The organism is Bifidobacterium sp. UTCIF-39 (assembly GCF_006408715.1).
In the GTDB taxonomy this organism is placed as follows: domain Bacteria; phylum Actinomycetota; class Actinomycetes; order Actinomycetales; family Bifidobacteriaceae; genus Galliscardovia; species Galliscardovia tissieri.
This window is the reverse complement of the sequence record NZ_JEOG01000006.1, coordinates 1-173,490: the sequence shown is the minus strand read 5'-3', so window position 1 is coordinate 173,490 and position 173,490 is coordinate 1. Positions and strand designations below refer to the sequence as shown.

At 61.8% G+C, this 173,490-nt stretch carries 126 protein-coding genes, 1 pseudogene and 2 riboswitches; of the genes and pseudogenes, 85 read left to right on the top strand and 42 right to left on the bottom strand.

Going from position 1 to position 173,490, the window contains the following annotated elements:
• Window positions 1–41 precede the first annotated feature (41 nt).
• From EP30_RS04295 to EP30_RS04220, 16 genes are all read left to right on the top strand, one after another.
• Window positions 42–4,694 (top strand): PD-(D/E)XK nuclease family protein, encoded by a 4,653-nt coding sequence (locus EP30_RS04295; protein ID WP_140556444.1) that lies wholly within the window; start codon window positions 42–44, stop codon window positions 4,692–4,694.
• A complete protein-coding gene (locus tag EP30_RS04290; protein WP_140556441.1) occupies window positions 4,694–8,878 on the top strand; it encodes an ATP-dependent DNA helicase in 4,185 nt (1,394 codons plus the stop codon). Before EP30_RS04295 ends, EP30_RS04290 begins: the two co-directional genes overlap by 1 nt.
• Before the next feature lie 163 nt (window positions 8,879–9,041).
• Window positions 9,042–10,430: an MFS transporter gene (locus EP30_RS04285; protein WP_140556438.1), complete on the top strand. Its 1,389-nt coding sequence runs from the start codon at window positions 9,042–9,044 to the stop codon at window positions 10,428–10,430.
• A 125-nt stretch (window positions 10,431–10,555) separates the two neighbouring features.
• Window positions 10,556–11,866 (top strand): nitrate/nitrite transporter, encoded by a 1,311-nt coding sequence (locus tag EP30_RS04280; protein ID WP_181160786.1) that lies wholly within the window; start codon window positions 10,556–10,558, stop codon window positions 11,864–11,866.
• Between the two features lie 107 nt (window positions 11,867–11,973).
• Window positions 11,974–12,720, top strand: coding sequence for a 4-hydroxy-tetrahydrodipicolinate reductase (gene dapB, locus EP30_RS04275; RefSeq protein ID WP_094662839.1), 747 nt, complete (start codon window positions 11,974–11,976; stop codon window positions 12,718–12,720).
• A gap of 108 nt (window positions 12,721–12,828) precedes the next feature.
• Window positions 12,829–13,743 carry an ADP-ribosylglycohydrolase family protein gene (locus tag EP30_RS04270; protein WP_258185359.1) on the top strand — a complete coding sequence of 305 codons (915 nt, stop codon included), beginning with the start codon at window positions 12,829–12,831 and terminating at the stop codon, window positions 13,741–13,743.
• A gap of 64 nt (window positions 13,744–13,807) precedes the next feature.
• The gene (gene dapA / locus EP30_RS04265; protein WP_094662837.1) at window positions 13,808–14,713 is read left to right on the top strand and encodes a 4-hydroxy-tetrahydrodipicolinate synthase; all 906 of its coding nucleotides are present in this window, start codon (window positions 13,808–13,810) and stop codon (window positions 14,711–14,713) included.
• A gap of 63 nt (window positions 14,714–14,776) precedes the next feature.
• Entirely contained in the window at window positions 14,777–16,585 is a 1,809-nt protein-coding gene (locus tag EP30_RS04260) for a ribonuclease J (protein WP_140556433.1), read from the top strand.
• A 179-nt stretch (window positions 16,586–16,764) separates the two neighbouring features.
• Entirely contained in the window at window positions 16,765–19,362 is a 2,598-nt protein-coding gene (gene pepN, locus EP30_RS04255; protein ID WP_140556431.1) for an aminopeptidase N, read from the top strand.
• Between the two features lie 19 nt (window positions 19,363–19,381).
• The gene (locus tag EP30_RS04250; RefSeq protein WP_140556428.1) at window positions 19,382–21,106 is read left to right on the top strand and encodes a PucR family transcriptional regulator; all 1,725 of its coding nucleotides are present in this window, start codon (window positions 19,382–19,384) and stop codon (window positions 21,104–21,106) included.
• Between the two features lie 338 nt (window positions 21,107–21,444).
• The gene (locus EP30_RS04245; protein WP_094662829.1) at window positions 21,445–22,389 is read left to right on the top strand and encodes an ABC transporter permease; all 945 of its coding nucleotides are present in this window, start codon (window positions 21,445–21,447) and stop codon (window positions 22,387–22,389) included.
• A 14-nt stretch (window positions 22,390–22,403) separates the two neighbouring features.
• A complete protein-coding gene (locus tag EP30_RS04240) occupies window positions 22,404–23,294 on the top strand; it encodes an ABC transporter permease (RefSeq protein ID WP_181160785.1) in 891 nt (296 codons plus the stop codon).
• Window position 23,295: 1 nt separating this feature from the next.
• Window positions 23,296–24,228 (top strand): ABC transporter ATP-binding protein, encoded by a 933-nt coding sequence (locus EP30_RS04235; RefSeq protein ID WP_140556423.1) that lies wholly within the window; start codon window positions 23,296–23,298, stop codon window positions 24,226–24,228.
• A gap of 2 nt (window positions 24,229–24,230) precedes the next feature.
• Complete coding sequence (locus EP30_RS04230) at window positions 24,231–25,175, top strand: ABC transporter ATP-binding protein (protein WP_158216829.1); 945 nt, start codon at window positions 24,231–24,233, stop codon at window positions 25,173–25,175.
• Entirely contained in the window at window positions 25,172–26,719 is a 1,548-nt protein-coding gene (locus EP30_RS04225; protein ID WP_181160784.1) for an ABC transporter substrate-binding protein, read from the top strand. Before EP30_RS04230 ends, EP30_RS04225 begins: the two co-directional genes overlap by 4 nt.
• A gap of 58 nt (window positions 26,720–26,777) precedes the next feature.
• On the top strand, window positions 26,778–27,035 hold the full coding sequence (locus EP30_RS04220; RefSeq protein ID WP_211279421.1) for a helix-turn-helix domain-containing protein: 258 nt from the start codon (window positions 26,778–26,780) through the stop codon (window positions 27,033–27,035).
• Here the strand turns inward: EP30_RS04220 and EP30_RS04215 are convergent.
• A complete protein-coding gene (locus tag EP30_RS04215) occupies window positions 27,032–27,676 on the bottom strand; it encodes a TetR/AcrR family transcriptional regulator (RefSeq protein ID WP_094662817.1) in 645 nt (214 codons plus the stop codon). The two genes, EP30_RS04220 and EP30_RS04215, sit on opposite strands and share 4 nt — an antisense overlap.
• Window positions 27,677–27,911: 235 nt before the next feature.
• Here EP30_RS04215 and EP30_RS04210 point away from each other — a divergent pair, with 235 nt between their 5' ends.
• The 3 genes from EP30_RS04210 to thiC all read left to right on the top strand — a co-directional run bounded on the left by EP30_RS04210 (window position 27,912) and on the right by thiC (window position 35,255).
• The gene (locus EP30_RS04210; RefSeq protein ID WP_181160783.1) at window positions 27,912–30,011 is read left to right on the top strand and encodes an RND family transporter; all 2,100 of its coding nucleotides are present in this window, start codon (window positions 27,912–27,914) and stop codon (window positions 30,009–30,011) included.
• Window positions 30,012–30,104: 93 nt separating this feature from the next.
• Window positions 30,105–32,321 (top strand): hypothetical protein, encoded by a 2,217-nt coding sequence (locus EP30_RS04205; protein WP_140556415.1) that lies wholly within the window; start codon window positions 30,105–30,107, stop codon window positions 32,319–32,321.
• 99 nt (window positions 32,322–32,420) lie between these two features.
• Window positions 32,421–32,527, top strand: a riboswitch (TPP riboswitch).
• Entirely contained in the window at window positions 32,523–35,255 is a 2,733-nt protein-coding gene (gene thiC, locus EP30_RS04200; RefSeq protein WP_258185358.1) for a phosphomethylpyrimidine synthase ThiC, read from the top strand. Its footprint overlaps the riboswitch before it by 5 nt.
• 118 nt (window positions 35,256–35,373) lie before the next feature.
• Here thiC and EP30_RS04195 read toward each other — a convergent pair whose 3' ends face one another.
• Window positions 35,374–36,582, bottom strand: a complete 1,209-nt coding sequence (locus tag EP30_RS04195) for a 26S protease regulatory subunit (RefSeq protein WP_140556471.1) — start codon at window positions 36,580–36,582, stop codon at window positions 35,374–35,376.
• A gap of 186 nt (window positions 36,583–36,768) precedes the next feature.
• Between EP30_RS04195 and glmM the strand changes: the two genes are divergently transcribed.
• From glmM to gmk, 13 genes and pseudogenes are all read left to right on the top strand, one after another.
• Window positions 36,769–38,139: a phosphoglucosamine mutase gene (gene glmM / locus EP30_RS04190; RefSeq protein WP_140556413.1), complete on the top strand. Its 1,371-nt coding sequence runs from the start codon at window positions 36,769–36,771 to the stop codon at window positions 38,137–38,139.
• Between the two features lie 200 nt (window positions 38,140–38,339).
• Complete coding sequence (locus EP30_RS04185; RefSeq protein WP_140556411.1) at window positions 38,340–38,996, top strand: peptide deformylase; 657 nt, start codon at window positions 38,340–38,342, stop codon at window positions 38,994–38,996.
• A 362-nt stretch (window positions 38,997–39,358) separates the two neighbouring features.
• A complete protein-coding gene (rpsL, locus tag EP30_RS04180) occupies window positions 39,359–39,730 on the top strand; it encodes a 30S ribosomal protein S12 (RefSeq protein ID WP_093960336.1) in 372 nt (123 codons plus the stop codon).
• A gap of 5 nt (window positions 39,731–39,735) precedes the next feature.
• Window positions 39,736–40,206: a 30S ribosomal protein S7 gene (gene rpsG / locus EP30_RS04175; protein ID WP_093960335.1), complete on the top strand. Its 471-nt coding sequence runs from the start codon at window positions 39,736–39,738 to the stop codon at window positions 40,204–40,206.
• A 30-nt stretch (window positions 40,207–40,236) separates the two neighbouring features.
• The gene (gene fusA, locus EP30_RS04170; protein WP_140556409.1) at window positions 40,237–42,363 is read left to right on the top strand and encodes an elongation factor G; all 2,127 of its coding nucleotides are present in this window, start codon (window positions 40,237–40,239) and stop codon (window positions 42,361–42,363) included.
• Window positions 42,364–42,573: 210 nt separating this feature from the next.
• Window positions 42,574–43,773: an elongation factor Tu gene (gene tuf, locus EP30_RS04160; RefSeq protein ID WP_140556403.1), complete on the top strand. Its 1,200-nt coding sequence runs from the start codon at window positions 42,574–42,576 to the stop codon at window positions 43,771–43,773.
• Window positions 43,774–43,964: 191 nt separating this feature from the next.
• Window positions 43,965–44,522: an elongation factor P gene (efp, locus tag EP30_RS04155; RefSeq protein ID WP_094663098.1), complete on the top strand. Its 558-nt coding sequence runs from the start codon at window positions 43,965–43,967 to the stop codon at window positions 44,520–44,522.
• 21 nt (window positions 44,523–44,543) lie between these two features.
• Window positions 44,544–44,969: a transcription antitermination factor NusB gene (gene nusB, locus EP30_RS04150; protein WP_094662800.1), complete on the top strand. Its 426-nt coding sequence runs from the start codon at window positions 44,544–44,546 to the stop codon at window positions 44,967–44,969.
• Between the two features lie 67 nt (window positions 44,970–45,036).
• Window positions 45,037–46,272: a glutamine-hydrolyzing carbamoyl-phosphate synthase small subunit gene (carA, locus tag EP30_RS04145; RefSeq protein WP_245819257.1), complete on the top strand. Its 1,236-nt coding sequence runs from the start codon at window positions 45,037–45,039 to the stop codon at window positions 46,270–46,272.
• On the top strand, window positions 46,265–49,642 hold the full coding sequence (gene carB / locus EP30_RS04140; RefSeq protein ID WP_140556401.1) for a carbamoyl-phosphate synthase large subunit: 3,378 nt from the start codon (window positions 46,265–46,267) through the stop codon (window positions 49,640–49,642). The genes carA and carB overlap by 8 nt, the downstream gene beginning before the upstream one ends.
• 62 nt (window positions 49,643–49,704) lie before the next feature.
• Window positions 49,705–50,553, top strand: a pseudogene (gene pyrF, locus EP30_RS04135) (orotidine-5'-phosphate decarboxylase); the annotation flags it as partial.
• An 81-nt stretch (window positions 50,554–50,634) separates the two neighbouring features.
• The gene (locus tag EP30_RS10855) at window positions 50,635–50,802 is read left to right on the top strand and encodes a hypothetical protein (protein ID WP_181160782.1); all 168 of its coding nucleotides are present in this window, start codon (window positions 50,635–50,637) and stop codon (window positions 50,800–50,802) included.
• A gap of 95 nt (window positions 50,803–50,897) precedes the next feature.
• Complete coding sequence (gene gmk, locus EP30_RS04130; protein WP_094662794.1) at window positions 50,898–51,494, top strand: guanylate kinase; 597 nt, start codon at window positions 50,898–50,900, stop codon at window positions 51,492–51,494.
• Window positions 51,495–52,188: 694 nt separating this feature from the next.
• Here gmk and EP30_RS04125 read toward each other — a convergent pair.
• On the bottom strand, window positions 52,189–52,449 hold the full coding sequence (locus EP30_RS04125; protein ID WP_140556397.1) for a hypothetical protein: 261 nt from the start codon (window positions 52,447–52,449) through the stop codon (window positions 52,189–52,191).
• Window positions 52,450–53,084: 635 nt separating this feature from the next.
• Complete coding sequence (gene ilvD / locus EP30_RS04120) at window positions 53,085–54,947, bottom strand: dihydroxy-acid dehydratase (RefSeq protein WP_140556394.1); 1,863 nt, start codon at window positions 54,945–54,947, stop codon at window positions 53,085–53,087.
• Between the two features lie 155 nt (window positions 54,948–55,102).
• On the opposite strand from ilvD, the gene rpoZ reads away from it, so the two are divergent.
• The 6 genes from rpoZ to EP30_RS04090 all read left to right on the top strand — a co-directional run bounded on the left by rpoZ (window position 55,103) and on the right by EP30_RS04090 (window position 62,904).
• Window positions 55,103–55,387, top strand: a complete 285-nt coding sequence (rpoZ, locus tag EP30_RS04115) for a DNA-directed RNA polymerase subunit omega (RefSeq protein ID WP_093960326.1) — start codon at window positions 55,103–55,105, stop codon at window positions 55,385–55,387.
• Window positions 55,388–55,767: 380 nt separating this feature from the next.
• Window positions 55,768–56,985, top strand: coding sequence for a methionine adenosyltransferase (gene metK, locus EP30_RS04110; RefSeq protein ID WP_140556392.1), 1,218 nt, complete (start codon window positions 55,768–55,770; stop codon window positions 56,983–56,985).
• 180 nt (window positions 56,986–57,165) lie between these two features.
• A complete protein-coding gene (locus EP30_RS04105; protein WP_140556389.1) occupies window positions 57,166–59,406 on the top strand; it encodes a primosomal protein N' in 2,241 nt (746 codons plus the stop codon).
• Between the two features lie 188 nt (window positions 59,407–59,594).
• The gene (locus tag EP30_RS04100) at window positions 59,595–60,299 is read left to right on the top strand and encodes an HAD family phosphatase (protein ID WP_140556387.1); all 705 of its coding nucleotides are present in this window, start codon (window positions 59,595–59,597) and stop codon (window positions 60,297–60,299) included.
• 102 nt (window positions 60,300–60,401) lie between these two features.
• Window positions 60,402–61,382: a methionyl-tRNA formyltransferase gene (fmt, locus tag EP30_RS04095; RefSeq protein ID WP_140556385.1), complete on the top strand. Its 981-nt coding sequence runs from the start codon at window positions 60,402–60,404 to the stop codon at window positions 61,380–61,382.
• The gene (locus EP30_RS04090; protein WP_140556383.1) at window positions 61,375–62,904 is read left to right on the top strand and encodes an RsmB/NOP family class I SAM-dependent RNA methyltransferase; all 1,530 of its coding nucleotides are present in this window, start codon (window positions 61,375–61,377) and stop codon (window positions 62,902–62,904) included. Before fmt ends, EP30_RS04090 begins: the two co-directional genes overlap by 8 nt.
• A gap of 34 nt (window positions 62,905–62,938) precedes the next feature.
• Here EP30_RS04090 and EP30_RS04085 read toward each other — a convergent pair whose 3' ends face one another.
• From EP30_RS04085 to serB, 3 genes are all read right to left on the bottom strand, one after another.
• A complete protein-coding gene (locus EP30_RS04085; protein WP_375137734.1) occupies window positions 62,939–63,601 on the bottom strand; it encodes a potassium channel family protein in 663 nt (220 codons plus the stop codon).
• Window positions 63,602–63,677: 76 nt separating this feature from the next.
• Window positions 63,678–65,027 carry a TrkH family potassium uptake protein gene (locus EP30_RS04080; RefSeq protein WP_258185356.1) on the bottom strand — a complete coding sequence of 450 codons (1,350 nt, stop codon included), beginning with the start codon at window positions 65,025–65,027 and terminating at the stop codon, window positions 63,678–63,680.
• A 139-nt stretch (window positions 65,028–65,166) separates the two neighbouring features.
• On the bottom strand, window positions 65,167–65,796 hold the full coding sequence (serB, locus tag EP30_RS04075; RefSeq protein ID WP_258185361.1) for a phosphoserine phosphatase SerB: 630 nt from the start codon (window positions 65,794–65,796) through the stop codon (window positions 65,167–65,169).
• Between the two features lie 253 nt (window positions 65,797–66,049).
• On the opposite strand from serB, the gene arc reads away from it, so the two are divergent.
• From arc to pafA, 5 genes are all read left to right on the top strand, one after another.
• Window positions 66,050–67,678: a proteasome ATPase gene (gene arc / locus EP30_RS04070; protein WP_375137733.1), complete on the top strand. Its 1,629-nt coding sequence runs from the start codon at window positions 66,050–66,052 to the stop codon at window positions 67,676–67,678.
• Between the two features lie 63 nt (window positions 67,679–67,741).
• The gene (dop, locus tag EP30_RS04065) at window positions 67,742–69,307 is read left to right on the top strand and encodes a depupylase/deamidase Dop (protein WP_181160781.1); all 1,566 of its coding nucleotides are present in this window, start codon (window positions 67,742–67,744) and stop codon (window positions 69,305–69,307) included.
• A 106-nt stretch (window positions 69,308–69,413) separates the two neighbouring features.
• Window positions 69,414–70,256: an inositol monophosphatase family protein gene (locus EP30_RS04060; protein WP_140556376.1), complete on the top strand. Its 843-nt coding sequence runs from the start codon at window positions 69,414–69,416 to the stop codon at window positions 70,254–70,256.
• 88 nt (window positions 70,257–70,344) lie between these two features.
• Window positions 70,345–70,548, top strand: coding sequence for a ubiquitin-like protein Pup (locus EP30_RS04055; protein WP_140556374.1), 204 nt, complete (start codon window positions 70,345–70,347; stop codon window positions 70,546–70,548).
• A complete protein-coding gene (gene pafA, locus EP30_RS04050; RefSeq protein ID WP_140556372.1) occupies window positions 70,549–72,000 on the top strand; it encodes a Pup--protein ligase in 1,452 nt (483 codons plus the stop codon).
• A 174-nt stretch (window positions 72,001–72,174) separates the two neighbouring features.
• Here pafA and EP30_RS04045 read toward each other — a convergent pair whose 3' ends face one another.
• The 12 genes from EP30_RS04045 to EP30_RS03990 form a co-directional block, all read right to left on the bottom strand.
• Window positions 72,175–72,456 carry an HU family DNA-binding protein gene (locus tag EP30_RS04045; protein ID WP_093959424.1) on the bottom strand — a complete coding sequence of 94 codons (282 nt, stop codon included), beginning with the start codon at window positions 72,454–72,456 and terminating at the stop codon, window positions 72,175–72,177.
• Window positions 72,457–72,638: 182 nt separating this feature from the next.
• Entirely contained in the window at window positions 72,639–75,083 is a 2,445-nt protein-coding gene (locus EP30_RS04040; protein WP_140556463.1) for a lysylphosphatidylglycerol synthase transmembrane domain-containing protein, read from the bottom strand.
• Window positions 75,084–75,180: 97 nt separating this feature from the next.
• The gene (gene purB / locus EP30_RS04035; RefSeq protein WP_140556370.1) at window positions 75,181–76,611 is read right to left on the bottom strand and encodes an adenylosuccinate lyase; all 1,431 of its coding nucleotides are present in this window, start codon (window positions 76,609–76,611) and stop codon (window positions 75,181–75,183) included.
• A gap of 69 nt (window positions 76,612–76,680) precedes the next feature.
• Window positions 76,681–78,201, bottom strand: coding sequence for a triacylglycerol lipase (locus EP30_RS04030; RefSeq protein ID WP_140556368.1), 1,521 nt, complete (start codon window positions 78,199–78,201; stop codon window positions 76,681–76,683).
• Complete coding sequence (locus tag EP30_RS04025; protein ID WP_140556365.1) at window positions 78,198–78,545, bottom strand: hypothetical protein; 348 nt, start codon at window positions 78,543–78,545, stop codon at window positions 78,198–78,200. The genes EP30_RS04030 and EP30_RS04025 overlap by 4 nt, the downstream gene beginning before the upstream one ends.
• A gap of 220 nt (window positions 78,546–78,765) precedes the next feature.
• Window positions 78,766–79,371: a DUF6466 family protein gene (locus EP30_RS04020; RefSeq protein WP_140556363.1), complete on the bottom strand. Its 606-nt coding sequence runs from the start codon at window positions 79,369–79,371 to the stop codon at window positions 78,766–78,768.
• Complete coding sequence (locus EP30_RS04015) at window positions 79,368–80,387, bottom strand: VWA domain-containing protein (RefSeq protein ID WP_375137736.1); 1,020 nt, start codon at window positions 80,385–80,387, stop codon at window positions 79,368–79,370. The genes EP30_RS04020 and EP30_RS04015 overlap by 4 nt, the downstream gene beginning before the upstream one ends.
• Before the next feature lie 23 nt (window positions 80,388–80,410).
• On the bottom strand, window positions 80,411–81,502 hold the full coding sequence (locus tag EP30_RS04010) for a VWA domain-containing protein (RefSeq protein WP_140556360.1): 1,092 nt from the start codon (window positions 81,500–81,502) through the stop codon (window positions 80,411–80,413).
• A complete protein-coding gene (locus tag EP30_RS04005) occupies window positions 81,502–82,020 on the bottom strand; it encodes a hypothetical protein (protein ID WP_140556358.1) in 519 nt (172 codons plus the stop codon). The genes EP30_RS04010 and EP30_RS04005 overlap by 1 nt, the downstream gene beginning before the upstream one ends.
• Window positions 82,017–82,973, bottom strand: coding sequence for a DUF58 domain-containing protein (locus tag EP30_RS04000; protein ID WP_140556355.1), 957 nt, complete (start codon window positions 82,971–82,973; stop codon window positions 82,017–82,019). Before EP30_RS04000 ends, EP30_RS04005 begins: the two co-directional genes overlap by 4 nt.
• Window positions 82,970–84,061: a MoxR family ATPase gene (locus tag EP30_RS03995; RefSeq protein ID WP_140556353.1), complete on the bottom strand. Its 1,092-nt coding sequence runs from the start codon at window positions 84,059–84,061 to the stop codon at window positions 82,970–82,972. Before EP30_RS03995 ends, EP30_RS04000 begins: the two co-directional genes overlap by 4 nt.
• A 29-nt stretch (window positions 84,062–84,090) precedes the next feature.
• A complete protein-coding gene (locus tag EP30_RS03990) occupies window positions 84,091–84,792 on the bottom strand; it encodes a uracil-DNA glycosylase (RefSeq protein ID WP_140556351.1) in 702 nt (233 codons plus the stop codon).
• Between the two features lie 91 nt (window positions 84,793–84,883).
• On the opposite strand from EP30_RS03990, the gene EP30_RS03985 reads away from it, so the two are divergent.
• The 3 genes from EP30_RS03985 (at window position 84,884) to groL (ending at window position 87,963) form a co-directional block, all read left to right on the top strand.
• Complete coding sequence (locus EP30_RS03985; protein WP_140556348.1) at window positions 84,884–85,540, top strand: LytR C-terminal domain-containing protein; 657 nt, start codon at window positions 84,884–84,886, stop codon at window positions 85,538–85,540.
• Between the two features lie 204 nt (window positions 85,541–85,744).
• On the top strand, window positions 85,745–85,948 hold the full coding sequence (locus EP30_RS03980; RefSeq protein WP_094662755.1) for a cold-shock protein: 204 nt from the start codon (window positions 85,745–85,747) through the stop codon (window positions 85,946–85,948).
• A gap of 398 nt (window positions 85,949–86,346) precedes the next feature.
• Window positions 86,347–87,963 (top strand): chaperonin GroEL, encoded by a 1,617-nt coding sequence (gene groL, locus EP30_RS03975; protein ID WP_094662754.1) that lies wholly within the window; start codon window positions 86,347–86,349, stop codon window positions 87,961–87,963.
• Between the two features lie 122 nt (window positions 87,964–88,085).
• Here groL and EP30_RS03970 read toward each other — a convergent pair whose 3' ends face one another.
• Window positions 88,086–88,376 (bottom strand): WXG100 family type VII secretion target, encoded by a 291-nt coding sequence (locus EP30_RS03970; RefSeq protein WP_140556346.1) that lies wholly within the window; start codon window positions 88,374–88,376, stop codon window positions 88,086–88,088.
• A 90-nt stretch (window positions 88,377–88,466) separates the two neighbouring features.
• Between EP30_RS03970 and EP30_RS03965 the strand changes: the two genes are divergently transcribed.
• The 5 genes from EP30_RS03965 (at window position 88,467) to EP30_RS03945 (ending at window position 93,682) form a co-directional block, all read left to right on the top strand.
• Window positions 88,467–89,474 (top strand): TPM domain-containing protein, encoded by a 1,008-nt coding sequence (locus EP30_RS03965; protein ID WP_140556344.1) that lies wholly within the window; start codon window positions 88,467–88,469, stop codon window positions 89,472–89,474.
• A 15-nt stretch (window positions 89,475–89,489) separates the two neighbouring features.
• Window positions 89,490–90,233: a response regulator transcription factor gene (locus EP30_RS03960; protein WP_094662748.1), complete on the top strand. Its 744-nt coding sequence runs from the start codon at window positions 89,490–89,492 to the stop codon at window positions 90,231–90,233.
• Between the two features lie 73 nt (window positions 90,234–90,306).
• On the top strand, window positions 90,307–92,061 hold the full coding sequence (locus tag EP30_RS03955) for a cell wall metabolism sensor histidine kinase WalK (RefSeq protein ID WP_140556458.1): 1,755 nt from the start codon (window positions 90,307–90,309) through the stop codon (window positions 92,059–92,061).
• Between the two features lie 91 nt (window positions 92,062–92,152).
• Window positions 92,153–92,542: a cold-shock protein gene (locus EP30_RS03950; RefSeq protein WP_094662744.1), complete on the top strand. Its 390-nt coding sequence runs from the start codon at window positions 92,153–92,155 to the stop codon at window positions 92,540–92,542.
• 33 nt (window positions 92,543–92,575) lie between these two features.
• Window positions 92,576–93,682: a DUF3027 domain-containing protein gene (locus EP30_RS03945; protein ID WP_140556342.1), complete on the top strand. Its 1,107-nt coding sequence runs from the start codon at window positions 92,576–92,578 to the stop codon at window positions 93,680–93,682.
• 148 nt (window positions 93,683–93,830) lie between these two features.
• On the opposite strand, the gene EP30_RS03940 is transcribed toward EP30_RS03945, so the two are convergent.
• The gene (locus EP30_RS03940; protein WP_140556340.1) at window positions 93,831–94,805 is read right to left on the bottom strand and encodes a universal stress protein; all 975 of its coding nucleotides are present in this window, start codon (window positions 94,803–94,805) and stop codon (window positions 93,831–93,833) included.
• 182 nt (window positions 94,806–94,987) lie between these two features.
• On the opposite strand from EP30_RS03940, the gene EP30_RS03935 reads away from it, so the two are divergent.
• Window positions 94,988–97,579: an ATP-dependent Clp protease ATP-binding subunit gene (locus EP30_RS03935; RefSeq protein WP_140556338.1), complete on the top strand. Its 2,592-nt coding sequence runs from the start codon at window positions 94,988–94,990 to the stop codon at window positions 97,577–97,579.
• A gap of 176 nt (window positions 97,580–97,755) precedes the next feature.
• Here EP30_RS03935 and EP30_RS03930 read toward each other — a convergent pair whose 3' ends face one another.
• Complete coding sequence (locus tag EP30_RS03930; RefSeq protein WP_140556336.1) at window positions 97,756–100,086, bottom strand: energy-coupling factor transporter ATPase; 2,331 nt, start codon at window positions 100,084–100,086, stop codon at window positions 97,756–97,758.
• A gap of 117 nt (window positions 100,087–100,203) precedes the next feature.
• On the bottom strand, window positions 100,204–100,779 hold the full coding sequence (locus EP30_RS03925; RefSeq protein ID WP_140556334.1) for an ECF transporter S component: 576 nt from the start codon (window positions 100,777–100,779) through the stop codon (window positions 100,204–100,206).
• A gap of 6 nt (window positions 100,780–100,785) precedes the next feature.
• Window positions 100,786–100,939: riboswitch (FMN riboswitch) on the bottom strand.
• Window positions 100,940–101,050: 111 nt separating this feature from the next.
• Here EP30_RS03925 and EP30_RS03920 point away from each other — a divergent pair.
• From EP30_RS03920 to ppgK, 9 genes are all read left to right on the top strand, one after another.
• Window positions 101,051–102,160, top strand: coding sequence for a glycosyltransferase family 2 protein (locus EP30_RS03920; RefSeq protein WP_140556331.1), 1,110 nt, complete (start codon window positions 101,051–101,053; stop codon window positions 102,158–102,160).
• A 15-nt stretch (window positions 102,161–102,175) separates the two neighbouring features.
• The gene (locus EP30_RS03915) at window positions 102,176–103,399 is read left to right on the top strand and encodes a pyridoxal phosphate-dependent aminotransferase (RefSeq protein ID WP_140556329.1); all 1,224 of its coding nucleotides are present in this window, start codon (window positions 102,176–102,178) and stop codon (window positions 103,397–103,399) included.
• 283 nt (window positions 103,400–103,682) lie between these two features.
• Window positions 103,683–104,129: a MarR family winged helix-turn-helix transcriptional regulator gene (locus tag EP30_RS03910; protein ID WP_158216825.1), complete on the top strand. Its 447-nt coding sequence runs from the start codon at window positions 103,683–103,685 to the stop codon at window positions 104,127–104,129.
• 101 nt (window positions 104,130–104,230) lie between these two features.
• The gene (locus EP30_RS03905; protein ID WP_140556326.1) at window positions 104,231–105,736 is read left to right on the top strand and encodes an MDR family MFS transporter; all 1,506 of its coding nucleotides are present in this window, start codon (window positions 104,231–104,233) and stop codon (window positions 105,734–105,736) included.
• A 461-nt stretch (window positions 105,737–106,197) separates the two neighbouring features.
• Window positions 106,198–107,238: a class II fructose-bisphosphate aldolase gene (locus tag EP30_RS03900; protein WP_181160780.1), complete on the top strand. Its 1,041-nt coding sequence runs from the start codon at window positions 106,198–106,200 to the stop codon at window positions 107,236–107,238.
• 173 nt (window positions 107,239–107,411) lie between these two features.
• Entirely contained in the window at window positions 107,412–108,068 is a 657-nt protein-coding gene (locus tag EP30_RS03895) for a histidine phosphatase family protein (RefSeq protein WP_308810402.1), read from the top strand.
• 6 nt (window positions 108,069–108,074) lie between these two features.
• A complete protein-coding gene (gene tpiA, locus EP30_RS03890) occupies window positions 108,075–109,529 on the top strand; it encodes a triose-phosphate isomerase (protein ID WP_094662720.1) in 1,455 nt (484 codons plus the stop codon).
• A 187-nt stretch (window positions 109,530–109,716) separates the two neighbouring features.
• Complete coding sequence (locus EP30_RS03885) at window positions 109,717–110,922, top strand: sugar MFS transporter (protein ID WP_140556321.1); 1,206 nt, start codon at window positions 109,717–109,719, stop codon at window positions 110,920–110,922.
• A 101-nt stretch (window positions 110,923–111,023) separates the two neighbouring features.
• Window positions 111,024–111,782, top strand: coding sequence for a polyphosphate--glucose phosphotransferase (ppgK, locus tag EP30_RS03880; protein ID WP_140556319.1), 759 nt, complete (start codon window positions 111,024–111,026; stop codon window positions 111,780–111,782).
• Window positions 111,783–112,206: 424 nt separating this feature from the next.
• Here the strand turns inward: ppgK and EP30_RS03875 are convergent, their stop codons facing one another.
• Window positions 112,207–114,477 (bottom strand): hypothetical protein, encoded by a 2,271-nt coding sequence (locus EP30_RS03875; protein WP_140556316.1) that lies wholly within the window; start codon window positions 114,475–114,477, stop codon window positions 112,207–112,209.
• Between the two features lie 350 nt (window positions 114,478–114,827).
• On the opposite strand from EP30_RS03875, the gene EP30_RS03870 reads away from it, so the two are divergent.
• The 3 genes from EP30_RS03870 (at window position 114,828) to EP30_RS03860 (ending at window position 122,359) form a co-directional block, all read left to right on the top strand.
• Window positions 114,828–118,202, top strand: a complete 3,375-nt coding sequence (locus EP30_RS03870; RefSeq protein WP_375137735.1) for a tetratricopeptide repeat protein — start codon at window positions 114,828–114,830, stop codon at window positions 118,200–118,202.
• A 198-nt stretch (window positions 118,203–118,400) separates the two neighbouring features.
• On the top strand, window positions 118,401–121,088 hold the full coding sequence (ligA, locus tag EP30_RS03865) for an NAD-dependent DNA ligase LigA (RefSeq protein ID WP_140556310.1): 2,688 nt from the start codon (window positions 118,401–118,403) through the stop codon (window positions 121,086–121,088).
• A 47-nt stretch (window positions 121,089–121,135) separates the two neighbouring features.
• On the top strand, window positions 121,136–122,359 hold the full coding sequence (locus tag EP30_RS03860; protein ID WP_181160779.1) for an ROK family protein: 1,224 nt from the start codon (window positions 121,136–121,138) through the stop codon (window positions 122,357–122,359).
• Between the two features lie 181 nt (window positions 122,360–122,540).
• Here EP30_RS03860 and EP30_RS03855 read toward each other — a convergent pair whose 3' ends face one another.
• A complete protein-coding gene (locus EP30_RS03855; protein ID WP_140556305.1) occupies window positions 122,541–124,829 on the bottom strand; it encodes an alpha-galactosidase in 2,289 nt (762 codons plus the stop codon).
• Between the two features lie 344 nt (window positions 124,830–125,173).
• Here EP30_RS03855 and EP30_RS03850 point away from each other — a divergent pair, with 344 nt between their 5' ends.
• The 5 genes from EP30_RS03850 (at window position 125,174) to EP30_RS03830 (ending at window position 131,633) form a co-directional block, all read left to right on the top strand.
• The gene (locus EP30_RS03850) at window positions 125,174–126,292 is read left to right on the top strand and encodes an Mrp/NBP35 family ATP-binding protein (protein ID WP_140556455.1); all 1,119 of its coding nucleotides are present in this window, start codon (window positions 125,174–125,176) and stop codon (window positions 126,290–126,292) included.
• A 265-nt stretch (window positions 126,293–126,557) separates the two neighbouring features.
• The gene (locus tag EP30_RS03845) at window positions 126,558–128,009 is read left to right on the top strand and encodes a tagaturonate reductase (RefSeq protein WP_140556303.1); all 1,452 of its coding nucleotides are present in this window, start codon (window positions 126,558–126,560) and stop codon (window positions 128,007–128,009) included.
• 150 nt (window positions 128,010–128,159) lie between these two features.
• Entirely contained in the window at window positions 128,160–129,731 is a 1,572-nt protein-coding gene (locus EP30_RS03840) for a UxaA family hydrolase (protein WP_094662698.1), read from the top strand.
• 346 nt (window positions 129,732–130,077) lie between these two features.
• Complete coding sequence (locus EP30_RS03835) at window positions 130,078–131,064, top strand: LacI family DNA-binding transcriptional regulator (RefSeq protein WP_140556301.1); 987 nt, start codon at window positions 130,078–130,080, stop codon at window positions 131,062–131,064.
• Between the two features lie 188 nt (window positions 131,065–131,252).
• Complete coding sequence (locus tag EP30_RS03830; RefSeq protein ID WP_094662694.1) at window positions 131,253–131,633, top strand: hypothetical protein; 381 nt, start codon at window positions 131,253–131,255, stop codon at window positions 131,631–131,633.
• An 81-nt stretch (window positions 131,634–131,714) separates the two neighbouring features.
• Here EP30_RS03830 and EP30_RS03825 read toward each other — a convergent pair whose 3' ends face one another.
• Both EP30_RS03825 and EP30_RS03820 read right to left on the bottom strand, forming a co-directional pair.
• The gene (locus EP30_RS03825; RefSeq protein ID WP_140556299.1) at window positions 131,715–133,127 is read right to left on the bottom strand and encodes an MATE family efflux transporter; all 1,413 of its coding nucleotides are present in this window, start codon (window positions 133,125–133,127) and stop codon (window positions 131,715–131,717) included.
• A gap of 20 nt (window positions 133,128–133,147) precedes the next feature.
• Window positions 133,148–134,428, bottom strand: a complete 1,281-nt coding sequence (locus tag EP30_RS03820; RefSeq protein WP_140556296.1) for a glycosyl hydrolase family 43 — start codon at window positions 134,426–134,428, stop codon at window positions 133,148–133,150.
• A 233-nt stretch (window positions 134,429–134,661) separates the two neighbouring features.
• On the opposite strand from EP30_RS03820, the gene EP30_RS03815 reads away from it, so the two are divergent.
• Together EP30_RS03815 and EP30_RS03810 are read left to right on the top strand one after the other, a co-directional pair.
• Window positions 134,662–135,699 carry a LacI family DNA-binding transcriptional regulator gene (locus tag EP30_RS03815; protein WP_181160778.1) on the top strand — a complete coding sequence of 346 codons (1,038 nt, stop codon included), beginning with the start codon at window positions 134,662–134,664 and terminating at the stop codon, window positions 135,697–135,699.
• A 16-nt stretch (window positions 135,700–135,715) separates the two neighbouring features.
• The gene (locus EP30_RS03810) at window positions 135,716–136,723 is read left to right on the top strand and encodes a LacI family DNA-binding transcriptional regulator (RefSeq protein WP_181160777.1); all 1,008 of its coding nucleotides are present in this window, start codon (window positions 135,716–135,718) and stop codon (window positions 136,721–136,723) included.
• A 120-nt stretch (window positions 136,724–136,843) separates the two neighbouring features.
• On the opposite strand, the gene EP30_RS03805 is transcribed toward EP30_RS03810, so the two are convergent.
• Window positions 136,844–137,626 carry a hypothetical protein gene (locus tag EP30_RS03805; protein WP_140556290.1) on the bottom strand — a complete coding sequence of 261 codons (783 nt, stop codon included), beginning with the start codon at window positions 137,624–137,626 and terminating at the stop codon, window positions 136,844–136,846.
• Between the two features lie 140 nt (window positions 137,627–137,766).
• On the opposite strand from EP30_RS03805, the gene EP30_RS03800 reads away from it, so the two are divergent.
• The gene (locus tag EP30_RS03800; protein WP_140556289.1) at window positions 137,767–139,785 is read left to right on the top strand and encodes a hypothetical protein; all 2,019 of its coding nucleotides are present in this window, start codon (window positions 137,767–137,769) and stop codon (window positions 139,783–139,785) included.
• Window positions 139,786–139,790: 5 nt separating this feature from the next.
• On the opposite strand, the gene EP30_RS03795 is transcribed toward EP30_RS03800, so the two are convergent.
• Window positions 139,791–140,834: a glycoside hydrolase family 43 protein gene (locus EP30_RS03795; RefSeq protein ID WP_140556288.1), complete on the bottom strand. Its 1,044-nt coding sequence runs from the start codon at window positions 140,832–140,834 to the stop codon at window positions 139,791–139,793.
• Between the two features lie 292 nt (window positions 140,835–141,126).
• Here EP30_RS03795 and EP30_RS03790 point away from each other — a divergent pair, with 292 nt between their 5' ends.
• The 6 genes from EP30_RS03790 to EP30_RS03765 all read left to right on the top strand — a co-directional run bounded on the left by EP30_RS03790 (window position 141,127) and on the right by EP30_RS03765 (window position 150,134).
• On the top strand, window positions 141,127–142,437 hold the full coding sequence (locus EP30_RS03790) for an ABC transporter substrate-binding protein (protein ID WP_181160776.1): 1,311 nt from the start codon (window positions 141,127–141,129) through the stop codon (window positions 142,435–142,437).
• Window positions 142,438–142,612: 175 nt separating this feature from the next.
• Complete coding sequence (locus EP30_RS03785) at window positions 142,613–143,524, top strand: carbohydrate ABC transporter permease (RefSeq protein ID WP_140556285.1); 912 nt, start codon at window positions 142,613–142,615, stop codon at window positions 143,522–143,524.
• Complete coding sequence (locus tag EP30_RS03780) at window positions 143,514–144,413, top strand: carbohydrate ABC transporter permease (RefSeq protein WP_181160775.1); 900 nt, start codon at window positions 143,514–143,516, stop codon at window positions 144,411–144,413. The genes EP30_RS03785 and EP30_RS03780 overlap by 11 nt, the downstream gene beginning before the upstream one ends.
• Window positions 144,414–144,566: 153 nt before the next feature.
• Window positions 144,567–146,732 (top strand): glycosyl hydrolase 115 family protein, encoded by a 2,166-nt coding sequence (locus EP30_RS03775; protein WP_140556283.1) that lies wholly within the window; start codon window positions 144,567–144,569, stop codon window positions 146,730–146,732.
• Between the two features lie 110 nt (window positions 146,733–146,842).
• Window positions 146,843–148,477, top strand: coding sequence for a glycosyl hydrolase family 28 protein (locus EP30_RS03770; RefSeq protein WP_140556281.1), 1,635 nt, complete (start codon window positions 146,843–146,845; stop codon window positions 148,475–148,477).
• A gap of 88 nt (window positions 148,478–148,565) precedes the next feature.
• Window positions 148,566–150,134: an MFS transporter gene (locus tag EP30_RS03765; RefSeq protein ID WP_140556279.1), complete on the top strand. Its 1,569-nt coding sequence runs from the start codon at window positions 148,566–148,568 to the stop codon at window positions 150,132–150,134.
• A gap of 5 nt (window positions 150,135–150,139) precedes the next feature.
• Here EP30_RS03765 and rhaM read toward each other — a convergent pair whose 3' ends face one another.
• A complete protein-coding gene (gene rhaM, locus EP30_RS03760; RefSeq protein WP_140556277.1) occupies window positions 150,140–150,454 on the bottom strand; it encodes an L-rhamnose mutarotase in 315 nt (104 codons plus the stop codon).
• 253 nt (window positions 150,455–150,707) lie between these two features.
• On the opposite strand from rhaM, the gene EP30_RS03755 reads away from it, so the two are divergent.
• Window positions 150,708–151,724 (top strand): LacI family DNA-binding transcriptional regulator, encoded by a 1,017-nt coding sequence (locus tag EP30_RS03755; protein ID WP_140556275.1) that lies wholly within the window; start codon window positions 150,708–150,710, stop codon window positions 151,722–151,724.
• Between the two features lie 5 nt (window positions 151,725–151,729).
• Window positions 151,730–152,581 (top strand): substrate-binding domain-containing protein, encoded by an 852-nt coding sequence (locus EP30_RS03750; protein WP_140556273.1) that lies wholly within the window; start codon window positions 151,730–151,732, stop codon window positions 152,579–152,581.
• 30 nt (window positions 152,582–152,611) lie between these two features.
• On the opposite strand, the gene EP30_RS03745 is transcribed toward EP30_RS03750, so the two are convergent.
• On the bottom strand, window positions 152,612–153,898 hold the full coding sequence (locus tag EP30_RS03745; RefSeq protein ID WP_094662684.1) for an NADH:flavin oxidoreductase/NADH oxidase family protein: 1,287 nt from the start codon (window positions 153,896–153,898) through the stop codon (window positions 152,612–152,614).
• Between the two features lie 183 nt (window positions 153,899–154,081).
• Between EP30_RS03745 and EP30_RS03740 the strand changes: the two genes are divergently transcribed.
• Together EP30_RS03740 and EP30_RS03735 are read left to right on the top strand one after the other, a co-directional pair.
• On the top strand, window positions 154,082–154,654 hold the full coding sequence (locus EP30_RS03740) for a TetR/AcrR family transcriptional regulator (protein ID WP_181160774.1): 573 nt from the start codon (window positions 154,082–154,084) through the stop codon (window positions 154,652–154,654).
• Between the two features lie 435 nt (window positions 154,655–155,089).
• Window positions 155,090–156,718: an MFS transporter gene (locus tag EP30_RS03735; RefSeq protein ID WP_140556268.1), complete on the top strand. Its 1,629-nt coding sequence runs from the start codon at window positions 155,090–155,092 to the stop codon at window positions 156,716–156,718.
• 16 nt (window positions 156,719–156,734) lie between these two features.
• Here the strand turns inward: EP30_RS03735 and EP30_RS10850 are convergent, their stop codons facing one another.
• Window positions 156,735–156,872, bottom strand: coding sequence for a hypothetical protein (locus tag EP30_RS10850; RefSeq protein WP_158216820.1), 138 nt, complete (start codon window positions 156,870–156,872; stop codon window positions 156,735–156,737).
• Between the two features lie 36 nt (window positions 156,873–156,908).
• On the opposite strand from EP30_RS10850, the gene EP30_RS03730 reads away from it, so the two are divergent.
• Window positions 156,909–158,054 (top strand): glycoside hydrolase family 105 protein, encoded by a 1,146-nt coding sequence (locus EP30_RS03730; RefSeq protein ID WP_140556266.1) that lies wholly within the window; start codon window positions 156,909–156,911, stop codon window positions 158,052–158,054.
• A 69-nt stretch (window positions 158,055–158,123) separates the two neighbouring features.
• Here the strand turns inward: EP30_RS03730 and EP30_RS03725 are convergent, their stop codons facing one another.
• Window positions 158,124–159,014, bottom strand: a complete 891-nt coding sequence (locus tag EP30_RS03725) for an AraC family transcriptional regulator (RefSeq protein WP_181160773.1) — start codon at window positions 159,012–159,014, stop codon at window positions 158,124–158,126.
• Window positions 159,015–159,224: 210 nt separating this feature from the next.
• Between EP30_RS03725 and EP30_RS03720 the strand changes: the two genes are divergently transcribed.
• Both EP30_RS03720 and EP30_RS03715 read left to right on the top strand, forming a co-directional pair.
• Complete coding sequence (locus EP30_RS03720) at window positions 159,225–160,067, top strand: sugar phosphate isomerase/epimerase (RefSeq protein WP_140556262.1); 843 nt, start codon at window positions 159,225–159,227, stop codon at window positions 160,065–160,067.
• Window positions 160,068–160,871: 804 nt separating this feature from the next.
• Window positions 160,872–161,798, top strand: a complete 927-nt coding sequence (locus EP30_RS03715) for a DUF559 domain-containing protein (protein WP_181160772.1) — start codon at window positions 160,872–160,874, stop codon at window positions 161,796–161,798.
• 17 nt (window positions 161,799–161,815) lie between these two features.
• Here the strand turns inward: EP30_RS03715 and EP30_RS03710 are convergent, their stop codons facing one another.
• The 9 genes from EP30_RS03710 to EP30_RS03670 form a co-directional block, all read right to left on the bottom strand.
• Window positions 161,816–162,529: an SGNH/GDSL hydrolase family protein gene (locus EP30_RS03710; RefSeq protein ID WP_140556258.1), complete on the bottom strand. Its 714-nt coding sequence runs from the start codon at window positions 162,527–162,529 to the stop codon at window positions 161,816–161,818.
• 50 nt (window positions 162,530–162,579) lie between these two features.
• On the bottom strand, window positions 162,580–163,848 hold the full coding sequence (locus EP30_RS03705) for a S9 family peptidase (protein WP_140556255.1): 1,269 nt from the start codon (window positions 163,846–163,848) through the stop codon (window positions 162,580–162,582).
• Window positions 163,849–163,862: 14 nt separating this feature from the next.
• Window positions 163,863–164,984 carry a pectinesterase family protein gene (locus EP30_RS03700; protein WP_219846788.1) on the bottom strand — a complete coding sequence of 374 codons (1,122 nt, stop codon included), beginning with the start codon at window positions 164,982–164,984 and terminating at the stop codon, window positions 163,863–163,865.
• A gap of 126 nt (window positions 164,985–165,110) precedes the next feature.
• On the bottom strand, window positions 165,111–166,067 hold the full coding sequence (locus tag EP30_RS03695) for an alpha/beta hydrolase (protein ID WP_140556252.1): 957 nt from the start codon (window positions 166,065–166,067) through the stop codon (window positions 165,111–165,113).
• A gap of 255 nt (window positions 166,068–166,322) precedes the next feature.
• Window positions 166,323–167,879: an MFS transporter gene (locus EP30_RS03690; RefSeq protein WP_140556249.1), complete on the bottom strand. Its 1,557-nt coding sequence runs from the start codon at window positions 167,877–167,879 to the stop codon at window positions 166,323–166,325.
• Window positions 167,880–168,134: 255 nt separating this feature from the next.
• Complete coding sequence (locus EP30_RS03685; RefSeq protein ID WP_140556246.1) at window positions 168,135–169,775, bottom strand: glycoside hydrolase family 28 protein; 1,641 nt, start codon at window positions 169,773–169,775, stop codon at window positions 168,135–168,137.
• Window positions 169,776–170,258: 483 nt separating this feature from the next.
• On the bottom strand, window positions 170,259–170,897 hold the full coding sequence (locus EP30_RS03680; RefSeq protein WP_094662657.1) for an RpiB/LacA/LacB family sugar-phosphate isomerase: 639 nt from the start codon (window positions 170,895–170,897) through the stop codon (window positions 170,259–170,261).
• Between the two features lie 288 nt (window positions 170,898–171,185).
• On the bottom strand, window positions 171,186–171,995 hold the full coding sequence (locus tag EP30_RS03675) for a gluconate 5-dehydrogenase (RefSeq protein ID WP_181160771.1): 810 nt from the start codon (window positions 171,993–171,995) through the stop codon (window positions 171,186–171,188).
• Window positions 171,996–172,191: 196 nt separating this feature from the next.
• Window positions 172,192–173,298: a glycoside hydrolase family 105 protein gene (locus EP30_RS03670; RefSeq protein WP_140556243.1), complete on the bottom strand. Its 1,107-nt coding sequence runs from the start codon at window positions 173,296–173,298 to the stop codon at window positions 172,192–172,194.
• Between the last annotated feature and the right edge of the window lie 192 nt (window positions 173,299–173,490).

Genomic DNA, 173,490 nt, shown 5'->3' with positions numbered 1-173,490 from the left:
GAAAATCGCCACCCATGCCCTACGAGGATAGGATGGGTGGCATGACGAAACAACGTACGCCATACGAGGCAATGACGATCGACCAGGCGTTTGCGCAGGCCCAGCACCTGCTGGAGGGGAGGGCTCTTCCCTACGGAACGGGGGACTCCGAGGATGCCCGGCTCACCCGCACCATGCTGGTGGCCGGTCCGCCGCGTTCGGGTAAAACGACGTTTGCGCTGAAAGTGCTCTATGGCGGCAGGCCGGGAACCGCGGACAAAACCGCCTACGATGAGGCGACGCCGACAGGTGCCGTGATGATCGTATCCAACCGCGTCATCGCCGATGAGCTGAGCCTACAGGTGATTCGTGACGTAGGTCAGACCGCTCTTGCCCGACCGGTGACCACGCTCGCGGCGCTGGCATTCCGCATCATCTCGGCCATGCGCAGCCGCGAAGGGCTTCCCGGGCCGAAACTGCTTAATGGCGCCGAACAGGATGCCATTCTCCGTTCCGTACTGGCCTCGCATGTGGCCCATGTGCGGGCGGGCGACCAATGCGACACCTGCCGACTGCTCGCCACGTATTTCGCGTCCACGAATTGGACCGGGCTGGTGTCCGCGTCCGACGCGGCGAATCCGGATGCATCGGTGGGCAACGACAACGCCGGTTTCGCAGCCGGCGAACCGCGCAATGCCTCTACCGATGAACTGTTCGAACGCGGCATCAGCGACGTGTTCATCAATCAGCTTCGTGACATGCTCGCCCGCATGAACGAACTCGGCGCATCCTCCTCCAAGGAGGACGCCATCATCGCCACGCTGGCCGACGCCACAGGCGAATCCGGTCTCCGCGGCGAACGACTGGCTACACAATGGAGGGTCGCGTTCGCTCTGCGACGCGAATACATCCAGAAGATCAACGATCTCTACCCGCATGAATATCGATTGGACGCATCACGCCTGCTGGTCGAAGGCACCGAAGCCGTGCGGCAGGCGATACGCGAGGCGTTGCCGACTGATGACGCGGCCATTCCCCGTGTGGTGATCGTCGACGACGTACAAGACGTGACACTTGCCGGCATGGCGTTCCTGCAGGCGATCGAACAGGCGGGAAGCACGCTGTTTCTGATTGGCAATCCCGACGAGGCGGTGCAGGGCTTCCGCGGATCGTACCCGGAGTTCCTGTTCTTCCGTGCCACGGAACAGCCGTTGGACACCATCGTCGACGATGATTCCGGTGATGATTCCACCGTCGCTACAACCATGGTGAACGACCGTAATCTAGGACGTCTTGGCGCGTTCGCGGTACAGCTGATTCCCGACGCCAACGCATCGGTGAATCATGGGGAAGTCCGGGGGAATGGCAAGGCGGCTGACGACGCCGCTGACACCGACGACAATGTATGGACCTCGCCGGACTCATGCTCCTACTCGTATCGTGACCTGGTCGCCGCGCGGACATCGCTGGGCATTCTGTCTCTGGAGCCGACATCGGTGCCTCTTGCCGATCGCTTGGGCAAGATGCCGCAATGGCCGGGTGCCGCGCCGATCACGTCGCTTGCGTTTCCCGCCGATGCAATACCGGCCGTATCCGCCGACGGCAGCGTGCGCGCCGCGATCTATCACAGTACCGGCGAGGAACTCGACGATGTGGTGTGGCATATCCAGCACGCCCACACGGTCGGCCATACCTCTTGGAACGATATGGCCGTGATCGCCCACGACAACAACACCGTGCGCGCATTCGGCGAACGGCTGCGCCGCGAAGGCGTGTCGGTGCGCTACTCGTCGGTGACGAAACCCCTCAAGGAGGAGCCGTTCGTCCAGGGACTGTTCGCCATCATCGAACTGGCCTTGCTGCGGGAACAGGGCATCGACGGCACGTCGATGAACGCCCGCGCTCTCGCCGCATTCGTGCGTTCCCGCATGCGTATGCTGCTGCGAAGCCCGCTGGTCAGCGTGATGACGGCAGGATCCGCACACCCGTTGCGCGTATCCGCGATCGATTCCGCCATGAATGCGTTGGAATCATTGGCGCGTGTGATCGCCCAGCCCGATCATGACGATACGGCGGACGCTGCGACGGCAGGCGATTCGACGACGATGGATCGAGCGCTTCTGCACACGATCATGGATGACTGGTATGCGTTGCGCGACCGACTGCGTCACGACGACGCTGCTATCAGCGTGGACGATTCCCTGATGGGACAGGGGTCGTCGGCCGACACCGCATCCATGGGATTCGGCGTCGACGCCATGAATCTGCTGCTCGCCGCTGGCGGGGCTCCCGCCGAACGGATGATGCAGGCGATCCACAAGGTGCTTGGCTCCCGCTTCGCCGTGGAATCCGATGAATCTGGCACCGCATCACGGCAGCGAATCTGGACCGATCCGGAAGCCGCCGCATTCGAACGCGCATGGACGATGATCGACACCGTGGCGGGTAGACTCTCTGCCATGCCGTTGCGCGAAGCCAGATACGTGCTGTGGGAGGCATGGCAGGCGGCCGGCGTGGCCGAACGATGGCAGCGTCAGGCGTTGCGTGACGACGCCGATGGCCGCTCCGCGGACGATCGGCTCGACACCGCCATGCGTCTGTTCCAGTTCGCCGAATCCACCGGAGCCCAGCATGATGTGACCGCGTTCGTGGAACAGGTACGCGGCATGGAACTCGAAGCGGACTCCCTCGCACATGTGCGACCGTTGGAGGATGCGGTGACGCTCACCACACCGGCCGGTGCCATCGGGCATAGCTGGCCGCTGGTGTGGATGCCCGCCATTCAGCAGGGAACATGGCCGAATCTGGCCGCACGCAACACCATGTTCGGGGCCGATGATCTGGCCGACGTGATGCTGCACGGCAAGCTTGCCTCGTCGATCGCCCAAAGCGGATCCGGCGATGTGCCGTCAGCGCGTTCCGAACGGGTGACGTCGGTGCTGTACGGCGAGAAGCGGAGTTTCCTCGTGGCGCTGACCAGAGCCGAATCACAGGTGCAGGTGAGCGCGGTGTCGGATGACGATCATGTGCCGTCGGACTTCCTGTATGGGCTTATGCCCGAACTGTTCGTACGTGAGGATTCCGATGACGAGACCCGACCGTTCACCCGATACACCGAGGTGGGCGAGGAGGAACGATTCCACGGTCTGGAGCTCAGTGTGCGCGGCATCGTGACCGAGGCCAGAGCCATCCTCGCCGCGGGGAAGGATGCCGTGGGCGATGAGGCCTTCCGTGATGCCGCGGACACCTTGCGGTATCTGAGCGCGCAGGGGGTCGCATACGCGGATCCGAAGAACTGGCCGTTCGTGTATGCCGATTCGGCTTCGTCCGATACCGCCGATCTGCCGGATGACACCGCGGTCTTTGACATCGAAGCCGTGCCCGATGGATTGTCGGCCAAGAAACGCAACAGCATCGACGAACAAATGGCAGCGGGCGGGAGCGGAACCACGGCACCCGTGGTGAGGCTGTCTCCGTCGGCGGTTGACGGCATTTGGAACTGTCCGGTGTGCTGGCTGATGGACAACCAGTTCGTGGGGCCGCGTCCTTCGAGTGTGGCCACCGGATTCGGCACCATCATCCATGCCGTGGCCGAACGTGCCAGCGCCGAAGGGCTGGACATGCCGGATAATCAGCCGGGAGCGACCTCGGAGGAGAAAATCGCCGCGATCATCGGCCGCATGCTCGATATCTACGCCGAACTGCGCGTGGATCCCGAGGATATCCCCACCGTGGCCGAACGATACGACGCCATGGTCAAGGATCGTTCCGCCGGCACGCTGCTGCATCACATCGCCGAATACTTTGTGAACAGCGCCACGGCCGTAGGCGGAAAGGGCTCGTCCGGAGACGACACGTACGGGCGTCAGGGAAAGACACCGCCGCCCGTGCTGGTCGGCACCCTTGAATCCGCAACCTGTGAGAAGCCGTTCCTCGCCCGATTCGATCTGGATTGGATCCTGACCGCGTACAATGCCATGCCGGACGTGACGCCGATCAGCCGTGATGATCTCTACGGCATACTCGGCGCGCTGGTCGGTGGATGGCCGGAAGGCATGCAACCGGACCTGCAGGTGTGCATCTCGGGCCGTATGGATCGCGAGGAGACTCGTGTGATGGCCGACGGCACCCGTCAGCTGCGTCTCATCGACTACAAGACCGGAAAGTCGCGGAACGCCAAACAGAACTTCAGTGACCTGCAGCTGGTGTGCTACCAGCTGGGGGAGCAGTTCGACGAACAGTTGATGGCCGCAAGGGACGCCACGGCCGGGAACGGAGAGCCTCGCAAGCTTCCCGAGATTCCTCCCATTGGCCAGTCCGGGCTGTTCTTCGTCAAGGACAAGCCGGCGCCTTCGTATAGTCGCGTGGCCGAGTCCTGCTATCAGCCGGCCCTGTTCCGCGACGGGCATATTAACAAAGAGTTCGAGCCGCGTTCCTACGCGGCGTCCATCGACAAACTGTTCGACGAGCCCGTCCTGCCGACCGTACCGCCGGAAGGCGTCAGTGAGACCGCATGGCAGAGTCTGCTCGACCGTCGTGGCACACAGACCATCTGGGCGTTGACCATGATCGCTCGCGTGCTGTACGCGGCCGGAGCCGTGCAGTCGACGCGACTGCTGGCCGATCCCGATGATCAACATGTCAAATACTGCTGGCACAAGGACGCATGTCCCGCCTGTGCCGATGACATCACATCCGTATTGGAGGTCCGATAATGACGGCGACAGACGAACAGGCGGCGGTCATCAACGCCCCGGTGAACGACGACATCCTGGTGGTGGCCGGAGCCGGCTCGGGCAAGACCTATACGATGACGAACCGCATCATCGCACTGATCGAACGTGGCGTGCCGGCCGAACGCATCCTCGGCCTCACCTTCACACGCAAGGCGGCGTCCGAACTGCTGGACCGAGTGTCCGGAGCCGTGACCAAGGCCATGCACGCCGATGCGGACCACGGGGCCGATCCCGACAGGGCGTTCCTCAAACCGGAGATCTACACCTACGACGCCTTCTTCCAGTCGATCGTGCGGCAGTATGGACTGCTGGTCGGCATGGATCAGAACACGCAGCCGCTGAGTGAGGCCGGTGCCTACCAGCTGGCCTCTGACGTTGTCGGCAAGCATATGGCATTGCTGTTCGCCAGTTCGACCTCCGACGACGGGATGGACGACACCGGTGTTCCCAACGTTGACGGGGATGATTCCCCGGACATGGGACAGTTCTCCGTGCTGACCACACGACTCATGGACCTGTCGCACGCCATTGCGAACTCCATGATCGGCGGTGATGTGCCGACCTTCCATGACGCCGTGGAACGTATTCGCGCTTGGGACACCGCGTTCATCGACCGGCTGAACACACTCATTGGCACGGAAACTATTCCCGAAAAGGATCCGAGCGCTAAGCGGCCGCCGAAACGCAAAAAGTCCGAAAGCGTCGCCGACTATGCTCTTCGGCTCAGCGGGTATGAGCATGAGTGTGCCCTGTATCGTGCCAATGCGCTGCGTGATGTCACCCGCCGCCGTGAACTGCTGCTTACGCTGGCCGAGGAATTCCAGAATGCCAAGCGCCGTGCCGGCATGGCGGAGTTCAGCGATTTCACCATCGCCGCATTCCAGCTCATCCAGCGTTTTCCCTCGATCGGCGAGGAATACCGTCGTCGCTACTCCCATGTGTTCCTGGACGAATACCAAGACACCTCCACCACGCAGGCGACGCTGCTCGCCGCGCTGTTCCATACGAACGCGAAGACCGGTGCGGGGACGGCGTCGGGAACATCCGTTGCCCATACCGCCGTTAACGCGGTGGGTGACCCGTTCCAGTCGATCTACGCATGGCGTGGTGCCAGTCCCGGCGCGTTCCGTATGTTCCAGCACGATTTCGGCATGGACGCCTCCCGCGACAATGCGGATGCCCCGTATCGTCCATATGCGTTGACACGCACCCACCGTAATCCACGCATCGTGCTGGAGGCCGCCAATGATCTGACTTTGCCGCTGCGTCGTGCGCAGCGTCGTCCGAGCAGCTCGCTGATGCGCGAAGTGGATGTGGATGTCCTCAAGCCCTGGGTCAGCTCCGATGGCAAGCTCTCTCCACTGGGCACCGTCGGCGTGCAAGGCTATGTCACACGCGGCCAGGAGATTGACGCGACGGTTCGGTTCGCCCGCAAGGCCAAGGAACTGTACGGCGTGGACGAGCATGGTAAGCCGGTCAACGGCACACATGTGGCCGTACTGTTCCGTTCCAAGAGCATGATCTCCGCTTACCGTGAAGCGCTCGAACAGGCGGGGCTCACCTGCGAGGTGGTGGGCTACTCCGCGCTGCTGGATCGTCCGGAGATCAAGGATCTGCTCGCTCTGCTGCATGCGGTGGCCGATCACACCAATACCGGTGCATTGATGCGACTGATGGCGACACCCCGTTTCGCCATCGGAGCCGACGATCTCAGGATCGCCGCGAAACTCGCCGACAACGCGAACCTCGAATACCGGTATAGGGCGCTGGCCACCGCGGGGTTCGCCGCTGGAGATGAGCCGCGACGCGAGTGGAAGGGCATCGTCAACCAGCATCGCGATATCGTGCCCAATGGCGTGTTCCTTGCCGATCTTCTCCTGTCCTCGAATTTCGCCCATCAGCTTGATGACACGAAAGTTTCCAAACGCGGCAAGCGTCTGCTGCTGGATGTCGCGGCCATGCTGCGCGTCATGGAATCCCACATGCATCTGCCGTTGCCCGACGTGCTGCGCACCGCCGTGGAACAACTTGGCCTTGATATCGACTGCGTAGTGGCGCAGGCGATCGCCGGTCATGACGGCGGTCATGCGCCTACGGCGGCGCGTGCGCCGATGGACGCCATTGCGGACCTGTCCGACACGTATCTGCAGGAGCTTCCGGAGAATTCGGCGCCTTCGCTGAGGGGATTCATCACGTGGGTCGACGCGTTGAGCAAAGTCCCGGAAACCGGTGGCGGGCAAAGTTCCGGCAAGGCCGACGTGACGTTGATGACCATCCATCAGGCCAAGGGTCTCCAATGGGATGCCGTGGTCGTGGCCGGTTTGACGGCAAAGGGATTTCCCAGCAGTCAGGGCGATTCGCTGAGCGTCAGTATCGAGCAGTACGGCATCGTGGGTGCCGATGGCCGGTGGGCGCCGCCGGAATATCGGGAGACCGCCCGTACCTGGCTGACCGACCAGACCGCGGTACCTGTGCCGGTTCGCGTGGACTCCGCCATTCTGCCGCGGTTCCCGCATGACGCCGACGTGGACGGCGACCCGATCGCGCAGCTCGATGCTCTTGACACCGTGGAACGCGTGGACCAGGAGGTATATGCGCCGGGCAAGAACGTTCCGGTGGAGGATCCCGCCGATGATGCTGATGACGGGTTCCTCAGCCAAAGCGAGGAGTACGGACGGCGGTTGCACGCCGACGAGCGTCGGCTCATGTACGTGGCACTCACACGAGCCAAGCGTGCCGCGTTACTCACGTTCAGCGCGGATCGGAACAATCTGTCTCGTATGACGGCGACCCTTTCGCCGGATGATCTGGCAGATGAGGACGACTCGGCGGATGATCTGCCGGATGATGCCGTGAACGATTCGTCGGACATCACACTGCCCCGTGCCGACAAGGCCGCCAGCGATATCGTCGACACAATCTTTGGCATGCTGGAGAAAAACGCGTCGAACTTCTGGATGGAGGTGCACGAGGCGCTTGTCGGACGATCGGATGCCGTCGGCTCGCCGACGAATCTTCCTAACAGGATCATCATGCCGGACGGCAGAGTACGCTTCTCCTACGGTTTCTTCGCAGGTGATCATGCCGAGGAATACGAGAATGCCGTGGTTGGCGAGGCATGGCTGGATCCGGTCGAGCAGACCGAACACGAGCTCGTGCCGTGGCCGCGCCCATTGGCGGAGCCCGTGGCCAAGACCGTCATGAGTAGCGTGCACGCGGTGTATGCGAAGAAGACGGACACGGCGAATATGACGGATTCCACCAAGAATGCGGTACCTCGGACTCTGCTCGATTACGCGAAAGAGATAATGTCAGGCCATACCGCATCGATGACCGATCATGACCGCATCGATGACCTCGAAAAGCAGGGCAAACGCATCCTTGCCTTCGGCCGTCAAAATGTGACCGCCATTCAGAAGCGCATGACGCTCCTGAACGATGACGCGACTGCCGGCACCGATAGCGTCGACGGCAAGAAACGCCGGTCTCATGATGACGAACGCTACCGGATGTGGGCTGGCATCATTCGCCCGATTCCCCGCAGCTCCTCACCGGCCGCCGAAGCCGGCACGCAATTCCACAACTGGGCCGCACGGTTCATCTGCCCGCAGGGCGACGGCATGATGCAGACCGCCGAATCGATCGCCATGCTGCCGCAGGATGTACGTGAATCCATGATCGCCGAGGTGAGGGAACGGGATCAGGCGCTCGCCAATGGCACTCTGGATGCGCGTGACCGTCATCTGCTCGTCTGGCAGCATCGTCTGATTGACTCCCGATGGGCGAAACGCAACGCGGTATGCGTGGAACAGTCGATCGTCGCGGACCTTGATGGGCAGGTCGTCGACGGCAAACTCGACGCCGTGTTTGCGGGCGGGCTCGACGATCCGACTGATACGAGCCGATTCACCGTCGTCGACTGGAAGACCGGACGCAAACCGACCGACACGCAGGGCATCCAGGAGAAACTTGCCCAACTTGACCTGTATCGGTTACTGTGGTCCCGCATCAGGGGAGTGCCGTTGGAGCGCATTGACGCCACGTTGTACTACCTCAGTGTCGACGACGAATCGGAGCGCGAACTGCACGCCCAGCCGAAGGACGAAGACGAGATCATATCCCTCATACTGCAGGGAATGCCCACGCCATCCGACAATGATTGACGCACACATGCCGCGGAAGCCAAGCCGCCCGGCATCGGTTTTCATGGAGTCCTGACAGGATCCCCACGAGAACGCCGGAACCCTTGCTCATCGGATTGCCCGTATGAGAGTCGGCCGGTCCGATGATGACCAGCCAATACCAAGAGTTCCATGAGGTTGACCAATGACGAAGTTACAGTCCGAAACGTCACAGGTACCCGATCAGAAGGATCCGGCCGCGGGAGGAACGTCTGGCTCCTACCGCCATGCCTCCCCCTACGCGCTGATCTTCCGCACCCCGGGCGCCAAGGCGTTTTGCGCCGCGGCGGCCGTGGCTCGCATGCCCATTTCCATGATGGGGCTGGGCATCGTGCTGGCGCTGAACCATCTGTACGACAACTGGACCGTAGCCGGCACCATGAGCGCGGTGTATGTGCTGTCGGCGGCCGTGGTCACGCCGTTCTACGCCCGCATGTTCGACCGGTTCGGCCAGCTCAAGGTGGGACGGGTGGCCCTCGCCGTGCAGGTGGTGGCCATGCTGTCCTTCGCGCTGGGTGCGCTGCTGCGCATCCCACTGGCCGTCCTGTTCGTGCTGGCCGTGCTCACGGGCATCACGCAGTTCGCATTCGGCGCGCTCGTCCGCACCCGCTGGGCATGGGCGTTGCGCGGACAGCAGGACGACACGTTGCTCAACGCCGCCTACGCCTTTGAATCCGCGATTGACGAGACGGTGTTCATCCTCGGCCCGATCATGGCCGCGTTCCTTGCCACCAGCGTGCACCCGGTCTCCCAGCTGGTGTTCCCGGCATTGTGTGCACTGATCGGCGGCAGTGTATTCTTCTCGCTCAAGTCCACGCAGCCGCCCGTCATCACGGTCACGCCGGTGGAGGCCAATGCCGGTGGCAGCGTGATCGGGGAGGGCGGCAACGTGCGTGCCGGTGAATCCTCCAGAAAGATCAACGCCATGAGTGCGCGGCGACACGTCAAAAGCGCACTCCTGTACCCGGGCGTGGCGCTGCTGGTGCTCGTGTTCATCGCGTTCAACACGAGCTTCTCCGCGTTCGATGTGTCGGTGACGGCCATGACCAAGGCGATGGGCGTGGAGAAGCTCGTGGGACTGCAGCTGGCCATGTTCGCCCTCGGCTCCCTGGTCGGCGCGCTGGTATTCGGATCGATCAAGCTCAAGGGGTCGCATTGGAGCCACATGGTGGTGTTGCTTGCCATCCTGTCGGTCTGGTACATCGGATTCCGCTTGTTCACCGGCAATCTGATCGCGCTGGGCGTGGTCGAGGTGCTGGCCGGACTATTCGTGGCCCCCACGTTCGCAACCGGCAACCTGCTGATCAAGGAGATCGTGCCTGAGGAGTCGTTGACCGAAGGACTGTCGTGGCTGGCCACGGGCAACTCCCTTGGTGTTTCGCTGGGCAGTTCCATCGGCGGCGTGGTGCTCGACTCCATGGGCGTACCCGCCGGCATGACGCTGCCGTTCGTCGCCACCGCGTGCGCGGTTCCGCTGGCCGCGCTGGCATGGGGTCTGGCCCGTCGCCGACGTCGTGCCACGATGATCGCCTGATACGATCCGGCAATCTGGCCAGCTTCCAACGGCCCCGTGGGCAAAACCGGCACGATATGACGGCACGGCGATATCATGTGCGAGTGAGCGAGAGTGAACATACGACACGCTCGACCGGGCGGTCCGTGCAAGAGAAGACGCAGACACAACAGCCAACACAGTCTCCGCGGTTGGGCGGCGGACAGGCATATGCGATGTGGGCGGTGGCCATGGCCGGCTACATCTTCGCCGTCACTTGCCGATCATCCCTGTCGGCCACGGGCATCGAGGCGGCCCATCATTTCAACACGACCAGCACGGCGCTGTCGATGTTCCTGTATCTGCAGCTGTTCGTCTACGCGATCATGCAGATACCGGCCGGTGTGCTGCTCGACCGGTTCGGCGCGCGCAAGCTCATCGCCACCGGAGGCCTGTTCATGGCCGTCGGTCAGGCGATGATGGCCGTCGCGCCAGTGACCGCGCTTGCGATTGTCGGGCGCGGCATCGTGGGCATGGGCGATGCGATGACGTTCATTTCGGTGATTCGTCTGGTGTCCGCATGGTTCCCGTTCCGTCAGGTGCCATTGATGAACCAGATCACGTCCATGCTCGGCGGTATGGGGCAGATCATCTCCATCTATCCGTTCGTCTGGCTGCTTGGCCTGACGAACTGGCAGGTCGCGTTCCTGTCATTGACCGGTGTGGGTGTGTGCATCGCCTCCGCGGTGCTGATGGGGGTCCGTGACGATCCGAACCAGACCGGCCGTCATCACGAACGTCCGCAGGGGGGATTGCGCGCGGCGCTGAATGGACTGCGTGCGGCGCTGAAGACCCCAGGCACGTTCTGCGGATTCTGGGTGCACGCCACCACCTGGTTCTCCATCAACATGATGAACCAACTGTGGGGATTCCCGTTCCTGCTCGCCGTGGAACACTATTCGCGCGCTCAGGCCAGCGCGTATCTGGCGATTGGCATGGTGATCAACGTGGCATGGGCGTTCATCATGGGCCGGGTGGCGGGTCTCCATCCCATTCACGGACGCGCGGCGATCGTCTACACTACCGTGGGCGCGCAGATGATCTGCTGGACGATCCTGCTGCTGACCCCGGGTCCGCATCCCACCTGGTTCATGGTGTTGCTGTTGCTGGCCATGTCCAGCGGCGGTCCGGCGTCGAACATCGCATTCGATTTCGCGCGTGACACCAACAGCCCCGCCAATCTCGGCGCGGCGACCGGCTTCGCCAATACGGGCGGATTCCTGTCGTCGGCGATCGTGTTCCTCGGCGTCGGTCTGCTGCTCGACGCGCAGGGCGCCACCAACCCGAACCTGTACACCGATCATGCGATGCGCATGGCCGTGCTCATCCAATACCCGCTGTGGATTCTCGGACTGACCGCGTTCACGATCATGCTGCCGAAGACGATACGGATTCTGCGCGCACGGTTCGACCGGTGACTGGGTGACGGTTCGACCGGTGATGATAGACACATATATACAGAACAAACCAACTGGAGCACATCAAACACGCTGGTAGACAGCATCACGATGCAAAGGAGATATCGATGATCAAGGTTTCCGTGATCGGTGCCAAGGGCCGTATGGGCGGCAATGTGGTCAACGCCGTCACTCAGGCGGACGACACCGAACTGGCGCTGGCGCTCGACGCCGGCGACGATCTGACGCAGGTGAACCCGGACAACACCGACGTGGCCGTGGAGTTCACCGTGCCGTCCGTGTCGCTGGACAACGTGCTCGCGCTGATCGGTCAGGGCGTGGACGTGGTGGTGGGCACCACCGGCTGGACCGACGAGAAGCTCGATCAGGTTCGTGCCGCACTCGCCGCCGCTCCGCGCAAGGACCAGGCCGTGTTCATCGCGCCGAACTTCGCCATCTCCGCCGTGCTGGCCGACTACTTCGCCGGTCTGGCCGCCCGATACTTCGAATCCGCGGAGGTCGTGGAGCTGCATCATCCGAACAAGGTGGATGCCCCCAGCGGCACCGCCATCCACACCGCGCACACCATCGCCGACGCCCGCCGCGCCGCGGGACTCGGCCCCATGCCCGACGCCACCGAAACCGACGGCGGCTCGCGCGGCCAGGTGATCGACGGCGTCCACGTGCACGCGGTGCGTCTGCGCGGCCTGAACGCGCATGAGGAGGTGCTGCTGGGCAACGCCGGAGAACAGCTCACCATCCGCGCCGACAGCTTCGACCGCGGCTCCTTCATGCCGGGCGTGCTGCTCGCCGTGCGCAGCGTGTCCGCGCACCCCGGTTTGACCATCGGCCTTGACAAGTTCCTTGATCTGTAAATCAGGCAGAACATCATCCGCCGTTGCGACGGTTGCGCCGGATGCGTCGGATACGGCAGATACGCCGGATGCGGCGGGTACGATACGTACGGTTATGGAGGTTTCACAATGCTGAATGATGTGATGGCGGCGACGCTCAGGGCGGCCGTATATGGGCAGGCGGTTGGTGACGCGCTCGGCGTGCCGTACGAGTTCAATCCGCGGGACACCTTCCGCTGCGTCGACATGATCGGCCACGGCACGCACGACCAGCCCGCCGGCACATGGTCCGACGACACCGCGATGATGCTCGGCACGCTGGATTCGCTCGCCGACAACAACGGCACGGTGAACGTCGACGACATGCGTGGCAGGTTCGTCGCGTGGGCGCGCAACGGCGAGTATACGCCCGACGGCAAGGTGTTCGACATCGGCCGCACGACCAGCTATGCCCTGGCCAGCGGCAAAGGACGGGACGGCGAGCGCGACAACGGCAACGGCAGTCTGATGCGCATCATCCCGCTTGCGTTCGTCGACTGCTCCGATGATGACATCCGTGCGGTGAGTGCGATCACGCATGCGCATGAGATCAGCACGAGTGCGTGTGTGCGTTTCATTCACGCCGCGCGTCTGCTGATCGCGGAGTCGCCCGCCTGGCTGGCTTCCACATCCGACGGCGATGCCGATGATGACAGTGATATTCGGGATCGCCGTGCTGCGGCGATCGACAGGGCCTGGGCCATCGCCGAGGTGCCGGATCCGCATGTCACATCGCGTAGTGAGGTTCGTTCCAGCGGATTTGTGCTGGCCACGCTCGGAGCCGCGTTCTGGTGTCTGACGACGACCGACTGCTATGCGGACTGTGTGCGCGAGGCGGTGAATCTGGGTAGTGACACCGATACCACTGCCGCGGTGGCCGGAGCGTTGGCGGGCATCGTCTACGGGTACGACGCCAATCCATGGACCGGCGTGATGCGTGGCACCGATCTGCTCGATCGTCTGATCGACAAGGCGGCTGCCGCGTTCCCCGCCGCAACTGAGTAGACCACGTCTGCGTATTGTGGACATCGTCCTGTCCGAGTCCACAATCCGAAGTACGGTAAGCGATATGAGTGACGGTACAATGCATCTTCTCGACCCTGCCCCGTTCGGGCGTATCCTTCCCGCTATGGTCACGCCGATGACCGCGGATGGCAATGTGGATTATGAGGCCGCTCAGGCTTTGGCCAGTCATCTGGTCGCCGACGGCGCCGATGGTCTGGTGGTCAACGGCACGACCGGCGAATCGCCGGTGACCCACATGGATGAAAAGGTCGCGTTGGTGAAGGCCGTCAAGGAGGTCGTGGACGTGCCGGTGATCTCCGGTGCGGGTTCCAACGACACCGCGCACACCGTGCGTATGGTGGAGCAGACCCAGGAGGCTGGCGCGGACGCCGTGCTCGTCGTCATGCCGTATTATTCGCGTCCGAGTCAGGAAGGCATCGTCGGTCATTACAAGGCCGTCGATGAGGTCGCCGAGAAGCCGATCATCGTGTACGACGTGCCGGGTCGTACCGGACTGAAGGTGTCCATCGAAACGTATGATCGTCTCGCCGAACTCGAGCATGTCAAGGCCGTCAAGGACGCCACCGGTGATCTCGCCGCGGCCGTGGAGAAGCAGCAACGCACCGGTCTGGCATGGTATTCCGGTGATGACGGTCTGTTCCTGCCGTTCCTGTCCATCGGCGCAGTCGGCATCATCTCGGTGATCGCGCATGTGGCCAGCAATCCCATGCGCCGTCTCGTCGAGGCGTTCGACGAGGGTGACATCGCCACCGCACGCCGTCTCGCCAACCAGCTGGCACCGCTGGTGCACTCCCTGAACGGTGACGGCTATCAGGCAGTGATGGCCAAGGCCGCCTGCAAGGTCAGGGGATACATTCCCGACACCACCATGCGTCTGCCGAACATCGGCCCCAACGCCGCACAGATCGCCAAGGCCGAGGAGGGCATGCGCGCTGCCGGTCTGCTCTGAGCGGACCAACCAAGCGTCGCTCCCGTATAGGCGGGGGCAAGAAACAAACGGAAAAACAAGAGAATGGTCAAAGAAACAAACACCAATAATTCCAACACCGCCAAGAAGCGCGGCGGATCCCGCAGGAGCGGTGGATCCCGTCGCGGCCGCAGGCCCGCCCAGCAGTCCAGGGGCCAGCGTCAGGAGCTGATCGCACCGCCGAAGTACCGCAAGGGATCCATGCGCATCGTGCCGCTGGGTGGCCTTGGCGAGATCGGCCGCAACATGAACGTGATCGAATACAACGGTCACCTGCTGCTCATCGACTGCGGTGTGCTCTTCCCCGAGGAGGAGCAGCCGGGCGTCGATCTGATCCTGCCTGATTTCAGCTACATCAAGGACCGTCTCGACAAGGTCGAGGCGCTGGTGCTTACGCACGGCCACGAGGATCACATCGGCGGCGTGCCCTACCTGCTCAAGCTCCGTCCCGACATCCCGTTGATCGGCTCCAAGCTCACGCTCGGCTTCGTGGACGCCAAGTGCAAGGAGCATCATCTCAACCCCACCAAGGTGGAGGTCGAGGGACGTGATCGTCTCAAGGTCGGTCCGTTCAACCTCGAGTTCGTCACCGTGACCCACTCCATCCCCGACGCGCTCGCCGTGTTCGTCAAGACCCCGGCCGGCAGCCTCATCGACACGGGCGACATCAAGCTCGACCAGCTGCCGCTCGACCACCGCATCACCGATCTGGTGGAGTTCGGCCGTCTGGGCGAGCAGGGCGTGGACCTGCTCATGATGGATTCCACCAACGCCGAGGTTCCGGGCTTCGTCAAGCCGGAGACGTCCATCGGCCCGGCACTCGACCGCGTGTTCGCCGAAGCCAAGCGCAAGATCATCGTCGCCAGCTTCTCCAGCCATGTGCACCGCGTGCAGCAGGTGGTCGACGCCGCGCACAAGTACGGGCGCAAGGTGGTGTTCGTGGGCCGTTCGATGGTACGCAACATGGGCATCGCCTCCGATCTGGGCTACCTGCACATCCCCGAGAACACCGTCATCGACATGAAGCAGGCCGAGGACGTGCAGGACGACAAGCTCGTCTTCATGTGCACCGGATCCCAGGGTGAGCCGATGGCCGCGCTCGGCCGTATCGCCGACGGCAACCACCCGTACATCAAGGTCAACGAGTTCGACACCGTGATCCTGGCCAGCTCCCTGATTCCGGGCAACGAGCATGGCGTGTACAAGGTGATCAACAAGCTTGTGCAGATGGGCGCCCGCGTGGTGAACCGCGACAACGCCGCCGTGCACGTGTCGGGTCACTGCAATGAGGGCGAGCTGCTGTACATGTACAACATCGTCAAGCCCAAGTGCGCCATGCCGATCCACGGTGAGAACCGCCACCTCGTGGCCAACGGCCTGATAGCCGTGAAGACCGGCGTCGACCCGCAGAGCGTGGTGCTGGCCGAGGACGGCGACGTGGTGGATCTCTACCACGGTCAGGCCGCCATCGTCGGCTCCGTGCCGTGCAACTACGTGTACGTGGACGGCGACTCGGTCGGCGAGCTCACCGACGAGGAGCTCGAGAAGCGTCGCATCCTCGGCACCGAGGGCTTCGTCTCCAGCTTCGTCGTGGTCGACACCGAGACCAGCGAAGTGGTCAACGGCCCGAAGATCTACCTCAACGCCGTTGCCGAGGACGAAAGCGAATTCCGTCAGGTGCAGTCGCAGATCGTGCAGAACCTCGAGGACGCCATGATGCAGGGCACCAAGAGTACCCACCAGCTGCAGCAGATCATGCGCCGCACGCTGGGTAACTGGGTGGCGCGCAAACTGCACCGCCGTCCGATGATCGTGCCCGTCGTGGCCGACATCGCGCAGGACGTGGAAGAGTAGTCGCGCCAACGATTCAGGCTCCCCTCGCATGAGGGGGGCCTACGCATATCCGTGCATATCCGCACCACGTACCAACACCAACACGTACGCCGTACCGGTACACGCCCATGGCGGGCGCGGCCATCGGTCGGCATCAACGACAACGAACAGGCAGAACCGCGAACAAGGAAGGGGAAACCATGCCGGGAGCCAATCTCACCAGAATCGAAGCCGAGGAACGCGCGGGAATCGTCTCGCACGCGGCATACACGGTGGAACTCGACCTGACGAAGGGCGCAAAGACCTTCGTCTCGAACACCACCGTCACCTTCGACGCCAAACCGGGGGAGTCGACCTACCTTGATCTGATCGCCGACTCCGTGGAATCCATCACGCTCAACGGCGTTGCACTCGACGCCACGGCATACGCCGACTCCCGCGTGGCGCTCGCCGGTCTGGCCGAGCACAACACGGTCGAGGTCAGTGCGCTGTGCCGCTACTCCACCACCGGCGAGGGACTGCACCGCAGCGTGGACCCCTCCGACGGCAACGTGTACCTGTACACGCAGTTCGAAGTCCCGGACGCCCGCCGCATGTACGCCGTATTCGACCAACCCGACATCAAGGCCACGTTCGACTTCACCGTGACCGCACCCAAGTCGTGGGACGTCATCTCCATCGGTACCGTGGCATCCGTCGAGGACTTGGACCAGACGACCGAACCCGGTACGCTCGGCGACAAGACCGCCGAAACCGCACGCCGCTGGACATTCGCCACCACGCCCACGATGAGCTCCTACCTGACGGCCCTCGTGGCCGGTCCGTACGCCAGCTGGCACACCGACTACGCGAACGAGGACGGCCGCACCGTGCCCATGGGCATCTACTGCCGTCAGGCGCTCAAGGACGCCATGGCCAAGGACGTGGACTACCTGTTCGACATCACCAAGAAGGGCTTCGCGTTCTACAACGACCAGTGGGGAGTGCCCTACCCGTACGCCAAGTACGACCAGCTGTTCGTCCCCGAATACAACGCCGGCGCCATGGAGAACATCGGCACCGTGACGATCCGCGACTCCTACGTGTTCGAATCCAAGGTGACCGACGCGCTGGCCAACCGCCGCGTGGAGACCATCCTGCACGAGCTCGCCCACATGTGGTTCGGCGACTTGGTCACGATGAAGTGGTGGAACGACCTGTGGCTCAACGAATCGTTCGCCGAATTCATGTCCACGCTCGCCACCGCCGAAGCCACCGACTGGTCGAACGACTGGGCCACGTTCTGCGCCGGCGAGAAGAGCTGGGCCCTGCGTCAGGACCAGCTGCCCACCACGCATCCGATCGTCGCTCCCATCAACGATCTCAACGACACGTACGTGAACTTCGACGGCATCACCTACGCCAAGGGCGCGTCCGTGCTCAAGCAGCTCGTGTTCTACGTGGGCCGTGATCGCTTCTTCCAGGGCATCCACAACTACCTGACCGCCCACTCGTACGGCAACGCCACGCTGGCCGACCTGCTCGACGAACTCGAACAGACCAGCGGCCGCGACCTGAAGGCATGGAGCCGTCAGTGGCTCGAATCCGCCGGCATCAACACCATCGCCACCGAACTGGAGACCGCCGCCGACGATACGATCACCAGGCTCGCACTGCGTCAAAGTGCCCCGGTCGATCATAACGTGCTGCGCGTGCACCGTCTCGCCGTCGGCTTCTACGACGTGGACGAGAACGGTGCGGTCACCCGGACCAAGCGCTTCGAACTCGACGTGGACGGCGAACTGACCGAGGTGGCCGACGCCGTGGGACTCAAGCGTCCGGCGTTCATCCTGGTGAACGACGACGACCTCACCTACACCAAGCTGCGTCTCGACAGCGTCTCGCTCGACTTCGCCCTGAAGAATCTCCACCGCTTCTCCGACGCGCTCACCCGCGCCGTGGTGTGGCTGAGCCTGTGGGACATGACCCGCGACGGCGAACTGCCCGCCGAGGACTTCATCGCCGTGAGCCTCAAGGCGCTCGCCAGCGAAACCGAATCCACCACCTTCCGCTACGCGATCGCGCAGATCAGCACCACCGCGCACCACTACGTGGCCTCCGCCCGCCGCGCCGCCGTGCTCGAGGACGTGTCCAGGAACCTGTGGACCCTGACGCTTGACGCCAAGGCCGGGTCCGACAACCAGTTCCAGCTGCTCAAGGCCTACCTCGGTTACGGTCACGACAGCGAATTCGAAGCACACGTGCGCGGCCTGCTCGACGGCACGCTCACGCTGCCGGGCCTCGACATCGACAACAACCTGCGCTGGTCGCTGATCCACGCGCTCGCCGACCAGGGTCTGATCGACGTCGCCGACATCGACGCCGAGCTCGCCCGCCGCGACACCACGGAGAACCGTGAGTTCGCCGTGGGTGCCAAGGCCGCGATCAACACCGCTGAGGCCAAGCGTTGGGCATGGGATCAGGCCCTGCACAACGACGAGCTGACCAACTCGCAGATGGAATCCGTGGCCTACGCCTTCTCCGGCACCGACAGCCGCGAGCTCGCCGACCCGTACGTCGACGAATACTTCACCGTGATCGACTGGGTGTGGAAGAACAAAACCTACCACATGGCGGAAACGCTGCTCAACGGCCTGTACCCGGGCTATGCCGATCCGGCCTCGCTGGTATCCGCCGGCGACGCCTGGCTCGCCGATCACGAGGACGCCGATCGTGCCCTGCGCCGTCTGGTGCTCGAGAACCTCGCCGGTTCCAAGCGCACCCTCGCCGTGAATCGGTACAACGAATCCCTGCAGTAGTCCGCAGCCTGCAACCGATATGACCGCCGAATCATCATCCTCGAAGCGTGACCCGTCATCCGACGGCGTTACGCTTCGTCGTCTGCTCGCCGACCCGGAACTGGGGCTGGTTCTGACCTGCCCCGGTGAGTCGGGTGCGCTCGACCGGCCCATATCGTGGGTGCATCCCGCGGAGATCGCCGACATTGCCATGTGGAGCGAGCCCGGCGAGGTGCTGCTTACCACCGGCACGAACTTTCCCACGGAACCTATGGACGCCGCCGATGATCACGCTCTGCTGGTTGCCGCGCGCAAGGCGGTGGGATTGCCGGCCCGCTTCACCGACGAGCGGGAGGCCTATCGGCAGTGGTGCGACTGCTATGTGTCTCAGCTGGTGCAGGCGGGCGTGCTCGCCATCGGGTTCGGCGTAGGGGTCAAGCACCCGTCCGCGCCGGCCGCCCTGCTCGATGCGGCCGCCCGCGGCGGTCTGCCGATGTTCGACGTACCGCTGAGGATCCCGTTCCTTGCCGTCGTCAAAACCGTCTCGAAGGCCATCGCCGACCGGCATGACGAGACCATGCGACGGTCCCTGCTCATGCAACGGCAGATGCTCAAATCCGCATCCGGCGAGGACCCGCTGCACGGCGTGATCTCCACCATGGCCAGACTGCTCGGCGGGTGGGCCGCCTACGTCGACGCCGATGGCACGGTGGTTGACATCTCTAACCGCACCTTCGGCAAACAAGCCCAGGATTGGGCCATGCGATTGGCCGCCAAGGCCGCCCAGTCCCAAGCCAATCCGGCGTTGACCACCGTGTTTGGCGTGCAGAATGGGCATAGCTGCTGCGCCTGCGTGGTACGCGATCCGTCCGCATCCTCCGGCGGTTCGGTCGGTGGTTCGATGGCGGGCTCCGGTGCGGCGATTGGCGGGCGTGGCGGCGTGCTCACCGGCATCATGGTGGCCAGCGCACCCCGGAATGCGCGGACCGACGTGCAGTTGCGTTCGCTGACCATGGCCGCCGCCGACGTGCTGTCGGTCGTGGTGCCGCGACTGCAGTCGTCCGGCAGACGCATCGGCCGTCTGCGTACCGCGATGTTCGCCGCGTTCGCCGATGGGCAGGGCGAGACGTTGCTGCCGATGGCGGGGGAGCTGTGGCATGCCGTACCGCGGCCGCCGTTGCGATTAATCTGTGTGGACGGCGATGACGTAGTGGATCGCCTGTACGAGGTGATGGATTCCGGAGGAATCATTCCTGAATCCGGTGCCGCGGTGTTCGGCGTGTACGATCGGCGTCTATGGCTGATCGTCGGTGACGACGATGCGTCGGAGGTGCTGGGCGCGTTGTGCATGCGCGACGACTGCGACTGCGGGTCAGTCATCTGCCCCTCATGGCGTGCGCTGAAGGACGGGTTTGCGTCGGCCGTTCAGGACATGTACCGTATCCGGCTTAATGGCGAAGGGCGTGAGTTTGCCGATATCTCCGCCCACGAGCTGATTCATGCTGAACTGGCTGTGGCGTATGCGTCCGAGTTGCTGGCACCGTTGCGACGGCTTCCCCGTCAGGAGTCGGATACGTTGATGGCCACCATCCGCGAACTGTTCGCCGTCTCGTTCAACGTGGGGGCCGCCGCCAAGGCGCTCGGCGTGCATCGGCACACCGTGGAGAATCGTCTGTCCAAGATCGAACGGGTCCTCGGACTGGATCTGAGGCAGGAGGCGTCGCGCGTACGCCTGTGGATCGCCTGCTCGTTCCTGCGCGGATAGTCCGCGCCGTCCGCGTAGTCGCCGTAGTCGTGCAATCATGAGGTCGTATGATCACGCCGTTCCGCGTCCTGTGTAAATTCCACGTTATGTTCTTCCTGCGGTCATGTGTGCCGTGTGTTACGGGATGGATGTCCCGCAGCCATTCCCATGGGTGTCATTTCGTTGCAAAATCAACGATTCGCCGATGATTCCGAATATTGCGACCCTATTGTTTCACGATGACGATGCTATGGATATCATGTCCAATTTGATGAAGAGTACTCACTGAACGTCCATTGTTTGACCCCCTCTCGTGAGGAACAATCCCTTACAGATGCCTATATGAGAGGAAGCAAGCCATGAGTGGATCGAAATGGTTATACATAGGGAAACGGCTGCTGCTGCTTATCCCCACCGTGTGGGGCTGTGCCACGCTCACCTTCTTCCTGCTGAAGCTCACCCCCGGTGATCCCGCCGTGCAGGCCCTCGGTCCCAAGGCCAGCAAGCAGGCGCTCGAGGCGCTACGCGAATCCTGGGGACTGAACGATCCGCTCTGGCAGCAGTATCTGCGGTTCCTCGGTGACCTGTGCACCGGCAATCTCGGCACCTCGTACTCCGCCAAGGCGCCGGTGGTCGAGCTCATCGCCACCCGACTGCCGGTCACACTGATCATCATGGTGCTGGCCGCGGTGTTCGCTGTGATCATCGCCCTGCCGTTGAGCGTCTGGGTGGCCACCAGCGGATCGCGCGTGGTGACCGAGTTCGTGCGCATACTCAACGCCGTGGCACAGGGCTGGCCCACATTCTTCCTCGGCGCGATCCTGCTACAGATCTTTGCCATCCAACTCGGATGGTTCCCCATCGGATCGGTGTCCGGCGGCGTCGACGTTGCCGCCCTCATCCTGCCGTCGTTCGCCGTGGCGGTGTCGATCGCGCCGATCATCATCCGCAGTCTCACCCAGTCGCTGCAGGACTCCGTGAACAGCGAATACGTGAACTTCGGCCGGGCCAAGGGATTAAGCGGCCGGGCGGTGCTGTTCAACTACGCGCTGCGCAACGGCTCCATCTCCGCGGTCTCCGTGCTCGGTATTCAGGTCGGATTCCTGGTGGGCGGCACGCTCGTGGTGGAGAATGTATTCGCCGTGCCCGGGCTTGGTCAGCTGCTTATGGACTCCGTGATGAAGCGCGACCTTCCCGTGGTGCAGACCCTCACCGTGGTGTTCGGCATCATCGTGGTGCTGGTCTATCTGATCACCGACCTCGTATACGGCGCCCTCGATCCGCGCGCCGCCAAGCGCGGATGAGAGAGGAGAACGACATGTCGGAAACCAAGATCCCCGTGGCACAGGCCAACAAGGATTACGCCAAGATCAAACTCACCGGATCCAAGCCGCGCAGCCGGAAACGCATCGGTGCGGAACTCGTCATCGGATGCGTGATGCTCAGTCTGATCGCGCTGCTCATCATCGCCGCACCATTGCTCACCCCGTATGACCCCACCCATCAGAGCCTGCGTGAGGCCATGCTCGGCTCGTCCTCCGCCCACCCGCTCGGCACCGACCAGTACGGTCGTGATATCTGGGCGCGACTGCTGTACGGCGGCCGCATCGATTTGTTCGTCGCCGTGATGGCCGTGTTCACCCCGCTGGTGATTGGCACGATTCTGGGAGCGATCGCAGGATACTTCGATGGCGCCGTTCCCACCGTGATCATGCGACTCGCCGATCTGGTCTCATCGTTCCCGTTCTACGTGCTGGTCATCGTGCTCGTATTCGTGCTCGGTAATGGCGGCATGTCCATCTTCATTGCCATCTCCGCCGTGTCATGGGTGCCGTACACGCGCATCAGCCGCGGTGAGACGCTGATCCTGCGCGACCGCGAGTTCATCGCCAGCTGCAAGGCGTCCGGCTTCACCGACGGCTGGGTGCTGTTCCGTCACGTGATCCCCAACATCGCATCGCAGGGCATCGTCTACGCCATGAGCGACATCGTCGTGAACCTTGGCATCATCGTCACCCTGAGCTACTTCGGACTCGGTATCGTGCCGCCCACCCCCGACTGGGGACAAATGATGAACGACGGTCAGCAGTTCCTCGCCGCCGGCGTCTACAGCCTTACCGTCATCCCCACCATCGTTATCATCCTGATCTCTCTGGCATTGTCGTTCATCGGCGACGGACTCGCCAACGTGCTGAAAGTGAGGCGCTGACATGACTGCGACTGACATGACCACATCCGGCAAGACCACACCGGACTACGAATACGCGCTTGAGATCGTCGATCTCACCATCGACGTGGACAAGCACGGCGAACGCGTCCCCGCGGTGAAAAACCTCACCATCCGCGTACGCCCCGGCGAATCCCATGGCCTCGTGGGCGAATCCGGATCCGGCAAGAGCCTGACATTGCGCGCCGTGATGGGGCTGTTCTCCAAGGGCGCACATTATCGTTCCGGAAGCATCAAGGTCTGCGGAAAGGAAGTGCTGGGACCGTCAGCGCCGAACTACGATCCCGTCATACGCGGCAAGGGCGTGTCCATGGTATTTCAGGAGCCGGCCGTGGCGTTGAATCCGATCATGAAGGTCGGCTGGCAGATCGTGGACGCACTGCGCGAACAGGAGCATCTCAGCCGTGCCGACGCCCGCGCCCGAGCCATTGAACTCATGGAAAGCGTCGGTATCACCAACCCCGAGGACCGATTCGACTCCTATCCGTTCGAACTGTCCGGCGGCATGCGCCAACGCGTGATGATTGCCGCCGCCATCGCATGCAAACCCAAGGTGTTGCTCTGCGACGAACCAACCACCGCGCTCGACGTGACCATCCAGCAGCAGATCCTCGACATCTTCCGGTCCATCGCTGACTCCGGCACCGCACTACTGTACGTGACGCACGATCTGGCCGTTGTCTCGCAACTATGCGGAACACTCAGTGTGATCTACCACGGACGGATCGTCGAAGAAGGCACCCTGCGCGACGTCTTCGACACGCCCAAGGATTCGTACACGCGGCAGTTGCTCAGCTCCACGCCGTACCTCAAGGGCGTCATGAAGGCCGCCAAGACCGGAGATGACAACGGGGGCGTCGACAACAGCGTCGACAACAGCGACGGCAACGCCGACAGCGGCCGGAAAGGAGCATGATCATGGCCACATGGAACGACATGATCGAAACGGCCGAAGCCAAGGCCGAACAGACAGGCAACGAAGGACGCATCGTCAACCCGTTCGGAGAATCATCCCAGCCGCAGCCCCACCAGACCAGACTGCTCGACGTACGCGGGCTGAACATCGAATTCGTCACCCGTCAGCACGGTCGCAAAACCCGGTTCACTGCGGTCAAGCACGCCGATCTGCACGTGGACCTCGGCGAGATCGTCGGACTCGTCGGCGAATCCGGATCTGGCAAGTCCACCATCTCCCGAGCCGTCGTCGGACTCAACGACAACTACACGGGAACCATCGAATTCGACGGACACGAACTTGGCCGCAAACGCACCCGCGAACAGTGGCGCGAGATCCAGATGGTCTTCCAGGATCCGTACGCCTCACTCGACCCGCGCCTGACCGTACGCAAGATGCTGCGCGAAGTAATCCTCTACCACAAGGTGGTCATGGTCACGCAGGCGGACGAATACTGTGAATACCTGATGAACCTGGTCGAGCTGCCCGTCGAAATGCTCGACGCCCTGCCGGCGGAAATGTCCGGCGGACAACGCCAACGAGTCGCCATCGCCCGCGCGCTCGCCGTACGCCCATGGCTGCTCATAGCCGACGAACCCACCGCCGCGCTCGACGTCTCCGTACAGGCGGGCATCATCAACCTGCTCATGGACCTCAACAAGCGGCTCGACCTGTCGATCCTGTTCATCTCGCACGACCTCAACATCGTGCGATCCATCTGCGAACGCACCTACGTGATCTACCACGGCGACCTCGTGGAGGAAGGCCCCACCGAACAGGTGTTCAGCCACCCCGCCAACGCCTACACACGGCGTCTGATCGACGCCATCCCCAAACTGTCCAGCGCATACGTGGAACGACTGGCGGCCGGAACGAACGATGTCGAACACGACGAGGAGCAGGCATGATGCGAATGATCCCGATGCTGAGCAAGGCGGCGGCCATGGTGCTCGCCGCCGTGATGATGATATCCGTATCCGCATGCGGATCCCATTCGACCGCGGCCGACACGCAGGACCTCGTCGTGGCGCGCTCGCTGGAAACCACCGACATGCTGCCCGCCACCGGCTACAGCAATGGCGATATCTGGGCGATCCAGCAGGTCTATCAGACGCTCACCCGCAACAAGGCCGACGGTTCCGGCGTAGAACCCGGACTCGCCGAATCATGGGACGAGTCCGCCGACCAGCTGTCGTGGACGTTCCACCTGCGGCACGGTGTGAAATTCCACAACGGCACCGAAATGACCTCCAAGGACGTGAAGTTCTCCATCGACTTCGCCCGAACCGCCCGCGACGACAAGCCGTGGCAGTTCCTGTTCGAGGCGATCAGCGGCGTGGACGTGATCGACGACTACACGGTGCGCATCGATCTGTCGGAGCCGTGGGCCCCGCTGCTCAGCGACCTGTCGATGTCTGCCATCTCGATCATGCCCGCCGACTTCGCCGGTATGAGCGAAACGGCGTTTCGATCCAACCCCATCGGCACCGGCCCATACAAGGTGGGCGAATGGAAGAAGGGCGACTACATCAAATTCGTCCGCAACAACGACTACTGGGAGAAGGGCAAGCCCAAACTCAACTCGGTGACCTTCAAATACGTGTCTGATGCCAACACGCGCAGCCAGATGGTGCAGTCCGGACAGGCGCAGATTGACGAATTCCCCACGGCCGTGTCCGTGTCGGCGCTCAACAAGACCAAGAACGTGCACGTGGCGTCGTTCCCCTCTACGTCGCTGATCTGGGTGAACCTCAACAACCGCAAGAAGCCACTCGATGACGTGCATGTACGCCGCGCGCTCGCCTACGCCATCGACAAGCAAGCCATCGTGCGCGCCGTGTACTACGGTCAGGCCGAGTCGGCGAATTCCATGCTGTCGAAGAACCTCATGGGATATTCCAAAGATGTGAAGGATCTGCGATACAGCATGGAGAAGGCGAAGGAGGAACTCGCCAAGTCGAACGCCCCCAAGCATTTCTCGCTGACGATTCAGGTGCAGTCCGGAGATCCGGAGAAGGCGATGCTCGCGCAGATCCTGCAGGAGTCGTGGAAGGACCTTGGCGTGGACGTGACGTTGCAGACGCTGGATTCCACCACCGTGTACTCCAACCGCACGTCCGGCGACTTCGACGTGGCCATGTTCGAGATGACCAACGACATCTCCGATCCCGACGAATGGATGCAGTACATGTTCTCGTCCAGTGCGAACGTGAATTCCGGGTACGCCAATCCGCAGGTGGACGATCTGATCAAGAAGGCGGCCGCCGATTCCGATCGCGACACCCGACTCAGGTACTACGCGCAGGTGCAGCAGATCATCGCCGACGATGCGCCGGAGATCCCGCTGGTGTACAAGCCGGGACTGTTTGCCGTCCGTGATCAGGTGAAGGACTTCTCCGTCACCACGTTGGGCGAGTACAAGCTCGCCGACACCACCATCGCGCAGGAATGAGAAGAGGGTTGATCGCATGGCGTGACGTGCGCAACGCACGGCGTACATGGTGTGTGTAGTGGAGCGACTGTATGCGGCGATGGATTCCGGTGGTATCGTGTCCGGATCCAAGGCCGCCGTATTAGGCGTCTACGACCGTCGTGCATGGTTGATCGTCGGCGATGACGATGCCGCCAAGGCGCTGGGAGTGCATCGACACACCGTGGAGAACCGTCTCGACAGAATCGAGCGGTTGCTCGGACTGGATCTGGGGCGGGAATCCTCGCGTGTGCGGCTGTGGATCGCGTGCTCGTTTCTTCGGTCCGACGGTCGCTAGACGGTCCGGGCGACGACTTTGGCGCCGTCGGCTTCGATCAGGCTCATGCTGCGCTCGAACGCCTCGGGGCCGATGCGCTGCACGTAGTTGTCGGCCAGGGCCGCCATGGTTTCCACGCTTTCCTTGCGGCCGTTGGTGAACCATCGCTGAAGAAGGCTCACCAGCCCGCCCACGATGAAGTCGAATTGGTAGACGAACAGCATCATTTCCTGATGATCGTCGCGATTGACCGTTCGACGGTTCGAGAAATGCTCCCCGCACTTAACAGGCAGCACCGTTTCGGCGAGCGCATTCTGCAGGGTGATGATGATGTCGCCGTATAGCGTCGTGTCCCCGTTGTACGTCAGCAGCGTGAACATCTGCTCGTTGTCGTCGAAGTATTCGAAGATCTCCCGGGTAATACCGGCTGTGTCGCCATGCTGGATCTCCTCGGCGTGCCGCACGATGAGTTCGCGGAGCATGATGCAGCATTCGGTTTTCAGTTCGTCGAACAGTTCGTACACGTCCTTGTAGTGCGCGTAGAACGTGGCTCGGTTGATGTCGGCGATTCTTGTCAGTTCCGTCACTGTGATGTCGTTCAGTGGCTTGGTCTCCAACAGGCTGATGAGGGCCCGCAGCAGTTGCGTACGGGTTCGACGCATTCGACGGTCCATGATGGTTCTCGCTTTCGGTTCGGGACATCGATATTCGAGATAAACAACACTTGTTGATTATCTTGTCGTCTAGGCGACGTTCGTTGCCTTCGGTGGCGGTTGTTTCCCGATGTCGTCGTTGTCATAATGCCAATTGTAAAACAACAACTGTTGGTTAATGTTCATATGTTGCATATATATCGGTTGTTGTGTGATGACTGCCGTGCGAGGGATCACCTGTCGTATGGCACTGTGGAAACGGAAGACGAAAACCATGCTGAACGTCTGCAAGGGGCTGCTGCATCACCGCCGATGGGTGGTGGGGTTCTTCGCCCTGCTTACTCTCGTGTGCGGAGTGATATATCCGTACGTTGGCGTGAACTATTCGATGACGGACTATCTGCCGAAGGATTCCCCGTCCGTCGTCGCGCTCGACGACATGAAATCCGCATTCGGCGGTGGCACTCCCAATGCCCGTCTGTATGCCGAAGGCATCGACGCCGCGCAGGCGGAGACGATCTCCAAGGAACTCGCCGACGTCGATGGCGTGACCGAGGTCATGTGGCTCGGCAGCGTCGTCGATATCAGGCAGCCGGCCTCCGTGCAGGATGCCAAGACGGTATCGACATGGAAGACCGACGACGGATATCTGTACCAGCTCACCGTCGAATCGGACAAGGGTCCGACGGCGTTGCGGGATACCCGTGCCGTTGCCGAACGGGATGGCGCGACCCGCGTGTCGATGTCCGGCGACGCCGTCAGCACCGCCGACGCCCAGCAGTCCACGGCGCAGCAGGTAGTCTATATCATGCTTGCGGCCGTGGCCGTCGTGGTGCTGATTCTGCTGCTCACGTCAAACTCGTGGTTCGAACCGGTGATCTTCCTCATCGTCATCGGCGTGGCTGTCGTCATCAACATGGGTACGAACATCGTGCTGGGGGAGATCTCGTTCATCAGCCAGATCTGTGGTGCCATTCTGCAGCTGGCTGTATCCATGGATTACGCGATCGTGCTGTTGCACACGTTCCGCAGGGAGCAGCAACGGTACGTCGACCCCGAAGAAGCCATGGCACACGCGATGATGCGCGGCTTCTCCGTTGTGCTCTCCAGTGCTGCCGTCACGTTCTTCGGATTCCTGTCGCTCACCGTCATGCGCTTCGGCATCGGCGTGAACATGGGCGTCGTGCTCGCCAAGGGCATCGTGTTCAGTTTCCTGTCCGTCATGTTCCTCATGCCATGCCTGATTCTCATGATGCTGAAGCCGCTGAACGCGTTGCGCCACCGCTACCTGCTGCCGTCGTTCCGCCGATTCGCCGAAGTCTGCCAGAGGATCATGCTGCCGGCGGCACTGGTCATCATCGTCTGCGCGGTTCCTTCCTATCTGGCGCAGGATCGCAACGATTTCGTCTACGGCGCGTCCGGCATGACCGCACCCGGCAGCGTGCAGGAACGGGAGAGCAAGCGTATCGACGACGCATTCGGCAAATCGGAGACATGGGTCGTCATGGTTCCCGAAGGCCGGTGGGCCGACGAGCAGAAGACCGTCGATGCCATCGAACGGCTGGATCACGTCACCGGCGTGACCTCATACATCACCGAGGCCGGGCGCGCGCTCCCTACCGCAATCGTGCCCGAATCCACGGCGGATCAGGTGCTGTCGCATGGCTGGTCGCGCATCGTGATCACATTGGACGTCGAATCGGAAAGCGACACCGCCTACGACATGGTCGAGACGATGCGACGGACGGTTGGCGCATATTATGGCGACGATTACCGTCTGGTCGGCAACACGGTCAGCATCTACGATCTGCGCGATACCGTGCGCCAGGACACGCCGATCGTGCGGATATTCTCCATCGGCTCCATCGCCCTGGTGCTGATGATCATGTTCCGCAGCATCTCGATTCCCATCGTGATCCTCCTGGCCATCGAAGTGGCCATCTGGATGAACCTGTCCGTGCCGTATCTGACGGGCGGCAGCCTCAACTACATCGGCTACCTCGTCATCGACGCCGTGCAATTGGGCGCCGCCGTGGACTATGCGATCATCTACGCACGCGAATACTTCGACCGACGACGAACCATGAACGCGAAGGATGCCGCACGATCGGCGATCCACCATTCCGCCGTGACGATCCTGACCTCCGCCACGATCCTCATCTGTGCCGGAATATCGGTGAACCTCATCGCCACCAACGGCGTGATCTCCGAACTCGGCACGCTCATCGGTCGCGGTGCGTTCCTCTCCATGCTCATGATGTTCGTGTTCCTGCCATGGCTGCTGCGCGTCACCGACCCACTGATCCAGCGCACCACCATGTTTCGCATCCCCTCGCGGAAATAATCGCGCGGACCTGATCACGAATCATCCATACAACCCATTCAAACTCACCTATCTGTAGTCCAGTTGTCAAAGACCCAACTAAGGAGTTTTCCCATGATGCACATGTCATCCGGCGGTTCGCTGCGATCCATCGTCGCCGCATCATCCGCCATCGCCGTGCTGACCGCATCCATCTTCGGCATCGGCGTCGCCTCGGCCGGGGAACCGTCCGCGACGGCGGCATCCGCCACGCGCACCGTAGCCGACGCCTCCGCGATCGGAGAGCCGTCATCCGGCAAGAAAAACGAGGTCGTCTATGTCAAAACCGCGGCCGACGGTGCCGCACAGGGCATCTACGTCGTCAACGTGTTCGATGCGAACGCCGCAACCGACATCGACGATCCATCCGACTACACGAACGTCACCAACCTGACGACGGACCAGAAACTCCGACAGCAGGACGGTCACGTATCACTGACCACCACCGCCGACCAGCCGTTCTACTACCAGGGGGACATGGCTGCAGACACCCCCCTGCCATGGACCATCGCGATCACCTATACGCTCGACGGCACGACCATCGACCCCGATGACCTTGCGGGCAGGAACGGCGACCTCGACATCACGCTCGCCATCAACGCCAACGACGATGACACCGTCAAGGACTTCTCCGAAAGCTACGTGCTGCAGGCGCAGGGTACGTTCCCGCAAAACGCCTATGACATCACCGACTCCGACGCCACGTTGGCGACATCCGGCAGCAACACCGTGGTCTCGGCCATGGTGCTGCCCGGGGAATCCCAGACATTCCACATCCACGGCACCGCCAAGGACTTCCAATACTCCGGATGGCAGATCGCCGGCATGAACCTCGACCTCGCCATCGACCTGAGCTCGCAGGACACCTCGAAACTCACCGAACAGACCAGCAAGCTTGAAGACGCCACCACCCAGCTCGCCGACGGTTCATCGCAGCTCGCCGATGGGAACGCGACCTTGGCATCCGGCGCGAACACGCTCGATCAGGGCCTCGCCGCGCTGCACAATGGCGCGAGCAGTGTGAACACCGGAGCCTCGCAATTGGCGGACGGAACCGGCTCGCTCGCCGCCGGTGCACAGGGTGTCCAACAGGGTGCCACGTCACTCGCCCAAGGCACACAGACGCTGGCCTCCGGTTCGCAACAGCTCGCCAACGGCGTCAACGCACTCACCACCGGTGTCGGCGCTGTCTCCGCGGCAGTGCCACAGCTGACCTCAGGCGCGAACACGCTCGCCCACCAGCTTGGCGAATCCAGCAACGACCCCTCACAGCCGACGCTGAAGGACGGCTGGCAGAACCTCCACAGCGGCATCGGTGCACTCAGCACTGGAAGCAGCCAGTACCAGACAACACTGAAACAAAGCCAGCAGACCGCAGAAACCGCCGCGCAGCAGGCGGCGCAGCAGGCCGCTGCCGCCCAGCAGCAAATGCAGACCGCACTGCAGGCCTACGTCGTCGATCCGCAGAACGCCGACAAGCAGGCGGCGCTTAATCAGGCCATCGAAGCGTTCGCCAAAGCCAACCAAACGGCCGGCGCCTACACCGGTAGCGCCCAGGCGCTCAAGCAGGCATCCGACGGATACGCCCAGCTCGGCGATGGCATCGACTCGCTCAACACCGGTGCCGCAACACTGAACAACCAATTCGACGCCACGCAATCCTCCACCGTCGCCGGCGGTGCCGCACAGCTCGCCAACGGCATGAATCAGGTCGCACAGGGACTGAACGCCATGCCATCCGACTCGCTGGACGCACTGAACACCGCAGCCAAGCAGGTCGCGGACGGATCCGCCGCAGTCAATGCGGGCGCATCCGAACTCGCCTCAGGCTCCGGAACCCTTGCAACGGGAGCGTCCACGCTCCATTCCGGCGCGTCAACACTCGCACAGGGGACAAGCGAACTGGCCGACGGAACGCAAAACGCCAAGTCAGGTGCCAGTCAACTGGCCGAAGGAGCGCAGACGGCGGCCTCCGGCACCCGAACCCTCGCCGAAGGGAATGCGGCGCTCGCCGAATCCGTCAACGGCATCGACCGCAAGGTGCTCGACGAACTGCAGAAGACCATTGACGACAAACTCGGTACCGGTTTCACGCCGCATTCGTTCGTCGCGCCCGACAATACCAACGTGGATCGCGTGCAGTTCACCTACGTGGTGTCCGGCGTTGACAAGCCCGAAACGGACGACAATGCGAACGGCTCCGCCGCTGCTAAGGATGCCGTCAGTACCGCCGATGACAAGGCGTCCCAGGAAGGCATCATCGCCCGGGTCAAGGCATTGTTCGGTCTGTGATCCACGGTCGCCGTCATGTAATGACGGCGGGTGCTACCACAAACCATTACGACACGCCAGATCAATATGGGGAATCGCGGTATGCAGTGCTAGCGTGAATCATGTCCACACGGGTGCCCAAATGCGAGGGCTGAGATCGGAAAGCGTCCGAGACCGTAGAACCTGGTCGGGTAATGCCGCCGTAGGAAGTTAGGAAAGTTCATGCAGAATCCTGCACAATCACAACGGTTCCCCTACGTTTCGATGCGTGACGGTTTCGATCTGTCGGCATCGCTCGTCGTCGGACCGCAGGACATTGCCAATGGCGTCATCACCGATGTGGTGGACGACGCGCTGCGTGGCGGAGTGACGTTCATCCGCGTTTCCGCACGCCACGTCACCGCCCGTGATCTCGCCGGTCTGGCCCAGGATGTGGCCCAGATCATCGAGGACAACGACAAGTCGGACTCCGTCGCCCTGGTGCTCGACGGTCGTGCCGACGTCGTCTGGCAGTGCCGCAACAAGGGCATCAAGGTCGACGGTGTCCATCTGGGACCGAACGATGTGGAACCGCGCGAGGCACGTGAACTGCTCGGCGATGACGCCATCATCGGCCTGTCCGCCGAGATCGAGGGTCTGGTGCCGATCCTCAACGAGATCCCGGAGGGATGCATCGACTACATCGCGGCCACCCCGTTCCACATGGCCACCCCCGAGCTCGAGGCCGCATCGGCCGCCGACGAGCACGGTACCCTGCTCACCGTGGATCGTGTGAACACCATGGCCACGGCCTGCGTGTACCCGGTGGCGGTCGTCGGGGGAGTGACCGTCGACGACATCGCCACGCTGGCCGGGACCAAGGCCGCCGGATGGTTCGTCACCAAGGCGATCACCGAGGCGTCGGATCCGCAGGCCGCGGCCCAGGCCATGGTGGATGCATGGAAGTCGGTGCGTGGCGACGCCCGTCACGGTTACGCCAAGCGTGCCGAGAAGCCTGCCGCCGAACCCTCGGCCGAACCCGCCGCCGAGAAAAAGTTCACCAACGCCAAGGATGCCAAGGCCGCCGCCAAGCTTGCCAAGCAGCAGCGCGTCGACATCGCCGCCCGTGACTCCAAGCAGCGTGACAAGGCGCACATCCGCAAGACCAAGACCGTGCATTTCGAAAACCAGCACGGCACCTACGATCTGGAAGTGCCGTACACCGAGATCAAGCTGTCCGACACCCCCGGAGTCGGACCGAACCCGCCGTTCATCGACTACAGCACCGAAGGCCCCAAGTGCGATCCGAAGGAGGGTCTGCAGCCTCTTCGCCTCGCATGGATCAAGGACCGTGGCGATGTCGAGGAGTACGAGGGGCGTCGTCGCAACCTCGCCGATGACGGCAAGCGCGCCATGAAGCGCGGCAAGGCCACCAAGGAATGGCGAGGCCGTCGTCACAACCCGATGAAGGCCAAAGACCATCCGGTGACCCAGATGTGGTACGCCCGCCATGGCATCATCACCCCCGAAATGAAGTTCGTCGCCGAGCGCGAGAACTGCGATGTGGAGCTCGTGCGTTCGGAGCTGGCATCCGGTCACGCCGTCATGCCGTGCAACATCAACCACCCCGAGGCTGAGCCGATGATCATCGGCGAGAAGTTCCTCACCAAGCTCAACGCCAACATGGGCAACTCCGCGGTTACCAGCTCCATCGATGAGGAGGTGGAGAAGCTCACGTGGGCCACCAAGTGGGGTGCCGACACCGTGATGGACCTGTCCACCGGCAACGACATTCACACCACGCGCGAATGGATCCTGCGCAACTCCCCGGTTCCGATCGGCACCGTGCCGATGTATCAGGCCCTCGAGAAGGTGGAGGACGACGCCTCCAAGCTCAGTTGGGAGCTGTTCCGCGACACTGTGATCGAGCAGTGCGAGCAGGGCGTGGACTACATGACCATCCACGCGGGCGTGCTGCTGCGCTTCGTGCCGCTTACCGCCAACCGCGTGACCGGCATCGTCTCTCGTGGCGGTTCGATCATGGCCGAGTGGTGCCTGCAGCACCATCAGGAAAGCTTCCTGTACACGCACTTCGACGAACTGTGCGACATCTTCGCCAAGTACGACGTGGCGTTCTCATTGGGTGACGGTCTGCGTCCGGGTTCGCTGGCCGATGCCAACGATGCCGCCCAGCTGGCCGAGCTCATGACTCTGGGTGAGCTCACCCAGCGCGCCTGGGCCAAGGACGTGCAGGTGATGATCGAGGGCCCGGGCCACATTCCGTTCGACACCGTGCGCATGAACATCGAACTGGAGAAGGCGGTATGCTCCGGCGCTCCGTTCTACACGCTCGGACCGCTTACCACCGATACGGCACCCGGCTACGATCACATCACCTCCGCCATCGGCGGTGTGGAGATCGCCCGCTACGGCACGGCCATGCTGTGCTACGTCACGCCGAAGGAACACCTCGGTCTGCCGAACAAGGACGATGTGAAGCAGGGTGTGATCGCCTACAAGATCGCCTGCCACGCGGCCGACATCGCCAAGCATCATCCGCACGCCCAGGACCGCGATCTCGCGATCTCCAAGGCGCGTTTCGAATTCCGTTGGCTCGACCAGTTTAACCTTGCCTACGATCCGGACACCGCCATCGCCTTCCATGACGAGACGCTGCCCGCCGAGCCGGCCAAGATGGCGCACTTCTGCTCCATGTGCGGACCGAAGTTCTGCTCCATGGCCATCAGCCAGAACATCCGCAAGAAGTTCGGCAACGCGGCGCAGCAGGAGCAGCTGGTGCAGGACACCATCTCCGGCAAGGTGCCGGCCGTCGATGTGGCCGCTCAGGCGGTCGCCGACAGCGGCGTGCGGTCCGGTGCCGCCATGAGCGCCGAGGACATCGCCGCGGGCATGGACCAGATGAGCGAGAAGTTCCGCGCCCAGGGCGGCAAGCTCTACGCCAAGGCCAGTGAGTGATTCGATGAGCTGGTGATTCGGCGATCTGATGATTCGCACGATCCGGTTGATGATGATCTGACGTGGTCATCGTTATCGACCGGATCGTGCATATTCGTGCGCACGGATTCGTGTGCGTTCAGCCTCGATGCCGGCGCAGCTCCGGACGGCGTTCAACCCGTTCGAACGCGGTCATGAGATCATCCGACCGGATCGCACTGCGATTATCCTTGGCCGCGACCAGCGCCGCCTCGGTCCATATGGCGCACACCTCGGCACCGCTCCAGCCCTCGGTGCGGGCGGCGATATCGGCCAGTGGCAGTTCCCCTTCGGTTCGGAGCGCGCGCTCCTGCACGCGCAGAATCCCCAGCCGGTCATGCTCACTTGGCATCGGGAACGGAATTTGCCAATCGAACCGTCCCGGACGCAGCAGCGCCGGGTCGACGTCCTCGATGCGGTTGGTCGCCGCGACCACCACCACATTGCCCTTGGATGCGAATCCGTCCATCAACGTCAGCAGTTGCGCCACCAGACGCTTGCCCACGCCGTTCGTGTCGGCGTCGCGGGACCCGGCGATGGAGTCGATCTCATCGAAGAAGATAATGGCCCGCCGATCGCTTTGCGCGGCGGCGAAGATCATGCGCAGCGTCTCCTCGCTGTCTCCCACGTATTTGCTGACGATGGTCGGTCCGGAGACGAGGTAAAACTGCGCGTCGGCCACATTGGCGATGATTCTCGCCAGATGGGTCTTGCCGGTTCCCGGTGCCCCGGTGAAGATCACGCCCTTGATCGGTTTCGCGCCGATCGCACGCATCTGCGCGCTGTTGCCCAACTGGGTTTCGATCAGCTCCTTGGCGCGGACGATGACCTGCTCGTATCCGCCGAACGATGCGAAAGTCAGTGACGGATCATCACTTGGGGTGATCCGGTACTGCTTGATGTCGTCGTCATGGTCGCTTTCGCCGGGTCTGATCGCCGTGGGCCACAGCACCCGTTCGATGCCGAACAGATCGGTGAACTCCACGGTGTTGCCCGGCATGATGGACTGCGGATAATCGCCCTCTAGGATCTCCAGCCCATCGGAGGTCTCCAGTATGACGCAGTCGTCAAGCGCACGTCGGACCACGCCGACGCGGGATTTCAGCGGCCAGGCCGATTCCGGCGCCTTCACGTAGAAATCTGTGCCCACCAGCATCACGTCGCCGATGTCGAGCACCTCCTGATGAGGAAAGGTCAGTTGCGTGGCGTGGCCGTTCGGCATCACGCCGTAGTAGTGCACGCGCCCCTCGTCGTATCCCGTGATCCTCACCAGCACGCCGTCCTGCCGCATTGCGCCGTCGCCCATCATGCTCCCCTCGATCGGATATCGAATACCACACATCATACGGTTCATGCGATCCGTCGTCGTTGCGAGGTTTGCAAGGCAAATGCGATGAAAACGGGCAGTATTCATGAGGCATGGCGTAGCGCAGGCATGTCCATGAGTACCATGGTGCTCGGTAATGCTTCTTTTTCAGATAGAGGGTATGGCAATATGCCGAAGATGTTCGGAACCGATGGTGTTCGTGGATTGGCGAACCGTGATCTGACCGCTCAGTTGGCGCTTGATCTTGGCGATGCAGCCGTGCGAGTGCTGGGCGATGACCAAAGCGAAGGACGCCGACGTGCGTTGGTGGGCCGCGATACGCGTGTCTCTGGCGATTTCCTCGCCGCCGCGCTGTCGGCAGGCATGAGCGCCGGCGGATTCGATGTCATCGACGCGGGCATCATCCCCACGCCTGGCGTGGCCTATCTCACGTCCGTGCTGAACGTTGAGATGGGTGCCGTGATCTCCGCGTCGCACAATCCCATGCCCGACAACGGCATCAAGTTCTTCGCCCGCGGCGGCTTCAAGCTGCCCGACGCCAAGGAGGACGAGATCGAGGCGGTGCTCGGCAAGGACTGGGATCGCCCCACCGGTGCCGGCGTGGGCCGCATCTCGCACGATACGGAAACCGCCACCAAGCTGTACATCGACCATCTGGTCTCCTCCATCGCGCCGCTGAACGACGACAAGACGCAGACCAAGCCGCTGAAGGGTCTGAAGATCGTGGCCGACTGCGCCAACGGCGCCACCTCCGTCGTGGCCCCGACGGCTCTGCGTCGCGCGGGTGCCGACGTGATCGTCATCAATGCGTCCCCGGACGGCTACAACATCAACAAGCACGCCGGCAGCACGCATCCCGAGCAGCTGCAGGCCATGGTCAAGGCGTCCGACGCGGTGATGGGTGTGGCGTTCGACGGTGACGCCGACCGTTGCCTCGCCGTGGACGAGGATGGCAACATGGTCAACGGCGATCAGATCATGGGCATTCTGGCCCGTGCCAAGAAGCGTGAGGGCAAGCTCAACCACGACACGCTCGTCGTGACCGTGATGAGCAACCTCGGCCTCAAGCTGGCGCTCAAGGACATGGGCATCAAGACCGTGCAGACCAGCGTGGGTGATCGCTATGTGCTCGAGGAAATGCTCAAGGGCAACTATTCGCTGGGCGGCGAGCAGTCCGGCCACGTGATCAACCGTGAGTTCGCGACCACGGGCGACGGCACGCTTACCGCGCTGACGCTGTGCAACGAGGTCGTCAAGTCCGGCAAGAGCCTCAAGGAACTGGCCGCCGACTTCCCGCAGCTGCCGCAGCAGCTTGTCAACGTGCCGAACGTCGACAAGCTGGCCGCCAACACGAACGCCAAGGTGCAGGCCGCCGTGGAGCGCGAATCGAAGCTGCTCGGCGACACCGGCCGCGTGCTGCTGCGCCCGTCCGGCACCGAGCCGCTGGTCCGTGTGATGGCCGAGGCCGCCACTCAGGAGCAGGCCGACGAGGTGTGCGCGCGTCTGGCCCAGGTCGTGGCCGACGAACTCGCCCTGTAACACCTTCATCGGGTCCGATTCCGCGCGTGTCGCGCGTATGCTCGCGCCTCTCGCCGTCGGTTGCGACGGTGCGGGGCGCGAGCCGTTCAACGGCCTGTGCACTTACCGCCTCGCTGATTCGAATCATCGACTCAGCGAGGCAGGGTACTGACTCAGCAAGGTACTGACCCAGCAAGGTACTGACTCAAAGGAGAATCGTTATGTTTGGAAAGAACACCAAGATCGACATGGGCCTCAATCGCGATGTGGAACTCATGCTCAAGGACGCCAAGGCCAACGATGGTCTGCTGCCCATCGTGCAGGCGGGAGAGCCCGTGCTGCGTCAGCAGACCGCGCGCTATACCGGTCAGCTGACGAAGAACACGCTGAAGAAGCTCATCGAGACCATGCGTCACACCATGATCGAGGCTCCCGGCGTCGGCCTCGCCGCCACACAGATCGGGCTGGGGCTCGCCCTCGCCGTGGTGGAGGACCATGTGCGCGACGACGAGGACGATCCCCGCGAGGTGGCTGAATTCCCATTCCATGCGATCATCAACCCCGTGTACACGCCGGTGGGGGAGAAGACGGCCAGCTTCTATGAGGGCTGCCTGAGCTTTGACGGATATCAGGCGGTGCGACGTCGTTGGCTCGACATCACCGCCGAGTGGGACGACGAGAACGGCCAGCACCACAAGGAGCAGCTGCACGGCTGGCCGGCACGCATTTTCCAGCATGAGACCGATCATCTCAGTGGCGAACTGTACATCGACAAGGCCGAGATCCGCAGCCTGACCACCTACGACAACCTTGAGGACTACTGGTGCGAGGATCCGGTGCCCACCGACGCCGCCCGCGAGCTCGGCTTCGAGTTGTGATTCGATGCGTGTTGTCGACGACGTGACCGGGGCATGACCGGCATCGTCATCGGCAACACGCATCTTTTTCCCGACGTTCCCGACGATGCGATGACCCGGATACTCGGCGTGTCGCAAAGTCGTGCCTTGTGATATAGTCAATATTTGTGTGTGCCATTAACGCGGCATATGTTAGGGCTGCGTTCGAGTGGGACATCCCGGATTCCACGGAAACGAACCGGTAACGGCGAGTTGAGGATGAAGGGCCATCGGGCCGGTGGACTGTGGCTGATACGACTTTCCGATTCATGGAACGTGTCTTCATGCCGCGGCGTGGCGGCTCCACAGAAGAACAGTAATCCATGTGAATCGGAGAACTTAAGTTGCCTACGATTGAACAGCTCGTCCGTAAGGGACGTCAGCCGAAGCCCAAGAAGTCGAAGACCTTGGCGCTGAAGGGCAGCCCGCTGCGTCGCGGCGTGTGCACCCGTGTCTACACCACCACCCCGAAGAAGCCGAACTCGGCACTGCGTAAGGTCGCCCGTGTGCGCCTTTCCTCCGGCATCGAAGTCACCGCCTACATTCCGGGCGAGGGCCACAACCTGCAGGAGCACTCCATCGTGCTCGTGCGCGGCGGCCGTGTGAAGGATCTGCCGGGTGTGCGTTACCACATCGTGCGTGGCGCGCTCGATACCCAGGGTGTCAAGGACCGCAAGCAGGGTCGTTCCCTGTACGGAGCAAAGAAGGCGAAGTAAGAGAAATGTCACGTAAAGGACCCGCTAAGAAGCACCAGCTCCTGCCCGATCCGATCTACGGTTCGACGGTGGTTGCTCAGCTCATCAACAAGATTCTGCTCGACGGCAAGAAGTCGATCGCCGAGAACATCGTGTACTCCGCGCTCGATATCGTCAAGGAGAAGACCGACCAGGAGCCCGTTTCCGTGCTGAAGCGCGCTCTGGACAACATTCGTCCGTCCCTCGAGGTGCGTTCCCGCCGAGTCGGTGGCGCCACCTACCAGGTGCCGGTCGAGGTCAAGCCGAACCGCGCCAACACCCTGTCGCTGCGCTGGCTGACCGACTTCTCCCGCGCCCGTCGTGAGAAGACCATGGCCGAGCGTCTGGCCAACGAGATCCTCGATGCCTCCAACGGCCTCGGTGCTTCTGTCAAGCGTCGCGAGGATACTCATAAGATGGCAGAGGCTAACAAGGCCTTCGCTCATTACCGCTGGTAATTTCGTTCGGATAAGAGTTAAGGAATACCCATGGCACAAGAGGTGCTTTCGGACCTGCACAAGGTTCGCAACATCGGCATCATGGCTCACATCGATGCCGGTAAGACCACGACGACGGAACGTATCCTCTATTACACCGGCGTGAACTACAAGATCGGCGAGGTGCACGATGGCGCCGCGACGATGGACTTCATGGCTCAGGAGCAGGAGCGCGGTATCACCATTCAGTCCGCTGCTACCACCTGCTTCTGGAACCGCCAGACCCACGACACCGAGGACAAGTTCCAGATCAACATCATCGATACCCCTGGCCACGTGGACTTCACGGCCGAGGTGGAGCGCTCCCTGCGCGTGCTCGATGGTGCCGTTGCCGTGTTCGATGGCAAGGAAGGTGTGGAGCCGCAGTCCGAGACCGTGTGGCGTCAGGCCGATAAGTACTCCGTCCCGCGTATCTGCTTCATCAACAAGATGGACAAGCTGGGTGCCAACTTCTACTACTCGGTGGACACCATCAAGGAGAAGCTGGGCGCCAACCCGCTCGTCATGCAGATCCCGATGGGTGCCGAAAACGATTTCACCGGCGTCATCGACCTCGTTGAGATGAAGGCCTACGACTGGAACACCGGCGACGAGCTCGGTGCCCACTACAACATGGACCCGATTCCGGACGAGTACAAGGAGAAGGCTGAGCAGTACCACACCCAGCTCCTTGAGACCGTTGCCGAGACCGACGATGCGCTGATGGAGAAGTACTTCGGCGGCGAGGAGATCACCAAGGACGAGATCCGTGCTGCCGTGCGCAAGCTCACCATCAACCGTGAGGCCTTCCCGGTGTTCTGCGGTTCCGCCTTCAAGGACAAGGGTGTGCAGCCGATGCTGGACGCCGTCATCGACTACCTGCCGTCCCCCGAGGACGTGCCGGCCATCAAGGGCTTCAAGCCCGGTGACGAGTCCGTCGAGATCGACCGCAAGCCCACCAAGGAGGAACCGTTCTCCGCACTGGTCTTCAAGATCTCCACCCACCCGTTCTACGGCAAGCTGGTGTTCGTGCGTGTCTACTCCGGCGAGGTCAAGCAGGGTGATTCCGTGCTCGACTCCACCCGCGAGAAGAAGGAGCGCATCGGCAAGATCTTCCAGATGCACGCCGATAAGGAAAACCCGATGGACTCCGCGACCGCCGGTAACATCTACACCTTCGTGGGCCTGAAGAACGTCACCACCGGTGACACCCTGTGCGATCTGGCCAACCCGATCACCCTCGATTCCATGACCTTCCCCGATCCTGTGATCGAGGTGGCCGTGGAGCCGAAGACCAAGGCCGATCAGGAGAAGATGGGCATCGCTCTGGCGAAGCTCTCCGAAGAGGATCCGACCTTCCAGGTGAAGACCGACGAAGAGTCCGGCCAGACCCTGATCTCCGGCATGGGTGAGCTCCAGCTCGACATCATCGTCGACCGTATGCGTCGCGAGTTCAAGGTGGAGTGCAACCAGGGCAAGCCGCAGGTGGCCTACCGCGAGACCATCCGCAAGGCCGTCATGAACCAGGAATACACCCACAAGAAGCAGACCGGTGGTTCCGGCCAGTTCGCAAAGGTCCTGATGAACTTCGAGCCGCTCGACACCGAGGCCGGCGAGACCTTCCAGTTCGAGAACACCGTCACCGGTGGCCACATCTCGGGCGAGTTCATCAAGCCGATCGAGGACGGCGTCAAGGAAGCCATGGAATCCGGTGTGCTCGCCGGCTTCCCGGTCGTGGGTGTCAAGGCAACCGTCACCGACGGTGCCATGCACCCGGTCGATTCCTCTGAAATGGCCTTCAAGATCGCCGGTTCCATGGCGTTCAAGGAGGCTGCTCCGAAGGCCAAGCCCGTCATCCTCGAGCCCATCATGGCCGTCGAGGTTCGTACTCCTGAGGAGTACATGGGCGACGTCATCGGCGATTTGAACCAGCGTCGTGGCAACATCCAGTCCATGACCGACGCCGCCGGCGTCAAGGTCATCGACGCCAAGGTGCCGCTGAGCGAGATGTTCGGCTACATCGGCGACCTGCGTTCCAAGACCCAGGGCCGCGCCATGTTCACCATGCAGATGGACTCCTATGCCGAGGTGCCGAAGAGCGTCTCGGATGAGATCATCAAGGCCCAGCGCGGCGAGTGAGCCACGCTGTGATCGCCGGTCGGCAACGATCGGTGATCAGCGCCACGCCATGCGCCGTTTCGTCTTCGGCGGACAGTAGAATTTCTACTGTTCGCTGGGGCGACAGGCGCATATAGTGGCGTAAATCCAAAAAACCCAGTAATATGTCGAGAGTGTCTTGTGCATGGTTTGCACAGGCAAACTACGAGACGTCCAGGAGGACAAAAACACATGGCAAAGGAAAAGTACGAGCGTACTAAGCCGCACGTTAACATTGGTACCATCGGCCACGTCGATCACGGTAAGACCACTCTGACCGCCGCCATCTCCAAGGTGCTGCACGAGGAGTTCCCGGACATCAACCCGGAGTACGGCTTCAACCAGATCGATTCCGCTCCGGAAGAGGCTGCTCGTGGTATTACCATCAACATCTCCCACATCGAGTACCAGACCGCGAAGCGTCACTACGCTCACGTCGACTGCCCGGGCCACGCCGACTTCGTGAAGAACATGATCACCGGTGCTGCCCAGATGGATGGTGCCATCCTCGTTGTGGCCGCCACCGACGGCCCGATGGCCCAGACCCGCGAGCACGTGCTGCTCGCCCGTCAGGTTGGTGTGCCGAAGATCCTGGTCGCCCTGAACAAGTGCGATATGGTCGACGATGAGGAGCTCATCGAGCTCGTCGAGGAAGAGGTCCGTGACCTCCTCGAGGAGAACGGCTTCGATCGTGACTGCCCGGTCATCCACGTGTCCGCCTACGGCGCTCTGCACGACGACGCTCCGGACCACGAGAAGTGGGTTGAGCAGATCAAGAAGCTCATGGACGCTGTCGATGAGTACATCCCGACCCCGGTCCACGACCTCGACAAGCCGTTCCTGATGCCGATCGAGGACGTCTTCACCATCTCCGGCCGTGGTACCGTTGTCACCGGTCGTGTGGAGCGTGGTAAGCTCGCCATCAACACCCCGGTCGAGATCGTTGGTATCCGTCCGACCCAGAACACCACCGTCACCTCCATCGAGACCTTCCACAAGCAGATGGACGAGTGCGAGGCCGGCGACAACACCGGTCTGCTGCTCCGTGGTCTCGGTCGTACCGACGTGGAGCGTGGCCAGGTCGTGGCCGCTCCGGGCTCCGTCACCCCGCACACCAAGTTTGAGGGCGAAGTTTACGTGCTGACCAAGGATGAGGGCGGCCGTCACTCGCCGTTCTTCTCCAACTACCGTCCGCAGTTCTACTTCCGCACCACCGACGTCACCGGCGTCATCACCCTGCCGGAAGGCGTCGAGATGGTCCAGCCCGGCGATCACGCCACCTTCACGGTCGAGCTGATCCAGCCGATCGCTATGGAGGAAGGCCTGACCTTCGCTGTGCGCGAGGGTGGCCACACCGTCGGCTCGGGCCGTGTCACCAAGATCCTCGACTGATTTTTTCAGACGGATCGACACGCTTGAACTAGCGCAATAGAAAATGCCTCGGATCCATTGGGTCCGAGGCATTTTCTTATATAAAAGCAAATATATGAACGGAGCATGAACATACCTGTATAGACGGTATGACATAATAGCCAAGGCTATTTTAAGCTCCACTGTAATCAATATGAAATAGGTGAGTGAACGTGGCACAGACTACCAATGACATCAAGAACGGTTCCGTACTGAACCTCGACGGCCAGCTGTGGACCGTCATCAAGTTCCAGCACGTCAAGCCGGGCAAGGGCCCCGCCTTCGTGCGTACCACCATCAAGAACGTGCTGTCGGGCAAGATCGTCGACAAGACCTTCAACGCCGGTATGAAGATTCAGTTCGAGACCGTCGACAACCGCACGCTGCAGTACTCCTACGAGGACGGTGACAACTTCGTCTTCATGGATATGGAATCCTACGATCAGATCATGATCCCGCGTGACCTTGTCGACTCCAAGTTCCTGCTGGAAGGCACCGACTGCATCGTGTCCTTCCACGATGGCACCCCGCTGAGCGTGGAACTGCCCGCCTCCGTCGTGCTGACCGTGACGCACACCGAGCCCGGTCTGCAGGGCAACCGTTCCAACGCCGGCACCAAGCCCGCCACCGTCGAGACCGGTGCAGAGGTTCAGGTTCCACTGTTCATCAACGAGGGCGAGAAGATCAAGGTCGACACCCGCGACGGTTCCTACCTCGGTCGCGAGAACTGATCGTAAGGGGATCATACCTTCATGGCACGTTCCACCGCCCGCAAAAGGGCTCTGAATACGTTGTATGAAGCCGACGAGAAGGGACAGGACATCCTGTCCCTTCTTGCTGAGCGCATCGAACACCCCGGCGCACAGACGCCGCTGCCCGAGTACGCCATCGAGATCGTGCGTGGCGTTGCCGAACACCGCAAGGACATCGACCAGCTGCTAGGGGAGTGCTCCACCAGCTGGAAGGTCTCCCGTATGCCGGTGGTCGACCGCAACATCATGCGCATCGCCGCGTGGGAGATCGTCTACAACGACGAGGTCCCCGCAGGTGTGGCCATCGATGAGGCGCTATCGCTCGCGAAGACGCTGTGCGACGCCGAATCGCCCAACTTCATTCACGGCCTGCTGACCGCAGTGGCCGCGAAATCCGAAGAAAATCAAGAAAACGTCAATGACTGAACATCGCCTATATCCACGCCCGTGGGTATGGTGATTTCAGAGATAATCCGCTGTTAAGGGGGATTTAGTGAGCCTCAACGAGTCCGAGCCCACTGCCGTGGGTAGCTATGATGCAACGAATGCCGTTCTCGTCCTCGAGGATGGGCAGGTCTACGTCGGCCAGCCATATGGAGCCGTCGGCGAGACCTTTGGCGAGATCGTTTTCGCCACGGGCATGACCGGCTACCAGGAAACGCTGACCGACCCGAGTTATGATCGTCAGATCGTCGTCCAAACATTCCCCCACATCGGTGATACCGGCGTGAACCGTGAGGATCCCGAGTCCTCACGTATCTGGGTGTCTGGTTATGTGGTGCGTGACCCCAGCCCGGTGGTGAGCAACTGGCGCGCCACCGGCAGCCTCGATGATGATCTGCAGGCGGAGCACATCGTCGGCATCTGCGATATCGACACCCGCAAGCTGGTCCGTCACCTGCGTTCGGCAGGCGTGATGCGCGCCGGCATCTTCTCCGGCGACGCCCTGACCGACGAGTCGGGCAAGATCGTTCCGGTCGACGTACTGCTTGCCAAGGTGGCCGCACAGCCCACCATGAGCGGCGCGAACCTCGGACCGGAAGTCTCCACCAAGGAGACCTACACCGTGGAGCCCACCGGCGAATTCGAAGGCAAGGATCCTCTGGCCACCGTCGTCGCCGTGGACCTTGGCATCAAGTCCATGACACCGCATCGTCTGGCTGAGCGCGGTTGCCGCGTTCATGTCGTGCCGATGACCACCACGTTCGAGCAGATTCAGGCTATGAACCCCACCGGTGTCTTCTTCTCCAACGGCCCCGGCGATCCGTCCACCGCCGACGACACCGTGGACCTGCTGCGCAAGGTGCTCGACGCCGGCTATCCGTTCTTCGGCATCTGCTTCGGCAACCAGCTGCTGGGCCGCGCACTCGGTTTCGGCACGTACAAGCTCAAGTTCGGACACCGCGGCATCAACCAGCCGGTCAAGGACCTGACCACCGGCAAGGTGGAGGTCACCGCCCACAACCATGGCTTCGCCGTCGACGCACCGATCGGTGAAACCATCGTCACCCCGTACGACAACGGCCACTATGGCAAGGCCCGTGTCAGCCACGTCGATCTGAACGACGATGTTGTCGAAGGCCTCGAATGCCTCGACATTCCGGCGTTCTCCGTGCAGTATCATCCCGAGGCCGCCGCCGGCCCGCACGACGCGTCGTATCTGTTTGATCGCTTCGTCGATCTCATGCTCAATCACAAGGATTCCAAGGAAGGTAGTGTCAATGCCTAAGCGCACCGATATTCACTCCGTAATGGTCATCGGTTCCGGCCCGATCGTCATCGGCCAGGCCGCGGAGTTCGATTATTCCGGAACGCAGGCATGCCGCGTGCTTCGTGAAGAGGGCATCCGTGTGATTCTGGTGAATTCCAACCCGGCCACCATCATGACCGATCCGGAAATGGCCGACGCCACGTACATCGAGCCGATCAGCGTTCCGATCCTCGAGAAGATTATCGCCAAGGAACGCCCCGACGCCCTGCTGCCCACCCTGGGTGGACAGACGGCCCTGAACGCCGCCATGGCGCTCGGCGAGGCCGGCGTGCTCAAGAAGTACAACGTCGAACTGATCGGTGCCTCCTTGGAGGCCATCGACCGTGGCGAGGACCGTGAGCTCTTCAAGAAGGTCGTGGACGAGGCCGGTGCCGAATCCGCGCGATCCTTCATCGCGCACTCCCTTGAGGAGTGCGACCGCATCGCCGACACGCTTGGCTACCCGCTGGTCGTGCGCCCGAGCTTCACCATGGGTGGTCTCGGTTCCGGCATCGCCCACGACGAGGAGGAGCTGCACCGCATCGCCGGCGCAGGCATCCACTACTCGCCCACGGACGAGGTGCTGATCGAGGAAGGCATCGAAGGCTGGAAGGAATTCGAGCTCGAGCTCATGCGCGACCGCAAGGACAATGTGGTCGTCGTCTGCCCGATCGAGAACGTGGACCCCGTCGGCGTGCACACCGGTGACTCGATCACCGTGGCTCCGTGCTTCACTCTCACCGATCGTGAATACCAGAAGCTGCGTGACATCGGCATCGCCATCATCCGTGGTGTGGGCGTGGATACCGGTGGCTGCAACATCCAGTTCGCCGTGCACCCCGAGACCGGCCGCATCATCGTCATCGAAATGAACCCGCGCGTGAGCCGTTCCTCCGCCCTGGCGTCCAAGGCCACCGGCTTCCCGATCGCCAAGATCGCCACCAAGCTGGCACTCGGCTACACGCTTGATGAGATTCGCAACGACATCACGCAGTCCACGCCGGCCAGCTTCGAGCCGACCATCGACTACGTGGTCACCAAGGTGCCGCGCTTCGCGTTCGAGAAGTTCCCCGGCGCCGAGCAGCGCCTCACCACCTCCATGAAGTCCGTCGGCGAGGCCATGGCCCTCGGCGGCAACTTCCAGGAGTCCCTGGGCAAGGCCATGCGCTCCATCGACAAGCGTCACATGGCCTTCAGCTGGGACGGCGAGAAGCCGGACGCCGCCGAGGTCGCCGATCTGCTTGAAAAGATCAAGGTGCCGACCGAGCACCGCTACCAGCAGGTGCAGCGTGCCATCTGGGGCGGTGCCAGCGCCGAGCAGATCTTTGAGGCAACCAAGATCGATCCGTGGTTCATCGCTCAGCTCCTGCTGATCGACCAGACCGCGCTTGAGATCAAGGCCGCCAAGACCCTCACCCCGGCACTGCTGAAGAAGGGCAAGAAGGCCGGTCTGTCCGACGTGCAGATCGCACACCTGCGTGGTCTGGGCGACGAAGGCGAGAACACCATTCGTGAGCTTCGCTGGACCTACGGTCTGCACCCCGTGTACAAGACCGTGGATACCTGCGCCGCCGAGTTCGACGCCGTCACGCCGTACTACTACAGCTGCTACGCCGACGAGTCCGAACTCCGTCCGCGCGACCGCGAGGCCGTGATCATCCTCGGCTCCGGCCCGAACCGCATCGGTCAGGGCATCGAGTTCGACTACACCTGTGTGCACGCCGTGCAGGAGCTCGGCAAGGATTACGACACCATCATGGTGAACTGCAATCCTGAGACCGTGTCCACCGACTACGACATGTCCGATCGCCTGTACTTCGAGCCCCTCACCTTCGAGGATGTGCTCGAGATCTACGAGGCCGAGAAGGAAATGGGCCCGATCAAGGGTGTGATCGTGCAGCTCGGCGGTCAGACGCCGCTGTCGCTTGCGGCCCGACTCAAGGCCGCCGGCGTTCCGATCCTCGGTACCACGCCGGAATCCATCGATCTTGCCGAGAACCGTGAGCTCTTTGGTGAAGTGCTGCGCAAGGAAGGCCTCAACGCACCGCGTTACGGTACCGCGCTGAGCCTCGAAGAGGCACAGGAAGCCGCCAACAACATCGGCTACCCGGTGCTGGTTCGTCCGAGCTACGTGCTCGGTGGCCGCGGCATGGAGATCGTGTACGACGACGCCCAGCTGCATAAGTACGTGGCTCGCGCCCTCGACGAAGCCAAGGCCGACATGGTCGTCTCCGGTCGTCTGCCGTCCCCGTTGCTCATCGACAAGTTCCTGTCCGACGCCATCGAAATCGACGTCGACGCCCTGTTCGACGGCGAGGAACTGTACATCGGCGGCATCATGGAGCACGTGGAGGAGGCCGGTGTCCACTCCGGCGACGCCGCATGCACACTTCCTCCGAGCACGCTGTCCGACGATCAGATCCGTCGTCTGCGCGAGGCCACGCTGGCCATCTCCCGCGGCTGCAACGTGCGCGGTCTGGTCAACGTGCAGTACGCATTCATGTCGAACACCCTGTACGTGATCGAGGCCAACCCCCGTGCATCCCGTACCGTGCCGTTCGCGTCCAAGGCCACCGGCACCCCGCTGGCCAAGGCCGCGGCTCGCATCATGGCCGGCGAGACCATCGCCGATCAGCGTGCCAACGGTCTGCTGCTGCCTCACGGCGACGGTGGTGACGTGCGTCGTGGACAGCCGGTCGCCGTCAAGGAGTCCGTGCTGCCGTTCAAGCGCTTCCGCACGCCGGTCGGTAAGACCGTTGATATCCTTCTCGGACCTGAGATGCGTTCCACCGGTGAGGTCATGGGCTTCGACCGTGACTTCCCGCACGCGTTCGCCAAGAGCCAGCTCGCTGCCTACGACGGTGGCCTGCCGACCAGCGGCAACGTGTTCATCTCGGTCAACGATACCGACAAGCGTCAGCTGCCGCTGATGGCTGTACGTCTGGTCGAGCTTGGATTCCATATCTGGGCCACCGAAGGCACCGCATCCGTGCTGCGTCGCTACGGCATCGAATCCAATATTGTCGACAAGATCACCGGACGTCTCGATTCCGACGAGACCAAGGTGCGTCATGCCGAAGGCAGCACCGGAAAGAATGTCGTCGAGCTCATCGAAGAGGGCAAGATCGACATGGTGCTGAACACCCCCAACTCGCGTGGCTCCCGTTCGGATGGATACTCCATTCGTGCGGCTGCCATCGCCGCCGATCTCCCGCAGTTCACCACCATCACTGAGTTCTCGGCGGTGCTGCTGGCGATCGAGGCAGTAAAGAAGCAGGATTATCAGATTCTGAGCATTCAGGAACATGCTCAGCAGCTGTTCGAACTGGAAAGGCGCGAACTCAAATGACAGCAGCAGAGGCCCAGACTATCGTCCAACGTTCGGAATTCGGTAAACGACTCAAGGCGTCCATGGACATGTATGGACCTCTGTGCGTCGGCATCGATCCGCATCGCAAGCTCCTCGCCAAATGGGGCTATAACGTCGATGCGAAAGGTGCCGAGTTATTCGCCATGCGCATGCTGCAGGCCGCTCAAGGCCGTTCCGCAGCCGTGAAATTCCAGATGCCCATGTTCGAGCGCTACGGATCCAAGGGATTCGCCGCGCTCGAGCGTGCGCTCTTCGCCGCCCGCCAGATGGGCGTCATCACCATCGTCGACTGCCTGCGCGGCGGTCTGCCCACCACCGTGTCGGCCCTCGCCGACGCCTATCTCAAACCCGATGCCCCCATGATGGCCGATGCCATCACCCTGCTGCCGTACTACGGCTTCCGTTCCCTGACCAATCTGGTCGGCGAAGCCCTTGAAAACGGCAGGGGAGTATTCGTCGCATCCGTCACATCCAACACCGAAGGCATCTCCCTCCAGTCCGCAATCCGCCAGCGCGGTGACTTCCCCGGCCAGACCGTGGCCTACGGTGTCGCCCACGCCGCCCAGAACTTCAATGAAGGCGTGGAAGGCATGGGATCGGTCGGCCTCATCATCGGTGCCACCATCGGCCAGTGGATGAAGACCAGCGGTGTCGATCCCTCCGTCTTCACCGGACCGATCCTGTCTCCCGGCTACGGATGGCAGGGTGCTGAAGCCAAGGACCTCAAGACTGTCTTCAAAGGCACCAAAGGCAACGTGCTCGTCACCGTCTCCCGGTCCATCTCCTCCAAGGGCCCTGAAATAGCCGATCTCTCCGCGGCCACCGAGGCCATCGCCATCGACGTTCGTCAGGCACTCTACGAAGCCATGGAGGAAGGCGATAAGGAGCAGGCCGTAGAACCCGAACCCAAGTACCCTGGACTCGACCCGGCCCTCAGCGCCGCCCACCTCGCCGACGGCACCGCTCCCTAGGTGCACATCAAGCCTCTGCCGCAGCCCGCCCAGCATTCCACCCCCACCACCGAGGTCAAATCCACCCGATACGTCCCCACGCAGCCGGCAAAACCCGCAGCCCGTGGCAACGACATCCTCGGCGACGATGATCGTTTCAAGATCAACAGCCGCCCCACCAACCTCTGAACTCTTTTCATATCCGCACCCGGCCTCCCGCACCTTCATGCGGGGAGCCGGGTGCAGTCGTCCCAACCCATCCCACCTAGAAAGAGAGAAGAACCATGCCCACCCCCGCATCCCCCCGACGACTCATCGTTCTCACCGGACCCACCGCCGTTGGCAAAGGCACCGTCGAAGCCAAACTCCGCGAACAGCATCCCGACATCTGGGTCTCCGTCTCCGCCACCACCCGTGCACCCCGACCCGGTGAACGCAACGGCATCAACTACTGGTTCCTCACCGAACAGGAATTCCAAGCCAAAGAAGCCGCCGGCGAATTCCTCGAAACCGCCGTCGTCCACGGCATGGCCCACTACGGCACCCTCCTCCAGCCCGTCCTTGACCACCTCGCCTCCAACACCCCCACCATCCTCGAAATCGACCTCCAAGGCGCACGCCGTGTCAAACAGCGCGCCCCCGAACTCGGCCTCGACGTCCTCTACGTCTTCCTCGCACCCCCCAGCTTCGACGAACTCAAGCGCCGCCTCATCGGCCGTGGCACCGAAACCCCCGCCCAGCAGGCCCGACGCCTCGAAACCGCCAAAGTCGAACTCGCCGCCGAATCCGAATTCGACGTCACCATCACCAACACCACCGTCGAACAAGCGGCGGAGGAGCTGTGGACCCTCATCGCCCGCGAATACCAAATCAACGCGTGATGGAGCGTCATCGCCGTGGCGGAATACTCGACGTATTGATATACGCCTTCGCATTCCGCCACGACGATGCCGCACGCATCACGCGTTGATTTGGGGGCGTAGTGGGGTGTGGCGTAGTCCCGAGTTGGGACATTTGACGTATTGGTATACGCCTTCATGTTCTGCCGTGGCGATGCCGCACGCATCACGCGTTGATTTGGGGGCGTAGTGGGGGCGTGGGGTCTCGTGTTGGGCATCCGCAATGATCTTGTATCGACGGGAGCCCGAGTCAATACGAATGCAATCGGGGATCAATCAGAGACGTCCACACAAATATCACCACAGCAACGCCTGCGGCAGGATTAGGCCAAACACCAGAGCATATATAACGCATATATGAAACCGTGTTTACGGTTCCTCGATCTCCTCACATGTCTCTAGACCGTCACGCCCTCGGATTCGTAGCAGAACGACCATCACGCGTGACCTGAGCTGGGGTCGAGCGTCCGGAATGAGGCATAAGGCTCAGACGATAGGGATACATACCCATGCCATGGACATGGTTCCAGTATGTGAGCGTCGCGTGGCAGAGAATGATCAGCGAGGCTCAATATGTGTTCTCTGCCATGGCTTCCGGCAGAGAACACAAAAATAGGATGATTCATCATTCTTTGCCACACAATCTTGGCAGAGAAGCTAATCAGTCAACGAATCGTCATTCTTTGCCACGCATCTTGGCAGACAACGCGAATTTGACATCATATTGCGTTCCCTGCCACGGATCGATCGGAGTATAGTGCCCACCGCTGTCCATAACCACTGCAAAAGTATCGAATAGTGGACATCGTCGCATCGGCATCTGGCCACAACGGACGATTTTCGTGGCAGAAAATGGCAAGATGGCATAATTTCGCGTTCTCTGCCACAGCCGCTGGCAGAGAACGACCAGACAGTCCAATTTAGTATTCTCTGCCATGTCTGTCCCTTCATACCCAGGCTTTCCCACTGAGAAAACAGAGAACTTACTCCCCACCCAAAAAACGAACTGGGATCGTTTGGGTTGAGAAGCGTGTAATTGGTTCTGATATCCGACATGTGGATAGGCGTATGGACACTTCCCCAATAAACAGGCCACACTCAACAATGCCTGTCTTGATTCATATCGCTGGATTCCACAAGCAGAGTGGGATGGACAATGGACGGCGAAGGCCCACATTGAATGCGTTCGACATCACCTTCGCCGACCGCTGGATGGACGACGGAAACCGACAGTCGGAAGGTGGGGATGTTCATTTGTTGTGCGTGTCGAGGTGTGATTGACGATTTGGTTGGCGGCTCGTCGGGATGTCTGTGATAGCAATGGCGCGACACGGTATGTGAGGATAAGGCTTTTGCTCAACTCCCACGTTTTCCTATGGATTTTCCGTATCGCAACAGACTGCTCAATACGGCACTACCCAATCGACAACTGCCCCAATACGACAATGAGGGTGGCCCACCGGCAAACGGTGAACCACCCTCATTGCACAGAGCTTCGGAGGCGGGACCCTCCCGCCAGTCGATGCTCTATCGCCTACGCGATTACGTGATTACGCGGGATCAATCCCGAGATCACGCCAGACCGGAAAGCTTGTTGATCAGCTCCGGGTCACGCGTGGCGCCCTTGTCGGCGGAACGCGCGAACGCGGCGTAGGCCTTGAGCGCCTGCGACACCTTACGGTCGCGGTGGGCCACATAGCCGTCGCCGGCCTCTAGCTCGGCGCGACGCTGAGCCAGCTCCTCGTCGGACAGCTCCACGTTCGCCTGACGGTTCTCAATATCGATGTTGATGATATCGCCGTTCTTGATCAGTGCGATCGGGCCCTTGTTCGCGGCCTCAGGAGCGATATGGCCGATTGCCAGACCCGAGGAGCCGCCGGAGTAGCGGCCGTCGGTGAGCATGGCCACCTGCTTGCCGATGCCCTTGCCCTTGACGAACGACGTCGGGTACAGCATCTCCTGCATGCCCGGGCCGCCCTTCGGGCCCTCGTAGCGGATCACCAGAGCCATGCCAGGCTTCAGAGTGTCGTTCAGAATGACCTCGATGGCCTGCTCTTGGGACTCGACCACCAAAGCCGGTCCGCGGAACTTCCAGATCTCCTCCGGCACGCCGGCGGTCTTCACCACGCAGCCGTCGGGGGCAAGGTTGCCGCGCAGCACGGCCAGACCACCCTCGTGGATCTCCGGATGGTTGATGTCATGAATGGCACCGTTCTCACGATCGGTGTCCAGCGTGTCGAACGTCGTCTCATGTGTCCACGGCTCGGGGGAGATGATATGACCCGGAGCGGCATGGAACAGACGCTTGGCCTCGTCGATGCAGGTGGGGCGCATGATGTCCCACGCGTCGAGCTTGGCCTCGAGCGACGGGTAATCGACGGAATGGGTGTCGCGGTGCAGCTTGCCGGCGCGATCGAGCTCGCCGAGAATGCCGGTGATGCCGCCGGCGCGATGCACGTCGGAGATCTCCCACTTGCCGGACGGGCTGGCCTTGCAGATGCACGGCACGGTGTGGCTGATGCGCTCGATGTCGTCAAGCGTGAAGTCCACGTCGGCGGACTGCGCCATGGCGAGAATGTGCAGCACGGTGTTGGTGGAACCACCCATGGCCACATCCATGGTCATGGCGTTCTCGAACGCGTGCTTGGTGGCGATGGAACGCGGCAGCACCGAGTCATCGTCCTCGTGGTAGTAGCGGTTGGCGATGTGCACGATCTCACGGCCGGCCTTCTCGAACAGTTCCTTGCGGTACTTGTGGGAGGCGAGCACGGTGCCGTTGCCCGGCAGTGCCAGACCGATGGCCTCCGTCAGGCAGTTCATCGAGTTGGCGGTGAACATACCGGCGCAGGAGCCGCAGGTGGGGCACACGGTCTTCTCATAGTTGAGCAGATCCTCCTCGGAGACGTTGTCGTCGGCGGACGCGTACATCACGGAGATCAGATCGGTGTTCTTCTTCACGGTGCCATCGGCGAGCACCGTGGTGCCGGCCTCCATCGGGCCGCCGGAGACGAAGATGGTGGGGATGTTCAGTCGCAGAGCCGCCATCAGCATGCCCGGAACGACCTTGTCACAGTTAGGGATGCAGATCAGAGCGTCGGCGCAATGGGCGTTGACCTGATACTCGACCGTGTCGGCGATGATGTCACGGCTCGGCAGCGAGTACAGCATGCCGGTATGCCCCATGGCGATGCCGTCGTCGACGGCCATGGTATTGAATTCGCGGGGGATGCCGCCCGCCTGCTTGATGGCCTCGGAAACCAGACGGCCCACCTTGTTCAGGTGAACATGGCCGGGAAGGAATTCGTCGAAGGAGTTCGCAATGGCCACAATCGGCTTTCCGAAGTCCTTGCCGTCGACACCGGCGGCGCGATAGAGAGCACGGGCACCAGCAAATACGCGCCCATTCATGAGTTTTGCGGATCGCATTTCTGTCATGGCTCCCATTCAACCATTCGGGACCAACGTAGAGGCATGCTAATGTCGATATATGGAAGGATTTTCACAATAGGTCTTCACAAAACGGACCGTTTGGGGTAAAATCCACTCGCCTAGGAAAGTACTTTCACATATATTCAAGATTTGGAGAACCAATGGCACTTGGTACCAGCCCGGAACCTCAGGGACTTGCAGACCCGCCCATCGACGATCTGATGCAGCACGCCGACTCCAAGTACGCGCTCGCCATCTTCGCCGCGAAGCGCGCACGTCAGATCAACTCCTATTTCACCCAGCTCAATGAAGGCCTGCTGCAGAACGTCGGCCCGCTGGTGGAATACCAGAACCAGGAGAAGCCGCTGTCCATCGCCTTCCGCGAGATCAACAACGGTCTTCTCGAGGAGACGCTCGGTGAGGACGATCTGAACGAGGGCAACTGATCCCCGTCCGATCTTCCTATCATCCCGGATCATTCCGGCCACCGTTTGATTTCCGTTCATTCCCATTCGATCGTCATTCGTTACGGTTTCGCTGCGACACTCCCTATCCGTCTATCCGACGATTTGTCCGTCGATAGTCGACTGTCGATAACGCAGTGAGCTGAATATTCATATGAATATTCACGACGCACTTGCCGAACAAGTGGGCGAAGTGTAGAACTGAACGTCAGGAGCGAACGAACTGAGGGCTCGCGCCACCCGATCCATCCGATCGGGCGGGCACGAGCCCTTTTTTACAGCCTTCCTCCAAATATCAGAAAACAGAACCGTATCATTGTGCTTCGCCGTTGAGCGGGGCGATAAGTCCGGAAAGGAATGATATGTCCAATCAGGAGCGCAAGCTCATCTCCGCCGAATCGGTGACCGAAGGCCATCCCGACAAGGTCTGCGACCAGATTTCCGATGAGATCCTCGACGATCTGCTGCGTCAGGATTCCCAGTCCCATGTCGCCGTCGAGACCTCGGCCGCCACGGGCGTGTTCCTCGTATTCGGCGAGGTGACTTCCGAAGGCTATGTGGACGTGCAGTCCAAGGTGCGCGAGGTCCTGCGTCGCATCGGCTACACCTCCTCCGAAGTCGGTCTTGACGCCGACTCGTGCGGCGTGATCGTCGCCATCACCGGCCAGAGCGCCGAAATCAACCAGGGCGTGGCCCGTCTCAACACCGAGCAGGAGTCCGCGGCCAGCCGCGAGGAGCGCTACGAGGCTCAGGGCGCCGGCGATCAGGGCGTGATGTTCGGATATGCCACCGACGAAACCGACGTGCTCATGCCGCTGCCTGTGTATCTGGCCCACCGTCTCGCCTTCCGTCTGACCGAGGTGCGCAAGTCCGGCGAGGTGCCGCACCTGCGTCCGGATGGCAAGACCCAGGTGACCATCGAATATGATGAGAACGATCATCCGCTGCGTGTGGACACCGTGCTCATCTCCACCCAGCATGATCCAGAAGTCACCCAGGAGTGGCTGCGCGGCCAGCTCAAGGAGCACGTGATCGACCCCGTACTGAACGATGTGCTCGACGACACCGTGAAGCATGACGACTACCGTCAGCTCGTCAACCCCACCGGTTCCTTCGTGCTGGGCGGTCCCGCCGCCGATGCCGGTCTGACCGGACGCAAGATCATCGTCGACACCTACGGCGGTGCAGCCCACCACGGCGGCGGCGCGTTCAGCGGCAAGGACCCGTCCAAGGTGGACCGTTCCGCTGCCTATGCGACCCGTTGGGTGGCCAAGAACATCGTGGCCGCCGGCCTTGCGCACCGCGTCGAGGTGCAGGTGGCGTACGCGATCGGTGTGGCCGACCCTGTCTCCATCAACGTGGAGACCTTCGGCACCGAGATCGGCGGAGTGACCCGCGAACAGATCCAACAGGCTGTGCGCAAGGTGTTCGACCTGCGTCCCGCCGCCATCATCGACGAACTCGACCTCAAGCGCCCGATCTACGAGAAGACCGCCGCCTACGGTCACTTCGGCCGCAAGGACGTGCAGTTCCCGTGGGAGGAGATCAACAAGGTGGAGGAACTCAAGGCCGCCATCTGATGATCGATCGTGCGATTGCGTGATCGTGTGCGATTGCGCGCGATATGTGATCGTGTGATCGTGCGGTAACCGTTCGAATCGGTCCGTGTGCATCGCCGGTAACAACCGGATGATGCACACGGACCGATTTTTCGTTGTCCGCATCCCGTCTTCCCGGGACGCGCGTGATACGTTGGAGGAATGACGGGGACGCATGCCGAACAGCCGGCGCTCGACGGTCTTGCACCGCGGCGCAGGCGCAAGCGTGCCCCGGCGGAGAAGACGCCGGCGTCGCATGATCCCATCGCACGGGTGATCATCGACGTGCAGGCCACACATCTGGGACGGACATTCGACTATCTGATCGATGAGCGGCAGGACGCGGACGCCAGACCCGGCGTGCGTGTGCGTGTGCGGTTCGGCCATAAGCTGATTGACGGGTTCATCTGGGAACGTGCCTCCACCAGCGATACCCCCACATCCTCGCTGCGATTCCTCGAGCGCGTGGTATCCCCACGTGTGGTGCTGTCCGGTCAGATGCGGCAGGACATCACCCGTGTGGCCGATGCCTTCGGCGGCACGCGTGCCAATATCATCCGCGTGGCGGTCCCGCCGCGCAGCGCCAAGGTCGACCGTGAATGGTCGCCGGGGGACAAGGCGGTCTCCGCCCGATGCGCGGAACTGGAGACCATGCTCGCCGAGCCGGTGCTCAAGGGGCTGTCCCGCATCGAATCCAGCTACTCATCTGCCCACGCGCTTGTACAGGCGTTGTACTGCCATTCTTATGCCCAAGTGGTCTGGGACAATCTTCCCGGCCCTCGGTTGTGGGCCAGGGACCTAGCATGGGCGGTCGCCCATACGCTGATGCGTGGCCGCTCGGCGGTCGTGGTGCTGCCCGATATGCGTCATGTCGCCGACCTGTCCCGGTGTCTCGCCGCCTATGGACTTCGTCCCTACGCGCCATCGTCAAGCGGCAACGGCGTATGGTCGGGTGATGTGGCGACACTCGGCGCGTCCATGGCCCCGGAACTGCGATACCGCTCGTATATGGCCGTCGCGTCGGGCGCGGTGCGATGCGTGATCGGCGTGCGCGCGGCCATGTACGCGCCGGTGGAGGGCAACGCGCTGTTCGCCATCGTCGACGATGCCGCATATCAGAACGCCGACGGCCTCATGCCCTATGCGAACGCCCGCGACGTGCTGCGTCTGCGGGCTCAGGCGCATGGCGGCACGTTGCTGGTGGCCGGTCATGCGCGCAGTCCGCAAAGTCAATGGGACGTCGATCATGATTCCAGCGTGGTGGAGGTGACCGCCAACCGTGCGGCGGCCAAGGATCTGACGCCGTGGATCCGGTGGCTCAACCGTGAGGAACTGACACGTCTCGCCGAGCCGGCCATCGGTGCCCGCATGCCTCACGTGGCGGTGGGCGTCATCAACCGTGCGCTGAACAAAGGCGGTCCCGTGCTGCTGTCCGTTCCGCATCGTGGTGCGGGCACGGTGCTCGCCTGCTCCCGGTGCCGGCGTCAGGCGCGGTGCCGCCGATGCTCCGGCCCGTTGCGTGGCATGACCGACGCGGCTCCGCAATGTCTGTGGTGCGGGGCTGCGGCGGTGCACTGGCGGTGTCGGGAATGCGGCGGCGAACGACTGTACGGCGTGCGCGTGGACGCGGAAGGCACCATGCAGGAGCTGCAGGGACTGTTTCGCGGCGTACCGGTTATGATTTCCACGCCGAATCAGCCGCGTGGCATCATCGAGGACGTGGCGTACAAGCCGCAGATCGTCATCGCCACGCCCGGGGCCGAACCTCGGGTGATGCCCATCCGCGGCATGGCGTCGGAGACCAACGGCTATCAGGCCGTGGCGATTCTTGATGCGTGGACCAGCCTGTACGCGCCGGGCATCGACGCGCGCGTGGACGCGTTGACGGCGTGGATGCGTGCCGCCGCCTTATGCGTGCCGCGTACGATCGGCGGTCAGGTGATGCTGATCGGTGAATCCGATCCCGCGCTTGCACAGTCGTTGGTGGTCTGGGATTCACGCATTCTCGCATCCCGGGAAGTGGCGGAACGCACGGAGACCGTATTGCCGCCCAGTGTATCGGCGGCCGTGGTGTGGGGCGATCGCAAGGCCGTGATGACCCTGCTGGACCGTATCGGAGCGTTGACCGGTGACTTGTCCGTGATCAGCGTTCCGTCAGTCGACGAAGCAGACGGTGGCGAGGATGACTATCCGTCCGTGCTCGGCCCGGTGGAGATCCCTCCCGAACCCGGGTTGCGTCGTCAGCTTGACGGCGTGACCGACCGTGTGCGGGCATTGGTCCGCGTGCCTCGGGGGCGCAGCGGCGAGTTGGCGGAACGGTTGCGTACCGCGGTGGCCAAGCATGTGGCGTCCCGTACCGGTGGGGAGCTGCGGTTCAGGATTAATCCCAAGGATGTGCTCTGACCGTGGCGTCATGGTCGCGCCGATACGGCTGACGATCGTGGTGCGGCGTGCCGTGGAATGTCATGGAGCCGTGCTGGCCGATGCTGGCCATTGTGGGCCGTGTCGTCGTCCGTGCGGCGTGTTTCGATGGTTGAGGCAATCACATCCGACATGATCTATGGAACTATGACACGGGACAAGGAGTCGTCATGAAGGGTTGGCCTGGAGAACCGCAAATGGAATATGACGTGCTGGTGGGGAATGGCAACGCCGCCGGCGCGATGGGCAAGCCGATCGAAAACGTGATCTTCGACTTCGGCAATGTACTGATCTATTGGCATCCGGAAGCGGTGCTGCTGCCCCGCTACAGTCAGCGGACCATCGACGAGTTCCTCGATAACGACGTATCCGGCTTCTACGATGCGAATGACATGATGGACGGCGGTGAATCCCCGGAGACGGCGATCGATTGGATGCGTTCCACGCATGGCGACAAGTGGGCCGATATTCTGCGCTACTACGTCGACAACTTCCGCGACTCGCTTACCGGCGTCGTACCGGGTGCCCGCGTACTGGTCAATGATCTCAAGGCCGCCGGATTGGGCGTATGGGGTCTGTCGAACTGGGAGGCGAGCCTGTTCCATGTGGCCGAGGAGCAGTGCGACATCATTCGCGCGCTCGACGGCAAGGTCGTCTCCGGATTCGTGAAGATGCGCAAGCCGCATCGCGACATCTACGAGAAGGCGTTGGAGGAGTTCGGTATCACCGCCGAAGGCAGCGTGTTCATCGATGACAAGGCCATGAACATCGTGGGGGCCAACGAGGCCGGCATCCGAGGCGTGCGGTTCTCCGATCCTTGCAAGCTGCGCGAACTGCTCATCGAGAACGGTGTGAACATTCCCCCGGTGCAGTGACGGGCCGGGCTCACGCAATCCGATGTGAGTCCACATGACGTGAGCCTGCCCAACGCATTACCCTACCCAACTGAATAATGAGAATGACGACAATAACGAAATATCGAAAGGACCAATGTATTGAGGATTCTGTTCTGTGGCACTCCCGAAGTTGCCGTGCCGTCGTTGAAGGCACTTGCGGACGCCGACGGCATCGAGGTGGCGTGCGTGCTCACCCGTCCCGACGCCCCGCGTGGCCGTGGCCGGCGACTGACGCCCAGCCCCGTCAAGGTGGCGGCGCAGGAGCTCGGCATTCCGGTGATCGACGGCAATCCGCGCGACGAGGGATTCGTGGACGAGCTCGCCGCGTTGAACGTCGAGGCCGCCGCCGTGGTGGCCTACGGTCGCATTCTGCCGCAGAACGTCCTCGACGCATTGCCCAAGGGCTGGTACAACCTGCATTTCTCGCTGCTGCCGCAGTGGCGTGGCGCCGCTCCCGCACAGCGGGCCGTCTGGTCCGGCCAGCCGAGCACCGGCGCCACCGTGTTCCGTATCACGCTCGGCATGGATGAAGGCCCGATCCTACTGCAGAACCATACCGATATCGGCGATCGTGAAACATCCGGTGAACTGCTGAGCCGTATGGCGGTCAGTGGGGCTCCGCTGCTGGTGGAGGCCATGCGTTCCGTCGCCGATGGCACCGCCCGGCCCATTGAACAGGCCGTGGACGGCGTGACCGTCGCCGACAAGATCCGCACCGACGACGCCCATGTGACCTTCGACGCCCCGGTGGAGACCATCGACCGGCAGATCCGTGCCTGTACGCCCGATCCGGGTGCCTGGTGCCTGTTCACGGCGGACGCGGCGACCGATGCGGAACCGTCGACGCTGCATATCCTCGCCGCCGTGCCGTCCGGCGACGCGCCCAACGTTCCCACGGATCTTGCTCCCGGCGAACTCAAGGCCGGCAAGCGCAACGTATGGGTTGGCACCGCCACCACGCCGCTGGAACTGCTCGAGGTCAAGGCCCAAGGCAAGAAGGCCATGCGAGCGGCCGACTGGGCCCGTGGCGCCCGACTCGGTTCGGAGGCGCGCTGTGCCTGAATACGTCTCGCGATCCGGCAAACGCGATTCCCGCAGACCGGGACGTTCGACCAACGGGAGCGGGCGGCGTCGCCCGGCGAACAAGCCGCCGGCCGATCCACGAACCGTGGCCTATGATGTCACGTCGCGGGTCTGTGCGTCCGACAGTTTCGTGAATCTACTGCTGCCACGTGCTCTGGCCGCATCGGGTATGGATGCGCGCGGCAGGGCCTTCGCCACCGAACTGGTCTACGGCACGCAGCGATGGCGAGGCATGATCGACGCGGTGATCGCATCCGCCGCCAAACGACGTACGGATGACATCGATGCCGCTGTGCTCGATGTACTGCGCATCGGCGCGTTCCAGGCATTGTTCATGAACGTCCCCGATCATGCGGCCGTCTCGAAAAGCGTTGATCTGGCCCGGTCGAAGGCGGGGGCACGCAGCGCAGGATTCGTCAACGCGGTCATGCACAAGATCGTGGCGCGCAATCGTCAGGAGTGGGAGTCGATCGCGGTTTCGCGCATCGACAAGGACCAGCCGGAGGAACGCCTCGCCGTACGGTATTCCCATCCCGCGTGGATCGTCAAGGAACTGACGAACGCTTGGAACGTCGCCGGCTACGAACCGCAACACGATGCAACGACGGATCCCATCGCCGCCATGCTCGCCGCGGACAACGCCGCACCCGATGTCACCCTGGTGGCGCGCCCCGGTCTGGTGTCCCGCGACGAACTCATCGCGCAGCTGCCCGAGAACGCCGAACACGAACCGGGACGGTGGAGCCCGTACGCGTTGCGTGTGCACGGCGTAAATCCGGAACGACTCGCCTACGTGCGTGCCGGACTGGCCGGTGTGGAGGATGAGGGCAGCCAACTGGCGGCGCTGGCGCTCGCCTATGCGCCTCTTGAAGGCGGAGAAGATTCCGAGGCCCGTACAGACCGAGACCACACATGGCTTGACATGTGTGCCGGTCCGGGTGGCAAGACCGCACTGCTGGGCGCATTGGCCGCCCAACGCCATGCCGTGCTCAACGCCAACGAGCCAAGCGCTCATCGTGCCAAACTGGTGCGCGACAACGTCCGGGCTCTGCCTGACGGCACGATCGGCGATGTGTGGGAGCGCGACGGTCGTGAAATCGGAGCGGATCATCCAGATGCCTTCGACCGCGTGCTGGTGGATGCCCCCTGTTCCGGTCTGGGATCGTTGCGGCGCAGGCCCGAGGCCCGTTGGCGCAAGAAACCGGAGGACATCGTCGAACTGGCACCGATCCAGAGTGCGCTGCTGAATTCGGCGCTTGACGCCACGCGTTCCGGGGGAGTGGTGGCCTATGTGACCTGCTCGCCGGCGCTTGACGAGACCCGACGGATCGTGGACGCCGTGCTCGCCGAGCGCAAGGACGCCGAACGGTTGGATGCCGTCGCGGTGCTACGAGCGGTGAATCCCGCGCTGCCGCTGCCGGCCGTCCCCGGAGACGTGCAGCTGTTCGAGCATCTTCACGGCACCGATCAGATGTTCATCAGTCTGATCCGCAGACGCTGAGACGGACACGGTTCGGCGTCTACGGATCAGCTGTTCAGCTTTCGATGAATCGGTCGATCTGCTTCTGCGCGCCGAGAATGATCAGCTCGGCGTTGTGACGAATCACGATGTCGGTGGAACCGTACTGGAACTCCTCGCCCGGATTCTTCACGCCGATCACGCTGACGCCGAACCGTTCGCGGATCTGCGCGTTCGCGATGCTCTGCCCGCACACGGAGGAGGGGGTGAGCACCTTCACCACCGAGTACGGTCCCTCGATCTCGATGTAGTCGAGGAATCGACTGGCCAACAGGTGCCCCACACGTTTGCCGCCATCCGTCTCCGGACGGAACACATGACTGGCGCCGATGCGCTGCAGGATGCGGGTGTGCTGATGCGACACCGACTTGGCCCACACGTCGGGAATGCCGGCGTCGAGCAGATTGCCGGTGGCGAGAATCGACGCCTCGACGCTGTCGCCGATGGCCACGAGCGCGGCGTCGAAATGCGAGGCGTTGATCTGCTCGACAGCCAGCGGATCGGTCAGATCGGCTTCCATCACCGGAACGTTGCCCGACCAACGGGCCACGATCATCGGGTCCTTGTCCACGGCGAGCACGTCCTCGCCGAGCTCGCCCAGCGTACGGGCCGCCGCCGTGCCGAATCTGCCCAGACCAACCACCAGAATCGACCGGCTTTCGCCGTGCATGGCGCCCATCTGTTCCTTCCCTTTCGTAGTTCCGTGCGCGAACAGTTGCTGCAATGCGGGAATCATCGTCACCACCTATCGAAAACTAACCGACAATGATACTTTCAGCCGGATACCGTACCGCCTGCGGGGGTTGCGGCTTGGAGATGGCGTACGCCACCGTCATCGGGCCGAGTCGACCGATGATCATCAGCGCCGCCAGCACATACAGGGTGCCGGGATTATGCGGGTTAGCCACGCCCAGCGTATACCCGCCCAGACCGAACGCTGAACAGCATTCGAACACGATGTCGGTGAGCGAACGGTCGGTGATGGCGACCAGGATCAGCGATGCCACATAGATCAGCACACTGCAGGTGGCCGTGATGGCAACGGACATGATCACGGTCTGTGTGTGCAGTCGCTTGCCGAACACCGAATCGTCCTTGCGTCGCAGGAACGCGGCACGGCAGACCAGGATCAGCACGGCGAACGTGGTGACGCGAATGCCTCCGGCGGTGGATGCCGAGCCGCCGCCCACGAACATGATCCATGACATGAACAGTTTCGTCTGCTCGCTCACATGCGGCATCCATGAGATGTCGAATCCGGCCGAGCGCGGCATGACGGCCGCCACCAGCGCATGCCAGAGCTTCGATGACAGGTCGGCGTCCTGGAACAGGACCCGATTGTTCCACTCCACGGCGAGGAACCACAGCAGCGACGTGGTGACGATCGACAGCGTGGTCACCACCGTCAGCTTGGTGTGCAGGTTCCATCGTTTGGGGCTGAGTCGCTTATGCGCGCACTGGAAGACGTTGAGGATCACCGGGAAACCGAGGGTGCCGACGAATGCGCTGAGCAGGATCGGCAGACCGACCGACCAGCTGTTGATATACAGGCCGGCGGTGTCTGGAGTGAAGCCGGCGTTGTTGTACGACGCCACGGCGAAGAACAGCGCCTCCCACAAGGATTGCGACAGCTGCCCGTTGTTCAGTCGCAGCAGGGCGGGAAACAGCATGCTGAAGGCGATGATCTCCACGCTGAACGTGCAGACCAGCACCACGGTGATCACCGATCGCACCTCGCTGAGTTTCGATGCGCCAAGTTCGTCGGCGGCAAGCAGCTGTTGGGTGACGCGGATGCGACGGCTGATCGTCATGGTGATCAGCGATGCGAACGTCATGACGCCAAGACCACCGAACTGGATGCAGAGCAGGATCACGGCCTGTCCGAACAGATTCCAGTACGCGGCCGTATCCACGATGACGATGCCGCAGGTGGACAACGCCGATACTGTGGTGAAGAACGCGGTGTTGAAATCGGTGAACTGCCCGTTCCGTGACGTCGCAGGAAGAATAAGCAATACCGTGCCGACGGTGATCAGCACAAGAAAGTATGCGAGGGACAATCGTCCGGGATGTGAGAGCAGGCGTTCGGTCAATGCCCTGCGCACGGACGGAGTCTTGTTTTGCGATGAGAACCCGGATGAGAACCCACGCCACACGGATCGTCTATCGTTGTCCACTTCGACACGCTAACTCTGTAGGACGACAAGAGCCGGGCCGACGATGCGATGTGACGTGGGAAGGGTCTCAGTTCTGATCGATGATGGCGAACACTTGCATGAGATCGCGTTCGTCGATCGCATACGGTGCCGCGGCACGGGTCTTGGGCTTGGCACAGAAGGCGATGCCCACGCCGGCCGCCTGAATCATGGGGATGTCGTTGGCGCCGTCGCCGATCGCCACGGTGTGGTCCATGCCGATGCCGTATTCACCGGCCCAGCGGCGGAGTGCCTCGAGCTTCGTCTCCTTGGTCACGGGATCGCCGATCAGGCGTCCGGTGAGTTTGCCGTCCTCCACCTCAAGCGTGTTCGCCAGACAGTGATCGATCCCGGCGGCGGCCACCAGACGGTCAGCCAACTCATGGAATCCGCCCGAGACCACGCCCACCTTCCAGCCGCGTTCATGGGCGGTACGCACCAGATCCAGCGCGCCCGGCGTGAAACTGGTGCGGTGGTAGACGCGGTCGAGTATCGAGGCGTCCATGCCAGCCAGCAGTCCCACACGTTCGGCGAGCGCCTGACGGAAGTCGAGCTCACCGCGCATCGCACGTTCGGTGATGGCCGCCACCTGTTCGCCGACGCCGGCCTCCTCGCCAAGCATGTCGATGACCTCTTCGTTGATCAGCGTGGAGTCGACGTCCATGACGATCAGGCGCATGCCGTCGACGGGAGCGGAAGTGCCGCCGCCGTCCGTTTCGGCGACGATGGCATGGGCGGCTGTGACATGGTGAGTGGGAGTGAGAGAACCTGTGCGCATTCCACCCATTGTTGACATGCGCGGGGACAATCGTCGTCGTGGGTGGCGGGTCGCGTAGTCTGGTATCAATAACCGTAATTACCGCGTACGGCGGTCAAATGAGACACTAATGAGACGCTGACGGTATGGTCCGATGGGAGGAACTGCGCGGACGATGAACGATGAGATGAATGGGCGGGACGCCGTGGGGGCTTCGCGGTCCGATGATGCGCAGCGGTCCGATGCCCTGAACGACCTGCACGATCTTCAGGACCGGTACACGCGCATGGCCGAGCACGCCGATGTGCTGCAGGCGAAGAACCATGCGTTGGCCCAGGCGCTCAATCGTGCCGGCAAGGAACTGCGTCAGGCCAAGTCCCAGTTGAATTCCCTGGCCCAGCCGCCGGAGAATTTCGCACTGTTCGTCCGCGTGGATTCCAGCCATATCGATGAGGATGGCGTACGACATGCGGCCGCCGAGGTGATCATGGGCTCGCGGCGCATGGTGGTGCCCGTGTCATCGTTGGTGAATGTCGACCGTCTCGCCTGCGGGCAGACCGTGCTGCTCAATGAGAACATGGTGATCGTGGCCACGCGGGATCTGCCGGTCGCCGGTCCGGTTCGTACGGTGGAGGAGACGCTGGCGTCCGGCCGGTTGCTGCTCGCCGACCAGTCGGGGCAGCTGTCCGTGGCGGGGCGTGCGAGCGTGCTTGCCAATGAGGAGCTGACGCGTGGGGACCGTGTGGTGGTGGATCCGTCGTTCTCGTTCGCGATCGAGAAGCTGGCCCGTCCGGACGAGGATGATCTGGTGCTGGAGGAGACGCCCGATGTCTCGTTCGACGACATCGGTGGTCTGGATGCGCAGATCGGACAGATTCGCGATGCCGTCGAACTGCCGTTCCTGCATCGCGATCTGTTCGAGCGGTATGATCTCAATCCTCCGCGTGGTGTGCTGTTGTACGGTCCGCCCGGCAACGGCAAGACGTTGATCGCCAAGGCGGTGGCCCATTCCCTGGCGCAGGGGACCGACGGTGGTTCCGGCGTGTTCCTGTCGGTCAAGGGGCCGGAGATCCTCAGCAAGTTCGTGGGCGAGTCCGAACGCATCATTCGTTCGATCTTCGATCGTGCGCGGCGTCGGGCCGCCGACGGTTCGCCGGTGATCGTGTTCATCGATGAGATGGATTCGCTGCTGCGTACCCGCGGTTCGGGCGTCTCCTCGGATGTGGAGACGACGATCGTTCCGCAGTTCCTGGCCGAGCTTGACGGCATTGAGACGTTGAACAACGTGATGGTGATCGGTGCGTCGAATCGTGTGGACATGATCGATCCCGCGGTACTGCGGCCCGGCCGTCTTGATGTGAAGATTCGCATTGACCGTCCTCAGGGTCCGCAGGCCTCGTCCATTCTTCGGCATTATCTGACCGATGATCTTCCATTGGCTGGCGGGGTGACCGCCGATGACCTGATCGCCGTGATGGTGGGTGATATCTTCCGTCGTGATGAGAGCCGTCATGTGTGCGACATCGCCGACGATCAGGGCGCGTGGACGAGTGTGTATTTCGGTGATCTGATCTCCGGTGCGATGCTCAGGAACATCGTGGACCGTGCCAAGACGGCCGCGGTCAAGGCTTCGATCGAGGCCGGCATTCCGGCGTGTCTCGATGCGGCGATGCTTGGCCGTGGCATCGAGGAGGAATACCGCGAATCGGTGGATTCGATCAGCGGCGTCAATCCGGGGCAGTGGGCGCGCCTCAACGGCATCGAGTCCGGTCGGGTCACCGCCATGATCCCCGTACGGCGATAGACGATAGCGCGCGACGACGGTGGCGCACAACAACGCATACCAAAAGATGGGAGAACCGCAACAATGACTGTGCTTCGTGCGATGGGTACGGAAACCGAATACGCTGTGACCGACAGGGCGAATCCACGGACGAACCCCGTGCAGTTATCGTTCGACGTGGTGGACGGTGCCGCCGACGATGCGCGTCGGCACATCCGCTGGGATTATCGCGGTGAGGATCCGGTCAACGACGCGCGTGGCTACCGTCTGGAGCGGGCGTCCGCCCGGCGTGACATGCTCACCGATTCCCCGCAGTTGCAGGTGATCAACACGATCGCCCCCAATGGGGGACGCATCTATGTGGATCATGCCCATCCCGAGTATTCGGCACCCGAGACCCTTGACCCGTTCCAGGCGTTGCTCTACGACCGTGCCGGGGATCGGCTCATGCTCGCCGCGGCGCGGAAGGCGTCCGCGCGGACCGGCAAGCGCATCGAACTGTTCCGCAACAACGTGGACGGCAAGGGTGCCAGCTGGGGTTCGCATGAAAGCTACCAGATCCTCCGATCCGTGCCGTTCGAAACGCTGATCGCGATCATGACGCCGCATTTCGTCACCCGGCAGATCTACTGCGGCACCGGCAGGGTCGGTTTGGGCGAACGGTGCGAGACGTCGGGATTCCAGCTTTCCCAGCGTGCCGACTACGTGCATGCCAAGGTCGGACTGCAGACCACGTTCGATCGGCCGATCATCAATACCCGTGACGAATCGCACAGCACCGACCGGTATCGTCGTCTGCACGTGATCGTGGGCGACGCCAACCGCATGGATACGCCCGAGGTGTTGCGGTTGGGCGTTACCAGCATGATCGCATGGCTTGCCGAGCACGCCGACGAGGTCGGCTACGATCTGACGTCGCTTGCGCAGCGGATCACTCCCGTAGACCCGGTCGAGGCCATCCACACGGTCTCCCATGATCTGACGCTGCGGCAGGCGTATGACACCGAATCCGGCACTCCCATCACGGCATGGCAGACGCAGGTGCTGCTGCGCTCTGCCGTCTACGAGGTGGCGGCAGGCGTCTACGGCACCGATATCGAAGGGGAACCGCTCTGGCCGGACGACCCCACCACGCGCATCATGAGCATGTGGGGCACGGCGCTTGAGGACACGGCCCGCGTCGGTCACGCCGACGACGACGAGCGCATGGGCATGGACGGCGCGGCGGGCAGGCTCGAATGGCTGCTCAAATGGCAGCTCATGGAGCGGCTGCGTTCCAAGCGTTCCCTTGCCTGGGACGATCCGAGAATCCGTGCGATGGATATCGCATGGGCCGCGTTGGAACCCAAGGCGTCGGTGTTCGAAGCCGTGCGATCCCGTGCGACAACGCTGATCGACGACAACGCCATCGACAATGCCGGCACGCATGCTCCGACGAATACGCGTGCGTGGTTGCGCGCCGAAGTGGTCCGCCGATTCCCCGAGGACGTGGTGGTCGCCTCATGGCGGTCGATCACCGTTCGCGGCGGTGACGGCCAGCTGCATGACATCGACATCGACGACCCCGGCGAACACACCGAGGCCGCATGCCGTACCATACTGGACAGCGCGAAAACCGTGGATGATATTTCCGCGTTGACGAACAACTGAACAGACGAAAGACGATACTATAGTGGCCGGCGAGCCAGAGCGCCGCCGATACGGCCCGGAACCAATGCGCGACAGGCGTATCGGGACGCCGCAGGAAGGAGACGCTATGACAGACAGGGATCTGCGAGAACTCACCGTGAACGTGTCCGAAGTACTCAAGGACGCCGGCGAGTTGGCCCTACAGGATCAGATCAAGCCGCACGATCTCACCAAGGCCGTGCACACCAAGACACGACGTGGCAGCATGTTCTCCTCCGAAGTGGACGAGCGTCTGGTCCGGTACTGCCACGAACGAATCAACGCGATCGAACCGCATGACTGCTGGGAGGAGGTCGGCTCCTACATCAAGCCGGGCGGACTCTACTGGTGCATCGGCCACGTCGATGGATCCATCAACTACGTGCGCAACATGCCCGAATGGACGGTCACCGTCTCCCTGTTCGAAGTGGATGACAACAACGTCGGCGTGCCGATCCTTGGCGTAGTGCACGCCCCGGCACTCGGTCTGACCTACATGGCCGCCCAAGGCAAGGGTGCCATCCGCGTGAGGGAGACCAAGCAGGGGGCCAAGCGCGAGAAGATCATGCCCTCCACCACCGATACGCTCAAGGATTCCGTGGTGAGCTTCGGCATGTCCTATTTCCCCGATGAATCCGCCCGTGCGTTGAAGACCGTGGCCGCCATCGCCGGCAAGCCCGCCGACGTCAAGCGCGTCGGCCCGGTGTCGATGGACCTGTGCAAGGTGGCCGACGGCACGTATGACGCCTACTTCGAGCCGTCCCTGCATTCGTGGGACGTGCCCGGCGTGTCCGCGGGAGCCGTGGTGCTCCGCGAGGCCCAGGGACATATCGAACGATGGGATGGCACCGACGTGGTGTGGGGTGCGAACAACGACATCGTGGCATCGAACGGCCCCATCATGGACGAACTGCGCCCCTATCTCCAATAGACGACTAGAACTGATCGCAGACTCGTCAATTCGTCAATACGAACGTCAATACGAAACTGCATAACAGCACAACACATAAGGAGAGCACATGCCTCAGGAGCAGGAACGCCGCGAACAGTCGGCACAGGACTCGCAGTCGGCACAGGTCGAAGGACAGGAGGCCACGCGCGTGGAATCCGATTTCGCCGAACAGGCGTCCGGACTCGACGCGTTGCTCGACGACATCGAATCCACACTGGAGACCAATGCCGAGGAATACGTGTCCAGCTTCGTGCAGAAGGGCGGCGAGTGAGTGCCGCAGCTACGCGACAGCCGTGACAGTGGCACCGGAGCCCATGCCGGTGCCGAACATGCGACGGGATTCGACCGTATCTTCGGCATCGAGACCGAATACGGCGTGGCGGTGACCGAAACGACCAAACCAGTGGACCCGGGACAGGTGGCGATGACCATGTTCCGGCCCGTGGTATCGCGCTCGCGTTCCACGAACACGTATCTGACCAACGGTTCCCGACTGTATCTCGATGTGGGCAGCCATCCGGAATACGCCACCGCCGAGGCATTGGATCCGCTGGCCGCGCTCGCGCAGGATCTGGCGGGGGAGCGGGTCATGCGTCGTCTTGCCATCGAGGCCCAGGATGCGTTGCGCAAGACCGATGATCATGCGCGCATCCACCTGTTCAAGAACAACGTGGATTCCGCCGGCCATTCCTTCGGTTGCCATGAGAACTATCTGCTGCGCCGTCAGGTGCCGCTCAACGCCATCGAACAGGAGCTTATTCCGTTCCTCGTCACCCGGCAGCTGTACACCGGTGCCGGACGATTCACCGCCGATCCGTCGATCCCCGACGGGTTTGAGATCTCGCAGCGCGCGGAATTCCTCGATGATGCGGTCTCCAGTTCCACCACGCGTTCACGCCCGATGGTCAACACCCGTGACGAACCCCATGCCGATTCCGACCTGTTCCGCCGTCTGCATGTGATCGTCGGCGATTCCAATCGGTCGCAGACCGTCACCTGGATGAAGCTCGCGGCCACGCATCTGGTGCTGTGCGTGATCGAGCAGGCGTGGCGTGACGGACGTCCGTCCGGATTCGAACGGTTCACGCTGGCCGATCCGGGCGAGGCGATCCGTTCCGTAAGCCGTGATCGTACCGGACGCGCGACGTTGCGGCTTGCGGATGGGTCCATGACATGTGCGCTGACGGTGCAGCGCGCGTATCTGAAAATCGTGGAGGATTTCCTTGCGGACCATGATGTGACGGTGCCTTCGGCCGGCGGCCACGACGTGCTGACCCTATGGCGTCAGGCGCTCGACGCCATGGAATCCGATCGTTGGATGGATCTGGCGTCCTGGGTGGACTGGGCCGCCAAGTTGCGTCTTATTCGCGCGATGTGGCAGCGTGATCCCCGGATGTCGGATGCGCGTGTGGGACAGATCGATCTTGATTATCATGACATCGTCAACGGTACGATCTTTCCTCGTTTGGAACGTGGCGGTCTGATGCGCACGGTCCTTGACGACACCGCCATCGAACACGCGGTGAACAATCCTCCTGCGGACACGCGCGCCGCATTGCGTGGACGGTTCGTTCAGGCGGCGCTTGGACGGGACGTCCAGTTCAGCTGCGACTGGACGCACGTGACGTTGACCAGTCCCGAACGCATGGATGCGGAATTGCTTGACCCCTTCAGCCCCGTACCCACCGAGGCCTATGAACGGGTGCTGGCGGTGCTCTCCTAGCTGGTCATGACCGTCATGACTGTCACGGCTGTCATGCAATACCACGGATAACGAAGCGGATAACGAAAACTCCCGACCGGATATTCCGATCGGGAGTTTCACAAGTCTTTACGAGTCGGCCCCACGAAGCGTGATTGTTCGCTTCCGTAAGGCCATGCACCGTATGGTGTCAGATCACTCGGCGACAGCCTTCTTCAGCAGGGAGCCGGCGGACAGCTTCACACCGTAGCCTGCGGGGATCTTGATGGTCTCGCCGGTGCGCGGGTTGCGACCCGTGCGGGCGGCGCGCTTCACACGCTCGGCGGAGAACACGCCGGTGAGCTTGAGGCCTTCGCCGGACTTCAGGGACTCGACGAGCACTTCCTGGAAGGCGTTCACGGCGGCTTCGGACTGGGCCTTGGTCAGATTGGACTTCTGAGCGATCTTGGACACCAGGTCAGACTTGTTGTATGCCATAATCACATTTCCTTCTATGACGTGGGAGCCCCTTCTTAAGACGGGAATCCCTTGGACCACAACCGATTGTAACGTATCGGATCCGCAAAAACCGCATAAATCGGCAAAATGACGCCCTTTTTACGCCCTTTTCGCCAAACAATCACCAGTGGAATCGGATTGAGAGGCGTCTGGGGCGGATATCACAGCAGACCGTGGACGTTCATCCATTTCATCGCGGCCGCCCCGATCGGTATGCGCAGCCAATAGGTGAGCAGACGGAACAGCAGCGTCGCGGACAACGCCACCGCATACGGGATGCCCACCGATGTGAATCCCAGCGTCAACGCCGCTTCGATCGCACCCAGACCGCCCGGCGTGGGTACGGCCGAAGCCAGTGTATTGGTCAGCACATAGATGAAGGTGATCTCCAGCGGGTTTGCATGCTGTCCCAGCGCCATGAGCGCCGCCCAGAAGCTCAATCCCAGCAGCAGGTTCTGCAACAGCCAGCCGCCCATCGCCGCGAACAGTTTGCGCGGCTGCGACAGCAGTTCCACCAGCTGGCGGGCGTACGACAGCACGATCGGTACAAGACGGTCGATGATCATACGACGCGTGAACGGCACGATCATGGCGGCCGACATCGCAAAGGCCGTCAGACCGATGGCAATGACCAGCGTATTCGTGGGAATCATGCCCGACAGCGTATTGCGTCCAGTAAAGATGCCGATGACGACCAGCAGGCCCGCGATCGTGATCGCCTGCACCGCCAACACCGCGCTCATGATCGCCGTCGCCTTGGCATTGCGATAGCCGATCCTGCGCAGATACTGCAGATTCACGAACGCCGGACCGACGCCGGCGGGCATGGAGACCGTGGTGAAGCTTCCTGCCGCCTGCGAGGCCATAATGCCCGACGTCGAACGTCGATCCGGATCGATGAACGCGCCGAGCGCAACGGCGGAACCGATCCAGGATGCCACGCCGAACAGGAAGCTCAGTGCGGCCATCCATGGATTGGCCTGGGACACGGCGTTGAGGAAGTCCTGCGGCTTGAGCTGGGTGAACACCACCACGGCCGCCACGATCAGCAGCACCAGAGTGACGAACGACTTGACGTTGAACCGTGACAGCGTCACCGATTCGATCGCGCCGCTCTCCTCGTCCGGACTGAATTCCTCGAGTGCATGACGCAACGATTTGAGCGTTTCACGACTCCAGAACTCATCCGTACGGGTGGTTCGGGCCACGGCCACATTCTGCACGAACGGCACCAGACCGGTGAGCGCATCGCGTCCCCAGCTCCGTTCCGCGCAGCGGATGACCCGCCCGATCCCCACACGGCACGACAATGCGGCAAGCATCTGCACCCGATCGATGGCCACGTTCGCCGGCGAGCTGGCGTCATCCCCGTTGAGCCATCCTGCGAGCACCATGCGTCCGGTACCGCTACGGGCGAAGGATTCGGGGGTGATGTTCCGGTGCGTCACGCCACGACGGTTCGCCGCGGCGAGATAGTCCATCACCTCCACCAGATCGTCGTCCTTCACGGTATTCCAGTCACATGGTGTGAAGGATGGGTCGGCGTGAAACACCATGATCGACGATTCTCCGCTTTCCGTGCGCGCATACACGCTCGGCGTTTCCAACCCGATATTGCGTAGCGTGAGCAGAAGATCGACGTGATGATGCGTCGCCTCCGACATCGAACGGTCGCGTCGCAGATCCACGCCGGACGCCATTCGGAGCCACAGCCACAGCTGGGACAGATACCCGACGGTACGGGTCTGCTCGTCGCAGACCGAGATGACGTATCGCTCCCCGGTCCGAACGCGCACGTCGTAGATACGGGAGAACGGCGATAGATCATCGGCGAGTGACAGCCGGCCGATTTCGGCAAGATTGGGGTCGCGGCGCCGCAGTTCGACCACATCGAGGCCGACGCCCGCCAGAGCCTGCACCATCTGCCTGCCCCACACGCCCTTGTTCTGCGTGCCCAGCGCGAATCGGATGAGCAGACCGATCAGACGGCCGATGGCGAACGCCACCGCCACGCCTGCGATCGGATCCACCGAAATGATCATGAACAGCGCGGCGATGGCGATCAGCGTGTTCCATCCCCATTTGACGCTGCCACGCACCCGATGCGGCCCGGCGGCGGTGAGGAAGGCCGACAGGCCGGCGAAGATGTCCGGCAGCAGCGCGCCGCCGATCACGCCTCTGGAGTCCAGAGCCTGAACCAGCACATCGGCGCCGAACGAGCCGATCGCCCAGCTGGCCACGCCGGCCATGGCGAATCCGAGGAACATCGACACTGTGGCCGTGACCGATTGCACCCATTCTCGGCCGAGGATCAGCTGACCGAGCACGGATACCACGATGAGCACGGCGACGATCTGCTGCAGCATCGACAGCGGCAGCTCCACCAGCCAGCCGAACAGCAGACCGGCATGATGCACATCGGCCTCGACGCCCGTGGAAATGCCCCGCAGATACACCGCGGACAACATGATGACCACGGCGACTGCCACCGTGAGGGCCGCATTGACCAGATCGGAGAAGTCATGGACACGCTGCGGGGGAGTGTCGGCAATGGCAACGGCGTCGGAAACGTCGTCGGGAACGGCGACGCCGCCCTCCTGAAGCATGCCCGCCTCCGTCGGTACGGACGCGGGCACGGATGCCGGAGTGGCGGCGTCATCGGATGAACCGGGCGAACCGGCTGAGCCGGATGCGCGACGGGGATCAGTCAAAGTCGACAAGTCGGCTGGCGATTCCCGTGTAGGTGGCCGGGGTCAGGGAGCTCAGACGCTTGGCGGTCTCCTCATCGAAGTCGAGCGTGGCGATGAAGTTCTCCACATCCTCCTTGGAGATGGAATGACCGCGCATGAGCTCCTTGACCTTCTCATACGGGTTGTCCATGCCCTTGCGTCCCTCGAGCGCGGCGGCGCGCATGGCGGTCTGGATCGGCTCGCCGAGCACCTCCCAGTTCTCATCGAGCTCGCGGGCGATCACCACATCGTTCGGGTGGATGGATTCCAGGCCGCCCATAAGGTTGTTGAGCGCCAGCAGGCTGTATCCGAACGCGGAGCCGATGTTGCGCTGCGTGGTGGAGTCGGTCAGATCGCGCTGCCAACGACTCTCCGTCAGCGTGGCGGCAAGGGTGTCGAGCAGCGAGCAAGAGATCTCCAGGTTCGCCTCGGCGTTCTCGAAACGAATCGGGTTCACCTTGTGCGGCATGGTGGAGGAGCCAGTGGCACCCTTCACCGGCACCTGCGCAAACACGCCGCGCGAGATGTACATCCACACGTCCACGGCCAGATTGTGCAGGATGCGGTTCGTGTGGCTGATCGCGCCGTACAGCTCGGCCTGCCAGTCATGGCTTTCGATCTGCGTGGTCAGCGGATTCCAGGTCAGCCCCATGCGGGTCTCCACGAACTCGCGGGAGACGGCGACCCAGTCCACATTCGGGTAGGCGGCCATATGCGCGCCGAACGTGCCGGTGGCACCGTTGATCTTGCCCAGATACTCCTGCTCGGCGATACGACTGAGCTGGCGGCGCAGACGATATACATACACCGAAAGCTCCTTGCCCAGCGTGGTGGGGGTGGCGGGCTGGCCATGCGTCAGGGACAGCAGGGCCTTGTCCTTGTATTCGTCCGCCTTCTCGGCCAGATGATCCACGATCTTCTCGGCGGCGGGCAGCCACACGTTCTCCACGGCGTTCTTGATGCAACGAGCGTAGGAGAGGTTGTTGATGTCTTCGGACGTGCAGGCGAAGTGCACAAGCGGCTTGAGACGGGACAGCTCGGTCTCGGTGCCCAGCGCTTCGGCGGCCTTGTCCAGATAGTCGTCGATGTAGTATTCCACGGCCTTCACATCGTGGTGGGTGACGGCCTCATGGGCTGCCAGCTGCTTGATGCCTTCGGCGCCGAACTGCTCGGGGATGGCGCGCAGGTATTCGATCTCGGCATCGGTGAAGGGCTTGACGCCGCCGACGATCGGGCCGTTGCCCATGCCGTTGGCCAGTAGGATCATCCACTCGACCTCGACGCGCATGCGCTCGCGGTTCAGCGCGGGTTCGCTCATGTATTCGGTCAGCGCGGCGGTCTGCTTGTGATAGCGGCCGTCCAGAGGGCTCAATGCGATTGCGGGGGAGATATCAGTCAGATTCATGCACACCACAATACGTGAAGCCGTACCCTGAACGGCCTTGAAAACGGTGACGGACAATCGGCTGGCGGATCAGTTGGATCCCTGTGCGCCATGCGAGATTTTTCCTCGCCAGTAGGTGGTCTCCTCCAGCGTGCCGTTGATCGTCTGTTTGAATCGCTGCTCGTGATCGTACAACGCCGGTCCGCCCTGTTCCTGCGCGTTTCGATAGGCGGCCTTCATGTATTCCATGCCGTGGGTGAGGAACTTCCTGTTGCCGCTGCCCTCCACGACGGTGCCTTTGTCGGATCCCATGGGCGGGCTGGTACCGCTCACGGTGACCCAGTCGGGATTGCTGGGGTTGGGTGCGCCGTCGAGCGCCGACACCAGTTCGTCCTCCATTTCGACGCTGGTCACCGTTATGCCATCCTTGATCGAATGGTTGGCGATGGGGGAGCCGGCCGTGACCACATGCTTGATGTTGTACTTGTCGGCGAAGTCGGAGGCCATGGTCGCGGCGACGATGCCGCCCTGTGAATGCCCTACCATCGCCACCGGATCGCCGGGCTGGATGCCGGCCTGACGCATGGCCTCGTCGACCATGCGGACGCTGTCGGCAGTTGCGCGATGCTTGTCGCTCATGAGCTCCATGTTGGTAAACCAATCGAACGGCGAATCGATTTTTCCGTCGGTGCCGGGGATGGTCACCATCCATGCCGTGGAACCGTCCTCGCGCCGGTATTTCTGAATGGCTATGGAGCCATAGGGCACGTCGTTGAGCCGCATGTCGTGCACGTTGGTCAGCGTGTCCTCGATGGATCGTGTTTCGCCGATGCCCTTCTTCGGGTGAATCTGCGAAACGGTGAGCTTATTGCCGAATAGAATGTCCTTGATCTTGGACGTGTGCTCCGCGAGAATGCCGGCGGCCTGATTGACCTCGTTGGACTCCTCGAGGCCCTTGAGCGCACGTTCGGAGCGGTCCTGATCGCCGTTGACGATCGCCGAGCCGAGTGCGGAGAGCATACCTTCGTGCAGTTTCGAGGTTCCGGTGATGGCATATATCGGATTGAATCTGCCCTCCTTGATCGAACCGGCGATGGTGCTTCCCATTGCGGTGGCGCCCAGAGCAAGGACTCCGAGACCGGGTTTCATCGTCGTTCCCAATTGCAGTCCCTCGCCGAACAGACGGCGAGCGAGATCGTCGGCCTCGGAATACATCGAATACGCCTCGGTGAGTTTGTCGGCCAGATCCTGCATCTTCTGTGCGAGTACCACCGCTTCGTCGGCGCGTTCGTTGATGTGGTTGGTGACGAGCGAGTAGTTGAGCGACACATGCTGGATGGTCGCGTTGGGTGGATTCGCGGCATCGGTCGGCGCCTCTGGGGATGACGCCTGCAGTTGCGGCATCCGTGCGCCGAATATCTTCGGACAGATCGGCGCCTTGGTCCGGATGGTGAACAGATCCAGGCCGGCGGTTCTCCAATCGGCTCCTACGCGGGCCGTGGGATCGACCATCTCGTTGAGCACTGTGGCCACGGTGCCGAACTCGTCGAGATTGGCGTGGGTGGCGGTTCCCTGACCGCCATAGACGTGGGTTTCGACGCGTGCATTCATATCTGGGCCTCCGCGCTTTCGATGAATCGGAGTGTGAGCTCCGCGCCGTTCTCCGCGGCCTGGGAATATACCAGCGCGCCGTCCACGTCCTTGTGGAATCGTTCTCCCGCCGGCCCCTCCCAGGTGAGGGCCTTCGCCTGGGCGAGGGCTTCGGTCAGATCGCGCGCCATGGTGGCGTGGGCGAGTGCGAATGATGAAATAAGCGCCCGGGACTCCTGGAGGACCGTTGGGCAGGGGCAGCCTTCGAAGATGTTGAGCCCGTTGGCTGCGTTGGAGAGCATGTCGTCCGACTGGTTGATGACGTCGACCGTATTGGATGCGATGTATTGGTAAAGCTGTGTCATGCCGTGATTCAATCACGCCATGACGGATGACCGATAGGGGAATGCGTCAATGTGGTCGAATGGAGCCCCCTGGCCATGCGAGCTGGCAATGTCGGTAATGTCGACGATGTGCGTTGTCATCGCATGCCCGTATTGCCAGGAAGGCTCCCCATCCATCATGATCGTGCCGTAATCTTTTTCAGCCGCAGCACGACGAACGGCACCCTGCCATGATCAGGGATTACCAGGGTTTGGAGGATGAGTCGTCGTTGGAGCCCTCGGTCGTGGATGACGTATCCGGCACGTTCTTCATATCGATCTTCTGCTTGTTCTGTTCAAGCAGCTTGTTGATCTTATCCGTGTCGGACGAGCCGTCGCCGTTATTCGAGGATCCCGCCTGCTGGCCGCTGGCCGTCTGTGCGGAGTCGGAACCGCCGCTCTTCTTCAGATCCGACTCGATCTGCTTGGTCAGTCGCGCCGATTCCGCGGCATTGGACGCGATCGTTTCCCGAACGCCAGGCAGTTGGAGTGCATCGAGACGCCGTGCGTCCGCGAATTGCGCATCGGTCTGCTGCTGTGCCGTGCGGAGCTTCTCCAGATCGGGCGAATCCCTGTTGTAGGCGGCTATCGTGGCGTTAAGCCCGTTCACGGCGGTGTTGTTGGTCGTCAATGCCGACCAGTTCGCCGCCGACACGCCGGCGGCGGCCAGTGCGATCACGGCGAGCACACCCAGAACGATGCGGACGGGAACCGGCATGATCGCCCGACGGTTGTGCCGACGGGGATGGGAGCCGACATGCGCCTTGTGGGACCTATGCGTCCTGTGGGTTGACGTTGTTCTGCTCATAGCAGCCTCCTTGACGTACGCATCCAGGCCACGGCCTCCCAGAGCATCAGCGCTGCCAGCACGATGGCGAACGGCCAGATGGCGGGAACGTTGTGGTCCCGCTGCTTGTAGGTGCTCTGCATGCGCCATTCCTTCGACGTCTGCTGAACGTCACGCTGGTCCAGCGTACGGCCGGCGTCGACATGCACGTAGGTTCCGCTCATCTCGTCGGCGATGGCCTTGAGCGTCTTCTCATCGAGTTTGGAGATGCCGGGCTGACCGGTCGACGGATCGGTGACGAACTGTCCGTCCGCAGTCGATCCGTCGTCGGCGATCTGTGGGATCTGTCCGCCATCCGGTGAGCCGACGCCGATGGTCTGTGCACCATTCACGTAGGCCCTCAACGAGGAGAATGTCCGGCGCGACTTGGTACTGGTCTGCTCGCCGTCGGAGATGTAGTACACAATGATGGCGTCGTCCGGATGCTGGTTGCGGGTGTTCTTCGTGGCCAGCAGCAGCGGATCGACCGCCTTGTCCAGATTCGATCCCGACGAGGCGGACGTGGGCTCCAGCGACAGGGTTTCGGCCCAGTTGTCAATGGCCCGCGCATCAGGGGTGAGCGGCACTTCAAGCGTGCCCGACGCCCCGAATGCGATCGCGGCGAAACTCGCGTCCGGATAGAGCTTGGTGATGCTGTTGACCGCCTGACGGGCGGCATCGATACGGCTCATCGTCTGCTCGGATCCATACTGCGCGTCGGACACGCCCATCGATCCGGTGACGTCGACGGCGATGAACACGTCCGTGGCGTTCACCGCTCGGCTTTCCGTCTTGAGCGTCACGCTCGGGGTAAGCAGCATGACGGCCAGCATGACGGACGCCAGAATACGTCGTGTCCAATCCACCGCGGTGGCATCGGCATAGGGACGCTGTCGCAGCGAACGCACGGTCAGCACGACGGTTAGCCCCACTACGGCCACGGCCAATATGGGGGAGACGATCCAGCCGAACATCGGATCAAGTGTCAGGCCGCGCAAAGCGGACAGGCCGTTGGATACGTTCATCGTCTCAACCTCCCCGCCGTGATCAGGAACGCGGCGAACAGCACCAGCGCAACCGGCACCCAGTACTGGGGGGCATCCACCAGATTCGACTGGTTGCGGTCCTCGTTGTCGTTCTCACGCTGGCGTTCGATCCTGCGGACCAGAGCGTCCACGGAGGATCCGGAATCCTGCGTCAGGAAAATGCCGTTGTGGGCTTCGATCTGGGTCTTCATGTCGGTGGTCGTCTGGTCGTTCACCGATTGCGTGGGGCCGGAATACAGGCCATCCACCACGATCGACGACTTTTCGGTCAGGTCGAGTGCCTGATCAAGCTGATAGACCGGCGTGCCGGACAGCACGTTGTCGGTGGCCAGCACGATCGAGGCGCTGCGGTTCCTGGCGGAGGCGCTCACCGCCGCATTCCCCGTCGTGGAGAACTCGGGCAGCATGGCCGCGCAGCTGATCAGGCCATCGCCGATCAGCGAAGTCACGTCCTTGCGGTTCTGCGTGCCCTCCAGCCAGTCCGACACCTGCTGGTACTGCTTGTCGCTCATCTTGTCGATGCTGTCCTGATCCACCACGCCCTTGAGGATCGTGTTGGCGTACGACAACTGTTGTTTGGCGAGATCGTAGTCGTCGGTAAGCGGGAACACCGTTCTCGAAGTCGAATTGAAAATGCTCAGACCGATGCGCTCGCCCTGGAAATGCTGGATCAGATCCAGATAGGTGGCGATGACCTGCCGGTCATAGGGCAGCGTCGAGCCCGAAACGTCCAGACAGAGGATGATGTCACGGGATGATCCGTCGCTCGATTCGGAATCGACCTTCGACGGTCGTGCGGTCAGCACGATGGCCACGGCCAGCGTCAGGGCGAGCAGTGCGACCGCCAGACGGTTGGTCGCCTTCCACAGACGCCAACGGGCGGAGGTATGTTCGGTGTCGAGGTCGTGATCAAGATTCCACACTGCAGCGGTGTCGGGACGCTCGACAATGTCATGCACGGTTTCCGGTTTGCGTGCGGACCAGCGCCATGCAAGGATGGCAAGCACCGCCAGCACGATGATCGCGGCAAGCGCCCACGGCCATCGGAACGTAATCAGGGACGACATCAGGAGCGCCACCTCTCCACCAGATTCGACACCCATCCCGCAGCTTCATCCACCGAGACGGCACCGGCATGCGACTGGGTCGTCGCATCGGCGAATTCAGGCGGATACAATGCGGAGATCGTCTGTCTGAGCAAATCAAGTCCTTTGCCATTACTACGGGAACGCGGAACGGCATGCAGTTCCGCCAGCGTGTGATTGGTCACATCGCGGTCCAGACGGTCGGACGCGAACCGACGGGCGATGCCGGCCAGTTCGCTGAACGCATCGTCCGTGCCGATCTCACCGGTCTGGAAGCGGAATCGAACGTCCTCGATCTCGGCAAGCCATTCGCTCTTATCCGACAGGGATCGATGCGCGCCGGTTGCGGAGGACGTGCGTCCGCGAGGACGGGACGTCACGATCGCCAGCGCGGCCAGCGCCACGGCGACGACGATCAGCACCAGCATCGCCGTCACATACGGCGTGATGTCAGTGGTCGCCAGAGGTGCGAATCCCTTCGCCGCCATCACCATGATCATGCGACGCCTCCCCTCATCTGCGGGGCATGAACGTTGAGGCGGGGGAATCCGCTTCTCGCCAGCGTGGTGGAGACCAGGGAGATGAATTCATTGAACATCGCCTCGCTCGAACCGCCGCGCACCACGGTGGAACCGGTGCGGGCCAACTCGCGACTCAGTGCCGTCGCGGCGAATTCACGATGCGTTGCGACATCCTTGGCCATGGTGGGTGTGCGGAGGAACGCCGGTACGGCCCGACCATTGCGGGCGTCCACTATGCGATCAAAATGCTCCGTATGGCGGAACGGGTTCAACACCGCCACGCTCACGATGACCAACGGATGCGTCTGCGCCACCAGACGCAGGGCATGGGCCTGCTCCTCGGTCCACGCGGTCTCGTCGGTGGCGATCACCACCAGGGAATACCGGTTGCGGATCTTGCCCGCATAATCGATCAGCGCATCCACATCCCGCGGATGGTTCATACGACGACGCAACAGCCCGTCGAACACGTGCTCGAACTTCGCGAAACCGCCGTTGAACGGCACACGGCGAATACTCTGCGAATCACCCAGCACGATCGACAGATCATCACTGCGGCGCAACGACAGCACGGCGAACATACGCAGCGCGTTGGCCGCCACGTCAATGGCGCGCTCACCACTCGGCGTACGACCGCGCATCTCACGGCCAACGTCCAGCAGCAGCCACACGTTGCCGTTGCTCTCACGCTCCTTGTCCACGATCATCGGACGGGCGGCCCGGGCACTTGCCTTCCAATCGATCAGGCGGGCCTCCTCGCCGGGCTGGTAGGGACGGATGTCGAGATAGTCGTATCCCGCGCCCCGCCGTGCCGACGGATGCTCGCCCTCCAGTGCGCCCAGGGCCCGGAATACGGTGGGCAGGCTGAGCCGCGTTCCCAGGGATTCGATGCGTCGGCGGACCTGATCGGAGGATCTCTCCGGAGCGATCATGGTACGGGAACCGCCTCGATCATCGAGTCGATGACCTGATCGGCATTCACATTCTCCGCCAGCGCCTCGAACGTGAGCAGGATGCGATGGCGGAACACCTCATGGGCGAACGTCTTGATGTCCTCGGGGATCACATAGTCGCGTCCCGCAAGCAGCGCGTTCGCCTGACCGATGCGTGTCAGCGCGATCGATGCGCGGGGGCTGGCGCCCAGACGGACCAGATTCGACAGTCCCTTGATCGGACGGGGGCCTCCGCCGCGGCTGGTCTGCGCCAGTTCGACGGCGTATTTCATGATCGGCTGCGACACATGCACCTTGCGGGAGCTGGCGCGCAGGAATTCCACGTCGGCGATGGTGATGGCCGTGGGGCTGACCGCCATGTTCTGCTGGTCGGTGCCGCGACGGGTGAGCATCTCCAGCATGGAGATCTCGTCGTCCTCGGTGGGGTAGGTCATGACGGTCTTCATGAAGAATCGATCCATCTGGGCTTCGGGCAGATTGTAGGTGCCCTCCTCCTCGATGGGGTTCTGCGTGGCGATCACCATGAACGGCTTGGGCAGCGCGATGCGTTCACCGCCGATGGTGGTGGCACCTTCCGCCATGGCCTCAAGCATGGCGGACTGGGTCTTCGCCGAGGAACGGTTGATCTCGTCGAGCAGTACGAAGTTGGCGTGGATGGGTCCGATCTGCGTGCTCATCTTCTGCGTGGCGAAGTCGAAGATCTGCGTGCCCACCAGGTCCGACGGCATGAGATCCGGCGTGCACTGGATGCGTTTGAAGGATCCGGAGACCGACGTGGCCAGGATCTGAGCGGCCGTGGTCTTGGCCAGACCGGGGACGGACTCGATGAGAATATGTCCGCCGGCCACGAGTGTGGTGATCAGCGATTCGCGCAGCTTGGTCTGCGCGACCAGACCCTGTGTGAAATGCTGACGGATGCGTTCCGCCAGCTCGTGTACGCGGGCCAGATCGTCACGGGTTACGGTGGCGGAGGTGGCGGCTGTCGTGATGGGGGAGGGGACGCTCGGTGCGGGCAACGGCATGTCGGCCGCATTCTGGTGTGAAGGTCGAGGTGGGAATAAAGCCATGTCCTCCACTGTAACGTGTCATGCGACTTTCACGCCGACGGGAGAGCCCAGTCCACGGGTTCGGCCCCCATGGCCACGAGCGCGTCATTCGCCTTGGAAAACGGCTTGGATCCAAAGAATCCGTAGCGTGCGGACAGGGGACTGGGGTGAGGGGACTTGATGATCGCCGCATGCTGCAGCAACGGCTCGAGCGTCTGCGCCTGACGGCCCCACAGAATGGCCACAAGCGGTATGGGTCTGCCTGATTCATCGACCCGGGAGTCCAGTGCGGTGATGGCCGCGTCCGTGATGGCCTCCCAGCCCTTGCCCCTATGGCTTGCGGGCTTTCCAACCTGGACGGTCAGGCACCTGTTGAGCAGCATGACGCCACGCTGGGTCCACGGGGTAAGGTCGCCGTTCGCGGGAGCGGGAACATGCATGTCGTCCATGAGTTCGGTGTAGATATTGCGTAGACTGCCCGGAAGGGGGCTGACCGTCGGTGCGACGGAGAAGCTCAGTCCCACGGGGTGGCCCGGCGTAGGGTAGGGGTCCTGTCCCACGATCAGCACCTTGATGGAATCGAATGGAATGGTGAATGCACGGAGAATGTTGTGGCTCTCCGGCAGGTATCGACGTCCCTGGGCCAGCTCCCCGCGCAGGAAGTCCCCCATGGCATGCACCTGGGGTTCCACGTCCTTCAGGGCGTGGGCCCATCCGGATTCCACCAATTCATCAAGATTCTTGATCGTCATGGCCTCCATCATAGAGGTGGGTGGGAGCGTATTCCGATCATATGGGCGTACGGCTACACTCTTATGTGTTGGAAAAGTATGAGGAGTGACCATGTCTGACAAGCAACACGTCTACCCGGCCGATGACTTCGACAAGCCCGAGCAGGGGCCTGTCGGATTGCATCGTGGTCCGCGGAGCTTCGGTGCACGCGCTTTGCCGTATCTGATCGTGATCATCGTGGCTGTGCTGTGCGGTCTGGGCGTGTTCGTGTGGTTGTCCGGAACGGATCTGCTGCCCGGGTCCGGCTCCTCGTCAAGTGTTTCACAGTCCGTTGAGGCATCGGAGAGCGCATCGGCGAGTGAAACCGAATCGCCGAGCGAGAGCGCGTCCTCCAGTGATACGACAAGCGCATCGCCGTCCGAAAGCGATTCGTCGAGTGCGAACGAATCACCGTCCGAAAGCGCATCTCCGAGCGAGAGCGCTTCGCCTGAAGCCACGGTGGACCGGTCGTCGACCGTTACCGTCCTGAATGGAACCCGTACCAGCGGCCTGGCATCCAGGCGTGCGGCCACATTGACCAGCGCGGGCTATACGTCAGTGGGCACCGGGAACGCCAATCGCGGCAGTCTGCCGTCGACGAGCACGGTATGGTATCGCGATGCCTCGGATCTTGCCACCGCTCAGGACGTGGCGGCGCAACTCGGCATCTCGCAGGTGGCGCAGTCGCAGAACATCGACACGCAGATCACGGTGGTGCTGATGCAGTGACCGGCTGCCGGGCGTCTCCGGGCATTTTCCAAGTCTCCCCTTACGGCGAAAACATTGACAATGGGAGATGTGATAGCTAACAAACGTTGTCTCGGTTACTATAGTGTGAATCGTGCAAGAAGAGATGCACGAACCGTCAGACTCAATGATGTTGTTGTGTTTGTCATGCGTGGGACGGTATCACAACTACAAAGGGAAGCTGTTATGGCAACGGGTACGGTCAAGTTCTTCAGCGCAGCCAAAGGGTATGGCTTTATCACTCCCGAAGGGGGCGGTGAAGATGTTTTCGTCCATTGGTCGGCCATCAACGCTCAGGGTTATCGCACTCTGGACGAAGGGGACAAGGTCGAGTTCGAAGCCGAAAGGGGACCGAAGGGCATGCAGGCCACTAAGGTGACCAAGCTCTGACATCCTGCTTTCCGGCTGGCCCCGGCGCGTGTGTGGTTTGTCGCGCCGGGGCTTTTTTATACCCGTTTCCGTGATTTGCACTTCCCGTCTGATATTTGTCGCGTTCCTGATTTCCTCACGTCCGGCATGCCGCTTTTTCTTTTCCACGCCCATGCTCCGCCTTGCTGATGCTCCGTTGACGATGCGGATCGATCGTGCTCCGAGCACGGCCGCACGATGGTGTTTTTCACGCCACTGGCGTATTCGCCACGGGAATAGTTGGCACTCTTCGTTCGAGAGTGCTAATCTCACTGTTAGCACTCGAAGCGTGAGAGTGATAACGCGTGGTGGCTGACGGCCATGCGTATCACGCGCGAAGGGTGAATACGTAATACAAGCCATTTGGAGGGATAGCAACCATGGCAAAGATCATCTCCTACGATGAGGAAGCTCGCTCCGGCATGCTCGCCGGCCTCGACAAGCTGGCCAACACCGTGAAGGTCACGCTGGGACCGAAGGGCCGCAACGTCGTGCTCGACAAGACCTACGGCGCTCCGACCATCACCAACGACGGTGTGTCCATCGCCAAGGAAATCGAACTTGAGGACCCGTTCGAGCGCATCGGCGCCGAGCTGGTCAAGGAAGTCGCCAAGAAGACCGACGACGTCGCCGGCGACGGCACCACCACCGCCACCGTGCTGGCCCAGGCTGTGGTCCACGAAGGTCTGAAGAACGTGGTTGCCGGTTCCAACCCGATCGCTCTGCGCCGCGGTATCGAGAAGGCCACCGAGGCTATCGTGAAGGAACTGGTCGCCGCCGCCAAGGACGTGGAAACCAAGGACCAGATCGCTGCCACCGCCACGATCTCCGCCGCCGACCCCGAGGTTGGCGAGAAGATCGCTGAGGCCCTGGACAAGGTTGGTCAGGACGGCGTCGTGACCGTTGAGGACAACAACCGCTTCGGCCTGGACCTCGAGTTCACCGAGGGCATGCGCTTCGACAAGGGCTACATCTCCCCGTACTTCGTCACCAACGCCGACGAGCAGTCCGCGGTTCTCGAGAACCCCTACATCCTGCTCACCTCCGGCAAGGTCTCCAGCCAGCAGGACATCATTCACATCGCCGATCTGGTGATGAAGTCCGGCAAGCCGCTGCTGATCATCGCCGAGGATGTCGACGGTGAGGCTCTGCCCACCCTGATCCTCAACAAGATCCGTGGCACCTTCAACTCCTGCGCCGTCAAGGCCCCGGGCTTCGGCGACCGTCGTAAGGCGATGCTGCAGGATATGGCCATCCTGACCGGCGCTCAGGTCGTGTCCGACGACCTCGGTCTGAAGCTCGACTCCATCGACGCCTCCGTGCTCGGTTCCGCCGCCAAGGTCATCGTCTCCAAGGACGAGACCACCATCGTTTCCGGCGCTGGCGACAAGGCCGATGTCGAGGCTCGTGTGGCTCAGATCCGTGCCGAGATCGAAGCCACCGACTCCGATTACGATCGCGAGAAGCTGCAGGAGCGTCTCGCCAAGCTGGCCGGCGGCGTTGCCGTCATCAAGGTCGGTGCCGCCACCGAGGTGGAGGCCAAGGAGCGCAAGCACCGCATCGAGGATGCCGTGCGTAACGCCAAGGCCGCCATCGAGGAAGGCCTGCTGCCCGGCGGTGGTGTGGCTCTGATCCAGGCCGCCAAGAAGGCCGAGGCCGATGTGAAGCTCGAAGGCGACGAGGCCACTGGTGCCGCCATCGTCTTCCGTGCTGTCGAGGCCCCGATCAAGCAGATCGCCGAGAACGCTGGCCTGTCCGGTGACGTGGTGATCGACAAGGTGCGCTCCCTGCCGGAAGGCGAGGGCCTGAACGCCGCCACCAACACCTACGAGGATCTGCTCGCCGCTGGCGTGACCGACCCGGTCAAGGTGACCCGTTCCGCTCTGCAGAACGCCGCTTCCATCGCCGGTCTGTTCCTGACCACCGAAGCCGTGGTGGCCAACAAGCCGGAACCGCCGGCAGCCGCTCCGGCCGCTGGCGCCGACATGGGCTACTGATCCGATAGCATTCGGAACAGTGCGTTAGTCGCATAGCAAAGGCAAAGGCTCCGATCCGTAATGGATCGGAGCCTTTGTTGTGTTGGTTGTGTTGGGTATGAACGATCGGGGATCGTGAGGGATCAGCCGGCGAACAGGCGAGAGGCCTGGGATTCGGCGTCGGAGTAGACCATCGACGCCTGCGAGAGCGCGTTCTGGATGGATTCCAACGAAGCTTCCATCTGCTGCTGCGCCGCACGCCACTGTGAGGCAACCGAAGCGAACTGGGTGGCGGCACCGCCCTGCCAGACGCTCTGCAGCTGGTTGAGATTGGCGTACATGCCGTTCACGGCCTCGCGAATCTGCGTGACCGAGGCGGACACCGCCGCGGATGGCGATTGAATCTGTTCCGAATCCACTTGATATTGGGGCATGATATGTCCTTTCGATATGGGGGTGTTTGTTGTGACACGGGTCGGATGTGATGCCGAACCGTTACAGTTGAGACTATGAAACGCACGCATGTGGAGACAGAGTTTACGAACGATGTGGTCGAATGGAGCCCCCTCGCCGACGGGTCGGCAACGGGTTCCTCGGCGTTGCGAGGCGTGATCGGAACCCTTGTCGCGCTATTCGCCACGATCGCGATGGCCGGTTCGCTCATGGTCGCTCCCGCGCCGGCGGTATGGGCCGACGAGGCCACCGATCAGTCCAGCCAGCCCACGGATCAGTCGGGACAGTCGGCCGACCAGACGGGAACGGGTTCCGAAAACGAACAAAGCGCGGTGACCGTCACCGACAACATCACTGACACTGAAAATCTGCTTGGAGACAACCTGGGCAAGGTGACCGATGCCATCGAATCCACCAAGCAGGAGACCGGCGTGACGGTGAAGCTGCTGTATCTTCCCAAGTTCGCCTCCGGCAAGAATCCCGAGGAATGGGCCACCGACGTGCTCAACTCCACCAATCCGGAGGCGAACACCGTGCTGCTTGCCGTGGCATCGGAGGATGGCAATCTGGTGGTCGCCATCTCCAAGAATTCGGACAAATGGCTGCAGGACGCCGCAGGGGAGATGTCGGCCGCCGCACTGAAGCCGCTGACAGACGGCGATACTCCGGACTGGTCGGGATCGGCCATCGCGCTTACCGATCAGATCAAGGCGTCCAAGACCACGTCCACGCCGACGGCTGCCAGCCATATCGGAGTCGTCGTATTCATCGTGGCGTTGGTCGTGTTGGTCGTCGCGGCCGCGGTGTTCTTCGTGCTGCATAAGAAAGGCCATACCAAGGCCCGTTCCCACGCGGAACGGCAGTTGGCCCGTCGTGAGCGTCGACGTTCACGTCGTGGATCGGATTCGGCCACGAAGAATGGCGCTGCCGATGGTGACAGTGACGATAACGATGATGGAACGGTCGCCGACGATGGACCCGATGACGTCGAATCGTCCAAAGCCGCTGACGATCACCCGGACGACACGCATAATCCAACTAATGACTCAGACGACATTCAGGAAACATCCAGAGGGTGAAGGCATGGTGGAAGCATGAGCAAATCCATTGAGGCATCGATTGTCGTTGTAGATGATGAACCGTCCATCCGCGACCTGCTGGTGGCGTCCCTGCATTTTTCCGGTTTTGAAGTGGCCACAGCGGCCTCTGGTTCCGAAGCCATCGAGGTGATCGAGAAAACCGACCCCGATCTGATCGTGCTTGATGTGATGCTCCCGGATATCGACGGATTCACCGTGACCCGCCGCATCCGTCAGGAGGGCATCGACGCTCCCGTACTGTTCCTCACCGCACGCGACGACACCCAGGACAAGGTCATGGGTCTCACCGTTGGCGGTGACGACTACGTCACCAAGCCGTTCAGTCTCGAAGAGGTCGTGGCCCGTATCCGCGCCATTCTGCGTCGCACCCGTGAGCAGGCCGAAGACGATCCGATCATTCGCGTGGCCGATCTTGAGATCAACGAGGATTCCCACGATGTGACCCGTCACGGTCAGGTGGTGGAGCTCAGCCCCACCGAATACAAGTTGCTGCGCTATCTGATGGACAACGAGGGACGTGTGCTGTCCAAGGCACAGATTCTCGACCACGTGTGGCAGTACGACTGGGGCGGCGACGCCGCGATCGTGGAATCCTACATCTCCTATCTGCGCAAGAAGGTGGATGGCGTAATGTACACCGACGAGGACGGCAACGAACGCAAGGTCGATCCGCTGATCCAGACCAAGCGTGGCATCGGCTATATGATCCGTTCTCCGAAGTCCGCACCGGGAGCATGATTCCGTGACCGCCTCAGGCAAGCCAGTCAAGAAGGGAGCGAAACCGAGCGCAAGCCGTCGTGAGAATCCTCTCATGCGGCATCTTGACGCCGTGTCGTTGTCCACCAAACTGGTCTCGATCATTCTGGTGCTGCTGTTGGTATCCGGAGGCGTGATCGCGTTCGCGGTACGCCAGCTTGTCAGCGCCTATATCATCGACAAGACCGACACCCAGCTGACGAATCAGGCCGGTCTGGTGATCAACAACATCGATCAGCTGCAGCGCACCGACAACAGCAGCACGTTGAACGGCAACATGTACTTCGTGCAGTTCCGTGACGCGGACTACAACATCGAGAGCACGCCACTGGTGCCGAAGCTGCAGGGTAGCGTGGCGTCGGTGCCGAAGCTGCCGGCGTCCGGCAGTCTTGACGGTATCCAGTTCGGACGGCCCTTCACCACGGACGCCCAGGTGCAAGTGGGGGACGGGTCCGTGAGCCGATCGTCATTGAAGATGGCCATGTCGCCATGGCGTGTGGTCGCGCTGCAGTACACGGTCAAGGACCCCGATAGCGGCGGGGTCGTTTGTGGTGTGGCACTGATCGGACTGTCTCTGCACGATATGCAGGACACCCTTGGCATCATCACCAAGTACTTTCTGGTGGTCGGCATCGCCACCATCGTGTTCGCCACGGTGATGGCCACCATCGCCGTGGACCGAACGTTGCTGCCACTCAAACGCATCGAGAAGACCGCGGCGAAGATCGCCAATGGCGACCTGTCACAGCGTGTGCCGTCGGCACCGGAGAACACCGAGGTCGGGTCACTGTCCGCATCGCTCAACCAGATGCTTGCACGCATCGAGCAGAGCTTCCGCGAACAGCAGGAGACCACCGACAAGATGAAGCGGTTCGTATCCGACGCCAGTCATGAACTGCGTACGCCGCTCGCCGCGATCCACGGCTATGCCGAACTGTACAAGATGCAGCGTGATTATCCCGGTGCTCTTGAACGCGCGGATGAGTCGATCGATCGCATCGAGAAGTCCAGCACCCGTATGGCGGCATTGGTGGAGGATCTGCTGTCCCTGGCGCGCATGGACGAAGGGCGTGGCATCGATCTGAATCAGAAGGTCAAGCTCAATGGCATCATCGCGGATTCCGCGGAGGACCTACATGCGTTGGATCCCGAACGCGTGATCCGCCTTGGCAGCGTGACGGTAACCGGATCCGAAGCGCCGCTGGTCGCCGCGGACGGTACCGCACCGGAACCCGCCCGACTCGAATTCACGGAAGGCAAGCTTGAGCCGATCCTGACCCAGGGCGATCCGGCCCGGCTGCGTCAGGTCATTACGAACATCGTCGGCAATATCCACCGATACACACCATCGGACTCCCCAGTGGAGATGGGCGTCTCCGTGCTCACCGCATCCCTGCCGCATGTCGATCTCGGCAAGATGCCGTCCACCGATGTCTCGCTTGACCAGTTCATCCAGGCGGTGCAGGTGGCTGCCTCCACCGGATCAGGTCAGCGGTTCGCCGTCATGAGGGTGATCGACCACGGTCCGGGCATGGCCCCGCAGTCCCGACAGATGATCTTCGAACGCTTTTATACGGCCGATCCATCGCGAGCACGCGAAAAAGGCGGCACGGGATTGGGCATGGCCATCGCACAGTCCGCGGTCAAGGCGCATCACGGTCTGATCTGCGCGTCCGAAACGGATGGCGGCGGTCTGACGTTCACGGTGATCATCCCCATCGTGGAGGTGGAGCCGACCTCGTCGGATGCCCCGCATTCGGCTCCGGCCAACGAGAATCCCTCTGAGAGCGTACAGTCGACGAAGGCTTAGGATAGAATAGTAATTTGGCTTTGTGGCGTAAGCATGCCCAAAGCCGGTTTCCAAAGAGATCGACTGTCGTAATCAGTGAGGTGTATTGAGTATGCCCAGCGGAAAAGTTCGTTGGTATGACGCGAAAAAAGGCTACGGCTTCATCACCGGTGACGATGGCAAGGACGTGTTCATGCCCGCCACGGCGTTGCCTCAGGGCACCACTACGTTGCGCAAGGGTGCCAAGGTGGAGTTCTCGGTGGTCGACGGACGCAAGGGCCCTCAGGCCATGGGCGTGACCGTGGCCGCCCCCATGCCGTCCATGGTCAAGGCGAGTCGTCCCAAGCCGGACGATATGGCCGCGATCGTGGAGGATCTGATCAAGCTGCTCGACGCTGCCGGCAACGGGCTACGTCGCCATCGTTACCCGTCGCAGGCGGAATCCAAAAAACTGGCCACCCTGCTGCGTGCCGTGGCGGATAACTTCGACATTCAGGACTGATGCCTCGTGACCGATAACACGAATGAGGACGTCATGAACGACGTCGAGACGGCCGTGACCGATCCGCGTCTCATGGCGCATGCCGTGGCCTATGAAGTGGCCGATGATGATACACAGGTCGGCGATTTCCTTGTCGTGCATGAGCTGGAGGACGGGGTTTCCGATTTCCGGTTCGCCGCTCATATCCCCGGCTATGAAGGCTGGCAGTGGTCGGTCATGTTGTACCACGATGAGGATCGTGGAGTCTGGACGGTCAGCGAATCATCACTGATCCCAGGTGAGGATTCGCTCATGCCGCCGCAGTGGATACCGTGGAAGGACCGTTTGCTGCCGTCCGATCTGGCGGTGACCGATTCTCTTGGCACGGAGCCTGATGATCCCCGTCTTGAGGAGGGATTCGATTCCGAGGCCGCCGAAGCCGAGATGGCCAAGCCGGAGGAAACGGACGGAGAGTCAGCAGGCGAATCGGACAAGCCGACGGAACCGGGCGAGCGGCAGGATGCCGAAGGACAGCCGGATTCGGATGCCTCTTCGGAGAAGGAGAACGGCGAGCAAGGCGAGTCGTCGGCTGAGTCGGAACCAACTGATGAGACCGCTGCCACGTCTGCCGGTACGGATGAACCTCTCGCCTCAAAGGTTCGTGTGGCCAACGAGTTCGAACTGTCCCGCAGAAGGGTGCTGACCCCGCTCGGTCGGGCGCAGGCTGCGGAACGCTGGTACTCCGGCCCCCATGGCCCCAAGTCGCTGTCCACCAAGACCGCCGATGGCCTGGCATGCCAGACGTGCGGATTCTTCATCCCCCTCCAGGGCGAGCTGAATCTCATGTTCGGCGTCTGCGCCAACAAGTGGAGTCCGGACGACGGTCGCGTCGTCTCCCGGGACCACGGCTGCGGCGAGCACTCCGAGATCGAGCCTCCGGAGCCGAGCAACCTGTGGATTCAGTCCAAGCCGGCCTACGATGACATGCATATCGACATCGTCGAGCAGGCTCCGCGTGAGGAACGAGGCGACATCGAAGCCATCGAGAACGCCGAAGGAACCGAGTCCGGAACCTTTGACGACAACGGCCATTATCTGGGCGTGCGCAACGGCAACGTCATCCTGTTCCTGTCCCAGATGCCCGATCGTGATGACGACTAGTCACTCAGACCAATCCGATTCACTGACTCATGACATATCACACGGCGGTGGCGTCAACGACACTCGACGCCACCGCCATTAATCATTCCGACTGAAAACCGAGCGGACTGAACGGAATGATCAGTGCACTGATCAGTGCACTTCAGTTTCAGTGCACCACGGTGACGGTGCACTCGGCCTCGTCCACCACCTGCCGGGAAACGGACCCCAGGAAGTGCGCGTCAAGACCGGACAGCCCACGCGAACCCACGACCACGCGATTCGCATAACGCGAGGCGCTGACCAATCCCTTGCCGGCGGCGATATGGAAGGCACTGGTCGTCATCGTCACATTCGATGGCAGCTGCACATGTTCCGTCACCGAGGCCAGAATCTCCTCGGCGCGCTGCTGGCCTACCGCGATGGACGGCACCGTGGTCTCGTATCCTTCGATCGCGCCCAGATCCTTCATCTGCCAGCAGAACAGCACATGCAGCGGACGGCCATCGATCGAAGCGGCATGGATCGCGAAATCCAGGGCGCGCTTCGACGTCTTGGACCCGTCGATACCCACCACCACCGGGCGAAGATCATGCCCGGCGAATCCTTCCGGATCAAGCGTGCGCGCGATGCTGTCCTGCACGGATATGGGGGAGTCCTTGTCCTCATCCCCGCGCACCACGGTCACCGGCACCTTCGCCTCCTCGGCAAGGGATGCGGACGATGAACCGAGGAACCAGCGTGCGACTCGATTCAGATTGCGTCGTCCGACCACGATCTGCTGGGAATCCGCGCCGATCTGCAGCAATGCCGTGGACCCGGACGCCTTCACCGAAGTGAGCTTGAGATTCTCCGGATTGAAGTCAATGCCGTTGGCTGCCTTGTCCACCCAGCCTCGCAGCGTGTGGGCGATCTCGTGGCGGACCTTCTTCCATGATTCGTCGTTGTCCGGCTCGGAGCTCGTATCCCATGAGTGGGTCCAGCCGAACACCGCATTCACATGCTGACCGGTCTTGCCTGCCTCGTTCAACGCCCAACGCAAGGCGGCGAAGGATTCGGACGAACCATCCACGCCGACCACGATGTCCTTGAGTCCTTCGTTGGCCGTCGTTCCCCCGTTGATGTGGATGCCATCGTTGGTCATGATGCACCTCCTGATTCACGTCGTCGTACTCATCAGCATAGTCGACGGAGCATTGAAGATGATGGAGCCTTGGCCGTGCCCGCCGGTCTTTTTGCGTTTACAGCGCAATATGTGAGAGCGGAGGAATGTTCGTCACTGCAAATCGGTAGAGTGATACAGAGTTTTATTAGGGAGGACAAAGCATGTTCGAACGGTTCACCGACCGTGCGCGGCGCGTCATTGTGCTTGCCCAGGAGGAGGCACGTGCGCTCCAGCATAACTACATCGGTACGGAACACCTGCTGCTTGGCCTGATTCGCGAGGGTGAGGGCGTGGCCGCCAAGGCTCTGGCTTCCAAGGGAGTCGAGCTTGACGCCACCCGCAAGCAGGTGGAGGAGATGATCGGCAAGGGCAATGCCGCTCCGAACGGACACATTCCATTCACTCCGCATGCCAAGCAGGTGCTCGAATTGAGCCTGCGTGAGGCCCTTCAGCTGGGCCACAGCTACATCGGTACCGAGCATATCCTGCTTGGCCTGATTCGCGAGGGTGAGGGCGTGGGCACCCAGGTGCTCATCAAGATGGATGTGGATCTGGGCGAGCTGCGCACCGCCACCATTGATCTGATCCGTGGCAGCCACGAAGGCTCCGACAGCGACAAGGGCGATCTGGCCAATGCCGGCGGCGTGCAGAACAAGGGCAGCCAGACCGGTTCCGCCATTCTCGATCAGTTCGGCCGCAACCTCACCGCGGAGGCGGCCGCCGGCAAGCTTGACCCGGTCATCGGCCGCTCCAAGGAGATCGAGCGTGTGATGGTGGTGCTGTCCCGCCGCACCAAGAACAACCCTGTGCTGATCGGCGAGCCGGGCGTCGGCAAGACCGCCGTCGTGGAGGGCCTCGCGCAGAAGATCAATGCGGGTGATGTTCCCGAGACGCTGAAGGGCAAGCAGGTCTATTCACTGGATCTGGGCTCCATGGTGGCCGGATCCCGCTATCGTGGTGACTTCGAGGAGCGCCTTAAGAAGGTGCTCAAGGAGATCAAGACCCGCGGCGACATCGTGCTGTTCATCGATGAGATCCACACGATCGTCGGTGCCGGTTCCGCCGACGGTGCGCTGGGCGCATCCGACATGCTCAAGCCGATGCTGGCTCGTGGCGAGCTCCAGACCATTGGTGCCACCACCACCGAGGAGTACCGCAAGTACATTGAGAAGGATGCGGCCCTCGAACGTCGTTTCCAGCCGATCCAGGTGCCCGAGCCGACGATCGCGGAGACCATCGAGATCCTCAAGGGTCTGCGCGAACGGTACGAGAACCACCATCACGTGACCATCACCGATGGTGCGTTGCAGTCCGCCGCCGAGCTGTCCGCCCGGTACATTCAGGACCGCAACCTGCCGGACAAGGCCATCGATCTGATCGACGAGGCCGGTGCCCGTCTGCGCATCAAGCGTCTGACCGCGCCGCCGGAGCTCAAGGAGATCGACGCCAAGATCGCCAAGGTGAGCGTGGAGAAGGACCAGGCCATCAAGGACCAGGACTTCGAGAAGGCCGCCGAGCTGCGAGACCGTCAGGAGAAGCTCGAGGGCGAACGCAAGGAGAAGGAGAAGTCCTGGCGTGAGGGCGAGTCCGACGTGTCCATGACCGTGGATGAGGACGTCATCGCGCAGGTGATCTCCGCCACCACCGGCATCCCCGTGTTCAAGCTCACGCAGGCCGAATCCAAGAAGCTGCTCAACATGGAGAAGGAGCTGCACAAGCGCATCATCGGACAGGACGATGCGGTTACCGCGCTGTCCCGCTCGATTCGTCGTGCTCGTGTGGGCCTCAAGGATCCGAAGCGTCCTTCCGGCTCGTTCATCTTTGCCGGCCCCACCGGCGTGGGCAAGACCGAGCTGGCCAAGGCGCTGGCCGAGTTCCTGTTCGACGACGAGGATGCGCTGATCCGCGTGGATATGTCGGAGTTCTCCGAGAAGTACGCCGCATCGCGTCTGTTCGGTGCGCCTCCGGGATACGTCGGCTACGAGGAGGGCGGCGAACTCACCGAGAAGGTACGTCGCAAGCCGTTCTCCGTGGTGCTGTTCGATGAGATCGAGAAGGCCCATCCGGACATCTTCAACACGTTGCTGCAGGTGCTGGACGACGGTCACCTGACCGACGGCCAGGGTCGCAAGGTGGACTTCAAGAACACCATCATCATCCTGACCACCAACCTCGGTACGCGTGACATCGCCAAGGCCGCGAACACCGGCTTCAACGTGGGCGGCAACACGGAGACGAGCTACCAGCGCATGAAGGATCAGGTCAGTTCGGAGCTCAAGCAGCAGTTCCGTCCCGAGTTCCTCAACCGTCTGGACGACATCATCGTGTTCCGTCAGCTCACCGAGCCGCAGGTGCGCCAGATCGTGGATCTCGACGTCAGGCGTCTCAACGACCGCCTGTTCGAGCGTCACATGTCGATCGAACTGACCGACAAGGCCAAGGACCTGCTCGCGGAGAAGGGCTTCGATCCGCTGCTGGGCGCTCGCCCGCTGCGCCGCGTGATCCAGCGCGACATCGAGGATGCCATCTCCGAGAAGATCCTGCTCGGCGAACTCGGCGATAACGAGGCCGTGTTCGTGGACGCGCAGGGCGAGGGTATCCTCGGCGAGTTCACGTTCACTGGCAAGCCGATTCTGGATGCCGAACCGGCGAAGGAGACGAAGGACGAGTCCGAGTCTTCTGCCGCCGAAGCCGAACCGGTGGGCGTCTCCGACGGTGATACCGGCAAGAACGGTACGGAAGAGGCCCAGTGAACGGCTGATCGACAGCGATCACGATGATTGCATAATCACGGTGATCGCATGATCGCACTGATTGGCAGCGTACTGATTGACAAGGGGTGCGGTTCAGACCTGATCTGAACCGCACCCCTTGTCGTGTTGTCATGGTTGTTGCGTATGCGTCACATGTCATGCACGTCCATGCCGGATTATGCGATCAACGCCAATGCGACGAGACCGGCGAGATAGACGATGACGGCACAGGCAAAGGCGATATCGCGACCTGATACGCGCATCAGCCGGTAATGCGTGCGGTGCGATCCGCCCTCGTAGGAACGGGCGTCGAGCGCCAGGCCAAGATTGTCGGCATGCCGTAGCGCCCCGGCGAACACCGGCACGATGATCGCGGTCAGTGCGCGAATGCGATGCGCCGGCGAGCCTGATTCCACGCTGCCTCCGCGCGCTGACTGGGCGTCGATCACATCCTGCATCTCTTTGGTCAACGTGGGAATGAACCGCAACGCGAGACTCATCGTCAGTGCGATCTCACTGGTATGCATGCCGAATCGCGATAGTGGCGACAGCAGTGATTCAAATGCGTCGGTCAACCGTACGGGCGTGGTCGTACCCAGCAGTATCGCACCGAGAATCACCACCAGCGCCAGACGTCCGGCATACACGAGCGCCGTCCACAAACCGTCATCGGTGATGGGAATCGGTCCGATATGGGCAAGCGGTGTGCCGGTGCGGACGAAGAACACATTGAGTGCGCTCATGATCACGAACAGGGCGAGCAGCACCCGTACGGAATGCAGCACCGACAAGGGCCCCAGTCGTGAAGCGGCCAGAATCGCCGCCACGACGATCGCGGCCAACGCGAGTTGCATCGGCGTACCGATTGCGAATGCGGTGAACATCATGATCAGGAACAGCACCATCTTCATGCGGGGGTCAAGCAGGGCGATGAACGATGGACGTGTCACGACGGGCGTGGCGGCTATGGATGTGGTCGCGTTCGCGGACCTAGTGCGGTCCGGATCGTTCGGCGTCACATCGGAATCAGGGCCCACGGCCATCGAATCCCGGCCGTCGAGCATGATCACGCGGTCGGCGAGCTGCGCTTCGTCGGCGTCATGCGTCACGATGATCACGGTCACGCCCTGCGCCTTGAGATCAGCGATCAGCCTGTGAATGCGCAGTGCCGACGTCGCATCCAAACTGCTCGTCGGCTCGTCCATGATCAGGATCTGCGGTCGGCACGCCAGAACGCCGGCGATCGACACCATGCGCTGCTGTCCTCCGGACAAGGCGAACGGGGATCGGTCGGCAAGATGGGACAATCCCAGCGAATCCAGCGTCTGCGATACGCGGTCGGCGAGTTCGTCCCCGTGAATGCCGAGATTGCGCGGACCATACGCCACGTCCTGCGCCACCGTTTCGGCGAACAGCTGCCGTTCGGGATGCTGCATCACGTATCCGATCCGTTCCCGCAGTGCATGACGGTCGCGGCGGCGCAACGGTACGGCACGCCGACCATTGTCCCGTGCCACTGGGATGTCGCCGATGGTGATGTCACCGCGATCCGGCGTCTCCAACGCGCACAGCAGCCGGGTGAGTGTGGATTTGCCACAACCGTTACGACCCATGATCGCCACGGTTTCACCGGCGTCGATACTGAGACTCATGTTTTGGAAGATGGGGAAATGCTGGTCATAGGCGAAGGAGACATGGGCGAGCGTGACGATCGGGGTGCCATCGCCCGACCGCTTCGGAGAGGCGGCGGACGTCGTGAATACGGACGAGGAGCGCGAATCGTCGTTCGTGACGGCATCGGTCGTCTCCGTCGCGGGGGTCACGTCGTCGATAATGCGGCCATGTTCCATGCGGATGATGCGATCGGCAGACGACGCCTCGTCCTCGCGGTGGGTGATGTGCACGATCGTGACGCCCTGATCGTGCAATTGCGCGAGCACGTGCATGACATCCTTGCGTGCCGTCTCATCGAGCATGGCCGTGGGTTCGTCGAGCACCAGCATTCGTGGCTTCATGGCAAGCATGCCGGCGATGGCCACACGCTGCTGTTGTCCGCCCGACATGCGAGTGGGATTCCTGGCCTCGCTGCCGTCCATGCCGACCTGTTGCAGGGCGTCGGTGATGCGCTGTCTGATCCGTTCGCGGGCGACACCGAGGTTCTCCGGGCCGAAGGCGACATCGTCCTCGGTGACGGTGGTGACGATCTGATCCTCCGGATTCTGGAACACCGCTCCGATATCATGTCGGGCTGCGCGATAGGCGTCGGCGTTGGGCGTATCATCGTGAAACACTGAGTGTCCGAGTAGTTTCACGATGCCGGAATCCGGGGCCGTGAGGCCGGCGATGATCCGTCCCAGCGTGGATTTTCCGGATCCATTGGCACCGACGATCGCCACGCGTTCACCCGGGGCGATGCTGAGATTCACGCCATCCAGCGCCCACGTCGTTCCGCCGTCGTAGCTGAATCGCACGTTCTGTAGCACGGCAAGGGGGATGGGAGTGGTCACGGGAAGGCCTTTCGCGGGGATGGTCGACAAGGGGGAATGCAAAGAACGGTGTGCACGTCGATCGGTTCACGACGTGCACACCGTAGTGTGAAATACCGAAATGGCTAAATGACCCGATTAGCGAACCCTGTTCAGCAGATCGGAGATCGGCTTGTAGATCAGGAAGGTCACAACGCCGTGGATGGCGAACTTGAGCAGGTTGAACGGCAGCAGAATCGGCACGATCATGGCGGCCACCTGGGCAACCGTCATATGCGCGTAGATCGGCGTGATCAGCAGATTGCCCACGATCGCGATGGCCAAAGCGACCACGGCGCCGGCAAGAATGCCTACGGTCGCACCCTTGCGGGTCCTCCAGCGCTTGTAGATCACCGAGGCGGGCACGCTCAGCGCCAATGCCACGGCAATCGCCATGATCGAACCCCATGGATCACCGAACATATGCGGCACGAAACCGAGCACGCTGACGACCACGGCGGCCGACGGGCCGAACGCAAAGCCGGCGATCAGGCAAACGATGCCGGACGGATCGTACTTGAGATACGGTGCGGCCGGGAAGATCGGCAGTTCGATGAAGCTGGTGACCATGGCCAACGCCACGAACAACGCGTAGACGGCAATGCGTTTGGTGGACCAGCGACCGGAATCGGCCACGCCTGTGGAATGGGTATCGGTATGCGAAGATACGCTCATCTGAGCACCTCGTTTCTCTCATCCGGACTGTCACCGTTGGCTCCGGAATCGCACCGGATCGGCCGCTTTCCGCGGCTCGCGGGCTTCGGTTGCGACCGTTGTGAAAACCGATCGTGCCGTTACCGCCAGTGGGGAATCTCACCCCGCCCTGAAACTTCGTTCACGACTGTAGCATAGGAGCCGTCATGGAACAGGCCTCGCGGCGGGTTTTTGATATCGGACGAATCTGGAACGTGATATCAGACCGTTTTTTTCGCGTGGCAGTGTCACAATGGACGGTATGACTGCGCAGAAGATCGAGAACACATCAGCCAAGACAACAGCTGCGGACGGCAGGAAGAACGGCAAGGACAGGAAGGTGACGGACAGGCTCGCCATCGTCGTGGTGACCTACAAGCGTCAGGAACTCCTCAAGACGCTGTTCGCATCGTTCCTCGCATCGACCATCGCGCCGTGGCGCATCGTGATCGTCGACAACGAGCACTCCGACAAGACTCGCGCCATGGTCGAGGAATTCTCCGACAAGGTCACCGCGCAGTGGGGCAAGACGATCGCCGACACCGACGGCAATCTCAACCGCGTGGTGTATGCGCCGCAGACCGACAACCTCGGCGGGTCCGGCGGATTCTCCGCCGGCGTGAAGAAGGCATACGAACTCGGCGCCGAATGGTTCTGGGTGATGGACGACGACGTGGCCATCGAACCCGACGGCATGGCCAAGCTCGCCAAGTGGATGCCGACCCATGACGTGATCCAGGGCAGCCGATACGACTACGACGGCGGCCCGTTCTACTGGCAGTACCATTTCATCGTGCCGCTGGGTATCCCCAACCCGATCGCGCCGGCCGCATTCGGCCCAGCCGGATACCGTGTGATGAACACCATGTGCTTCGAGGGCGGCCTGTTCCGTCGCAACATCGTGGAGCAGATCGGTTTCCCCGACCCCCGGTTCTTCATCTACTGGGATGACACGATCTACGGGTATCTCGCCAGCAAGGTCACCAATCCGATCATCATTCCCGACCGCGTGATGCGCCGCACCCGCGAGATCGGCAACTGGGACATCGGCGGCCTGCGCCAGCTCAACTCCACATCCGACATGAACCGTTACCACATTCTGCGCAACCGCGGCTACATGGCCCGGTACTTCATGGCGCACGGCGACTACCGTGGCTTCCTGTTCGGCGTGGGCACCATCGCCACCATCGCCAAGGAAATCATCCGTCTGGTGGCCGTGGACCGCGGTCATATCGGCAACGGTCTGAAGCAGATCTTCCGCGGCTGGTGGGACTCCCACAAGCTGTTCCACGACCCCGACTGGCAGCCGATGCCGCCGCTGAAGACTTCTGCGCCAGCGTCATCGACCGCGCCGAAGCGGTGAACGATCGGGCTCGACATGCGCTTCTCCCATCGCGTCGACACGTCACGCCCCAACGCCATCAGTCTGGCCGAGCAACAGGCCCGGCGCGACGGCGTGACCCTGACCAAGCTCAATGATTCCAATCCCACCCGTCACGGGCTGGCGCCGGCGGGCGTGCCCGGCGTGTACGAGGCGAACCCGCGCGGCCAGTCCGCGGCACGACGGGCGCTCGCCGACTTCCTGTCGGCCGGCGGCGCGGACGGTGCTGGCGTCGGTGGTGTGGACGGTATGCGGGATGGCGTTCGCCCGGTCGACCCGGATCGGCTGTATCTGCTGAGCTCCACGTCCGAGGCGTATTCGTGGCTGATGAAGCTGCTGTGCGACCCCGGCGACGCGGTGCTCGCTCCCAAGCCCGGGTATCCGCTGATCGAGTCGATCGCCCGGTTGGAGAACGTCGAGGCCGTGGAATATTCGCAGGTCTATGACGGGTCGTGGATGATCGACATCGCCGAGATCGAGGAGCTGCTGGACGCATCCGCGACGGATGATGAGGCTCCGGACATTCGCGCGCTGGTGCTGATCAATCCGAACAATCCCACCGGATCCTATGTGAAGCCGGAGGAGCGTCGTCGGTTGGTGGAGTTGTGCGCGCGTCACGACGTGGCGATCATCGCCGATGAGGTGTTCTACGATTACGCGCTCGAACCGTTCGACGGCAACGCGCGGCTGGCGGGGGAGCGTGGCGTGCTCACCTTCGCGCTCGACGGATTCTCGAAGATGCTGGCCGCGCCGCACGCCAAGGTCGGCTGGATCCAGGTGTCCGGCCCCGACGATGATGTGGCCGAGGCCATGGCGAGGCTTGATGTGATCGCCGACGATTTTCTTCCGATGAGCGATATCATCGCCGACCGGATCCCTGATCTGCTCAAGGACGCGGTCGCGCAGACGAGTCGTGTGCGGGAACGGACCCGTGCGAATCTAGCCACGCTGCATGCACTGCTTGACGGGGACGAGCTGGGCGTGGTCAATGTGCTCCGAGCGGAGGGCGGCTGGAACGTGCTGGTGCGGTTCCCCTCGTCCATTGACGAAAGCGAACTGGTGTTGTTGCTGATTCACGGACATCACGCCACCGCGCAGCCGGGATTCTTCTTCGACATGACGGCCAACGGATATCTGGCGGTGTCGCTGCTGCCCGAGCCGGACGTGTTCGAGGCCGGTGTGCGCGCCATTCTCGCCACGGTCCGCGAGGCATTGGCGTAGGTTCTTCGCCATACCGCTCGCCATACCGCGCGATGTCGGGCTTCCGGATGCGGCACGACGTGGTCGTCGGTATCGCACTGTCGGTATCGCATCCGGGGTCGTTGGGGCTGAACCATATTCGGCACACCAAATCCATGTTCAGCAATCGGCGTGTCGCATGGTCCATCGCCGTCGTAAACTATCTATCGGAGATAGTTATCTCATATAAATAAAAATCGATCGTGAAGCCATCCGGTCACCAGTGCCGTACATGTTCTGTGGGTATCGGGATATGGTGGATGTCATGGATATCAACCTGCTTGACAGGATTCTGCACGCCATGGATACCGCGGCGTCGACCCGTAATCTGGTGCCCGAACTGCCGAAGGGCGTACGTCCGATACACGTTCGCGTATTGGACGCGCTGACCCGCACATGTGACGATACCGGGTGCTCCCGCGTGTCCGATATCGGCGATGCGCTCGGCATGCGCATGCCCAACGTCACCCGCGCGATCCGCGAGATGACCGATATGGGTGTACTGAGGAAGACGGCCAGTCCCGTCGACGGTCGCGTGGTGCTGATTCGCGCCACGCCGCTCGGCGAGGACTACATCGACCGGTACATCGTCGGTGTCCGTCAGCGCATTGAACGGGAACTGGCGGACACGGTGAACATGGACGATATCGAATCCATGATCTCCACGATCGATGCGATAGCCGCCGCGGTCTCCAGGGCCTGCGGCAAATAGCGTCCGAAATCCATTGACGATCACATCTCGCCTGCGCATCATGCCGGCGTGCTCCGTCATGCTCGGACGCGGATGTTGACAATGTGGAGGATGAGACGAGCATGGCCGAAACACGGCAGAACTCGGAAATGATGAAGGCGCGTGTGGATGTGAAGTACCCCACGCTGGTGATGCTGGGATTGTACCTGGGCGCGTTCCTGGGCATGTTGAGCGAAACGTCGATGAACATCGCGCTACCCAGTCTGATGACGACGTTCGGCGTCCCCGCCGGCACCGCCCAGTGGCTGGTGGTCGGTTACATGCTGGTGATCGGCGTGGTGCTGCCGTTTGTGGGATTGCTGCTGAAGTGGTTCCGTGCCAAAAGCCTGCTGATCGTGGCGCTGGGCGCATTCCTGATCGGTTCGCTGATCTCGGGTTTCGCGCCAGTGTTCCCCGTGCTGCTTGCCGGACGTATGATTCAGGGCGTCTCCACCGGTCTGGTGCTGCCGATGATGTTCTCCGTGCTGCTGGAAGTGTTCCCCAAGAACAGGATCGGTGCCGCGATGGGCACCACCACGCTGATCATCATGTTCGCGCCGGCCATCGGCCCCACCCTGTCCGGATTCTTCATTGGCGCGCTCAGCTGGCGGTGGATCTTCTACTTCTTCGCGCTGGTGGCGGCGGTCGCGCTGGTCTGCGCCATCGTGTTCATGGTCAATCCGTACACGCTCACCCGTCCGCGTATCGACGTGTTCAGCTGCCTGACCTCGGTGATCGGATTCGGTGGTCTGGTGCTGGGTGTGAGCCTGATCAGCGAATTCGGCATGTCGGCCTCGGTCGTGACGATCCTCGTGGCCGGCGTGATCGCCGTGGCGCTCTACAGCCGTCGGCAGCTGCGTATGGATGTGCCCGTCATCGATCTGCGTGCGTTCGCCATCCCGCAGTTCACCACCGGCGCGGTTGTGGTGATGATGAACTTCGGCATCACCTTGTGCGCCATGTACCTCATGCCGCAGGAGATCCAGAACGGCATGGGCGTGCCTGCGGCCATGGCGGGACTCGTGATGCTGCCCGGCGGTGTGATCAACGCTGTGGTGTCACTGCTCTCCGGTCGTCTGTTCGACGCGATCGGCCCGAAGATTCTGGTGCGGAGTGGTCTGGCGATCTCCATCGTCGGCCTGGCGCTGCTCATGGCGGCCGGCACGACCAGTTCGGTGGCGTATATCATCGCCGCCCATGTGGTGCTGATGATCGGCGTGCCGCTGACCATGAGCTCGGCCCAGTCCACGGCATTGGCCGCCCTGCCGCCGCAGCTCGCCACCGATGGCAGCACCATCATCAATACGTTGCAGCAGGTGTGGGGAGCCATCGCCACGGCCGTGGCCACCTTGCTGCTCGGCATGGGGGAGTCCCGTGCGCTCGCCGCCGGAGCCGACTCCGCCCATGCGTTCGTCACCGGTTCCCGTTTCGGATTCGTCTTCGCCGCGGTGCTCGCATGCATCGGCCTGATCGCATCCCTGCGCGTCAGGTCGCTCAGCGCCATGACCCGTGCCGAAAACGTTCCCGACGTGGAGGTCCGGGATCTTGAGGTGAAGCCTGCCAAGGTCCGTCGCTCGGCCAAGGCGTGAGCGCGTATCGAATCAAGATTCGCCGACGGTCGTGTTCGTTCGCGGAGACTGGTCTTCGTCTCCGCGAACGGATGCGACCGTCGTTGTTGTATTGCGAGGTATTGTGCAGGGCGTCCGGTCTTGAAAACGAAGTCGTGGACAGGGCCGGACGCAAGAAATGTTTGTTTTTAATGTGCGGTTTTTCTTCAGGAAACACAGAAACGCACATGGGATTCCGTTCGTGTTCGCGTGTCGTTCGATTCTGTGCGAATTTATGTGTGTTTGCTTCGTTCAAATCGACCGTCATGAACGTATTTGTGAGCTCTTGAGTGCTGATTATGTGAGCTTTGGGCGTTGTCGTCGATTGCATGCGAATGAGCTTGCAAACCAAGACCAGAAAGTGGGACCATGGGTCATGGCGGGGGCGCATGGGAATCCCCCGTATGAATGCATTTCCCACATGGTTCCAAAAGGGGACGGATATGAGCGAAACGACCGGAAACACGTTTACGATGACGGCCACCGAGGTCAAGCATCTGCTTGATGAGGCGCACAACGGGGGATATGCCTATCCTGCCATCAACATCAGCAACCTCGATACCGCCATCGCGGCGATGGAAGGACTGGAGCAGGCGCACAGCGCGGGATTCGTGCAGGTGAGCATCGGCGGCGCCAAGCAGGCCAGCCCCAAGGGCGATCCGGTCGAGGGGTCGATCATCATCGGTCGCATGATGCGCGATCTGCGCAAGAGCCACCACGTGCCGATCATCCTGCACACCGACCACTGCCACGCCGACTACGTGGACACCTGGCTCAAGCCGCTGCTCGTGGAGCTCAAGAAGCTCAAGGACGCCGGTGAGGAGAAGATCTTCGACTCGTTCATGTTCGACGGATCCCATGACGAGATTCACGACAACGCAGCCACCATCAAGGAGCTGCTGCCGATGGTCCAGGCCGTCGACGGCGTACTCGAGGTCGAGGCCGGCGGCAAGTGGGGCGGCATGGAGGACGGCGTCGCCGATCAGGCCGTCTACTCCACTCCCGAAGACGTGGCCGTGATCCAGAAGGTCTTCACCGACGCCGGACTCGACGAGGACGACTACCTGCTGGCCGTCGCCTTCGGCAACGCGCACGGCACCGCCGTCATCCCGCACCTCAAGCCCGAGCTGCTCTCCGAAATCGCCGAAAAGACCGGCGTGTGCAACATGTACGTGTTCCATGGCGGCTCCGGATCGTCCGAGGAGGATGTGCGTGCGGCGGTCAAGGACGGCGTGGTCAAGATGAACGTCGACACCGACACCCAGTACGAGTTCACCAACGGCATCGACGCGTTCCTCGTCGCCGCCGACGGCAAGCAGCGCTCGCACCGCGAAGGCAAGAAGTTCTTCGATCCGCGCAAGTGGAACGCCGCAGGCCGCAAGGCCATGACCGCCAAGGTCGCGCAGGTCGCACAGCTGCTCGGCAGCGCCGGCCACGCCACCGAGGTGACCTACAAGTCAGTGCTCGACCCGGTCGTGGCCTGACATCCAACGGAGGAAACGCGGGCGAACGCCCGCACCCCGACACATCATGCGCCGAGGGCAACGACGTCCGTCGGCGCACGCCCCCAAGGGGATACGGCCATCGTGCGATGGCCGCACCACATACGTACACGGCAGTACACCAAACACCAACTCAACACAGGAAAGCAAACATCATGAAGCCAGGAAAAGCGTATCTTCTTCGTCATGGACAGACCTACTGGGCCGTCTCCGGGCAGCACACCGGCCGCACCGACGTGCCGCTGACCGAAATCGGACGCCAGCAGGCCGTCGAAGCCGGAGAACGAGTGCGCGCCGCCCATCCGCAGCCATTCGCCGCCATCTACTGCTCGCCGCTCAAGCGCGCCAGCGAAACCGCGAGTCTCGCCGGATTCGACGCCGAATACCGTGACGAACTCATGGAATGGGACTATGGCCGTGCCGAAGGTCGCACCCGCGGACAGATCGGCGAAGCGCTCGGTCGTGCCTGGAACCTCTGGTTTGACGGACCGCAGTCCGTGCCGGAGTCGCTGGGGGAGGAACGCGTCGAGACCCTTCCCGACGGCGAACAGGTGGCCGTGCATCTGACTGAAGGCGAAACGATCGACGAGGCGTTCGCCCGCGCAAAGAAGATCGCCGACGAAGCCAAGGCCATCACCGACGAAGGCAAGGACGTGCTACTGGTGGCCCACTCCCACATCCTGCGACTCGTGACCATGGCATGGGTGGATCTGCCCGCCGCGGAAGGTCGCAAATTCGAACTCGGCACGGCGCGCTACGTCGTCCTCGGCGACCACAAGGGACAGGCCGTCATCGAAAACTGGGGTGCATAGGAGATCATGAAGTACAACGACAGCGTGCTGCGCACGCCGATGGTCATCGGCAACTGGAAAATGAACCTTGACCACCGTCAAGCCGGCCAATGGCTGCTGGAATACTCCGGGTCCGGACAGAACTGGGCCCGGCGGATGGAGGAGACCGGCACCGTCGTCAACCGGGTGGAAACCGGCGTACTGCCATCCTTCACCAGCCTGCTGGCCATTCACGATATGGCGCGCAAAACCGACCTGAACGGCGAACTGTTCTTCGGCGCCCAGAACGTAAGTGAACTCGACGCCGGCGCCTACACCGGCGACATCAGCGCCCAGATGCTCGCCGCGCTCGACTGCCGATACGTGCTCCTCGGCCATTCTGAACAACGTCGCTACCACCCCGAGGACGACGAGAAGATCGACCGCAAGATGCGCGTGGTGCTCGACAGCGGCATGACGCCCATCGTCTGCATCGGCGAAACCAAACTCGGCCGCGACGACGGCATCGGCATCGACTACGCGCTCAACCAGCTCGTATCCGCCGTGCGACTCCTCTCCCCGGAGGACATGAGCAAGGTGATCGTGGCATACGAGCCCGTATGGAGCATCGGCACCGGCACCCCGCCGGACCCCACCGTGATCGAATCGGCGCTCGCCGACATCCGCGACTTCATCAACGCCACATTCGGCGCCGACGTGGCGGCCAAGGTGCGCATCCTGTACGGCGGATCCATCAAGCCGGATAACGCGGCGTCGATCATCCGCCGATACGGCATCGACGGATTCCTCGTGGGCGGAGCCAGCCTCGACCCCACCAAGTTCGCCAAGATCTGCCATCGCGTAGCCGAGTCGAGCGTGGTGCGACTGCGCCGCACCGCCCACACGATCTACCGTCCCGGCAAGCGTACCGTGGAGGAGTTCACCGACTCCACGCTGCAGGAGCCGTATCAGATCGTGGCGTCCAAGGTGGCGCAGAACCATCCCGACACCATGGCATGGCGTGCATCCCTGGCCCTGGCCGCCTATCGTACCGTGGGATTCCAGTGGCTCGAGGAGCAGGCGGCGGCCGAACTCGAGGATGCCGCCGACGCATCGGGCACCACATACCTCGGATTCGAGGCCGACGTGCTGCGCGACATGATCTGGTCGAACCGACTGCGCATCATCGAATCGATGATGAAGCTGATCGACGAGCGTCGTATCCGTGGCGTTTTTTCGATCCGCCAGTGGCTTATCGAATGCGACGACTCGCTCGATCCCGACCGGCGTCATGAACTGCTCGCCGAGGAGTTCGCGAACGTGGCATGCATGCGTGCCTACGGCGAGATCGGCCATGGCGTGGACTTCGAAGGATTCCGCAGACCGTTCGTGGCGGGATACCTGCTCAGTGATGTGGACACCCAGAACCGCATGTGGCGTATGCGCGGCATCGACCGCAAACTGCATCGTCCCTGGAAGAGCGGCCGACTGGGACTGCAATAGCGGTGGCCACGTCGTTGACGTCGATCGGCTGACAACGTCAACGAAAATTACCTTCCGTTTGGTAGGTTTTACGGCGTGTCTCGCGCATGGAACGTTCTAACCTAGGGCATGTACGTTTGTACATGCCCTAGGTGCGTTTCACCCATCAATGACGACGGCATGTACCGATCCCAACAAGGAGAGACCCATGGGCAACCTGCTGCTCGCCGTAATCTACGTCGCGTTCATCAGCCTCGGCCTACCCGACGCCATCCTCGGCTCCGCATGGCCGGTCATGTACCCGCAATTCGACGTCCCCGTCTCATACGCCGGCATGATCTCCATGATCATCAGCGCCGGAACCATCATCTCCGCACTCATGAGCGACCGGCTCACCCTCAAACTCGGTGCCGGCAAAGTCACCGCCATCAGCGTCGCCATGACCGCCCTCGCGCTCGCCGGATTCTCCTTCGCACCCGCCTTCTGGGTCATCTGCCTCTGGGCCATCCCCTACGGACTCGGTGCCGGAGCCGTCGACGCCGCCCTCAACAACTACGTGGCGCTTCACTACACCAGCCGCCACATGAGCTGGCTGCACTGCATGTGGGGCATCGGCGCATCCGCCGGCCCCTACATCATGAACTACGCGCTCACCGGCGGCCACACCTGGAACTCCGGATACCGCTGGGTATCCATCCTCCAAATGGTGCTCACCGCACTGATTCTCATCAGCCTGCCCCTTTGGAAAACCCGCAGCGACAACACCGCGGATCCCGGTGCCGACCAGCAGCCCGACACCGCCGACGACACCACACCCCACAAGGCGCTCAGCCCCCTCGACGTACTCGCCATCCCCGGTGCCAAATCCATCCTCGTCATGTTCTTCTGCTACTGCGCCGTCGAAACCACCGCCGGACTCTGGGCCTCCAGCTACATGGTGCTCGGCCGCGGCATCGACGCCGAACAGGCCGCCGCCTGGGCCAGCCTCTTCTACATGGGCATCACCGCCGGCCGCGCCCTCAGCGGATTCCTCACCATGCGCTTCCCTGACCACGTCATGATCCGCATCGGCCAGGTTCTCGTCGGCTGCGGCGTCATCCTCATGGCCATCCCCGCCGGCAACACCATCATCCCCCTCATCGGACTCATCACCATCGGCTTCGGCTGCGCACCCATCTACCCCTGCGTCATCCACTCCACCCCCGCCTACTTCGGCGCCGACAAATCCCAAGCCGTCATCGGCGTCCAAATGGCCTGCGCCTACGTCGGCAGCCTCGCCGCGCCACCGCTTTTCGGCCTCATCGCCAACCACATCACCATCAGCCTCTACCCCTACTACCTCGGCGTCATCCTCCTCCTCATGATCCTCATGCACGAGAACCTACGCCGTACCTTCTCCCACAACCGCGCATAAAACCGATCGACACGGCCCGCAAGCGCCCCCGCCGGTGGTACATTCGTTCATACAGGTTCGCAATGCGGGCCAACCGATCAATCTCGTTGAGGAGAAGACACATGATTGAAACCGCACAGGCATTCGGCATCGACATCGGCGGATCCGGCATCAAAGGCGCTCCCGTAGACCTTGGCGAAGGAAAATTCGCCTGCGAGCGCCTCCGCATCCCCACCCCCGAAGAATCCACCCCCATCGCCGTCGCCGGCATCGTCAAGCAGATCCTCGACCACTACGAAGTCGAAGACGGCACCCCCATCGGCATCGCCTTCCCCGCCCCCGTCAAGCCCGGCCGTCCCCTTGACTTCATGGCCAACCTCGACCAGTCCTGGGTCGGCGTCGACATCAACGAACTCATGTGCGAACAAACCGGCCGCACCGTCCACGTCGTCAACGACGCTGACGCCGCAGGCCTCGCCGAAGCCCAATTCGGCGCCGCCAAAGACGTCAAGGGCCTCGTCATCGCCACCACCCTCGGCACTGGCATCGGCACCGCCCTCATCATGAACGGCGTCCTCGTCCCCAACACCGAACTCGGCCACCTCCTCCTCGACGACAAAGGCGACTCCGAAAAATACGCCGCCGACTCCGTCCGCAGCGCCAAAGAACTCACCTGGAAGAAATGGGGCAAGCGCCTCACCAAGTACTATCACCTTCTCGAACACTACTTCAGCCCCGACATCTTCGTCGTCGGCGGTGGCGTCAGCAAAAAGAGCGACAAGTTCTTCCCCTACATCGACATCAAAACCCCCATCGTCCCCGCCCAGCTCCTCAACGACGCAGGCATTGTAGGGGCGGCCTATTACGCCTCCACCTTCTAGGGCAAAAATCCACACCACGGAGTGTCATCTGCGTTACGGAAGACTCGACGTACCTTCGTACGCCTTCGTCTTCCGTGCCTTGATGACACACGCGTGGTGTGGATTTTTCACTTTGGAGGCTGAGTCATCTGCGTTACGGAAGACTCGACGTACCTTTGTACGCCTTCACCTTTCACGCCTTGATGACACACGCGTGGTGTGGATTTTTCACTTTGGAGGCTGAGTCATCTGCACTGCAGAGCATTTGGCGTACCTCCGTACGCCTTGTCTGCTACATCCCAATTCCTCGTTCTCGTTCAAATCGGAGACGGAACGAGCTGAGATATCGCCGTCACGCATGTGTCCTCAAGGCGCGGCACGCGAAGGCGTACGAAGGTACGTCGAGCGTGCCGCAACGCCGAGGACACTCCGTGACGGCGATATCTCACCAGACGAACCAGGATTGGACGGTGTAAAACACGTTAGGATTCGACGTGATCATCGGGCTGGCACGGCCGGTCATGAACGAACTGACCACCGTCATGAACAACGTCCACAACACCAGTGTGATCACACTCGCCCGAACCAGACGGGCGGTACGAATGATGCCGGGGGAGGCGAGCATCAGCTTCGTCTTCACCCATTCCATCATGATCGGGATCATCAGGATGCCCGGCAATGTGATCAGCCATGAGAAATCACAGACATAACGCCAGTCCAGGCCGCCCTTGTAGCTGACGAACAACAACTCGAATACGCCAAGCGCCAGCGACATGCACGCCAGACCCCACGCGCGATGCCGACGCAGCGTGTGACGCATGGCCGGCATCAGGAACACCAGCAGACACACCGGAATCATCCAGAACAGGCCGCCGATGATCCGCTCATGATACTGCCATGGATGCACCGGCGTATACGGCACGGTCAACCACGGGAACGACCCCGTCATACGCGGCGGCTGGATCAGATAGTACTGCAGCATCTGCGGCAGTACGACCAACGGTTCGCGATATCGGGTCAGATCCACCACCGTGAACTGGTAGTCGTTGCCGAAATCCAGCAACGACCCGAACCGCCACAGGTTATACCAGAGCAGGTCGGCGAACACCACGAACGCGGGCAGCGCCGCAGCAAGATCATTGCGCCACGAGGCGAACACCCGCGGAGGAATCCGATGACCGCGAGTCTGCTCCTTCCACACGCCCATGCGCCAGCGTCTCGGCAACAGCATGCCGATCGGACGCAATATCAGACCGGAGCGGATCTCATCGGCGAAGATCGGCAGGAAGAACAACGCGCAGAAAATGAACGTCATACGGCAGCCCAACGTCAACGCCATGCACAGGGAACCCGCGGCGATCCGCCATCGTGACAATCGATACCCATCGGATTCGTCGCCCCTGCGCGCGCCAAGCCAGAACCATAGGCCCATCATGGTGAACATGAGTGCGGACGCGGTGGGAATCTCATAGAACGACGGGCGCATCCACAGCACCCAGGCGTTCGATCCGCACATGAACGTGATCATCGCCAGTATCGTGGACCCCACGCTCACCGAAGGGAAGAACCGTGTGAACAGACGGACGACGAGCAGCAGCCCGAACACCAGAAACCCGATCAGGAATGTGATCGTGGCCACCGACGCCGGCAGCCACGCCCCGCCCTCGATCCACAACGACGTGATCGCCTGGAACGGCACAAACAGCAGCAACGCCGGAACCACACCAAAATATGTGTACCAGTGGCCGTTGAAATACACGTGATCCCAGTACACTTCATTCGTGCCAGTGGCGAGCAGCCGCTCATGGAACGCCACATCATACGGGTTCTCCGCGGTGAGCAGCTCCTTCGGCACGGGAAGATCCAGCCATGGACGGCCGTGGAGCAATGCGTCGCCAAGCCGGGCGTACTGGTCCATGTCATACGTGTAGGCGAACGGTCGATGGAACACCTGCGCACCCTGCTGGGTGCCGGCCCATATCGTGAATCCGAACGAGATCAGGAACGGCACCGTCGCCAGCGCGAGCGCCGCCCGCTGCCGGCGATCCGTAGTATCCAAAGGCATGGCATACAGTCGGGAACGCGGTCGTAGCGCGATCAGTATCGCCGCCGTCGCCGCCATGACCAGCACACGTACCGGACTGATCCGGAATGACGGATGCACATTCACCATGACCCGGCCGAACGGGAACTGCGTGTTCTGTGCTTCCTGAACCCACAGACGCAGACGGGTGACGTTGCCGTCATACGACCGGTTACGGATCACATGCGTGGCCGCGACGCCATGGCTGACGTCGATCACCTTGCCGGTATGCCACGCGGCGTCATCCGCCGCGTCAAGACGTATCCGTAGATTCCACGCGAACGAATAGCCGGCACCATGCAGGTCGGCTTTTTTCGGCGAGCCCCCACCGAAGTCATACCGTACATACCGCACCTGCTCATTCGCGACGGGCACGTCGATATAGGCCTGTGTCGGATCGACGACGCGCAGTACGCCATCACCGCCCTGAACCAGCCCCGAGCCAAGTTCAACATGCGCAGCGTTCATGGACGTGGGCGAAGGGGCTCCCAGCGACGTCCAGAACGGCAGATTGCCCAGCGTGATCTCGATGATGATAATGATCGCCGCGGCCAGCAAACCGGTGCGATGACGGGTCAGGTGACGCATGATGCTGGTATGCGCCCTGACGGGGGAGTTGGTACGGCAAGTCACACAGCCATTGTAGGAGGGTATGCGACTGGGCGGGCGGTGGCAGACCGTCCTGCAGGCTGGGACGAACCGACTTGTGCAGTGTTCTCTACTGGCATGAAACACGGGCTATGTCGTCAAGGATTGTGACAATGAACGGTATGTCTACTTCATCCTCCAACCGGCGTAATCATGGTCGCAAACGTTTTCGATATGGACGGCTTCTGCACCAGGCCTTGGGGGAGTTGGAAACCATGGCGTCGCGGTTCGTGTCTGGCGGCAATGGCGCCAACGGGGGCGCGGATCCGTTCGAACCCAGTGCCGACACCAATATCAATCCGAACCATCCGAACAGCGCCCCGGGTGTGGGTCCCATGCATGGCGTCGACGGCGGTGTACTCCGTGAACTCGCCTCGCACGCCCGCCGGATCGGCCCTCTGGTCAACCGACGACTGCTGACCGAACTGCCGGGTCTGCCCGACGGGCTTTCCGTGGGATGGGCGCAGTTCCCGCAATCGCACGGTCGCGGATTCTCGCTGGCCGTATTCACGGACCGCAATCATTGCACGCCGATCGCGTTCGTGGACAATAAGGGGCGCGTCTTCGCCGGGCCGGACATCAACCCGGACACGCAGCGCGACGAGCCCGTGTTCCTCTTCGCCAAGGAAAACGAGATCCACGTGACGGAAAGCCGGCTCGAGGGAACCGACCGTACCTGCGTCACCATCGGCAACGACACGATGACCGTGCTGCAGGGCGGCATCGTCGGTCGTGGCGACGACGGCGAGATGATGTGGCTGGCCTCGTGGCTCAAATCCGACAACCGCTACACGCTCGAACAATTGCGCGCCGACCTTCCCGCGGAATTGCGCGCCGACCTCGAATACCGTGACGCCATGGCCATCGCGTTCTTCGCCGTCTACTTCCTTCCGCGCGTCAACGGGTTCATGATCGGATTCGGCTCGGGCAACATCTTCCGCCGGCTCCGGCGCGAAGCCCCCATCGGCGCGATCCGACGCAGCGTCAAGGACACGCTGCAGGCACGGGCCCACGGCATGCGCGTCTCCGGACTCGAGGACCTCTTCGCCGACCTGATGAACGAGGCCGGCGCACTCGACCAGATCGAAGGACTGGAGGCCGTGCACGGCGCCGAGCCGCTGCGCCTGTACACGTCACCCTATTCGGGAGGCTACTTCTTCGGCTGGGACTCCGGACTCGAATTCCCCGCGGCCCTCGCCTCGCTACGCATCGAAGGCAACCTCAACCGGTTCGCCGCCGTCAGCATGTGGCTGGAACGCAATGCCCGACTCGGCGCCTACCCCACCGAAGACACCGTCACCCGCGCCCAGGCGTCACAGCTCGACTGGGCGCTACTGACCAATCCCGCCATCACCGCATTGGACATCGAAGATGCGCCCGGCGAGCAGTTCGATCCCATCCACGACGATGGCACCGCGGCGCTTGCCGCCATGGTGGAGGCCGCGCGCGAGGCCGCCGTGGACACCGCCAACGAATCGCCTGATCCCGTGGCCGCCACCGGCACAAGCGGCACAAGCGGAACGGCCGGTCGCGCCAGTGGCGTCCAGAACGTGCACGATGCCAACGGATCGGAATGGGTGTACCGTCAGACGTTCTCCTCACTGGTGCGACGACTCCGCCTGCCCTACCGTTTCGATGTGGAATTCCGCGCCAGCCTTCAGGACGGCAACATGGCCATCGGCTTCACCACCGCGGGAACGTCGATGATGCCCACCACCCGATACGACGAACGTACACGCGGCTGGGTTGATCTGAGCCAGCCCGACAGGGCCGCCCTATCCACCGACTACAACCTGCGTGTCGGACTCATGCTCGCGGCGCTCGCCTTCGGAGCGGACGATCACGTGGAACGCGTGTCGCTGCATGTGGATTCCATCGGTCTGGAGGAGGCCGTAGCCGAACAGAACTCGGCGATCTCCTCGCTGATGAGCGAGGCCCTGCACATGTTCGAGGACATGCGGTCCGGCAACACGATCGGCAACGCCACCAAGGCCGACCCCAAGGATGGCGACGTCCACGGCAGCGCCGCACGACAGCTGACGGCGCCCGAGGCCGAGGTGCCCACCACGACGGGCGATGACCCCCAGTCCCCAGGAACGGATAACGAATCAACGGAATCCGACCGTCCAGCCGTCGGCGAACCAGACGGGGACGAGTCCGTGGACAGGGCGTTCGAGGACCTCATGAAAGGCGTGGACATCGACGCCGTCGCCTTCTCCATGCCGCAGGACGAGAACGGCAATGTCAACGGCGGTGATGGCGATACCGTGTCGGAGGATGACATCGATCTGTCCGGCAATCCGTTCAACGAGGCCCCGATCGACGGGCAGGACACCAGACTGTCCGACGACGACATCGACACCGACGACCCGATCGCCGCCCTGCGCAAGAACCCCACCGTGCGCAATCTCGTCACCGTCACCTTCACCCGCGAGCGCTTCCTCACCATGATCGAGGAGGAGGGCCTCGCCCGGCCGCAGCACCTGTATCGTGCCTTCAACGCCACCATGGACGTGGACGGTGACGCCGGGCTCAGGCCCATCGACGCGGAATTCGATCTGCGTGACGCCATGTATTCGCCCACCGGCGCGCAGGAGGCGCCCGAACTCAGCGAACAGCGGTTCCCCGAACCGGTGGCCAAGGTTCTTGGCGCTCAGGACACGCTCGAACTGTCCATTCAACGCGTGGACGTGCTGCAGCGTGCGATCAACCACTTCCACCGTCTGGTGCTCGACGATTCGCTCTCCTCCGTGGAGCGTGCACGGCAGGCCATGGACGTCATCCATCGCATCGGCGACCCCGAACTCAACGAGGTGGCCGGCGATGTGACCAGCGCGATCATCGACGGACGGGACACTCCCGAACCGGACTTCGGACTCGCCGACCAGCTTGACGCCGAACGGGTCAAGGCCCGAGACCTGCTGTTCGGCGGCGAGACGCAGAAGGCCGTCGAGGTCGCCGAAGCCGCCGTGGACAAGCTCGATAAACTGTTCGCGGCCGCCGGCGGAGTGCCCCGCTATTTCAACTCGTACGCCGAACGCGTGGTATACAACCGGCTGTTTGCCACGCCCGACGAGAAGACCGTACTGATCCCGGACAACCTGTTCTACGCGCATATGGAACTCGCCGACGTACTGTCGCAGATCTCCGGTCCGGACAGGGCGCTGCCGCACCTCAATGCCATGGTCGCCTATGCCCCCGCCTACCCGCTGTCCCACCTGCGGCTCGCCATCCAGCTGGCCAACACGCAGGACTGGGATTCCGCCCGTGCCGCCTGCCTGAACGCGTTGCGCGTGGCCCTCGACCGCGACGACGCCGCATTCGCCTACTACCGTCTGGCCTACGCCGAGTGGATGCGCGACGATTTCGACATCGCCGCGGCTGCCTACCTGATGAGCGATCACATCGCATCCGGCACCATGGGATCCATCGAATCCGAGCTCAACGAGCTGTTCGCCCGGGCGCGTTCGCAGTGCATTCCGGTGCCGCATACCGTGGATGAGGCCAAGGCCGTGCTGCGTGAGCATGAGATGCCGGTATGGCCGGAGAACGAAGTGGCGTCGATCGTACGTGATGCGGCCCGTGTGAGTGTGGACAACGCGCTGTTCGTGCCGGCGCGCACGCTGTCGATGGCTGCGGCGCGTATGACCGATGACAATGACGGCATGAACGCCATCCAGATCCAGTTCCTGCGGTCGTTGGGCGCGTGACGGCGTCGTAACGACGTGTACGGTGTTGGTTGCGGTCGGCGGAGATGCGATCCCGCCGACCGCAACCGGCTGAGGGGAGCTATCGGTACAGTGGATTCCTGAGGCATGGATTCCTGGGGCATGGTGTTGCGATTTGTGACTATGTCGTGACTATAGTGTTCGGCTATCCATATTGTTCGGCTATACAAAGGACGACGCATGACGAGTGATGACGCGCAGCTGGCCTGGGATCTTGACGGTGACGGCGATGTCGTGGAGGACACGCCGGTGTCCGCCGCGGAACCCGGATCGTTCGAATGGATCGCCGCGCTCACGCAGAGCGACGCCGACGCCTTGCGGCTGGAACGTCTTGACGTCGCTTCGATGAGTTCCGAGGCGGCCGCCAGACTGTGGACCAAGGTGGCGGCCTGGGTGGAGACCGACCAGATCGCCTACTATGTCAACGACGCGCCGGTGGCGTCCGATGCCGCCTACGATGCCCGCATGCGCTGTCTGCAGCGACTTGAAGCCGCGTTCCCGTCCTTGGATTCGCCGCAGTCGCCCACGCATCGTGTCGGCGGCACGTTCTCGAATGATTTCGCGTCCGTGCGGCATCCCTCCCGCATGATGAGTCTCGATGACGTGTTCAGCATCGACGAGTTGCGCGACTGGTACGATTCGGTGATCCGCGACCTCGATTGGCCGGACGGCAAGCCGTTGCCGATGAGCTGCGAGGTCAAGATCGACGGACTGGCGTTGAATCTGATCTACCGCAACGGCGTACTCGAACAGGGGTTGACGCGTGGCGACGGCGTGACCGGCGAGGACATCACCATGAACGCGCGCACGATCGCCAACATTCCGCAGAATCTGGGCGGACCGGCCGACGACATCCCCGACATGGTGGAGGTGCGCGGCGAGGTGTTCATGCGGTTCGACGACTTCCGGGCCCTGAACGAACGCCAGGAGGATCAGGGCCGTCCGCCGTTCGCCAATCCGCGTAACGCCGCCGCCGGTTCGCTGCGACAGAAGGACCCCCGCATCACCGCCACGCGCAACCTCACGTTCTACGCACACGGCATCGGCACGCTCGACTGGGGTGCCGACCATCCGCGCGGAACGCACGACGTGGTGCACAACCAGTCCGAGGCATACGAGCTGTATGAGAAGTGGGGAGTGCCGGTCTCACCGCACAACCGTACCGTCACATCGTTCGCCGAAGTGCTCGACATGATCGACTATTACGGCGAGCATCGCAACGACATCGAACATGCGCTCGACGGCATCGTGGTGAAGGTCGACGATCTGGGACTGCAACGTCGTCTCGGGGCCACCTCGCGCGCGCCGCGTTGGGCGATCGCCTACAAGTATCCGCCCGAGGAGGTCAACACCGAACTGCTTGACATCACCGTGCAGGTGGGACGCACCGGTCGCGTGACCCCGGTGGCCGTGCTCAAGCCCGTGTACGTGGCCGGCTCGACCGTGGCCCGCACCACACTGCACAATCCGTTCGAGGTCAAGCGCAAGGGTGTGCTCATCGGCGACACCGTAGTGGTGCGCAAGGCCGGCGACGTGATTCCCGAACTCGTGGGCCCGGTGCTCGATCGTCGCAAGGGCCGGGAGTCGGAGCTGCGTGAATTCGTCATGCCCGAACACTGTCCGAGCTGCGGCACCCGGCTCGCCCCCGCCAAGGAGGGCGACAAGGACATCCGTTGCCCCAATGTGGAAAGCTGCCCGGCACAGCTGACCGAACGCATCATCAACCTCGCCTCGCGCAAGGCGTTCGACATCGAGCATCTTGGCGATCAGAGCGCCATCGCGTTGACCAACCCGGAGGAGAACCGACCAGATTCCGCCGACACGTATGCGCCGAATCTGCGCGAGATCCTGGTCGGGCCGGGGGAGGAACCCGAACCGTACGAACCGGTGGACGGTCTGCGCCTGCCCGAACCGCAGACCCCGGTGCTCACCAGCGAGGCGGACGTGTTCTCGCTTGGCCTGGAGCAACTGCGCGACGTGGTCGTGTGGCGCGAGGTGCCGATCATCGAGGTGCGTCCGGGCGTGAGCCCAAAGACCGGTCGCCCCACAAAGACGCGCAAGCGTCTGGGCGGCTCCGGACTGTGGTACCGGACTCCGGCGTTCTGGACGGCACCAACGGATGCGAAGAAGATCAACGACAAGACCGCGCCGGAGGAGATCCGCGCCGACTACCCCGACTATGCGGTACCGGCGGACGCGGTGATCGTGGATCATCACACCCGTTCGGTGCGTGGCGGTGGCGTCAGCGAACAGCCGGTATACGTCCGGCCGGGCGAGAACACGCGCAAGATGCTTGCCGAGATCGACAAGGCGAAGCAGGCGGACCTGTGGCGCGTGCTCGTGGCGTTGTCCATCCGCCGGCTCGGCCCTCCCACCGCGCGGCTCATCGCCTCACGGCTCGGCTCACTGGAGGCGATCGGCAAGGCGAGCGCGGAGGAGCTGGCCGAAATCGACGGCATCGGTCCGGAGATCGCCGAATCCGTGGTGCGTTGGTTCACCGCGGCCCGCGATCCCGAGGATTGGCGTGGCCGCATCCTCGCCGCGTGGACCGCCGCCGGTGTGGGCACGCATGTGGAGACGAACACCGCACCGCAGACCCTGGCCGGCATGACCGTGGTCGTGACCGGCTCGCTGGAGGGATTCTCACGCGACTCCGCCAAGGAGGCGATCGTCTCCCGTGGCGGCAAGGCCGCTGGTTCGGTGAGCAAGAAGACCACGTATGTGGTGGTGGGCGCGAACGCCGGCTCCAAGGCGGACAAGGCCGAGGCGCTGGGTGTGCCCATGCTCGATGAGGCCGGCTTCCGGCATCTGCTGGAGACCGGTGAAGCTCCAGCCAAGTCCAGTGACGATTCCGTGACCGTTGCATGAAACCGGCTCGATCACAAGCCCGGAACAGTAGAGAGCGGGAGGATTTCATGGCCGAACGAGACACGCATCCAGCCCAATGGTTCGAAGGTTCGCCGGCCATGCGTCGGATTGCCGCGGACATTCTCGAATATGGGCCCATCGCCCGTACCACGCTTGCGCAGATGCACGATCTGTCCGCTGGCACGGTGTCGCGCATCATCGCCGATCTCATGCATCTGGGTGTGGTGCGCGAGACAGGCGACGCCGACACGTCCGGCGGACATCTGCCGTATGGATTCCAGCCGCGGAAGCGTACGGGGGAGCGGGGACGTCCCCAGTCGGCACTGATGGCGAACGCCAACGCCCGTACGTTCGTGGGGGTGAAGATTCGCGGCGGTGACGCCACCGCCGTGCTGGTCAACGCGCAATGTCGCATGCCCGACGGCGTATCGTCTCATGTGGTGTCGTTTTCCGACCGTTCGCCGTCCGGTGTGACGTCGGCGGTGGCGTCATTGGCGGAACAATGCCGTGAGGATGCCATCCGATGCGGGCTCCCGGAGCCGGTCATGATCGGACTGGGGATCGGCGCCCACATCACCGACGACGTGGTGGACGAGGCCCCCTATCTGTCGTGGATCGAACCGTGCGATCTGTCGTCCATGGTCCGTGAGTCCACAGGACTCGATACGGTGACGAACAACGATCTCGACGCACTGCTCATGTATGAGCACTGGTTCGGTGCCGGAGTGGGCTTGCCCCGGTTCGCGTTGATCACGATCGGCGAGGGCATCGGATACGGACTGGTGGAGGATGGCCGTGTGGTGGATCATCCCGACAAGACGTTCGGATTGGGTGGGCATCTGCTCATCGATCCGGACGGGCCACGCTGCTTCCGCGGCAACGGTCATCGCGGATGCTCGCAATGCCTGACCAATGATTCGCTCGCCGACGAGTATTCGAAGATCATGGGTACGATCATGACGTTCGACGACTATGTGCATGACGCGCGCGCCGGCGTGACCCAGGCTAAACGACTGTTGATGCGTGAGTGCTTCCGTCTTGGTGTGATGATCGGCCTTGTGGCCAATCTGACCATGCCGCTCAAGGTGTTCGTCGCCGGTGAATCCGCGTATGTGGCGGGCATGCAGATCGAATCGGTGCGACAAGGCATCGCCGAATATCGTCCCAGCAGGGCGTCCGCGGTTCCGTTCGAGATCCTCGGCTCCGACTGGGAACGATGGGCGCAGGGTGCCGCCGCCTGCGCGATACGCCGATACGTGTTGGGCCGATAGTCAGCGGACTCTATATACCCTATATATCCTCGAGCCTTCGGGGTCCTGGAGCCTTTACCTCCCGAATCTGGTTTCTTAGTGTGATCACACTAAGAAACCAGAAGCCTGTCAGATCCTTGCAATTGCAACGAAATAGTGTGACCACGCCACGATAGTGTGATCACACTAAGGATGAGAGGGCTCAGATCTCGATCGCCCAGAACAGGATGGCGTTGGCCGGGTGCAGGCTCGGCATGCGCAAGCCGTAGGACTGCAGCTGGGCGCCGCTCATCACCGTGCCGTCGGCGGTCCACCAGCCGAGTGTTGACTGGCTGTTGGTGATCGTCTCACGGGCGGGGGAGGTCGCTCCCGTGACATCCAGACTCACCGGAACCGGCTGGATCAGATAGTTCGCATCCGGCTTGAGTCCCGGAAGACGCACCGGTGCCGCTGGGTACGTGGCCGACGTGGTCAGCTGCGTGAACCGGTAGATCGCCGCCGAACGGTCCGGCTTGACCACGCCATCCACGCGCACCGCCGGATCCGGCGAATCCGTATGCACCATCGTGTCGATCGCGAACCATTCGCGATGCTTCTTGAACTCGGCGATCCATCCGGCCAGCAGATCCAGATTCTCCTGCGGTTGCCTCAGCAGATTCCACTCCACACCCAGATGGCCGAAGAACGCCATCGCCATACGCATCTCCTGACTCGTGGCGCGACGCGTGGAATGCGCGGGCGAATCACCCACATGCTCGCCGATCATTTCCGGCGGCACCAGCAGCGACGTGTACCGCTGAATGTCGGCGCGCTCCACCGGGTCCACGCAGTCCGACGCCCAAATGCGATCCGCGTATTCAAGAATGCCCAGATCCACACGACCACCGCCGGACGAGCAGCTTTCGATCTCGAGACCCGGATGGTTCTCCTTAAGCCTGCGCCAGATGTCATACACGGCCCCGGTCTGCTCATGCACGGCGGGACGACCGGTACGACGACTGCCTGCCTCGGTGACCAGCTTGTTATGATCCCACTTGATGTAGTCGATACCCAGCTCGCCCACCAGCGTATCGATGCAATCGAAGATGTATGCGGCGGCATCCGGATTCGTCAGATCCAGCACCTGCTGGTGACGGCCCTGCATCGGCAGACGGCCGGCGGTGGGGGAGAGGATCCAGTCCGGATGCTCACGGGCCACATTCGAATCCGGATTCACCATCTCCGGCTCGAACCACAGGCCGAACTCCAGACCCACGCCATGCACATAATCGGCCAGCGCCTTGAGACTCTTCGGACCATCCGGCCACACCTCCTGAGCGATCTGCCAGTCGCCCAGACCGGACGTGTCATCGCGGCGGGAGCCGAACCAGCCGTCATCCACCACGAACCGTTCCGCACCCACTTCGACGGCCTTGTCGGCCAGCGCCTTCAACGTATCGAAATCATGGTTGAAATACACGGCCTCCCACGTGTTGAGGATCACCGGACGCGGTTTGGCGCTCAGATTCGGGTGCAGACGACGCAGATGATCATGGAAACGGGCGGCGATCTCATTCAGCCCGTCACCGAACGAGCCATACACCCACGGCGTGGTGTATTCGGCGGCATCAGCATCACCGGCATCACCGGACAGCGTCACCTCGCCACCGAACAGCAGTTCGCCGCCGCCGATCACCCCCGTCGTATACGGCAGACGTTCGGCCGACAGGCAGGAATTGCCGCTCCACCCCACATGCACCGCATACGCCTCACCATGTTCGAACCCAAAACCGGGCACGCCGGCCGTCAGCAGCAGCGACGCGTCGAAATCAGGGCGTCCTACCCACGAACTCTTCTCAAAACGACCGATCGTCAATGGCTGACGCTGCGGGGCACGCTCACGCAAATGATGACCTGTGGTGGTCAGGATCTCCGTGGCGCTCGCCGGCAGGGCGAACCCGAGCTCCACCTTGCCGATCTCCAACGGCTCGGCATCCGTACCGAACAGATTGCGCACGGTGACACGCTGACGGATCAGACCGCCCTGTTCGAGTTCCGCGGTCCACACCACGCCGACGCCCTGTTCGGCGTCCTCGGCGGTCACGGTCACGGTCGGCACATCGCCACACACGCTGGTCGCGACATCGGTCACCGCGAACCGGCAGAACAGTTCCACACCGCCGCGACGGACCACGAACCGCGGTTCGCCGATCCACGACTCCGCCTGTGTGGGCAGCACGCTCGGCCACGCCGTCTCATTCAATGCGCCGGACACCCGCTGCGGTTTCAACGCATCGTAGGCATGCAGCAGCGCGGCATCACGGCCGGACTCCGGCAGCGGACGGCCCCAGTGCGTGATACGCGGCAGATCGTCGTCGGGAATCGTCAGGGCGAACGCCACGTGCGCGTTCCCCTGCTCCATATATACGGTACGGATCGGCGTGCCGTCGGCGGCGGAACCCTCGCCGTTCTCGATGATCGGCTCGGCGGGAATGGGGGAGAACTTCGGCATCGTTACCTCGTTTCCGGGCGCTCGCATCGGTCACGATCCCGGCATGTCGTCACACGTCATGACGTATGCCAGCGGAATACACGGCCTTGCGACTCGCCCAATAAGTGGTATGGGCATGTGGCTGTAATCCACAGTCGTCACGAATCATGATATGGATGGGCGTATTTACTTGTCCTTCCATAGCGTGTTTCATGACGGCGGCAACAAAATACAACGATATCCGTATGGATATCCTGTGCGAATATCTGGAACCATGCGGCGGTTCACGCTAGTGTGACACATGGATTGATGTACGTGCGAGAGATTGCAAGGAGAACGACATGGCGGCTACGAATCCAGCGGGAATGAATGATGTCATCGAACGCAACGTGCGTTCCCGACTGAGCCGGGTCATCGACCCCGAACTGGGCAAGTCCATCACCGATCTCGGCATGATCACCGGCATCGACGTGATGCCGCGCGACGTCATCGACTCCGGACGCAGCGTGGTGGACGTCACCGTGAAGGTAGAGCTCACCGTGGAGGGATGCCCGCTCACGCAGACCATTATCGACAAGATCAACGAGGCCGTGACCTCATACCCGGCCGCCACGCTCATCCCGCACATCGACGTCGGATCCATGAGCCAGGAGAAGCTCACCGGACTGGTTAACGACCTCAAGGCGCAGCGCAAGGAGAACCCGTTCACCAAACCGGGCTCCAAAACCCGCATCTTCGCCATCGCATCCGGCAAGGGCGGCGTCGGCAAATCGTCGGTCACCGCCAATCTGGCCGCCACGTTCGCCGCGCTCGGATACGACACCGCGGCCATCGACGCCGACATCTACGGATTCTCGCTGCCGGCGCTGTTCGGCACGCACGACCACCCCACGAATCTCAAGGGCATGCTCATGCCCGTCACCGCATGGGGCGTGAAACTCATCTCCATCGGCATGTTCGCCGGTGCCGATCGTGCGATCCTGTGGCGCGGACCCCGACTGCAGCGCTCGCTCGAGCAGTTCCTGTCCGACGTATGGTGGGGCGAGCCCGACGTGCTGCTGCTTGATCTGGCCCCCGGCACCGGCGATATGGCCATCTCCGTGGCGCAGGCGTTGCCCAACGCCGAACTCGTGGTGGTGACCACCCCGCAGCCGAGCGCCTCTGATGTGGCCGTACGCGCCGGACTCGTGGCGTTGCAGGTGCCGATGAAAGTGTGTGGCGTGATCGAGAACATGAGCTACTACGAGCACAACGGCGAGAAGCTGCGCATCTTCGGCGAGGGCGGCGGCCAGCGGGTATCCGAACAGCTCACCGCCGCGCTCAAGTACGATGTGCCGCTGCTCGGCACGCTGCCGCTCGAACCCGAGGTACGCATCGACGGTGAGGCCGGCCGACCGGTGGTGCTCAACGAGGACGGCGCGCTCGCCGATACTCCGCTCGCCGCCGAGTTCCGGTCCATCGCCCGGCGACTGATGGAGGCGTGACAGGAAGGAGAGAGACGAGAAAGACAGGGAAACAGGATCGTTAGCGTTCTCCTGCTGGTTTGTCAAGACTTGACAGCCCGATTCCAGCGAAACGAGGCAACGGTTGGCAACAATTTCACCGTGTTGGCAACGACGGTCATACGCTGGGAACCAGCAAGACGAAGTGCTGGAATACGAAGCTGTAACGGTGTTTCGTGATCACTGAAATTCCGCAGCACAGCCGAATGCTCCGCATTTCACCAAGCAGAAAGCAGGAGAACACACCATGACTGACAACAATCTTCCTGTCCTCAACGCCGAGGTCGCCATCGATAAGGGTCTGACCACCGCGGACGCCGCCAAGCGCCCGATCAAGGTCATCCAGTTCGGTGAAGGCAACTTCCTGCGCGCATTCGTCGACTGGACGATCCAGCAGCTCAACAACAACGATCTGTTCGGCGGCAACGTGGCCGTCGTGCAGCCGATCGGCTTCGGCCGCGCCAAGGAGATCGCCGCCCAGGACAACCTGTACACCGTGATCCTCGAAGGTCTGAAGAACGGCGAGCAGGTGCAGTCCCGCGAGCTGATCGACTCCATCGGCAAGAGCCTGTCCGCCATCGACGACTGGGAGGAGTACCTCGCGCTCGCCGACGAGCCGGAGGCCAGGATCATCATCTCCAACACCACCGAGGCCGGCATCGCGCTTGACGATTCCGACACCGCCGAGACCGTGCCGCCGAAGAGCTACCCGGCCAAGCTGATCCACCTGCTCAAGCGTCGCTTCGACAACGGCCTGCCCGGCTTCCTCATCATCCCGTGCGAGCTGATCGCCGACAACGGCGACACCCTGAAGAAGTACCTGCTCGAGCTGGCCGACAAGTTCGGCTACGGCGAGGACTTCAAGGCCTGGCTGGAGAACGACAACAAGTTCTTCAACACGCTGGTCGACCGCATCGTCCCCGGCTACCCGAAGGATCGCGCCGAGGAGCTGTGGAACGAGCTGGGCTACGTGGACAACAACATGGTCAAGGCCGAGCCGTTCCTGCTGTGGGTCGTCTCCGGCGACGCCGAGGCCATCGACGAGGCGCTGCCGGCCAAGAAGCTTGGCATCGACCTGGTCACCCCCGAATCCGTGAAGCCGTACCGCGAGCGCAAGGTGTTCCTGCTGAACTGCCCGCACACCACGCTGGCGTCCGTGGCCCGTCTGGCCGGTGTGGCCACCGTGGGTGAGGCCATGAACGATCCCGACGTGCGTCCGTTCATCGAGAAGGAGATGCACGAGGAGATCATCCCGGTGCTGTCCCTGCCCGAGGACGAGCTGAACAAGTTCGCCGAGGCCGTGCTGGAGCGCTACGCCAACCCGTTCGTCAAGCATGCGCTCGACGCGATCGGCCTGAACTCCGCGGCCAAGTACGTGACCCGTTGCCTGCCGGTGCTGCTCAACAACGTGAAGGATGGCAACGGTCTGCCCAAGCGTCTGGTGCTGGCTCTGTCCGGTCTGATCTACACTTACGGCGGTCTGGCCGAGGGCGCGGTCAACATCTCCGACGATCCGGCTGTGGTCGCGAAGTTCGAGGAGGCCGCCAAGTCGGAGCATTACGCCGAGACGATTCTCGCCGACGCCTCCGTGTGGGGTCAGGATCTCACCGAGGTCGAGGGTCTTGCCGAGGCCGTGCAGGCGAACCTTGACGCGATCAAGGCCGAGGGCATGCGCCCGCTGATCAAGGCGCTGGCCTGATCCAGTCTCCCGCTTGTTTGACTCCTCCCGGTCGTGCCGCATCCCGCGCGTGAAGGCGTGTGTGAGTGTGCGGCACGGCCGAGGGGAGCGCATCATGTTTTACGCGTTCACGCTGTTTTTATACGTTTTATACGTTGAGGAAGGTTGATCATGGATACCATCCATCTTGATCCGCATGACAAGGTGGCCGTCGCCGCCCGCGACCTGAAGAAGGGCGAGAGCGTCGTGGTGGAGGGCCTTGCCGAACCGGTCGTTCTGCTCGAGGACGTCGGCCGTGGTCACAAGGTCGCCATCGAAGACATTCCCGAGGGCGAGCAGATCATCAAGTACGGCTATTCGATCGGTCATGCTAAGTGCGACATCGCCAAGGGCTCCTGGGTGCACACGCATAACACCAAATCGAATCTCGGCCCTGATCTGCAGTACACGTACGATCCGGTGCCGGACGTGGTGAAGCCGGGCAGCAAGCCCAGTGATCTGACGTTCCAGGGCTACCGTCGTGCCACTGGCAAGGTGGGCGTGCGCAACGACCTGTACATCGTGCCGGCCGTCGGCTGCATCAACTCGCTGTGCGACAACATCGCCAAGCAGTTCGAGGCGCTGCATCCGGACCGCGGCGCGTTCGATTCGATCATCATTGCGCATCATCCGTATGGCTGCTCCCAGCTGGGCGGCGATCATGAGATGACTAAGCGCATTCTGCAGGACATCGCCATGCATCCGAACGCCGGCGGTGTACTGGTGGTGGGTCTTGGCTGTGAGAACAACCAGATTCCGCAGTTCAAGTCCGAGATGACCCCGCTCATGGGGTGCTGCGGCGTGGACTCCGAGCCGAGCGACGAGGTGATGAAGGATCTGCAGGACGGGCTCGTGTACGATCCCGACCGCGTGAAGTTCATGATCTGCCAGCTCGAGGACGACGAGTACGAGACCGCCGCCAAGCTGCTCGAGCAGATCAACGAGGTGGCCCTGCATGATCGTCGCGAGCCGATTCCGATCAGCGAGCTGACCGTGGGCGTCAAGTGCGGCGGCTCCGACGGGCTGTCGGGCGTGACCGCCAACCCGCTGGTGGGCAAGTTCGCCGAATGGCTTGCCGAGCAGGGTGGCAAGGTGGTCCTCACCGAGGTGCCCGAGATGTTCGGTGCCGAGCAGGTGCTGATGAGCCAGGCCAAGGACGAGCAGACGTTTGAGGACGTGGTCAAGCTCATCAAGGACTTCAAGGACTACTTCCGCAAGTACAATGAGCCGATCGGCGAGAACCCGTCCCCGGGCAACAAGGCCGGCGGCATCACCACGCTGGAGGACAAGTCCCTCGGTTGCATCCGCAAGGGCGGCAAGTGTCAGGTCACCGACGTGATCGCCTACGGTCATCAGGCCACCGAGCCCGGACTGACCCTGCTGCAGGCGCCGGGCAACGATCTGGTCGCCTCCTCCGCGCTGGCAAGCGCCGGCTGCAACATCGTGCTGTTCACCACCGGTCGCGGCAACCCGTACGGCACGTATGTGCCCACGTACAAGGTCGCCACGAACGTGCCGCTTGCCACCAAGCATTCGCGCTGGATCGACTTCAACGCCGGTCGTCTGCTCAGCGAGCGCATGGAGGATGTGCTGCCCGACTTCATCGCCGATGTGATGGCCACCGTCAACGGCGAGGAGATCACGCGCAACGAGGAGTACGGCATGCACGAGATCGCCATCTTCAAGGACGGCATCACCGAGTAGTCGTATCACTGATTAGCTCATGCTCACTACACCTGATAATCATCCGGTGCAGTACCCGGCAATGTGAAAGGAGCCGCCATACCGGATTCGTGCTTTCCTGTGATCGGTTGATCGCACCCCGGGCTGTGTGCCTCGGGGTGCGATTTCGCATACCTGCAGAACGATGACGGCCGCACCGGAGTCCTGGACGGCACGGAACCGGAATCGTCGTCACCTCATTCGGCATTCGGATGACACGACACGTCGACTGTGCCGTATCGGAAAAGTGCGCATGCCGCTCGCATTGCGCATACACTGGGCACAAAGACGTGCCTGAATACAAGACACTAGTTGTTATGGAGTGGAAATGAACAAGGTCACGATTCGCGATGTTGCGAAAGCCGCCGGAGTCTCCCCATCTACCGTCTCGCGTGCATTCTCTATGCCGGGACGGGTGAGTCCGGCCACCACGAAACGCATCTTCCAGGTCGCCGACGAGCTCGGTTACCATGAGATCCCGGTCGAATCAAGACCGTCCAGCGGCCACAAGGGTCTGGTCGCCATCATCGTGCCGGATATGACCAATCAGTTCTTCACTGACATTGTGCGCAGCGTGCAACAGGAATGCGCCCGTCAGGACATGGGCCTGCTGGTGAGCGAGTCGTGCGAGTCGGCGTCCATGGAACGGGTGGCGTTCGATCGTGCCGTGTATTACGCCGACGGGGTGATCTTGGCGTCCAGCCGTATGCCCGATTCCATGATCCGCAAATGTGCGCAGGTCAAGCCGGTGGTGGTGACCAATCGCATAATTCGAGGAGTCTCCAGTGTGGTCACTGACGTGTCGCAGGGTATGCGGCAGGCGGCGACGCATCTCAAGGGGCTCGGCTTCGATCGTCTGACCTATCTTGACGGACCGGCGCATTCATGGTCGGCGGGCGTGTGCTGGACCGAACTGACGCAGGCGTGCAGTGAGGAGGGACTGAAGATCAAACGGTTCTGGCCGGGCGTGCCCACATATGAGGGCGGCTTCCAGATGGCCCGCGAATATCTGAGGAACCCGACCGGTGCGGTGGTCGCCTACAACGACATGATGGCGCTCGGATTCATCGCCGCCATGCGCAAGAACGGATATGAGTGCCCGCGCGACTATTCGATCATCGGCATCGACGACGATATCGTGGGCCGTCTGGCTTGGCCCGCGTTGACCACGATTCACCGGTCCACCCGTCTGCTCGGTTCGCAGGCCGCGCGTACGCTGCTGGCGCGGTTCTCGAAGGGTGAGATGGGTACGCCGGTGCAGAGCACGCCGACCAAGTTGGTCATTCGTGAAAGCACCGGTCCCCGCAGCATCTGACGATGTCGCCGCCGGGCGACGAGTCCGGTGTTCCGAGGCGCGGGACCAATGGTGGTGTTGACCGGCAATGGGTGTAAAAAAGACTCTGGAAAACAGCGTCCGTTTTCGCTCGGGCGTGCACCGTGTTCCATGACGTGCCACGGAACATTTCCGCAGGCACGATGGATTGTCATGAGGAGAGGACTGACATGCCGCTGCCCACACCGCCGGAGGATTCCGGTTACGAACGTTCCACCGCCGACGATCTGGCACGTAAGGCCGGCACGCGCGAGGAGGACTTCCCGCAGGCCGACGCCTACTGCGCGCTGCTCGACCAGCACCACGCCTGGGGACTGCCGTTCAACGGCTATGCCAACGCCGCCGGATACGGATACGTGCAGGAGCCCACGCTCGGCATCGCCCAGGATGGATGGGATTCGCACGAGGCGTTCAAAACCCTCAGCTGGGGAGCGCAGACCGCCGTCGTCTACCGCAGCCTCGAACGTGGCCATGACATCGACCGCGAGTCCGCGCGCAACTTCCTCAAGCACGAGCGTGGCATCATCATCCACGGCAACCAGCCGTACTAAAACGTACAGCGCGGCTTACTGGCATACGGCACACCATACCGAATACCGTACCGGTCTGCGGCCGTTACCGCTGCATCGGTCCTACGCCGCGTCGTGTGAGGACGTGAGATCGTGCTTCGTCCAGCGATCGGTGCGGTAGCGTAGCCAGAACAGCAGTCCGCGTACCGCCCATTCGCTGACCCAGACCGCCCAGAGACCGACGATCTGATAGTTCAGCACCACGCTGACGAGATAGCCGATGCCGATGCGGTATATCCACATCGATGCCAGTGATGCGATGGTGGCGTAGGAACCGTCACCTGCGGCGCGTAGCGTGGCGGGGTATATGCACTGCAGTCCAAACAGCAGTGGATACCCTATCAGTGTGAAGATGAACAGCGTCCACAGTGTACCGTGGATCTCCGCGGGGGCATGGTAGTAGGACGTAATCGCCCAGGGGAACAGCGCCAGCAGCACGAGACCCACAAGCGCGGATGACAGTGCTCCCACGATGATGAACGTTCTGGTGATCTTTCGGGCGTAGGTGACATTGCCGCCGCCGATGCTGGTGCCAATGATCGGCACGATCGCTATGGACAGCGCGCGGATCGGCACCTCCTGCAGACGGCTCCACGATCCGATGATGCCGTTCGCCGCGATCTGCAGCGTACCGAACGGCACGATGAACATCTGAATGATGAGCTTGCCGCCGTTGAAGAACAGATCCTCAAGGGCGAACGGCAGACTTACCATGATCACCTGCACGGTCCCCGTGCCGTTGATCCTGAACAGGGTTCGTAGGTCCAACCGCAGTTCCGATGCATGATTGCGCAGCATCGCGGACGCCACCAGCGCCCCGATGAGCTGTGAGAGGCCGGCGGCCCACGCCAGACCGGTCACACCCATATGCATCAGGATGACGAACACGATATTCAGTGCGAGATTCGACCCGTTGGCGACCAACGACAGAACGAGCGTGATCTTGGTTCGTCCGAGTCCACGCAGCAGTCCCGCGACGCACATGTGGAATCCGCGCAGCGGATAACTGACGAGCAGGCCGAACAGGAATATATGAATGTACTCAAGCACGTCACGGTCGGCGGAACCGAATAGCAGACCGATCAGCGGATCCTCGAAAAACAGCACCACGACCGCGTATAGAACCGTCGCAGCGAGCATGACCTGCAGCGACGACGACGTGGTTCTGCCAAGCCCCTGATGATCATTGGCTCCGTGATATTGCGAGATCAGTACGGTGGCACCCAGAGCGATGGCGTTGAACGTGCCGATGAGCAGCCAGTGCAACGATTCGGCGGTGTTCACCGCACTGATCGCGGCGGGGCCGCTGGTGCTGATGATGCCGGTATTGCAGAAATCCACGATGGTGAGGAAAAGCGTATCCACGAGCACCGGGTAGGTGAGCGTGTAGATGTCCCGCGCACCGTACCCGCCGCCGCGGAACGCGTCCAACAGATGCTGGACATACTTGGATGACGCGAAGTCGTGATGATGCATGATGGGCCGGTTCCGATGGATCAGTCCTGCAGCAGTGTCATGCCGGCTATGGACACCCGTGTGCCCTGACTGCCGAGACGGGTACCGTCCTTCTTGTAGAACACCGAGGCATCGCCGGTGACGCGTACCGTCGCGGTGTATGCTCCCTGTCGCAACGGGGGGCTGACGAACAGCAGGCCATGGTTGCGGGTCGGCGTGTAGCAGTCCACGAGGGACGAGAACACCGTGCCGTCGTCATCGGCGATGTCGAGTTGGGCGTAGCCGCCGGTGCGGTCGGCGTTCCCGATGAGCGCCAGCCGCCGTTCGTCATCGAGTTGGAACCTGACCGTGGTCTCGTCTCCGGGAACGTCCGAATCCAAGGCGGCATCCAGTACTTGGCCGTCCCATGGCAGAGGGTTGCCGGTGCGCGGATCCCACGTCTCCATATACTCAGGCAGGGCGATGCGTCCGTTCTCGCAGACCAGCGGCAGCCAGACCTGACTGGCGCACGACACCTGATGAGGGAACGACCAGCGATCGCCCATATACATCGGCACTGTCCGTCCATCGGCCAGCGTCAGCGGGAAGATGAACGAGCACTGCGAGTTCCAGGTGCAGGTCCCCTCGGGGGCGAACGTTCCTTGAAACGTCCATGGCCCGGACGGGGACGGTGCCGTCAGATAGTAGTTGTCGTTGCGATCCCAGCTCGTCTTGTTCGAGAACATGATGGCATAGGTGCCGTCGTCCATGCGGGTCATTGCCGGGGATTCCCCGTCCGGCGCGATCTCGTGTGCCACGAGTTCGTCGGCGTGCAGGTAGTCGTTCGACAGCCGGAAGATGTCGCCCTCATGCAGTAGCAGGTAGCCGGTGCCGTCGGTGTCCTGGAACGTGCCCATGTCCCATCGGCGGATGGGCTGGCCCTGATAGTCCAGCGGGCCGAGCAGTTGGTATTCGCCGTTGACCGTGTCGGAGACGGCGACAACGATCAACGGGTCCCGGTATCCGAGATCGTCGGCGTGGGCGAACATCACAAACTTTCCTGTGGACGGGCATCGCATGACCTTCACACGTTCGCCGATGCGGTCCGGTCCCAGCGGGCCGTCAGCCTGCATCGGCAGTGCGAGGCGTTCGACATGCCAATGGACCAGATCGGGGGAAGAGTAGCAGGAGAACCCGATGAAGTGGTTCCGGTCGTCGGTCTTGTACTCGCCGAGGAGATAGTAGACGCCGGCATCCTCCACGATGCAGGCGCCATGGGCATTGACGGGCCGTCCTTCGTCATCGAACCAAGGCGCGCCGTTGAAGATGGCTGAATGTGTCATACAGTCAGGTTAGCAATAAATTGAAATCTTGTAGATTTTTGCAATTCTTTGCAAAAGGAAAAGACGAGGATAGTTGTTGGTCGTGGTCAAGCGTTGTGAACATTGGTATATAGGGGATATTGTCAGCTTGCAAAAGAAAGAAAAGAATGAAATAATGAACATGAGTTCATATACTGTGTGCGTTCATGCCGAACCGATGTCATGGATGCACACATCGATCGATGGAGTTGCCTGTGGTTGGTCCGACTTTGCAGGATGTGGCGAGACGCGCCGGCGTTTCCATATCCACCGCCTCTCGTGCGCTTAATGATGGCAAGGTGAAGGCTGCCACCAAGCGCCTGGTGGCGGACGTCGCGAACGAACTCGGGTATGAGGCGCCGCGCGCCTCGGGATTCGATCTGGCCCGGCAACAGCGGTCTGAGGATGGGCGGGGACGTATCGGCGTGGTGGTGTCCCGCTTGGGCGTGTATTTCGATGGTGCCCCTCTGGCCAAGGCGTTGGATATTATTCAGGGTGCCGGATTTCGCGCGGTGCTGGCGAACATCGAAGATCGGGATAACGCCCCTGAGAAGATCATTCGCACTGTTGCCGCGGATTGTGAAGGCATGCTGATCGTCTCGCCGAGGGTGGGGGATGATGTACTGCGCGATGTCGGGGCGATGACGACCACGGTGGTGGCGAACCGCAAGGTCGAAGGCCTGTCGTCGGTGTTTCTCAATGAGGCTTCGGGAGCGGTGCTGGCCTTGCGTCATCTTGCGTCCCTTGGGCATCGGGTGGTCGCCTACACGACGGTCGGTGAGCGATATTGGTCAAGTGCCGTGAAGGGATTGTCCCTGCGATTCACCGCCGAGCGGCTCGGCATGACGGCGGTGCACCTTGGTGACGACTTCGATACCTCATATCGCAGCGGTCTCATGGCGGCCGATGCGTTGCTGACCGAGCCCGGTGTGACGGCGATGATCGCCCATGACGAGATTCAGGCCGTCGGTGTGGTCAATTGTCTGACCGATCGTGGGCTGCGTGTGCCGCAGGACATGAGCGTGGTGTCCATGAGTGACAGTTCGCTGTGCATGGTCTGTCGACCTGCGGTCAGTGCGGTGGACGCCCGTCAGATCACAGTGATGTCGGATGCGGCGACGATGGTGTTGGGTAATATTGAGCAATCGCGGTCCGGAGGGGTTCCGGCCCGGGTCAGGCATGTGGCCATATCCGAGACATTCAGTATTCGAGGCAGTACCGGCCCGGCTCCGCAATGCGTCGGATCGAGATGAAAGGACAGGCACGACTATGAATTCCCCCACGATTCTCGATGTGGCACAGGAGGTCGGTGTCTCGGCGTCCACTGTCTCTCGCGCATTGAGCGGAGGCAAGGTCAAGGCTTCGACCCGACGCATGGTGCTTGAGGCGGCGCAGCGGCTGGGATACAAGACCGCCGATGGCGATCAGGGCCATTCGATCAATCGTCGCGGCAGCATCGGTCTGCTGACCACCGATATCCAGAACTTCTATACCGTCGACCTGTTCAAGAGCATCATTCCGGAGGCGCAGTCGGCCGGATACAAGGTGGTCGTCGCCGACATCAATGTGGCGCTGGGGCGCGATCAGCTCATCCATGACGTCAGGGAATCCACCGATGGCATGGTGGTGGCCGCGGCACGCATTGAGGACGACGACATCCGCCGGCTGTTCGACCCGGAGACCACGGTGCTGGTGAGTCGACAAGTCGAGGGGTTCTCCTCGGTGGTTGTGGATGATTTCTCCGGCATGTTCCAGTCGGTGCGTCATCTGGCATCGTTGGGTCATAATCGCGTGGCATATCTGGGCGGCGACGACCATTCCCGTTCCGACAAGCGTCGTCGGCAAAGCTTTGAGGACGCGACCGGGCGGTTCAACATGGAATCCCTGATCCTCGGCCCGTTCGAGCCGTCGTTCGAAGGCGGGGTGAACGCCGCTGACGCCCTGATGATGGAGGAGGATGTGACCGCCGTCATCGTGTACAACGACCTCATGGCCTCGGGCGTGCTCAACCGGCTGATCGAACGTGGCGTGGACGTGCCGGGCGAGGTGAGCCTCATCGGCGTCGACAACTCCATGCTCGCCCAGGTGTCGCGACCCAAGATGACGTCGGTCGCCATGCGGCAGAACGATGCGCAGATGGCGTTGCGCATGCTCCTGTCCATGCTGGAGCAGCGCGGTTCGGACGGCTATGTCTTCAGCCCGCAGACGATAGGGGCTCCCGAATCATTGATCGTTCGTGACACGACAGGGCCGGTTCCCGGTCGTGCCGATCAGTGACGATAATGACGATGGCACGGTAATGACAATGGCGGTGTCCGGCAACGATGTCGGACACCGCCATATGAATTATGGCCGTCGCGCGCGGGGTTTACATCCCCGCGTACGCTCATCGGAGCGTCAAGACTCCTCCGCGATCATCTGCTCCACCACATGTCGTGTGATGTGCTCAACGCAGTGGTAGAGGAAGAAGAACACCAGACCGGTGCCGAACAGCAGCATGAACCACGGCCAGTGCAGCATCATGCCCATGTAGATGGCCAGCACGATCATGGCTAGTAGGGCGAACGGCCATTTGGCTGCCGTAAGAAGGAATCCGTTGCGCAGGATCGCCAGATAGTGGGCGTTCGGAAATTCGACGACGAGATTCAGCGCCGTCATATGCGCCACGATGGTGATCGCCGAGAGTGCCATGAGCACCGCCGCGACGATGCTGCCGTTTGGCGAGGACAATGCCAGACACAGCGCTTCGACCAGTACGGCGAGGATGGCTCCGAACATGAGCGATGTGATCAGCGAACGCCCGAACAGTGAGACGTAGGCACGCAGATAGGGCCTGGCCGTACGATTCTCCTCCTCGACGCTCCAGTAGGGGTCGGCCACGGCAGCGATGGATTCATAGGTACGGTTGCGCCGCAGTCGCACATCGTCGTTCTCGCCGTATCGCATGATCGGCGAGTCACGGTAGGCGGCGAACGCCGCGGCCAGCGCGGGGGAGGAGATCGTATAGGCGATCACGGCGACCAATGCGAGCATGGAGATCGACAGTGCCGAGAACGAGTCGGTGAACATGACCACGATGTTCCACGGCAGCGTGGTGGTGATGAGAATGATGTCAAGAATGAGGAACGCGATGATCGACCTTGATATCGTGTTGAAGCTTTGGGCGATTCTGATGAACATAACGGTATGATATCAGCTTTTTGCAAAATTTTGCAAAAAATGCAACTGCGGTCATTTCTTGGTAAATTCTTGCATGACGATGTGATCGTCATAATACGTCCGCTATGGCGGTGTGGCCTGATAGCAGAATGGAATGAGGGATGATGACGATTCGATATACGATTCCGCAGCAGACGGGTGCGATGTTCGATCTGGCGTTCGATGATGACGGCCGTCTGACAGTCCTGCGACATCCAGACGATCCCCATCGGATGAACTGGGTGAAGGGGCGTGACGACGACCATCATTGGGGTGACGTGATCTGCGCCGCACGATTCGGGCGAACCAAACCTGCACCATTGGACGTGACGGTGGCGCGAACGCTCACCGAATCCGGCCTGCGGGAAACCATCACGTTCACCAATCCGGACAGTCACGATCTCTATCTGCAGGACGGCATGCTCGGCATCGTGCTCGCCTTCCCCGACTACTACGAGGATGCCGACATCACGCTCACCCAATGCTGTCATACCCACCTATGGTGTGAAGGGTCAAGCGCGTACATTCAGGCCAAACGCATGGGCGGCGGTCCCCGCAATCTCGGCCTCGCACTCACCCGCGGCGAGCTCGACGGCTACAGCGTGCAACGGAATTTCGAGCATCTGAGCAACGACCGAGGCGCGTTCGTCGTGCATCCCGCCGACATGATCCTGCATCCCGGCGAATCATCCGTGCTGGAATGGGAACTGTTCTGGTACGACGATGATGAGGATTTCCGTGCCCATATTGCACGCGTTCCGGGCTTTGTGAGCTTTGACGCCGATCGGTATGTGGCATTCAAGGGTGAGAGTGTGCATCTCCGTGCCGAATGGTCGGACGCTGACGGCGATTCCGGTGCGCGACGGCTACGCGTGACCGAAAACGGCATCGTCATACCGTTCCGGCACGACACCGGTGCCGACGGCGCGAATGATGGCAACGGCACTCATGAAGCCGACGCCCATGAAATTGTTGACGTAACCGTGCCCGCCGACCGATGCGGCGAGCGCCGATACTGCGTGGACGTGAATGGCAGGAAATCGGTGGCGGTCGTCGACGTGCTCCAGCCCCTTGATGATCTCGCGTCCCGTCGATGCCGGTTCATCGCCGAACTACAGCAGTGCCATGACGTCGACAGTCATCTGGACGGAGCCTATCTTGTCTACGACAACGACCGGCGAATGCAGTATTACGGCCATTGGAACGACCACAACGGTGGCCGTGAACGCGTGGGCATGGGGGCGATGATCGCCCGGTATCTGCAACGGCATTCCGACGATGGTCTGCAGTGCAGTCTCAGTCGGTATCTCGACTACGTGCTGCGTGAACTCGTCGATGAGACTACGGGCGAGGTGTACAACGATATGCCACGCGACAACTCGTACCGTCGGCTGTACAACTATCCATGGATGGCGACCCTGTTCATGGATGCGTACCGGGTCTACGCTGATCCGGTATGGCTCGACCGCATGATCGCCTGTCAGCGACGGTATTATCAGGAGGGCGGCGAACGGTTCTACGCCATCGGCATCCCCGTCTACGAATCAATCACCCTGTTGCGGGAAGCGGGGCGTGAACGGCAGGCCGACGAACTGCTGTCGCTGTATCGACGTCACGGTGACCGACTGGCGGCCAACGGACGGCATTATCCGGCGCACGAGGTGAACTATGAGCAGAGCATCGTCGGGCCGGCAGCGTCGGTCCTGACCGAACTGTTCCGGTTGACGGGGGAGCGTCGATACCGGGATGAAGCGGCCGAACAGCTTGAACTGCTGTCATTGTTCGACGGGCATCAGCCGCATTATCGGCTCAACGAGGTGGCGTTGCGCCACTGGGACGACTACTGGTTCGGCAGAATGCAGCTGTTCGGCGACACATTCCCGCACTATTGGAGTGCCATCACCGGCGATGTGTTCGCCCAGGCCGGGGACATCGATGCCGGGTATGCCGCCCGGGCACAGGCGAACCTACGTGCCGTGCTGACGCTCATCCATGACGATGGTTCGGCCACGTGCGCCCACGTGTTCCCTCGTACGGTGAACGGTGTGCGTGCGGCCTGCGACGACCCGTGGGCCAATGATCAGGACTGGGCGCTGTATTATGCGCTCAAACATGAGGATGTGGTCACGGGTCGCGCGTGATCGATTCAGCGGGCCAAGGTCTCCAAGGCGCGGTACTCCTGTTCGCTTACGGGCAGAATCGTACCGTGCCTTTTTTTGAGCGTGCCGAAATCGACATCGCTATATGCCCAATCCGTAGCGTCCGCACTGTCGAGGTTCGCGCTGCGGAACGCGATGTAGCCGTCGTGCTCCGCATGCCGATCGGCGATCAGACCGAACGGCATCGAACGACCGTCCACGATGGCGTCGGGGGGATTGAACCGGAACAGTTCCGGCCCCTCCAGCTCATGCGACCGGGGCTTGCCTCCGCAGATATCGTTGAACGACGGCGCGAAGATCGCGTCAAGATCCGCGACGAACGACCAGGAATTCGCATCGCCCGTCTCATCGGCGAAACGGGGTGCCACCGACACGGCGTAAGGATTCCTCGCCCGGTCGATGTGAATGATGCCGTCGCCGGCGCTGGCGCGGTAATACCAATCCCCGACGCGCATCATCGTCACGTCGATGCAGGTGCGCTCGCGGTCCACCCATTTCACGGGAGTCGTGATCGATCGGAAATCCGTCGTCGTGGCCAGATACATGTTCTGCGGGTCGCCGATCGTATTGTCCGGTTCGCTCAGTGTGGCCCAGTACAGCATATAGTGTCCATGCCGTTCGTCCCACATCGCCTCCGGCGCCCACGCGTAGCCGGCGTCGGGAATGGATGACGCCACGTCGAGCAGCCACGGCTCGTCCCAATGCGCCAGATCATTGCTGTGCCAGACGACCAGCGACGTGCTGCCACGATATTTTGCGTCGGAGGTCGCCCAGTCGCCGCCACGATGATGGATGCTCAGGTCGGTGGCGATGAGAAACGCACCCCGGCCGTCCGGTTCGCGCACGATATAGGGGTCCCGCACGCCGCGCTCGCCGAGTGGGCTGCGTAGCACTGGATCGCCGTATGCGCGAAGGTCGTGCCAACGCAGTCCGTCGCGACTGAGTGCGAAATAGATCTGTTCGTCGTCGGGAGTTTGCTCCGTTCCAGTGAAATGGGCGAACAGATATCCATATGGTTCATCATGTGTCATTGTCATGGTGCTCCTTTGCTCATCTGAGGCGATTGCTTGAAAATACTGGGCTTTGGTCGTATGCGTCTTCGCTGGGACCGTGATCGTAGCCTCCCTGTAAGTATAGGTTATTTGCAACAGAGTGAATGACCGAATGCAAAAAAATGACACGATTTGAAAAAAATGAAATACATGTGTATTCTGATCATCAAGACAAGGAAGATGACGCAACGGTCACGACCTCGTCAGACGTAGAAGGGGACGTAGTGGTTCCCCGCTCGTCATTATGAAGAGAAATTCAAAGGAGAATACTATGAGGACGTCCATCAAGAAGCTTCTCGCAGCCGGTGCTGCCGGTGCGATGCTGTTCTCGCTGGCAGCCTGCGGCAACGACTCCGCCTCGTCCGACGATTCCGGCCCGGTCACCATCCGCTTCAACTGGTGGGGTTCCGACACCCGCGCCAAGGCGCAGGAGAAGGTCATCGACGCCTTCGAAAAGGCCAATCCGAACATCAAGGTCGAAACCGAGACCTCCAACTACGACGATTACATGACCAAGCTGTCGACTTCCGCCGCAGCTGGTGATCTGCCCGACGTGATGACCATGATCGACCCGTTCATGAACGACTACATGGATAACGGTTCGCTGCTTGATCTCAACGAGGTGTCCGACAATCTTGATCTGTCCAAGTTCTCCGATGACACCTTCGCCGGTGCCACCGGCGACAACGGTGAGAAGTACGGCGTCTCCATGGGCGTCTCCGGCCACGGCATGATCATCAACCCTAAGGTGTTCGAGAAGTACGGCGTCGAAGTCCCCGACGATGAGACCTGGAGCTGGGACGACTTCGAAAACGCCGCCAAGCAGATCTCCGAAAAGTCCGGCGGCGAGGCCGTGGGCTACACGCTCGACATGACCGAGCAGATGGCGAACCTGTGGGTGCGCCAGCACGACGAGGCATTCGGCACCAAGGGCGATCAGGCTGTGGCCTTCAAGACCAATACGCTCGCCGACTTCTTCACCATGGAAAAGAAGTGGATCGATGAGGGTGCCACCAACACCGCCGATCAGGCACAGGAGCTGTTCGCGGCAGGCAACGCTCCGGAGCAGCAGCTCATCAGTCAGGACAAGGCCGGCATGACGGTGATCTCCATGAATCAGCTCAGCCAGTTCGAACAGGCAGCCGGACACGAGCTCAAGCCGGTGCTGTGGCCGGGTGAATCCCAGGCCAAGGACCGCGGCGGCTGGACCAAGCAGGGCACCTTCGTCTCCATCAGCGCCAACACCAAGCACAAGGAGGCTGCCGCCAAGCTGGTCGACTTCCTGGTGAACAACGAGGAATCCGCCAAGATCATGGGTCTCGACCGTGGCGTCCCCGCCAACCCGGATATGGCCAAGGTCGTCGAGGGACAGCTGTCCGACTCCGACAAGCGCTTCGCCGACTGGGTCGCCAAGAGCCAGAAGGTCAACACCCAGGCATACATCCCGCTGAACCCCGGTGCCGCCACCGTGATCACCGACGCCTACGGACGCGCCCACGAATCGGTGATGTTCGGCAAGGCCAGCCCGGCGGATGCCGCCAAGACCTTCAAGTCCGAAATGGATCAGGCCGTCACCAAGTAGGGTCCACGACCGAATTCCATTCCATGAATGCATGACGGGTGGAAGGCCGAATCATTCTCCGTCCATCTGTCACATCTATCCGGTGCCGGACTTTCCCCGACCATCCTCCATTGGAAGTCCGGCCACCCACTCTTTTCCATTAATCCCAAAGATTCGTCAATACAAGAGGATTCCCATGTCAGTGTTCAAACGTGCGCCGATCGCGGTGCGACGCGAGGAACGGGCGGCGCATATCTTCATGCTGCCTTGGTTCCTTGGCGTGATCTTCATCACTCTGGGCCCGATGATCGTGTCCATCGGCCTGTCCCTGACCAAATATCGACTGATCGGCAGTCCCAAGTTCGTCGGACTCGACAACTATGTGAAGATGCTTTCCGATGCACGCCTCATGCAGTCGCTCAAGGTCACCTTCCTCTATGTGATCGTCGGTGTGCCGCTGGCACTGGCTCTGGCGCTGCTGCTCGCCGTGGTGCTTAACAAGGGCGTCAGCGGACTGTCCTTCTACCGTTCCGTCTATTACCTTCCTTCGCTCTTCGCCGGCTCCGTCGCCATCGGTGTGCTGTGGCGTCAGGTCTTCGGTGCGCAGGGCATCATCAACACCGTTGCCGAATGGTTTGGCATCAATTCCATGGGCCATTCCTGGGTGGGCGACCCGAAAACCGCAATCTGGACGCTGATTCTGCTCCATGTGTGGACCTTCGGTTCCTCGATGATCATCTTCCTTGCCGGCCTGCGCCAGGTGCCCCAGGAGCTCTACGAAGCCTCGGCTCTTGACGGCGCCAACAAGTGGCAGCAGTTCTGCCACGTCACCGTGCCCGTGCTCACGCCGATCATCTTCTTCAATCTCGTGATGGGCATCATCAACAGCTTCCAGAACTTCGCCCAGGCGTTCGTCGTCTCCGGCGGTACCGGTGGCCCGACCGATTCAACCCTCGTCTACGCGCTCTACCTGTACCAGCAGGCATTCGGATCCGCCCGCAACATGGGCTACACCGCCGCACTCGGCTGGCTGCTCGTGCTCATCGTGGGCGTGCTGACCGGACTGAATTTCCTGTTCTCCAAGAAGTGGGTGCATTATGCCGACTAATACCGCAACCGCAACACATGCCGTTCCCGTGGCCGAACGAAATGGCATGGACCCCGTACTCAAGCGCCGTATCGTGGCGGTCGTCAAGCATGTGATCCTTCTGGTAGTGGGATTCGTGATGATCTTCCCGCTGCTGTGGATGGTCTCCAGCTCCCTCAAGGACGACGCCGACATCTTCCGCAACATCAACCTGATCCCCACCGACTGGGATTGGGCCAACTACAAGGAGGGCTGGGACGCGCAGTCCTACCCGTTCGGCCGCTACCTGCTCAACTCGCTGATCATCACCGTCGGCGCAATCATCTGCAACATGCTCAGCTGCTCCATGGCCGCCTACGGTTTCACCCGACTCAAGTGGCGTGGTCAGAACGTCGCCTTCGGATACATGCTCATGACGCTGATGATGCCGATCTACGTGATGATCATCCCGCAGTACATCATGTGGTCCAAGCTTGGATTCCTCAACACCTTCGTGCCACTGATCCTGCCGAAGTTCCTCGCCACCGAACCCTTCTTCGTGTTCCTTATGGTCCAGTTCTTCCGCGGCATCCCTCGATCCCTCGACGAGGCGGCCAAGGTGGACGGTGCCGGCCCGTTCCGCATCTACTGGCAGATCCTCATGCCGAACGCCCTGCCTTCGCTGGCCACCTGCGGCATCTTCTCCTTCATCTGGACGTGGAACGACTTCTTCAGCCAGCTGCTGTACCTGACCAAGCCCCAGAACCTCACCGTGGCCGTGGCGTTGCGTAACTTCGCCGACGCCACCTCGGGAACCAGCTGGGGACCGTTGTTCGCCATGTCCACCGTGTCCCTGATCCCGGTGTTCATCGTCTTCCTATTCGGTCAGCGGTATCTGATCGAGGGATCGGTGACCTCCGGCCTCAAGTAGTAGCGACACCCCCATCTCGTTTCCTTCACTTCCTTTCCAGGGGTGCCGGTCCGTGCCATCACGGTTCGGAACGGCACCCTTTTCCATGCCCGGCATCGGATATGCACGGGGAACGGATGCGGAAGGGAATCCTCCATCAGCAAAGGAACTGTGATGTCCATTCATCTCAACTGTGATACTCGCATCATCACATCTGATCTGGCGACGGTGCCTGAATCAGTCCGCTACGCCATCGAAGACGTTGAACGCGATCTTGCCGCACGACTCGGTCGTTCCACCAACAGCGTGACGACACACGGCGATGCCGGCATTATTCGTCTGCGCACGTTGACCGCCAAACCCGCGGAGGCCGCCGTACCGGAACGGTATGCAATCCGGGTGCAGGACGGTGACCTGCTGCTCGAGGCCGGCGACGATCTTGGATTCATCCACGGACTGTATGCCATCAGCCGAACCGTACTTGGCGTGACCGATCTGTGGTTCTGGAACGATCAGCACATCGAACCGACCGCCGCCATTGAAATCGTCGACGATTTCCGCATCGAATCCAAACCGGACGCCGTACGGTACAAGGGATTCTTCATCAACGACGAGGTGCTGCTTGAGGACTGGTCGGTGAACAACGATCCGGAATTGCCGTGGCGTCGCGCCTTTGAAACCATCCTGCGTCTGGGCGGCAATACGGTCATTCCAGGGTCCGGGCAGCGAGGTGAACCGCATCTGGCGCTTGCTCGCCGCATGGGTCTATACATCAATCAGCATCACGCCACCCCGCTGGGGGCGCAGATGTTCTCCGAAGCCTATCCGGGCGTAGAGCCCAAATGGCCCGAGGAGCAAAACCGATTCGAGGCATTGTGGCGCCGGGCGGTGGAGGCGAACCGCGATGGCCGTACCATCTGGACGTTGGGATTCCGCGGCCAGGGAGACAAGCCGTTCTGGGCCTCGGACCCCCGATACACTACCGACGAGGCGCGCGGACAGGTGATGAGCGAGGTCATTCGTCGACAGTATGATCTGGTGCGTGAGCTCGATCCTGACGCTCCCTGCAGCGTGTACCTGTATGGGGAGTCCATGGACTTGTACCGCAAGGGCGTGCTGCGCTTCCCCGACAACGTGATCAAGATCTGGTCCGACAACGGATTCGGGCGTATGGTCAGTCGCCGTCAGGGCAACGACAATCCTCGTATCGACGCCATGCCTGACGCTGCCGATACCGGGCGTAACGGCATCTACTATCATGCGTCGTTCTACGATCTGCAGGCGGCCAATCACATCACGCCGCTGTGCGTGAATCCGAGGGATATGGTACGAGAGCTGGAAGCGGTGTTCGCCCGTGGCGGCAACGACCTGTGGATCATCAATTCCTCGAACATCAAGCCGCATGCGTTCACGCTCGATCTCATCGCCCGGCTGTGGCGCGAGGGACATGTGGACGTCGACGCGGCCGAATACGAGTATGCCGCACGATACTTCGGCGGTGGACTGCACTCGCCGTTGTGCACATTCTCCCCGTCCCGGCAGGATAGGGATCCCGAGCCTCAACTGGATGACGAGGCCCCGAATCTTACCGTCATCAGGTCAGTCGTCGATGGCATCGAAGGCTACTGGAAGGCGGCCGTGTCCTACGGTCCGAACTGGGACGACAAGGCCGGCGAACAGTTCTTCAACCATGTGCCGCGCATGCTTGCCGTGCAGTTCATGCGCGACCGTGACCACGCCGACCCCGACCTTGCCTGGATGTGCGACCTCGGTGGCGTTGATGCACATGATCTTGCCGATCAGGTGAGCTACTACCGTGCGCTCTGCGAAGAGGGGGCAACACGCTACCGCGCACTTGACCGCGTGGATGAGATCGCCGCGTTGCAGGCGGAGGAGACCGACGTGCATGCGGCTCGACTCATCCGAGACTCGGTGCTGTTGCAGGCGAGGCTGTACCGTCATTGCACGACGGGTGCCGCTCTGACCTGCCGCGCCCTGCAGGACGGATTCGCCGACCACTGGCGTCACGCCTTCTACCATGCCGGTCTTGCCCGCGAGGAGTATCTCGCAGCCGATCAAGCCATGAGATCCCGCGAACACGGCAAATGGCACGGATTCTGGCGCAACGACTGTCTCACCGACGTCAAGCAGACCGCCCAGGTGCTTGAGACGCTGATGGGATATCTGCGGGCGATGGGCGACGGCCCCCACTACTACCAGTGGAAGCGAGACTTCCTATATCCCAAGTGGGAGAAGGATGTCATGGTGATCATGAACATGGAGAACCATGAGACCGATCAGCAGATCTTCGACGCGATGAAAACCGCCTGGCAGGACTGACCCGATCGTGCGAAACTTGGTTCGATCAGCCGAATGACGAAGGCCGCGCGACGACTGGCAGGAATCGCACGGCCTTTCGTAGTGCAAGACATCTCGAGGAGAATGAGTTCGTGGCAACAGAAACCGAAACCACGCCGGCATGCGTGTCCGATGTCGATATCAACGCCCGCGCCGACGCCGATACGATGACCGTGTACTGGACCAAACCCGACAATGCGACGAGTGACGTCATCTATGAGATTCACATGCGCGAGGTCGGAGACAACGATCACGGTCCACGCACTCGTCGCGTGTCCCACACCCACTGCACGATCGACGGACTCGAACCGGAACGCTCGTACGACATTACCGTGGACATGCTGACGGAGACGAGCGGATCCAACCCGGACCGCATACCGTTGGGACGGCGCACCTTCACCACCGGCTCCGACAAACGCCTGCTCGACGTGACCGGCAGCCCCTACAACGCCACCGGTGACGGACGCACGCTCAACACCGCCGCCATCCAACGTGCGCTCGACGACTGCGGTCCCGGCGACGCCGTGCTCATCCCCGAAGGCGTATTCCTCACCGGCGCGTTGCGCATGCACGCCGACACCGAACTTGTGGTGGCACACGGAGCCGTATTGCAGGGAACCGCGAACCCCCTCGATTATCTTCCTATGCTACCCAGCCGGTTCGAAGGCATCGAACTCGACTGCTACGCCAGCCTCATCACCATCGGCCACCTTGACCATAACGCCGGAGCGACATGCCGGAACGTCGTCATCCGCGGCGGCGGCACCATCGCCGGCGGCGGCCGGGCCCTCGCCGAAGCCGTCATCGAACGGGAACGCGGACGGGTGGAAGCCGAACTCACCGTAACCGGCCAATCGCTTGACGACTACGAAAAACCCGAGACCATACCCGGCCGGGTACGCCCACGACTGATCACCGTCGCGAATGCCTCAAACGTGGAATTCGCCGACGTCACCTTCGCCAATGGTGCCAGCTGGACCGTACACATGATCTACTCCGATCACATCGTCACCCACGGATGCACGTTCCGCTCGCACGGCGTATGGAACGGCGACGGCTGGGACCCCGACTCCAGCGAGGACTGCACGATCTTCGACTGCGACTTCGACACGGGCGACGACATCATCGCCATTAAATCCGGCAAGAACCCGGAAGGCAACGTGATCGCCCGCCCGACCCGACGCATCCGCATCTTCGACTGCCGGGCATCCGAAGGCGGGCATGCGCTCGCCATCGGTAGTGAGATGAGTGGCGGCGTCGAGGACGTGGACGTGTGGGATTGCGATCTGAGCGGACTCTGGTATGGGGTGGAGGTGAAAACCACGCTGAAGCGAGGCGGCTGGGTGCGCGGTCTGCGCGTGCGTGACACGGTGATGCGACGTGGGGTGATCCGTGCCGTGCCATACAACGACGACGGCATCGGCGCCGATACCCCGCCGGTGCTTGAGGACTTCCGGTTCGAACGCGTGCGGTTGCTCGGCGGTCTGCCGGATGATGTGGACGCCGGGGCTCCGCGGGAGGCCATCCACATCCAGGGGTTGCCAGCTCCGGCAACGCCGATCCGCGGCATGGTGTTTCGCGATGTGACGCTCGGCAGCGCGGACGACGAATCCGGCGCCTACGACATCGTGGCGAACCGCTGCGAGGGACTGGAGATCCGTGGAATCCGATGCGTGGCATATGGCGCCGCATATGGAAAGGCGTTTTTGGAAAGAAGTGGCGAATGATTTCATGTCGCGGATGACGCGCGGTAGCATGTCACCCGTATTCGCGCACGTGCGCACGAGGACATGAGAGGCAAAGAAGGGGTGACCGGTGAGATTCCAGTCACGCGTATTCCATTCACACGACTCACGTCGTAAATCACACGACAAGATCACATTCGGCGATGCGCTTGGATTCGCCATCGGCGACGTCTACGGCGGCGGCAGCGCCATTCTCACCGGCACCTACCTGTCGGTGTTCTGGACGCGTTTCTGCGGATTCGACATCGGCACCGCGCAAAGCATGATCGGTGCGGCGGCCATGCTCAGCGCATGCTCGGCCATCATCTTCGGCGTGCTGTCCGAACGGTTCTACCTGTTCCGGCTCGGACGACGCTTCGGCCGTCGGCGGTTCTTCGTCATGATGGTCTCGCCGCTCGTGCTGGTCACGTTGCTCATGTGGATCCCCGGCATGCCCAAGGTGCTGTATTTCTTTGTCTACGTGCTGTACGTCACGCTGCAGCAGATGTTCGGCGTCTGCTACTCGTCGCTGCCCGGCGAGATGACCCGCGATTTCGCCGGGCGCTCGCTGCTGTCGACCGTGCGCATGTTCGTCTCCGGCATGTCGGGCGTGATCATCCCGTTCGCCGCCACGGCCATACTCACCTGGCTGGGGGAGTGGCACGCCTACTCGTATCAGACGTTCGTGACCATCATTACCGTGGCGTTCGCGATCGTCACGTTCACGTCGTCGCGTTTGACCTGGGAGCTCACCCCCGAGGAGGCGGGATTCGGCGAGGCCGAGCTCGCCCGTCGACGTGCCGCCAAACATCGGCGCAGCGCGCGTGAGATCATGCAGGCGATCGGTCACGTGGCCGCCGAGTACGCGACCACGTTCCGCATCGCCACGTTCCGCGTGCACATCACGCTGTACCTGATCTGCCTGACGCTCATGGACATCTTCACGCAGAGTTTCGTGTATTTCGTGGTGTTCGATCTGGGCAAGACGGCCGCGTTCGCGTCCATGCTGCTGTCGTTCGCCGTGATCGCCGAATTCTTCAAGCCGCTGTGGGGATGGCTGTTCGTGCACATCGGCCCTCGCAACCTGTATGCGGTCGATTACACGGGCGCGCTCATCGGTCTGGGATTGTTGTTCGTCTCGTGGCGTTTGGAGCCGGTGCTGCCCGAAGGCGTATGGACCGCGTACGTGATCGTGTCGGCGATCATCTGGTTCGTGTTCCGCTCGCTGGCCGGCACGGTGCCGTGGCTGGTGTTCCCGTTCATTCCCGACGTGGACATGATCGTGACCCGGCGTAATCGCGCGTCGATCTTCTCGGGCATCACCACGTTCCTGCGATTCATCTTCTCCGGGCTCGCATCGATGGGCGTGGGCGCGTTTCTCGCGTTCTCCGGGTTCAAACCGGATCAGTCGGGTGCCCAGTCGTCGTCCGCGGTGAACGCGGTGGCGTTCGTCTGCTTGGGATGGCTGGCGATCGGCTTCATCATCGCGTTCATCGTGTCCCGCCGGTTCACGCTCGACCAGCGTAGCGACCTCATCGTGCTGCATGAGATCGAACGGCTCAAGGACGGCGGCAACAAGGACGATGTGGAACCACATGTGCGTGAGACCGTCGAGCGGCTCACCGGCCAGCCGTACGAACGCTGCTGGGGTGGTGTGTAGTTGCGCTAGTCGAGATGGAACACTTCGCGCAGATCCTCGCACACGGGGGAGTTGTCGGGATTCGTCGCCATCACCGGAGCCATGAAATCCCACCATTTGCGGTTGATCGGCGTATCCGCGGACTGCGCCCAGAGGTCCTCGTCCTCCACCTCGATGTAGCCGAACAGCGTGTTCGTTCGATCGTCGAATGCGATCGTGTAGTTGTGCCCGCCGTATTCGTGGATCATGGCCTTCATCTCCGGCCAGAGTTCGTTGTGGCGCTTGGCGTATTCCTCCACCATGCCGGGGTATAGATGCATTGTGAACGTTTTGCGGATCATCGGTCCTCCTTTGGACGGTTTGCGTGATCGGGACGGCGATGTCGTCTCCTCCGCATCGTAGGCAGAACGGAACGCGAACGAACCCGTGCCTAAATATCATGAATTGTCGGACGACTATCCGTTCTTGCCTTTCCTGCCGTAATTCGCATACGATGCCGATTGCTGTGAGGCGGTAGACTGTCGATAGACTTTTCGAGGAAGTTGTTGTGCTATCGGTTGGCGTCATACGACGACACCATGCAAAGGATGTGCGATGAAGAAGGTCACGATTCGTGATGTGGCGAAGGCAGCCGGCGTCTCCCCGTCCACCGTCTCCCGTGCGTTGAGTGCCACGGATCGCGTGAGCTCGGAGACCACTCGGCGCATCGTCGGTGTGGCCGAGCGTCTGGGATACAAGCTGCCGTCCGCCGAGGAGCAGACTTCGGCTGCACGGCCCGATTCGTCGAGCCATCTTGTGGGCATCGTCGTGCCTGATGTGACCGACCAGTATGCCGCGGCCATCGTGCACAGTGTGGAGAACGAATGCTTCGGACACGGCTATGGTCTGGTGATCGCCGAATCCCGTGACAGCGTCGCCTGGGAGCGCATGGTGCTTGACAAGACCATGAGCCTGGTCGACGGCGTGATCATGGTGTCGCCCAAGATGTCGAACCCCATGCTGCGCGACTACGCCGAGGACCATCCCTTGGTGGTTACCAACCGCAACGTGCGCAACGTGACCAGCATCGTGGTCGACATCTCCACCGGCATCGGTCAGGCGGCTGACCTGTTCGCCGTGCGAGGCCGTACCAGGGTGACCTACCTGTCCGGCCCGAACTCCGTATGGTCGTCCGGCGCTCGATTCCGCGAACTGCAGTCGGCATGCGAGCGCAAGGGGCTTGAGGTCGTGCAGCTGTGGCCCGGCGAACCCACGTTTGAGGGCGGGGCCGCGTATGTGGACAAGTATCTTGAGGATCCCACCGGTGCCGTGATGGCGTTCAACGATGCGATGGCACTGGGGTTCATGGCACGTATGCGTGAACGGGGTTTTGAATGCCCGCGCGACTATCTGATCGTCGGATTCAACGACGACGTGACCGCGCAGACCAGCACGCCGCCGCTGTCGTCGATCCGCATGTCGGCGAACGCGCTCGGCGTGAACGCCACCCGTCTGCTGTTGCGGCGCATGGCCGGGGGAGTGACCGAGGATTTCGCGTCGTACGCCGCGGTGCCGTCGTCGCTGGCGGTGCGTGACAGCCTTGGCGGATTCCACGGCTCATCGGAGGAGTAGGAACGATGTGTGTGATCGAGCTTGCCATGCCCACGGTGACCAGGCCGTATCGCGCCCAACTGGCGTCGGCGGTGATCTCGTCCGCACGGGCAAGCGGATATCGGGTCAATGTGGTGGCGTATCAGGACGACTACGGTCTGTCCGCGAACGACTATCTGGAAACCCGCCGTGGAGCGTGCGACGGCATGCTGCTCTATCTGGTGGGCGGCGACGAGGTGAATCCGAACGCGTTCCGTCAGCCGTTTCCGATCGTCTGTCTGGGATTGTGCCCGACGTCGGGCATGGTCGATCAGGTCTTGGCCGACAACGTGGCGGATGGGCGTAACATCACCGATTTGGTCATTCGCAAGGGTAGCCGACGGCTGGCGTTGATCGGCCCGCAGGGGGTGTTCGACGGGCGTGTCGTGGACCCTGCCGTTCGCTCCCGTGGCTGGGATCGTGTGCGCGGCGTGCTGGAGGCGTGCCGCGCACACGACGTGACGCTTGATCCGCGACTGATCGGCGTGACCACGTCCGGGTGGACGATCGGCACCGGATACCGCGCGATGATGCAGGTCGCCGACTCCGGCGTGGATTTCGACGGCGTGATCTGCCTGGACGACCCGCTGGCCATCGGCGCGATGTTCGCGCTGCGCGAGCTGGGCCGATCCATCCCCGACGACGTGCAGGTGGTCGGCTTCGACAACGTGTACGACGCCGCGCACATGGTGCCGCCGCTGACCACGGTGGACGCGAACCTCGAATGGATCACCGGCGCCGCCGTGGATCTGCTCGCCCGACGCATCCACGATCCCGTGGGCGAGCCGCTGTGCTTCCAGCGTGAGTCCCCGATCCTCCTGCGTCGATCCACGCGCTAGCGTTTGCGGCGGGGCGCTGGCTGCTTCCGCTCACTGGTGTCCCTTGCGGCGTCGCGGCGTGAGCGCCGCCGGGCCATGCTTGCCGATCGCGAAGCATAGGGCGCGCATTCCGCCGATTCGCGGATTCGGTCGGCGTCCGCGGCCGATGCGATTCATCTGCAGTTCGAACCAGCTGATGACGAGGATGCCGCCGAATGCGCGGTCAAGAGCCTTGAATCCGGTGGTCACCCACGGCAGGTCGACGGTTCCGTTCCAATGGTCGTGAATGATGCGATTCGGCAGATCGGGGACGAGCGCCAGCGGCCGCGCGATGCCGATCATCTGAGTGATGCCCTCGGTCAGCGCGAGCTCCATGTCGTGTGCGCTGCGGAATCCGCCGGTCAGCGCCACCGGGACGGAGATCTCCCCTTTGATGCGCTTGGCGAATTCGGTGAAGTATACACCGCGTCGATGGTCCTCGATCGCGCCGCTGTTGGTCTGGATGACGGGTTTTTCCAGTGTGCCGCCGGAGATGTCGATCAGATCCACGCCGCGCTGTTCCAGCTGTTTCATGACCCAGATGGATTCATCCTCGTCGAAGCCGGCAAAGGCCCCCCGTTCGTCGACCTTCACTGCGATCGGCACGTCGCTGGAGTTGAGCTTGACGGCAATCGGGAATTTCGGGCCGACGGCCTTGCGCACGGCATCGAACACCTCGAATAGGAATCGTGCGCGATGTTCGATGCCGCCGCCGTATTCGTCAGTGCGCCGGTTGTCTTCGGGGGAGAGGAACTGGCTGATGAGATAGCCATGTGCCGCGTGGATCTCCACGCCGGTGAACCCGGCTTTTTTGGCGATACTCGCCGTTGTGGCGAAGCGGCGCACGATGTCGTGGATCTGTTCGATGGTGAGCGCGGTCGGTTCGGCGAAGAACCGTCCGTATTCGCCATTGAGCTTGCCTCCGCTGGGCGCGTATGGGTGCTGGTTGATGGTGATGGGGGACTGCCGGCCGGGGTGATTGATCTGCATCCAGCAGTGGGCTCCGTTCCGGGTTCCGGCGGCGGCCCAGCGGCGGAGCATGTCGATGTCGCGTTCATCCTCGACGGCCACGTTGCCCGGCTCGCCGAGTTGTGTGCGGTCGACCATGACGTTGCCGGTGACCAGTATGCCGGTGCCTCCGTCGGCCCAGGTGCGATACAGATGCGCATGCTCCTTGGTGGGGGCGCAGTCGCGCCCGGCCATCGCCTCGTTCATGGCCGACTTGTAGAAGCGATTCTTTACCGTGACGCCGCAGGGCAGGGTAAGGGGTTCGGCGACGTTGGGGGTGTGCTGGGTCATGGGGTCCTCCGTTTCATGTCATGTGACTGGTAATCAGTTGACCAATCTTTTGCAACTGTCTAAAATTTACGATAATTCAAATTTTGACATTTGTAAAATTCTGGACGATGGGATAGGGTGAAACCATTGTCATGCATGGCGACACGCCGAATCGTTGGGTGTGCCGAACACAGGAGGGAACGTATGAAAAAGGATCTGGATGCAAAGCTGTCGCGCGGCACCGTGCGCACGCTCGAAGCCTTCTCCGGTGCGATGATGGAGCTGTTGCAGACCAAGCCGCTTGCGTCAATCAGCATCAACGAGCTCTGCGAGCGCAGCTCATACCCGCGCGCCACGTTCTACAACTACTTCGACGATCGCGATGATCTGCTGAACTACTGCTGGATCGCGTTGTCCGGACGGATGCGGATCGACGATCTCGAGTCGACGGAACCTGCGCGGCGCGTGGATGTCGCGCTCGACATGATGGCCGATGTGCTCGAGGGCAATGCGGCCATGCTGGAAGGCGTTCTCGATCACAATCCGGTCGGCGGTCCGATGTTCGCCAGCCTTCGTGCGTTCATTACGCGCCGTTCCCGCGAGCTGATGCGCTCCTGCGTTGATGCGGAGCGGCATTCGCTGCCTGTGGAACTGGTCGCCGACCATTATGCGAACGTCCTGATGCTGGTGCTTGAGTGGTCGTATCTGCGTGGTCATGGACTTACGCGGTCCGAGCTCCACGGATATGCCCATGCCCTGCTTGACGGCGTGGAGTGATTCCGTCGGGAGGGGTGGCGGGGTGAGCTCGGCCGGGGCGTTCTGACGATGGATGCTGGCCTGGGCGGATCGGGGAGCCGTGTTGCACGGCTCCTTTTTGTTGCTTCAGTAAGTGTGAAAATATGCAACGAAATAAAGAAACGTTCTTCTGAATATGCAACTAATGTCGAGTGTTGTAAGGGCTTTTCATGACCTTGCGTTTGGCGTGACCTGTGATTATTGTTGGAATATCAATGGTTTCAGTGATGAAACATGGATGTTTGAATACGATAACAAAAACAATGAAAACAATGGCAACAAAACATATCGATTCGATTTATGCAACATAGGATTGCAACCAACAACGGCACGGTCGCCGCGAAGACAACAAGCGTCATGCAACGATGGCATGCGGCGCAGCGGCGGATCGTTCGTAAGGATTTCAAAGGAGAACACATGGCAGAGAACACCGGCAAAAAGCGTCGGATCACGCTGGTCACACGTCTCGGCTACGGCGCGGGCAATCTCGTAGGCTCCGGCGCGCTGGCGATCAGCGCCTCATGGCTGACGATCTTCTACACCACCTACTGCGGCCTGACCATGGCCCAGGCCACCTTCATCTACTCATTCGCCCTCATCGCCGACGTTGTCATGAACCCCATCGCCGGATTCATCTCCGACGCATTCAACAACACCTGGCTGGGCCGTAAATTCGGTCGCCGCCGCTTCTTCATCCTGCTCGCCGTCCCCGTGCTCGGCGTACTCAACCCGCTCATGTGGATCGTCATCCCCGGCGCATTCTGGTACTACTTCGTGATCTACCTGTGCTACAACCTCATCTACACGATGGTCATGATCCCCTATGACGCCATCCCCGCCGAAATGACCTCCGACTTCAAGGAACGCACCTACATGTCCGGACTGCGCTCCATCTTCGGCAAGGGCGCCAACTTCCTCACCGCATCCCTGCCCGGCATCTTCTTCGTCACCTTCGGCGAGAAGAACCCCATGGCATTCTTCTACATGGGACTCGCGTTCGGCGTCATCATGGCACTCGCCATGCTCTCCGTGTACCTGACCACATGGGAGCGTCCGGTCGACGCCACCACCATGGAGAAGGTGGAGAACCCGATCGAAGCCGTCAAGAAGCTGTTCGTCGACATCTTCTCCACGCTGCGCATCCGCACCTTCCGCCATCTGCTCGGCATGTACCTGTTCGGCTTCGGCGCCGAATGGCTGTTCAACTCCACGTTCTCCTACTATGTGGTCTACGTGCTCATGCTGCAGAAGTCCAATGCCTCCTGGTGGCAGTCGCTCAGCCCGATCCTGCAGGTCGTGTCCACCGTGGCCGCGATGGCGCTGGTCGCCAAGATCGGCTTCCGCAAGCCGTACATCATCGCCGAATGCGTGATCGTCACCTGTGCCATCGCCTACGCGTGCTGCGGCATCTTCCACCTCGACGCCGCGTCCGCCGCCGGCATGGTCGCCATCACCTCCATCGTGGTGGTGTTCGGTCTCGGCACCGGTGCCGTGTACTACATCCCGTGGCAGACCTACCTGTTCGTGGCCGACGCCGACGAGATCGTCACCGGACGCCGTCGCGAAGGCACCTTCTCCGCCGCTATGCACCTGTGCGGCAAGCTCATGAACTCCGCCGTCGTGGCCATCCTCGGCATCTCTCTGTCCGCCGCCGGATTCATCGAATCCACCGCCGACAAGCAGGTGGCCGCAGCCGACCAGCCGGCGGCGGTGCACACCACCATCGTCCTTGTGCTCATTTTCGGCGTGGGTGGACTGAGCCTGCTCGGCATGCTCTCCGCCAAGCTGATGAAGATGGACAAGAAGAACGACGAGATCGCCATCGCCGAATGCGCCCGCATCGCCGCAGGCGGACGCATGGAGGACGTCGATCCCGAAGTCAAGCGCATCTGCGAGGAGCTCACCGGCGTGCAGTACGAGATCTGCTTCGGCCACAACACCATCGGCAATCACACCCCCGAAGAGCTGGAGCGCATCAAGGCAGAGCTTCCCGAGCGTCGCAAGATGAACTTCGGCGTGAAGCCGACGCAGGTCGAGGAGGTCTGATCCACCACGGCCGCGCTCACACACGTGACTCATAACTGAATATCCGTACAACTGAATAACCATAACCGAATACCTGACGACCGGCGGTTTCCCTTCCATTTTCACCTTTGCCGCCGGTCGTCATTTTGCCATACACGTCCATCGTGTCGTCCATCGTAGTGTTCGTCGTCCAACGAAAAGAGGCATCGGAATGGGCAGCTCCCGCATTCTCAACACCTACATCCATCAGCTGATCGAAACCAGCACCCCGCAGGCCCCGGCATGGAACATCGAGAAGATCCGCGCCGGCAAGCCCAACACCTGGAACTACATCGACGGATGCATGATCAAAGCGCTGATCGAACTGTATGAGATCACCGGCAAGGACGTCTACCTCGACTTCGCCGACCGATTCATCGACTATTTCGTACAGGACGACGGCACGATCAAATACTACGATCCCAAGGAATACAACCTCGACAACGTCAACGCCGGCAAAACCCTCCACCAGCTGTACGCCATCACCGGCAAGGACAGGTACCGCAAGGCCATGGACGTCATCCGCGGGCAGCTCGAGCATCAGCCCCGCACGAGGGAGGGGAGCTTTTGGCACAAACTCATCTACCCCAACCAGATCTGGCTCGACGGCCTGTACATGGCACAGCCGTTCTACATGCAGTACGAGCTGAGCTTCCGCGACGGGCGCGCATGCGCCGACTCGATCCACCAGTTCGAGGTGGTGCGCGAACTCATGCGCAACGAGCGCAACGGGCTCTACTACCACGCCTACGACTCCTCGCGCAAGGAGTTCTGGTGCGACCCGGTGACCGGACTGTCCGCCAACTTCTGGCTGCGGGCCGAAGGCTGGTTCGCCATGGCGCTCATCGACACCTGGGAGCTCATGCCCGCGAGCATGAGCGGCGAGCGCGACGTACTGCGACGCATGTTCGTCGAACTCATCGACGCCATGCTGCCGTATCAGGATCCGGGCACGGGCATGTGGCATCAGGTGATCAATCTGGGGCGAATCGCGCCGAACTATCTCGAAACGTCGGGCTCTGCGATCTTCGCCAACGCCATCATGAAGGGCGCGCGACTTGGCGTGCTCGACGAACGCTACTACGACTACGGGCGCAAGGCGTTCGCGGGCATCTGCGACACCTGTCTCAGCGAGGAGGACGGCAGACTGACGCTTGACAACATCTGTCTGGTGGCGGGGCTGGGCAACACGGACCATCGCGAGGGCACGTTCGACTACTACATGCGCGAACCGAAGGTGCGCGACGATGCCAAGGGTGTGGCGCCTCTCGTGCTTGCCTACATCGAGACGCTGCGGCATGGGAAGGAGGCTGGCTGAGTCGCGGCGGGTGGGCGGGGTGCCACGCGCGGGCGTGCTTGGTGGGCGTGACCGCGCGTGCGCTATACGCTACTCGTGTGCGGCGAAATGCACCACGTCGGTACTGTCGTTGCGGCTGAGGAACTCCTTCGTCGTCATGTGGAACTCCTGCTTGAAGCATCGCAGGAAATGCGTGTACGAGGCGAAGCCGCACTGCCGGTAGACGTTCTGCGCGCTGCCCGACTCGCGCAGCAGCTCCTTGCTCCGCAGCAGGCGCTTTTTGAGAATGAACTCGTGCAGATTCAGGCCGGTGTTCTTCTTGAACTGGCGCGACAGGTAGTACTTGTTGATGTAGAACCGGTCGGCGATGGCGTCGAGTGAACAGTCTCCGGCAAGGTTCTCGTTCACGTACTCCATCACATTGACGATCAGCGACGACACTGGCTTGCTGCTCGGCGTCACGTCATTGGCGGAATTCGCCATGGCCTTGTTGAGTTCCACCATGAACTCGAGGAAGCGCTGCTCGTATGCCAGATCCGAACCGTAGGAGCCATCCGGCTGCTCGTCGAGTCTGACGATCTGACGGCGCAGCACTTCGGGATCCATGCGGATCACGCGGCTGGTCGGCTTGCCATTGTCGTTGAAGCAGGTCGTCAGATCGGTGTTGGCAGTGGAGCGGGACGTCAGGAACTCGTCGCGCACGTAGATGTAGGCGCGTTCGTAGTAGTTGCTTGACTGTCGCACGATGTTATGCAGATCGTTGCTGTGGGCGAAGGTGACCGTGCCGGGTTCGGTGGCGTACTCGTTGCCGCCCAGATGGAACACGCCGGTGCCCTGCAGCACGCAGTTGATCTCGTGGAAGTCGTGGTAGTGCAACTGCGCGTGTTCTACCACCTGGGAGTCCACATGGTAGATCTCAAAGCGATCCGAGATCATCGAATTAACGATCACCGCGCGTTGCGGTCGTTCCTGTTGCGCCATTGCAGTGCCATCCCAACTGGTTAGAAGTAACGGAAAAACTATCATAAATGATATATGACACTGCAAGAACCGATAGGAATTCAGCAATATCTGTACAGCATTACATAGCTGAGGCTTCTGTGAGAGTCTACGATCGAATCATCTGCCGGATGCTGTGACTCACTGTGACTCGATAATTCAACGTGTAGCCAAATGGATATGGAGGTTCCAATGATCAACTTCGGTGCCCGTGGCCATGACGTGACCGATGCCGATACCGTGGAGAAGCTCGCGGCCGGGCTGCGGCGCTATGGCGTGCACAATGTGCAGCTCGCGCTGCCGCGTCAATTCCCCGATCTTGCCGATGCGGCCAAGATCAATCCGGGCATGGGAATGCGCTTCCGCCGCGTGTTGGGCGACGCCGGCGTGGACATCGCCGTGCTGGGATGCTACATCAACATGACCCACCCCGATGGTGAGACTCGGGAGAAGCTGCTGCGGAAATTCGAGACGTATCTCGCCAATGCTCGGTTCTTCGGCGCCCCCGTGGTGGCCAGTGAAACCGGATCCGTGGACGCCGATCCTGGGCGGTTCACCGAGGAGAACTTCACCGAAGCCATGTACCAGAAGGCCTTGTCGGCGATCCGGCGACTGGTGGACGCCGGCGAGCGGTTCGGTACGATCGTGGGCATTGAGCCGGGTGCCAACCATCCGATCCACGATCTGGCATCCACCGAGCGTCTGCTGACTGATGTTGACTCCCCGTATCTGGGCATTGTGTTCGATCCCACCGCCTACACCACGCCGACCGGACGCACTGTGGACGGTCTCGACCAGGTGGAGCTGACCGGACAGGCCCTTGACCGGTTCGGCGAGCGCATCGTGGCGGTGCATATCGATGACTTCACCGTGGATGAGGCCGGTATTCACCGGTGCAACGTGGATGAGGGCGCGATGGACGTGCGCGGTGTGCTGGAGCTTGTCGCCAAGGCCCGCCCGTGGGTCCCCGTGATCCTTGAACAGACCGAAAACGAGGCCATCGCCCGCACCGTCGAGCGGTATGGGGCGTTGTGAGGTCAGTCGTGAACGGGCGGTTGCTGGGTTGGAGTGGATTCTGGCCTTTCTGCTTTTGTGCGATTGCGCGTGCGCGGGAATCTGCTGGCGTGAGTCGCCTTCAAGCATTGGGTGAGACCGTTTCGGATTCGAAGACCGGGGCTTCTCTGCGGATACGCCGAGCCGTATCGAACGCCAATTAGGCACGACGATTCATGCATGACTCTTCTCTGTGGGTATGCGGAGCCGCTCTTTGAGGATTGTGGCGGAGTCTTTGTGATCATTGGCGATGTGATGCGGTGTCGTGATCGTGCTGGACGGAGCGGAGGATGGGAGTGGGATGTGGCGTGGCAGGGAATGATGATTTTCGATATTTTTCGTTCTCTGCCAGTCGGCGTGGCAGAGAACGAAAAAACGGAGTCTTTTCCTCTTCTCTGCCACGGATTGGTGCCACAGAGCGCGACAGTGACGTATTTCTGCATTCTCTGCCACAACTGCTGGCAGAGAATGATCCACGGGGCTCTTCCGCTATTCCCTGCCACGAGAGATCTCGCCGCATTGATCATAAAGTGAGATGGTATCCATATGTCGATACCAATGCGAGGAATACCAGCCTTGAATTGCTTGAAATGATCCTTTTGGATTGGCAGAGAATAATAAAAACCCTCATTGTCGTATTCTCTGCCAGAGGCCGTGGCAGAGAACGTCGGAATGCGTCTTTGCTGTATTCTCTGCCACTGCAACTTCACATACCGCGATTTCACATTCGACCACATTGCCCATCCGGTGATGACATCCGACGATTGGCGTGCATACGGTGGCTTCATGATGACCACAATGAATGATGGAGGCGGATATGATCGTGGCAGTGCTGCCATGAGCGTATCCCTGGCCGACCGTAGACAGGATATGATTCGACGTTGCACGGATGCGGCGAAGAGCGCCGGAACCACGATATTGTTTGGCATGACGACGTCGTTGGTCCTACAGGCGGTGCCGGTGCCGTCGGGCGTCGCGTTTGCCAGTGGAGGCGAGGAGCGATTGCACACGGTCTCGAGTTCATGGGACAAGCGTGTGCGAGGTTTGGGTTTGCAGGCGCACGTGTGGAAACGGCTGACCGCCGATTCGTGCATACGTATCAATCAGTATGTGTATGCGCTTGATCTGATCCACACCTGGGCACAGATGTCATCGCGTATTGCGCTTGTGGACCTTGTGGCGTTGGCGGATGCGGTGGTTACCACACTGTCCCGAGACCGTGGAACTCCCGACACGGACGCTCATGCCATTCGTGACGCCATGATCGAGTTCGTGAACAATGGTGAGCGGTTTTCTGGAAAACGCAACTGCATCAAGGCGCTGGCCTTATGTCGAACCGGAGTGATGTCTCCGATGGAGACGTTGGCCAGATTGTATTTGACGACCTACGGGATCCCGGACCCTGAAACGAATTTCGTGGTTCCCGGTGCCACATTCCAGTCCGGGGTCGAAATGACCCTGGATATGGCATGGCCCGACGTCAAGGTCGCGGTGGAATATGACGGTGACCAGCATCGTACGGATAAGACACAATGGCGACGCGATCAGGAAAAGCGGGAATTGCTGCGAAGTCAGGGATGGGTGGTGATGGTCATCACTGCAGACAATCTGTGTGATGACGGTGCACGATCCCTGTTCGCGTTCATGGTCGGCAGATATCTGGCCACACGAGGCATGTATGTGAATTTCCGCCTGACCGCAATGCCATTGTGAATGTGCCGGCTCAGGACTCAGAATGCAAGGAGGGTGAGCAGCTGGGAGACGATGCGGCGGGCGAGACGCTCATAGCCGGCGGGGGAGTAGTGCAGGCCGTCGGGCATGTAATGGGGCTTGTGTTCCGGCAGCAGCGGACTGATGCCGGAATCGTTGAAGAGGTCGATTACGGGAATGCCGTACCGGTTGCTTATGGCGCGCAGCACCTGAACGTAGTCGGCCTCCACCAGTCCCAGCCCGTTGGGGGTATCGAATGCAGGCAGTGCCTTGGCCGGCACTCCGCCGGTCTTGCAGGGCGTCATGACCACGATCTCGCCATGCGGATACATGCGGACCAGTCCGCGCAGCAGGGTGTCGACGGCTCCATGGAAGGTGTGCACGTCGGTGTCTCCCTGCTCGCCGAGCGGCACCTCGCGGTTGAAATCGTTGACGCCGCCGAGCACCAGCACGATGTCGGCGTCGCGTTCCATCGCTTCGTATCGTTCGATGAAGCTGTCATCGCGATCCGCCTTGACGCCGATGCGGGACCCCTTGACGCCGTAATTGCGTACGGTGCCGGCTCCGAGCAGTCGCTGCAGGTGAGCGGGCCACGAGATGGCGGGGCCGCCGTCGCCGGTACCGATGTCACCCCACGTGGTGGAATCACCCAGACAGTTGATAGTGGTGTGAGCCCAATCCCGTGTCAGAAGATGGCCTGATGTTGCGGAGATCCCTGCTGCTGCGATGGTCATACGACTCTCCAATCCTTGTGTTGAATCCTTGTCTGCCGGGTTTCTCGTCCTCATATGGTCGGACGCGTGATGTGCGGCGATGCCGATGCGGGATCCGATTCGGCGATGGCGTCCCATACGCCGGCCGGGTCGAAATGGTGGCCTCCTTCGGCATGAAGATGAATCAGCCGCGCATCCTCGCCAAGAACATGATAGGCATTCCGGATGATGGCCACCTGCTCATCGGCATTGACGATGCCACGAGCTCCATTGAGATGATCCTCGATGCAGGATTGCACGACCAGCGGCCGTGGCGCAATCAGCGATCCGATATCACCCATGTCCACCAGGTTCCATAGTCCAGGTACATAATTGCAGCTGCAGTTGTCATTCATCGTCAACAGCGAATCCCGCACCCCGTACATGTACCCGCTGATGAACGCGCGTCGAACGCGATCATCGAGCGCGGCCAGCCACAGGGTCTGCATGCCGCCGCCGGAGAATCCGAAGCAACCGAGCGACGCCATGTCCCCCTCTCCGCGCTCGGACACATAATCCACCAGACGCATGAGATCCCAGGTAAGCATGCCGGCAACGGTCAGCCCCAAGGGTTCGGCCATATGCGCCAGCTGCGCGCAGGTGCCGCGCAGGAACGAACGCTCATCATCGCGCTGGAGTTTCCGGTCACGGCGCTCGCCGAAGCCACGCGCGTCCGGGCACAGCGTCACATATCCACGAAGGGCGAGCTGCAGTCCATAGTCGTAGTTGAATCGTTGAATGGCATCGTCGATCGCGGGAATTCCACGCACGCCGGCCACGCTGTACTTGCCGCCGCCCTGATGGCCATGAGGGCAGATCCAGCACAATGCCTTCCCGGTATCACCGGCGCGTGGACGGGCGGGGATCAGCACATAGCAGGGCATCCATACGTCGGGCTCGACTTGAATCAGGATCTTCTCGCGGGTGATATCGACGTATTCGCCAGCATCGTTGGCAGCACGAACCCTGCTGCGTTCCACTAGCTTCGGACTGAGCGGACAGGATTCCATACGGTCCAGTCCGAGCAGCAACCATAGCCGCGTGCGCAGATCGTCGCGCCAATCCATCCACTCCTGCGCCATCGTCTGTGTCGCTGTGTTCTGTGCCGCAGTCTCCCGTGTCGCGGTCTGCGCCATAGTTCCGTGGAATGCCGCCTGTCGGCCCACTTGGGCAAATCGCCGCAGTAGTCCAGGCAGCGAGTCGTAATACCGATCGATATGCAACGTGCGGCCGTTGCCATGCGAATACTGGTCTCTGCGCTGTCCGCCGGCTTCCGGACGGCCGGGCTCGTTGCCGTTCATTCGCTCCTTCCCACTCATCGGATCCTTCCCGCTTCCCCCAGCACATGCTCGGGCGAATACCATGCCAAGCCCGCCGGATCATTCGGCAAGGTCCAGCCCGGCCAACGGTCGGGACTGAATCCTGGCCCATGCAATCCCAGACCGGAGAACCGTGACGTGTCATGAGCGCGCGGCTTGTCCCAATCCCACCAGCCATCGGGATGAATATGCGCACCCAGCTCACAGTCCACCAGCGCCACCCGCGCGAAATCGCGCCACGGACGTCCCAGATACACCGATCCCGGAGCACATCCGTCAGCCGTGAACCGGCATCCACGAAACACATACCCGTACACCCGTCCCTCGGGAGTCGACGCCGCCGTGACATACCCATTCACATCCATGCCGCGGTTCAACGACCGGATCTCGCAATCCTCGAACATCGCCGTGGCCCCGCCGAAGATGAAATCCACATCGCCGGCGATCAGACACCGCCGGTACCATTGCCGCCCGACCCGACGTGGAGCGAACTGCTTGGGACCGATGAACCCGCCGCGCTGCAGTTCCTTGGGTGGCAACGGCCCGGTGAACAGCGTGTCCTGGTGGCCGAGAATGCGGCAGGATTCCACCAGCAGTTCGTCACCATCCGCGTACAACGCGATCGCCTGCCCGACGTCACGACCGTCGCCGGCATCGTTGGCGACGGTGAGATTACGTAGCGTCACATGATCGGCGTCGACAAGCATCGTGTAGGTGCGGAACGTTCCCAACGGCGTGCTGTCGTTGGCGTTGCCAATCGTGCTGTCGGTCGTGCCATCGTTGGCGTTGCCAATCGTGCCGGTATTGGCGGGCATGCGGGCACCAATTCCGAGCACGATCGTGGTGGCGCGCGGATCATCGCCGACCAATGCGATATGGGGAAGCGTGACCTCCACACGCTCTCGATACACGCCGGGCCGGATGCGTATCGTGATCGGTTCGACCGCGGGCCGTTCCGCCACCCGTCGCGGAACCATCCCGTTTCCGTTGTGCTCGCGCGTTGCGGCCGCTCGATGCAGGGCTTCGGTGATGGTCACGCAGTCACCATCACCGTGTTGTGACACCACGATCGTCGTGGTGTCACGATCGGTGCGGTTGTGATGATTCGTGATTTCCATGAACGGATCTCCTTTGCTGGTGAACATGACGGTAGTATGTGACGGTGATGGCGGACGGGGTGACGGCAGTGGGCCGAGTTTGTCAGTGCCGGTGCCGCCAGTACTGGTGCGATGCGGATCGCAGGCTTACAGTGCCCGGATCCAGTTGGCGGCGAGCTCCGGCCAGTACTGTACCTGCGGTTCCACGTGATCGTGGTCGGGCATGGCGGTCGCCTCCGTGCCGAGTGCGATGCCGTGGTCGCCCTTGGGGAAGATGTGCAGTTCCAGCGGAATGCCGTGGCGATGCAGTGCTCCGGCGAACAGCAGGCTGTTTTCCATGGGTACCGTCCTGTCGGTGGCGGTATGCCAGATGAAGGTCGGTGCGGTGTCGCCGTTCACGCGGTTTTCCAATGACAGTTCCGGTTCGAGGCTGGTGTCGCCGCCGGTGAGATATGTGAAGGAACCCCGATGGGCGAATTCGCCGGACGTGATCACCGGATATGACAGGATCTGCGCATTGGGACGGATGTCGGCCGTGGTGATGTCATGCAGTCCAGTGATGCCAAGTCCGTTGGTGTCGCCGGCGTCGTTGGTATCGCTGCCGTCAACGGCATCGTGCGTGCTGCCGAGTGCTTTGTTCAGTCGTTGCATGATCCATGGTTCGTTCCACATCGTGCCCAGACATCCGGCCAGATGCGCACCGGCGGAAAAGCCGCAAAGAATGATCCGGTCGGGATCGATGCCATGATCCTCGGCGTGGGTTCGGCACCATGCCACGGTTGCGGCGAGCTCCAACAGCGACTGAGGCCATACGGCGGGGGAGACGCTGTACCGCAGCACGCATGCGTGGAATCCCTCCTGATTCATGCGCAGGGCGATCGGTTTCCCCTCGCGTGTGGAGAGGTGATTGTATCCGCCGCCAGGGGTGATCACCACCAGCGGTCGGGGAGTTCCGGTCGATTCGGTCGCGGTACCGTCAGCCGGATCATTGAGGAAATACGTGGTCAGTGTTGCACCGTTGCCCAGCACGGGCAGGGTGACGGCGTGCTCGATGGTGGAATGCGTGGCGGGGGAGTTCTTGATGGAGTGATCGGCAAGGTTCATGATTGTTCTCCGTTGAGGTTGATCGTTCCTTGTGAGGATGGGTGCTGAGGCCGTTCCCCGTCAACAACCTATCAAGGATCGGCGTACAACGGTCGGGAGCTGATGGCTGATCGTCGTCGACGTCATCCATGACCGTGATCTCACGCGTAGTTGCGGTCATGTGCAACATGGTGAAGTCGAATATTGCAGGTTCGGCGCACCCGCGACTGCAACGGGCACGCCGAACCATATCCGAAGGATTTCGGTCGTCCGCCATCATGCGGCGGGCTTGATCTCCTCCTCCTGATAGCCGATGGTGTTGTGCGCGAAGCACTGCTCGTACGGCAGACCGGACAGTTCCTCGCACACGGCCTTCACCTTGGGGTCCACATCCTTCATCAGACCGCCGGCCTTCACACGCTCCACCTCGCCGGTGACGATGTCGCAGGTGTCCTTGTCGATCTTGAGATTACGGGCGAAGAATGCGGACAGCACGAACATGCAGCAGCATCCGACAAGCAGGGTGAGCGAGACGGTGATCGGTACGGTGATCGGCTGCTCCACGGTCTGACCATCCTTGGTGCTGATGAAGCCGGACGCCAGCAGCAGGAATCCGAACACCGTGGTGATCAGACCCTGAACCAGCTGGTTCACCAGACGCTGGGCGGAAGAGTAGATGCCCTCACGGCGACGCAGCGTGATCAGCTCATCAATGTCAGGCACGTAGTTCAGCGGCACGTCGGGCAGGTACTGGAAGCCGGCGTAGAAGAACTTCCACACGGCAAACACGATCGGGTATGCCACCATCACTGCGGCTACGGGGATCATGTCGGTGAACTGACCAACACCCAGACCGATGAACACGGCCATGCAGGTGGCGGCGCCAAGCACGGCGGCATACCACGGCTGGTGGAAGCCCTTCTTGGCCAGCCACGCGATCCACACGGCGATGCACACAATGGCCACGACCTTGCCCGGCGTCTCGGACGCCGAAGCAAAGGACTTCGGAATGCCCAGCGTAAACACAATGAAATAGCTGTAGCAGGCGCTCCACACGTTGGCGGCGAACTTGGCGCTCATCTGCACATACAGAATGCGGCGGAACGAACGGTTGCGGAACGTGGAGAAGATATCGATGAACAGCTTCTTGATGGCTTCTCCCACATTGGCGATCTTCTCCTGCGCCACCTCTTCGGGTGTGCGCTCCCACGTGCTCAGGTAGACGCCCAGCAAGGCGATTACCATGATCGAGGCGTTGATGCAGGCGATGATGAAGTAGGAATGCGGGTTGTTCTCGCCGAAAATGCCGAAGCCGAACGCCACCAGGAACGCCATCAGGAATCCGGTGACATTGCCGAACAGATGCTTGGTTCCGGTCAGGTAACTGCGTTCCTCGAAGTTGTCGGTCATCTCGATGGTCAGCGGTCCAAGCGAGGTGGATGCGAAGGAGTAACCGATGTTGTACACGATGTAGCACAGCAGATAGTAGCCAAAACCGAACGGTGTGACCAAGAAGATCAACGGTTCGGCGACCATCATCGGAATGGCAAGCAAAATCCAGAATCGACGGCGTCCGAATCGGCGTCCGACCCTCGTGTTGTAGAAGTTGTCGGAGATGAAGCCCATAAGCGGTGCCAGTATGGCATCGAGATAGATCGCGGCCGAAGCGATGATGGCGGCCTCACCGGCGGACAGGCCAGCCTCGGTGGAGATGAAAAGCACCATATAGGTGTGGGTGAAGGTCAGTGCGCCGGAACTGAGCATGCCGCCCATACCGAATCCGATGCGCGTCCACAGTGTGATCTTCCGCTTCTTGCCGATTTTGCTGAACATACGGTGTTCCTCTGTGATGGTTGTAGTTGTGCTGTGTGCTGGATGCACGGTCGTCTATGACCGCGCGCGTCATCCCGGCTTCTATGCCGAATCGGATGACGCCCGCCCGGACGGGTGACGCAAACGGTCAGACGTCCGGACAAGATTGGTGGTGATGACGACGTCGATATCAATAACCGATAGAGACGTCGATGGTATTGGTCGGTAGCGGGATTGCGCTACCGACGTCACTTCTGAATGGAATGCGTCGTAGCGTTACCGTTCCACGTGATCCACGTTGGTCAGCTGCAGTTCGTCGCCGTCCTGACCATCGATCGTCACGTCGTCAAGCACCAGGCGCTCCACGTTCTGCGCGATGATGCCCTGACGCACCATCGGCTCCACGCCGCACGCCATGGCGGGTCGCGCAGGTTGTGCATCCTGCGCATACGTCACATGCACGTTGTGGAATTCCGCGCGCCCGACCTTGCTCTCCGGCAGACCGGTGATGTACGTGGCCGCCGCATGACAGTTCGTCGCCTCAATGTCATTGAAGATCAACGACGCCACCTTCGGCGTACGTTCGTCGACCGGACGCGGGCCGCGATCCTGCACATACTCCGTCTTGCCGTCAACATCGCAGTAGTAGAACGAGTTGACCACGAACGGCGTGAGCACCCCGTCCATACGAATGTGATCGAAGGTAATCGCCTCGTAGACGCTGTCCTTGCCACGACCGCGACGGGTCTTGATACGCAGCCCGCGGTCGGTGCGTTCGAACAGGCAGTTGCGGGCGATCAGGCCGCGAATGCCGCCGGCCGCCTCGCTGCCTAACACCACCGATCCATGACCGTCGTGCATATAGCACTGGTCGATCAGCAGATTGCGGCAGGCGGGGCGCAGTTCGCGCGGCATGCCGATCTTGCCGCTCTTGACCGCGATGCAGTCGTCGCCCACCGAGAAATGGCATCCCTTGATCGTCACATTCGTGCAGGATTCCGGATCGAGACCATCGGTGTTGGGGGAGACCTTCGGGCCCTCGACGTTCAGACACCAGAAGCCAAGATCGCGCGACAGCACCGGATGAATGTTCCAGCTGGGGGAGTTGCGCACGGTGATACCGGCGAAATCCATGCGCTCGCAGTCGCTCAGGAAGATCATGCGGGGGCGGGCGGCGATGCGGATGGTCTTGGGATCGTGCCACCAGTTGTCATCGTCGGCGTTGGCCCCGCCGTCGATCACACCCCGGCCGTACACGGTGACGTCGTGGACCGCCATGCCGGAGAGGATGCCGCAGAACATGGGCATGCCCTCGCCCTCCCAGCGGCCCATGGGCAGCATGTTCGTGCCGGCATAGCCAGCGCCGGGCTTGCCTTCGACGGTGTCCGGCAGGTAGGCGAGATTCTCACGATCGTGACGGGCGCGAAGCGTGGCTCCCTCGGCCAGCTCGAGCGAGATGCCGCTGGTGAGGAACAGGTTCTTGATGCGGTAGTCGCCGGCTGGGATAAGTACGCGACCGTGTGCGGGGCAGCTCATGATGGCGGCCTGGATGCTGATCGTGTCGTCGCGCTCGCCGTCTCCCGCCGCGCCGAAATCGCGAACGTTGAGGGTGAACGTCTCGTCGTCGGTGACAAGGATGCCGCTTACGGTGGTGACGGCTTCGTTTCTTGTTTCAGTATTGTTGTTGCCTAAATCGTCCGCTGTGTTGTCATTGGTTTCGTTTGTGCTGCATTCGTAGCGGATCGAGTAGGTGGTCAGCGGCTCAAGACCGTCGATGTATGTCTCCACGGTGTCGGTTTTGCCGTAGAATTCGTCGTTGATATAGATATCCCAGAGATTTTCGGTGTGGTACACGCTGTCTTCCGTGATTTCGACAACGGCGGCACGCGCGCATTTCCATACGACATTGAGCTGCATGACCGTATCCCTTTCCTTTCGTCCAGCGTCATCGCATTGAACGTGCAAAAAGTGTTGCACAGTGATATATCACTATTGATGGCATCAATGTATTCCTATGTTGCAGAAAATAAAATATTTGTTGCCAATGTTTGCCGGAAATCAGATAACAAAAAGACCGCCGCGCCCCTTCAGGGCACGACGGTCCTATAACCGATCTGCAAAAGCTGAGAAGAAAGTGTCGTGTCTACATACCTGTACCATGCCCATACCCGACGTCGTGCCCCACCTAGCGTTACGTGGGCCGCGCCATGTGTTACGTGGGCCGTCGGCGGCCCACGTAACACACACGCTAAACCGTTGATATTGCAACGATTTCCACGCAACGTTATGTGGGCCGCCGACGGCCCGCGTAACGCTACGTACGATGTACCGCGGCCCACGTAACGGTATGGCGGGCGGCAGGGCCGCGGCGCGTGAGATGGCGGCGTGGCGGCGCGGGGCTCAGTCGGTGAGGCTGAGGATGTAGTCCTTGATGTCGCCGTCCTTGGCGTTGGCTTCGAAGAGTTCCTTGAAGTGCTGGCCGGCGAAGGCGCCCTTGACGAGGGCGGGGTCGAGGTCCTTGTAGATGTCGACGAGGGGTCGGTAGGCGGCCTCGCGTACGGTGTCGAGGATCTTCTTGTTGGCCTGTTCGGGTACGACGCGTTCCTTGGGGTAGCCGCTGCCGGGCTCCTCGAGCCACATCTGCTCGAAGATGTACTTGAGCTGGAGTTCCTGTCCCCATCCGTTCTTTAGGGCGAAGGGGATGGCCATGGCGTTGCCGTTGTTGATCTGGGCGAACGTGTAGGCGTCGAGGGGGTCCTCGACGTGGCCGCAGATGACGCCGGGGAAGCTGTTGAGGGCGAGCATGGCGCCCTCGCCGGTGCCGCATCCGGTGACGACGAAGTCGGCGGCTCCGGTGTTGAGCAGGGCGGCGGCGAGGATGCCGTTCTGCACGTAGGTGAGCTGGGCGTCGTCGTCGGCCGCGTACATGCCGTAGTTGTCGACCTCGAAGCCCTTCTCGTCGGCGACCTTCTTCAGTGCCTCGTAGATGACGCCGTTCTTCGCGGCCTGGCTGTTCTCATTGATAAGCGCGATGCGCATGATATGTTCCTTTGCTGATGTGACTTGATAAGTGGAATGGCGTGATTACCGTCCGTTTCCCGTTCGATGTGCGGGGTCCGGGCCGGAATGGCTGTTCGGATGACGTGTGCGGTTTCGGCCGTCGCTTGGTGAGACCGCACGGGGTAGACGAGGCGGCTGTCGCCGTGCCCGCATGGTGATTGTTTGGATGATGCGTGCGTCGTCAAGGCGCGGAGGGTGAAGGCGTACAAAGGTACGTCGATCCCTCCGCAACGCAGACGACGCTCCATCATCCAAACAATCACGTCATCACGGTTGCTTGCCGATGTAGGCGAGAATGCCGCCGTCAACGTAGAGAATGTGTCCGTTGACGAAGTCGGATGCGTCGGAGGCGAGGAACACGGCGGGGCCCTTGAGGTCGTCGGGCGTGCCCCAGCGGGCGGCGGGGGTCTTGGCGATGATGAACTGGTCGAAGGGGTGGCGCGAGCCGTCGGCCTGGCGTTCGCGCAGGGGCGCGGTCTGCGGGGTGGCGATGTAGCCGGGGCCGATGCCGTTGCACTGGATGTTGGCCTCGCCGTATTCGGAGCAGATGTTGCGGGTGAGCATCTTGAGTCCGCCCTTGGCGGCGGCGTACGCGGATACGGTCTCGCGGCCGAGCTCGCTCATCATGGAGCAGATGTTGATGATCTTGCCGTGGCCCTTGGCGATCATGCCGGGGATGACGGCCTTGGACACGATGAACGGACCGTTGAGGTCGATATCGACGACCTGACGGAAGTCGGCCGCACTCATCTCGGTCATCGGGATGCGCTTGATGATGCCCGCGTTGTTCACCAGAATGTCGATGACGCCGTACTTGTCGTTGATGTCCTTGACCATGGCGTTGACGGCGTCCTCGTCGGTGACGTCGCACTTGTAGCCGTGGGCGGTGATGCCGAGGGCGGCGTAGTCTTTTTCGGCCTGTGCGATCTTGGATTCGTCGCGATCGTTGAATACGATTTCGGCGCCTGCCTGTCCGTAGGCGGAGGCGATGGCGAAGCCGATGCCGTATGTGGCGCCGGTCACCAGGGCGAGCTTGCCCTTGAGGGAGAAGCTGTCCATGGAGAATCCTTCTGCCATGTTTCCTTCTTTCTGTTGTGGCGGTTGGTGTTGTTTTGGCTTGTTGTTGATGGCTGGTCGTTGGTTCGTCGTTGAAACTCCCCTTGCGAAATACACAATACTACGCAGGTGTTGAATATTTCGTTGCCAAGTTTTGTTGCATGATACTACGCAACAAAACGGTATTGTGCAACTATGGGGTAGTCCGTGAGGCGTGTCAGCAGAACGACACGAGGTACTCGGTGAAGGCGAGCACGGTGAGGGACTGCCCGTATGGCATTGCGGTTTTGTCGATGGTGCGGTAGTAGTCGAGGTCGTCCTCAAGACCGGTGCCCACGGAGACGTTCTGCACTTCGCCGTGTTCGTCGATCTGCCCGAGCAATGCCTTGATGGCCTTTTCGGCGACGGCTGCGTATTTCGGGTCGATGTAGCGGCGGTGCACGGCCTTGAGGATGCCGTATGCGATGCCGGCGGTGGCGGAGGATTCCACGTAGGAGTTCGGGTCGTCGAGCAGCGTGTGCCACATGCCGGACTCGTCCTGTAGTTTGGCCAATGCCTCGACTTGACGGTTGAGTAGGGTGATGAGCCATTCGCGCATCAGATCGCCCTTCTTGAGTCCTGCGATCTCGATGAACTCGGGGATGCCGATGGTGATCCAGCAGTTGCCTCGTGCCCACAGGGCTCCGGCGTAATTGTCGCGGCGGTTGAAGTTCCAGCCGTGGAACCACAGTCCGGTTTTCTTGTCCATCAGGTATTCGGCGTGGATGAGGAACTGGTACTTGGCCTCTTCCACGTAATCCGGGTGGTCGAGCAGGCGGCCGATCTTGGTGAGCGGCATCACCGTCATCATGAGGGTGTCATCCCACAGCTGTTCGTAGTGGGGATCCTCGTAGGTGATGTGCGCCATGCCACGTCCGGTGGTGCGGGGCATGTCCTCCATGGCCCACTTGGCCCACTGATCAAGGTAGGGCTGGAATCGGGTGTCACCGGTGTCCTCGAACAGGCAGCCCATGGCGAGCAGAGGAGCCATGGTGTTCACGTTCTTGGATGGGGATCCCTCGGCGAGGGCGTTGTCGAACCAGTCGGTGACCACCTTGCGTGCCTTGGGGTTACCGGTGAGCTTGTAGTTCTTGTAGATGCCGTACAGGCCCACGCCCTGCGGCCAGTTCCAGACCTTCCAGCTTTTGTCATCGACGACCACATCGCCGAAGTGGAGCAGGAACTTGCCGTCGGCGTCGTTGATGGTGGTGAGGTTGTCGATCATGAGATCGATCTTGCTCTGGATGAGCTCTCGTGTGGGCTTGTCTGTGGTGGTTTCCGTCATCGGGATTCCTCTTTCTTGGTATCGACGTTGATGCCGTTGGTACGTGTGACGATTTTCAGTCTACGAATGTCGTCGATCGCTGAGTAAGGATAAATTGACAGTTTTTGACATGAGACTGTCTATATTTGCGCTATAGAAGAGTCGGTTGTAAAAGCTCTCATTGCAAAACTACTGAATATTGATACACGATGA

Bases quoted from the DNA above. Each gene is read 5' to 3' on its own strand.
- EP30_RS04295 (WP_140556444.1), top strand. From the start codon at position 42: ATGACGAAACAACGTACGCCATACGAGGCAATGACGATCGACCAGGCG.
- EP30_RS04290 (WP_140556441.1), top strand. From the start codon at position 4,694: ATGACGGCGACAGACGAACAGGCGGCGGTCATCAACGCCCCGGTGAAC.
- EP30_RS04285 (WP_140556438.1), top strand. From the start codon at position 9,042: ATGACGAAGTTACAGTCCGAAACGTCACAGGTACCCGATCAGAAGGAT.
- dapB (WP_094662839.1), top strand. From the start codon at position 11,974: ATGATCAAGGTTTCCGTGATCGGTGCCAAGGGCCGTATGGGCGGCAAT.
- EP30_RS04270 (WP_258185359.1), top strand. From the start codon at position 12,829: ATGCTGAATGATGTGATGGCGGCGACGCTCAGGGCGGCCGTATATGGG.
- dapA (WP_094662837.1), top strand. From the start codon at position 13,808: ATGAGTGACGGTACAATGCATCTTCTCGACCCTGCCCCGTTCGGGCGT.
- EP30_RS04260 (WP_140556433.1), top strand. From the start codon at position 14,777: ATGGTCAAAGAAACAAACACCAATAATTCCAACACCGCCAAGAAGCGC.
- pepN (WP_140556431.1), top strand. From the start codon at position 16,765: ATGCCGGGAGCCAATCTCACCAGAATCGAAGCCGAGGAACGCGCGGGA.
- EP30_RS04250 (WP_140556428.1), top strand. From the start codon at position 19,382: ATGACCGCCGAATCATCATCCTCGAAGCGTGACCCGTCATCCGACGGC.
- EP30_RS04245 (WP_094662829.1), top strand. From the start codon at position 21,445: ATGAGTGGATCGAAATGGTTATACATAGGGAAACGGCTGCTGCTGCTT.
- EP30_RS04240 (WP_181160785.1), top strand. From the start codon at position 22,404: ATGTCGGAAACCAAGATCCCCGTGGCACAGGCCAACAAGGATTACGCC.
- EP30_RS04235 (WP_140556423.1), top strand. From the start codon at position 23,296: ATGACTGCGACTGACATGACCACATCCGGCAAGACCACACCGGACTAC.
- EP30_RS04230 (WP_158216829.1), top strand. From the start codon at position 24,231: ATGGCCACATGGAACGACATGATCGAAACGGCCGAAGCCAAGGCCGAA.
- EP30_RS04225 (WP_181160784.1), top strand. From the start codon at position 25,172: ATGATGCGAATGATCCCGATGCTGAGCAAGGCGGCGGCCATGGTGCTC.
- EP30_RS04215 (WP_094662817.1), bottom strand. From the start codon at position 27,676: ATGCGTCGAACCCGTACGCAACTGCTGCGGGCCCTCATCAGCCTGTTG.
- EP30_RS04210 (WP_181160783.1), top strand. From the start codon at position 27,912: ATGGCACTGTGGAAACGGAAGACGAAAACCATGCTGAACGTCTGCAAG.
- EP30_RS04205 (WP_140556415.1), top strand. From the start codon at position 30,105: ATGATGCACATGTCATCCGGCGGTTCGCTGCGATCCATCGTCGCCGCA.
- thiC (WP_258185358.1), top strand. From the start codon at position 32,523: ATGCAGAATCCTGCACAATCACAACGGTTCCCCTACGTTTCGATGCGT.
- EP30_RS04195 (WP_140556471.1), bottom strand. From the start codon at position 36,582: ATGATGGGCGACGGCGCAATGCGGCAGGACGGCGTGCTGGTGAGGATC.
- glmM (WP_140556413.1), top strand. From the start codon at position 36,769: ATGCCGAAGATGTTCGGAACCGATGGTGTTCGTGGATTGGCGAACCGT.
- EP30_RS04185 (WP_140556411.1), top strand. From the start codon at position 38,340: ATGTTTGGAAAGAACACCAAGATCGACATGGGCCTCAATCGCGATGTG.
- rpsG (WP_093960335.1), top strand. From the start codon at position 39,736: ATGTCACGTAAAGGACCCGCTAAGAAGCACCAGCTCCTGCCCGATCCG.
- fusA (WP_140556409.1), top strand. From the start codon at position 40,237: ATGGCACAAGAGGTGCTTTCGGACCTGCACAAGGTTCGCAACATCGGC.
- tuf (WP_140556403.1), top strand. From the start codon at position 42,574: ATGGCAAAGGAAAAGTACGAGCGTACTAAGCCGCACGTTAACATTGGT.
- nusB (WP_094662800.1), top strand. From the start codon at position 44,544: ATGGCACGTTCCACCGCCCGCAAAAGGGCTCTGAATACGTTGTATGAA.
- carB (WP_140556401.1), top strand. From the start codon at position 46,265: ATGCCTAAGCGCACCGATATTCACTCCGTAATGGTCATCGGTTCCGGC.
- gmk (WP_094662794.1), top strand. From the start codon at position 50,898: ATGCCCACCCCCGCATCCCCCCGACGACTCATCGTTCTCACCGGACCC.
- EP30_RS04125 (WP_140556397.1), bottom strand. From the start codon at position 52,449: ATGGCAGAGAATACTAAATTGGACTGTCTGGTCGTTCTCTGCCAGCGG.
- ilvD (WP_140556394.1), bottom strand. From the start codon at position 54,947: ATGACAGAAATGCGATCCGCAAAACTCATGAATGGGCGCGTATTTGCT.
- rpoZ (WP_093960326.1), top strand. From the start codon at position 55,103: ATGGCACTTGGTACCAGCCCGGAACCTCAGGGACTTGCAGACCCGCCC.
- metK (WP_140556392.1), top strand. From the start codon at position 55,768: ATGTCCAATCAGGAGCGCAAGCTCATCTCCGCCGAATCGGTGACCGAA.
- EP30_RS04105 (WP_140556389.1), top strand. From the start codon at position 57,166: ATGACGGGGACGCATGCCGAACAGCCGGCGCTCGACGGTCTTGCACCG.
- EP30_RS04100 (WP_140556387.1), top strand. From the start codon at position 59,595: ATGAAGGGTTGGCCTGGAGAACCGCAAATGGAATATGACGTGCTGGTG.
- EP30_RS04085 (WP_375137734.1), bottom strand. From the start codon at position 63,601: ATGGGCGCCATGCACGGCGAAAGCCGGTCGATTCTGGTGGTTGGTCTG.
- serB (WP_258185361.1), bottom strand. From the start codon at position 65,796: ATGCGCCTGATCGTCATGGACGTCGACTCCACGCTGATCAACGAAGAG.
- arc (WP_375137733.1), top strand. From the start codon at position 66,050: ATGAACGATGAGATGAATGGGCGGGACGCCGTGGGGGCTTCGCGGTCC.
- dop (WP_181160781.1), top strand. From the start codon at position 67,742: ATGACTGTGCTTCGTGCGATGGGTACGGAAACCGAATACGCTGTGACC.
- EP30_RS04060 (WP_140556376.1), top strand. From the start codon at position 69,414: ATGACAGACAGGGATCTGCGAGAACTCACCGTGAACGTGTCCGAAGTA.
- EP30_RS04055 (WP_140556374.1), top strand. From the start codon at position 70,345: ATGCCTCAGGAGCAGGAACGCCGCGAACAGTCGGCACAGGACTCGCAG.
- EP30_RS04045 (WP_093959424.1), bottom strand. From the start codon at position 72,456: ATGGCATACAACAAGTCTGACCTGGTGTCCAAGATCGCTCAGAAGTCC.
- EP30_RS04040 (WP_140556463.1), bottom strand. From the start codon at position 75,083: ATGCTTCAGGAGGGCGGCGTCGCCGTTCCCGACGACGTTTCCGACGCC.
- purB (WP_140556370.1), bottom strand. From the start codon at position 76,611: ATGAATCTGACTGATATCTCCCCCGCAATCGCATTGAGCCCTCTGGAC.
- EP30_RS04030 (WP_140556368.1), bottom strand. From the start codon at position 78,201: ATGAATGCACGCGTCGAAACCCACGTCTATGGCGGTCAGGGAACCGCC.
- EP30_RS04025 (WP_140556365.1), bottom strand. From the start codon at position 78,545: ATGACACAGCTTTACCAATACATCGCATCCAATACGGTCGACGTCATC.
- EP30_RS04020 (WP_140556363.1), bottom strand. From the start codon at position 79,371: ATGAGCAGAACAACGTCAACCCACAGGACGCATAGGTCCCACAAGGCG.
- EP30_RS04010 (WP_140556360.1), bottom strand. From the start codon at position 81,502: ATGTCGTCCCTGATTACGTTCCGATGGCCGTGGGCGCTTGCCGCGATC.
- EP30_RS04005 (WP_140556358.1), bottom strand. From the start codon at position 82,020: ATGATCATGGTGATGGCGGCGAAGGGATTCGCACCTCTGGCGACCACT.
- EP30_RS04000 (WP_140556355.1), bottom strand. From the start codon at position 82,973: ATGATCGCTCCGGAGAGATCCTCCGATCAGGTCCGCCGACGCATCGAA.
- EP30_RS03995 (WP_140556353.1), bottom strand. From the start codon at position 84,061: ATGGCTTTATTCCCACCTCGACCTTCACACCAGAATGCGGCCGACATG.
- EP30_RS03990 (WP_140556351.1), bottom strand. From the start codon at position 84,792: ATGACGATCAAGAATCTTGATGAATTGGTGGAATCCGGATGGGCCCAC.
- EP30_RS03985 (WP_140556348.1), top strand. From the start codon at position 84,884: ATGTCTGACAAGCAACACGTCTACCCGGCCGATGACTTCGACAAGCCC.
- EP30_RS03980 (WP_094662755.1), top strand. From the start codon at position 85,745: ATGGCAACGGGTACGGTCAAGTTCTTCAGCGCAGCCAAAGGGTATGGC.
- groL (WP_094662754.1), top strand. From the start codon at position 86,347: ATGGCAAAGATCATCTCCTACGATGAGGAAGCTCGCTCCGGCATGCTC.
- EP30_RS03970 (WP_140556346.1), bottom strand. From the start codon at position 88,376: ATGCCCCAATATCAAGTGGATTCGGAACAGATTCAATCGCCATCCGCG.
- EP30_RS03960 (WP_094662748.1), top strand. From the start codon at position 89,490: ATGAGCAAATCCATTGAGGCATCGATTGTCGTTGTAGATGATGAACCG.
- EP30_RS03955 (WP_140556458.1), top strand. From the start codon at position 90,307: ATGCGGCATCTTGACGCCGTGTCGTTGTCCACCAAACTGGTCTCGATC.
- EP30_RS03950 (WP_094662744.1), top strand. From the start codon at position 92,153: ATGCCCAGCGGAAAAGTTCGTTGGTATGACGCGAAAAAAGGCTACGGC.
- EP30_RS03945 (WP_140556342.1), top strand. From the start codon at position 92,576: ATGAACGACGTCGAGACGGCCGTGACCGATCCGCGTCTCATGGCGCAT.
- EP30_RS03940 (WP_140556340.1), bottom strand. From the start codon at position 94,805: ATGACCAACGATGGCATCCACATCAACGGGGGAACGACGGCCAACGAA.
- EP30_RS03935 (WP_140556338.1), top strand. From the start codon at position 94,988: ATGTTCGAACGGTTCACCGACCGTGCGCGGCGCGTCATTGTGCTTGCC.
- EP30_RS03925 (WP_140556334.1), bottom strand. From the start codon at position 100,779: ATGAGCGTATCTTCGCATACCGATACCCATTCCACAGGCGTGGCCGAT.
- EP30_RS03920 (WP_140556331.1), top strand. From the start codon at position 101,051: ATGGACGGTATGACTGCGCAGAAGATCGAGAACACATCAGCCAAGACA.
- EP30_RS03915 (WP_140556329.1), top strand. From the start codon at position 102,176: ATGCGCTTCTCCCATCGCGTCGACACGTCACGCCCCAACGCCATCAGT.
- EP30_RS03910 (WP_158216825.1), top strand. From the start codon at position 103,683: ATGGATATCAACCTGCTTGACAGGATTCTGCACGCCATGGATACCGCG.
- EP30_RS03905 (WP_140556326.1), top strand. From the start codon at position 104,231: ATGGCCGAAACACGGCAGAACTCGGAAATGATGAAGGCGCGTGTGGAT.
- EP30_RS03900 (WP_181160780.1), top strand. From the start codon at position 106,198: ATGAGCGAAACGACCGGAAACACGTTTACGATGACGGCCACCGAGGTC.
- EP30_RS03895 (WP_308810402.1), top strand. From the start codon at position 107,412: ATGAAGCCAGGAAAAGCGTATCTTCTTCGTCATGGACAGACCTACTGG.
- tpiA (WP_094662720.1), top strand. From the start codon at position 108,075: ATGAAGTACAACGACAGCGTGCTGCGCACGCCGATGGTCATCGGCAAC.
- EP30_RS03885 (WP_140556321.1), top strand. From the start codon at position 109,717: ATGGGCAACCTGCTGCTCGCCGTAATCTACGTCGCGTTCATCAGCCTC.
- ppgK (WP_140556319.1), top strand. From the start codon at position 111,024: ATGATTGAAACCGCACAGGCATTCGGCATCGACATCGGCGGATCCGGC.
- EP30_RS03870 (WP_375137735.1), top strand. From the start codon at position 114,828: ATGCATGGCGTCGACGGCGGTGTACTCCGTGAACTCGCCTCGCACGCC.
- ligA (WP_140556310.1), top strand. From the start codon at position 118,401: ATGACGAGTGATGACGCGCAGCTGGCCTGGGATCTTGACGGTGACGGC.
- EP30_RS03860 (WP_181160779.1), top strand. From the start codon at position 121,136: ATGGCCGAACGAGACACGCATCCAGCCCAATGGTTCGAAGGTTCGCCG.
- EP30_RS03855 (WP_140556305.1), bottom strand. From the start codon at position 124,829: ATGCCGAAGTTCTCCCCCATTCCCGCCGAGCCGATCATCGAGAACGGC.
- EP30_RS03850 (WP_140556455.1), top strand. From the start codon at position 125,174: ATGAATGATGTCATCGAACGCAACGTGCGTTCCCGACTGAGCCGGGTC.
- EP30_RS03845 (WP_140556303.1), top strand. From the start codon at position 126,558: ATGACTGACAACAATCTTCCTGTCCTCAACGCCGAGGTCGCCATCGAT.
- EP30_RS03840 (WP_094662698.1), top strand. From the start codon at position 128,160: ATGGATACCATCCATCTTGATCCGCATGACAAGGTGGCCGTCGCCGCC.
- EP30_RS03835 (WP_140556301.1), top strand. From the start codon at position 130,078: ATGAACAAGGTCACGATTCGCGATGTTGCGAAAGCCGCCGGAGTCTCC.
- EP30_RS03830 (WP_094662694.1), top strand. From the start codon at position 131,253: ATGCCGCTGCCCACACCGCCGGAGGATTCCGGTTACGAACGTTCCACC.
- EP30_RS03825 (WP_140556299.1), bottom strand. From the start codon at position 133,127: ATGCATCATCACGACTTCGCGTCATCCAAGTATGTCCAGCATCTGTTG.
- EP30_RS03820 (WP_140556296.1), bottom strand. From the start codon at position 134,428: ATGACACATTCAGCCATCTTCAACGGCGCGCCTTGGTTCGATGACGAA.
- EP30_RS03810 (WP_181160777.1), top strand. From the start codon at position 135,716: ATGAATTCCCCCACGATTCTCGATGTGGCACAGGAGGTCGGTGTCTCG.
- EP30_RS03805 (WP_140556290.1), bottom strand. From the start codon at position 137,626: ATGTTCATCAGAATCGCCCAAAGCTTCAACACGATATCAAGGTCGATC.
- EP30_RS03800 (WP_140556289.1), top strand. From the start codon at position 137,767: ATGATGACGATTCGATATACGATTCCGCAGCAGACGGGTGCGATGTTC.
- EP30_RS03795 (WP_140556288.1), bottom strand. From the start codon at position 140,834: ATGACACATGATGAACCATATGGATATCTGTTCGCCCATTTCACTGGA.
- EP30_RS03790 (WP_181160776.1), top strand. From the start codon at position 141,127: ATGAGGACGTCCATCAAGAAGCTTCTCGCAGCCGGTGCTGCCGGTGCG.
- EP30_RS03785 (WP_140556285.1), top strand. From the start codon at position 142,613: ATGTCAGTGTTCAAACGTGCGCCGATCGCGGTGCGACGCGAGGAACGG.
- EP30_RS03780 (WP_181160775.1), top strand. From the start codon at position 143,514: ATGCCGACTAATACCGCAACCGCAACACATGCCGTTCCCGTGGCCGAA.
- EP30_RS03775 (WP_140556283.1), top strand. From the start codon at position 144,567: ATGTCCATTCATCTCAACTGTGATACTCGCATCATCACATCTGATCTG.
- rhaM (WP_140556277.1), bottom strand. From the start codon at position 150,454: ATGATCCGCAAAACGTTCACAATGCATCTATACCCCGGCATGGTGGAG.
- EP30_RS03755 (WP_140556275.1), top strand. From the start codon at position 150,708: ATGAAGAAGGTCACGATTCGTGATGTGGCGAAGGCAGCCGGCGTCTCC.
- EP30_RS03750 (WP_140556273.1), top strand. From the start codon at position 151,730: ATGTGTGTGATCGAGCTTGCCATGCCCACGGTGACCAGGCCGTATCGC.
- EP30_RS03745 (WP_094662684.1), bottom strand. From the start codon at position 153,898: ATGACCCAGCACACCCCCAACGTCGCCGAACCCCTTACCCTGCCCTGC.
- EP30_RS03740 (WP_181160774.1), top strand. From the start codon at position 154,082: ATGAAAAAGGATCTGGATGCAAAGCTGTCGCGCGGCACCGTGCGCACG.
- EP30_RS03735 (WP_140556268.1), top strand. From the start codon at position 155,090: ATGGCAGAGAACACCGGCAAAAAGCGTCGGATCACGCTGGTCACACGT.
- EP30_RS10850 (WP_158216820.1), bottom strand. From the start codon at position 156,872: ATGGACGACACGATGGACGTGTATGGCAAAATGACGACCGGCGGCAAA.
- EP30_RS03730 (WP_140556266.1), top strand. From the start codon at position 156,909: ATGGGCAGCTCCCGCATTCTCAACACCTACATCCATCAGCTGATCGAA.
- EP30_RS03725 (WP_181160773.1), bottom strand. From the start codon at position 159,014: ATGGCGCAACAGGAACGACCGCAACGCGCGGTGATCGTTAATTCGATG.
- EP30_RS03720 (WP_140556262.1), top strand. From the start codon at position 159,225: ATGATCAACTTCGGTGCCCGTGGCCATGACGTGACCGATGCCGATACC.
- EP30_RS03715 (WP_181160772.1), top strand. From the start codon at position 160,872: ATGATGACCACAATGAATGATGGAGGCGGATATGATCGTGGCAGTGCT.
- EP30_RS03710 (WP_140556258.1), bottom strand. From the start codon at position 162,529: ATGACCATCGCAGCAGCAGGGATCTCCGCAACATCAGGCCATCTTCTG.
- EP30_RS03705 (WP_140556255.1), bottom strand. From the start codon at position 163,848: ATGAACGGCAACGAGCCCGGCCGTCCGGAAGCCGGCGGACAGCGCAGA.
- EP30_RS03700 (WP_219846788.1), bottom strand. From the start codon at position 164,984: ATGGAAATCACGAATCATCACAACCGCACCGATCGTGACACCACGACG.
- EP30_RS03695 (WP_140556252.1), bottom strand. From the start codon at position 166,067: ATGAACCTTGCCGATCACTCCATCAAGAACTCCCCCGCCACGCATTCC.
- EP30_RS03690 (WP_140556249.1), bottom strand. From the start codon at position 167,879: ATGTTCAGCAAAATCGGCAAGAAGCGGAAGATCACACTGTGGACGCGC.
- EP30_RS03685 (WP_140556246.1), bottom strand. From the start codon at position 169,775: ATGCAGCTCAATGTCGTATGGAAATGCGCGCGTGCCGCCGTTGTCGAA.
- EP30_RS03680 (WP_094662657.1), bottom strand. From the start codon at position 170,897: ATGCGCATCGCGCTTATCAATGAGAACAGCCAGGCCGCGAAGAACGGC.
- EP30_RS03675 (WP_181160771.1), bottom strand. From the start codon at position 171,995: ATGGCAGAAGGATTCTCCATGGACAGCTTCTCCCTCAAGGGCAAGCTC.
- EP30_RS03670 (WP_140556243.1), bottom strand. From the start codon at position 173,298: ATGACGGAAACCACCACAGACAAGCCCACACGAGAGCTCATCCAGAGC.